Source organism: Gammaproteobacteria bacterium (assembly GCA_015709635.1).
In the GTDB taxonomy this organism is placed as follows: domain Bacteria; phylum Pseudomonadota; class Gammaproteobacteria; order Burkholderiales; family Nitrosomonadaceae; genus Nitrosomonas.
This window is the reverse complement of sequence record CP054180.1, coordinates 2,768,226-2,998,911: the sequence shown is the minus strand read 5'-3', so window position 1 is coordinate 2,998,911 and position 230,686 is coordinate 2,768,226. Positions and strand designations below refer to the sequence as shown.

General features: G+C 50.1%; 216 protein-coding genes and 5 pseudogenes (2 of these 221 only partly in view). 113 read left to right on the top strand and 108 right to left on the bottom strand.

The window, feature by feature from the left end; all coding sequences use genetic code 11:
• The 3 genes from cas3 to HRU78_14205 all read right to left on the bottom strand — a co-directional run.
• Positions 1-792, bottom strand: partial view of a CRISPR-associated helicase Cas3' gene (gene cas3, locus HRU78_14215; protein QOJ24656.1) — the 5' end (the start) only. The gene continues 1,656 nt to the left of window position 1, outside the view; only the first 792 of its 2,448 coding nucleotides appear in the window; it begins with the start codon at positions 790-792; its stop codon lies off the left edge, out of view.
• A complete protein-coding gene (locus HRU78_14210; protein ID QOJ24655.1) occupies positions 780-1,175 on the bottom strand; it encodes an HIRAN protein in 396 nt (131 codons plus the stop codon). Before HRU78_14210 ends, cas3 begins: the two co-directional genes overlap by 13 nt.
• A 234-nt stretch (positions 1,176-1,409) precedes the next feature.
• Entirely contained in the window at positions 1,410-2,396 is a 987-nt protein-coding gene (locus tag HRU78_14205; protein QOJ24654.1) for a YafY family transcriptional regulator, read from the bottom strand.
• A gap of 180 nt (positions 2,397-2,576) precedes the next feature.
• On the opposite strand from HRU78_14205, the gene HRU78_14200 reads away from it, so the two are divergent.
• The 7 genes from HRU78_14200 (at position 2,577) to HRU78_14170 (ending at position 9,906) form a co-directional block, all read left to right on the top strand.
• Positions 2,577-2,945: a hypothetical protein gene (locus HRU78_14200; GenBank protein QOJ25079.1), complete on the top strand. Its 369-nt coding sequence runs from the start codon at positions 2,577-2,579 to the stop codon at positions 2,943-2,945.
• A 17-nt stretch (positions 2,946-2,962) separates the two neighbouring features.
• Positions 2,963-4,291, top strand: a complete 1,329-nt coding sequence (miaB, locus tag HRU78_14195) for a tRNA (N6-isopentenyl adenosine(37)-C2)-methylthiotransferase MiaB (protein QOJ24653.1) — start codon at positions 2,963-2,965, stop codon at positions 4,289-4,291.
• Between the two features lie 83 nt (positions 4,292-4,374).
• Positions 4,375-5,364 (top strand): PhoH family protein, encoded by a 990-nt coding sequence (locus tag HRU78_14190; protein QOJ24652.1) that lies wholly within the window; start codon positions 4,375-4,377, stop codon positions 5,362-5,364.
• A 30-nt stretch (positions 5,365-5,394) separates the two neighbouring features.
• On the top strand, positions 5,395-5,820 hold the full coding sequence (gene ybeY, locus HRU78_14185) for an rRNA maturation RNase YbeY (GenBank protein QOJ25078.1): 426 nt from the start codon (positions 5,395-5,397) through the stop codon (positions 5,818-5,820).
• A 44-nt stretch (positions 5,821-5,864) separates the two neighbouring features.
• Positions 5,865-6,713, top strand: coding sequence for a CBS domain-containing protein (locus HRU78_14180; protein ID QOJ24651.1), 849 nt, complete (start codon positions 5,865-5,867; stop codon positions 6,711-6,713).
• A 159-nt stretch (positions 6,714-6,872) separates the two neighbouring features.
• The gene (recJ, locus tag HRU78_14175) at positions 6,873-8,657 is read left to right on the top strand and encodes a single-stranded-DNA-specific exonuclease RecJ (GenBank protein ID QOJ24650.1); all 1,785 of its coding nucleotides are present in this window, start codon (positions 6,873-6,875) and stop codon (positions 8,655-8,657) included.
• On the top strand, positions 8,647-9,906 hold the full coding sequence (locus tag HRU78_14170; protein QOJ24649.1) for an MgtC/SapB family protein: 1,260 nt from the start codon (positions 8,647-8,649) through the stop codon (positions 9,904-9,906). Before recJ ends, HRU78_14170 begins: the two co-directional genes overlap by 11 nt.
• A gap of 119 nt (positions 9,907-10,025) precedes the next feature.
• Here HRU78_14170 and HRU78_14165 read toward each other — a convergent pair whose 3' ends face one another.
• Together HRU78_14165 and HRU78_14160 are read right to left on the bottom strand one after the other, a co-directional pair.
• Positions 10,026-10,625 (bottom strand): histidine phosphatase family protein, encoded by a 600-nt coding sequence (locus HRU78_14165; protein ID QOJ24648.1) that lies wholly within the window; start codon positions 10,623-10,625, stop codon positions 10,026-10,028.
• Positions 10,626-10,757: 132 nt separating this feature from the next.
• On the bottom strand, positions 10,758-11,591 hold the full coding sequence (locus HRU78_14160) for a hypothetical protein (GenBank protein QOJ24647.1): 834 nt from the start codon (positions 11,589-11,591) through the stop codon (positions 10,758-10,760).
• 250 nt (positions 11,592-11,841) lie between these two features.
• On the opposite strand from HRU78_14160, the gene mfd reads away from it, so the two are divergent.
• Both mfd and HRU78_14150 read left to right on the top strand, forming a co-directional pair.
• A complete protein-coding gene (mfd, locus tag HRU78_14155; GenBank protein QOJ25077.1) occupies positions 11,842-15,300 on the top strand; it encodes a transcription-repair coupling factor in 3,459 nt (1,152 codons plus the stop codon).
• 170 nt (positions 15,301-15,470) lie between these two features.
• Positions 15,471-16,139, top strand: coding sequence for a hypothetical protein (locus tag HRU78_14150; GenBank protein QOJ24646.1), 669 nt, complete (start codon positions 15,471-15,473; stop codon positions 16,137-16,139).
• Positions 16,140-16,322: 183 nt separating this feature from the next.
• On the opposite strand, the gene HRU78_14145 is transcribed toward HRU78_14150, so the two are convergent.
• Complete coding sequence (locus HRU78_14145; protein ID QOJ24645.1) at positions 16,323-16,976, bottom strand: PEP-CTERM sorting domain-containing protein; 654 nt, start codon at positions 16,974-16,976, stop codon at positions 16,323-16,325.
• 215 nt (positions 16,977-17,191) lie between these two features.
• A pseudogene (locus tag HRU78_14140) lies at positions 17,192-17,985 on the bottom strand (transposase).
• 227 nt (positions 17,986-18,212) lie between these two features.
• Here HRU78_14140 and HRU78_14135 point away from each other — a divergent pair.
• The gene (locus HRU78_14135) at positions 18,213-18,974 is read left to right on the top strand and encodes a hypothetical protein (protein ID QOJ24644.1); all 762 of its coding nucleotides are present in this window, start codon (positions 18,213-18,215) and stop codon (positions 18,972-18,974) included.
• A gap of 140 nt (positions 18,975-19,114) precedes the next feature.
• On the opposite strand, the gene HRU78_14130 is transcribed toward HRU78_14135, so the two are convergent.
• The 6 genes from HRU78_14130 to HRU78_14105 all read right to left on the bottom strand — a co-directional run bounded on the left by HRU78_14130 (position 19,115) and on the right by HRU78_14105 (position 28,746).
• Complete coding sequence (locus tag HRU78_14130) at positions 19,115-19,804, bottom strand: hypothetical protein (protein QOJ24643.1); 690 nt, start codon at positions 19,802-19,804, stop codon at positions 19,115-19,117.
• A 14-nt stretch (positions 19,805-19,818) separates the two neighbouring features.
• Positions 19,819-23,106, bottom strand: a complete 3,288-nt coding sequence (locus HRU78_14125) for a TonB-dependent receptor (protein QOJ25076.1) — start codon at positions 23,104-23,106, stop codon at positions 19,819-19,821.
• Positions 23,107-23,410: 304 nt separating this feature from the next.
• Positions 23,411-25,657: a CHASE2 domain-containing protein gene (locus HRU78_14120; protein ID QOJ24642.1), complete on the bottom strand. Its 2,247-nt coding sequence runs from the start codon at positions 25,655-25,657 to the stop codon at positions 23,411-23,413.
• 137 nt (positions 25,658-25,794) lie between these two features.
• A complete protein-coding gene (locus HRU78_14115; protein ID QOJ25075.1) occupies positions 25,795-27,804 on the bottom strand; it encodes a TonB-dependent receptor in 2,010 nt (669 codons plus the stop codon).
• A 193-nt stretch (positions 27,805-27,997) separates the two neighbouring features.
• Positions 27,998-28,321, bottom strand: a complete 324-nt coding sequence (locus HRU78_14110; GenBank protein ID QOJ24641.1) for a hypothetical protein — start codon at positions 28,319-28,321, stop codon at positions 27,998-28,000.
• Positions 28,322-28,323: 2 nt separating this feature from the next.
• Positions 28,324-28,746 (bottom strand): transcriptional repressor, encoded by a 423-nt coding sequence (locus HRU78_14105; GenBank protein ID QOJ24640.1) that lies wholly within the window; start codon positions 28,744-28,746, stop codon positions 28,324-28,326.
• A 491-nt stretch (positions 28,747-29,237) separates the two neighbouring features.
• Here HRU78_14105 and HRU78_14100 point away from each other — a divergent pair, with 491 nt between their 5' ends.
• The 5 genes from HRU78_14100 to HRU78_14080 all read left to right on the top strand — a co-directional run bounded on the left by HRU78_14100 (position 29,238) and on the right by HRU78_14080 (position 37,559).
• Positions 29,238-30,830 carry a hypothetical protein gene (locus tag HRU78_14100; protein QOJ24639.1) on the top strand — a complete coding sequence of 531 codons (1,593 nt, stop codon included), beginning with the start codon at positions 29,238-29,240 and terminating at the stop codon, positions 30,828-30,830.
• 111 nt (positions 30,831-30,941) lie between these two features.
• Complete coding sequence (locus tag HRU78_14095) at positions 30,942-31,283, top strand: hypothetical protein (GenBank protein ID QOJ25074.1); 342 nt, start codon at positions 30,942-30,944, stop codon at positions 31,281-31,283.
• Positions 31,284-31,506: 223 nt separating this feature from the next.
• On the top strand, positions 31,507-32,814 hold the full coding sequence (locus HRU78_14090; GenBank protein QOJ25073.1) for a TolC family protein: 1,308 nt from the start codon (positions 31,507-31,509) through the stop codon (positions 32,812-32,814).
• 24 nt (positions 32,815-32,838) lie between these two features.
• Complete coding sequence (locus tag HRU78_14085) at positions 32,839-34,410, top strand: efflux RND transporter periplasmic adaptor subunit (GenBank protein ID QOJ24638.1); 1,572 nt, start codon at positions 32,839-32,841, stop codon at positions 34,408-34,410.
• Positions 34,411-34,421: 11 nt separating this feature from the next.
• Positions 34,422-37,559 carry an efflux RND transporter permease subunit gene (locus tag HRU78_14080; GenBank protein QOJ24637.1) on the top strand — a complete coding sequence of 1,046 codons (3,138 nt, stop codon included), beginning with the start codon at positions 34,422-34,424 and terminating at the stop codon, positions 37,557-37,559.
• A gap of 140 nt (positions 37,560-37,699) precedes the next feature.
• Here HRU78_14080 and HRU78_14075 read toward each other — a convergent pair whose 3' ends face one another.
• The 3 genes from HRU78_14075 to HRU78_14065 form a co-directional block, all read right to left on the bottom strand.
• Positions 37,700-38,107 (bottom strand): hypothetical protein, encoded by a 408-nt coding sequence (locus HRU78_14075; GenBank protein QOJ24636.1) that lies wholly within the window; start codon positions 38,105-38,107, stop codon positions 37,700-37,702.
• A gap of 87 nt (positions 38,108-38,194) precedes the next feature.
• Positions 38,195-38,473: a putative addiction module antidote protein gene (locus HRU78_14070; GenBank protein ID QOJ24635.1), complete on the bottom strand. Its 279-nt coding sequence runs from the start codon at positions 38,471-38,473 to the stop codon at positions 38,195-38,197.
• Positions 38,474-38,476: 3 nt separating this feature from the next.
• The gene (locus HRU78_14065) at positions 38,477-38,773 is read right to left on the bottom strand and encodes a type II toxin-antitoxin system RelE/ParE family toxin (GenBank protein ID QOJ24634.1); all 297 of its coding nucleotides are present in this window, start codon (positions 38,771-38,773) and stop codon (positions 38,477-38,479) included.
• 144 nt (positions 38,774-38,917) lie between these two features.
• Between HRU78_14065 and HRU78_14060 the strand changes: the two genes are divergently transcribed.
• From HRU78_14060 to HRU78_14045, 4 genes are all read left to right on the top strand, one after another.
• Positions 38,918-39,790 (top strand): EamA family transporter, encoded by an 873-nt coding sequence (locus tag HRU78_14060; protein QOJ24633.1) that lies wholly within the window; start codon positions 38,918-38,920, stop codon positions 39,788-39,790.
• Positions 39,791-39,952: 162 nt separating this feature from the next.
• Complete coding sequence (locus HRU78_14055) at positions 39,953-40,834, top strand: hypothetical protein (GenBank protein ID QOJ24632.1); 882 nt, start codon at positions 39,953-39,955, stop codon at positions 40,832-40,834.
• A 73-nt stretch (positions 40,835-40,907) separates the two neighbouring features.
• Positions 40,908-41,603 (top strand): class I SAM-dependent methyltransferase, encoded by a 696-nt coding sequence (locus tag HRU78_14050; GenBank protein ID QOJ24631.1) that lies wholly within the window; start codon positions 40,908-40,910, stop codon positions 41,601-41,603.
• A 99-nt stretch (positions 41,604-41,702) separates the two neighbouring features.
• Positions 41,703-41,933, top strand: a complete 231-nt coding sequence (locus HRU78_14045; protein ID QOJ24630.1) for a sulfurtransferase TusA family protein — start codon at positions 41,703-41,705, stop codon at positions 41,931-41,933.
• Between the two features lie 33 nt (positions 41,934-41,966).
• On the opposite strand, the gene pmbA is transcribed toward HRU78_14045, so the two are convergent.
• On the bottom strand, positions 41,967-43,325 hold the full coding sequence (gene pmbA / locus HRU78_14040; protein QOJ24629.1) for a metalloprotease PmbA: 1,359 nt from the start codon (positions 43,323-43,325) through the stop codon (positions 41,967-41,969).
• Between the two features lie 48 nt (positions 43,326-43,373).
• Here pmbA and HRU78_14035 point away from each other — a divergent pair, with 48 nt between their 5' ends.
• Together HRU78_14035 and HRU78_14030 are read left to right on the top strand one after the other, a co-directional pair.
• Complete coding sequence (locus HRU78_14035) at positions 43,374-43,925, top strand: DUF615 domain-containing protein (GenBank protein ID QOJ24628.1); 552 nt, start codon at positions 43,374-43,376, stop codon at positions 43,923-43,925.
• A 63-nt stretch (positions 43,926-43,988) separates the two neighbouring features.
• Entirely contained in the window at positions 43,989-44,756 is a 768-nt protein-coding gene (locus HRU78_14030) for a hypothetical protein (protein QOJ24627.1), read from the top strand.
• Between the two features lie 182 nt (positions 44,757-44,938).
• Here HRU78_14030 and HRU78_14025 read toward each other — a convergent pair whose 3' ends face one another.
• From HRU78_14025 to HRU78_14015, 3 genes are all read right to left on the bottom strand, one after another.
• The gene (locus HRU78_14025; GenBank protein ID QOJ24626.1) at positions 44,939-46,219 is read right to left on the bottom strand and encodes a cytochrome c; all 1,281 of its coding nucleotides are present in this window, start codon (positions 46,217-46,219) and stop codon (positions 44,939-44,941) included.
• A complete protein-coding gene (locus HRU78_14020; GenBank protein QOJ25072.1) occupies positions 46,216-46,935 on the bottom strand; it encodes a cytochrome c4 in 720 nt (239 codons plus the stop codon). Before HRU78_14020 ends, HRU78_14025 begins: the two co-directional genes overlap by 4 nt.
• A 259-nt stretch (positions 46,936-47,194) precedes the next feature.
• Positions 47,195-48,118 (bottom strand): histone deacetylase family protein, encoded by a 924-nt coding sequence (locus HRU78_14015; GenBank protein ID QOJ24625.1) that lies wholly within the window; start codon positions 48,116-48,118, stop codon positions 47,195-47,197.
• A 249-nt stretch (positions 48,119-48,367) separates the two neighbouring features.
• On the opposite strand from HRU78_14015, the gene HRU78_14010 reads away from it, so the two are divergent.
• The 12 genes from HRU78_14010 (at position 48,368) to queC (ending at position 58,409) form a co-directional block, all read left to right on the top strand.
• Positions 48,368-49,414 carry a hypothetical protein gene (locus HRU78_14010; protein ID QOJ24624.1) on the top strand — a complete coding sequence of 349 codons (1,047 nt, stop codon included), beginning with the start codon at positions 48,368-48,370 and terminating at the stop codon, positions 49,412-49,414.
• A 234-nt stretch (positions 49,415-49,648) separates the two neighbouring features.
• The gene (locus HRU78_14005) at positions 49,649-50,440 is read left to right on the top strand and encodes a lipo-like protein (protein QOJ24623.1); all 792 of its coding nucleotides are present in this window, start codon (positions 49,649-49,651) and stop codon (positions 50,438-50,440) included.
• A gap of 202 nt (positions 50,441-50,642) precedes the next feature.
• Positions 50,643-51,530, top strand: coding sequence for a cysteine synthase CysM (gene cysM / locus HRU78_14000; GenBank protein ID QOJ24622.1), 888 nt, complete (start codon positions 50,643-50,645; stop codon positions 51,528-51,530).
• Positions 51,531-51,577: 47 nt separating this feature from the next.
• Entirely contained in the window at positions 51,578-51,988 is a 411-nt protein-coding gene (gene ybgC, locus HRU78_13995) for a tol-pal system-associated acyl-CoA thioesterase (GenBank protein ID QOJ24621.1), read from the top strand.
• Positions 51,985-52,665: a protein TolQ gene (gene tolQ / locus HRU78_13990; protein ID QOJ24620.1), complete on the top strand. Its 681-nt coding sequence runs from the start codon at positions 51,985-51,987 to the stop codon at positions 52,663-52,665. Before ybgC ends, tolQ begins: the two co-directional genes overlap by 4 nt.
• A gap of 19 nt (positions 52,666-52,684) precedes the next feature.
• Positions 52,685-53,098: a protein TolR gene (tolR, locus tag HRU78_13985; GenBank protein ID QOJ24619.1), complete on the top strand. Its 414-nt coding sequence runs from the start codon at positions 52,685-52,687 to the stop codon at positions 53,096-53,098.
• A gap of 10 nt (positions 53,099-53,108) precedes the next feature.
• Positions 53,109-54,167, top strand: a complete 1,059-nt coding sequence (gene tolA, locus HRU78_13980) for a cell envelope integrity protein TolA (GenBank protein QOJ24618.1) — start codon at positions 53,109-53,111, stop codon at positions 54,165-54,167.
• Between the two features lie 48 nt (positions 54,168-54,215).
• Positions 54,216-55,514, top strand: coding sequence for a Tol-Pal system protein TolB (gene tolB / locus HRU78_13975; GenBank protein QOJ24617.1), 1,299 nt, complete (start codon positions 54,216-54,218; stop codon positions 55,512-55,514).
• Positions 55,515-55,545: 31 nt separating this feature from the next.
• The gene (gene pal, locus HRU78_13970) at positions 55,546-56,070 is read left to right on the top strand and encodes a peptidoglycan-associated lipoprotein Pal (GenBank protein ID QOJ24616.1); all 525 of its coding nucleotides are present in this window, start codon (positions 55,546-55,548) and stop codon (positions 56,068-56,070) included.
• A gap of 2 nt (positions 56,071-56,072) precedes the next feature.
• Positions 56,073-56,978 (top strand): tol-pal system protein YbgF, encoded by a 906-nt coding sequence (gene ybgF, locus HRU78_13965; GenBank protein QOJ24615.1) that lies wholly within the window; start codon positions 56,073-56,075, stop codon positions 56,976-56,978.
• Positions 56,979-57,069: 91 nt separating this feature from the next.
• Positions 57,070-57,726: a 7-carboxy-7-deazaguanine synthase QueE gene (gene queE, locus HRU78_13960; GenBank protein QOJ25071.1), complete on the top strand. Its 657-nt coding sequence runs from the start codon at positions 57,070-57,072 to the stop codon at positions 57,724-57,726.
• Positions 57,723-58,409: a 7-cyano-7-deazaguanine synthase QueC gene (gene queC / locus HRU78_13955; GenBank protein ID QOJ24614.1), complete on the top strand. Its 687-nt coding sequence runs from the start codon at positions 57,723-57,725 to the stop codon at positions 58,407-58,409. Before queE ends, queC begins: the two co-directional genes overlap by 4 nt.
• 4 nt (positions 58,410-58,413) lie before the next feature.
• Here queC and HRU78_13950 read toward each other — a convergent pair.
• From HRU78_13950 to HRU78_13935, 4 genes and pseudogenes are all read right to left on the bottom strand, one after another.
• Positions 58,414-58,674, bottom strand: a pseudogene (locus HRU78_13950) (hypothetical protein).
• 224 nt (positions 58,675-58,898) lie between these two features.
• Positions 58,899-59,672 carry a complement resistance protein TraT gene (locus tag HRU78_13945; GenBank protein QOJ24613.1) on the bottom strand — a complete coding sequence of 258 codons (774 nt, stop codon included), beginning with the start codon at positions 59,670-59,672 and terminating at the stop codon, positions 58,899-58,901.
• Between the two features lie 85 nt (positions 59,673-59,757).
• The gene (locus HRU78_13940; protein QOJ24612.1) at positions 59,758-60,108 is read right to left on the bottom strand and encodes a hypothetical protein; all 351 of its coding nucleotides are present in this window, start codon (positions 60,106-60,108) and stop codon (positions 59,758-59,760) included.
• Positions 60,109-60,281: 173 nt separating this feature from the next.
• Positions 60,282-60,656 carry a dihydroneopterin aldolase gene (locus tag HRU78_13935; protein ID QOJ24611.1) on the bottom strand — a complete coding sequence of 125 codons (375 nt, stop codon included), beginning with the start codon at positions 60,654-60,656 and terminating at the stop codon, positions 60,282-60,284.
• 107 nt (positions 60,657-60,763) lie between these two features.
• Here HRU78_13935 and plsY point away from each other — a divergent pair, with 107 nt between their 5' ends.
• Positions 60,764-61,378 carry a glycerol-3-phosphate 1-O-acyltransferase PlsY gene (plsY, locus tag HRU78_13930; protein QOJ24610.1) on the top strand — a complete coding sequence of 205 codons (615 nt, stop codon included), beginning with the start codon at positions 60,764-60,766 and terminating at the stop codon, positions 61,376-61,378.
• Here the strand turns inward: plsY and tsaD are convergent.
• Positions 61,375-62,409 carry a tRNA (adenosine(37)-N6)-threonylcarbamoyltransferase complex transferase subunit TsaD gene (gene tsaD, locus HRU78_13925; GenBank protein ID QOJ24609.1) on the bottom strand — a complete coding sequence of 345 codons (1,035 nt, stop codon included), beginning with the start codon at positions 62,407-62,409 and terminating at the stop codon, positions 61,375-61,377. The two genes, plsY and tsaD, sit on opposite strands and share 4 nt — an antisense overlap.
• A gap of 179 nt (positions 62,410-62,588) precedes the next feature.
• On the opposite strand from tsaD, the gene HRU78_13920 reads away from it, so the two are divergent.
• Both HRU78_13920 and HRU78_13915 read left to right on the top strand, forming a co-directional pair.
• Positions 62,589-62,777 (top strand): DUF3460 family protein, encoded by a 189-nt coding sequence (locus HRU78_13920; GenBank protein QOJ25070.1) that lies wholly within the window; start codon positions 62,589-62,591, stop codon positions 62,775-62,777.
• A gap of 60 nt (positions 62,778-62,837) precedes the next feature.
• Positions 62,838-63,347, top strand: a complete 510-nt coding sequence (locus tag HRU78_13915; protein QOJ24608.1) for a hypothetical protein — start codon at positions 62,838-62,840, stop codon at positions 63,345-63,347.
• Between the two features lie 138 nt (positions 63,348-63,485).
• Here HRU78_13915 and HRU78_13910 read toward each other — a convergent pair whose 3' ends face one another.
• Positions 63,486-64,322 carry an SDR family oxidoreductase gene (locus HRU78_13910; GenBank protein ID QOJ24607.1) on the bottom strand — a complete coding sequence of 279 codons (837 nt, stop codon included), beginning with the start codon at positions 64,320-64,322 and terminating at the stop codon, positions 63,486-63,488.
• 271 nt (positions 64,323-64,593) lie between these two features.
• On the opposite strand from HRU78_13910, the gene HRU78_13905 reads away from it, so the two are divergent.
• The 21 genes from HRU78_13905 (at position 64,594) to HRU78_13805 (ending at position 82,131) form a co-directional block, all read left to right on the top strand.
• Positions 64,594-64,959, top strand: a complete 366-nt coding sequence (locus HRU78_13905; protein QOJ24606.1) for a hypothetical protein — start codon at positions 64,594-64,596, stop codon at positions 64,957-64,959.
• 98 nt (positions 64,960-65,057) lie between these two features.
• Positions 65,058-65,579 carry a cytochrome P460 family protein gene (locus HRU78_13900; protein ID QOJ24605.1) on the top strand — a complete coding sequence of 174 codons (522 nt, stop codon included), beginning with the start codon at positions 65,058-65,060 and terminating at the stop codon, positions 65,577-65,579.
• 130 nt (positions 65,580-65,709) lie between these two features.
• Complete coding sequence (locus HRU78_13895) at positions 65,710-66,069, top strand: Hpt domain-containing protein (protein QOJ24604.1); 360 nt, start codon at positions 65,710-65,712, stop codon at positions 66,067-66,069.
• A gap of 63 nt (positions 66,070-66,132) precedes the next feature.
• Positions 66,133-67,311 carry an acetyl-CoA C-acyltransferase family protein gene (locus tag HRU78_13890; protein ID QOJ24603.1) on the top strand — a complete coding sequence of 393 codons (1,179 nt, stop codon included), beginning with the start codon at positions 66,133-66,135 and terminating at the stop codon, positions 67,309-67,311.
• Between the two features lie 117 nt (positions 67,312-67,428).
• On the top strand, positions 67,429-67,803 hold the full coding sequence (locus HRU78_13885) for an ATP synthase subunit I (GenBank protein QOJ24602.1): 375 nt from the start codon (positions 67,429-67,431) through the stop codon (positions 67,801-67,803).
• A gap of 33 nt (positions 67,804-67,836) precedes the next feature.
• Positions 67,837-68,646 carry a F0F1 ATP synthase subunit A gene (atpB, locus tag HRU78_13880; protein ID QOJ24601.1) on the top strand — a complete coding sequence of 270 codons (810 nt, stop codon included), beginning with the start codon at positions 67,837-67,839 and terminating at the stop codon, positions 68,644-68,646.
• A gap of 50 nt (positions 68,647-68,696) precedes the next feature.
• Positions 68,697-68,969 (top strand): F0F1 ATP synthase subunit C, encoded by a 273-nt coding sequence (gene atpE, locus HRU78_13875; GenBank protein ID QOJ24600.1) that lies wholly within the window; start codon positions 68,697-68,699, stop codon positions 68,967-68,969.
• Positions 68,970-69,007: 38 nt separating this feature from the next.
• A complete protein-coding gene (locus HRU78_13870; GenBank protein QOJ24599.1) occupies positions 69,008-69,481 on the top strand; it encodes a F0F1 ATP synthase subunit B in 474 nt (157 codons plus the stop codon).
• A complete protein-coding gene (locus tag HRU78_13865) occupies positions 69,481-70,017 on the top strand; it encodes a F0F1 ATP synthase subunit delta (GenBank protein ID QOJ24598.1) in 537 nt (178 codons plus the stop codon). The genes HRU78_13870 and HRU78_13865 overlap by 1 nt, the downstream gene beginning before the upstream one ends.
• Positions 70,018-70,029: 12 nt before the next feature.
• Positions 70,030-71,571: a F0F1 ATP synthase subunit alpha gene (locus HRU78_13860; protein ID QOJ24597.1), complete on the top strand. Its 1,542-nt coding sequence runs from the start codon at positions 70,030-70,032 to the stop codon at positions 71,569-71,571.
• Between the two features lie 4 nt (positions 71,572-71,575).
• Positions 71,576-72,460, top strand: coding sequence for a F0F1 ATP synthase subunit gamma (gene atpG, locus HRU78_13855; GenBank protein ID QOJ24596.1), 885 nt, complete (start codon positions 71,576-71,578; stop codon positions 72,458-72,460).
• A gap of 30 nt (positions 72,461-72,490) precedes the next feature.
• Positions 72,491-73,870: a F0F1 ATP synthase subunit beta gene (gene atpD, locus HRU78_13850; GenBank protein ID QOJ24595.1), complete on the top strand. Its 1,380-nt coding sequence runs from the start codon at positions 72,491-72,493 to the stop codon at positions 73,868-73,870.
• 11 nt (positions 73,871-73,881) lie between these two features.
• Complete coding sequence (locus HRU78_13845) at positions 73,882-74,304, top strand: F0F1 ATP synthase subunit epsilon (GenBank protein ID QOJ24594.1); 423 nt, start codon at positions 73,882-73,884, stop codon at positions 74,302-74,304.
• Positions 74,305-74,516: 212 nt separating this feature from the next.
• On the top strand, positions 74,517-75,890 hold the full coding sequence (gene glmU / locus HRU78_13840) for a bifunctional UDP-N-acetylglucosamine diphosphorylase/glucosamine-1-phosphate N-acetyltransferase GlmU (GenBank protein ID QOJ24593.1): 1,374 nt from the start codon (positions 74,517-74,519) through the stop codon (positions 75,888-75,890).
• Positions 75,891-75,942: 52 nt separating this feature from the next.
• A complete protein-coding gene (gene glmS, locus HRU78_13835) occupies positions 75,943-77,799 on the top strand; it encodes a glutamine--fructose-6-phosphate transaminase (isomerizing) (protein QOJ24592.1) in 1,857 nt (618 codons plus the stop codon).
• 155 nt (positions 77,800-77,954) lie between these two features.
• Positions 77,955-78,680: a YebC/PmpR family DNA-binding transcriptional regulator gene (locus tag HRU78_13830; protein ID QOJ24591.1), complete on the top strand. Its 726-nt coding sequence runs from the start codon at positions 77,955-77,957 to the stop codon at positions 78,678-78,680.
• A 27-nt stretch (positions 78,681-78,707) separates the two neighbouring features.
• Positions 78,708-79,226: a crossover junction endodeoxyribonuclease RuvC gene (ruvC, locus tag HRU78_13825; GenBank protein ID QOJ25069.1), complete on the top strand. Its 519-nt coding sequence runs from the start codon at positions 78,708-78,710 to the stop codon at positions 79,224-79,226.
• Complete coding sequence (gene ruvA, locus HRU78_13820; GenBank protein ID QOJ24590.1) at positions 79,223-79,804, top strand: Holliday junction branch migration protein RuvA; 582 nt, start codon at positions 79,223-79,225, stop codon at positions 79,802-79,804. Before ruvC ends, ruvA begins: the two co-directional genes overlap by 4 nt.
• Positions 79,805-79,825: 21 nt before the next feature.
• A complete protein-coding gene (gene ruvB / locus HRU78_13815; protein ID QOJ24589.1) occupies positions 79,826-80,872 on the top strand; it encodes a Holliday junction branch migration DNA helicase RuvB in 1,047 nt (348 codons plus the stop codon).
• 26 nt (positions 80,873-80,898) lie between these two features.
• On the top strand, positions 80,899-81,339 hold the full coding sequence (locus HRU78_13810; GenBank protein QOJ25068.1) for a hypothetical protein: 441 nt from the start codon (positions 80,899-80,901) through the stop codon (positions 81,337-81,339).
• 120 nt (positions 81,340-81,459) lie between these two features.
• Positions 81,460-82,131 (top strand): Bax inhibitor-1/YccA family protein, encoded by a 672-nt coding sequence (locus HRU78_13805; GenBank protein ID QOJ24588.1) that lies wholly within the window; start codon positions 81,460-81,462, stop codon positions 82,129-82,131.
• A gap of 20 nt (positions 82,132-82,151) precedes the next feature.
• Here HRU78_13805 and HRU78_13800 read toward each other — a convergent pair whose 3' ends face one another.
• Positions 82,152-82,376: a hypothetical protein gene (locus HRU78_13800; protein QOJ24587.1), complete on the bottom strand. Its 225-nt coding sequence runs from the start codon at positions 82,374-82,376 to the stop codon at positions 82,152-82,154.
• A 463-nt stretch (positions 82,377-82,839) separates the two neighbouring features.
• On the opposite strand from HRU78_13800, the gene coxB reads away from it, so the two are divergent.
• The 8 genes from coxB to HRU78_13760 all read left to right on the top strand — a co-directional run bounded on the left by coxB (position 82,840) and on the right by HRU78_13760 (position 89,501).
• Positions 82,840-83,658, top strand: a complete 819-nt coding sequence (gene coxB, locus HRU78_13795; protein QOJ24586.1) for a cytochrome c oxidase subunit II — start codon at positions 82,840-82,842, stop codon at positions 83,656-83,658.
• A 12-nt stretch (positions 83,659-83,670) separates the two neighbouring features.
• The gene (gene ctaD / locus HRU78_13790; protein ID QOJ24585.1) at positions 83,671-85,257 is read left to right on the top strand and encodes a cytochrome c oxidase subunit I; all 1,587 of its coding nucleotides are present in this window, start codon (positions 83,671-83,673) and stop codon (positions 85,255-85,257) included.
• A gap of 118 nt (positions 85,258-85,375) precedes the next feature.
• Positions 85,376-85,921, top strand: coding sequence for a cytochrome c oxidase assembly protein (locus tag HRU78_13785; GenBank protein QOJ24584.1), 546 nt, complete (start codon positions 85,376-85,378; stop codon positions 85,919-85,921).
• 14 nt (positions 85,922-85,935) lie between these two features.
• Positions 85,936-86,148: a DUF2970 domain-containing protein gene (locus tag HRU78_13780; GenBank protein ID QOJ24583.1), complete on the top strand. Its 213-nt coding sequence runs from the start codon at positions 85,936-85,938 to the stop codon at positions 86,146-86,148.
• Between the two features lie 34 nt (positions 86,149-86,182).
• Positions 86,183-87,040 (top strand): cytochrome c oxidase subunit 3, encoded by an 858-nt coding sequence (locus tag HRU78_13775; GenBank protein ID QOJ24582.1) that lies wholly within the window; start codon positions 86,183-86,185, stop codon positions 87,038-87,040.
• Between the two features lie 217 nt (positions 87,041-87,257).
• On the top strand, positions 87,258-87,968 hold the full coding sequence (locus tag HRU78_13770) for an SURF1 family protein (protein QOJ24581.1): 711 nt from the start codon (positions 87,258-87,260) through the stop codon (positions 87,966-87,968).
• Positions 87,949-88,530, top strand: a complete 582-nt coding sequence (locus HRU78_13765) for a hypothetical protein (protein ID QOJ24580.1) — start codon at positions 87,949-87,951, stop codon at positions 88,528-88,530. The genes HRU78_13770 and HRU78_13765 overlap by 20 nt, the downstream gene beginning before the upstream one ends.
• 77 nt (positions 88,531-88,607) lie before the next feature.
• Positions 88,608-89,501 carry a protoheme IX farnesyltransferase gene (locus HRU78_13760; GenBank protein ID QOJ24579.1) on the top strand — a complete coding sequence of 298 codons (894 nt, stop codon included), beginning with the start codon at positions 88,608-88,610 and terminating at the stop codon, positions 89,499-89,501.
• An 82-nt stretch (positions 89,502-89,583) separates the two neighbouring features.
• Here the strand turns inward: HRU78_13760 and HRU78_13755 are convergent, their stop codons facing one another.
• Positions 89,584-90,966 (bottom strand): FAD-binding protein, encoded by a 1,383-nt coding sequence (locus HRU78_13755; GenBank protein ID QOJ24578.1) that lies wholly within the window; start codon positions 90,964-90,966, stop codon positions 89,584-89,586.
• Between the two features lie 21 nt (positions 90,967-90,987).
• Positions 90,988-91,566: a BON domain-containing protein gene (locus HRU78_13750; GenBank protein ID QOJ24577.1), complete on the bottom strand. Its 579-nt coding sequence runs from the start codon at positions 91,564-91,566 to the stop codon at positions 90,988-90,990.
• Positions 91,567-91,719: 153 nt separating this feature from the next.
• On the opposite strand from HRU78_13750, the gene HRU78_13745 reads away from it, so the two are divergent.
• Together HRU78_13745 and argB are read left to right on the top strand one after the other, a co-directional pair.
• Positions 91,720-92,187 (top strand): chemotaxis protein CheW, encoded by a 468-nt coding sequence (locus tag HRU78_13745; GenBank protein QOJ24576.1) that lies wholly within the window; start codon positions 91,720-91,722, stop codon positions 92,185-92,187.
• Between the two features lie 55 nt (positions 92,188-92,242).
• Positions 92,243-93,130, top strand: a complete 888-nt coding sequence (argB, locus tag HRU78_13740; protein QOJ24575.1) for an acetylglutamate kinase — start codon at positions 92,243-92,245, stop codon at positions 93,128-93,130.
• Positions 93,131-93,158: 28 nt separating this feature from the next.
• On the opposite strand, the gene HRU78_13735 is transcribed toward argB, so the two are convergent.
• Positions 93,159-93,884 carry an RNA methyltransferase gene (locus HRU78_13735; GenBank protein QOJ24574.1) on the bottom strand — a complete coding sequence of 242 codons (726 nt, stop codon included), beginning with the start codon at positions 93,882-93,884 and terminating at the stop codon, positions 93,159-93,161.
• 249 nt (positions 93,885-94,133) lie between these two features.
• Here HRU78_13735 and rpmH point away from each other — a divergent pair, with 249 nt between their 5' ends.
• The 5 genes from rpmH to mnmE all read left to right on the top strand — a co-directional run bounded on the left by rpmH (position 94,134) and on the right by mnmE (position 98,369).
• Positions 94,134-94,268, top strand: coding sequence for a 50S ribosomal protein L34 (gene rpmH, locus HRU78_13730; GenBank protein ID QOJ24573.1), 135 nt, complete (start codon positions 94,134-94,136; stop codon positions 94,266-94,268).
• A gap of 18 nt (positions 94,269-94,286) precedes the next feature.
• The gene (gene rnpA, locus HRU78_13725) at positions 94,287-94,658 is read left to right on the top strand and encodes a ribonuclease P protein component (protein ID QOJ25067.1); all 372 of its coding nucleotides are present in this window, start codon (positions 94,287-94,289) and stop codon (positions 94,656-94,658) included.
• Complete coding sequence (gene yidD, locus HRU78_13720; GenBank protein ID QOJ24572.1) at positions 94,646-94,855, top strand: membrane protein insertion efficiency factor YidD; 210 nt, start codon at positions 94,646-94,648, stop codon at positions 94,853-94,855. Before rnpA ends, yidD begins: the two co-directional genes overlap by 13 nt.
• Before the next feature lie 166 nt (positions 94,856-95,021).
• Entirely contained in the window at positions 95,022-96,935 is a 1,914-nt protein-coding gene (gene yidC / locus HRU78_13715; protein ID QOJ24571.1) for a membrane protein insertase YidC, read from the top strand.
• A gap of 78 nt (positions 96,936-97,013) precedes the next feature.
• Entirely contained in the window at positions 97,014-98,369 is a 1,356-nt protein-coding gene (gene mnmE, locus HRU78_13710) for a tRNA uridine-5-carboxymethylaminomethyl(34) synthesis GTPase MnmE (GenBank protein ID QOJ25066.1), read from the top strand.
• A 102-nt stretch (positions 98,370-98,471) separates the two neighbouring features.
• Here the strand turns inward: mnmE and HRU78_13705 are convergent, their stop codons facing one another.
• From HRU78_13705 to HRU78_13670, 8 genes are all read right to left on the bottom strand, one after another.
• Positions 98,472-98,900: a 4-phosphopantetheinyl transferase family protein gene (locus tag HRU78_13705; GenBank protein ID QOJ24570.1), complete on the bottom strand. Its 429-nt coding sequence runs from the start codon at positions 98,898-98,900 to the stop codon at positions 98,472-98,474.
• Positions 98,819-99,166, bottom strand: a complete 348-nt coding sequence (locus HRU78_13700; GenBank protein ID QOJ24569.1) for a hypothetical protein — start codon at positions 99,164-99,166, stop codon at positions 98,819-98,821. The genes HRU78_13705 and HRU78_13700 overlap by 82 nt, the downstream gene beginning before the upstream one ends.
• 19 nt (positions 99,167-99,185) lie before the next feature.
• A complete protein-coding gene (locus tag HRU78_13695; protein QOJ24568.1) occupies positions 99,186-100,367 on the bottom strand; it encodes a hypothetical protein in 1,182 nt (393 codons plus the stop codon).
• A 220-nt stretch (positions 100,368-100,587) separates the two neighbouring features.
• Positions 100,588-101,370, bottom strand: coding sequence for an outer membrane lipoprotein-sorting protein (locus HRU78_13690; protein ID QOJ24567.1), 783 nt, complete (start codon positions 101,368-101,370; stop codon positions 100,588-100,590).
• 11 nt (positions 101,371-101,381) lie between these two features.
• Positions 101,382-103,709 carry an MMPL family transporter gene (locus HRU78_13685; GenBank protein QOJ24566.1) on the bottom strand — a complete coding sequence of 776 codons (2,328 nt, stop codon included), beginning with the start codon at positions 103,707-103,709 and terminating at the stop codon, positions 101,382-101,384.
• A gap of 65 nt (positions 103,710-103,774) precedes the next feature.
• On the bottom strand, positions 103,775-105,136 hold the full coding sequence (locus HRU78_13680) for an aminotransferase class I/II-fold pyridoxal phosphate-dependent enzyme (GenBank protein ID QOJ24565.1): 1,362 nt from the start codon (positions 105,134-105,136) through the stop codon (positions 103,775-103,777).
• 121 nt (positions 105,137-105,257) lie between these two features.
• Positions 105,258-111,644, bottom strand: coding sequence for an SDR family NAD(P)-dependent oxidoreductase (locus HRU78_13675; protein ID QOJ24564.1), 6,387 nt, complete (start codon positions 111,642-111,644; stop codon positions 105,258-105,260).
• A gap of 94 nt (positions 111,645-111,738) precedes the next feature.
• The gene (locus tag HRU78_13670; protein ID QOJ24563.1) at positions 111,739-113,118 is read right to left on the bottom strand and encodes an NAD(P)-binding domain-containing protein; all 1,380 of its coding nucleotides are present in this window, start codon (positions 113,116-113,118) and stop codon (positions 111,739-111,741) included.
• Positions 113,119-113,445: 327 nt separating this feature from the next.
• Here HRU78_13670 and HRU78_13665 point away from each other — a divergent pair, with 327 nt between their 5' ends.
• On the top strand, positions 113,446-113,649 hold the full coding sequence (locus HRU78_13665) for a hypothetical protein (protein ID QOJ24562.1): 204 nt from the start codon (positions 113,446-113,448) through the stop codon (positions 113,647-113,649).
• 30 nt (positions 113,650-113,679) lie between these two features.
• Here HRU78_13665 and HRU78_13660 read toward each other — a convergent pair whose 3' ends face one another.
• The 3 genes from HRU78_13660 to mutL form a co-directional block, all read right to left on the bottom strand.
• Positions 113,680-114,081: a hypothetical protein gene (locus tag HRU78_13660; protein ID QOJ24561.1), complete on the bottom strand. Its 402-nt coding sequence runs from the start codon at positions 114,079-114,081 to the stop codon at positions 113,680-113,682.
• A gap of 67 nt (positions 114,082-114,148) precedes the next feature.
• Entirely contained in the window at positions 114,149-115,462 is a 1,314-nt protein-coding gene (locus tag HRU78_13655) for a carboxypeptidase regulatory-like domain-containing protein (GenBank protein QOJ24560.1), read from the bottom strand.
• A 113-nt stretch (positions 115,463-115,575) separates the two neighbouring features.
• A complete protein-coding gene (gene mutL / locus HRU78_13650) occupies positions 115,576-117,363 on the bottom strand; it encodes a DNA mismatch repair endonuclease MutL (protein QOJ24559.1) in 1,788 nt (595 codons plus the stop codon).
• Positions 117,364-117,437: 74 nt separating this feature from the next.
• On the opposite strand from mutL, the gene HRU78_13645 reads away from it, so the two are divergent.
• Together HRU78_13645 and HRU78_13640 are read left to right on the top strand one after the other, a co-directional pair.
• Positions 117,438-118,037: a glycoside hydrolase family 19 protein gene (locus tag HRU78_13645; protein QOJ24558.1), complete on the top strand. Its 600-nt coding sequence runs from the start codon at positions 117,438-117,440 to the stop codon at positions 118,035-118,037.
• Positions 118,034-118,543, top strand: coding sequence for a hypothetical protein (locus tag HRU78_13640; GenBank protein QOJ24557.1), 510 nt, complete (start codon positions 118,034-118,036; stop codon positions 118,541-118,543). The genes HRU78_13645 and HRU78_13640 overlap by 4 nt, the downstream gene beginning before the upstream one ends.
• A gap of 29 nt (positions 118,544-118,572) precedes the next feature.
• On the opposite strand, the gene HRU78_13635 is transcribed toward HRU78_13640, so the two are convergent.
• From HRU78_13635 to HRU78_13615, 5 genes are all read right to left on the bottom strand, one after another.
• Entirely contained in the window at positions 118,573-119,874 is a 1,302-nt protein-coding gene (locus HRU78_13635; protein ID QOJ24556.1) for an EAL domain-containing protein, read from the bottom strand.
• 30 nt (positions 119,875-119,904) lie between these two features.
• Positions 119,905-121,254 (bottom strand): DUF3391 domain-containing protein, encoded by a 1,350-nt coding sequence (locus HRU78_13630; GenBank protein ID QOJ24555.1) that lies wholly within the window; start codon positions 121,252-121,254, stop codon positions 119,905-119,907.
• 438 nt (positions 121,255-121,692) lie between these two features.
• Complete coding sequence (locus HRU78_13625) at positions 121,693-122,571, bottom strand: hypothetical protein (GenBank protein ID QOJ24554.1); 879 nt, start codon at positions 122,569-122,571, stop codon at positions 121,693-121,695.
• An 11-nt stretch (positions 122,572-122,582) separates the two neighbouring features.
• Positions 122,583-122,984, bottom strand: coding sequence for a biopolymer transporter ExbD (locus tag HRU78_13620; GenBank protein ID QOJ24553.1), 402 nt, complete (start codon positions 122,982-122,984; stop codon positions 122,583-122,585).
• Complete coding sequence (locus tag HRU78_13615) at positions 122,971-123,618, bottom strand: MotA/TolQ/ExbB proton channel family protein (GenBank protein QOJ24552.1); 648 nt, start codon at positions 123,616-123,618, stop codon at positions 122,971-122,973. Before HRU78_13615 ends, HRU78_13620 begins: the two co-directional genes overlap by 14 nt.
• A gap of 65 nt (positions 123,619-123,683) precedes the next feature.
• Here HRU78_13615 and HRU78_13610 point away from each other — a divergent pair, with 65 nt between their 5' ends.
• The 3 genes from HRU78_13610 (at position 123,684) to HRU78_13600 (ending at position 124,805) form a co-directional block, all read left to right on the top strand.
• Positions 123,684-124,040 (top strand): hypothetical protein, encoded by a 357-nt coding sequence (locus HRU78_13610; protein QOJ24551.1) that lies wholly within the window; start codon positions 123,684-123,686, stop codon positions 124,038-124,040.
• Positions 123,976-124,356 (top strand): hypothetical protein, encoded by a 381-nt coding sequence (locus HRU78_13605; protein QOJ24550.1) that lies wholly within the window; start codon positions 123,976-123,978, stop codon positions 124,354-124,356. Before HRU78_13610 ends, HRU78_13605 begins: the two co-directional genes overlap by 65 nt.
• 98 nt (positions 124,357-124,454) lie before the next feature.
• The gene (locus HRU78_13600; GenBank protein QOJ25065.1) at positions 124,455-124,805 is read left to right on the top strand and encodes a DUF488 domain-containing protein; all 351 of its coding nucleotides are present in this window, start codon (positions 124,455-124,457) and stop codon (positions 124,803-124,805) included.
• A gap of 24 nt (positions 124,806-124,829) precedes the next feature.
• Here the strand turns inward: HRU78_13600 and HRU78_13595 are convergent, their stop codons facing one another.
• The 9 genes and pseudogenes from HRU78_13595 to HRU78_13555 form a co-directional block, all read right to left on the bottom strand.
• Positions 124,830-125,369, bottom strand: a complete 540-nt coding sequence (locus HRU78_13595) for a YaeQ family protein (protein ID QOJ24549.1) — start codon at positions 125,367-125,369, stop codon at positions 124,830-124,832.
• A gap of 26 nt (positions 125,370-125,395) precedes the next feature.
• On the bottom strand, positions 125,396-126,043 hold the full coding sequence (locus HRU78_13590) for a DUF2959 domain-containing protein (protein QOJ24548.1): 648 nt from the start codon (positions 126,041-126,043) through the stop codon (positions 125,396-125,398).
• A gap of 51 nt (positions 126,044-126,094) precedes the next feature.
• Positions 126,095-128,083, bottom strand: a pseudogene (locus HRU78_13585) (diacylglycerol kinase).
• A gap of 24 nt (positions 128,084-128,107) precedes the next feature.
• Positions 128,108-129,340, bottom strand: a complete 1,233-nt coding sequence (locus tag HRU78_13580) for a CDP-alcohol phosphatidyltransferase family protein (protein QOJ24547.1) — start codon at positions 129,338-129,340, stop codon at positions 128,108-128,110.
• A 260-nt stretch (positions 129,341-129,600) separates the two neighbouring features.
• Positions 129,601-130,668, bottom strand: a complete 1,068-nt coding sequence (gene lptG, locus HRU78_13575; protein QOJ24546.1) for an LPS export ABC transporter permease LptG — start codon at positions 130,666-130,668, stop codon at positions 129,601-129,603.
• Positions 130,665-131,750, bottom strand: a complete 1,086-nt coding sequence (gene lptF / locus HRU78_13570) for an LPS export ABC transporter permease LptF (protein QOJ24545.1) — start codon at positions 131,748-131,750, stop codon at positions 130,665-130,667. Before lptF ends, lptG begins: the two co-directional genes overlap by 4 nt.
• Before the next feature lie 55 nt (positions 131,751-131,805).
• Positions 131,806-132,651 (bottom strand): NTP transferase domain-containing protein, encoded by an 846-nt coding sequence (locus HRU78_13565; protein ID QOJ24544.1) that lies wholly within the window; start codon positions 132,649-132,651, stop codon positions 131,806-131,808.
• Positions 132,648-133,799: an N-acetyltransferase gene (locus HRU78_13560; protein ID QOJ24543.1), complete on the bottom strand. Its 1,152-nt coding sequence runs from the start codon at positions 133,797-133,799 to the stop codon at positions 132,648-132,650. The genes HRU78_13565 and HRU78_13560 overlap by 4 nt, the downstream gene beginning before the upstream one ends.
• A 90-nt stretch (positions 133,800-133,889) precedes the next feature.
• The gene (locus HRU78_13555; GenBank protein ID QOJ25064.1) at positions 133,890-134,363 is read right to left on the bottom strand and encodes a hypothetical protein; all 474 of its coding nucleotides are present in this window, start codon (positions 134,361-134,363) and stop codon (positions 133,890-133,892) included.
• 469 nt (positions 134,364-134,832) lie between these two features.
• On the opposite strand from HRU78_13555, the gene HRU78_13550 reads away from it, so the two are divergent.
• The 5 genes from HRU78_13550 to HRU78_13530 all read left to right on the top strand — a co-directional run bounded on the left by HRU78_13550 (position 134,833) and on the right by HRU78_13530 (position 140,071).
• Entirely contained in the window at positions 134,833-135,087 is a 255-nt protein-coding gene (locus tag HRU78_13550) for an exodeoxyribonuclease VII small subunit (GenBank protein ID QOJ24542.1), read from the top strand.
• The gene (locus HRU78_13545) at positions 135,077-135,970 is read left to right on the top strand and encodes a polyprenyl synthetase family protein (protein QOJ24541.1); all 894 of its coding nucleotides are present in this window, start codon (positions 135,077-135,079) and stop codon (positions 135,968-135,970) included. The genes HRU78_13550 and HRU78_13545 overlap by 11 nt, the downstream gene beginning before the upstream one ends.
• A 35-nt stretch (positions 135,971-136,005) precedes the next feature.
• On the top strand, positions 136,006-137,850 hold the full coding sequence (gene dxs, locus HRU78_13540) for a 1-deoxy-D-xylulose-5-phosphate synthase (protein QOJ24540.1): 1,845 nt from the start codon (positions 136,006-136,008) through the stop codon (positions 137,848-137,850).
• An 80-nt stretch (positions 137,851-137,930) separates the two neighbouring features.
• Positions 137,931-138,752 carry a GTP cyclohydrolase I FolE2 gene (locus HRU78_13535; GenBank protein ID QOJ24539.1) on the top strand — a complete coding sequence of 274 codons (822 nt, stop codon included), beginning with the start codon at positions 137,931-137,933 and terminating at the stop codon, positions 138,750-138,752.
• Between the two features lie 203 nt (positions 138,753-138,955).
• Positions 138,956-140,071 (top strand): ADP-ribosylglycohydrolase family protein, encoded by a 1,116-nt coding sequence (locus HRU78_13530; GenBank protein ID QOJ24538.1) that lies wholly within the window; start codon positions 138,956-138,958, stop codon positions 140,069-140,071.
• Between the two features lie 162 nt (positions 140,072-140,233).
• Here HRU78_13530 and HRU78_13525 read toward each other — a convergent pair whose 3' ends face one another.
• The 9 genes from HRU78_13525 to HRU78_13485 all read right to left on the bottom strand — a co-directional run bounded on the left by HRU78_13525 (position 140,234) and on the right by HRU78_13485 (position 150,384).
• Positions 140,234-142,564, bottom strand: a complete 2,331-nt coding sequence (locus HRU78_13525; protein QOJ24537.1) for a glycosyl hydrolase — start codon at positions 142,562-142,564, stop codon at positions 140,234-140,236.
• Between the two features lie 127 nt (positions 142,565-142,691).
• Entirely contained in the window at positions 142,692-144,749 is a 2,058-nt protein-coding gene (gene tkt / locus HRU78_13520; GenBank protein QOJ24536.1) for a transketolase, read from the bottom strand.
• 60 nt (positions 144,750-144,809) lie between these two features.
• On the bottom strand, positions 144,810-145,505 hold the full coding sequence (locus HRU78_13515; GenBank protein QOJ24535.1) for an ROK family protein: 696 nt from the start codon (positions 145,503-145,505) through the stop codon (positions 144,810-144,812).
• Positions 145,502-145,642, bottom strand: a complete 141-nt coding sequence (locus HRU78_13510; protein QOJ24534.1) for a hypothetical protein — start codon at positions 145,640-145,642, stop codon at positions 145,502-145,504. Before HRU78_13510 ends, HRU78_13515 begins: the two co-directional genes overlap by 4 nt.
• Before the next feature lies 1 nt (position 145,643).
• The gene (gene zwf / locus HRU78_13505; GenBank protein ID QOJ24533.1) at positions 145,644-147,080 is read right to left on the bottom strand and encodes a glucose-6-phosphate dehydrogenase; all 1,437 of its coding nucleotides are present in this window, start codon (positions 147,078-147,080) and stop codon (positions 145,644-145,646) included.
• Between the two features lies 1 nt (position 147,081).
• A complete protein-coding gene (gene gnd, locus HRU78_13500; protein QOJ24532.1) occupies positions 147,082-148,104 on the bottom strand; it encodes a decarboxylating 6-phosphogluconate dehydrogenase in 1,023 nt (340 codons plus the stop codon).
• A gap of 425 nt (positions 148,105-148,529) precedes the next feature.
• Positions 148,530-149,564: a methyltransferase gene (locus HRU78_13495; GenBank protein QOJ24531.1), complete on the bottom strand. Its 1,035-nt coding sequence runs from the start codon at positions 149,562-149,564 to the stop codon at positions 148,530-148,532.
• Positions 149,565-149,636: 72 nt separating this feature from the next.
• Positions 149,637-150,128 carry an SRPBCC family protein gene (locus HRU78_13490; GenBank protein QOJ24530.1) on the bottom strand — a complete coding sequence of 164 codons (492 nt, stop codon included), beginning with the start codon at positions 150,126-150,128 and terminating at the stop codon, positions 149,637-149,639.
• A 118-nt stretch (positions 150,129-150,246) separates the two neighbouring features.
• Positions 150,247-150,384, bottom strand: a complete 138-nt coding sequence (locus HRU78_13485) for a hypothetical protein (protein QOJ24529.1) — start codon at positions 150,382-150,384, stop codon at positions 150,247-150,249.
• A gap of 11 nt (positions 150,385-150,395) precedes the next feature.
• Between HRU78_13485 and HRU78_13480 the strand changes: the two are divergent.
• From HRU78_13480 to HRU78_13470, 3 genes and pseudogenes are all read left to right on the top strand, one after another.
• Positions 150,396-150,852: pseudogene (locus HRU78_13480) on the top strand (IS5 family transposase).
• Between the two features lie 158 nt (positions 150,853-151,010).
• Complete coding sequence (locus HRU78_13475; protein ID QOJ24528.1) at positions 151,011-151,295, top strand: hypothetical protein; 285 nt, start codon at positions 151,011-151,013, stop codon at positions 151,293-151,295.
• On the top strand, positions 151,292-151,546 hold the full coding sequence (locus HRU78_13470) for a hypothetical protein (GenBank protein ID QOJ24527.1): 255 nt from the start codon (positions 151,292-151,294) through the stop codon (positions 151,544-151,546). The genes HRU78_13475 and HRU78_13470 overlap by 4 nt, the downstream gene beginning before the upstream one ends.
• Before the next feature lie 1,164 nt (positions 151,547-152,710).
• Here the strand turns inward: HRU78_13470 and murJ are convergent.
• From murJ to HRU78_13455, 3 genes are all read right to left on the bottom strand, one after another.
• Entirely contained in the window at positions 152,711-154,249 is a 1,539-nt protein-coding gene (gene murJ / locus HRU78_13465) for a murein biosynthesis integral membrane protein MurJ (GenBank protein ID QOJ24526.1), read from the bottom strand.
• 158 nt (positions 154,250-154,407) lie between these two features.
• A complete protein-coding gene (locus HRU78_13460; protein ID QOJ24525.1) occupies positions 154,408-155,130 on the bottom strand; it encodes a hypothetical protein in 723 nt (240 codons plus the stop codon).
• Between the two features lie 10 nt (positions 155,131-155,140).
• Positions 155,141-155,365: a hypothetical protein gene (locus HRU78_13455; GenBank protein QOJ24524.1), complete on the bottom strand. Its 225-nt coding sequence runs from the start codon at positions 155,363-155,365 to the stop codon at positions 155,141-155,143.
• A 24-nt stretch (positions 155,366-155,389) separates the two neighbouring features.
• Between HRU78_13455 and HRU78_13450 the strand changes: the two genes are divergently transcribed.
• The 5 genes from HRU78_13450 (at position 155,390) to HRU78_13430 (ending at position 159,858) form a co-directional block, all read left to right on the top strand.
• Complete coding sequence (locus tag HRU78_13450) at positions 155,390-155,728, top strand: hypothetical protein (GenBank protein QOJ24523.1); 339 nt, start codon at positions 155,390-155,392, stop codon at positions 155,726-155,728.
• Between the two features lie 12 nt (positions 155,729-155,740).
• On the top strand, positions 155,741-156,598 hold the full coding sequence (locus HRU78_13445; GenBank protein QOJ24522.1) for a DUF692 domain-containing protein: 858 nt from the start codon (positions 155,741-155,743) through the stop codon (positions 156,596-156,598).
• On the top strand, positions 156,576-157,355 hold the full coding sequence (locus HRU78_13440; protein QOJ24521.1) for a putative DNA-binding domain-containing protein: 780 nt from the start codon (positions 156,576-156,578) through the stop codon (positions 157,353-157,355). Before HRU78_13445 ends, HRU78_13440 begins: the two co-directional genes overlap by 23 nt.
• Before the next feature lie 82 nt (positions 157,356-157,437).
• A complete protein-coding gene (locus tag HRU78_13435) occupies positions 157,438-158,178 on the top strand; it encodes a HAMP domain-containing histidine kinase (GenBank protein ID QOJ24520.1) in 741 nt (246 codons plus the stop codon).
• Between the two features lie 27 nt (positions 158,179-158,205).
• Positions 158,206-159,858 (top strand): tetratricopeptide repeat protein, encoded by a 1,653-nt coding sequence (locus HRU78_13430; GenBank protein ID QOJ24519.1) that lies wholly within the window; start codon positions 158,206-158,208, stop codon positions 159,856-159,858.
• A gap of 52 nt (positions 159,859-159,910) precedes the next feature.
• Here HRU78_13430 and HRU78_13425 read toward each other — a convergent pair whose 3' ends face one another.
• From HRU78_13425 to HRU78_13375, 11 genes are all read right to left on the bottom strand, one after another.
• Complete coding sequence (locus HRU78_13425; protein QOJ24518.1) at positions 159,911-160,765, bottom strand: hypothetical protein; 855 nt, start codon at positions 160,763-160,765, stop codon at positions 159,911-159,913.
• A gap of 159 nt (positions 160,766-160,924) precedes the next feature.
• Entirely contained in the window at positions 160,925-161,539 is a 615-nt protein-coding gene (locus HRU78_13420) for a YfiR family protein (protein ID QOJ24517.1), read from the bottom strand.
• Complete coding sequence (locus tag HRU78_13415; GenBank protein ID QOJ25063.1) at positions 161,511-163,586, bottom strand: TonB-dependent receptor; 2,076 nt, start codon at positions 163,584-163,586, stop codon at positions 161,511-161,513. The genes HRU78_13420 and HRU78_13415 overlap by 29 nt, the downstream gene beginning before the upstream one ends.
• A 41-nt stretch (positions 163,587-163,627) precedes the next feature.
• Positions 163,628-165,691 (bottom strand): TonB-dependent receptor, encoded by a 2,064-nt coding sequence (locus HRU78_13410; protein QOJ24516.1) that lies wholly within the window; start codon positions 165,689-165,691, stop codon positions 163,628-163,630.
• Positions 165,692-165,861: 170 nt separating this feature from the next.
• Positions 165,862-167,805, bottom strand: coding sequence for a diguanylate cyclase (locus HRU78_13405; protein ID QOJ24515.1), 1,944 nt, complete (start codon positions 167,803-167,805; stop codon positions 165,862-165,864).
• Positions 167,792-169,912, bottom strand: coding sequence for an EAL domain-containing protein (locus HRU78_13400; GenBank protein QOJ24514.1), 2,121 nt, complete (start codon positions 169,910-169,912; stop codon positions 167,792-167,794). The genes HRU78_13405 and HRU78_13400 overlap by 14 nt, the downstream gene beginning before the upstream one ends.
• Entirely contained in the window at positions 169,909-172,677 is a 2,769-nt protein-coding gene (locus tag HRU78_13395) for a response regulator (protein ID QOJ24513.1), read from the bottom strand. The genes HRU78_13400 and HRU78_13395 overlap by 4 nt, the downstream gene beginning before the upstream one ends.
• On the bottom strand, positions 172,677-173,237 hold the full coding sequence (locus HRU78_13390) for a YfiR family protein (protein ID QOJ24512.1): 561 nt from the start codon (positions 173,235-173,237) through the stop codon (positions 172,677-172,679). Before HRU78_13390 ends, HRU78_13395 begins: the two co-directional genes overlap by 1 nt.
• A gap of 107 nt (positions 173,238-173,344) precedes the next feature.
• Positions 173,345-175,270 carry a TonB-dependent receptor gene (locus tag HRU78_13385; protein QOJ24511.1) on the bottom strand — a complete coding sequence of 642 codons (1,926 nt, stop codon included), beginning with the start codon at positions 175,268-175,270 and terminating at the stop codon, positions 173,345-173,347.
• Between the two features lie 412 nt (positions 175,271-175,682).
• The gene (locus HRU78_13380) at positions 175,683-177,533 is read right to left on the bottom strand and encodes an ABC transporter ATP-binding protein (GenBank protein ID QOJ24510.1); all 1,851 of its coding nucleotides are present in this window, start codon (positions 177,531-177,533) and stop codon (positions 175,683-175,685) included.
• A gap of 18 nt (positions 177,534-177,551) precedes the next feature.
• The gene (locus HRU78_13375) at positions 177,552-178,793 is read right to left on the bottom strand and encodes a TraB/GumN family protein (protein QOJ24509.1); all 1,242 of its coding nucleotides are present in this window, start codon (positions 178,791-178,793) and stop codon (positions 177,552-177,554) included.
• A gap of 1,078 nt (positions 178,794-179,871) precedes the next feature.
• On the opposite strand from HRU78_13375, the pseudogene HRU78_13370 reads away from it, so the two are divergent.
• A pseudogene (locus HRU78_13370) lies at positions 179,872-180,030 on the top strand (PEP-CTERM sorting domain-containing protein).
• Positions 180,031-180,415: 385 nt separating this feature from the next.
• The gene (locus tag HRU78_13365; protein ID QOJ24508.1) at positions 180,416-180,859 is read left to right on the top strand and encodes a hypothetical protein; all 444 of its coding nucleotides are present in this window, start codon (positions 180,416-180,418) and stop codon (positions 180,857-180,859) included.
• A 181-nt stretch (positions 180,860-181,040) separates the two neighbouring features.
• Here HRU78_13365 and HRU78_13360 read toward each other — a convergent pair whose 3' ends face one another.
• Genes HRU78_13360 through HRU78_13345 form a run of 4 tightly spaced genes read right to left on the bottom strand, consistent with a single transcriptional unit; the run spans position 181,041 to position 185,216 of the window.
• On the bottom strand, positions 181,041-182,744 hold the full coding sequence (locus tag HRU78_13360; GenBank protein ID QOJ24507.1) for a hydrogenase maturation protein: 1,704 nt from the start codon (positions 182,742-182,744) through the stop codon (positions 181,041-181,043).
• 10 nt (positions 182,745-182,754) lie between these two features.
• Entirely contained in the window at positions 182,755-183,813 is a 1,059-nt protein-coding gene (gene hypE, locus HRU78_13355; GenBank protein QOJ24506.1) for a hydrogenase expression/formation protein HypE, read from the bottom strand.
• Complete coding sequence (gene hypD, locus HRU78_13350) at positions 183,813-184,961, bottom strand: hydrogenase formation protein HypD (protein QOJ24505.1); 1,149 nt, start codon at positions 184,959-184,961, stop codon at positions 183,813-183,815. The genes hypE and hypD overlap by 1 nt, the downstream gene beginning before the upstream one ends.
• Before the next feature lie 21 nt (positions 184,962-184,982).
• The gene (locus HRU78_13345) at positions 184,983-185,216 is read right to left on the bottom strand and encodes a HypC/HybG/HupF family hydrogenase formation chaperone (protein ID QOJ24504.1); all 234 of its coding nucleotides are present in this window, start codon (positions 185,214-185,216) and stop codon (positions 184,983-184,985) included.
• Positions 185,217-185,365: 149 nt separating this feature from the next.
• Between HRU78_13345 and HRU78_13340 the strand changes: the two genes are divergently transcribed.
• A complete protein-coding gene (locus tag HRU78_13340; protein ID QOJ25062.1) occupies positions 185,366-185,875 on the top strand; it encodes a L,D-transpeptidase in 510 nt (169 codons plus the stop codon).
• Positions 185,876-186,142: 267 nt separating this feature from the next.
• A complete protein-coding gene (locus tag HRU78_13335) occupies positions 186,143-186,433 on the top strand; it encodes a hypothetical protein (protein ID QOJ24503.1) in 291 nt (96 codons plus the stop codon).
• A gap of 100 nt (positions 186,434-186,533) precedes the next feature.
• Here HRU78_13335 and HRU78_13330 read toward each other — a convergent pair whose 3' ends face one another.
• Entirely contained in the window at positions 186,534-187,523 is a 990-nt protein-coding gene (locus HRU78_13330) for a L,D-transpeptidase family protein (GenBank protein ID QOJ25061.1), read from the bottom strand.
• A gap of 424 nt (positions 187,524-187,947) precedes the next feature.
• Here HRU78_13330 and HRU78_13325 point away from each other — a divergent pair, with 424 nt between their 5' ends.
• The 3 genes from HRU78_13325 to HRU78_13315 all read left to right on the top strand — a co-directional run bounded on the left by HRU78_13325 (position 187,948) and on the right by HRU78_13315 (position 190,295).
• Positions 187,948-189,150, top strand: a complete 1,203-nt coding sequence (locus HRU78_13325; GenBank protein ID QOJ24502.1) for a porin — start codon at positions 187,948-187,950, stop codon at positions 189,148-189,150.
• Between the two features lie 141 nt (positions 189,151-189,291).
• Positions 189,292-189,708, top strand: a complete 417-nt coding sequence (locus tag HRU78_13320; protein ID QOJ24501.1) for a hypothetical protein — start codon at positions 189,292-189,294, stop codon at positions 189,706-189,708.
• A 20-nt stretch (positions 189,709-189,728) separates the two neighbouring features.
• The gene (locus tag HRU78_13315) at positions 189,729-190,295 is read left to right on the top strand and encodes a DUF2806 domain-containing protein (GenBank protein ID QOJ25060.1); all 567 of its coding nucleotides are present in this window, start codon (positions 189,729-189,731) and stop codon (positions 190,293-190,295) included.
• Here HRU78_13315 and HRU78_13310 read toward each other — a convergent pair.
• A complete protein-coding gene (locus HRU78_13310) occupies positions 190,285-191,556 on the bottom strand; it encodes a glycerate kinase (protein ID QOJ24500.1) in 1,272 nt (423 codons plus the stop codon). The genes HRU78_13315 and HRU78_13310 overlap by 11 nt on opposite strands.
• 4 nt (positions 191,557-191,560) lie before the next feature.
• Positions 191,561-194,380: an excinuclease ABC subunit UvrA gene (uvrA, locus tag HRU78_13305; protein ID QOJ24499.1), complete on the bottom strand. Its 2,820-nt coding sequence runs from the start codon at positions 194,378-194,380 to the stop codon at positions 191,561-191,563.
• 93 nt (positions 194,381-194,473) lie between these two features.
• Here uvrA and HRU78_13300 point away from each other — a divergent pair, with 93 nt between their 5' ends.
• Together HRU78_13300 and ssb are read left to right on the top strand one after the other, a co-directional pair.
• A complete protein-coding gene (locus tag HRU78_13300; GenBank protein ID QOJ25059.1) occupies positions 194,474-195,850 on the top strand; it encodes an MFS transporter in 1,377 nt (458 codons plus the stop codon).
• Entirely contained in the window at positions 195,834-196,286 is a 453-nt protein-coding gene (gene ssb / locus HRU78_13295) for a single-stranded DNA-binding protein (GenBank protein ID QOJ24498.1), read from the top strand. Before HRU78_13300 ends, ssb begins: the two co-directional genes overlap by 17 nt.
• A 24-nt stretch (positions 196,287-196,310) precedes the next feature.
• Here ssb and HRU78_13290 read toward each other — a convergent pair whose 3' ends face one another.
• The 4 genes from HRU78_13290 to HRU78_13275 form a co-directional block, all read right to left on the bottom strand.
• The gene (locus HRU78_13290; protein QOJ24497.1) at positions 196,311-196,517 is read right to left on the bottom strand and encodes a hypothetical protein; all 207 of its coding nucleotides are present in this window, start codon (positions 196,515-196,517) and stop codon (positions 196,311-196,313) included.
• 153 nt (positions 196,518-196,670) lie between these two features.
• The gene (locus HRU78_13285) at positions 196,671-197,282 is read right to left on the bottom strand and encodes a DUF2325 domain-containing protein (protein ID QOJ24496.1); all 612 of its coding nucleotides are present in this window, start codon (positions 197,280-197,282) and stop codon (positions 196,671-196,673) included.
• Positions 197,283-197,400: 118 nt separating this feature from the next.
• On the bottom strand, positions 197,401-197,865 hold the full coding sequence (bfr, locus tag HRU78_13280; GenBank protein ID QOJ24495.1) for a bacterioferritin: 465 nt from the start codon (positions 197,863-197,865) through the stop codon (positions 197,401-197,403).
• Between the two features lie 230 nt (positions 197,866-198,095).
• The gene (locus tag HRU78_13275) at positions 198,096-198,281 is read right to left on the bottom strand and encodes a hemin uptake protein HemP (protein ID QOJ24494.1); all 186 of its coding nucleotides are present in this window, start codon (positions 198,279-198,281) and stop codon (positions 198,096-198,098) included.
• A gap of 288 nt (positions 198,282-198,569) precedes the next feature.
• Here HRU78_13275 and HRU78_13270 point away from each other — a divergent pair, with 288 nt between their 5' ends.
• Positions 198,570-199,583, top strand: coding sequence for a molecular chaperone DnaJ (locus tag HRU78_13270; protein ID QOJ24493.1), 1,014 nt, complete (start codon positions 198,570-198,572; stop codon positions 199,581-199,583).
• 197 nt (positions 199,584-199,780) lie between these two features.
• On the opposite strand, the gene HRU78_13265 is transcribed toward HRU78_13270, so the two are convergent.
• Complete coding sequence (locus tag HRU78_13265) at positions 199,781-200,641, bottom strand: MBL fold metallo-hydrolase (GenBank protein QOJ24492.1); 861 nt, start codon at positions 200,639-200,641, stop codon at positions 199,781-199,783.
• Between the two features lie 104 nt (positions 200,642-200,745).
• On the opposite strand from HRU78_13265, the gene HRU78_13260 reads away from it, so the two are divergent.
• From HRU78_13260 to HRU78_13250, 3 genes are all read left to right on the top strand, one after another.
• A complete protein-coding gene (locus HRU78_13260; protein ID QOJ24491.1) occupies positions 200,746-201,171 on the top strand; it encodes a YeeE/YedE family protein in 426 nt (141 codons plus the stop codon).
• Between the two features lie 30 nt (positions 201,172-201,201).
• Positions 201,202-201,615 (top strand): YeeE/YedE family protein, encoded by a 414-nt coding sequence (locus HRU78_13255; protein QOJ24490.1) that lies wholly within the window; start codon positions 201,202-201,204, stop codon positions 201,613-201,615.
• Between the two features lie 96 nt (positions 201,616-201,711).
• Positions 201,712-202,035: a winged helix-turn-helix transcriptional regulator gene (locus HRU78_13250; protein QOJ25058.1), complete on the top strand. Its 324-nt coding sequence runs from the start codon at positions 201,712-201,714 to the stop codon at positions 202,033-202,035.
• Between the two features lie 248 nt (positions 202,036-202,283).
• Here the strand turns inward: HRU78_13250 and HRU78_13245 are convergent, their stop codons facing one another.
• On the bottom strand, positions 202,284-202,796 hold the full coding sequence (locus HRU78_13245) for a protein tyrosine phosphatase family protein (GenBank protein ID QOJ24489.1): 513 nt from the start codon (positions 202,794-202,796) through the stop codon (positions 202,284-202,286).
• A gap of 146 nt (positions 202,797-202,942) precedes the next feature.
• Between HRU78_13245 and HRU78_13240 the strand changes: the two genes are divergently transcribed.
• On the top strand, positions 202,943-205,660 hold the full coding sequence (locus HRU78_13240) for a cation-transporting P-type ATPase (GenBank protein QOJ24488.1): 2,718 nt from the start codon (positions 202,943-202,945) through the stop codon (positions 205,658-205,660).
• 65 nt (positions 205,661-205,725) lie between these two features.
• Here HRU78_13240 and HRU78_13235 read toward each other — a convergent pair whose 3' ends face one another.
• The 7 genes from HRU78_13235 to HRU78_13205 all read right to left on the bottom strand — a co-directional run bounded on the left by HRU78_13235 (position 205,726) and on the right by HRU78_13205 (position 214,004).
• The gene (locus HRU78_13235) at positions 205,726-207,183 is read right to left on the bottom strand and encodes a hypothetical protein (protein ID QOJ24487.1); all 1,458 of its coding nucleotides are present in this window, start codon (positions 207,181-207,183) and stop codon (positions 205,726-205,728) included.
• 333 nt (positions 207,184-207,516) lie between these two features.
• Entirely contained in the window at positions 207,517-208,242 is a 726-nt protein-coding gene (locus HRU78_13230; GenBank protein QOJ24486.1) for a glycosyltransferase, read from the bottom strand.
• A gap of 65 nt (positions 208,243-208,307) precedes the next feature.
• On the bottom strand, positions 208,308-208,898 hold the full coding sequence (locus HRU78_13225) for a protogloblin ApPgb (GenBank protein ID QOJ24485.1): 591 nt from the start codon (positions 208,896-208,898) through the stop codon (positions 208,308-208,310).
• 195 nt (positions 208,899-209,093) lie between these two features.
• On the bottom strand, positions 209,094-210,497 hold the full coding sequence (locus HRU78_13220) for a carbohydrate kinase (protein ID QOJ25057.1): 1,404 nt from the start codon (positions 210,495-210,497) through the stop codon (positions 209,094-209,096).
• Positions 210,482-212,071 (bottom strand): glycerol-3-phosphate dehydrogenase/oxidase, encoded by a 1,590-nt coding sequence (locus HRU78_13215; GenBank protein QOJ24484.1) that lies wholly within the window; start codon positions 212,069-212,071, stop codon positions 210,482-210,484. Before HRU78_13215 ends, HRU78_13220 begins: the two co-directional genes overlap by 16 nt.
• Complete coding sequence (locus HRU78_13210) at positions 212,068-212,820, bottom strand: glycerophosphodiester phosphodiesterase (GenBank protein QOJ24483.1); 753 nt, start codon at positions 212,818-212,820, stop codon at positions 212,068-212,070. Before HRU78_13210 ends, HRU78_13215 begins: the two co-directional genes overlap by 4 nt.
• 23 nt (positions 212,821-212,843) lie before the next feature.
• On the bottom strand, positions 212,844-214,004 hold the full coding sequence (locus HRU78_13205; GenBank protein QOJ24482.1) for an ankyrin repeat domain-containing protein: 1,161 nt from the start codon (positions 214,002-214,004) through the stop codon (positions 212,844-212,846).
• A 232-nt stretch (positions 214,005-214,236) separates the two neighbouring features.
• Between HRU78_13205 and pgeF the strand changes: the two genes are divergently transcribed.
• The 3 genes from pgeF to HRU78_13190 all read left to right on the top strand — a co-directional run bounded on the left by pgeF (position 214,237) and on the right by HRU78_13190 (position 216,326).
• On the top strand, positions 214,237-214,983 hold the full coding sequence (gene pgeF / locus HRU78_13200) for a peptidoglycan editing factor PgeF (GenBank protein QOJ24481.1): 747 nt from the start codon (positions 214,237-214,239) through the stop codon (positions 214,981-214,983).
• 71 nt (positions 214,984-215,054) lie between these two features.
• The gene (locus tag HRU78_13195) at positions 215,055-215,873 is read left to right on the top strand and encodes a ZIP family metal transporter (GenBank protein QOJ24480.1); all 819 of its coding nucleotides are present in this window, start codon (positions 215,055-215,057) and stop codon (positions 215,871-215,873) included.
• Positions 215,874-215,912: 39 nt separating this feature from the next.
• Complete coding sequence (locus tag HRU78_13190) at positions 215,913-216,326, top strand: DUF4019 domain-containing protein (protein ID QOJ24479.1); 414 nt, start codon at positions 215,913-215,915, stop codon at positions 216,324-216,326.
• 32 nt (positions 216,327-216,358) lie between these two features.
• On the opposite strand, the gene HRU78_13185 is transcribed toward HRU78_13190, so the two are convergent.
• The 10 genes from HRU78_13185 to HRU78_13140 all read right to left on the bottom strand — a co-directional run bounded on the left by HRU78_13185 (position 216,359) and on the right by HRU78_13140 (position 226,206).
• Positions 216,359-218,944, bottom strand: a complete 2,586-nt coding sequence (locus HRU78_13185) for a glycosyltransferase family 39 protein (GenBank protein QOJ24478.1) — start codon at positions 218,942-218,944, stop codon at positions 216,359-216,361.
• A 51-nt stretch (positions 218,945-218,995) separates the two neighbouring features.
• Positions 218,996-219,991, bottom strand: coding sequence for an endolytic transglycosylase MltG (gene mltG, locus HRU78_13180; protein ID QOJ24477.1), 996 nt, complete (start codon positions 219,989-219,991; stop codon positions 218,996-218,998).
• Between the two features lie 16 nt (positions 219,992-220,007).
• Entirely contained in the window at positions 220,008-221,249 is a 1,242-nt protein-coding gene (gene fabF / locus HRU78_13175; GenBank protein QOJ24476.1) for a beta-ketoacyl-ACP synthase II, read from the bottom strand.
• Positions 221,250-221,286: 37 nt separating this feature from the next.
• Positions 221,287-221,529: an acyl carrier protein gene (gene acpP / locus HRU78_13170; GenBank protein ID QOJ24475.1), complete on the bottom strand. Its 243-nt coding sequence runs from the start codon at positions 221,527-221,529 to the stop codon at positions 221,287-221,289.
• Positions 221,530-221,691: 162 nt separating this feature from the next.
• A complete protein-coding gene (gene fabG / locus HRU78_13165; protein ID QOJ24474.1) occupies positions 221,692-222,435 on the bottom strand; it encodes a 3-oxoacyl-ACP reductase FabG in 744 nt (247 codons plus the stop codon).
• A gap of 50 nt (positions 222,436-222,485) precedes the next feature.
• A complete protein-coding gene (fabD, locus tag HRU78_13160) occupies positions 222,486-223,427 on the bottom strand; it encodes an ACP S-malonyltransferase (GenBank protein QOJ24473.1) in 942 nt (313 codons plus the stop codon).
• Positions 223,428-223,430: 3 nt separating this feature from the next.
• Positions 223,431-224,387, bottom strand: coding sequence for a ketoacyl-ACP synthase III (locus HRU78_13155; GenBank protein ID QOJ24472.1), 957 nt, complete (start codon positions 224,385-224,387; stop codon positions 223,431-223,433).
• A complete protein-coding gene (gene plsX, locus HRU78_13150) occupies positions 224,387-225,427 on the bottom strand; it encodes a phosphate acyltransferase PlsX (protein QOJ24471.1) in 1,041 nt (346 codons plus the stop codon). Before plsX ends, HRU78_13155 begins: the two co-directional genes overlap by 1 nt.
• Before the next feature lie 65 nt (positions 225,428-225,492).
• Positions 225,493-225,672 carry a 50S ribosomal protein L32 gene (rpmF, locus tag HRU78_13145; GenBank protein ID QOJ24470.1) on the bottom strand — a complete coding sequence of 60 codons (180 nt, stop codon included), beginning with the start codon at positions 225,670-225,672 and terminating at the stop codon, positions 225,493-225,495.
• A gap of 18 nt (positions 225,673-225,690) precedes the next feature.
• Positions 225,691-226,206: a DUF177 domain-containing protein gene (locus HRU78_13140; protein QOJ24469.1), complete on the bottom strand. Its 516-nt coding sequence runs from the start codon at positions 226,204-226,206 to the stop codon at positions 225,691-225,693.
• A gap of 56 nt (positions 226,207-226,262) precedes the next feature.
• Between HRU78_13140 and maf the strand changes: the two genes are divergently transcribed.
• From maf to HRU78_13115, 5 genes are all read left to right on the top strand, one after another.
• Entirely contained in the window at positions 226,263-226,859 is a 597-nt protein-coding gene (gene maf, locus HRU78_13135; GenBank protein QOJ24468.1) for a septum formation inhibitor Maf, read from the top strand.
• 97 nt (positions 226,860-226,956) lie between these two features.
• Positions 226,957-227,331 (top strand): hypothetical protein, encoded by a 375-nt coding sequence (locus tag HRU78_13130; GenBank protein ID QOJ24467.1) that lies wholly within the window; start codon positions 226,957-226,959, stop codon positions 227,329-227,331.
• A 115-nt stretch (positions 227,332-227,446) separates the two neighbouring features.
• Complete coding sequence (locus HRU78_13125) at positions 227,447-228,874, top strand: TolC family protein (GenBank protein ID QOJ24466.1); 1,428 nt, start codon at positions 227,447-227,449, stop codon at positions 228,872-228,874.
• 32 nt (positions 228,875-228,906) lie between these two features.
• A complete protein-coding gene (locus HRU78_13120; GenBank protein ID QOJ24465.1) occupies positions 228,907-230,406 on the top strand; it encodes an efflux RND transporter periplasmic adaptor subunit in 1,500 nt (499 codons plus the stop codon).
• 28 nt (positions 230,407-230,434) lie between these two features.
• A protein-coding gene (locus tag HRU78_13115) for a CusA/CzcA family heavy metal efflux RND transporter (GenBank protein ID QOJ24464.1) crosses the window boundary here: on the top strand, positions 230,435-230,686 show its 5' portion. It continues 2,931 nt past the right edge of the window; only the first 252 of its 3,183 coding nucleotides appear in the window; the start codon lies at positions 230,435-230,437; its stop codon lies beyond the right edge, outside the window.

The window sequence follows — 230,686 nt, the reverse complement described above, 5'->3', positions numbered from 1 at the left end:
AGCAATATTGCGCCTAATTTTGTTTATAGGCTCAGCATTAGTAAATTCGCCTAACCTTTTCTCCAATCTCTCGATCAATATTGACCACTCAATATAATCTCCATGCTGTCGCTTCTTTGCTGCTCGCGGCTTCTCCGCATCTGCTGTGTCAATACGATCTGCGTCAATCAAGCAACTAAAAAGAAAACGAACCAGCAATCCGATTTTGAATCTTGTAATTAACTCATTACCAGAATCATGTTGAGCAATCTGAAGAATTAAGCTCTTTATTCTGTCAATCAACTTAGGAGAAATGATAAGTTCATGAAATCGTGCAATGATGCTTGCATCCATCTTCGCTTGCACTTCTTCAAAATGCGATCTTTCTTCCCGGGTCCCCATTCTTTTTGTGAACTTGTCAATGCTCGGAGCTGCTACACCAGGAGAAATACAATCAATCAGGCCTGAGTGATGTGATGCAATACACAACGATAAAAGCTGACCTACAATTGGCCCAAATTTACCTTGTCTGGATAACTCATTCCAAATAAGTTGGGCACCTGCGGTGGAATGATCTACCTTGCCCTTTAAACCCTGTGCATCGACATAATCGTCTTTGTCCTCATCAATCAAACCAATGGCCGATTGGATATAAGTTTGGAACTGGGCACTGTATTTACCCAAATCGTGCAGCAACCCTATCAGTTCACCTTGCTCAGCCAAGCTTAACTTGGCAGCAAAGCCTTTTGCTTTATCAGCTACACCTAATAGGTGCTGTTCCAATGTATGATTCTTATGCGCTATATAAACCATCTCACCTCCACTTCAATCCGCTCCCACGGATTATTACTTTTTTTCAACCCCACGATCAAAGCCGATAATTTTTCTCCGCGATCCAGCAGTTGCGAGACGGCGGCGTTGTCTTTTGCGGGGATATAGCCGAGTTTTTCGCCTTGCCAGTCGATGCGCACCGCGCGTTGGTCGAAGCTGTTACCGGGTTCGCGTATCAGGGTGACGGATTGGCCGGTGGCGAGTTGCGGCCAGAGGGTTTCGCCTTGGTGATACTGGAATCCTGCTATCGGGGAGATTTGCAGGATTTTCCATGGTTTAGTGGCCGGTTTCGCTTGCGTCAATGCCGGTAACGCAAGTCCGCCGAGCAGTGCGGTGAATGATTGCAGGAATACGCGCCGGGACATGGTGTTTCTCCATCGAAAAATGACACCCTTGCATTATCCCAAGCCGCAGGCTCAAAACCTGAGCCTGTTGAAATCATCTCAAGTTTTCAGAAAAGTTTCCGGTTCAATCCATTAATGACGCGGCTGATTTGATGCCATGAAAAATCTCCGGCTTACCGCGTTTCTTACGCCCGCAAGCGACACGATTTATATTTTTTCCGCGCCGCAAGGGTTACCGATCGTTTCGTCCTGGCTTCATTCTTTCTTCCTTTCGGGTAAATAATTCTCCTGCGCCTTTTGCAAGTTTTGCAGAATAGTCTGGCGCAACGCTTCCGGGGCGATGACTTCAACCGCTTCGCCGTGCTTGAGGATGTCCATCACCAATTCGGTTTCGTTGGCGTACGGAACGCGTAGCTCGTAGCTGCCGTCGAGCAGGAACTGGCCTTGCTGCTGTGGATGCCATTGTTCATCCGCGACCCAGCGGGCGCGCTCGGCGGTGAAACGCAACACGGCGGTATGTTTTGCTTGGCCGGCGAAAATACCGTAGCTGGAAGCGAAATGGCCATTGAGTTCGCTGTCGGTGATGTCGCGCGCTGCGCAGTCGAGCATTTGGCATGCCGCGATGCGCTCCACGGCAAAACTGCGCAGCGCTTCACGCTTGTGGCACCAAGCGTCGAGGTACCAGTTGTCGCGGTAATGCGTGAGCCGTTGCGGGGAGACGGTACGTTCGGTTTGCTGGTCGCGGCCACGGCTGTGGTAGACGATGTCGAGTTGTTTGCGTTGCAACACGGCGCTGGCGGCGGACTGAAAATGCTGCAGATCCGGTTGCCTGCCCATCATGCTTAGAATACGGATGCGCTTGACTGCATCCGGATCGCTCAGTTGCTGGGTCGCCAGTATTTTTTTCAACCGTTCTTGCATCGGCTTGAGCTGCACGGCGAGCAGGCCGGGCTGAATTTGTTCCAGCAGTTGCTGCATGGTCAGCAGCGCGTGCAATTCCTGCGCGTCAAACCAGACACCGGGCAATTCAAATACGGTTTTTTCCTGAGTATCGTAGTAATAGCCGTTGCGTTCCCGGTCATAGACGATCGGGGCATTGAAATACAACCGCAACGACTCGATGGTGCGATTGACCGTGGCGCGGGAACATTCCAACCGTTCTTCGAGCGTTTGGTGCGACACCGGCAGGGCACGGGATGCCAATATGCGGTGCAATTGATAGATACGCTGCAGATTGCTCATCGCTTTATTTTGTATAATCGATTGGAGAGTACGCAGGGAGGTTGCAAAACCATTGATACAAAATTTCTCTTTAGCGTATCATAAGCCCCTCGGAAACATCAGGTGCGGATCAAAATTCAAATCCCTGATCGTGCTCTGTTTATTCATTGGTCTTTTATCCGGTTGCTGTGCAATAACATGATGAAAAAAACACAGGTGATGCTAGGATTGCTCGCCACCGTATTGTGCCTACTGACACAGCCTGTCTTCAGTCAGCAAACCCGGAAATTTCCTACCGATAGCCGGTTGGGTAATTTGACTACCGTTTCTTTTCCGCTCTTCACGATCAATGATCAACAGTTCCAGATGGGTGCTGGCGGCCAGATTCGCGGGGTTGATAATTTTATCATTCTGCCAACCGCGGCGAACTATACCGGTCTGATCCGCTACCAACTGGATATCGCCGGAAATCTGCACCGCATCTGGATTCTGACGCCGGATGAAGTGAAGGAAGCGGAGAATGAAGGGCAGCAGATACCGGAACCGAAAAAACGTTTTTTCTTTTTTTAAATCGTATTGGTCAACTCGTGAGTAACAAGCTTTATATCAAAACCTTCGGCTGCCAGATGAACGAGTACGACTCGGAAAAAATGGCCGATGTCCTGCATGCCGCGTACGGCATGGAGCCCACCGACGATCCGGCGCAGGCCGACATTATTTTGTTCAACACCTGTTCGGTGCGTGAGAAAGCGCAGGAAAAAGTATTTCATGATCTCGGGCGCGTGCGCCATCTAAAAGAAAGCAATCCCAATTTATTGATCGGCGTCGGCGGTTGCGTCGCCAGTCAGGAAGGCAAAGCGATCGTCAGCCGCGCGCCGTTTGTCGACGTCGTGTTCGGGCCGCAAACCCTGCACCGTTTGCCGCAACTGATCGAAACGCGTAAGGCGACCGGTCGCTCACAAGTGGATATTACCTTTCCCGAAATCGAAAAATTCGATCATCTGCCGCCCGCCCGCACCGAAGGTGTCACGGCATTCGTTTCGATCATGGAAGGTTGCAGCAAGTATTGCAGTTACTGCGTGGTGCCATACACACGCGGCGAGGAAGTGTCGCGCCCGTTGGGTGATGTGTTGACTGAGATCGCTATTCTTGCGGATCAAGGCGTGAAGGAAATCAACTTGCTCGGGCAGAACGTCAATGCCTTTCTGGGTGTCATGGACGACGGCGGAATCGCCGATTTCGCCATGCTGCTGGAATATTTGCACGAAATTCCCGGCATCGAGCGTATCCGCTACACCACGTCACACCCGAAGGAATTCACTGCGCGTCTGATTCAGTCTTACAGCCAATTACCGAAATTGGTCAATCACTTGCACTTGCCGGTGCAATCCGGTTCCGACCGGATATTGGCGGCGATGAAGCGCGGCTATAGCGTGCTGGAATACAAATCGATCATCCGTAAACTGCGCGCGATCCGTCCGGATATTTCGCTGTCTTCCGACTTCATCGTCGGGTTTCCCGGCGAAACCGAAGCCGATTTTGAAGCAACGATGCAATTGATCGAAGAAATGAATTTCGACGAATCGTACAGCTTCGTCTACAGCCCGCGCCCCGGCACCCCTGCCGCCGATCTGCCCGACGATACGCCGCAGAAACTTAAGCTGGAGCGGTTGCAACGCTTACAGGCGCAAATCAACCAGCAGGCGCGGAAAATCAGCCAGAACATGGTTGGGTCGATTCAACGTGTGCTGCTGGAAGGCGTATCAAAAAAAAATGCCGCGGAATTCTTTGGCCGCACCGACAACAATCGCGTTGTCAATCTGGCTTGTGATCCGGCACTGGTCGGGTGTTTTGCCGACGTGCGCATCACCGAAGCGCGGTCGCATTCGCTGCGCGGTGAAATCGTGCCGGAATAAAAAACATTCCGTAGCTGGGTTTACACTTGCAAAGAATCGCGCCCGCTGCGAAAATCGCACTATCGTAACAGCAGCACTCGACATTGAAACCGACACCCCTGGAAATCTCTTTCGCACCGGCCGACAATCAGCGTCTCGCCAATTTGTGCGGCGCGCTGGATGAAAATCTGAAACAGGTTGAAACCGCGCTGGACGTTACCATCTCCCGGCGCGGCGAACATTTCAGCGTAGCGGGAAAATCCGGACAAACCGAACTGGCGGCACAAGCGCTGCGTAATTTTTATAATCAGTCGCAACATCATTTGAGCTTGGAACAAATCCAGCTCGGTCTGATTGAAGTTCTGAATCCGCGCGACGCACCGGACACCATCAAAGTGCAGGATGACGGGCAGCCGGCTGCAACCGCGCCACTACTGACGCGCCGCAGCAACCTGCATGGACGGACACCGCGCCAAGTGCAGTATTTACAGCAAATCCAAGAGCACGACGTCACGTTTGCCATCGGCCCGGCGGGAACCGGCAAAACCTATCTGGCGGTGGCCAGTGCCGTCGATGCGCTGGAACGCGGTCTGGTTTCGCGTTTGATTCTGGTGCGCCCGGCGGTTGAGGCCGGAGAGCGTCTGGGCTTTTTGCCCGGCGATATGACGCAGAAAGTCGACCCTTATTTACGTCCTCTCTACGATGCATTGTATGATTTAATGGGGTTCGATAAAACCGGCAAGCAATTCGAGCGCAATACGATTGAAATCGCACCGCTGGCTTTCATGCGCGGACGCACCTTGAACCAATCGTTCATCATTCTGGACGAAGCGCAAAACACCACGCCGGAGCAGATGAAAATGTTTCTGACGCGGATCGGCCTGGGTTCCAAAGCGGTGATTACCGGCGACGTGACGCAGATCGATTTGCCGAAGCATCAGAAAAGCGGACTGGTGGAAGCGCAGCAGGTGCTCAAGGACATCCGTGGCATCGCCTTCACCCGCTTTCTGTCCGACGACGTGGTGCGGCATCCGCTGGTGCAGCGCATTGTCAACGCCTATGAAAAGCACGACAAACGAAAGCAGGAACCTTGACCGGCTTTGCGTACGGAGAAATCTTTCAAGCTGGTAGTGCAATACGCCACGGACAACACCGGTGCGCCCGCCCGTCCGCAGTTCCGCCGCTGGGTCAAAGCCGCGCTGATGCAACCGGCGGAAATTGTGTTACGGCTGGTGGACGAAACCGAAGGGCGCGAATTGAACCGGCAATTCCGCGGCAAGGATTATGCGACCAACGTGCTGACTTTTGCGTATGACGACACGCAACCGTTGACCGGCGATATCGTGCTGTGCGTGCCGGTTGTCAGCCAAGAAGCGCAGCAACAACACAAAGACCGGCTGGCGCACTATGCGCATCTGACCGTGCACGGCATTTTGCATTTGCAAGGTTACGACCATATCGACGATGCCGAGGCGGCGCAGATGGAACAACTGGAGACACAAATACTGGTCAAGCTGGGTTATCCGGATCCCTATGCCGAACATCTTTAATAAGCAAAATTTCATGACAAAATTTTCATACTACATCCAAAACTATGGACGACCCCTCACCTAAAAGCGGCTGGTTGGATCGGTTAGGCGCCATGCTGATCCGCAAACCGGAAGACCGCGAACAACTGATTACCTTGTTACACTCCGCTCTTGAGCGCAATTTGCTCGACTCGGATGCGCTCAGCATGATCGAAGGCGTCATGCAGGTTTCCGAAATGCACGCACGCGACATCATGGTGCCGCGCTCGCAAATGGATGTCGTCGACATCAGCGAAAAACCCGAACAATTCATTCCATTTGTCATCGAAGCCGCGCATTCGCGTTTTCCCGTCATCGAAGGCTCTGAGGACGAAATCATCGGCATTCTGCTGGCGAAGGACTTGCTGCGCTACTACGCCGATCCGGATGAATTCAATATCCGCGATATGCTGCGCCCGGCGGTATTCATACCGGAATCCAAACGGCTCAACGTGCTGTTGAAGGATTTCCGCAGCAACCGCAATCACATGGCGATCGTTGTCAATGAATACGGCGGCATAGCCGGTCTGGTAACGATCGAGGACGTGCTCGAGCAGATTGTCGGGGATATCGAAGACGAATACGATTTTGACGAAGAGGAAGACAATATCGTCATGGAATCGGACGGGTGCTACCGCGTCAAGGCGATTACCGAGATCGATAATTTCAATGAAACGCTCGTCGCGAACTTCAGCAATGAAGACTACGACACCATCGGCGGCCTGGTATTGAACAAATTCGGCCGCCTGCCGGTGCGCGGCGAAGCAGTGGTCATCGAGCCATTCAAATTTACCGTGCAGCGCGCCGACAGCCGCCGCTTGCACGTGCTTAAAGTGGAAAGGCTTGCGGCAGCGGTGGAAACCCCGGCAGAATAAAGAATTCAAATTTCATCGCCATGCTTTGTTGCGCGCAAAAAATGCTCCCTCACCTATTCTTTATAGGCTGTATCAGCATTGTTCACTCGCGCCCCGCCTTGTTTAGAACTTTGAATTTTTACCGAATACCACCCGAAATTTTTTCTTACAGCCAGGTGCATGCCCAAAATCATTATCCGCCCGTATGATGCGCATACCTTCCAGACACTCAGCGGCAGCGGATTACCGCCAGTACTCGCGCGCATTTACGCGGCGCGCGGCATAGAAAATTCCAGCCAGCTTGAAACCGAACTCGCGCATCTCATTCCGTTCGGGCAACTGAAAAACATCACGATCACAGCCGCTTTGCTGGCCGATGCCATTGCGGCAAAAAAACGCCTGCTGATCATCGCCGATTACGATTCCGACGGTGCAACGGCCTGTGCCGTCGGCCTGCGCATCTTGCGCAAATTCGGCGCTGGCGTGGATTATCTGGTGCCGAACCGGTTTGAGTTCGGTTACGGCTTGACACCGGAAATCGTGCAACTGGCGTACGACACCAAACAACCGGATATCCTGATCACGGTCGACAACGGCATCGCCAGTGTCGACGGCGTCGCCGCAGCCAACCGGCTCGGCATGCAAGTGGTGATCACCGATCATCATTTGCCCGGCGATCAACTGCCCGCGGCGCTGACGATTGTCAATCCCAATCAGCCCGGTTGCCCGTTTCCCAGCAAGAACATCGCCGGGGTGGGTGTCATTTTCTACCTGATGCTGGCATTGCGCGCCGAATTGCGCCAGCGCGGCGCATTCACGACGAATCCGGAACCCAATCTGGCCGGTTTTCTCGATCTGGTCGCGCTCGGCACCGTCGCCGATGTCGTCAAGCTGGATAGCAACAACCGCATTCTGGTGCAGCAGGGATTGCAGCGCATCCGCAAAGGCAAGGCTTGCGCCGGTATCAATGCGCTGCTGCAGGTATCGCGGCGCGATGTCCGGCAGATTTCCACGTACGAGCTGGGCTTTATGCTGGGGCCGCGCTTGAATGCCGCCGGGCGGTTGGACGATATGTCGCTCGGCATCGAGTGCCTGACTACCGACGACGAGGCGCACGCCAATGAAATTGCCAAACAGTTGGATGAGTTGAACCGGCAACGGCGCGAGATCGAATCGACCATGCAGGAAAGCGCGCTGATTAAGCTGGAAACCGCGCTCGAAACGTGCCAGCCGGATATCCAGAGTACTTACAGCATTTGTCTGTTCGATCATGATTGGCACCAAGGCGTGATCGGCATCCTCGCGTCGCGCATCAAGGATAAATATCACCGCCCGGTGATCATTTTCGCACCCGGCAACGACGGAGAAATCAAAGGCTCGGGGCGATCGATCAACGGTTTTCACCTGCGCGATGCGCTCGATCTGGTATCCAAACACCACCCCGAATTGATCCGCAAATTCGGCGGTCATGCCGCCGCTGCCGGATTAACCATTCACGGCGATGCTTTTGAAGCATTCCGCGCGGCGTTCGAGCAGGTTGCGCAAACGCTGCTGACACCGGCCGATTTGACGCGCGTGATCGAAACCGACGGCGATTTGGATATTGCCGACATCAAATTGGAACTGGCGGAAACACTTGAACGCCAGGTGTGGGGGCAAGGTTTTCCGCAGCCGTCGTTTAATGCGCGTTTTTATGTCGAAAGCCAACGCATTGTCGGTGAAAAACATTTGAAACTGAAATTAAGAAAACTGCACGCCGCCGATAGTGACCGCGCCACAGCGGTACTGCGGAAATCGGGCGAAGCTTACGACGGTATTTTGTTTTTCCACAGCGACCCGCTGCCGGATGTCATCGACGCGGTTTATCGCCTGCAGATCAACGAATATAATGGCAAAACATCCTTACAATTCCTGCTGGAGCATTGCTTTCATGCAGATAACCCGGGAACCGGCGATGCACACTGAATTCACGTTGAATGGCGAACTGGCGGCTTTACCGCATTTTCTGACCAGTCTGGCGATAGGCTTACTGATCGGATTGGAGCGCGAACGCAGCCCGGGATCGCGGGCGGGATTGAGAACATTCGCACTGGTCGCGATGTTCGGCACGTTGGCTGCGATGCTGTCGGAAAAAACCACGTCGTGGCTATTGCTCGGCGGTTTGCTGATCGTCGGCTTGATGATGGTGGCCGCCTACTCACGGGCCAAGGACGACAGCGCCGATCCGGGCACCACCACCATCGCCGCCGCGCTGGTGTGCTACGGTCTGGGTGCGTCGGTGTGGTACGGCGACGACACGCTGGCGATCATGCTCGCCATCATCACCACGGTGTTGCTGTACTTCAAAGCGGAATTACACGGCATCACTGAAAAGCTCAGCCGCCGCGATTTGATTTCCATGCTGCAATTCGGCGTGCTGACGTTTATCGTCCTGCCCATCTTGCCGGACAAAAATATGGGGCCTTACGAGGCTCTCAATCCCTACCAGATCTGGCTGATGGTGGTATTGATCTCGGGCGTCAGCTTGGTTGGTTACGTCGCTATGCAATTGATCGGCGAACGTCATGGCGCCGTATTGGGATTATTCGGCGGGCTGGTGTCGAGCACCGCAACAACGCTGGTGTATGCGCGCCGCAGCATGGAAAACGAAAGTTTCACGAACCTGGCCGTGACCGTCATTCTGATCGCCAACCTGACGGTATTGCTGCGCTTGACTATTCTCGCCGCTGCCGCTTCCCCGGCCATACTGCCGCAATTGCTGCCGGTGCTGGGCTGCGGCTTTCTGTCCGGCGCGATCGTCATGGCATTCGGCTGGCGTAAACTCAGCCAGCAGTACGAAGTGACGCTGCCGGAAATCAAAAACCCCGCGGAAATTCGTGCTGCCGCCGCCTTCGGATTAATTTACGGCAGTGTGCTGCTTTTTTCCGCCTGGCTGTCCGATATCGCCGGCAGCAGCGGACTGTACGTCGTCGCACTCGTCTCCGGTCTAACCGATACCGCCGCCATCACGCTTTCCAGCCTGCACTTTTACGAACACGGCAAACTGGAGGCCGCGCACGCGATCACCGCCATTTCGCTGGCATTCATTTCCAATGTCGGCTTCAAACTCGGCCTGATTTTCTTCATCGGCAGCCCGTTACTGGCGAAACTGTGCGTTTCCGGCTTGCTGGCGACCGCCGTCGGGCTTGGATTGGGGTTGTTGTTTATCGTTTAAGGAAGCTCTGAAAAACCGCTATGCTCGGCCATGCTGCGTTGAAATCGGACTCAAATGCTCATTTATCTTTCGTAAGCTACGCTTTTTCACCTGATTGCGCCTGGGAAACCGGTCATTTCTCAATCAGAGAGCTTTCCATTCAACAACTCCAGCACACCGCCTTCCGCGGTTTCCCGGATGCGCGTGATGCCGCCGTTGCTGATTTTGATGCGATACAGTCCGGCCGGAGCGGCATGCACGATTCTGGCGATAATCGCGCGCATCACGCCGGCATGCGCGACGATCAGAACATGGCTGCCGCGATGGCGTTCGATGACTTCTTCATAGGCGCAACCGACGCGCTGCATAAAATCCTCGAGCGGTTCCGCGCCGTCCGGGCGCCGGCTGACCGGATCGCGCAGGAAAGCCTGGTATTCGGCCACGCGGCCGATTTTGATATCGTCATGGCTCAATCCTTCCCAGGCGCCAAACCCGACTTCCTTGAAACGCGATTCAATCGTGACATCGATCCCATGGCGCTCACCGAGCGCAAACGCAAATGCCTGGCAGCGCTGCAGCGGGGAAGTGATGATGTGACCCCAGTCATTATAGTTTCCGACAGCGTGCCACATTTGCGACCATCCCTTTTCGCTCAATGGATCATCCACGCCGTGGCCGCGATAGCGGCGCCCGCCGGCGGGCGCGCCATGGCGGATCAAATCGATCACTGTTTCTGACATAAAACTTCGGCGGGAGATTGGATAGATGCGGTAGTTTAGCCGATTTGACCGGCTTAGAAATGAGTTAGATCAAAAAAAGAAAGCCGGACGTAGGTCGGTGCAGTGTGCTGATAAATCCATCGGGCGAAGAAGTTAGTTATTGCCCACTTTAAATTCCGAGCCGCCAGTTTTATTGATGATGCCCAGCGCAATATCGACATACTCGGCAAATTCCAAGGCATCTTCTTCGGCGATCGGGGTTGCCAGTACGAAATCCGCATGCTTGCGCGCTTCATCCTTCCTGCCTTCGTCATACAGCAGCTCGGCATAGAAAGCGCGCGTAATGACGTCGCGCGGGAAGAGTTGATGCGCCCGTTTGAGATGCATCAGCGCTTTCTGGTTACTGCCGAAGCTGATCGGGAATCCGGGCAGTTTGTGATAGATGCGGCCCAGCGCGCGATGCGCTCCGGCATTTTCATACTGCTCGTCCAGCGCGACCACTTTCAGTAATAAATTCTCCATCGGACGGAGCATGCGCAATGCATTTACCATGCCGCTGTCTTCAGCCATTTTTCCCATTGCGGCGGCTTTCCAGAAAAGCCCGCGCACGTCATTCGCATTCAAAAAGAGTGCCCGGTCGGCAACGGCAATGCAATTCTCAAACAGTTGCACGCGGCGGTTTTTATCTTGCTCAAGCTGCGCATGCATGAACTGCAGGCGGGAAAGCTCGGCAAGCGCGGCAGACTCCCGCGAATCTTTTGTCAGTTCGCGGAACCAGTCGATTGTTTTCAGCAGCAGCGGCGTATCAACAGCGTACTTCCACACGGCCAATTCGATTTTCTGCTGATTTTCTTCGGTTAATATCATGGAGGAAATATTTTGCGCATAAGTTGGTGCCGTCAAGCACGCCACCGCAATGATTCTGCAAGCAAACAGAATCCATTTTTGTGTCCATCGCTTTATCTTCAGTTTCATGAAAGCGCTCATTATTTCTTGATTAACAATATTCTACGATAAATACCAGCCATTTATGACCAGCGTATTAAGAATAGCGCTATCCAAAGCAGTTTCAAATGACAAATAACACAACAATTTGTACTTTTATAATCAATCTGCCACCGCAACTTGTTCCTAAAAGAAAGGCACCTTAAAACTGGCATATAATATGACGCTTTCGACTTCACGCCAGATTTTGCGCGCGCTTCATTTTCCGGCGCGGCCTACTGGCACGTTCACCATGCAACAACAGTACACTCTACCCACACCTGGCACCGTTACTCGTTATGCTCACTTCGCTGGCTCCAGCGATGCGTTGTTCCTGGCGCAGCTCGCGCAGCAAGCGAAACCGGTTACCATCATTACCGCCAATGCGTTGGATGCGCAGCGGCTGCTGGAGGAAATTCCCTATTTTGCGCCGGAATTGAGAACGCACTTGCTGCCGGACTGGGAAACGCTGCCGTACGATACCTTCTCGCCGCATCACGATCTGGTGTCCGAACGGCTGGCAACGTTGTATCAAGTGATGACCGGCGCATGCGACGTGTTGATCGCGCCGCTGACCACCGCGCTGTACCGCATGCTGCCGCGCGAATATCTCGCCGCGCACACGTTTTTTCTCAAGCAGGGTGAAACGCTGGATGTCGCCGCATTGCGCAGCCAACTGACTTTGGCGGGTTATTCGCATGTCACGCAAGTATTTTCGCCGGGCGAATACAGCGTACGCGGCGGTTTGATCGATCTGTATCCGATGGGCAGTCCGTTGCCGTACCGCATCGACCTGATGGACAACGACATCGATACCATCCGCACCTTCGATGTCGATACGCAGCGCAGTATTTATCCGGTCAAGGAAATCCGGCTGTTACCGGCGCGCGAGTTTCCGCTCGACGAAGCCGGGCGCACGTTTTTCCGCGGCAATTTCCGCGAGAAATTCGAAGGCGATCCGTCGAAAAAGCAGATTTACAAAGACATCAGCAAAGGTGGCACACCCGCCGGGATCGAGTATTATTTGCCGCTGTTTTTCGAGCAAACCGCGACACTGTTCGATTATTTGCCGGACAACACGCTGCTCTGCTTGCATCACGATGTCCGTCCGATCATCGATGAGTTTTGGCGCGATACGCAATCGCGTTACCAATTGATGCGCGGTGACAGCGACCGGCCGTTGTTGCCGCCAACCGAGCTGTTCCTGACCGGCGACAGCTTCTTCGGTCAGATTAAGCCGTACGCGCGCATCGAACTGCTGGTCAAGCCGCAAGATGTCAAAGTTACCGGCGAAAACACCAGCGCACCGCTGCCGCCGGTGCAAGTCAACCGGCATGCGGAAAATCCATTGGAGAAGCTGGCAATATTCATCGCGCAGTTCAAAATGACCGGTGGCCGGGTGTTGCTGCTAGCGGAAAGCATGGGGCGGCGCGAATTGGTCGCCGAGTATTTGCAGCAATACGACCTGCATCCGGTGGTTTGCCAGGATTTCGCCGCATTCTTGAGCAGCCAAGAACCTTTCATGCTCGGCGTTGCGCCGCTGCATACCGGCTTTGTCGATGAAGCCGCAAAAGTCGCGTTCGTCACCGAAAGCGAACTGTACGCCACGCACATGCACGGCCGCCGCGAACGCGAGTCGCGCAAAGCCATAACATCGACCGACAACATCCTGCGCGATTTGTCGGAAATCAAACCGGGCGATCCAGTAGTGCATGAACAGCATGGCATCGGGCGCTATCTCGGCTTGGTCAGCATGGATGTCGGCGAAGGCGGCCCCGGCGAGCTCAGCGAATTTCTGGCGCTGGAATACGAAGGCGGCGACAAATTGTACGTGCCGGTTTCGCAGCTATACCTGATCGGCCGCTACAGCGGCGCAGCGCCGGAATCGGCACCGCTGCACAAGCTCGGTAGCAGCCAATGGGATAAAGCCAAGCGTAAGGCAATGCAGCAAGTGCGCGACACTGCGGCGGAATTGCTGAATCTGTATGCGCAGCGCGCCGCACGTGAAGGCCACAAGTTCTCGCTGCGTCAGCACGATTATGAGGCGTTCGCCGAAGGTTTCGGCTTCGAAGAAACGCCCGACCAAGCGGCGGCGATCAAGTCGGTGATCGAGGATTTGACTTCCGGCAAGCCGATGGACCGGCTGATTTGCGGCGACGTCGGTTTCGGCAAAACCGAAGTGGCGTTGCGCGCCGCATTTATCGCAGTGGCCGACGGCAAGCAAGTCGCCGTACTGGTGCCGACCACGCTGCTCGCCGAGCAACATTTCCAGAATTTCTCCGACCGTTTTGGTCTGATCGCCGATCAATGGCCGGTCAGAATCGCCGAACTGTCGCGTTTCCGTTCCGCGAAGGAGCAAACGCAAGCGCTGGCCGGTCTCGGGAAAGGCGAAATCGACATCATCATCGGCACGCACAAACTGATTCAGAAAGATGTGCACTTCAAGAATCTGGGGCTGGTCATCATCGACGAGGAACATCGTTTCGGCGTGCGGCAAAAGGAACAGCTCAAAAAACTGCGCGCCGAAGTCGACGTGCTGACGCTGACCGCGACGCCGATCCCGCGCACGCTGGCGATGTCGCTGGAAGGGCTGCGCGATTTCTCCATCATCGCCACCGCGCCGCAGCGCCGCCTGGCGATCCGCACCTTCGTTACCAGCTTTTCCATGGGCATCATCCGCGAAGCGTGCTTGCGCGAACTGAAACGCGGCGGGCAAATTTATTTCCTGCACAACGAAGTCAGTAGCATCCAATTGATGTACGAGAAACTCACCGGACTGCTGCCGGAAGCGCGCATCAACGTCGCCCACGGGCAAATGCCGGAACGCGAACTGGAACACGTCATGCGCGACTTTTACCAGCAGCGCTTCAACATTCTGCTGTGCACCACCATCATCGAAACCGGCATCGACATCCCCAGCGCCAACACCATCATCATCAATAACGCGCACAAATTCGGCCTGGCGCAATTGCACCAATTGCGCGGCCGGGTCGGACGTTCGCACCATCAGGCTTATGCGTATCTGCTCACGCCGCCGGAAGAAGCGCTCGGCGGACAAGCCAAGAAACGCCTGGAAGCGATTCAAGCGATGGAAGAACTCGGCTCCGGCTTTTACTTGGCGATGCACGACCTGGAAATCCGCGGTGCCGGTGCAGTGCTTTCCGAATCGCAAAGCGGTGAAATGCAGGAAATCGGCTTCAGCCTGTACAGCTCGATGCTGGATACCGCGATCCAGTCGCTCAAGCAAGACAAGGAACCCGACATGCAGCACCCGCTCGGCGTCGCCACCGAAATCAACCTGCACGTGCCCGCGCTGCTGCCGGAAGATTACTGCCACGACATCCACGAACGCCTGGTGCTGTACAAACGCATGGCCAACTGCACCGACAACGACCAGCTCGACGACATGCAACGCGAACTGATCGACCGCTTCGGCCTGCTCCCCAACCCGGCGCGCGCCCTGCTCGACTGTCACCGCCTGCGCATCATCGCCAAACCGCTCGGCATCACCCGCATCGACGCCAGCGCCGACAGCATCCAAGTGCAATTCATCCCCAACCCGCCGATCGACCCGCTAAAAATCATCCAACTGATCCAAAGCAGCCGCGAATACTCACTCTCCGGACAAGATCGATTGAAAATTTTGGTAAAAATTGAGGATGTGAATAAGCGGGTAATGCGGATTAAGGAATTGATGCAGAAGTTGGGGTGATCGATTGAGAATGGCTTTTTCCACCGGCTTATAAAGCCGGTGCAGTATGCTATATTAAAAATCAAATTGACGCATTTCATTGCATCATTTCGGATGTCTAATTCTCGTTAGGTTGCGCAGTGCTACACAATTCGCTTTGCCCATACTGTTGTACGAAACTTCGCGATGCGGTGAATCAACCGGATAGTCGATCCGTCGAACACCTGATTCCCAACACAGTACTGACACAGCCCCGCACAAAGCGTGATGGAGACTTTTTCGCGTGCAGAAGGTGCAACAGTCGCAAAGGCCATATCGACTATGTATTGGGTGTAGTCGCAAAAGCACAAGCGGACGACCCAAAGCTCGCTTCAGACGCTCTTATTGCCGCAATCACCAGTGACGACGGTAGATCTCAGCGCTTCATTCAAATGGCGGTGGAGGTGAGGGAGACCGCTCACGAGGTCGAGGCAAATGTCCCGATCTTCGCCCAGGAACTTCTGGAGTACATTTCGTACCTTGGTCGAGGGCAGTACTTCCGCAAGAGAGGGAAGCTCTTTGACGAAGATTCACAGGTGATGATCATCAACTACGTCAACAAGCAAGTGATGGCATCACTAACAGCCGACTACACGCTACGTCACGGTACAAACCCTTTCGCGGATCTGATTCAGAACCGATACTCTGAGTCATTCGGTGGCGGTGAATGTATCATCTACAGCAAGAATGATCGGTACCTCTTCTTGTTCCACAACTACACGGGGATCATCGTCAAGATCAAGAAACGGAATATCAAGAACATCGCGATCTCGGGCATGCGCGGAGGAAATATTCAAATACTTTCCCTAGAAGGTTCCTAGTGCAACCCAGTAGGATGTGCCGACTGCAAGGAGGCACATTAATCGATTAGGTGCAATCAGAAAAACGCATTGCACCTTACTGCCGATTTCGATCCGGCTCCGGCTCTTTGTTAACAGTACCGAGAGCAAGAAAAAACCCGTCATAAGACGGGCTTCTAAAGTTTCTTGAGGTAAGTTAAAACCTTATTTTTTCCGGCGAACCGAGAAAAACAGCAATCCCAGTCCAACTAACAGCATGGCATGCGTTTCGGGTTCCGGAATGGGAGATAAAGTATCATTTGCGCTGAATGTTGCGAAATCACCACTACCGCCAATCCTGAATTGCGCTTGCTGGAAGCCATCGCAACAACCTTCAAGTCCATATAGGTTGAGCGTATGGTGGCCGGCAGCAAGCGTTAATGAATTGATGCTCAGATATTGCGATGAATCGCTGTAGCTGCCAGCCCACCACATGTCGTTTGTCTTAAAATCGTACGCCACGCCGTCGACAAAAATGGCACCACCGTGGCCGAAATCAACACCTGCACGAATTTGCCAAGCGCCAGCGTTTGCTGGGGACACATAAAAATCGACAGTTGATTTGAAAGCAATGTCAGTAAATGAACCGCTTGGAAATAAACTATGATTGGATATGTTGTCGTACACAGGAATGGTTGTGCTGCCGTAACCAAACGATGGAGTGGCAACGGCGCTATCCACTAAGGCTTGATACGCTAAAGCATCGACTTGCGCGCCCGCAGCGGAGAAACCAGTTTCAATCGTAATCAAACTGGCATTTGCACTGCTGCACAACACAAACAACATTATTGCCGCTGAATACTTGAATCTATTTTTCATATAACTTGCTCCATTTATATAGGATGAACTTTTCAAAGTATAGGAAAAAACTATCAGAATAATCCTATACCTTTTTTAGAAACGAACAATTCGGGATTTAATTTAGAGCTATAAGAATTTCTGGCATTTTTTTCGGAGTGGTTGATGAGATAAGTGAAGAGTATTTCATTAGGAGTGGCATCACACATCACAGTATTGTAGAAGTTAGTGGGACTCTACCCTATTTTCACGGATAGTTTTAAAAAAATTGAAAACTCTAAGTTACGCTGAGCCACTCTCCGACGCATACGAGGATTGTGAAAGCGCTCAATGAAGTTAAATATATCCGCTTTGACTTATAACCAGCATCCGGTATTTTCTTCGGTTGACACATGTTCCCGTTTGAGCATTCTGAAGAACCTCTCACAGGCTATATTGTCGTCATAGTGTCCAACAGCATTCATAGAATAAACGAGCATATTCCGTTTCAGGAAATGCTGGCAATCATCACTGCGAAACTGGCTGCTACGATCTGAGTGCAAAATCATAGATCAGTCTCCCTGCGCTGTTAGATTGTCATTTCAACTTCGCCAATTACCATTTGATGATCCTGCCTGTGATGCATTGAATCGGTAACCAATTTGACTTCAGGTTCCAGTGCGTTGAAATCGCGCTCCAGAAGACTCTGATCATCAAGTGGCAGTAGAGCCGGTTTACCATGTTGCTCTCGTTTTTTCTCCGGGACCAGCCTTGAATACCACTGCTCAAAGGACAAAAGAATGTTGCTGCTTCGCGTGAAAAATCCCGTTCCTTCTTCTCACGTGCCAACTCGCGCTTGAGACGAGCTACTTGCTCGTCTCTCGGGGTGCCTGTGCCACCAAAGGTTTGCTGGCCTGCAGCATCAGCTTCGCGTTTCCAACGTGTCAGTAAATTCGCCTCGATACCCAACTTCCGCGCCATCTGGGCGCTGACGAACCTGTTCAACAGCTCCTTGCTTGAACTCTGGAATATAATTTCTTCTCTTCAATATAAACACTCCACTTGCCTACAATCAGGCTCTTCTGAAGTGTCCGTAAAATCGGAGTAGAATCCATTACACAAATCCTTGTTCATAAATTACCCCATCCAACATATAATCACGCGGTATTATTTTGTGCATGCTTGTAAGTATTCAATGAACTAGCTTCAAAGATGAGAATAAATGACATTTGGCAGCAAGTCGACCGCCGATAATTTGGGTCTAAAAGGAGATATTTCATGTCAGTAAAATCATTCATTCCAGCTGAGCCATATTTAAATAGCTTTGGAATTACGATTCAACAAGCACAGAAGTTTATTGACTTAAATATCGAGCACCCCGAGATAATTTACAATACCGCACGTGATTATGGTGTTACAACAGCGATGCTAAGTGAGATCGAGGGCATTCCAAAAGATGTTATTAACACTTATTTTGAATCTGTAGACAAAGAAGGTATGTTTATTGATGGTATGAGTATTATTGTAAATTCAGATTTGGGCGCTTTGGAGTTACTTGTCAATTTCAATAATAGGACCGGTAGTTTATCAAATACCTCTCTCAGGGAGGAAACTCTAGGCAAACTGAAAATAAAAACCGATTATGACCCATTTTTTTCAGAGACAATGAAACGGGATTTGCACAATGATGGTATTTATGATGCAGAAGAATTGGGTATCGGGCATTTGGGTAATGTACCGGCAAAAGGTGAAAATCTAGAATCCATATTTTATGGTTCCTTAATCAATATGTTATCAGCACTCGATAAATCTGAGTGGAATCAAATTACCGGGCTTCGAGATAGTGGCAACACTGAAAAATTGCATACAATACTTTTTACTGCTTTAAGTGAATCACCTTCACCAGTCGCTTGGTCTGAAGTAGAACTCAAAAATATGGTGGCGACTGAGGCTGCTGATATTATCGACAAGTATTGGCATAGTGATAGTACACTCATTGGCATACTTGATCATAGTTTGCTGGGATTGGCAACGGTCTAATTTCATTCAAACTTATGATGTACCCTAAAATAAAACAACCCTAGGCAAGATTAGTTGCTTAGAGTTGTGTCCACTGCAATCACCTACATACTTACCAGTACTAGTAAAAGGTGGGTGAAGTACGCCAGGATTTATCTTTATTATTTAGGACAATATGTCACATACTTACATACCTGCTCGCCTTGACTATTAGTAGTACATGAAGAACATGGGTTCACCACAAAAGTTATTACACTCCATACATTATTATTTTTTATTTCTGTTACTGGTAGAGGAAAACTAATAGGTAGATCAACATAATTTTCACTTCTAAATAGCTTTGTTTTCCCGGTTATAATATCAGTAAGTATAAGAAAGCCTAGATTATTAATACTCCCAGTGTCAGCAAGTCTATTAACTAAATTTTCTGGTAAAGTAGGGATTTCCGAGGCTTTATCAGAATCCCGCAGTTCAGATTTTCTATTCTCGTTATTACGACAAATTAAGCGGGTATCCGTAGATTTTACTTGGCGGCTATCAATAGTAATATAGTTGCAAGACTGATATCCTGCAATTCCAGAAACCCCAACCACTGATACTGTAGTTACTTCTTTTATCTCAGAGGCAGGTTGAGGTTTATCAAAAAAATTCGATGTGCCGCCATTAGCGCTTATTAAGTATTTCGTCTGCCCAGTACTACTGTCTATAAGCGCAACAGAACCAAACTTAGTATCTGAAGCTCTCTCGAGATCATGCGTAAGTCCGATTGGTAAGCTATTTGTACAACCTGTTACCCCAACTATCAGTGAAAATAGTGTAATTAACATTATCCATATTTTAACCTTCAACATACCTTTTACTCCCTTTAAAAGTTTAACGTCACACGAGCAAAAATTGTTCTTGTAGGAACAAAACGAGAAACAACAGATTGAGATGTCTGGATATTTATATCCTGAAATAAAAAAGTCTCATCGAAAATATTTCTTGCTTCCAGACTTAAAATCCCCATGCGCTTGGGAAGCCGATAGCCAACTGAAGCATCAACTAGGAAGAATTTTTCTACTCCATCATTTATTTCTCCTCTGCGATTAACTTTTTGATGGACAAATGTACCGGTTAAATTGGCAAAAATCCCTTGTGGGCTAAAATAGTCAATTCCAATAGGCATGCTTAATGTATCAATTCGGTTTAGTTCATCAGATCTTGGGGGACGCAAAAGTTTTTCAAACCGAACTTCACTTTTTACCGTCCAGTTTTTATGTAGTATTCCATATAGGTAGACATAATATAAGTTTTCTTTTTGATCTATAAAATCATGATTTTGTCCAGAGAGCTTTGGAATATCTGAATCTGAGAAAATGGGGATACTCAAATCCCGATTTGAAATTTCAAAACCACTAAGTACCTTATTTTTATAATGTGCATCGAGTCCAATTCCCATACGACGAGATTTTGTGCCATTGATGTCATCGAACAATTGATTAAAGCCGGCAACTTGAGTGGGCTCAATGGTCTGATTGGTGGCTAAAGGCGCTTTGATCGTCTCAATCCAAGCCATGCGTAATCTAAAATAATTGGTGAAATTCAATTGCAGGCCTAATTTTGGATTAAATCCGTCAATAAGGACTAGATCATGCTTATAAGAATCATAACTGAAGCCCGCGGTGGCATTTAGATTTGGAGTAAAGTTCAAGTTGGTATAGATGTAGCCATTTGTTTTATCACTTCTATTATTCTCACTATTGCTATCTAGTATCCCAAAACAGCATTGCTTTCCAGTTATGCTATCTATTCCCCTCGTATTTTGATCGACACTTGTACGATAAACGCCAGAGCCTGCTAACACATTAAACCGATGACTGCGAAATTGATATTGAACTTCTGTCTGAAAAGTTTCAGTTTTAAAAGTTGAATGCTTATCTGCGATCGAAGAAGTAATTGGATCAATATCTTCAGATCTTCTATCATTAAATTGACTGGATGCAATAATATTCTGGTTGTGTGCTATATCATACCTGGCACCCACACGAACAGAATCTTCATCGATTTTTCGACGAATTCTATTTTGAGTATCTCTGGGATTATCAGAAGGCTTAGCGAAATTTTGCAATAAATTTCCCTGATTGGATGAACGGGTACGTACTTCAGCCTGAATATTCAATTTAGAAGTTAATGCGTGTTGAACAAAGGCATTGAGAATATCGTGATTCTGATCGTTATTGGTACGAAATCCCTTGGTTTCATAATGGAACTGTCCCAAGCTGATCGAAGTTCGCTCGTTAAACCTTGAAAAAACGATTTCATCACCTAAAGTGCTATTGCTGCCAACAATCCCGGATGTCACCAATTGCGGTTTACTGCGTTCCATCAGCGGAGTGAATTCATTAAATCCTGGATTTGACGGACCTGTGTTAGTGATGATATTGAGATCTGCAACCGCCATATGCGGTTGTACGGGATTGACATTGACGGGCTGGAGAAGCTGAGCTTGCAGCAGTTCACTGACACGTGCAGCTTCATGCCGCGGCGTGTTGGCGTAAATATCCGAAAGAAACCGATGCGCGGAATGATTGGATGGGTCGAAGCTCAATGATTTTGCAGTTTCCATCACGGCGCGTCTTTCAAATCCCAAATTCTCAAAAATACGTGCCAAGCTGGATCCGCGCGCAGCTTCATCGCGATCCAGCAGAAACTTGGAGCGGTATACCGCGCGATTATTGTTCAGCTCGATCGATTTCTGTATATCCTGCAGGGCTTCCACTGGCCGATTCTGAGTCTGCTTCTGGATTGCATCATAAAACCACGGGGTCGGATCTTTGGGGTCACGTTCTTTGGCAAGATCGAATTGGGTGCCGGCGAGCGAGTAGCGTTTTTCTTCAAAGTAAGCTTTTCCCAGATAGCTTCGAATCAGAGAATTCGCCGGATCCAGGCTGGCGGCGATTTCCAGTTCGATGCGCCCGGCTTCCAGGTTGCCTTCGCGTATCAAAGCGATCCCTAATCCAAACCGTGGCATGGGGTCGGACTGATCCAATGCAATGGCCCGGTGGAAAACTTCTTTCGCGGTTTGGCTATCGATTTGCAGTAGATGAGCGAAGCCCAGTACCGTTTGGGTTTTTGCCAGATCCGGATGCAAACTGACTGCATGCTGCGCCGCATCGAGTGCGCGATCCAGATAGCCTACTGACATTTGCAACTCAGCTAACCGCGACCAAGCGAGTGCGTTTTTCGCGTCAAGCGCGATTGCTTTTTGTACACTCCCCAGTGCCGCTTCAATCTCAAAATGCGCTTGCTGCGTATAAGAAAGCGCTAAATGCCCAGCAGCCGATTCTTGATCGAGCGTAATCGCCTTGTTAGCCAGTTCAAATGCCTGGTCTTTGTCATTCTGCACGACGGCGATAATAGCCAGCAGTGCATGCGCATTGCTGTTATCAGGCTCGTGTTGCAGAGCTTGCCGGATAATTTCCTTAGCTTCTTCAGCCTGTCCGGCGGTCAATAACTGGCTTGCTTGCCGGATCAAAGTGCTGGTGCCGTCTTTATCACTCTGCCAGTAATTCAGGATAACGGGATAATATAATGCCCATTGCACGGCATCGACCGGATGAATGATAATTTCTTTGCGCGGTGCCTGCCCTTTGTATGTGACAGCTGCTTCATGATCATGCAAGAGCAAGCTTCCCAGGTCGTTACTGACTGATACTTTGCCCTCATACACGACAACTTCGGTATTGTCTTCCTTAAGGCCGACAAAAAACTCTGTTCCTTCGACACTGGCGTTAACAAAAGGGGTTCTTATCTTGAATGGCCTGGGCGTGCGCGTGATGATGTGGATCGCACCTTCGAATAAATCCAGCAGGGAAGTGCCTCTTTCTTCTTGAACTTCAGGAAATGTAATGCTGGTTTTTTGATCCAGGCGCAGCATGCTGTCGTTGCTTAAGCGTAAAGCAGCACGGCTTTGCGCGCGGGCGCGGATCATATCACCCGCGCAAAGAACGATATCCATGCCAGCCAGTTGCCAAGCATTTTCTTGAGCCCGGCGTATTTCGATTATCCCCTGCATCGATACCACTCGTGCGACCTCTGTCTTGCAAGTCGATGCTGCACGTGTTTCGGCTATATAGGCAGTCCAGCAGCTCACTGTAAAAACAGTGAGCATTAATGCCGAGAATCTCTTTCGAGAAAAATAAATCGCGCTTGCCCAGCCTATTTTCATTCTAGATCTTTCTTTCTATCCGTTACGCCGATTAACGAATAAATGAATTGGTACTTGTTTATAAAACTGGATATTCAGAGACTTATTTTACATGCAATAATTATAGGGAGCAGACGACCTTATAACTAGCTGGGGAATATGACTTTTATCAAAACCAATGAAAATTTTATCGATTGGGCTGTTTTTTGTATGTGATATTTCTCACAGACACTCAAATACTTTGTTTTTTATGTAAACGGCTGGGGGATTACTTGCTATCTATTGTAAGAATAGGCCAGGGAGGCGCAGGAGGTTTGTTTTGATATTTTGCACACAATGAAAGAAAGTAATGCGTGGGGCCGTCGGAAGGAAATACGCTCAAGATATCGTGAAGATAGTCACTGGCCTCATGCCATTTCATGAGTTGGTAAGTATTTAAAGCCTGTGCAAAGGTTTCGCATAGCCAGAGTTGCTGCTTACTGGCGGATTGCTGGTATGCAACGAGCTCAAACAGTTCAACCGGTTTAATTCTTCCAGGTAAGACAAAGCTCCCCAACGGGCGTATCAGAAAATCATCCAATTCTTCGATTACATCACTCGATAGCAAAATTCGCGTTTTAAAAATTTTATTAGCGTTTTGAATTCTGTTTGCTGTGTTGACGACATCGCCTGTGGCGCGGTAAGTTCCATCGCTTTTGTTTAAGGACATATCGCCGAAATGCAAGCCAATTCTAGTTGGCAGTGACGGATCATGCAGTTTGTTGAAACGCGTAATGGCAGCATTGAGATCAAGTGCTGCCTTGCAGGCACGAAGCTTCTCAACGGAGCTGGGTGTTTTTTTGATCCAGCCTAAAAGCTTTGGCACGCGTGGATTACCCGTTTTTTTAATCCAAATGGAAAGAGAAGCATCTCCCGTGGTATCCATAACTCTGCCATGATGCTGGGCAATAGGGTTCCTTAATGCCGCGCGATAATCGGTCATCAGTTTCTCAAGGGCCGAAGGATTCATGGTTTCGGACAGTGTTGTGTAACCTGCGATATCGGTTGTTAAACAGGCACCGGAAAACACACCGCCGTGCTTTTCGATAATGGCATCCAGTTCATCGTCCGGACCGGATGTACCGATAAACCCTTCAAGCGTAAGAATTCTCAATGCCCAAGCCAGCATCAGAGTAAAAAAAACCAGCAAAACCGGGATAACGAGCGGCAGCCATATCATGGCATTTTTAAAGAAAGAGTAGGCGATGAAGGCATAGATGAAGACGAGAAGGAAACTGAGAGCAATCGTTTTCCGGATGGATAGGAATTGGGCTGACATCCCTATGGCAAAGCCAAACAGAAACAAAATGCTTAAACTGCCTGCTGCTGACAGCGGTCTGATCGGCCTGTTTCCCAGTAAATTAGCGAAAGCCGTTGCGGTAATCTCGACACCGCTGATGTAAAGGCCATCGGGGTTGGAAAACACTGTTGGATAATCGTCTCGGACAATATCCTGTTCCGCTTGGGTGGCACCCGAGAATCCGACGAAAACCACTTTTCCTTTTAAACTTTCCAGCTCAAAAGGATGATCCCGGTTGTCGTCATCCAATGCCAATGCTTGAGAATAGGGAATGGTTGTTATACTGCGCGGCGGGCCATAAAAATTCAGGTAGCGGATTGGATCGCCGGAATATAGATCCAGCAACGAACGCATTACTCTTTTTTCTTCCGGATTGAGAAGATTGTCGCGATCCAGATCCTCTTTCAGCCGCGATGCCAACAGCGGGCTGCTGACAAAGATGTTTCGTAGCGTCAGGGTCAGATCTTCGATATCCGTCTCTTCGCTGATGCGAGCAGGTAACTGAGCAGAAAGCTCAGGCTCTGCCGAATTGAGCAGACGGACAAAGTCACCATATAACGCCGAGGCATAGAGTTGTAATACCACAACGGGCACCGTCGCGATATCGCCGGCATTGGATTTAAAAGTCCAATAATGATGAACTCTTTCCGCTTTCGGCAAAGTAAAAGGCGCACGCGCTTTTGCCGCATCGGCAATAAGCGGCAGCAGTTGTGCGGCACCCTCACGGATGTAGTGGTGCTGCGCTGCGTTATCATGCTGATTCAGAAGTGCGGAATCCTCATAATCCAGCCGCTCTACCAATACGATATTGCCCGCTGCTTTAATGGCATTGGCCAGTTCCTCATCATGTTCCGGTATGTCGCCCGGTGTATCAAAAATAAGATCAAAAATGATTGCACTGGCACCTGCTTCCGCCAGCTGATTGATCAAACGCGCATGGAGGTTCCGCGGCCACAATCGCGGCTTAATAGATGATAGATTAAGCTGGGTGGCCGAAGGCTGATCGATTGCGATGACAACAACATCAGCGGGCGCTTTGATCGCGCCGCGTAAATGAAACAATGCGCTTAAGCCGAATCTTTCTTCCAGCCATAAACCGGCAGGTGTCATATAGGTGATGACGCCTAACAGACCGATAAAAATGCCTAAAAGAAAGTGCTTAAGCCATCTGGTCATGTTGTTTTGACTGATCGAATGAAAGAATCCGGAACACTTGGGAACGCAGATTAGCACTAAAGGGTGATTTTGCAAGCACTTTCAAGTCTTGGGCAGGCGCACTGAAAACAGATGCCGGGTTTTATCGACAGGATTTTTTAAAAAGCGCCCCTGACACCCGCCACAATGGCCCGTCCCGGCAGTGGTGCAATGTCTTTCAAGAAAGAAGTATGCACACGCATATCGCTATCGAGCAAATTCCGGCCTTGCAGAAAAAGCGTATAGTTGACCGATTTTGTGAGTTTCATGTAATACCCCATTTCGGCATTCATCAAGGTATAGCCGGGCGTTTCGGTTTCCAGTACGGCAACTCGATCCTGGCGCACGACTCGCGTCAGGTTGAGATTGCCTGACCAGGCATTTTTTTTGAAATCGAGATCAAAGCCGAAACGTTGCGGCGTTATGCGCGGGATATTACCGTTATCCTTCAACCGGCCGTAGACGATATCGGTGAATAGCCGCACATTCAGCGTATCAGGTATAAGTGCGGCAATTGCTTCGGCTTCCAGACCGTAAAACTTTGCGTTCGTTTGCGCATAATCCTGCACCAGAAAAGCGCCGTGAGTATCCAAAACACCTTCCGCATCAACTCGATCCGCAAGCCCGTCGCCATTGCTGTCACGGCTTTTTTGAAAAATATAATGGTTGACGTGGTTGTAGAACAAATTGACTTTTCCCGTGATCACCCCTGAGGTTTTTTGCAATGCAATATCGAAATTATTCGAGGTTTCTTTGCCGAGCATCTGGTTTCCTTGCTCAAAGGTATTGGTAGCCACATGAAAGCCATTGGCAAAGAGTGCGACGGTATTGGGCGCGCGTTGTCCGCGCGTGGCGGTTAAGTTCAGTTGGTAACCTTCAATAAATTTCCATACGCTTCGGGCAGAAACACTGTAGAGATTAAAGTCACGCGTTTGCAGCAATGCAGCTTGCGGATTATGCGCGGTATGTTCAAAACGCCCGCCCATTTCAAACTGCCAGCGTTGCCAATCGCGCTTTTCCAGCATGAAGATACTGGCCGACCGTGAAACACTGGGTGGCACGAATGCTTCGTCGCCTTTGGCGGAGAAGTCACGGTTTTGCAGTTGCACACCCAAGATACCTTGCCAATTTGCTAGCGGCGCATGAACCAATTCCGCGCGCCCCTCCAGCTCTCTGTTTTTGAAGCGGGTGCCGATATCGTGTTCGGTCAATTCCTTATGCCGGTAATCGTTGTAATTGAAGCGCACTTTCAGCTGTTCAAAACCTTTGAGCGGATTATCCAGATCACCGGCCAAGCCGTATCGCGTCTGTCCCATATCGATTTTCGACCCTTCCGGTCCCGGAATACCATAGAAATTGTCCAATCTTGACACCGAAGCGCCGATAAATCCGCGCTCGCCGACGTAAGAACCGCCAGCCGATAGATTGCTGGTATCGATAGCGCTATTTCGGATAAAACCGACATCGCTGCTGGCATCATTTAAATTGGCGCGACCGGGAATATGCACATCATTGGTAAGCCGTTTGTTACCTTCCAGATTCCATGACATTTTGCCCATACTGCCGGACGCGCTCAATGCCCCGCTACGTTCTTCCAGTGCGGAATTGTAACGCCCTTCGAAATCGGCTTTCGATGTCTTGAACAAACGATCCGGAATGCGCGCATTGATGACATTCACGGCGCCTCCGGAAACACCGCTGCCGTACAGCAAGGTTGCCGGACCTTGCAGTATTTCGATACGCGAGGCGCTGAGGGTTTCCGTCGCTACCGCATGATCCGGGCTGATGACGGAAAGATCCCCGGTGCCAATGCCATTTTCCAGCACTTGTACCCGAGGCCCATCCTGCCCCCGGATAATGGGGCGGCCAGCACCGGGACCAAAACTGCTGGAAGAGACACCAAGTTCGTGCGACAGTGTATCGCCAAGATTGGTTGCGCGATTCCGCCGCAGACGGTCGCTTTGCACGACGGTATCCGCTTTGAATCCGGCTGATTCGGCCGAGTCGACGGTAGGTACGGTAATTACCACTCCCGGCAACTCGACATCTTTGCTGGCGGTTTGCGCGTGACTATCCGGTATGTCCAGCAGCAATAGCAGCAACGTGGCGGCCGCTGGTTTAAATTGCATGCCATTGCGCAGCCCTCCGGTGTTGTTTAATTCATGACCAGAATAATCCATATAGCCTTCCTAATCCGATAGGGTGTTGCCGTGCAACCCAGTTGCACGCATGGACTGATCAATCGCAGGCAAACAGCACAAATCGAAACAATCTATCGATTGTTCGATGATGAAGTCAGACCTGGATCAACGTTTTGCAGAATTAGGGAAGCTGAAACGGCGGTGCGCGGGAGAAATAGGGAAGAGCCGCCTTATCGGCATGATGTACCGATGTGAAGAATGACAAATGGCGGCGGGTTGTCGAATTACATAGACGTAATCCCGAAGCGATTAAAATAAAATTGAGCGCGGTCAGTGCAACACAATCGAAGCAAATCTCATCCAGATCCACGCCGGCATCATTCTCACTTTCGACACTTTCAAGCACATCGGCTTGCGCATAATGCGTGAATGCGTGCGCCATCAAAAAGACCGGCACAGCCAATAATGCAAGCGTCAGAAAGAGAAATAAGCTTTTGCGTATCATAGTCAGCAGCAGTTGGCGCAAAGACCTTTCACTGTCAGTTCGATTTCCTGGAAGCGGTAACCGGTCGGTAACGGCCAATTGCGCTCCGCAGGCAACGTATCCAGGCAAATCACTTGCGCGCAGCCGGTACATTTAAAATGTGCGTGCTGGTGCGAGTGCACATCGCGGTTGGCATGATAACGCCACACCCGGTCGTCGCTGCTTACTTTGTGGATCAATTCTTTTCCGGCGAGCCATTCCAACACGCGATACAAAGTCACACGATCCAATTGCAAGGTTTGCGGCAGGCGCTGCTCGATTTCCCGGTGCGTAATCGCTTGCTGTTCGGCAAGTAAAAGAGCCAGAATGCCGACCCTGCCCGCGGTTACCTTGCCGCTGTTGTGCCGGATCATATCTTCTGCGGTGTGATAAAACTGATTGGACATATACAAATAAATGCAACAATGTTGCAATTATTGTAATGGAGTATCTTTTTCCATGCAACAAACCGCTGCGAATGGATTGCAAATAGATGCTTGACCTTCCAACGATGGCAAGGTCTAGTATCAAGACTCTTTTAACAAAGGACTCAGGAGTCAAAATGAAAAACCATTCGTATTATCAAGATCGATCGCTTAATAATCACCGGTGTAGCCGCTTTTCCGCTAAACCGCTGGTTGATTGTGTGCGGACAGCTGGTTTCAGCACAACACAACACAAATCAAGAAGTTGCTGTCGCCGTGGCAATGCGCAACTAATTGCGTTAATGCCTGCGCGATTGCTTCCAATTAGGCAATGCACGGCCGGCGACGATGCGATCCAATAATCGATCACACGATTAGGGAAGCTCTGAAAAACTACTGCGCTTTTTTACCTGATTTCGCCGTGCCTGACCATCGCTCGCTACCTTTTTCAGAGCTTCCTTAGGAGATTCACGATGACGACACTCAAACAATTTTTTGCCCTGGCAATCTTGTTATTAACCGGACCGGTTTTCGCGGATGGCGACCATCATCATGCAACCAGTGCCGACCAGGAAAAACTCGGTAAAGTGCATTTCCCGGTTTCCTGCACACCTGCCGCGCAAGCACAATTCAATCAAGCGGTCGCGATGCTGCATTCGTTCTGGTACGACGAGGCCGGAAAGACATTTCAGCAAGTGACCGTTACCGATCCGGCTTGCGCGATGGGGTATTGGGGCATTGCGATGAGCCTTTATTATCAGTTGTGGGCCACACCCCCGACCGCAGCGGAACTGCAAAAAGGACATGAAGCGCTGCGGCAAGCCAAAAAGCTGGCGATCAAGACAAATCGTGAGAAAGCCTACCTCAATGCTGCAGACACCTTGTACCCGGATAACGGCAAAGTGGATTTTTCTGCCAGAAAGCTGGCATATCAGAAAGCGATGGAGCAAGTCGTGAAACACAATTCTGACGACCGTGAAGCTGCGGTGTTCTATGCTCTGGCACTGATTTCCACAGCCTCGCCCAAGGACAAGACCTACGCCAATCAGAAAAAAGCATTGCAGCTATTGCAACAAGTGCTGGAACTTGAGCCGCACCACCCTGGCGTTGCGCACTACATCATTCACAGCAGCGATTATCCCGAACTGGCCGGGCTTGGATTGAGCGCAGCGCGTGCCTATACGCACATTGCGCCGGCAGTTCCGCACGCACTACATATGCCTTCGCACATTTTTATCCGGCTGGGGCTATGGCATGACGCGGCGCAATCCAATCTGGCGGCCTATCATGCAGCAAAAGATCACACGCAGAAGAATGCGCTACCCGGAACCTGGGATCAGCAGTTCCACTTCATGGATTACATGATGTACGCTTATCTGCAGAGCGGAGAAACGGAAAAAGCCAAGGAGATTCTGCGCGAGCTGCAAAGCATTAACAAAGCGCAACCGCAGAATACCACCGTGGCATACGCCTACGCCGCTATTCCGGCACGTTATGCGGTTGAACGCGGCGCGTGGAGTGAGGCAGCAAAACTCGAGGTATTGCCAGCGGATTTCCCGTGGCAGCAATTCCCCTGGTGCGAAGCCATCACGCATTTTGCGCGCGGTTTGGGTGCCGCGCGTAGCGGAAAATTGGATATCGCGCATCGCAGCTTGCAGCATCTGAAGGTTTTGCGCAATTCCGATAGAGCGGACAATAAAGACTATACCGCCGATCAAATCGAAATCCAGCGCCTGGCGGTAGCGGCTTGGATTGCTTATGCGGAAGGCGAAGCGGAAGAAGCGGTGAAATTCATGCGCGCTTCGGCCGAATTGGAAGATTCGACTGAAAAAGACAATGTCACACCCGGCGCCATCATTCCTGCGCGGGAATTACTCGGTGAATTGCTGCTGGAATTGAAACAGCCCGGTGATGCATTGAAAGAACTCGAAGCATCACTGCAGCGCACACCCAACCGCCGTAATGCGATTCTTCGCGCGGCCCAAGCGGGCAAAGAAACCGGCGATCAATTCAAAGCAAATCAATATGACCAACAACTGCATAAGTTGATTGCTTCCGGTCAATAACTTGGGTGAGGAGCATGAGTTTTTGAGGATTTTCTTTCTTCGCAACAGCCGGGAATTGTTTATAATAAAAATATGAAAGTACGTTATTACAAATGGCTGCTGGTTTTTTTTATGGTGTGGCTGCCCATGCAAAGTGCAGCCGCCGCGGTTTTGTCGGTCTGCGTGCAGGAAAAAAGCTCGAACCGTTATGTTGACAAATCAGCGCCCGCCATTGACAGTCATCATCACGATGGCTGTCAAAAGCAAACGGCCGACGATACCAGCCATCACGTATTGGCAAATTTGCCGTGCGATGATACTGCTTGTGATGCTTACAGCAATACCCCGATTCCTCCAAGCTATGCCGTGCCGGTTTTACCGGCTCGTGCGCTTGCCATTCCTCCATTGAGCTCCGGCTTCGTCTCGTTTGTGCCGGAACAACCGCAACGTCCACCGCTAATCACCTCTCTGTAGAAATCCGCCTGTTACGCAGGCAAAACTACCGCATGTACTCACTCTGCGCCTAAGTGGTTCCAGGCAGCAGATGCATGCCGGAAAGCTATTTGCATGGCTCGTTCATTACCGGCGAGCCCGATTGGATTATCTATCAGGAGAGCAACATGTTCCTTTCATGGGTTATTGAAATTCATCAATCAAGGCAGAATTCCGCCAGGAGGCGGCAGTGAGCCGCGCTGGCATGATCATGGTTGCGCTGCAGGCCGTCATGATTACAACCGCAGTACAGGGACAGGAAGTCATTTCGAGTAAAACCGGCAGCGGGGTATTGGCGCAATCAGTCAGTTCCCGCAACGAAACTCCGCTGTCCGGCTTAATTGCAGAAGTATTGCAGAATAACCCGGAAATCCGGGCAGCTCAGCAAGAACGCGAAGCCGCGCGGCAACGCATAGCACCGGCAGCGGCGTTGGATGATCCCATGCTCGAAGCCGGTGTGATCAATGCGCCTTTGGCGTCTTCACCGTTTCACCGCGAGGACATGACGATGAAAATGATCGGCTTGTCGCAGCGCTTGCCGTTTCCGGGCAAACGCGGTCTGCGCAAGGAAGTGGCCAGCAAAGATGCGGAAGCCATTGAGCAGGGTTATCACGAAACGGTTAACCGCGTCGTGCATGACCTCAAAACAGCCTACTTTGATCTCGGGCTTACGCTGGAAATGATCCGGCTGGCTGAAAAAAATAAACAAACCCTTGAACATTTTCTGCGCACTGCCGAAGCGCGTTATCAAGCCGGGCAAGGCAATCAGGCCGATGTGCTGAAAGCGCAGACACAGTTATCGAAAATGCTCGACCGGTTGCTGAGTCTGGCGCGAGAACAACCGGTTTTTGAAGCGGAGATGATTCGCGCGCTGGGGCGCAGCGCCAAGGAGAAAATGCCAATCCCAATGCCGCTGCACCTGCAAGAAGTTCCTTTAGCGCTGGAAACATTGCAGCAACATGCACTGGCAGAACGCCCGCAATTGCTAGCACTGCAGAGCTTGATTGCGCGTAACGAAAAATCGGTTGCTTTAGCGCGCAAAGCATACTACCCGGATCTGGATGTCCGTGTATCGTATGGTCAGCGCGACAACATGCTGGACGGCACGCGGCGCGACGACATGGTCAGTATGACGGTGGCGGTTAATCTGCCTGTATGGCGCGGCAATAAAATCGAACCGCGCATTCTCGAATCGGAAGCGTTGCGCGACCAAGCGGTCAGCTTGTATCAAGCGCAAACGAATGAAATCACCGCAAAACTGCGGCAGCAAATCGCGATTGCCGAGCAAAGCCTGAAATCGGTCAAGCTCTATCGAACCGCTATCCTTCCGCAAGCCAAGCTAACCGTTGAATCCGCACTATCCGCCTACCAGGCCGGCCGGGTTGATTTTCTAACCTTGCTGGATAACCAAATGACCGTGTTTGATTACGAAGCCAATCTTATTACCGCGATGGCCAGTTATAACAAGGCGCTGGCGGAAATCGATTTTCTCGTTGGCAAGAAACAGCACTAACGGTTACCGATGAAGGAGTCACACATGCAGATGATTATCAAATTGATCATAGCCGGAATTGCGGTAACGGCCTTGCTAACTGCCGGTTACTGGTGGGGTAAAACACAGTCGCGGATCGATACCGCAACAATTTCCGTGCAGACGGACAGTAAAGAAAAAAAAGTGCTTTATTACCGCAACCCGATGGGTTTGCCTGACACGTCTCCAGTTCCCAAAAAAGATCCAATGGGAATGGATTATTTGCCGGTTTACGAAGGCGATGAGCCGTCTGTGGAACAAAATGCCGTCACCATCAGCACGGAAAAAGTGCAGAAGCTAGGGGTGCGCACCGAAGCTGCGATGCTGCGTGAACTGGTGCGTACAGTGCGGGCGGTTGCGACGATTCAGATCGACGAACGCACACAATATACAGCCGTAACCAAATTTGAAGGCTGGATTCACCGCCTTTACGTCGATGCCACCGGGCAAGCGGTCAAAAAAGGCGATGCCTTGATGGATGTCTATAGTCCCGAATTGCTGACTGCCCAGCAGGAATATCTGATCGCAACCAGAGGATTGCAAGCTGTCGCCGCCGCTGACACGGAAACACGCGCCGCGATGCAGCGGCTGGTTGCCGCCGCACTGCAAAAACTGCGCAACTGGGATATTGCAGAAGCCGAGTTAAGGCGCTTGCAACAAAGCGAGCAAGTGCAGCAATACATGACGTTACGCGCCCAAGCCAATGGTGTGGTGCTGGCAAAGAAAGCGGTATCCGGGCAACGCTTCATGCCGGGAGAAACACTCTATGAAATCGCCGACTTATCGAAGGTATGGTTGCTGGCCGATGTGTTCGAGCAGGATCTCGGCATGATTCATCCAGGTCAACGGGTCACGATCCGCATCGACGCTTACCCCGATAAGGTTTTTAACGGCAAAGTAGCCTTCGTTTATCCGGCTGTTACGCCGGAGACACGCACCGCCAGTGTACGCATTGAGCTTCCCAATCCCGATGGGATGCTCAAGCCCGCCATGTATGCGCATGTCGAATTCGCGTCGTTCCACACCAAAAACAAAGTGTTGACCGTGCCGGATTCCGCCGTGCTGGATACCGGCACCCGGCGGGTGGTTCTGGTGGATCTGGGGGGCGGCCGCTTCGAGCCGCGCACGGTGAAGCTGGGCATGCATGCCGACGGTTATGCCGAAGTGCTGGGCGGGCTCCGGGCAGGGGAAGCGGTCGTGGTTAAGGCGAATTTCCTGATCGATGCAGAAAGCAATTTCAAAAGCGCGCTCAATAGTTTTGGTCACGACACTTATTATCCCGTCGATCAGCAGGAAATCGAATCCGGCTCAGCGATTTTGTCGCCCGCGCGAGTGCAGTACCGGGGGGAAGGCCGCATTGAGGCGATCGACCTTACGCACGCGGTCATTACGCTTGCGCATGGCCCCATCGAAAGTTTGCAATGGCCAGCGATGACCATGGATTTCCGCGTGCAAGAACCGGCTTTGCTGAATTCATTCAAGCCCGGTCAAAAAGTCCTTTTTGAGATTGCAAAAGAATCCGCTGGCGAATTTGTCATTGTGCGCATCCAGTCCGCAGATACCTTTCACGATCATTAGGAGACGCCGGTATGCTGAAGAACATCATTGAATGGTCGATCCGCAATGTTTTTCTGGTACTGCTCGGCACAGCTTTTATCGCTGGCAGCGGTATTTATGCCTTATGGAAAATGCCGGTCGATGCGATTCCGGATCTCTCCGATGTGCAGGTCATCATTTATACGGAATATCCCGGTCAGGCGCCGCAGGTTGTTGAAGACCAGATCACCTACCCGCTCACCACCGCCATGCTGGCAGTGCCACGGGCAAAAGTTGTGCGTGGCTTGTCGGCGTTTGGGGCTTCGTTCATTTATGTCATTTTTGCGGATGGCACCGACATTTACTGGGCGCGATCGCGCGTGCTGGAATACCTGAATTTTGCCGCCAGCCAGCTACCGCGCGATGTGCGGCCCGCACTCGGCCCCGATGCGACCGGCGTTGGCTGGATTTATCAATACGTCGTGACGGCCCAGGATCGCACCTTAGATGAACTGCGCACCCTGCAGGATTGGTTTTTGCGCTATCAACTCACCACGACGCACGGAATTTCGGAAGTCGCCAGTGTCGGCGGATTTGTCAAAAACTACCAAATCACGGTCGATCCGCGCCGCCTTCAAGCTTATGACATTCCGTTGAAACGCATCACCGAAGTCATCGCCGCCAGCAACCGCGACGTGGGCGGACGTGTCATCGAGCTGGCGGAAACGGAATACATGGTGCGCGGCCGCGGCTATCTGAAAAGTATCGGCGATCTGGAAAATCTAGTAGTCAGGGCGCACATCGGCAAACCGGTATTGTTGCGAGACGTTGCCCGCATCGAACTGGTTCCCGGGGAGCGGCGCGGCATCACCGAGCTCAATGGTGAAGGCGAAGCGGTATCCGGTGTCGCGGTGGCGCGCTACGGCGAGAATGCGTTGCAGGTGATCGGCGATCTCGAAGCGAAGATCGATCAGATCAAACCGGGTTTGCCGCAGGATGTTGCGGTAACATCGGTTTACAATCGCTCCGAGCTGATTCACCGCGCCATTGCCACGCTGAAAGAAGTATTTGTTGAGCAAATCGTCATCGTGGCGCTGGTTTGCATGGTATTCCTCATGCATGTGCGTAGCGCGCTGGTTGCGATCATTATGCTACCGGTCGGGGTATTGATCGCGTTCACCGCCATGACGCAGCTCGGTATCAATTCCAATATCATGAGTCTTGCCGGGATCGCGCTGGCGATTGCGGAAATGACCGATGCCGCCATTGTCATGGTGGAAAACGCGCACAAGCACCTGGCACGGTTAAGACCCGGGGAATCTCGTACTAATGCGGTGATTACCGCGTGTCAGGAAGTTGGACCATCGCTGTTCTTCAGTCTGTTGATCATCACCGTTTCGTTTCTTCCGGTATTCGCGCTGGAAGCGCAGGAAGGGCGCATGTTTCAGCCGCTGGCCTACACCAAGACGTTCGCCATGGCTGGTGCTGCCATGTTGTCCATCACGCTGGTTCCGGTGCTGATTCTGCTGTTGATCCGCGGCCGCATTCCTGAGGAAAAAGATAATCCGCTCGGCCGCTGGATGATCCGCTGGTATCAACCGGTTGTGGCCTGGGTCATGCGCTGGAAAAAATCCGTGCTGGTGATTGCGCTGGGTGTGCTGGGCGCTACCGTCTATCCGGCGATGAAACTGGGCACCGAATTCATGCCAACGTTGAACGAGGGCACGCTGTTATACATGCCTGTCACATTGCCGGGTATTTCGGTGACCAAGGCGGCGGAAACGATGCAAACGCAAAACAAAATCATCATGAGCTTTCCCGAAGTCGCTTCGGTGTTCGGCAAAGCGGGGCGCGCCGATACCGCCACCGATCCGGCGCCGCTGGAAATGACCGAAACGATCATCAATCTGAAACCGGAAAGCGAATGGCGTCCTGACATGACCATCGACACCTTGATTGCCGAACTCGACCGGGCGTTGCAAATCCCCGGTGTCGCCAACGCCTGGACCATGCCGATCAAGAACCGCACCGATATGCTGGCGACTGGCATCCGCACGCCGGTTGGAATCAAGGTGTTCGGCAGTAACTTGAACGAAATCGAAACCATCGCCAAACAAATCGAAGCGGCCGTAAAAACCGTACCAGGTACCGCCAGTGCCTACGCCGAACGCATCACGGGCGGGTATTACCTGGACATCGAACCGGATCGTCTGGCATTGGCGCGTTACGGCTTGGCGGTCGGCGATCTGCTCGAAGTCATTTCGGTAGCGCTGGGCGGGGCTGTCATAACCACTACGGTAGAAGGCCGCGAGCGTTTCGATGTTGCCATCCGTTATCCTCGCGAACTGCGCAGCGACCCGCAAGCCATTGCCACGCAAGTGCTGGTACCCGCAATGGGCGGCACCATGATTCCGCTCGGACAATTGGCGCAAGTCAAACTGGTGCAAGGGCCGCCGAGTATCCGTACAGAGAATGCGCTGCTGTCCGCCTACATCTTCGTCGACATCCGCGACCGCGACATCGGTGGTTATATTGCCGATGCGCAACAGGCCGTGCGCGATCAAGTGCAATTTCCCTCCGGATACTATGCGACTTGGAGTGGACAATTCGAATACATGGAGCGTGCTGCCGAGAAACTGAAGCTGGTGGTGCCGCTGACCATTCTGATGGTGTTTTTGCTGGTGTATCTGAACTTCGGCCGCCTGACCGAGACACTGATCGTGATGCTGTCGGTGCCATTTTCGCTGGTCGGCGGCATCTGGCTAATGTGTTGGCTTGATTACAACTTAAGCATCGCTGCGGTGGTCGGTTTCATTGGCCTGATCGGCATCGCCGCCGAATCCGGCATGGTAATGCTGGCCTTCATCGATCAATCGCTAACCACGATTACCCAGCAACGCAAAGCGATGGCGGAAAAAGTGATGATTGCGGATTTGTACGATGCCGTGGTGCAAGGCGCAGTGTACCGCATTCGCCCGGTCATGATGACCATCGCCGGCAGCGTCATCGGCCTGCTGCCGGTCATGTTCAGCACCGGCACCGGCTCCGAAATCATGCGCCGCATCGCCGCCCCGATGGTCGGCGGCATGGTTTCCGCGACGATCCTGACACTGATTATTTTCCCGGCGGTGTATGCGGTGGTGAAGGAAATTCCATTGCGACGGATGGCAGTAAATGACAATAAACAGTAGGGTGGATAAGCGTAGCGCCATCCACCGAGGGTTATGCGTTAGTGTGGATGGAGATAAATTGTAAGGGAGACACTGTTATATGCAGTTATACAAAATACGATACTAGTCCTTTTTCTTCGGACACTGACTGGAACGATGTGTTACGTTTGCTCTGGTAGCCCAAGTTTTCGTCGAATAAAATCTTCAATATCATGGGCATCACCCCAATTTGTGGTATTGGAGTATCCAATCAGTTTTCTTGCGGCCTCTCTAGGAGCTTGTCCTTTCAAGCTTAGCCACTGTAAATACCACCATGGTAATTCCAGGATGGCGGCCGTTAATTGTGCGGAGGATTTTCTATTAGCAAGAATGCGCTCTCGATACAAGGCTTTCATTTCCTCATTTAGATCATCCGCATTAACCACCTGGGCATAGTAAATAAAATCCATCAGAACTTGGTTTCTGATATTTTTATATCTTAGGATTGGCTGAATAGAGAATGTGGTAAACCAATAGCCTACTGCGCCAGAAACTATACCTATAAATACCGCCAAAAGCTTTGGATCCATTATCGGTTGCCTTGTAAACATGACTAGAATAGATCATAGGATCAAGCCGTACAATTAACAGCCCTCCCAAGCCTCGAATCACAACACTCAAGAAACTACCAACTTGCACCCCAGTGCTTCAACAATCTTGGCGATGGTTTCGAATTCCGGGTTGCCGTCTTCCGACAGGGATTTGTATAGACTTGCTCGCGTTACACCAACCTGCTTGGCTATTTCGGTCATGCCTTTGGCGCGTGCGGCGGTGTTTAGGGCGTGTATCAAGTCGGATGTGTCGCCCGTCTTCGCAACCTCTCGCAGAAATTCACGGATGTCTTCATCGGTTTCAAGGTGGGTTGCAATGTCGAGTTTTTTGATTTTAACGGTCATTGGTTAATCTCCAAGCATTTCAAGGATTATTCCGGCTTTTTCAATATCTTTGGTTTGGCTGCTTTTGTTACCGCCAGACAGTAGCAAGATCACGCGATCATCGTGAATTGTGTAATAAATCCTGATACCGCCATCGAAGAAACAGCGCAGTTCAAACAGATTATTCTTGATGATTTTGTAATCACCAAAATTGCCATTTTCGATTCGAGCAAAACGCGCGAGCAGCTTGTTTCGTGTTGTGTGATCCAGCTTCTGAAACCATTCGTCAAATATTCCTGTCGTTGATAGTTCGTATTTCATTGGTAAATTGTATTTTATAGGAAACAGAATGGCAATATTCTTGTAATGGAATCTATTGAGATTTCAAGTATTCTTATCAAATACGCCGGATACCATGATGACTTATGATTCCGGGAATTTAACTTACTCTAAGTACAGAAAATAATGCACCTGCAGCACATTGCACTGGCCATCGCGGTGGCGGTGATCTGGGGATTCAATTTCGTCATGATCAAGGCAGGGCTTGATGAGTTGCCGCCGATTCTGCTGTGCGCGTTGCGGTTCTTTTTTGCGGCGTTCCCGGCGGTCTTTTTCATCCGGCGGCCTAATATCGCTTTCCGGCAAGTGGCGGCTTTTGGGTTTGTCATGTTCGCGCTGCAGTTCACGTTGCTATTTTTTGGCATGGCTGCGGGAGCAACAGCGGGTCTCGCTTCGTTGCTGCTGCAAGTTCAGGTATTTTTTACCATTTTACTGGCGGTCGTGTTTTTGCATGAAAAGCCATCTGTTTGGCAGATCGCCGGGGCGATTATTTCATTCTCCGGTATCGGGCTGGTCGCAGCCAATCTGGGCGGTGATATCTCAGCGTTGGGCATGGGCCTGATCATTGCAGCAGCGGCGTCGTGGGGCGCGGGCAATCTGATTGTCAAACGGCTTGGCAAAATCGATATGCTGGCGCTGGTTATTTGGGGAAGTTTCGTAGCATGGCCACCCCTTTTGCTGGTGTCGTTCATCTTTGAACAATACTTCTGGGATCTCGAAGGCTTATCCGGGCTCACCTGGCGCTCTGCCGCCGCCATTAGCTACAATGCGTATCCGGTTACCCTGCTGGGCTTTGCGGCGTGGAACTGGTTAATGAGTCATTATCCGGCTGCGACAGTAGCTCCGTTTTCGCTTCTTGTGCCGGTGTTCGGGTTTGCGAGTTCGGCAATGGTTTTGGGTGAGCCCATCCATTCTTGGAAAGTTATGGCTACCGCTTTAATCATTGCAGGCCTGGGTATTAACTTAATGGCAGCCCGCATCGCTGCAACGCGTTTCTAGCCGGGTAATCAGCCTGTACGGCAATTTTCGCGCTGATCATTTTCCTGGTGGTTTTAAACAAGCTGATTATAATAGTCAAATCGATCCGTCGATTCCTTTGCTTCGAATAGAAAGGGCGTGTAATTCCGAACTCGCTGTAAAACTGCTGATAAGGAGAAAACAATGTCATTAGGCTATTACAAACTGATCAAAGGGCAACTCGCTGTAATGCATCGCCAATCCCCGGATGGAGACAGTATGCGCTTTATCGCGGATGATATGTCCCTGTTTTCGGACCTCCCCCGGTATTCGGAACCGAGCGAAGCCAATGGCACCGAAAGCTACCAGCTTCGTTTTCAAGCCATCGATACACCCGAGTTACATTACGGCGGAGCCGCGCAGCCTCATGGCCGAGAAAGCCGGAACGGTTTGTTGAAATGGCTGGGGGAGAATCCCAAAGAATGGGATTGGGATATTGCACCGGCTGGCTTCCATTGGGTAAAACGTGCGGAGATATTGACCGACGGTTTTGAAGGGCATGGCAGGCCGATCGCGTTTGTGCTGCTCGATTCCGGATTAGAGGACGGCGCCGAAACAAAACTGACGCAAGCATTACTCAAGAAAACCTACAACTATTACGCAGTCGAATCAGGTTTAGCTTATCTCGGATTTTACTCGGGCGGTCTTGCTTTGGAGACCAAGACAAATCTTATCGCGGCCTATAAAAAAGCCAAAACCGCCCGGCGCGGAATCTGGAAGCTCGACAAAACAGGCCAATTCTCTGTGACAACGCTGGATGATCTCGGACCCGAGCAAGGTTCGCTCATTTATCCCAAGATCTTCCGTCGTTGCGTGGATGCCTTGAAATGGGCAGGCGGTGCGTTTGAGCCCGGCATGGATCTGGATGATTTTCTTGCGCAAAAACCGAGTGAAGACGACAAATTTATCGTGCATACGGCGCATGAAGGCCGCATCAAGAGCCGGTTGAGCGATGCTTTGGAGCAGGTGAATAACCAAATCAAGATCCAAGTCGACCTTAATACAGTGGAATTCGTCTCGAAGTAGTTGATACTTTTTAGCATCCGCAATCTGACCGGGTAGCTTAACGAGAGTATCTAAGGATCATGATTCCTATTGCATGAAAAAGCAGCCACATTTCATTCCGGCGTTTCATTTTCACTGGTTGACGCGCTGGTACGATCCCATGATGCGGTGGCTGTTTCCCGAGTCTGGAATCAAAGCAGCGCTGATCGCGCAAGCGCATATCCAGGCGGGCCAGGCTGTTTTGGATGCGGGCTGCGGTACCGGTACGCTGACGCTGCTGATCAAACAAACTGTGCCAGATGCCACCGTTTATGGATTGGATATGGATTTCCAGGCATTGCACATCGCGCAGGAAAAAGCCGGGAAAACGGGAGCAACCGTCTTTCTGCAACTAGGGTCGGCGGCTTGCCTTCCCTATCCGGATGAAAGTTTCGATCGTGTGTTTGCCAGTTTGATGCTGCATCATTTGACCCGCCAGGATAAACAGCACATGTTGCGGGAAGTATTTCGTGTGCTGAAACCCGGGGGCGAGTTGCATGTGGCGGATTTCGGCGTACCGCACGATGCCGCTATGTGGCTGATCTCGTGTGTCATGCGCTGGTTTGAAGAAATTCACGATCACATTCTCGGCCTGTTGCCGGTTTTTATGGCGGATGCCGGGTTCGATCCGGTTCGAGAAACGGCGCGTTATCGCACGATGGTGGGTCTCGTTTCTTTATACTGCGCCAGCAAACCCGGGAGAAATGGCTCCGCCGAGCAAAGAACAGGAAACACCAAGAAATCTCGATAGCTAACCGAACTCAATTCCGTGTTTTATTCTGCCGGATTGGCTTTGAATTTGGCGTTACAGGCAGTATAGTATTGCGCCAAAAATTGATGCGACTGAGAAATGCAGAAAGTAGATAAAGAACTGGATGCGCGCGGCCTGAATTGCCCGCTGCCCATTTTACGCACCAAACAATCGCTGGCTGGGATGGTCAGCGGACAAATCTTGAAAATCGTCGCCACCGATCCGGGTTCCGTGATCGATTTTCAGGTTTTTGCCGAACAAACTGGAAATGAGTTGTTATCGTTATCTGAAATCGGGCAGGAGTTCGTTTTTTTGCTGAAAAAACGCTAACAGGCGAATGCCTTTTACCTTCCGGACACTACCTTAACCGCCCGCGACTGTCATGCGGTTGATCAATACCGAGCCACACTGTTTCGATCCGCGCACTATGACATCGTTGCCGATGGCCGCGATGCCCTGAAACATATCCTTCAGGTTGCCGGCGATGGTGATTTCTTCCACCGGATGGCTGATGGCGCCGTTTTCCACCCAGAAGCCGGAAGCGCCGCGCGAATAATCGCCGGTGACGGCATTAATGCCATGACCGAGTAATTCGGTGACCAGCAGGCCGGTGCCCATTTGTTTCAGCAGAGCATCGAAGCTGATCGCCGCGCCGTTTTGCATGATCAGGTTGTGCGCGCCGCCCGCATTACCGGTGGTACGCATGCCGAGTTTGCGTGCGGAATAGCTGCCCAGAAAGTAGCCTTGCACGACGCCGTTTTCCACTACATTGCGATCGACGGTGGCGACGCCGTCGTCGTCAAACGGGCCGCTCGCCAATCCTTTGTGCAGATGCGGGCGTTCCAGAATTTGGATATTCGGCGCAAAAACCGACTGTCCGATGCTATCCAGCAGGAAAGAGGATTTGCGGTATAAACTGCCGCCGCTCACCGCGCTGGCAAAATGCCCGATCAAACCAGAAGCAATCGGCGCTTCAAACAGAACCGGGACTTCGCGGGTATCGATTTTTCTTGCACCCAAGCGCGCTGCGCTGCGTTTGCCCGCTTTTTCCCCGATGCTTCGCACCGTTTCCAAGTCGGCGGCGTCGCGTGCCACGCTGTACCAGTAATCGCGCTGTTTGCTGTCGCCTTGCTCGGCGATCATGGCGCAACTGATGCTGTGGCGCGACAACGGGTAGCCGCCCATGAACCCCAGGCTGTTGGCATAAATAAACTGCGATTCGCTGACGGAAATCGTCGCGCCTTCGGAATTGGTGATACGCTTGTCCGCCGTAAAAGCCGCTTGCTCGCAGCTTTTCGCCAATTCAATCGCTTCTTCGACGCTGATTTGCCAAGGGTAATATAAATCCGGGCTGGGATAGCTTTTTGCCAGCAGTTCCGCTTCCGCCAGTCCGGCGCAATCGTCGTCCGCGGTATAGCGCGCAATCGACAGCGCCGCTGCCACCGTGTCGCTGATCGCCTGCGGCGAGAAATCCGATGTGCTGGCATTGCCACGCTTTTGCCCGATATACACCGTCACGGACAGTCCTTTGTCGCGATTGTATTCGATCGTTTCCACTGCATTCCGCCGCACTGTGACGGTCTGGCCGAAGCCGTCGGAAACATTGGTTTCGCAGGCGCTGGCGCCGCCTTTTTGAGCATGTTGCAGAATATCGCGGGCGATTTGCTGCAGCGTGCTGATGGAATAGGAAAATCGGGTATCGGAAACGGTCAAATTATTCATGTCGTGCAATCGGGATGAAAATATAAGCGGATTTCAAACGAGGAAGCTATGATAACAGCTTATTCACACTGCATTACACAGGTTACCGTGCAAAAAGAACCGGAATACGACGACAACGAAGAAATCGAACCAAGTAAAACGCAGCGCAAAAAAGACATGCACGCCTTGCAGGCCATCGGCGAGCAGCTGGTGGAACTGGATGCGAAAAAACTGGCCGAATTCGATCTGCCGGAAATTTTAGTCGACGCCATCGCGCTTGCCCGGCCGATGCAGAAACACGGCGCGCGCCGGCGGCAACTGCAATACATCGGCCGCCTGATGCGCGAAATCGACGCACTGCCGATCCAGCAAAAACTCGATTCCTGGCAACAAACCTCCAAACACCAAACCGCCCGGCTGCATCAACTGGAACGCTGGCGCGAACGCTTACTAAGCGATGAGCGCGCGCTCACCGAATTCGCCAAGCAATACCCGCAAGCCGACTTGCAGCGCCTGCGGCTACTGATCCGCAATGCGCAAAAGGAAAAAGCGGCTGAAAAACCACCGAAGAGCTTCCGGTTGCTGTTCCAGGAGTTGCAGGGGATTGTTGTTGTCACATAATGTGCCATGACTAATTTTGAATAGATTTCTAGGGTCATCCTTTTTACAATCCTACTAGGTTTTATGGATTCCTATCTGTCGACATTACTTCTCTCATTTCTGATTTATATTTTCGTTGAACTTTTATTCAGAGAATGGGTAATGAAATGCACTTCAAAAATTTCTCCGCCTTTCAGTGATTATTATCTTAATATCTGGCGGCCTATTACCATTCTCAGTCCGGGTCTATTGGTTTCTGGAAATTGTAAAGAATTAATTAAAAAAGAGTTCCCGTATGGAAAGATTCGCCGCAAGAGAGAATTAGCTAAATTTATTAAAGCTTCCAATTGCTGGAATTTAATTCTCAGCTTCTTTCTGCTTTGCATAACATTATTTCTTCAAGCAAATAATTTGCTATTAGATCTATTTAAGGCATTTGTTATGTGGCGTTACATATCAAGAAGTTTTGAAATTACGATCGCCTTTAGTAAAGACATACTCACTTCTGAGAGTGCATCATCTCTTGATAATCATGCGAGAATGAAGTTGGCAATTAGAAGCTATTTTGAAATATTTATTTATTCCTCTGCGTTTTATTCTGCTTTTTCATGCGATATGCTAACAATATTTGAGCCAGTCTTAATTTCACTATTTGTAGGTACACTCACCAATCTGTCAGGTGCTATAGATTCACTCACTCAATGTTGCATTCTCTCAAATGATTCAACATCTTGGATATTTCTTCTAAGGTGCTCTGTATATATTCAAGTTTTTGCTACATTGAGTCTGATATTTTTTGGTTTTGCAGGGTACTTGAGCAGGGTAAAATCCGATAAGAAAATCATCTCATAGTCGATCAAAGTGATTTTTTATTGCACTGACTGGACCTGCGGTATCGCCTACAAGCGTACATTAACCATCAGTGTGATTCCTGATTGATTCCTGATTCTGGGTGTAGCTATTCCGCCTTCCAGCGCCGAGACGATGCGGCCTGCTAACCCAAACTAAGAAATCTCCAGAAGAACCGCAGCGACTCAGAATTCGCTTCCCCGGCTGTTATCGACATCTTCCGGACTTACCAGGCTGCCAAGATTTCCCCATGCATTCCTTATGTAAGACACCACCTGGGCAATTTCAGGATCGCGAATGAAGTGCTGATAGGGCGGCATGCCATAGGGTCTCGGATTGCCGGCTGTGGCAGGAGGATACCCGCCGTACAGCACGCTGCGGATGGTGTTCAGCGGGGAACTCATGGTTACATTCCGGTTTCTCGCCAGCGGGGGGTAAATGCCCGGTACGCCTTGTCCCGATTCGCCGTGACAGTCCTGGCAGTGTTCTTTATATATCCGCTCCCCGAGGGCTAGATATTGGCGCACCTGTTCCGGCATTTTCCGGGCTTTTCGAGATGTTTTGGCGTTATCTTGCTTCTCGCCCAGGGATTGCAGGTAAACCGCCATCGAACGTAAATCATGGTCCGACAGATACTGCAGACTTTGCCGGACAATCGTTGCCATAGGGCCGGAAGTCACGGCATGGCCGTTTATCCCGGTGGACAGTAGCTCGACAATGTCCTCGATCGGCCATTCACTCACTCCGGCTTCCCGCGGGGATACCAAAGAGGGGGCATACCAGTAGGTGCCCATGATTTTACCTCCGGACAGTTTATCGTCCTGACTCGCTCCCCATACATTACGGGAGGTGTGGCAGGCGGTGCAGTGCCCGAGCCCCTGAACCAGATAATTACCCCGGTTCCACTCGTCGCTTTTTGATTTGTCCGGCTGATAAACACCTTCCTTGAAGTATCGGGTTCGCCAAAGAAACAGGAGAAACTGATTATCGTATGGTGAACTGATCTTGTGCGGCAGATTGGTCTGTACGACGGGCGGCAGCGAACGCAAATAGGCAAAGATCGCATCGGCGTCCGGCCGGGTAACCTTGGTATATTCGGTATACGGAAAAGCCGGGTACAAATAGCGGCCATCCTTTGACTTGCCATAATGCAGTGCTTGCCAGAAATCCTCGCCGTTCCAGCGGCCGATTCCGGTTTCGTTATCCGGCGTGATATTCGGTGTGACGAATTGACCGAAAGGCGTATTCAGCTTGCGCCCGCCCGCATAAGGCTCGCCTCCGCGCGTGGTATGACACCCCATGCAGTTGCCTGCCCGGGCAAGATACTCTCCGCGCCGGACCTGTTCCGCAGCGGAATCGACCGGCGTCTGAGCCGATGCCATTTGCACCAGGGACAGCAAACCGCCGGTAACAAAAGCGATGATCCGCCATTTGCCCGCAAACCCTGCTCTGCTCGAATTTCTCATCGTGCCATCTCCTTCCCGGACAAAATAGTCCGGCAGCGCTGCGCCAGTTCCGGGGTAAGCGCGTCCGCTCCGGCGGATTGCCCCGATACCGGCAGCCCGGGCAGCCACAGCACCAGCGCATTGACTTCTTCCTGCGTCAGTTTTTTGGCTATTTCCGACATGCAGTCGGGTATCTGGCCGCGCATGATCCCGCCATTGCGCCAGCCGCCGAACTGTGCAGCCAGATAAGCGTGCGGCAAGCCCAGCAGGCCGGGAATTGCCGGTTGCAGGCCCATCAACTTTTCGCCATGACAAGCGCTGCAGGCCGGAAGATCGCGTTCAGGGTCGCCAGAATACATCAGTGTTTCCACGGATTTTGTTTCAGCAGATGACAAGGCAGGCACTACCGGTTCCAGATGAGCGTAAGGCTGGGCAGCAAAATACTCGGCGATTTCCCGCATGTATTCATCCGACATGTTTTCGAGCAAAATGGCCATCGGCTGATAATAGCGCCGCCCATCACGAAAATTACGCAGCTGATTATAGAGATAGCCAGCCGGTTTGCCCGCAATACGCGGGAAATAGGCATCCCGGTCTATTAGATCAGCATCTCTATGGCAGATGATGCAGGGCTTTATCCGCTCTTCCAGGGTATCGGGTATTCCGGATGATGTTGGCTCGACAGCACTTGCCAGACCGGAAATCATCGTTAACAAGATAAAAGTAAAAAACTTCATTGACATGTGGATCCACGAAAAATAATTAAAATACCGGTAATTCTTCAGAATTCTCTCCTGAGCATTCGTATTGGCGCCAAGCGTCCTGTGGAACGAGCGTGTAAAACTATCAACCATTCCGGCAGCCGACGTGCAGAATCGCAGTGTATATCACTCCCTGTAATCCAAACAACCGGATAGAAAGCCTGGTTAACCGCTATGCGGCCGTATGAGCAACTAACCCGTCATCTCAGCGGTATTTACCGGTTGACTTCGCAGTTCAATCCGCTGCCAATACCCGAATATGCGCCGCCACGCACCGCCCCAGCGATTGCAATTCATACCCGCCTTCCAGCGCCGAGACGATGCGGCCGTGTGAGTATTTTGCGGCGATCGCCTTGATCTGCCGCGTGATCCAGACATAGTCTTCGTCTTCGAATTGCAGTTGTGCCATGTCGTCGTCGCGGTGCGCGTCGAACCCGGCGGAGACGAAGATCATATCGGGTTTGAAGCGGTCGAGCGCCGGCAGCCAGTGGTCGGTGACGGCTTGGCGGAATACGCCGCCATTGCTGCCGCGCGGCAGCGGCACGTTGATTATGCGCTCGGTGGTGCTGTTCGCGCCGCTGTAGGGATAGAAGGGATGCTGAAACGTCGAACACAGCATGACGTGCGGGTTGTCACGAAAAATCTCCTCGCTGCCGTTGCCGTGGTGCACATCAAAGTCGAGGATGGCGACTCGGTGCAAATTGTGCTGCGCAATCGCGTGCGCCACCCCCACCGCGATATTGTTGAACAGGCAAAATCCCATGGCACGATCCGATTCCGCGTGATGGCCGGGCGGGCGGACGGCGCAGAACGCATTGTTCACCGTACCGGCCAGAACCAGATCAGTCGCCAGTACAACCGCTCCCGCCGCGCGCAGTGCCGCGCTCAGCGAAAAGGGATTCATCGCGGTATCGGCATCCAATGCCATCAAACCGGCAGCAGGCGAAGCTTGCCGGATGCTTTCGATGTAATCCGCAGTATGCGCGCGCGCCAATTGTTCCGTGGTAGCCAGCGGCGCCTCGTAACGTTGCAGTTGCGCCAGCAATCTGGTGGCTTTCAGTTCGTTTTCGATGGCGGTTAAGCGCTGCGGACACTCTGGATGGTAAGCGCCCATATCGTGTTTGAGACAATCCGGGTGGAAGATGTAGGCTGTTTTCACTGTGGTTTTCCGCTGCGTCAAATTTAAGTTTGGTCATGCTGCATTGAAATCAGATTCGAAATGCTCATTTATCATTTGTAAACCGCGCTTTTTCGCCTGATTTTGCCTTGCCCGGCCGCCGCTCGCTATCATTTTCAGAGCTTCCCTAAAGTTTATACAATCAACCGGCTATACCATGATAAATTATCACCATTTTTAATCATAGCTGTTACGTTTAATCGCATTTTTTCGTCTTATGGGGAGTCGTAGATGAACGAGTTTATTGCCAAAATGTTGAAGTTTGTTTCGCTCGAATCACTGCTGGCAAGGGGCTGGCTGGAGCTAGTGCAGATTCTGATGCCAGTTTTCATTCTGGTATTGGTATTTCTCGGCCTGAGTTTCTTCATTCAGCACAAACGCTGGAAAGTCGCGGCATCGGTTGTGTGCGCTTTGCTCGCATTCGTTTATTTGCCGTATGAGTTTTATCGCCAATCGATGGTATTTGCACGCGCCGATGCCAATGTCAGCGAGATTCAAGGAAATTTACAGAATTATCTGGATTCGGCTAACTTAAAACATACCAAAGGCATCGCCGATAAGGAAGTGGCTGCGAGTATTCTGGATGAGATGATGCATGGCCTTAATCATGAAAAGAAAAAAGAACTGGTGCTGATTTCCTGGCTGGTTGCGGAAAGTGAAAAAAATGCGCTCAATCAGATCGACGGCAAACAGAAATCGCTCGGCGATGAGATTAAATCCAATTTAGCCGCGGCAAAAACAGAAATCATCGATTCGCGCCCACCGGTTGAGAAAATTTCCGACTCGATTGTCAAGAAGCTGGACGATGACGTCAAGGTTCTGATCGAAAGGAAAATGCAAGCATTCAAGCAGGAAATTGATGGCTCGCTGGATAACTTCAAAGAGAACATCAATACTTTCGTGCAAGGGGAACTGGGTAACTACCAAACGAAATTAGCCGGCATTACGCAGCAAAACGTCGATGAATTGCGCAATTACTCCAACAAAGCAAATCATGCATTTGCCGAGCAGGTCAATAAAGTCAATCAAGTGTCATTGAAAAAACTGGACGCGACCAAGGAAAGTATCGAAGGTGTCGGTGCCGCTTCGGATAGCAATCTGAAAAATATCGCGCAGCAAGTCAAGCAACTGTCGGCTTCGCTGGAAATCGCACAGAAAAAGAACGATATTTTGTTTGAATATAACGAATGCATGCGAACCTCCGGTTTGCTCGATATCGGCAATAAGGGCGAACAGTGCAAATCCAAGTTGCAGCAGGATTTGAGCGCATTGAGATAACCGGAATAGCGTGAATTGATCCGATGGTTTTCGTATTCAAAGCGGAAGCCATCGGATCGCCCAATCTTTTGCGTTACGTTCCGATTGCGTCAAAAGATGCAGCCATAGCTGCTGCATCGCCAGAAAAGTGAATTTTTGTAGCGGCTATTATCCCATGCATTATTACTTCACATAGCGATCGGAATGCGCCTGCTGCCAAAATGCGCGGGCATATTCAAATATTAGGAAGGATTTATGGGGCAGGTCACTGAAATTGTAGGTCGCGGACTGGCGGGTTTTCTAACCAAACCGGTGCGGCAAAGTATTCAAGTTGCAACCATCAGTCAGGAAAAGCTCTTAGAGTATTTGCAACCCGGCGATGTGTTACTGGTGGAAGGGAATACCCGTATCAGTGTCGCCATAAAATATCTTACCCAATCCACCTGGTCACATGCGACACTGTACATTGGCAATGCGCTATCTACCGGTTCGGAGTGGGAGGTGCCGCGGGTACTGGTTGAAGCCGATTTGCAGGAAGGCGTCCGCGCAATACCGTTAGCGTACTATGCGCGGATGCACACGCGTATTTGCCGTCCGGTCGGCTTGAGTAATGAAGATCGTCAGCAGGTGGTGGATTATGTCATCGCTCGCCTTGGCCAGAAATATGATCTCAAGCATATTTTTGACCTCGCGCGTTATCTGCTTCCTACGCTTCCGGTCCCAAGGAGAATGCGCAGACGCATGTTGGCTTTCGGTAGCGGGGACCCGACGCGTGCAATTTGCTCGACGTTGATCGCGCAAGCGTTCGAATCGGTGCGCTATCCAATTTTGCCGGAGATTCAGCGCACCTGGTCGGATGATCCGATGCACACGGATTGCTACGCGGATATCTATCACATCCGTAACTATAGCTTGTTCACCCCGCGCGATTTTGATATCTCACCCTACTTCGACATCATCAAACCCACGATCGAAAACGGTTTTGACTACCGCTCCCTGATTTGGAGCGATAGCGGGCATGATGCCAAACAAGCCGGATGCGAATAGTGTAATAACGCCGGAAATTCTTACACTGTAGATAAGTCCGTTGCACAGCTGTATCTTAATTGGCGGCAAGCACACCGCTTGCATATCATGCTTGGCTAATTAATCAGCCTATGTGATTCAGAGGGGTTTTTATTTGTACAGTTACATTGTTTCAATGCCGGTTATGCGATAATCTCAAATGTCAGTTATAAAGTCTGAATTCATGTTTAAAACGATTGAAAATTATATCGGTAACACGCCTTTAGTAAGACTCAAGCACCTGCCCGGAAAAACCCAGAATGTCATTCTTGCCAAACTTGAAGGCAATAATCCAGCCGGTTCGGTAAAAGACCGGCCGGCCTTGTCGATGATTTCCCATGCGCAGAAACGTGGGGAAATCAAACCGGGCGATACCCTGATCGAAGCAACCAGCGGCAATACCGGCATTGCGCTGGCGATGGCTGCCGCCATCATGGGTTACCGCATGGTGTTGATCATGCCGGAAAACCTCAGTATCGAGCGGCGCCAATCGATGAGCGCTTACGGCGCGAAAATCATTCTGACGCCGAAAAGCGGCGGCATGGAGCAAGCGCGCGATCTGGCGGAAAAAATGCGCGCCGAAGGGCGGGGCATCATTCTCGATCAATTTGCCAACCCGGATAATCCGCTGGCGCATTATGAAGGCACGGCACCGGAAATCTGGCGCGATACGCAAGGAAAAATCACGCATTTTGTCAGCAGCATGGGAACAACTGGAACCATCATGGGATGCTCGCGATTCTTCAAGGAACAGCAAATGCCGGTGAAAGTGATCGGGGTGCAGCCGGAAGAAGGTGCGCAAATTCCCGGTATCCGCAAATGGTCGCCGGCGTATTTGCCGAAAATTTTCGATGCTAAGCAAGTCGATGAGATGATTTATGTCTCCCAGACTGAGGCGGAAGACATGACACGCCGTCTGGCGCGCGAAGAAGGAATTTTTGCCGGTATTTCATCCGGCGGTGCGCTAGCGGCGGCACTGCGTCTATCCGTTGCGGTTGAAAACGCCGTGATCGTCTTTATCGTATGTGATCGTGGCGATCGCTATTTGTCGACCGGTGTTTTTCCCGCTTAGGGAAGTGACCGGTATGAGGTATCATACAGTCCGGTATTCAATTCACAATGCTAAACGATAATTTTTCGCTCCCGATCCGCGTTTATTATCAGGATACGGATGCGGGCGGTGTGGTCTATCATTCGATTTATCTGAATTTCCTGGAGCGGGCACGCTACGAGTGGCTCAGAGCCTTGGGGTTCAATGTGCATGCGTTAAGTGAAATTCATAAGATATTGTTCATGGTGCGTGCATTGGAGATTGAATATTTAAAACCGGCCGTACTGGATGATCTGCTGCACGTGTCGGTCGCGGTTACCGAAGTCGGCGGGAGCCGTATCGCATTACTGCAGGAAATCACCTGCAGTCATGTCAAGCTGGTGAATGCCACGGTTCAGGTGGTGTGTGTCGGCGCGGAAACGCTCAAACCAGCGCGTATTCCTGCGCCATTACGTGAGAAAATTAGGAAAGTCGCATGAGCACAACAGTAACACAAGATTTGTCATTTCTGCATTTGATCAGTAGCGCCAGTGTGCTGGTGCAACTGGTGATGCTGATTCTGGTAATGATTTCGCTGTCGTCGTGGTGGTTTATTTTCCGCAAATTGTTTGTCATCCGCTACGAGATAAAGAAAACCGATGATTTCGAGGATGTTTTCTGGCGCGGCGCCGATTTGAATGCGCTGTATCAGCGCACGACCAGCTCCCGCTATGAGTCAGGCAGCCTGGAACGTATTTTCGCCGCCGGTTTTGGTGAATTTACCAAACATCCTGCCGGTTCCGATCTGGAGGCGGTGATGGAGAGTACGCGCAGAGCCATGCGTGCTACCTATCAGCGGGAAATGGATTACCTGGAGTCCCATTTGTCGTTTCTGGCTACCGTCGGATCGGTCAGTCCTTACATCGGTCTGTTCGGTACCGTATGGGGCATTATGAATTCCTTCCGCAGTTTATCGAGCGTCACCCAAGCGACCATCGCCCATGTCGCGCCAGGGATTGCCGAAGCGTTGATTGCCACCGCAATGGGATTATTCGCGGCGATTCCGGCCGTGGTTGCCTACAACCGCTACGCCAGCAGAACCGATCAACTGGCGACGCGCTTTGAGAGTTTCATGGAAGAGTTGTCCAATGTGTTGCAACGGCGAGCAGCTGAATAAACAAGACTGAGAGGTTGTTATGGCGCGTCGTGCCAAGCATAGATTAATGAATGAGATCAATGTGGTGCCCTACATTGATGTGATGCTGGTGCTGCTGATCATTTTTATGATCACGGCGCCAATGATCAATCACGGACAAATTGAATTGCCGCAGATCGGCAAATCCCTGGCGACACCGGCGGCGCCGTTGGAGGTGATCATCAAGGCGGACGGCGGCCTTACCTTGCGCGACCGTGCAAAGTCCGCGACGGAACTAAAAGTGGACCGTAAACAATTGATCGAAGCGATCAAGCAAAAACAGGCGCAGAATGCCGAACAACCGGTGGTGATTGCGGCGGATAAAAATGTACGCTACGAAGAAGTCATTAAGGTGATGGACATTCTGCAGCAAAATCAAGTGCAGAAAGTAGGCTTGCTGGCTCAGCAGAAATAAACGACGTGTCATGAGTGCGAGCGTCTTGCGCAATTCTCCCCATTCCGAACCGAAATCATTACTCTCGGGTGTGCTGGCAGTGCTGGTACATCTGGTTTTTGTTGCGTTATTGGTTTTTGGCGTGAGCTGGAAAGATCATCCGCCGGAAGGGATGGTTGTCGATATCTGGACCGAATTACCCAAGCCTGTACAAGAACCGGTAAAAACGCAAGCTCCGCCGAAGCAGCCTAAGCCTGTGCAGGAGCTGTTAAAGGAACCGGAACCACCCAAGCCGGAACCGGTAAAACCCGAGCCACCAAAGCCGGAACCGCCTAAGCCCGAGGTGCCGAAACCGGAGCCGGTAAAACCTGCGCCGCCCAAAGCGGCAGTGACGCCACCCGTCAAGAAGCCCGATATCGCAATGAAGGAGAAGCCGGAGCCGGTTAAAGAAACTAAGCCGGATCTGGAAGCGCAAAAGAAAAAGGAACAAGAGAAAATTAAAGAGCAGGAAAAGTTAAAGGAACAGGAAAAACAAAAGGAGCTCGAGAAAAAGAAGGAGCTGGAGAAGAAGAAAGAATTAGAAAAGCAGAAAGAATTGGAGAAACAAAAAGAACTGGAAAAGCAAAAAGAATTAGCAAAACAAAAGGAAGCGGAGAAGCAGAAAGCGCTGGAAAAGCAAAAGGAACTACAGAAACAAAAAGAACAAGAGCTAGCGGCGCAACGGCAACGTGAGCAGGAAGCCAAGTCGCAACGCGAAGCGGAAGCGCAGCGTGCCGCGCAGCAGGCTGCAGCGAAGAATCAGGTGACGAGTGAGATCGGCAAGTACAAGGCGCTGATTCTTGCCAAAATAAGGAGCAGAATCGTGATGCCGCCGGATTTGCCGGGTAATCCGGTTGCGGAATTCAGAGTCACCCTGCTTCCGGGCGGGGATATTCTCGATGTCAAATTAAGTAAAAGCAGCGGACACGCGTCTTTTGACAACGCAGTCGAACGCGCGATCTTTCTGTCCAAACCGCTGCCATTGCCGCCTGATTCTGCATTGTTTAACGAGTTCCGCAATTTGAATATTACCGTGCATTACCGTGAATGATTGTTATAATCGGCTGGTAATTTTGTGTTTTTCTAAAACTTAACTGCTATGTCAACTTATTGCTTCAAGTCTATCCGCAGTGCGTGGATTTTGTTTTTATGTCTGATCAGCGCACATTCGTACGCGCAATTGAATATCGAAATTTTTGGCGGCGGTGCGTCGCGCATCCCGATTGCGATCGTTCCTTTTGCCGATGAAAATAAACTGCAGCAAAGCATTACGACCGTCATCAGTGCCGATTTGCAGCGTACCGGCTTGTTCAAGCTGGTCGATCCGGCGGGCTTATCGCCGCATGTGCCCATGGAAGTCGTATATGCCGATTGGGCCAATCGTGGCGCCAATGCATTGGTGATCGGCCGCGTGATTGCGCTCTCCAGCGAGCAAGTGGAAATACAATTCCGTTTGATGGATGTTGCAAAGAAATCACAATTGACCGGTTTGGCGATTACTGTGCCGACTACGCAATTACGCGCCGCTGCTCATCGCATCGCGGATGTCATTTATGAGGCGCTGACCGGGGATGTGGGAGTTTTCAGCACGCGAATCGCCTACGTGCTCAAACGCGGCAGCAAATATGCCTTGCAGGTTGCTGATTCGGATGGTCATAACGCGCAATCGATCATCGAATATACCGAACCGATCATTTCACCCGCATGGTCGCCGGATGGCAATCAATTGGCTTATGTTTCCTTTGAAAATAAAAAACCGGTCGTGTATGTGCAGACATTGTCGACGCGCGAACGGAGAGCGGTAGCCAGTTTCAAAGGCAGCAACAGCGCTCCGGCTTGGTCTCCCGATGGTAAGAAGTTGGCCGTGGTGTTGTCCGGGCACGGCGGGTCGCAAATTTTCCTGGTGAATGCGGATGGCAGCGGTTTGCAGAGGTTGAGCAGAAGCTCCGGAATCGATACCGAACCGAGTTTCTCTCCGGATGGGCGGCACATCCTGTTTACTTCCGATCGCGGCGGCAGTCCGCAGATTTATCGCATGCCGGTAACCGATTCGGAATCCGGTAATGCCGAGCGCCTCACTTTTGAAGGCAACTACAATGTCAGTCCGGATTATAGCCGTGACGGTAAAAGCTTCACTTTTATCCACCGTAACAATGGTCAATTTAATGTGGCAGTTCAGGAAGTCGGTTCGCGCCAGGTGCAAATACTGACGAATTCCAAATTCGACGAATCTCCCAGCTTTGCGCCGAATGGCAAGATGATCTTGTATGCAACCGAGATTAACGGGCATGGTATATTATCCGCTGTTTCCAGAGACGGGCAGACCAGGCAGCATCTGTCAGTTCAAACAGGCGATATCCGAGAGCCGTCGTGGGGGCCTTTGCCGAAATGGAAGTAATGCGCAATTTTTAATCACAAGGAGTTAATAAATGAGGAAGTTATTAGGTATTTCATTGATCGTTCTGTTATCGGCGTGCGCCAGTCAAACCACGCAACCCGAAGTGGACGATCTTGCCGCGGATTCGAGCAGCGGTGGCGGCATGAGCAGCAGCGATTTGGGAGGAAGCGGCGGGGGCAGACCCGGTTACTTCAGTCAACTGAATGATCCGAACAGCATTTTGTCGCAGCGCAGCGTTTATTATGACTATGACAGCTATAGCGTCAAAGGCGAATACCGCGAACTCGTGTTGGCGCATGCCCGCTTCTTGCGTGATAACGCCAGCGCCAGTGTAATCCTGCAAGGAAACACCGACGATCGCGGCAGCCGCGAATACAATCTGGCGTTAGGTCAGCGCCGTGCCGATAGCGTCAAGAACATGATGACCTTGGCGGGTGCGCGCGATGCGCAAATCGAATCCGTCAGTCTGGGCGAAGAAAAACCGCGCGCACTGGGACAAGGTGAATCGGTTTGGAGCCAGAACCGCCGTACCGACATCCTGTACCGAGGCGAATAAACATGCTGATACGCGCTTTTCTTCTGTTGGTATTGCTGTGCAGCAGCGTCAGCCATGCCGCATTGTTTGGCGATGATGAGGCACGCGAGCAGGTTGATGCGTTGCGTAAACAGGTTAAAGAAATGGAAGCGCGTATTGCCAAGATGGAGCAGGCGCTGAATAGCCAGGCATTGCTGGAGCTCTACAGCAAAGTCGAAACGCTGGAACAGGAACTGGGGAAACTGAACGGGCAGATAGAAATGCTGAGTAACGATAATACGCTGTTACAAAAGCGGCAACGGGATTTCTATATCGACTTGGACAACCGGTTACGTGCGATCGAGCAGCCTGACAAGCGAGCGCCCTCTTCTCATCCGGCACCGAAAAGCACGCCGCACAGCATGGCCGAGCCTGCGCCAAAAGAACAGCGTGCGGCTGTAGCGCCGGCCGATGCGGCAACCGCCGTACCGGAATCGCCATCCGCCGTTGAAACGGATTCTGCGGTGGCGGCGGATTCCGGTGCGCTAGCGGCAAATGAACCGGCACCCGCCGGTACAACGGAAAGCAGCGCGTATAAAGCAGCGTTCGATTTGTTCAAAAATGGTGAATACGCTAACGCGATTACGCAATTTGAAAGTTTTCTGGAAAATTATCCGCAATCCAACTTAGCGCCCGGTGCCGCTTACTGGATCGGCAATGCGCGCTACGCATTGCGTGACTACCAATTGGCGATTGATGCGCAGAAAAGATTGATCAGCAAATACCCGAACAGCAATAAAGTGCCGGATGCTTATCTGAATATCGCTACCAGCCAGCTGGAAATGGGCGATAGCAAGGCCAGCAAGCACACACTGGAAAATATCCTGGCGAAATATCCGCAAAGCGATGCAGCAAAAAAAGCCAAACAACGATTGGCCAACATCAAGTAAGTCTCCGGCTTGAAAAAAGCCGACCAACCGCAGTTTTCCGTATCATCCGCAAACACTATAATCAGTATCTTTTCTTCAGGCGATCGACATGATGCAAGCGCTAGCAACGGCAACCTTGCGTATCAGTGAAATTTTCTTTTCTTTACAAGGTGAGACCAGCCGGGTCGGCTTGCCGACGGTTTTCGTGCGTTTGACAGGATGTCCTTTGCGCTGTGGTTATTGCGATACCGCGTATGCCTTCAGCGGTGGTGAAACGATAACGATCGGTGCGATTCTGGAACAAGTCGCACGCTATAAAACACCCTATGTTACGGTCACCGGCGGCGAACCGTTGGCGCAGAAAGTATGTCTGGTTTTGTTGACCGCATTGTGCGATGCGAACTATTCGGTATCGCTCGAGACCAGCGGTGCGCTGGACTTATCCAACGTCGATACGCGAGTGTCGAAGATTATGGATATCAAAACACCCGGCTCGGGTGAAGTTGCCAAAAATAACTGGAGTAATCTCGACTTCTTGTCGCCGCGCGACGAGATCAAATTTGTGCTGTGCGATGAAGCCGATTACCGTTGGGCCAGCGGCGTGATTCATGATCAGAGGTTGTCGCAGCGATGTCCGGTGTTATTGTCACCGGTTCATGGTCATCTGAATCCTGCAACATTGGCGGATTGGATTCTGCGTGATCAACTGCCGGTCAGGATGCAACTGCAATTGCACAAACTGCTGTGGGGCGAGGGGCCGGGACGATGAAAAAAGCCGTAGTATTGCTGTCCGGCGGATTGGATTCTGTGACGGTGCTGGCGATCGCGCGCGATCGAGGTTTTCAGTGCTATGCGTTGAGTGTCGATTACGGGCAACGGCATCGCTCGGAGCTGGAGGCGGCAAAAAAGGTTGCGCGCTCACTCGGTGCACATCAGCATCAAATAATCACACTCGACCTGACCGCCTTTGGCGGATCGGCGTTGACCGATGATGCGATTGAAGTTCCAATCGCCGGAGAAAAAACGGAAATTCCGGTTACCTATGTGCCCGCGAGGAACACTATCATGCTGTCGCTGGCACTGGCGTGGGCGGAAGTCTTGGGAAGTCAGGATATTTTTGTCGGTGTGAATGCGGTCGATTATTCCGGTTACCCGGATTGCCGCCCGGAATACATCCAGGCTTTCGAGCAAATGGCGAATCTCGCTACTAAAGCAGGTGTTGAAGGAAAAAAATTAACGATTCATACGCCGCTGATGCATTTATCCAAAAAGGAAATCATCCAAACCGGGCTGGCTTTGGGAGTGGATTACGGCCTGACGGTTTCTTGCTATCAAGCGGATGAAGCGGGGCGGGCATGCGGTATTTGCGACTCCTGCCGGATTCGCACAGCGGGATTCGAAGCGGCAGGTGTGGCCGATCCGGCGCGCTATCGATCATCAATCGAGGCTTGATCGATTACTTTTTCTGCGGTGCGTTTTTATTGCTTTCCTGACGCATTTTGTTTTCCAGTTTTCCCATTTGTTCCGGGGTCAATACTGCTTTCAAGTTGGATCGGGTTTCTTCCTGAATCGATTGCAGTTTTTTTCTTTCTTCGGCAAAGACGGCTTCAACTTTCTTTTTCTCTGTGTTAAGAATGGTTTCGACTTTAGTCCGCTGCGTTTCGTTGAGTCCCAGTTCTTTTGTCATGCGGTTGATGGCATCACGGCTGTCGGCAGCCGGATTGTTTTTTTGCGCTTGAGCTGTGGAAACAGTAAGAAATAGAATCAAGACCAGCGCAGCAGGGATTGTTTTTCTTGGCATCATGCACTCCTTGTAAATAAGAAAACGATGCTAGGTTGAAGAGTATTGTGCGGTGAGATGAGAACATGTTTCCCGGCCGCGATCATCTGCGACCGGGAAATGTAGTGGATTTCACAAATTCCAATGCCTGAAACTCGATTCTAGAAAAGCCCGGAGATGGAACGCGCCAATCCATTGGTCAATTCAACCGCGGCTTCTTCGTACTGCAAATTGACCTTATTGGCCGTGCTCACTACGCGGGTGCGGAATTTGTTCATTTCGCTGACTTTTGTGGAAGATTGTCTTCTGGCGCCGCCCACGCCTTGTTTGGCATCCTGCTGCCGGTCTTCGCGCACAATGACACCCTCTTCGGCGCGTTCCGCGATCTCGACATCGGTGATCGCCATAAACGTGACATCCTTGACAGCGGCGTCGGCGATCGTGCTGGCGACACCGAATGCCGCCGCGCCAGCCAGCCCGCCAATACCGGCGCCCGTCCAACCGCCCATCGCTGCGCCAGTGGCTGTTCCCACGGCAGCACCCAAGGCTGCGCTACCCATGCCGCCATATCCCGCTCTCAGCGCGGCCTCTGCAGCGGTCGGACTGGCTTTGTCGACACTCAGCACATTGGCTTGCAGCCAGTAATGCGCTTCTTTCGGATTGGTGGTGATACGGTAGCCGCGCCCTTCCAATGCTCGGGCGACTGTTGCGGTAATATCAAAATTGGTTTTGTCGGAGGTGTTGCGAATATTCAGGTAGATGACTTTTTTATCCGGCTCGACAGGATCCAGAAAAATGGAATCGCTCATTTTGGTTTGCACATCCAGATCTTTCTTGGCAATGGATGTATGAACTGCGGCACACCCGCTTAAAATCAAAGAACACAGCATGATTCCTGTTAGTACCCAGGTATTCTTGTTAATGGAGTAATCCATTGCATCTCCCTTTTGATGATTGAATGAAAAATTGAATTAATTGAATTGTTGGCGTGATCGAAACGGTTTGTCGGTTTTTTTAAAATTACCAGCCGTAATAATACGGCAGATAATTGCCGGCGCCATACAAACCGCCGTAATACGGTCGCGTATAACCGCCGAAATAGCCACCGTAGCCATAATTCTGCCCCAAAACACAGCCTAGGCCGAAACAACCTGGCTGATAATTTGGCGTTTTAGTCGGCGTACCTCTATCGGTGGCTTCCTTCAGCGCTTTCGTCAGCGTGGCGTTGTCGGGGACACTGAAAGGCTTGCCGGTCGTTTCGGCATTGAATTGTCTTTGAATATCGCTGATATCTTGTGCGGTAACGGTGCTATTCATAAGCAATATTGCGAGAGCTGCATAAAAAACAGCGGTAACTTGTATTGTGCGCATAGCATACCTCCTGATTCAGCATGGATAAATTGTATTATCAACTATGGTGTTAGTTGTTGTAAATTTTTTGATTATCTAAATAAGAGATAATTTTCTAGAAACATTGAAAATTTTGTCATGAAAACGATCTTTATCGTACACAAAGAGATTGTGAAAACCTGAGTGATTTTCGTCTAATTATTCTCTATGTGGTTGATATTAGCTTTTCGCTCAATACGGATTCCCAGCTTCTTTACCCCACGGATAATGCCCAGTTTGGCGACGCTGACCTTGACCCACGGTGAGTGAAATTCGCTTAGGATGGTTTGCGCGATATGCTCGGCCAGCGCTTCCAGCAGCGAGAAATGTTTATTCGTCAGAATGTCGTTGATGCGCTCGACGATCAATGCGTAATCGAGCGCATCATTAATGTTGTCCGTCCGGCAGGCGCGGCTACTGGGGAGGGCGATTTCCAGATCCAATTGAATGGTTTGCGGCACGATGCGCTCCCACGGATAAACGCCGATCAGCGTTTTGGCTTTGAGGTCGTGCAGAAAAATGATATCCATGAATGATTAAGCGCTAAAATGTGCGGATTGTTCGGGTATGGCCGGAAGCTTAATGGAAGCGGGCGATACCGGATTCTAGTCTATTTTTTCCAAGTGGTGCGAATCTGATGACGTTATTGCTGTTTGCCGTGCTGGCTTATTTGCTGGGCTCCGTGCCGTTTGCGCTGATTTCCAGTTGGATTTTTAAACTACCCGATCCGCGCTCGTACGGTTCGAAAAATCCCGGCGCGACCAATGTGCTGCGTAGCGGCAAGAAAGCCGCGGCGGTGCTGACGTTGCTCGGTGACGCCGGAAAAGGCTGGCTGGCGGTTTTTCTGGCGCAAGCTTATGCGCCGCAATGGGGGATGGGTGATGAGGCGGTCGCCGCGGCGGCGCTGGCGGTATTTCTCGGTCATGTGTTCCCGGTGTTTTTACGTTTCCAAGGGGGCAAAGGTGTGGCGACCGCAGTTGGCGTGCTACTCGGCCTGAATGTGTGGCTGGGGCTGCTGGCGATGGCGACCTGGTTGCTGGTTGCATTCGTTTGGCGCATTTCGTCGCTGTCGGCTCTGGTCGCAGCGGTATTGGCGCCGCTTTACAGCATCGGTCTGCTGGGTTTTGAAGCCGACACCTTGGCGGTTTCGGCGATGTCGTTACTGCTGATCTGGCGTCACCAGTCGAACATCGTCAATCTGCTGGCGGGCAAGGAAGGGCGGATCGGCGAAAAAAAATCGCCCGACATTTAATCGGCTTCAGGCGTTTCCAGCATTTCCAGATTCCAGCGTGCATTGACGGTAAAACTGCTTGCCGGTTGCCGAACAGGCTCCGGCATGGCTTGCAGGCGCATAGCACCGGCAAACGCGATCATGGCGCCGTTGTCGGTGCAGAATTCCAGCTCCGGGTAAAATACCGTGGCGCCTTTTGCTGCGGCTTTTGCGCTGAGCGCGCGGCGCAGTTGTTCGTTAGCGCCGACCCCACCCGCCACGACCAGTTGCTTCAATCCGGTTTGCGCCAGCGCCGCTAGTGATTTTTCCGTCAATACTTCCACCACTGCTTCTTGAAAAGCCGATGCGATGTCGGCGCGGATTTGATCGCCGGCTTCCTGCTTGTTGAGCAAGGTCAGTACCGCGGTTTTCAGGCCGCTGAAACTGAAATTCAGATCGCCGCTGTTGAGCATGGGGCGCGGCAGCTTGAATTGCCTCGGCCGGCCTTGCCGGGCGAGTTGTGATAACGCCGCGCCGCCGGGATAACCGAGCCCCAATAATTTGGCAGTTTTGTCGAATGCTTCACCGGCGGCGTCGTCGACTGTTTCACCCAGCAATCGATAGTGGCCGACAGCGTCGACTTGCATCAATTGGGTATGGCCGCCGGAAACTAGTAGCGCGATGAACGGGAAGGCTGGTGCCGGTGTGGACAGTAAAGGCGATAGCAAGTGACCCTCGAGGTGGTGGATGCCGAGTGCCGGAATGTTCAGCGCAAAACTAAGCGCAGCGCCGATGCTGGCGCCGACCAGCAACGCACCGGCCAATCCTGGGCCTTGGGTGTAAGCAATTGCATCGATGTCGTGCAATTGATGATGCGCATCATGCAAGGCTTGCCGGATCAACGGCAACACGCGGCGGATGTGATCGCGCGACGCCAGCTCCGGCACCACACCGCCGTATTCGCGGTGCATGGCGATTTGCGAATACAGCGCGTGACTGAGTAAGCCGCGCGTGGTGTCATAAAGCGCGATTCCGGTTTCGTCGCAAGACGTTTCAATACCGAGAACAAGCATGAAGAAAAATTGCCGGTAGGGCAGTTAAATTGGGAAGTGGTGATAACAGCGGCATTCTAGCATTGCTGCATGGCGGCGCACGATTTGCTTGTAAGATTGGGAGTAAAGGGCGGGACTGTATCGAAAATGAGGTCTGTGCTAAAGTTCGGCTTTTGCAATTTTACTGCAGGGGATAAGTGATGGATTATAACTACGAATCAGAAAACACCCGATTCATGCGTGAATTTCTGGAAAAAAATCCGCAAGTGCAAGAAAAGCGGCTGGAGGCGCGCAGCGTTTGGTGGGACAAAGAGCAGAATCTGGACGAGCGCAAACGTTTCAAGGAGTCTGCCGAGCCGATGAAACCGTACGTTTATTTTGGCGGCTAGCGTTTGATTGGCAACGAGCTGCTCATCAATCGCTGTACCATTTTTTTCGGAAGTGTTGCGATGAAGCGCTGGATTGTGGTTGTAACCGTATCCTTTATGGCAGCATGCGCGAATTTGCACGATACAACCGGCAAAACGCAGCGCTTCGAAGAAAAATTGGCCGGAGAACATGCCGCGCTCGCGGCGTGTGTGACCGCCAAGCTGCAATCCGACGGACGGTCGTTTTTGCGGCCGTTGCAATTCAAGAACCGGCAATATCCCGATATTCACGCATCGGAGATTCATGCCTACGATACCCGTTATCTGCGCAACGCTATCGCCACGTATGCACCGTCGAATCCCGATGCTATTCTGATTTATGGCAATCCGGCGGTGGAAGTTCAATCAGCCACACAGCGCAGTGACAACGACAAGCCGGTTTATGCATTTGCTTTGCTGTTGCAGCAAATAGACAGCACTATGGTTAACGCATCTTTGCGAGGCGATCCGTTTTTCGGCAACATTGCCTGGAAAGTCTTGCGGACATGTGTTTCTTCCCCGGCTGAACTTAAGGAAACGCTGATTAATTGACTATACGAGCGAATCACTTCGTTGCACGGTACTCGCTTCCTCGCCTATCTTATTGATATGTCTCGGTTGCTGTGTTCCGTGCGCCTCGTGCTTCATCTCGTCCGCCGAATTAATCAGCGTTTCCCTAAGTTTCCCTGATCAGTTGTTGTTTCCTGATTTTGCAAGTATTGCATCCAGCGCACGCGTGCTGAGTATGCGTTTGAGAATGCCGAACAGATAGGTCGGAACGGTCACGTAATAACGTGCTTGCGGCTTGCTGGCTTCCAGCGCGTGAATCACCCGTTTCAGCACGGCTTCGGGTGGCAGCGTGAACGGGACCGCAGGGCCTTGCTTATTCAAACGCGCCAGCACCCCTTGATATTTTTCGCGATGAACGCTGTTTTCGATGTCGATGTATTTTTGCAGCGCTTTGACGGCGTTCATGCGGAACAGACTGGAGATCGGTCCCGGCTCGATCAAGCTGACGTACACGTTGCTGCCTTTGAGTTCCAGGCGCAGCGTGTCGCTCAAGCCTTCGATGGCGTATTTTGAAGCGTTGTAGGCGCCCCGGAAAGGCAGCGCAACGAAGCCCAGCACCGAGCTGTTCTGAATGATGCGTCCATAGCCTTGTTGGCGCATCACCGGGATCGCAAGATTGGTCAATTCCTGCCAGCCGAATACGTTGGTCTCGAATTGCGCGCGCAGGGCGTCGCGGTTTAAGTCTTCCACTGCGCCGGGCAAGCCGAATGCGCCATTATTGAAGAGCGCATAGAGTTCACCATTGGTGCGGCGCATGGTTTCTTCAAAAGCAAAGTGAATCGAATTGGAGTCGGTTAAATCCAGACGGAAGCTTTCCAGTCCTTCCGCCAGCAGCTTTTCGACGCTATCGCGTTTTCTGGCTGTGGCAAAGACGCGATAGCCGCGTGCCTGCAAACCTTTGGCGACGCAGTAGCCGATTCCGCTGGAGCATCCGGTAATGAGTACGGTTTTTTTCATTTATTCAGACCAACTTTAAATGGGTATTGCTATTTTTCATGACTTAATAATAAATTTGCACACAGTGTGAGTATCACTGAGTACTGATTAATTTTTACCTAAGGAAGCTCTGAAAAAGTAGCGAGCGATAGTCAGGCAAGGCGGAATCAGGCGAAAAGGCGCAATTTACAATGGTAAATGAGCATTCTGAGTCTGATGTAACACAGCATGACCGGGCGCAGTAGTTTTTCAGAGCTTCCCTCACAGAAAATAACATATCAAAAGATCCTTCATGGCAAAAATTTTATTCCGGCTTACCGATGTTTCCGACGATGAAGCGCAGGATGTGCGTGATTTGCTGACCAGTAACGCGATCGATTTTTACGAAACCTCAGCGGGAAACTGGGGGGTATCGATGCCGGCGATCTGGCTTACAGATGACAGTCAGTTTGAACACGCGCGCGCATTGCTGGATGCTTATCAAAGTGAGAGAGCCATTAGGATACGGGAGGAGTATGCCCGCTTGCAGCGGGAAGGAAAAAATAAAACTTTCCGGGATGCGGTTAAAGAAAATCCTGTCAGTTTTGCGATCCACCTGGCGGTCGCGGTGCTGGTCATTTATTTATCGATCAAGCTGGTTGCGGATCTGGCCGGTTGATAAGGCATTCTTTGAGTCAACAATTTTTACCGTTGAATGCGGTATGATAGCGCTCCAAAACCTGTTTAATCCAGAAATTTCTATCAAGGAGAAGGAACATGAAAAATACATTGAGAGCCATTGCCGCAGTATTAGCCATTACCTCAGTTAGCGTTTATGCCGGCGGAGACCCGGAGCATGTCAAGTTTCCTGCGGATTACAATAAGACTTTCACTCAGTATGCCACCATGAATCGCGCAAACCAGACGCAGGTTGCTAAGTTGTACGCCAACGAAGCTGCGATTGCCGGCTATAAGCAAGGAAATAAAAGCGCTCCTGGTGGAGTTGTGGTGATGGAAATCTATACCCCTAAAAAAGGCGCGGATGGTAAACCAGTCGCCGGTAGCGATGGACTCTTCGAAATCGATTCGCTGGCTGCTGTTGCAGTAATGGAAAACCGCAATAATTGGGATGCTTCATTTCCAAAGGAAAATCGCACCGGCGATTGGGGATTTGCGCTTTATAATCCGGATGGCACGGCAAAAAGCAACGAACTGAACTGCGTGCAATGCCATACACCGCTGCAAGCGCAGGATTATTTGTTTACTTATCAGAAGCTGGTTGATTTTGTGAAGAAATAATCAACCAATCCACGATAAACCCAGAGGGCGATCTGCTCTGATAGATCGTCCGCTGGGTGATGATGCTGGAAGTGATTCATGGAGTTCAATAAAACAAAACGGTTTTATTATTCGGATGATCAGGTAATCGATGAATAATCCTGTGCTCAATTTAGATAAGCTCAATATCTGGCGGCAAATGGACCCCGAGGGTGGAACCGGGTTTCTGAAGAAACTGATCGCAATTTATTTGTCGTCAGCGCCTGACTTTGAAACACAAATCGAAAATGCCATTGCCGCTGCTGATCGTGGTGCGCTGATAAAAGCCGCGCATACCTTCAAATCGAGCGCGGCCAATATCGGTGCGGATTTGCTTGCAGACATATGCTGCCAGTTGGAGGAATACGGGGATAAAAATCATGTGAGCAAGGCAGCCAAGCTGCTGGCGAAGATGAAAACCGAGTCCCGGCAGGTAACGGCAGCGTTAGAGGAATTGCTGGAAAAATGTTGATTGGCGTCGCGATTTTCCGGTTATGCGTACTACCTTTTCATCCGCATCAGTAAAGAAAAATTTATGCGTGAAGTAGTTATTTTGAGCGGTGTCCGCACAGCGATCGGAGATTATGGCGGTGCGCTTAAGCACATTGCGCCTGCTGATCTGGCGGCGAAAGTCGTGCGTGAGGCCGTGTTGCGCGCAAGAATCGATTCCCATGAAGTCGGGCACGTGGTTTTCGGTAATGTTATCCACGGAGAAACGCGCGATATGTATCTGGCGCGTGTGGCTTGCATTAATGGCGGCTTGCCGCAGCATACTTCGGCATTGACGGTAAACCGGCTGTGCGGAAGTGGCTTGCAAGCCATTATTTCAGCCAGTCAGAATATTTTGCTCGGTGATACCGATGCGGCTGTGGCCGGCGGGGCGGAGTCGATGAGCCGTGGCGGTTATTTATTGCCGGCACTGCGCTGGGGGCAGCGTATGAACGATGGCGCTGCTATCGATATGATGGTGGGTGCGTTAACCGATCCGTTTGATCATGTGCACATGGGAATTACTGCGGAAAATATTGCCGCAAAATGGCAAATCAGCCGGGAAGAGCAGGATGCTTTTGCCGCTGAGAGCCACCGCCGTGCGTGCAGTGCAATTCAGAATGGCTATTTCAAAGAACAGATATTGCCTATTGAAGTCACCGGTCATAAAGAAACGATTGTTTTTGATACCGACGAGCATCCTCGAGAAAATACCGGCGTGGATAATCTGGCCAAACTACGCCCGGTCTTTCAGAAAGACGGCACCGTCACGGCCGGCAATGCTTCCGGGATTAATGACTGCGCAGCCGCGCTGGTGCTGATGGAATACAAGGCGGCGCAGAAACACAATCTGAAACCGCTGGCGAGGCTAGTGTCGTATGGTCATGCCGGTGTTGATCCTAAGTTTATGGGCATAGGTCCGGTACCTGCTGTTCAAAGCGTATTGCGGCGTGCCGGTCTTAAAATGTCGGATATTGATGTGATTGAATCCAATGAAGCTTTTGCCGTTCAAGCTTGCGCGGTTGCGAAGGAATTGCAGTTCGATCCTGAGAAGACTAACCCTAACGGTGGTGCAGTAGCGTTAGGTCATCCGATAGGAGCAACGGGAAGTGTTCTGGTTATCAAGGCCATTTATGAGTTGCGTCGCAGCGGTGGGCGATATGCTCTAATCACCATGTGTATCGGTGGCGGTCAAGGTATCGCTGCTATTTTTGAAAGGCTATAAAAGATTCTCATACATACTGGTTAACTGGAATTCCGCGTTGACTGCTTTCGGTAATTAGGCTATAGTCACGGCTTTTTAAGCGCAGGTAATGCTACCGTTCCAAGGGCAGGTGGTGACATGTCTTGGATTAAAAATAGGCCGCTTTATATTGTCTTGCGCGTGCAGTTGCTGGTGACAATGTTGGTGGCGGTGGTTGTCTGGTTTTTTCTTGGTACGCAAGGTGCGATATCGGCAATGCTGGGTGGAATGATCAGTGTGATTTCCTCTGCAGCGTATGCAATCATGGTCTCACGTCACAAGGGTTATACGGCAGGGGAAACCATTAGAACTGCGCTGAGGGCGGAATCGGTAAAGATCATATTGACGGTAAGTTTGCTATGGGCGGTGTTTAAGTTTTACGAAAACGTCAACGCTCTGGCATTTATAGGAACATTTATCCTGACAGTTTTGGTTTATAGCTTGGCATTATTGGTTGCGGACGATACAAAGTAAGATAAATTTTTTAAAGATTACAGCAGGTAGCACATGGCATCGGGAACAGAACTTACACCTACATCATATATTGATCATCATCTAACCTACTTAACAACAAAAGTCAGCGAAGGTTCGTTTTGGGTGTTACATGTTGATACATTGATTACATCCCTTATTCTTGGCGTTATCAGTTTTGGTTTTATTTGGCTGGTGGTGCGCAAAGCAACGCCGGGTGTGCCATCAAAGAGTCAAGCATTCGTCGAGCTAGCGGTTGAATTTATCGATAATGAAGTGAAGAATACATTCCACGGTAACCGGCACGTGCTGGTAGCTCCATTGGCATTGACAGTATTTGTGTGGGTTCTGATGATGAATGTCATGGATATATTGCCTATCGATATCATGGCTTGGGTTACAGAAAATGTATTCGGCATGCACAACTGGAAGATTGTGCCGACTACCGATGTCAATACGACTTTTGCAATGGCGCTTTCCATATGGTTCTTGATGATTTTTTTCAACCTCAAAGTTAAAGGGGTGGGAGGATGGATGCATGAATTGTTCTGTACACCATTCGGAAAAAATCCGCTGCTTTGGATATTGAATCTGTTATTCAATTTCATAGAGTATGTGTCTAAGCCACTTTCTCATTCATTGCGGCTTTTTGGCAATATTTATGCGGGCGAGATAATTTTCTTGCTGCTTGGTATGTGGGCGGCAACTGGAGTAACCGGAACAATTTTCGGATCAATCTTGGGGGCGGGCTGGGCCATATTCCATATACTGATCGTTACCTTGCAAGCATTTATCTTCATGATGCTGACAGTGGTGTATATCTCGATGGCGCATGAGTCTCACTAGATTTAGTTTTATTCGTAACATATTATTAATCTTAACAAAAGGAAATCAAAATGGAGAATTTGCAGTTTTTGGCGATGATTCAGGCGTATACCGGAATAGGTATTGGTTTGATGATCGGTTTGGGTGCCGCTGGTGCGTGTATCGGTGTGGGTGTAATGTGCAGTCGTTTTCTTGAAGGTGCTGCGCGCCAACCTGAAATGATTCCAACGCTGCAAGGTAAAGTGTTCCTTTTGCTCGGTTTAACTGATGCATCTTTTATTATTGCTGTGGGTCTGGCTATGTTGTTTGCATTCGGCAACCCGTTGTTGGCGGTAATTCAGTAATAATTCGCTGGTTCTGATCTGATAATTACAGGCTTGTCATGAATATTAACTTTACTTTAATTTCTCAGGCATTGGCCTTTTCGGTATTTATTTGGTTCACGGTAAGGTTTGTTTGGCCACCATTGTTGCGTGCAATAGAGGAGCGCCAAAAAACAATCGCTGATGGATTGGCAGCAGGTGAGCGTGGTCGTCACGAATTGGAGTTGGCGAGTCAGCGTTCGTCGGAGGTACTGAAAGAGGCTAAGCAGCGCGCTTCTGAGATAATTTTGCAAGCCGAAAAAAGAGCTGCAGAGATTGTCGAAGATGCTAAGCGAGCTGCAAAAGAAGAAGGCGATCGCCTAATCGCTGGTGCGAAAGCGGATATTGCACATGAAATGTTCAGTGCAAAAGAGGCTTTGCGTCAGCATGCAGCTCAATTGGCTGTGGCAGGTGCCGCGAAAATATTGCGTCGAGAAGTGGATGCAAAAGCGCACGCCGATATACTTACTGCAATTGAGGAAGATTTGAAATAATGGCAGAAGCGATTACAGTTGCTAGGCCGTATGCGGAAGCGGTGTATAAGCATGCCGTTACCAATGAGAGCTTGGCGCAATGGTCAAAAGTATTGCAATTGGCGGCTGCAGTTGCTGAAAATGAAAATGTAAAATCGTTGATCGGTAATCCGATCATCTCCGCAAAGCAGCTGAGTGAAATTTTTATAGAGATCGGGAAAAGCAAGTTTAATTCCGAGGCTCGTAATCTACTGATGTTGTTAGCAGAAAATAAACGGATAGTTATATTGCCGCAGATTAGTCAGCTATTTGAGCAATTAAAGGCGCAGCACGAAGGCGTTCTTGAAGCTAAGGTTGTAAGCGCATTTGAGATGGAAGGTAAGCAACTAAAAAAATTGGTTGAAGATCTGGAACGGAAGTTTAAGCGCAAAATAGAAGCTCAAGTCAGTGTTGATTCTGAATTGATTGGCGGTATTAAAGTTGAGATTGGTGATGAGATTCTTGATGCCTCGGTACGCGGTAAACTTGAAGCTATGGCCATTGCCCTTAAAAGCTAGGAGTTAAATGAAATGCAGTTAAATCCATCCGAAATCAGTGAATTGATTAAAAAAAGGATAGAAGGACTTGTCGATACGGCAGAGGTTCGTACACAAGGGACGATTGTTTCTGTAACAGACGGAATTGTGCGCATTCACGGTTTATCGGATGTGATGCAAGGTGAAATGCTGGAATTTCCGGGAAATACATTCGGTTTGGCACTGAATCTGGAGCGCGATTCGGTAGGTGCAGTTATTTTAGGTGCTTATGAGCATATCACTGAAGGTGATACTGTTAAGTGTACAGGGCGTATTCTTGAAGTACCGGTAGGTGAAGGATTGCTGGGACGTGTGGTAAATGCGTTGGGACAGCCAATCGATGGGAAGGGTCCGGTCACAGCTGCAAAATCAGAGCCAATAGAAAAAATTGCTCCTGGCGTGATTTGGCGGCAATCGGTTGATCAACCTGTGCAGACCGGTTTGAAATCAGTTGATTCAATGGTGCCGGTTGGACGAGGCCAACGGGAATTGATTATCGGTGATCGTCAGACAGGAAAAACCGCTGTTGCAATTGATGCAATTCTCAATCAAAAAGGCCAAAACATGCTTTGCATATATGTGGCGGTCGGACAGAAAGCATCTTCGATAGCGAACGTTGTGCGCAAATTGGAAGAGCATGGTGCAATGGAATATACCATTGTGGTCGCGGCAACAGCATCGGAGTCGGCAGCGATGCAATTTATTGCACCGTATTCCGGATGTACGATGGGCGAGTATTTCCGCGATATAGGTCAAGATGCGCTCATAGTTTATGATGATTTAACAAAACAAGCATGGGCTTATCGTCAAATTTCATTGTTATTAAGACGCCCTCCAGGGCGGGAAGCATATCCGGGTGATGTGTTTTATCTTCACTCGCGTTTGCTCGAAAGAGCGGCAAGGGTTAGTGCGGCATATGTTGAAAAAGCTACAAACGGTGCTGTAAAAGGTAAAACAGGATCGCTAACAGCTTTGCCGATCATTGAGACGCAAGCGGGAGACGTGACAGCTTTCGTGCCTACGAATGTGATCTCAATTACTGACGGACAGATATTTCTTGAAACAGATTTGTTCAATGCAGGTATTCGCCCTGCTATTAATGCGGGTGTGTCGGTTTCACGAGTGGGCGGTGCAGCTCAAACCAAGGTCATCAAAAAATTGGGGGGCGGTATACGCTTAGCGTTAGCGCAATATCGTGAATTGGCTGCATTTGCTCAATTTGCATCAGATTTGGATGAAGCTACACGCAAGCAGTTAGAGCGTGGCAAGATGGCGACAGAATTAATGAAACAGCCGCAGTATGCGACACTCAGTGTTTCAGAAATGGCACTCACATTATTTGCGATCAATAATGGTTATTTTGATGATGTTGAAGTCAAACGGGCACTCGCATTTGAAGCGGCATTAAAAAACTATATACGTGGTCAGCATGCAACAATTCTTGACAAAATCGAGAAAAATAAAGAGCTCGATGCTGAAACAGAAAAAGAATTAGCTGCTGCGATTCAAGAATTCAAGCAAAACGGAACTTATTAAGCAAATGGCTGGCAGTAGAGAGATCCGCAATAAAATAAAGAGTGTAAAAAATACACAAAAGATAACGCGCGCCATGGAAATGGTGGCGGCATCTAAAATGCGCAAAGCGCAGGATCGTATGAAGAAAGCTCGACCTTACGGTGAGAAAATACGAAACGTGGCAGCGCATATGAGTCGAGCAAATACCGAATATCGTCATCCTTTTCTGATTGCGCGAGATACAGTCAAGCGTATTGGCATTATCATTGTGACTTCAGATAAAGGTCTTTGCGGTGGGTTGAATACTAACGTATTGCGCAAAACACTGAATCAAATGAAGGCATGGCAAGCGGAAGGCGAGCAAATCGAAGTCTGTTGCATCGGCAATAAAGGCTTAGGTTTTATGAGTAGAATCGGAGCGCGCGTTACTTCGCAGGTTGTGGGATTGGGTGATACGCCGGATATAACGAGGCTTATTGGTGCGGTTAAAGTGGTTCTGGATGGCTATACACAGGATCAATTTGATCGAGTGTATGTATTTTATAATCGTTTCATAAACACCATGAAGCAAGAGCCCGTCATGGAGCAATTGCTTCCGTTGACGGATGAACGCATACATAGCGGTGAGCATGATGATGCTAAACCGAGAACAACATGGGATTATATTTACGAGCCAGAAGCTAAGTCTGTTATAGACAATATTATGGTTCGGTATGTGGAAGCTTTAATATATCAGGCTGTTGCAGAAAATATGGCCTCTGAGCAATCTGCACGGATGGTGGCGATGAAAGCCGCATCAGACAATGCCGGAAATGTTATTAATGAATTGACGCTGATATATAACAAATCGCGGCAAGCGGCAATTACTAAGGAACTGTCTGAGATTGTCGGTGGCGCAGCAGCTGTTTAAAACTTTTTGAAAATAGTTTAGGGAACAACGATGAGTCAAGGGAAAATTGTTCAGTGTATTGGTGCAGTGATTGACGTGGAATTTCCACGTGAAGCACTGCCAAAAGTATATGATGCATTAATTATGGAAGGCTCCGAGCTGACACTGGAAGTACAGCAACAGCTCGGTGATGGCGTAGTGCGCACCATTGCACTGGGTTCTTCTGATGGATTGCGTCGTGGAATGATAGTTAAAAATACCGGTAAACAAATTACCGTGCCTGTCGGAACTAAAACGCTAGGTAGAATTATGGATGTTTTAGGGCGTCCTATCGATGAAATGGGCGATGTTGGGGCGGACCAACGGATGTCGATTCATCGTGAAGCGCCTGCATTCGATGAGTTATCGGCATCGACAGAATTGTTAGAAACCGGCATTAAAGTGATTGATCTGATTTGTCCGTTTGCGAAGGGCGGAAAAGTGGGATTGTTTGGCGGTGCCGGTGTTGGTAAGACTGTAAATATGATGGAGTTGATTCGTAATATCGCGATTGAACATAGCGGATATTCTGTATTTGCGGGCGTTGGAGAGCGAACCCGGGAAGGTAATGACTTTTATCATGAGATGAAGGAATCTAAGGTACTTGATAAAGTAGCACTGGTTTATGGGCAAATGAATGAGCCGCCTGGAAACCGTCTCCGGGTTGCGCTAACGGGATTGACAATGGCAGAATCGTTCCGTGATGAAGGGCGTGATGTTTTGTTCTTTGTCGATAACATCTACCGTTACACACTAGCGGGAACCGAGGTATCGGCATTGCTTGGACGTATGCCATCCGCGGTAGGGTATCAACCGACACTGGCGGAAGAAATGGGGCGATTGCAAGAGCGTATTACATCGACCAAAACGGGTTCTATCACATCAATCCAAGCTGTTTATGTGCCAGCCGACGATTTGACCGATCCATCTCCTGCTACGACGTTCGGACACCTGGATGCAACTGTTGTATTGTCGCGTGATATTGCCTCATTAGGAATTTATCCCGCCGTGGATCCCCTGGATTCGACATCGCGTCAATTGGATCCGCAGGTTGTAGGTGAAGATCACTATAATACAGCTCGCGCTGTTCAACAAACATTACAGCGCTATAAGGAATTACGGGATATTATCGCGATTCTGGGAATGGACGAATTGTCGCCGGAAGATAAACTGGCTGTTAGTCGCGCTCGTAAGATTCAGCGGTTCTTATCCCAACCTTTCAACGTTGCCGAAGTATTTACTGGTTCACCGGGCAAGTATGTATCTCTTAAAGATACCATTAAAGGCTTTAAAGGAATCGTTGAAGGTGAATACGATGAGTTACCGGAGCAGGCATTTTATATGGTGGGTAGTATCGAAGAAGCTGTAGAGAAAGCTAAAACACTTCAATAAAGAGTGATGTAATGGGCACGATATTTCATCTTGACATCGTAAGCGCAGAAGAATCCATTTATTCCGGTCCCGTTGAATTTCTGGTGGCACCGGCGCAAATGGGTGAAGTAGGTATTTATCCTCGCCATACGCCGTTGTTGACAAGAATAAAATCCGGCATGGTGCGTATTAAGGCGCAACTTAAAGAAGAAGAATTAATTTATGTGTCGGGAGGTATGTTAGAGATCCAACCCGATGTAGTGACGATATTGGCAGATACTGCTGTGCGTAGTCACGATTTGGATGAGGCTAAGGCTTTGGAAGCGAAGCGGGCAGCTGAGGAGGCGATGAAGAATCGGGAATCCGAATTGGATTATGCCAAAGCGCAGGCAGAGTTGATAGAAGCAATGGCGCAATTGGCCGCGATTGATAAACTAAGAAAACGCGGGCATTAGTTGAATCAAATAGTGATAAAAAGGCGACATATGTCGCCTTTTTTTTACCTATTCATTAGATTTTTTTCAGTACAATGATTGCATTGTAGTGATCAAAAGGGTGATATATAAAATTGCGGTGTATTGCCAAAGAAATTCTGGTTACCCTGTCGTTTCTGCCGTGATTCAATCAAAATACGTTTAATTCATATTTATTCTAGAAGAAGATCATTGTGTCGAAGTTAAACGTCGTGATACTTGCAGCAGGCGCCGGAAAGCGCATGCATTCAACGCTTCCGAAGGTATTACATACTTTGGCGGATAGTCCGTTACTGGCACATGTCATGCGTACCGCCCGGATGTTATCACCTGACAAAATTTGTGTCGTGATCGGTCATGGCGGCGATAAAATAAAACAGCTGATGACAGAGGAAGGTCTGATCTGGATACTGCAAGAACGGCAGCTAGGTACCGGGCATGCGCTGATGCAAGCCTTGCCTCGGCTAAGCACTGATGGCATGACGCTGGTGTTGTATGGTGATGTGCCGCTTGTTCGAATCGAAACACTACAGCAATTAATATCCGCAGCAGAAGAAAAACATTGTGCATTATTAACTGCGGTAGTTAGCGATCCTTTCGGTTACGGTAGGGTTTTGCGTGATTTGAAAACCGGTGCGGCTACTGCGATCGTAGAACAACGAGATGCCAATGAAGAGCAACAAAAAATATGTGAAATTAATACCGGCATAATGTTGATACCGAACCGGTATTTACACCAGTGGTTGCCGAAACTCGAAAACAGTAATACGCAACAGGAATATTATTTGACCGACATCATTGCGATGGCGGTTAAAGATGGAATCCATGTCGCTACATCGCAAGTAAAAAATCTCTGGGAAGTGATGGGCGTTAATAACAAGCGTCAATTGGCCGAGCTTGAACGGGTTTATCAAAAAAATCGTGCTGAAAAATTACTCGATGAAGGAGTTGGTTTACTTGATCCAAATCGCATAGACATTCGAGGTGAATTAGCCTGTGGTTCCGATGTAGAGATTGACGTTAACTGTATTTTTGAAGGGACCGTTACACTGGGTGATTTTGTTCGGGTAGGTGCGCATTGTTTGCTAAAAAATGTAACGGTTGCAGCAGGGAGCATTATTCATCCCTTTAGTCTGATTGAAGATACCGAAATTGGAGAAGACTGTAAGATTGGACCTTATGCACGCATTCGACCCGGAACGCGGCTGGCCAGGAAAGTGCATATCGGGAATTTTGTCGAAGTTAAAAATAGCCAGATTGCTGCAGCAAGTAAAGCGAATCATTTAAGTTACATCGGTGATTCCACAATTGGAGAAAACGTTAACATTGGCGCCGGAACCATTACCTGCAATTATGATGGCGCAAACAAATATCGCACCATCATCGAAGATGATGTGTTCATCGGATCCGATACGCAGCTGATCGCGCCCGTGAAGATTTCAAAAGGGTCGACAATTGGTGCTGGATCTACTATCACTAAAGAAACGCCGGAGAATCAGCTCACCTTATCCAGATCAAAACAGATCAGTATTACGGGATGGAAGCGCCCTCAAAAATCAAAATCATAGATTCTATGCGAAGGAATCGTTCAGTCAGCGTGAGTTGCAAGGAGAATGCGCTATGTGCGGAATAGTTGGTGCAGTGGCAAATAACAATGTCGTTCCGGTATTGCTGGATGGATTGCTACACTTGGAATACCGTGGGTATGATTCAGCCGGTCTTGTTGTTACATGTAACGGCTTACAAAGACTTCGCACAACTGGCCGCGTGACCGAGTTGCAAAAACTTGCCAATGAAAAGAATGCACATGGTTTTGCAGGCATAGCGCATACCCGCTGGGCGACGCATGGTGCGCCATCCGAGCGCAATGCGCATCCGCATTTTTCCGGATCGCCGGATTCATCCGTGCGGATAGCCGTTGTGCATAACGGTATCATCGAGAATCATGAAATCATGCGTAAGCGCCTGCAAGCTGAAGGCTATGAATTTTTGTCAGATACTGACACCGAAGTAATCGCACATCTAATCGCTTTTAATCTCAAGCATACCAATGACTTGCTAAAAGCAGTCTGTACTTCAATTGGGGAATTGCAAGGCGCCTATGCGATCGCGGTAATGGAAGAGGCGCAGCCGGAAAGAATTGTGGTGGCACGTAACGGGGCACCATTGTTATTGGGATTGGGTGAAAGTGGAAACTATGCTGCTTCGGATGCATCCGCTTTGTTAAAAGCAACCCGCAATATGATTTATCTGGAAGAAGGAGATGTCGCCGAACTTACGCAGGATGGGTACCGCATCGTCAATTGTCTGAGCGGTAGTTTGGCGAAGGAAGTGAAGCGGGTTGTGCACGAAAGCAATCTTTCCAGTGATGCGATTGAGCTGGGACCGTATGCGCATTACATGCAGAAAGAAATTTTCGAGCAACCGAGTGCGGTAGCGAATACCTTGGAAATGGTTTTTAATGCACAATCGATTTCGCCCAGCTTATTTGGTAGCGAGGCCGAGAAAGTGTTCTCCCAAACCAAGAGCATTCTAATATTGGCATGCGGCACCAGTTATCATGCCGGATTGGTTGCGCGTTACTGGTTGGAGACTGTTGCCGGTCTTCCATGTCATGTTGAGATTGCCAGCGAATACCGCTACCGGGATCCGATCGCGGATCCGAATACGCTGGTGGTCGGGATTTCGCAATCGGGCGAGACTGCAGATACGTTGGCAGCGCTCAACTATGCTAAGAAACTGGGTCATCAATACAGTCTTGCGATTTGCAATGTGCCGGAAAGCGCATTGATACGGCAAACCGATTTGCGTTTTCTTACGCGCGCAGGCCCTGAGATCGGTGTCGCATCGACCAAGGCATTTACCACGCAACTGGCTTCAATGCTGCTGTTGACGGTGACTCTGGCAAAAATGCGCAATAAATTGTCCGCTGAAGAAGAGCGGCGGATGATTATGACGCTGCGTCATTTGCCGATGGCGTTGCAGCATGCATTGCAAGTGGAGCCGCAGGTGCAGATATGGGCAAAAAGCTTTGCGCAAAAACGCCATGCATTATTTCTTGGGCGTGGTGTTCATTACCCCATCGCAATGGAAGGTGCACTAAAACTCAAAGAAATTTCTTACATTCATGCCGAAGCTTATGCAGCAGGTGAATTGAAGCATGGGCCATTGGCATTGGTAGACAATGAAATGCCGGTTGTTGCGATTGCACCCAATGATCAATTGTTAGGGAAACTCAAGTCAAACTTGCAGGAAGTGCATGCTCGCGGTGGCGAGCTTTATGTGTTTGCCGATGCCGATGCGCAGATCACGCAGAGCGAAAACGAACATGTTATTCGTCTATCGGAACATGCCGGTCTGCTCAGTCCTATTCTGCATACCATTCCGTTACAGTTATTGGCTTATCATGTTGCTCTGGCAAGAGGGACGGATGTTGATAAACCGAGAAATCTGGCGAAAGCGGTGACGGTTGAATAAGAGCTGCCTGCACGGCAGTGCAGACTGTGTTGTGGTAAGTTAAGAACAATCGCATCGAACCGTTCGTTTTTGTCTTCCGCTGCCGAGGTTGGGCACTTTATCCCTGGGATGCGGGGTGGTAATATAAAACCTACTTCAGTGAAAGGTGAATATCAATGGCAGGTCATAGTAAATGGGCGAATATCAAGCACAAGAAAGCCGCGCAGGATGCTAAGCGCGGTAAAGTGTTTACCCGCCTTATCAAGGAAATAACAGTAGCTGCCCGGATGGGCGGTGGCGATCCGGATAGTAATCCACGGTTACGCTTGGCGGTGGATAAGGCGTACGACCAGAATATGCCTAAGGATAACGTCGAGCGTGCAATAAAGCGTGGCAGCGGTGCGTTGGATGGTGTCGATTATGAAGAAATCCGTTACGAGGGGTATGGCATAGCAGGTGCTGCTGTCATGGTGGATTGTATGACGGATAATCGTGTCCGTACGGTGGCGGATGTGCGGCATGCATTCACAAAATACGGTGGCAATCTGGGTACGGATGGATCCGTCGGCTTCTTGTTTAAGCATTGCGGTCAGCTGATTTTTGCTCCGGGGACCAATGAGGACAAATTGATTGAAGCTGCATTGGAGGCGGGTGCGGAAGATGTGGTCAGTAATGATGACGGCAGTATCGAGGTGATTATCGCACCTTACGAGTTTATCAATGTGAAGGCGGCTTTGGAAAAAGCCGGATTTAAAGCCGAACTGGCGGAAGTCACCATGAAACCGGAAAATGAAGCTGCGTTAACTGGCGACGATGCGGTGAAAATGCAGAAGCTGTTGGATGCCTTGGAAAATCTGGATGACGTACAAAATGTATACACCACCGCCATTATTGTCGAATAGAAACACCATTGCTTCGCAGGTGACAAAATCCGTATTCTTGGGATAGATCCGGGGTTACGCATTACTGGTTTTGGCGTGATTGATAAAAGCGGCAGCAATCTGGCCTATGTCAGCAGTGGTAGCGTTAAAACATTTGCCGGTGAATTGCCTTCCCGCTTGAAGTTAATTCTGAGTAACCTGAGTGAGGTGATTGCGCAGTATCAACCCGAGCATGTTGCCATCGAGCAAGTTTTCGTCAATATCAATCCTAAAACCACTTTATTACTGGGGCAGGCGCGTGGTGCGGCTATTTGTGCTGCGGTGATGAATAATCTGATGGTGACGGAATATACCGCATTGCAAATTAAACAAGCTGTGGTCGGTAATGGTCATGCGAAAAAAAACCAAGTGCAGGAAATGGTCGTGCGCTTGCTCAAACTGACCGGGAATCCAAGCGCCGATGCTGCGGATGCTTTGGCTTGCGCCATTTGCCATGCGCATGGCGGACTTGGTTTGGGCAGGATAGCGACGGCAGGGTATCGCATGAAACGAGGGCGCTTGGTGTGATCGGACGATTAACCGGTGTATTGCTGGAAAAACACCCACCGCAGGTATTGCTGGATGTGCAGGGGGTCGGTTATGAGATTGACGTGCCGATGAGTACCTTTTATGAACTTCCCGCAATTGGAACACAAATTGCACTGCATACCCATTTGGTCATACGGGAGGACTTGCACCTGTTGTTTGGTTTCGCAACAGAGTCTGAGCGTCAAACTTTTCGTCAGCTGATCAAAATCTCGGGTATCGGTGCCAGAACGGCATTAGCGCTTTTATCGGGTTTAAGTGTGGCTGACCTGCATCGTGCCGTCGGTGCACAAGATAGTGCACGGCTCATCAAAGTGCCTGGTATCGGAAAAAAAACGGCTGAACGTTTATTGTTGGAGTTGCGCGATAAACTGGATTCTGCGGCAATCAATTTGGATCAAGCTCCATCCACGTCCACGCATGACAGTGATATCCTCAATGCGTTGTTATCATTGGGATATAGTGACCGTGAAGCAAGCTGGGCGGTTAAGCAGGTATCGTCGACTACAGTGTCTGAAGGTATACGTCAGGCGTTGCAGTTCTTATCAAAAGAAAGATGATTGGTCGCGTGAGGTTATCGAATGATTGAAACGGACCGTCTGGTTACTGCGATCTCCTCATCAGCGCAGGAAGAAATTCTGGAGCGCGCGTTGCGTCCCAAACAACTGGAAGACTATGTCGGTCAGGAGAAGATACGGGGACAGTTGCAGATATTTATCGAGGCGGCAAGAAAGCGGCGTGAAGCGCTGGATCATGTCTTATTATTCGGTCCTCCTGGTTTGGGTAAAACGACCCTTGCGCATATCGTTGCCAGGGAGATGGGGGTTAATTTGCGCCAAACTTCCGGTCCTGTTCTGGAACGCCCGGGTGATTTGGCGGCTTTGCTGACCAATCTGGAGCCTAATGATGTGCTGTTCATCGATGAAATTCATCGCTTATCTCCGATGGTAGAGGAAATTCTCTATCCGGCGCTGGAAGATTATCAGTTGGATATCATGATCGGAGAAGGCCCAGCGGCACGTTCCGTCAAGTTGGATTTGCCGCCATTTACTTTGGTGGGTGCAACGACCCGCGCCGGTATGTTGACCAATCCGCTGCGTGATCGCTTTGGCATAGTTTCCCGTCTGGAGTTTTATACACCGCAAGAGCTAAGCAAGATTGTTAGTCGTTCGGCAGGATTATTGAACGTGAGAATATCGCCGGATGGCGCATTTGAGATTGCGCGCCGCTCGCGCGGTACGCCGCGGATTGTTAACCGGTTACTGCGCCGGGTGCGTGATTATGCTGAAGTTAAGGCTGACGGTCATGTCACCCGTACTGTTGCGGATGCCGCTTTGAGCATGCTGGATGTGGATGCGATTGGACTGGATATCATGGACCGAAAATTGCTGCTGGCCGTGTTGGAGAAATTTAGCGGCGGTCCGGTGGGTGTCGATAATCTCGCCGCGGCGATCAGTGAGGAACGGGATACGATTGAAGATGTTTTGGAACCCTATTTGATTCAGCAAGGATTTCTGAAACGAACGCCGAGAGGTCGCATGGCGACGGCAGCGGCGTATCAGCATTTTGGCATAACTTTACCGAAAAGCGGACTCAACAGCGATCTTTGGGAAGAATCTGGTTTATAGTTATTGATTTCAATATTTCGAAATTTATGCGAGTTCAAACGTTACGTCTCATTATTGCTATTCTGTTAACAACGATGGTGATGTTGTATTTTTATACCAGTCGCGAGAAGGATTATTACAGCAAAAGCGCGGAGCCTGCCATTTCTCAAATCCTCTCGGATATTTCAAGCTGGGAAAAACAGAAATTGCTCATTCATTTGGCACCGGAAGCCAAAGGAACGATTAATGATGAGCAGTTGGAAGAACTATTAAAGCAATATCGCGGTTTTGGCCGGTTTCAATCTATCCAGGAACTTAATTTTTCACGGACTGTAAGCGCATTTTCGCTCTTAACTGAAAAACGGATTAATTATTCGGGTATCGCAAAATTTGATAGTGGCCCGATCAGCTTGAATATCACCTTGATCGAACGTGGTGGATTTTTTCTTGTTTATAATTTCAGCTTGGCAAGAGCTCAGCAAGAATAGAAGCGTAATTAAAAGATAAATATAATCCGTGCTATGATGCTTTGAACTATATCTGGAATATAGTAGTCATAGCGGTCGTTAGAATGGTTTGGCATCAATTTTACAGTGGAGGTTATCTAAATGAATCAAAATTACTCAACAGTTGCACAAAGATCAACATCTGCGTTAGCGACGAATAAAGTATTACGTAATACCTATATGTTGTTGTCTATGACATTGCTGTTCAGCGGATTTACTGCTGCACTTTCAGTGTTCTTGAATATGCCGCCAATGACTTATTTGATTTCGGTCATCGGCGGTATGGTGATCGCCATGTTTGTGCTCCCCCGTTTTGCTGAGTCGGCAGCAGGTATCGGCATCGTTTTTTTGATCACAGGCATGCTGGGATTTGGGTTGGGACCGGTGCTGACAATGTATGCATCGTTACCTAATGGCGGAAATATCATCACGTTGTCGCTGGGTGGTACAGGTGTGATATTTATGGGATTGTCCGCATATGCGCTGGCTACGAAAAAAGATTTCAGTTTTTTAGGCGGATTTCTAATGGTAGGTTTTCTATTGGTTTTATTGGCGGCGCTAGCCAATATTTTCTTGCAGATACCGGCCATGTCATTAATGATTTCTGCAGTTGTCATCATGATAATGAGCGGTTTCATCCTGTATGATACCAGTCGCATTATTCATGGTGGTGAAACCAATTATGTGCTGGCTACTATCGGGTTGTATATGACAATTTTCAATATCTTTATTAGCTTGCTGCAGATATTGGGTATTATGGGCAATGATGATTAATTCGTAAGTTTTGTATATTCTCAAAACCCCGGTTCTGCCGGGGTTTTGTTTTTTTGTTGAGTGAAATTGATTGTATAAGGATCAATTATGGATTGGACGGAAATTATTTCTGCATTAGCATTGGTAATGTTCATCATTGTTTTGTATCCAGCAACACGCGAAATGATAAAGAACAGTCCGAAGGCATCATCTTCTGATTGGATGAGCATTGTCATTCCTTTGTTGGCAATAATTTTATTTATCATGTTGCTGGTCGCGTTGGTGTAATTCGGATTTCATCCTTTGGGAAGCTTTATACCGGAATGCTACAGTATGTTTTTAAGGGGCAAAGTTGTATCAATAATTAAGATGAAATTATCTGTTTTCCTCAATGTTTTTTGTAACTCTCTTAAAGCAATACCATTTTATAAGCATGGGAATAATGCTATAAAAATCATGATTTTCCTTGTTTGAGCAGCAGTGGCATGTTAGAATTTCCCTTCGATTAATTAGCCTGTAGAAGATTCTATAACTAATAAAATCTAAGTTGCGGATAATAAGGAAATTCGGCCAAGGAAATTTAATTGTCGCCAATCATGGTGTAGTTTAACGAAACAGGGTTCTGGCGTATGACTTCCGTAAGCTGGCTGAACAAGGTGGGCGTTCAGGTTTGTAGCGTTCTTAGTCGTACCTGAAATCTGTAAAATTGGTAATCATGTGGGGGGAAATATGAGAAGTAAATCAGTAGTAACCCTGGCGGGGGTATCCGCTTTCGCTTTGTACTCAAGCATGGCGGTAGGGTCTAAGTATAATTTGCCCGAACCGCAGAGTGTTATAGCGAAGGATATCTATGATCAGCACATTCTGCTTATGTGGATCTGTTTGGTTATTTTTATTGGTGTTTTTGGTGTCATGTTTTACTCTGTGTTGAAACATCGCAAATCACTTGGCTATAAGGCGGCAAATTTTCATCACAGTACTGCAGTTGAAATTATCTGGACTGTAATACCTTGTCTCATTCTTGTCGTGATGGCTTATCCTGCAACAAAAACAGTTATCGCTATGAAAGATACTTCAAGTCCTGATATGACGATTAAGGCAACGGGATATCAGTGGATGTGGGGTTATGATTATCTTCAAGGCGAAGGCGAAGGTATAAGTTTCTACAGTAAATTGTCAACGCCGCGCGCTCAGGTTGAAAATAAAGCGCCTAAAGGTGAAAACTATTTGCTGGAAGTTGATAATCGTGTAGTTGTTCCGGTGGGTAAAAAAGTGCGTGTTATTCTGACGGCGAACGATGTCATTCATGCTTGGTGGGTGCCTGCGCTGGGAATTAAGCAAGATGCGGTTCCGGGTTTTATTCGTGATACATGGTTTACGGCAGACAAGCCGGGAATTTATCGTGGTCAATGTGCCGAATTGTGTGGCAAAGATCATGGTTTTATGCCGATTGTAGTTGAGGCGATGGAAGCAGGTGAGTACAGCAAATGGGTAGCGGCTCAAGGTGCATCTGCGGTTAAGACATCTATGCATGTGGAAAATAAGTAAAAGGAGATAACTATGGCAGCAGTACATGGTGACACACACGGTCACGAGCATGACGACCATCATCCAAGCGGAATAATGCGTTGGATTACAACGACCAATCACAAAGATATTGGAACGATGTATTTGTGGTTCAGTTTTGCAATGTTTCTTACTGGTGGAACATTGGCGATGGGAATACGTGCTGAGTTATATCAGCCAGGAATTCAAATTTTGCAACCAGAGTTATTTAATCAATTCACAACATTGCATGGCCTGATTATGGTGTTTGGTGCCATTATGCCGGCGTTTGTGGGTTTTGCTAACTGGCAAGTGCCGATGATGATTGGTGCTCCCGACATGGCGTTTGCTCGTATGAACAACTGGAGTTTTTGGTTGTTGATTCCTGCGGCAACCCTGCTAGTTAGCTCATTCTTTGTGCCTGGCGGTGCGGCAGCGGGTGGTTGGACGTTCTATCCGCCTCTGTCAACACAAGGTGGATTGGGTGTGGATCTGATGATTTTTGCGGTTCATATCTTGGGTGCATCTTCTATTATGGGGTCAATTAATATTATTACCACCATTTTGAATATGCGTGCACCTGGCATGACGCTGATGAAGATGCCGATGTTCGTATGGACATGGTTGATTACCGCATATCTGTTGGTGTTGGTAATGCCTGTTCTGGCTGGTACCGTAACCATGTTGTTGACAGATCGTCATTTCGGTACAAGCTTCTTTAATGCAGCAGGTGGCGGTGATCCAGTAATGTTCCAACATATTTTTTGGTTTTTTGGTCACCCGGAAGTTTATATCATGATCCTGCCATCATTCGGTATTGTGTCTGAAGTAATCCCGACATTTTCTCGTAAACCATTGTTTGGTTATTCATCAATGGTGTATGCAACGGCATCAATCGCGATTTTGTCGTGTGTTGTTTGGGCGCATCATATGTTTACGGCAGGTATGCCAACGGTAGGACAATTGTTCTTCATGTATGCAACCATGCTGATTGCTGTTCCAACTGGTGTGAAAGTATTTAACTGGACCGCAACTATGTGGCGCGGATCAATGACATTTGAAACACCCATGTTATTTGCGATTGGATTTATTTTTCTGTTCGTAATAGGTGGTTTTAGTGGTGTGATTTGTGCAATTGTGCCGATTGATATTCAAGTTCAAGATACCTATTATGTGATCGCTCATTTCCATTACGTACTAGTTTCTGGATCTCTGTTCGCTCTGTTTGCGGGGGCATATTATTGGATTCCGAAATGGACAGGTCGCATGTATAACGAAACATTGGGTAAGACGCATTTCTGGCTTTCAATGTTCTTCTTTAACTTGACTTTCTTTGTTCAGCACTTCTTGGGATTGGCAGGTATGCCACGTAGAATCCCGGATTACAATCTGCAATTCGCCGATTTTAATATGATTTCTAGTATCGGTGCATTTGGGTTTGGCTTGACGCAACTTCTTTTCCTGTACATTATGATTAGTTGCATACGCAGTGGAGAGAAAGCTCCTCAGAAACCATGGGATGGTGCTACAACGCTGGAATGGACTCATTTGCCAACACCAGCTCCATATCATAGTTTTGAGAAACCGCCTGTTGTTCAGTAAAACATCAGGTGATACGGCATATGTCACAAGAGACAGATAACAAGCGTAAGAAGTATAGGACTGCTCTGCTTCTGTTAATTACGGTGTTGGCACTTTATATCACGGTCATAGTAAAAGAATGGTAAATAGCAATACAAAAGCGAATGTTTTAATGATGAAAAAGCTGTTGGTTTTCACATTAATCATGTTTGTTTTTGGTTATGCTTTAGTGCCATTTTATGAAAAGTTTTGTGAAGTGACCGGTATTAATAATTTGCTTAGGCCGGACGTGCTGGTTAAAGACAACTGGGTGGATGAGGAGCGTTGGGTTACTGTTGAGTTTGATGCCAATACACGGGGATTGCCGTGGCAATTCAAACCTCTGCAACAAAGTGCTCGCATTCATCCAGGTGAGCCGGTAACAGTGATGTATGAAATTACTAATAATTCAGAACGTGAAATAAACGGACAAGCAATTCCTAGTTACAGTCCACGTTTTCTGGAGAAGCACTTGAAGAAATTTGAGTGCTTCTGTTTTACTAAGCAGGTTCTTAAACCAAAAGAAACGAGACAAATGCCGGTTCAGTTTGTAATCGAGCCGGGATTGCCCATCGATGTTCATACTGTGACAATTTCGTATACTTTTTTCGAATTGCCCGATGGTGCTAACCCCATCAAAAAATAGGGGAGTTATATAATATGGAAAACAATGCTGCTGAAAAACGAACTGGTGCAACAATTTGGCAAGTTGCTAAGGCAGTAATGTTTGCCTTTATGGGGATACGAAAAAAAAGCGATCTCGAAAATGATGCAGCTACATTAAAGCCAGCTCAGTTAATAGTTGGTGGAATTATTGGTGGTGTTCTTTTTGTAATTGGTGTGATGCTTTTAGTCAGATTGGTAGTTAGTTAGAAATTGAAAAAAACATAAGTCGGAGGAGAGAAGAATGAGTCAAGAATCAGGACACTATTACGTCCCAGCTCCATCGTCGTATCCAATTATTGGATCGACGGCAATTTTATTCATGGGATCAGGCGCTGCCTTGACAATGAATAAAATGGAGTTAGGCTATGGTTTGTTAGCGGTCGGTTTTGCAATTTTAATCTATATGATGTTTGGTTGGTTCGGAACTGTCGCTAGAGAAAGTGAAAGTGGTAAATATGGAGAACAGGTTGATCGTTCGTTTCGTTGGGGAATGAGCTGGTTTATTTTTACTGAAGTCATGTTTTTCTGTGCTTTTTTTGGCGCACTCTTTTACATGCGTAATTTATCTATACCGTGGCTACAAGAAGAAAGTACAGTGCTAGGCAATACATTTTGGTCTGCATATGATGGTAAATGGCCGACTGCAGGTCCAGGAGCACACGAAAAATTCACTTCCATGGGAGCTTGGGGTTTGCCAGCGTTTAATACATTGCTGCTTTTAACTTCAGGTGTAACGGTTACGATCGCTCATTGGAGATTGAAAGAAAACAGACGTGATGGCTTGAAATTATGGTTACTGGCAACTGTAGCTTTGGGTGCAACGTTTATTGCTTGTCAAGCGTATGAATATATTCATGCATATAATGATTTAAATCTGAAATTATCGACCGGCGCATATGGTTCGACATTTTTTATGCTAACCGGTTTTCACGGTTTTCACGTGACAATTGGAACGATCATGCTCTTCGTCATTTATTGCCGCAGTGCAGCAGGACACTTCACACCTGAACATCACTTTGGTTTTGAAGGTGTAGCATGGTATTGGCACTTTGTTGACGTAGTATGGCTTGGATTGTTTGTATTTGTGTATTTGATGTAAATCTTTTTAGTTAAACAAGCAAGGATTCCAGCTTTTACACATGAAGAATTGTGAATTTGGAAGTGAAAAATTCTGCAGTAAAGCATGTGAATAGCTGGAATCTATTGTTTGTACGATTAGATAAGTACTAGAAGATTCGTGTCATCTCAGCAGAAAATCCATATCAAGCAAATACTTCTTTGCAGCAATTCAACTCAAATAGCTATATTCAAACAAGATGACCGTATTGGGGTATCGCTTTGAACCAAAGTTATGGGCAATCACGATAACAGTTGTTTTTGTAATAATTTTTGTTGAATTGGGGAAGTGGCAATTATCCCGCGCAGAAGAAAAAAATACTCAACATGAACAACTGGAACAATATGCAAAACAACCGGCCGTTACATTGCCAGGTATTTTAGTAAAGCTGAAAGATTTTCAGTATCGGGATATAGAGGTAAGCGGTGAATACTTACCGGAATATACAATTTATTTAGATAACAAAACTTACCAAGGGCGTGCAGGTTATCATGTCATCACACCACTTAAAATTTCCAATAGCGCTCTTGCGATAGCAGTTAATCGAGGCTGGATTGCGACGGGATACGACAGGTCAATATTGCCGTTAGTCAAGGAAGTTATCGGCGAAGTGAGAGTGACAGGGATTGTTGCATCATCAGATATTAGAACATTAGAACTTTCAGACAAAATTGTCGAAGGGCCCGTGTGGGATAATTTTAATTTGGAGCGCTATCAAGAAGTAATTGGATTGCGCCTACAGCCGCTGATGTTGTTACAAAAAAGCGATGAGAAAGATGGCTTGATACGCGACTGGAGCAAACCTGATTCTGGTGCTTCTAAGAATATCGGGTATGCGATTCAGTGGTTTTCGTTAGCTGCTACAGCTGTAATTATTTTTATAGTATTGAATGTCAAGCGAAATAAATAAAAAATCAAATAGACGCAAGTTTTTACTACTGCTGGCACTGATGTGCGCGCCGGTTGTAATTTCTTATATGCTTTATTTCTTTGAATACACGCCTAAAAGCACGCATTATGGTGATTTGTTGTCAGTCGTGAAAGTTACCGGAAAAGGCACGAATTTAATCGACAATACCATTCTTCGGATGAAAGATCTGCACGGTAAATGGGTTTTTGTGACAGTAGATTCTGGTAATTGTGATGAATCGTGCAAGGAAAAATTATATTTCATGCGTCAAGTTCGATTAGTGCAAGGTAAAGAAAAGTATCGAATTGAGCGACTCTGGTTAATTAATGACGGTGTCACACCAGATCCTGAATTAGTCAGAGAATATGAAGGCACTTTTTTTGTGAATGCAAAAGACAGCGGAATTCTCGATCATATAGAAACCGCCGAAGTGCAAACAAAACACATTTATTTAATGGATCCATTAGGGAATTTAATGATGCGTTTCCCAGAAAAAGTGAATGGAACCAAAATGGGTCAGGATTTAAAAAGATTGTTGCATGTATCGCAGATAGAGCATTAAAAATTGTAGTTTTCGCTTTATCGAAATAAGACTGAAGGAATTTATAAGAATATTTGAATGATAGGGAGGTTAATGAAATGGCTACCAGTATGACATGGCATGAAACAGCAGTGCGAATAAACCAATTTTACCGGCTGACAAAGCCGCGCGTTGTATCGCTAATTGTATTCACGGCAGTTATAGGAATGTTTATGGCAGTTCCTGGTGCAGTGCCTCTCGACACTTTGTTTTTTGGAACTGTAGGCATAGCATTAGTTGCTGGTGCTGCGGCAGCATTAAATTGTTTGGTTGAACAAAAAATGGACGCAGTAATGGCGCGCACAAAAGGTAGACCTTTGCCGCAAGGAAAAGTAAGCGTACCAGAAACACTTTTTTTTCTGCTGCTTGTCGGTGGATTTGGCTTATTTATATTATATGAATGGGTGAATGAATTAACCATGTGGTTAACACTAGGCACTTTTGTGGGTTATGCCATTATTTATACGGTTATCTTAAAACCGCTAACGCCTCAAAATATCGTAATCGGAGGAGCATCAGGTGCTATGCCCCCGGTACTTGGATGGACAGCTGTTACCGGTGAAATAGCAAGCGATGCATTGTTGCTATTTCTGATCATATTCGCCTGGACGCCTCCTCATTTTTGGGCATTGGCGCTGTACAGAAAAAATGAATATGCTTCAATTGGTATGCCGATGCTACCCGTTACACACGGTGATCAATTTACGAAATTGCACGTACTGTTGTATACCGTTATTTTATGTGTAATTACAATATTGCCTTACATCACACAAATGAGCGGACTGATCTATTTGGTGAGCTCAACAATACTCAATGGCATTTTTATGTACTACGCTATTGAGATATACCGCAATTACAGCGATCAATTGGCGCGCGAAGCGTTTCGTTATTCCATACTCTATTTAGCGCTACTGTTCGTGGCGTTGCTTGTGGATCACTATTTCTTTTTCTAGATTTTCAATTAAGCTGTTGCTCGCGATATTTATTTTGTAACAATTAAATATCGCGAGTGCAATATTCAAAAGAGTAGAGATATCAGGTTTTTTCTACTGCAGGAAATAACTTACCCGGATTCAGTATATTGTTAGGATCAAACAATCGTTTGATATTCCGCATTAATTCTAAAGTCACACGATCAATTTCTTTAGTTACAAAAGCGCGCTTTTCGCTGCCAACACCATGTTCGCCTGAAAGTGTGCCGCGAAGCTTAATCACTAGGTCGAATATTTCATTCAAGCAGCGCTCTGCTCGTACCACTTCATCCGCATTGTCTGGATTAATCAATAGGTTTACATGGATATTGCCATTGCCGGCATGACCAAAATTGACATTGTGCAGCTGGTAGTGTGCGCTGAGCTGTGTCAATCCATGCAGAAATTGCGGCAATGTATCAACAGGCACAACAATATCCTCATTGATTTTCTTCGGTGCAATCTCGCGCAACAGCGGTGAGAGCGCTTTACGAGCCTTCCATAAAGCGCCTGTATTTTCGACTTCTGCGGCATGAATTAAACCGTCTGATTGGCATGCCGCCAGAATTGCCGCTATCGAATCGGCAATGTCGTTGCGGGAACCATCAACCTCGATCATTAGCATAGCGTTTGTGTTTACAGGAAGCATATCGGGGTAGCGACTTCGTATTAAACTCAGTGAACCGGAATCCAAGAACTCAAGCGCGCTAGGCAGTTGCGGTAATGCCATAATTTTAACAATAGCGGCGGTGCAACTGGCTAAATCGCGAAAATGCGCTGTGATACCGGCGATGGCAGCGGGCAATGCAGTAAGTTTGAGTGTCGCTTCGGTAATGATGGCGAGTGTGCCCTCCGAACCAATCAGGAGGCGGGTAAGATCATAACCGACGACACCTTTGGTGGTGTAGCATCCTGTGGTAATCAAATCTCCGGTGCCGGTAACAGCTTTCAGGCCTAGCACGTGCTCGCGGGTAGTGCCGTATTTAACTGCGTGTGGTCCGCCAGCACTGGTCGCGATATTTCCGCCGATGGTCGAAAACATAGCACTGGAAGGGTCCGGCGGCCAGAAAAAACCATAAGGCTTTGCTGTTTCTTGTATGGTTTGATTCAATACACCGGGCTCAGCAATGATCACTCGATTGGCTGGATCAACCGAAATAATGTTCAGCATGCGCTCCATTGATAAAGCGATACCGCCAAATTCCGGCAAGCTACCGCCAGCGGTTCCCGTGCCGCGTCCGCGAGGAATAAGTGGGATCCGATAGCGGTTGCATAATCTGACAGCCTGTTGCACTTCGGCGGTAGTAAGCGGAAACAATACGGCATCCGGAGGATAAATCTTGCGGCTGTTGTCATAGGCATAGGCGTAGCAATCAGCCGGATCGGTATAGAAACGATCGGATGGAAAAAGGCTGCGTAATTCAGTAAGCAAATTTTCCGGTAGCATCAATGAAATTGACTGAAGAAGCTAATTCAGATATTCGAATACTTTTACGACTTTTTTCACGCCGGAAGTGGAGCTCGCAATCTGAGCCGCGCTATCGGCTTCTTGCCGCGTAACGACACCCAGCAAATAAACGACTTCATTTTCCGTCACAATTTTGACATGATTGATCTGAAACTTACGCTCAGCGAGAAAACGCGTTTTTACTTTAGAGGTAAGCAGTGTGTCATTGCTGCGGGAGGCCAGTGAAGTGTTTCCGGCGACAGCAATTTCATTGAAAATTCTGCGTACATTATCGACACCCATCACGAGCCTGCCGATATCGGTTTTGATAGTCTCAGTAGGAGCTTCACCGCTTAACAGAACCATGCGGTTGTAACTGGTAACATTGATGTGCACTTTATCGCCAAATTGCTGATGAATGCGTCGTGCACTTTTGAGTTCAATACCTTCATCTTCGATGAACATGCCACTGGTTCTGCGATCTTCAGAGATATAAGCTCCCGTTCCCGCTGCAGTGCCGACTGCAAACATAGGGACGCAACCGGTCAGAAATGGCGATAATAAAACAAGCAATAGCCAGCCGCAGTTGAAGTGTTTCATGTTTTTGACTCCATAGAATTCAAATTTTCATGGCCGATAATACAGTAAAATAACCGGATAACGAATAATCAATTGCCGCAGCGAGAGTTGCGGAAGATGCGATTTAACGGTAATGCTAAACACGGATGAATACTAATTGAGTAAGTTGTGCAAATGAAAGGTACCGATAGCCACGAGACTGCGTCAGCCGTTCTGGGCGTTGCAGCGGGCGAGGATCGTTATCTGATTTCCATGACCGAAGTCAGTGAAGTGATACCGATACCCAAATTAGCGCACGTTCCATTGACGCAGCCGTGGTTTCTAGGTTTGGCCAATGTGCGTGGAAATCTCTACGGTATTACGGACCTCGGTGTTTATCTCGGCGGCCATTCCGCGCCGTTCAATTTAAAGTCACGAATCTTGCTGGTGTCGTCCGGTAATAAGCAATATGCCGGTTTTATCGTCAATAGCATGTTAGGGATACGGGATTTATCCGAATTTTCTTCGGTTAAAATAGCTAAGAAAAAACTACCGAAGTGTATTACAGCCCAATATAAAGATGCGGAAGGACGGCAATGGCGGGAGTTAAGCTTACTTAAATTGATCGGTGATGAAGAATTTCTCCGGATCGCGTGTGAATGAAACGTTCAATACATTATTTATGGCACTATATTTTTTGAAAATTGATTGAGAAAACATGTCGACTTCCCATATTCTTGCTAAAGAAAAGGCCAAAATTCTGGCCGAAGCTCTGCCGTATATCCAACGCTTTCACGGTAAAACTATCGTCATTAAATATGGCGGCAACGCCATGATTGAGGAAAATCTGAAGCATGGGTTTGCGCGCGATGTCGTGTTGCTGAAATTGGTCGGCATGAATCCGGTAATTGTTCATGGCGGCGGCCCGCAGATCGACGATATGCTCAAACGTGTCGGGAAACAAGGTGAATTTATCCAAGGCATGCGCGTGACCGATGCCGAGACTATGAATGTAGTTGAAATGGTGTTGGGCGGATCGGTTAACAAAGATATCGTGAATCTGATCAATCGTCACGGCGGCAAAGCGGTCGGCCTGACGGGCAAGGACGGCGCTTTTATCCGTGCTAAAAAAATGCTCATGGCGGACCGGGAAGCAGCAGGTAAATGGATCAATATCGGCCAGGTTGGTGAGATCGAATCGATCGATCCGACGCTTATCGCACTTCTCGATACGCAGGATTTTATTCCGGTAATCGCACCAATCGGCGTGGGTGCGGACGGCGAATCGTATAACATCAATGCCGATTTGGTGGCTGGAAAACTGGCGGAAATTCTCCAAGCGGAAAAACTGATTTTGCTGTCAAATATTCCCGGTGTGCTGGACAAAAACGGCAGCTTGTTAACCGGTTTAACCGCACAAAGAGTCGATGAATTGTTTGCCGATGGTACTATATCCGGCGGCATGCTGCCTAAAATAGGATCGGCGCTGGATGCGGTCAAGCAAGGCGTCAAGTCTTGTCACATTATTGACGGACGCGTGGAACATGCACTGCTGCTGGAGATTTTGACTGATCAAGGTATCGGAACGCTGATCAAAGAAAATTAGAAAGCAGCGATTAAAAGGTTTTTTGTTTTTACCAGCGCTTACCCAAAGCTGTCAAAATACCGCGCAAAATCTGCACTTCTTCTTTTTCCAGCCGTATCCGGGCGAGCATGCGGCGGATCCGTTGCATCAGTAGCTTAGGCTTTTGCGGATCAAGAAAGCCGCTAACGGTCATTAGCCGTTCAAGATGCGCATACAATGATTCCAGCTCATCGAAGTTCGCCAGCTTCCTGTCAATGGCAGCAGGTTCGGTATTTTCAGTCAGCGCCATGCGTAGTTCATAAGCCATTATTTGCACCGCGCTAGCCAAGTTTAATGAAGGATAATCGGGATTTGCCGGGATATGAATGATGATCTGGCATTTATTGACTTCCGCGGTTGTGAGACCGGAGTTTTCACGGCCGAACAGTAATGCTACCGGCTGCCGCTGCGCCAGTTGCAGTAATTCCCGCGCACCCTGTCTGGCGTCGAAAACAACGGGCGATAGCTCGCGCGGCCGCGCTGTAATTGCGGCGGTCTGGACAGTGTTCTCTAGTGCCTCATCAAGATCTTCGCAAACTTTGGTTTTGTGTAAAACATCAACGGCATTGGCAGCGCGGGCATCCGCTTCCTGCTCAGGGAAAGATTTCGGATTAACCAGATACAGTGAGTGCAGCCCCATCGTTTTCATGGCCCGCGCCGCCGCACCGATGTTACCGGGGTGACTCGTGTGACTGAGCACGATGCGAATGTTATCAAGCGGACAGAGCGTGCTCATGGGAGTATGTTTATTTCAAACCGCGTGTATGGTTTCATGAATCAATCAATTATCAATAAACCTGATTCTATCAAAAAGAAGAAGCACTCTTGCTAATCCATGAACTGCAATACTCGAACTTGCCGGTGCTTGCTTTAGCAAATGGTTATGCGCACTCGGATTGGAAATGAATCGAAAAGAAAGTTGACATGAAGACCCATAACAAGTTCTAATACGCGGTTCTATTGACTAAATAAATTAGAGAGAAAAATGAAACGTACTTATCAACCTTCAGTGACGAGAAGAAAACGTACACATGGATTTCTAGTTCGCATGAGAACGCGTGGTGGGGCAGCAGTTATCCGCGCTCGCCGTGCAAAAGGGCGCGCTCGATTAAGCGTTTAGTTCCGGCTGGAAAATTTTATTTTTAGATTTGTTGAAACCGGTTCTTTGCCCAGAAATTACAGATTACGTAAGGCAGCTGAGTTTGCTGCGGTAATCAATTTGAAATGCCAGGCCAGTGGTGATTTAATCCAAATTTATATGAAGCCGAATGAGTTTGAATATGCGCGGCTAGGATTAATTGTTGCAAAAAGAGTTGAACGGTCTGCGGTTAAACGCAATAAAATTAAACGTATTTTACGGGAAGCGTTTCGCAAGAACCGGTTTTACGACCAAACGATAAAAATGGATTGGGTTATGCGGTTACGGCGGCCTGTCCCCAGAAGCGAGTTGATAAGGTTGGCTGCTGAGACACAATCATTAATGCTTCAACTACAGCAATGTCACGGTTAATTATTGCCTTAATAAAATTCTATCAATATTGTATTAGCCCTCTTTTTGCGCCATCATGCCGTTTTAGTCCAACTTGTTCACAATACGCTTGCGATGCATACGCTAAATATGGTTTTTTTCATGGAACACGATTGAGTGTCTGGCGCGTACTGCGTTGCAATCCCTGGAGTAAAGGCGGTTACGAGCCCATCCCTTAATATATCAATCCTACTGCAGCCATAGTACTCAACTAATTTATTGTTTATGAGTAAGAATTGTCGACAAGATAGCGCTGTCCTGAGTGAAATAAAACCAATAGCGGCTATCGAGTGATGCACGGGAGTTTTAGCGCTTTGTCGAAAAATTAACTTGATTAGATAAATAATGGAAACAAGAAAACTCATACTTATCATTATCTTCTCCACCTCGCTACTGTTTTTGTGGGATGCTTGGCAAAAAGAATTATATCCTCCGGCTTCGCAAGTCATGTCGGGAGCATCTGCTGATTCCGCAAATCAGCGCCATGATCCATTGCCGGTGCCCGGCGATGAATTGACTGCTTCCGCAAGCGGAACTGGAGCCGCCTCGGAAATCGAAGGTGTCAGTCCGTCAATAACGCCCAATCTGTTTACTATCGGTGAGAAAATTCATGTCAAAACGGATTTGGTTGTGGCAGAAATCGATACGGCAGGCGGCGATATCCGTCAGCTTGGCTTGATTGCGCATCCATCCAGGGAAGATATCAGCAAACCCTATGAGCTGTTACTGGATAAAACCGCGCGATTCCAAGTTGCGCAGTCAGGGTTGATCGGAAACGGTCTGCCCAATCATAAAACAAAATATACCGTAGATTCGAATAACTATGAACTGCAACCTGGACAGGACAAGGTTACAGTGCGTCTTCTCGCACCGGAAGTCGACGGTGTGCAAGTTGCCAAAATTTATACTTTCCATCGCGGCAGTTATGTCATTGATGTGGAATTCGAAGTCGTAAATCACAGTGATGCTGCGATTATTCCATTCTCTTATTTTCAGATGCTGCGGGATGCGAACGATCCCACGGGTGCCAGTACCATGGTTCATTCCTATACCGGCCCGGCGATGTATACGGATGAAGAAAAGTTTCTGAAAATAAAATTTTCCGATCTGGATAAAAACAAAGCGGAATATCCGACCAATGCGGACAATGGCTGGATAGCCATGCTCGAACATTATTTCTTGACGGCCTGGCTGCCTCCGCAAAATACACCGCGTGAATATTTTGCCAAGCGTCTGGCGCCCAACCAGTATACCGCCGGCGTTATTGCACCGGTCGGCACGATTGAACCGGGGCAGACGAAAAATATTACCATGCCTTTCTATGCCGGTCCGCAGGAGCAGAATAAGCTTGCAGAACTGGCACCCGGTCTCGATCTGACAGTCGATTATGGTTGGTTGACGATTCTTGCCAAGCCGCTCTTCTGGCTGCTTTCCTTCTATCATTCATGGACGGATAACTGGGGGGCTGCCATTATTTTGCTGACGTTGACAGTCAAACTTCTATTCTTTCCATTGTCGGCTGCGGGCTATCGTTCCATGGCAAAAATGCGCGTGGTGACACCCAAACTGCAGCGCATACGCGAGCAATACGCCAGTGACCGGCAGCGTATGCATCAGGCGATGATGGAATTCTACAAAGAAGAGAAAATCAACCCGATGGGAGGATGTTTACCGATTCTGGTGCAAATCCCGGTATTTATCGCGTTATTCTGGACGTTACTGGCAGCGGTTGAGCTGCGCTATGCGCCGCTTGCGTTATGGATAACCGATATGTCAGTGCCCGATCCGTATTACGTGCTTCCGGTGATTATGGGCATATCGATGTGGATTCAATCAAAACTTAGCCCCACACCGACGGACCCGATCCAAGCGAAAGTCATGCAGATCATGCCGATCGCTTTTAGTGTGTTCTTTTTCTTCTTTCCGGCGGGTCTTGTGCTTTATTCGCTGTGCAACAACATCCTCTCCATTGCGCAACAATGGCAAATAACGCGCATGTATGAAATCAAGGCCGAGGGAGATGCCAATAAGAATAAGAAAAAAAGCAAAAACGTGCCTGAACCGGCTGAGAAAAATCTTCAGTCGACTGCATTGGCAACCACTGAAGAAGAAATAATTACTGAGCTGGAAGCCAATATTGCTGCAAATAGCGGGCAGAGTGAGAAGAAACAATCACAGCAGGCAGCTACTCCCGGTAAAAGTAAAGCGGCAGTCAAAGCGAAAAGTACGCCGCAGGGAAAAAGACCAAGGAAAAAATAGTGATGAAATGACCGGTTATCGGTAGTATCGATAACCGGTATCGTCATCAGTGACAGCAGCAAGCCGTGGAGATGATCGATAGCAAGTTCTGATATTATCGCAGCAATTGCAACACCGCCCGGCCGGGGTGGGATTGGTGTGATTCGAATTTCCGGCAAGAATCTGACAAAACTGGCAGAAGCGATTCTGGGTAAACTTCCCAAGCCCCGTTATGCCTGTCTCAGCAAATTCCTCGATACCGATGGGCGAATTATTGACCAAGGTATCGCACTCTATTTTCCCGCACCACATTCCTATACCGGTGAAGATATTCTGGAGTTACAAGGCCATGGCGGCCCGGCGGTCATGGATTCATTGCTTAACCGTTGCCTTACTGCCGGTGCTCGTCTGGCGCAACCCGGTGAATTCACGCTACGCGCTTATCTCAATAATAAAATCGATTTGATTCAAGCAGAGAGTGTTGCGGCTATTATCGAAGCCAGTACGCATGAGGCTGCACGGTGTGCGATCAATTCATTGCAGGGCCATTTTTCGTCCCGGATTGAAGAGCTGGTAAGCTCGTTGATTACGCTTCGCATGCTCATTGAAGCCACGCTCGATTTTCCTGAGGAAGAAATCGATAACCTACAAACTTTGCAAATCATCGAAAAGCTGGGGTATATCCAAGCCCACCTTGAGCAAATATTTCTGGCTGCACGGCAAGGCAATCTGCTCCAGGAAGGTATCCGCATCGTATTAATGGGCGCGCCCAATGTCGGCAAATCCAGCTTACTGAATCAATTGGTACAAGAGGAAGCCGCTATCGTCACGGAAATTCCTGGAACTACGCGCGATACGATTCAACGTACCATTTCTATTTCCGGTATGCCGATCCATATCATCGACACCGCAGGGCTCAGAAAAACCGATGATGTGGTGGAACAAAAAGGCATTGAACGTACAATTGCAGCGATTAAGGATGCCACGATGGTGCTGCGGCTGATGGATGTCAGTCAGCATCACCTTGGTGATGAAAGTCCGGCGCAAAATGCTATTCCTGTCGGTAAACCGTACATCACCATATTCAACAAAATTGATCTGGTTAATGAAAATCCAAGAGTCGAAGATCAGGAAGGCGCAAATTCGATTTATCTTTCGGCCAGAACGGGTGCAGGCATTGAACTATTACGCAGAAAAATATTGGAGCTCGCCGGCTGGCACTTTAATCATGCCGGCGAAGGTATTTTTATGGCCAGGCAGCGTCACCTGGAAGCATTGAAAGAAGCGCAGATGTATCTGGAGAACGCGCAAAATTTCACGCAAGGTGAATATCAACTGGAACTGCTGGCGGAGGAACTCAGGCTGGCGCAGAATGTTCTGTCGTCGATTACGGGACAATTTACCGCCGATGACTTGCTTGGCGAAATTTTTTCGCATTTCTGTATTGGAAAATAATTGATTTCTCAGGTGCTTCTTAAGCATCCATTTAAAGAGCTGATTTCCGAGCAATGCCTAACGCGGCAGACCGCTTGCGTGGAACAGCTATTCACCGCTTCTCTAATACAACCAGATTCCGGTATAAACATGCGATTGATCGAAGTGCGCATGGCCTACCGGCTTACATTTCTTGGAAAAAGATTGATTTATTGACTGATCGAGAATATGTGCGAAGAAAATATTCTGATTCAGCTGCATTGTGATGTTGATGCGGTTTAATTCCAGTAGACAATCGAATGCATAGTAGCAGCATTTCAATACACTTTCTTTTGCGGAAAATAGGCTATAGGCATATTGATCCCTCAATGCGGGTTGAGTAAGTAAAATTGCATTCTTTTCCGCTGCCGAAAATAAATTGTTAAGTGTGCTGTACGGAAAAGGAGTGAGAAATTCTTGAATATCTACTCCTAATGCGCGAATGTTTTTTTTTGAACCGCTGCCGCAACCGCTTTGCCGCCGCTGTGGCTGATGCTGCCGGTAATACCGCAAGGCCAGAGCGGTGCGCCATTCTGGTCGGCTAAAAGCGGCGTGTCTTTATGTCCCATTTTATCGAGAACCTGATGGGCGCAAAAACGGCCGGTACAAAAGTCTTGCTGGCGCTTAATGCCGGCTCCGGTTATCAAGGATAATTCCGACTTGTGAAGCGCCCGCTGATCTTTCGGCGTGTCACAGATTGCAAAATAAAAAGGCGGGGAAGGTAGCATGGTTGCCAGCGCTTGCTCTGTACGACGGTTAGAGGATGATTTCTTTGGCATGGTGATAATCCTTCAAAGGCTAGAAGTAGCGCGCGATGCGGAACTGGATATAACTGTCTTTGCGATAGCCGGTCAGAATCTCCGTTCTGGGGTGATCCGGTGAAATATTTTCGAAGAACCGCGATTCCAATTCGATTTTCCATTTTTCACCGATTCTGCGGCTTGCAGTGACGGTGCCGATTTTGGCTTGCGTTTCCACATCGGTGGTAACTCCGGCCAGGAGCTGTGAGTTTTGTGCATCGTTAAATGCAAACCGCATGCCGAAGAAGACATCGTTATTGAACGGGGTAGGAGGCGCAGTTCTATCGCGCCCATCGTAAAGATATTCCGCCAGCAGGCCTACATCGATATCGGTGCCGAGTAAACCATAATGTGTGTATTCGGCGCCAGCGACGACCGCTGCGAAGCGCTTGCCCTGTCCGCTGCGTGTGATCGCTTCCAGTTTGAAAAGCCAATTGCCCAGTGACGCTTGAGCATCCAAGCTGGTTTGTTGAATCAGATCGTAAACTGGCACGAGCGCTGTCGGATTGGTATTGAATCCGTTGTCAAACCTCGGCAGGAGTCTGGGTTCGCGGCCAACACCCATGAAATGCGCGATGCCGATATCGACGTTACCAAAAGTCCGGCTCCAGCGAACCGCCCAATCCTGATGCCAGCGACCGGCATTACCACTAAATTCCGATGCATTCTGATCGACCGGCGGTACGAACCTTAATCTTCCGTGCAATGCCGGGAAAGTACGGTCGCGAAAAAACGGTAAATATAAAAAATTGAAATTCCCATACGCGCTGGGTATGTTCAAACTGACCATCGGTTGTCCCAGTTTTTCTTCACCGTTGATATTTTCTACCAGATCAATCTGATTAATGATATCAACGAGATGACGAGACTCGGTCACACCCCAGAATACTCTGCCGACACCCACGCGTATATTCCATTTCGGATTCTGATACAGCCAATTAAACTCACGAAGATCAAAGTGAGTTCGATGTTCATCAATGGCATCAACCCGGCCGAAAGGAATGAAGGTGAAACGGTTCGAACCATTACCCCATTCATGGCGGAATTCCGGTTGTGCGACGCCTGACGGTACGAAACGAAGATTGCTTTGCTCAGGAAATACCGGAGCGTTGACATAAGTACGAAAATCTATAGCCGCAAAACCAGACCATTCAGCAGCGTAGGCATTGGTTATAATCATGCTTGTAACCAATAAGAAGTGGATTAATCTAGACCGCATTACAGTTGTCTTTGAGCGCTATGTTTTCAGAAATTCCGGGTGGTTGGTATTTAATCCGGCATCCCGCAGGAGCCGGATTAAATATCTTTATTTTTGCAACATTGTTAAACCGGACAGGCAGTTTCTATCCTGACTTACTGGGAAATTTTTATATGAAGATTGGAATGCATCTTGTTTGATCTTACTGCACATTCTTCAATGAGCTTTCCATGAAGTCAGTTTCCGTCAATCCGAGCCGGAACCGGTAGTTGGTGCGCAGCAATAAAGTGCTTTTACCATTCTGATGATTGATCATTTCAAGCTTGCCGGCTCTCCAGTACTGGCCTAAATATTGGTTGTAGTCACTGAAAGTAAGCGTCTTGAGCAAGGTATTCTTGCGATCATAAAAATCGATCCTGCGTGGCTGGTAGATGGTTTTATCAATCCATTCAACTTGGCGGACATAACCTGAGTGCTCGTACGCAGGGATGTTTTCGATCACAAAGCAGTCATTACCATCCACAACTTCGTCGCGCAGGTATTTATATTTGTATTTTTCCAATTCCCATGAGGCGATGTCTTCATAGGCGAATTCGCTACCCATGAAAGGCCCGGATTTGTTGACCGTTGAAATACGTTTGACGCGCTTCAATTCCGGCAGGTATAGCCATTGATCATCCGGTTTTAAGCCGTGCGCGTAGGTTAAAATGGCCGTGCCTTTTACATCGGCGGGGCGATGGAAAACGCCGAGTTCCTTATCGCCGTCACCGGTCATTTCCAGTGTTTTGTAGGTGAATTCACGCTTGCTCTCATCGCCTTGCGTGTTGCGCAGAATCATCAAGGCATCGTGAATACTGTCGCCAAAACCGGTATCGCGGCGTTCAACTTCACGATTGATGGCGTAACCTTTCTCTTCGTCGGTCATGGCATGCAGCAGCGTGTTCATGCTGAAGAAAATACTGAGTAGGTAAATGATCTTTTTCATTGGTTTCTCCTTTAAAACTTAGTGATGACAGGACTGGAAGATTTGGCCATGTGACTTCTCCAAGCCTCCAGGGTGAGTAGAATAGGGGGAAGCAAAAGGAATTCAGCAAATAATCCCAAGGCAAAAATGCTCGAAGTGAGCATCCCCATTTCGTTGTTGATTTTGAAACTGGAAAATGCGAACAGGGAAAATCCCATGATCAGCACTGCGGAAGTGATCCATAAGGCGCTGCCTACCGTGGCGAAAGCGTAGCGGATGGAATCTTCCGGTGTCAGATTGAGTTGTGTTCTGGCATGCTGGTATTTGCTGAGAAAATGGACGGTATCGTCCACCAGAATTCCCAGCGTCATGGCCGCGACCACGGATGCTGCCAACCCTACTTGACCGACAGCCAAACCCCACAAGCCGAATGCAATGCCCGCAGGGATCAAGTTGGGGATTAAACTGATCAGGCCCAGTTGAACAGAACGCAATACCAGAATCATGATCAGCGAGATAATGCCTATGGCTACAATTTCCCCTGAGATCATGCTGGCGATATTGCGTTGTCCGATATGCGCGAACAATAAGGTCGGGCCCGTGCCTTCGCTGTGCTTGACGACGGAAGTATTGGCGGCCAGCCAGGTCTGCGCACGTGTTTCAAGATCGATCACCTGCTGGCTGGAAATACTATGCAAGGTGACGGTTACGCGAGTTGCCGATTTGCTGACATTGATCCGGTCGTTGAGATCCAAGCCGTACGGTAAGGACATTTCGTACATCAATAGAATTTGCGCGCTCAAGTCCCTGCTTTCCGGCAAACGATACCACGCCGGATCGTCGTCATGCATGTTGCGGTTCAAGCGTTTGAGAATATCCGTAACCGCGTAGACGTGCATGACCTCCGGCTGCTTCCGGTACCATTGCACAAAGGCGTCAACCTGGTTAAGAAACGCCGGATCGCTGATCCCGCCTTCGATTTCATTGCCGAGCGAATAATCGATGCGGTATACACCGGTCAGATTGGCTGTGGTGTAATCGGTATCGCGGCGGAATGCGATGGAATCATCGAAATATTTCACATACTCGTCATCCAGCTCATTCAGCGGGATGCAGGCAATCAGTGCAACCGTAATCACAACAAGAAAGGACAAGACGGTGTTGCGATAGGCGATGATAAAGTTTGCCAATCGCGCCAGCGTCTTGCTGTTGCCGATGCCGGTGCGTCCTTTATGCTGCGGTAACAGCATCATCAGCGCGGGTAGAAAAGTGATCGTCAGAAAAAAAGCGAGCCCGACACCCATCGCCGTAATATTACCAAGATCCTGAAAGGGTGGAACCTCGCTATAGTTCATCGAAAGAAAACCGATCGCCGTGGTCAGATTGGTAAAAAGAATCGCTTTAAAGTTAACCGCGATGCTTTCCGTCATGGCGTTTTTTCTGTCCCGGCCTTGCTCCAGCGCGCCGTAATAACCCGTTAAGATATGCACGGCGTCGGCGACAACGACAGTGAGCAAAATGGTTGGAGCGGGGATGCTGGAAGGGGAAAACGCAATATCCAGCCAGCCGGCCAGGCCGATTGCCCCAACGACCGCCAGTACCATCATGGCGATGATGGCGACTGTGCCCCACAACGATTTAAGAAACAAAGCCAGGGCGAGGCAAATGATGATGAGCATTGCCGGGGTGAGTGTTGCCATATCGTGCTTGGATGATTCCGCAAAGGATGTATCCAGGATAAGAGAGCCTGTCAGCCGGATATCCAAATCCACGTATTCCTTTTTCAGCTTACCAACCAGGTTTCGTACGAATTCGACCGCTTCCGTGGTTTCTTTGTCCTGGTCCAGTGCAGGTCTGTGCACCACTATATTGATTCCCATCACTCGGGCATCAGGCGAAATGAGCCGGTTGACTAAGAGCGGCTCATTCAAGGCAATTTCTTTTTTCTGATTGATCTGCTGCGCATTCAGTTGATCGGCATTTCTTATCAGATCTTCGACAAAAAGCTCGTCACCGGTCGCGCGGCTATATTGAAAATTAGTGATGGAATCCACCCGTATTGAATACGGTGTTTGCCAGAGCGCTTTGGTTAGTTTCTCGGCGATGACGAGATTTTCCTTGGTGAATACGTCACCGTTAGCGGGTGTCACCACCACCAGCAGATTGTCATCCCGGACATAAGTCTTGTTTAAGGAGTCGAATGCGAGGAGCTGCGGATTTTCCTCACTGAAGAACATGCGGTAATCGCTTTTAAAGTGCAGAAACTGGATGCCGTAACCGGCGGCCATCACCAGCAAGACGCTTAGAATGACAGTCCACCAGCTATGCTGGAGTATCTGGCGGGTATATGGAGTAAGCATTGATTGAATCCTTTTAATTTCTTGGGTTGTGTAATTGCTGCGCATTTTTCCGGCGGCCATCCGGATCAAGATAAAGCAGCTCCGCCACTGGTTTCTTTATGCAATTGGCGTAACGCTTGCGCAAGCGTGTTTACCGTGTAAATCACTTCTTCTTCGGACAGATTGCTGGTAATGAAAAAACGTAATCGGGCAGCCGATTCCGGTACAGCCGGATACATGATCGGATGAACATTGATGCCCACCTCGTATAACTTCTGGCTGAGCTTCAGGCAAAGAACGGAATCCCCCAGAATAATGGAAACGACGCCTGTGCCATTGGCCAGACCGGTGTCAAGCCCTTGTTCTTTGGCTTGTTGCAGGAATAAAGCCGATCTGGCACGCAAGCGCTCGGCGCGTTCGGGTTCGCGCTTCAAGATTCGTGCCGAAGCAAGCGCGGCGGCGGTATTGGGAGGGGAGATACCGACGCTGAATAACACTGCACCGGCTGCATTGTATTTAAGATTTTCAATCAGAGCCCGGGAGCCGCAAATATAGCCGCCGCAACTCGCGAACGCCTTACTCAACGTGCCCATCCAGATATCGACTTCGGCGGCGTCGATGCTGAAGTGATCATGGGAACCGAATCCTCGCGGTCCGATGATGCCGACTGCATGTGCTTCATCGACCATGAGCAAACACTTATGTTTTTTCTTGATCTCGATGAAACGGGGGAGATCGGGAATGTCGCCGTCCATACTGTAAACGCCCTCGATAATGATCAGGGTACGCTGATAAGCATGGCGCTCATCGGTCAAAATTTTATCCAGGGCTTCCCAGTCGTTATGGGGAAAAGTCATACGTCTGGCACCTGAGAGCTTGCAGCCGGTAATAATGCTGTTGTGAATCAGGCTATCGTGGATCAGCAGATCATTGGGACCGAATAAATGACTGATCACCGATACGTTGGTCGAATAACCGCTGACTAAAGCTAACGCAGCTTCAGTGCCGTGGATTTCAGCCAGAATTTGTTCCAGTTCGCGATGAAGCGGTATTTCTCCCGACACGATGCGGCTGGCAGAAACCGAAGTGCCGTATTGATCGATGGCAGCTTTGGCGGCGGCGGAAACTTCGGGGTGGCCTGATAAGCCGAGATAGTTATAACCTGAATAATTGATAAAATCCTTGCCTTCGATAGAGGTGATATGATCGCTGACACCTTGATGCGGATTGAAATACGGGTTGTTCATCGACAGTGCCTGGAATATCTTTCCTTGCTCCATCAATGCGCTGTAGTCGGGAAATTTATCGAACCGGTACCATGCTTCAGGTATGTCGTCTGTGTCCGATTTCCCATTCCGGTTATTTTCCTGCTGCGAGATCAGTTCTCTGAGAAGGTTGCGCTTTTCATCCAGTGACAAATTTTCCAGCTTGCTGGCTTTATTGTTCATTTCATAAACCTTTGTATAATTTCTGATATATAACTAATAAATGGAAAACTAACGAATCTTTGCGCGCCTGCATTCCGGCCAGTTTTCAGTTGGCCGGAATGCACGCTTTGTTTTTGCCATCCTATAAATTAACCGCGCCTTTACTGGTTTCCAGAATCGCACCGGAGCCGTTAACTAACAGTTGCTCCAGTAACATGTCGATGTCTTTCTCCGACATATGCTCGATCACTGAACTTTCTGACACGGATTCGTCCGCGGTTGATGGCGAAATCGACAGAATCGTTTTCTCCATCAGAATGTGCGCCATATGCCCCAGGTTTGGACTGCGCATTAATTCCAGCGTGGAAATTCTGACGCCGAAAGTCTTGTTGATAAGCGCTTGCAATTCCGCAGACATCAGAGAGTCGACGCCCATGTGCATTAAGGATTGCTCACTGTCGATTTTTTCAATTGGAATACGCAACACCGATGCAATTTGTCCGGCAAGAGCGCGCAGCATCCCCTCTTCTCTTTGCTCTGGCGGTAGCTGAAATATCTCCTGACAGACTTTGGTGAGTGCATTTTCCGATTTTTGATCGGCATGACCGATCAAGTTTCCGAACCGGGGAGAATTGCCGCCGGTGGGTTCAAATGCTTGCCACTTTTCCCAATCGCAATTCATCAATCCATATTGGGACAGATCGGTGCCGCGCATTTGCGCCCAGCAATCCATGGCTTGATTGACCGTGATGGTGTTCATCCCCATCAGATTCAGATGTTTTTTCACTTCTTCGCTATTCACCGCCATACCGGTGGCAATAGCACCCCAGTTGATACTCGTGCCAGCCAAACCATCGGCGCGGCGTTTGGCTGCCAGCGCATCAAGGAAAGTATTGGCTGCGGCGTAGTTGGCCTGACGCGCATTGCCGATGATTGCGGAAACCGACGAGAATAAAACGAAGAAATCGAGCGCATCGTTTTGTGTGTATTGATGCAGATACCAGGCGCTCAGCGCTTTGGCACGCATGACCCGAGTCATGCGCTCCGGAGTCAACTCGGCAATCGGGGCGTCATCCAGAATGGCCGCGGTATGGAATATTCCTTTCAGGGGTGGGCAGGTACTGGAGATCCTGTCAAATAACGACTTAACTTGCGTTTCATCGGTCAAATCAGCGGCCACTGCTGTTACCTGCACATCTTTTCCCGATAACCAATCCAATACGGCTTTTGCCGCGTCATCCGAAGCTCCGCGGCGGCTAACCATAATCAGGTGCTTGGCGCCATGCTTAGCCATCCATTTTGCCGCTTCGAGTCCAAATCCGCCGAAACCGCCGGTAATCAGATAGGCTGCATGTTCATCGAATAATGCGGATTGTTGTTGATCAATGACCGTGATGGCGGATTTATCCTGTAGCGATAAAATTTGCGTGGCATCGGTGATAGAACGATTCCGGCCAGACAAGTAGGCAATGCCTTCCGTCAACGTTAATTCATTAATCTGCGGCAAACTGACAATCTGAACCGTGCTAAATAAATGCGCGATGGCGTCCAGCAGTTGCTGGAATAAATCCGGAGCCGTCAGTGCAAGTTTTAATGCGTCCAGGTGTATAAAGCTTTTTTGCAATAGACTGACCGGCAAACGATCGGTATGGGTTTGGGTTAGAACGATTTCATGTGTTTCGGGCAGCAGCAAATGCTCGATACCCTCCGGTTTGTGCGCGTCAATGCCGCGTATCCAGGCGCGTACCGGCGCTGCTTGCGGATTTCCAAGGCAGGAAATGTCTTCTCCTTGGTGATAAAGCACCGGAGTTGCGCCCAGACAGTTTGCCACTTCTACTGCAGCGCTAGCCGCAGCGCCTAACGCGCCATCGATCAGCACGGTTTCCAAAGGCGCCACCCGGGCGACATATTTCAGGGCGTAATACGCGGGTGCTAGCGTGGTTGCCAATGAAACAATTTCGTCATGGCTGAGCTGGAATTGGTCGACAGAAAATACCTGGTCGGCTGCACAAACGACGTGCGAAGCAATGGTTTCATCGGTCACCAGCATGACAAGTTCGCCAGCGCTGCAATTGAGCACTTGGTTTCCTACTTTATCGATGACACCTAGCGCAAAATAACCGTGCACATCGCCATCGTTCGTGTCGGTAAGCTGATAGCTGGTTAAGTTGATGCATTGCAACGCCACGACCACTTCATCGTTTTCCGGAACCGGTGCGGGCATAGCATGAAATTCATAGCGGCCCTGTCTGCTGAGCCGGAACGCGTCAACGCTTGCGCCATTGCGCTCGTTCGATGGAAGCTCTACGCTCTGTCTGATCCAGCGGTGAACATAACGCTCTTGACCGCGTAAAGCGACGTCATCTTCGCTGTCATCGGACATTAATTCCCTGGTTAATAAATGAACTTCTTTGTCCGCGCTTACCGGATCCAAATCGATTTGCGTGCAACGCAATAACGGAAATTCATTCAATGCCACACGCGTCAATCCGGTTAATGCGGTTAACGGGATATTTGTCACTTCACCGCCGCCGCTAACCGCTTGCGTTCCTTGAGTGACGACATAGACACGAGGCGCCTGGGTTGTAAACACTTTGCCAAGCAGCTGGATAATTTGTAAGGCGACGCTGGCTTGTTCGACACCGGCGGGATCGTTGTGCGCCGTTCCTGCCAGTCCCCATAAATAGGCGACCCCGGTGCATCCTTGCGATTTTGCTTTTAGAACGATTTGTTCCAGATAACCAAGCTCGCTGGGATTGAGTGCTTGAAAATGGCTGAATTCCTGTTGATAAACTTCATTCAGCGGTACCCGTATCACATGATTACCGCTGGCTTCGAGTTCTTGACACAGGGTTTCGCTGGTTTTGCTGCTGTCGCTGAACACCAGCCAGCCACCCTTGCGCTTCACATTCGACGGCACCGCTTTTTTCTGCCATTGCCACGCATACGTCCATTCCGCCAGTTGCTCGCTGAGATTTTTCTTCTCGTTGGTTAAAGCACGGCAGCGCAAGCCTTCGACCTTCACCAGCACATTGCCTTGTTCGTCAAATAGCGTTAGTTCACCTTCAATGCTGTGTTCATTGATGTGATTCAGCTTGCCGTGACACCACAGCGTATCACCTGGTTTTCCCTGATAACTAATGCGTTTGATCGCAACCGGCATGTAGAAATGGTCGTTTTCACTAGTGGCTGCAATGAGTGATTGAAAACAACCATCCAACATGGTGGGATGCAAGAAGTAACCCGGGTTTTCCGGCAACAGGCCGGTATGCAGCTGGATCTGTGCCAATACTTCGTTGTGACCGCGCTGGAGTTGCTGGATCGTCCGGAAGTAAGGGCCGTACGATAAGCCGCGTTCGTTCAGTTCCGCGTACAGTTCGCCGACATTAACTTTCTCGGTGCATCGCTGCTGAATATCTGATCGCGCGATCATTTCCGATTCCAATGCTACCGGTAAAATTTTCGCCGAAGCATGCAGGGTCCAATCCAATGCTGTATCTTGGTAGTGGCTGTGGAAGGCGTATTGGCCGTTTTCTTGATCGTAACTGACGTGGATAAAAGGTTCGCTTTCATTGCCACTCAAAATCAACGCTTGGTGAAAATATAATTGCTCAATCACGCACGCCGTATTGCCCGTTGCCTGATTAAATGCCGCCAATCCCGCTTCAACATAAGCTGCGCCTGGCATGACAACGAGTTCATCGACCACATGATCGTCCAGATACGGCAGGAATTGACGATTGATGGCGCTCTGCCATGCGGGTTTGGGGCCGGATAAACGGCGGTCGAGCAATGCATGAACGGGTGTTCCGGTGCGATCGGTAACGGACTCTTGGTCTTCGTTCCAGTACGTCTCTCTTTGCCAAGGGTAGGTTGGCAATTTAACGTACACGGTATCATCCGGATACAATCGTTTCCAGTCGATTTTGCAACCAGCCGTGTAAAGTCCGGCCAAAGCCATCCGGAACGTGCGCTGTTCGGCTTGATCGCGCCGCAATGAGGTAAAAGCTTGCGGTTTGATATTTTGCTGTTGACAGCAATCCTTGATAGCGGTTGATAGCACCGGGTGCGGACCGACCTCAAGAAAAATGCGGTAACCGTCTTGCAGAAGACTGTCCATGGCCTGAGCGAAATAAACCGGTTCGCGCACGTTATTGCACCAGTACTCAGCATCAAAGCTCAGACTGTCGGTCAATTTTCCCGACACTGTCGAGTACAGCGGCACCTGCGGCAAGTTAGGCTGCAAATCAGCCAGGGTTTGCCTGATTTCAGGTTTCAAATGTTCCAAGAAGGCGCTGTGATAAGCCAGCTCGACTTGCAAAAACCGGTTGAACTCGTCCTGCGCTGTCAAATGGGCTGAAATTTTCTCCAATGCGGCGGGATCACCTGAAAGCGTCACTTGCGTAGGACCGTTAACGGCTGCGATGGAAACATCGCCATGGGTTAATGTTGCGATTAACTCAGCGCAGTGTTCCATGCTGACACCAACGGCGAGCATTTTCCCGCCGCCAGCGGCTTTTTTAAGAATGCGGCTGCGTTCATAACTGACTTTGATGGCATCTTCCAGGCTGAGCGCACCCGCGGCATAAGCTGCGGTAATTTCTCCCAAGCTATGGCCCACGATCGCGCCGGGTTCGATACCGCTGGCACGCCACATGGCGGTTAATCCGGCTTGCACCAGGAAGTTTGCCGGTTGCGCTATTTCCGTCTGGGTGATTTTCGAGTTTTGTTCATCGGCCAGCATTTCTTTCAGGATGGACCATCCCGCTAATTGGCGGAAAATCGAATCGCATTTTTCTACGGTTTCCCGGTAGATGGCGTTGTTTTCATATAATTCTCTTCCCATGGCCCACCATTGCGGTCCCATGCCGGTGTAAACGAATACCGGTTTTGCGGTTGCTTTGCTGTCGGTTTTTCCCGCAACCCCGGTGTAATCCGCTTGCCCTGCCAGATAGGTGCTGAGCTGGTCGTACATGTTTTCCCAGGTGCTGCCAATAACCGCCAGCCGGTAATCGTGATGTCCCCGGCGGCACGCCGCTGAAAAGCACAGGTCTTTTAATGCTCCTTTATAATCGCGCGGAAATTTGTTCATCCAAGCGCGTGCGAGGTTTTGTAACGCCTGCTCACTGCGGGCGGAGAGCGGTAGCAGATAAGTTTGATCCGCTGCATCCTCTTCGCGAACCAGCTTCAGAGCAGGGGGCGCATTTTCCAGCACCACGTGTGCATTAGTTCCACCGTAACCGAACGAATTGACAGCGGCGTAAATGGATTGGGAATCGGATTCTAATGGTTCCAACCGGGTCGGTAAGCGCAGACCCAATTCTTCAAAGGGAATGTTGGGATTGGGCGTATGCAAATTAGCTTGTGGCGGCACTTGATGATGCGCAAGGCAGAGCGATGTTTTAATGACGCCGGCGATGCCTGCCGCCGCTTCCAAATGACCGATGGCGCCCTTGACGGAACCCATCAAACGGGATTTGGAGCGCTTAGAATGCTGGTCGATGGCATCGCCCAGTGCTTTCGCTTCGAGCGGATCGCCGACCGGCGTGCCGGTGCCATGGGCTTCGAAATAGCTGATCTCGTTGGTATCGATGCCGTATTTATCGCAAACCGACCGGATCAAGGCCGTTTGTGAAGCTGGATTCGGAACGGTAATGCCGTTGGTTCTGCCATCTTGATTGACGCCGGTACCGCGTATCAGTGAATAAATCGAATCGCCGTCTTTCAACGCCGCCGATAACGGTTTCAGCACAACAACACCGGCACCTTCTCCGCGTCCATAGCCGTTAGCACCCGCGTCAAAACTTTTACTGCGTCCGTCGGGTGCAAGAAAGCCGCCTTTGCACATGGCAATCGGATATTCCGGACGCATCATGACATTGACTCCGCCAGCCAGCGCCAAATCGGATTCACCGTTCCAGATAGCCTGGCAAGCGAGGTGTAATGCCACCAGTGAAGACGAACACGCCGTATCGACGCTCATGCTGGGGCCGCGCAAGTCCAAAATATACGAAATGCGGTTGGAAAGGATGGTCATCGTTGAGCCGACGGCGGTATGTGTACTGATCAGATCGCGATTCATTTTGCCCATCTGAGTCAGTTTATGATCGAGGGTAAACGCGCCGATGAACACGCCTGTGTTGGATCCGATCACCGATTCATACGGGATTCCCGCATCTTCCAGAGCTTCCCAGCTGGTCTCCAGCAGCAGGCGCTGCTGCGGATCGATCGATCCCGCTTCACGGGGGGTGATACCAAAAAACAGTGCATCAAATTCATCGACCCGCTGTTGCAAAAAACCGCCTTGCTTGACGTACATTTTTCCAGGCTTGTTGTGGTCGGGATCATAAAAGCGCTTGAGATTCCAACGTTCCGGCGGGATGTCGACGATGGCGTCGCTGCCCGTAACCAATAAATTCCAGAAGCTTTCCGGGTCATGAGATCCGCCGGGAAAACGGCAGCCAATTCCAACCAAGGCAATTGGTTCGTAAGCCACTTTTTCGGCTGATTTTGATTTTTTCTGTTTCATGTCACGTGTTCCAAAAAATTAAGCTGCTTGCTTTAACAGTATTATTTGAGACCCAACTGGATCCGGAGTCGGAATGGATAACCGGTACAGCGGTTTAAACATGCCGCGTAGCGATTTGCATCTGTGTGTCCGGATTAGTTTTTAAGGTCGCAAAATCCTCCGCGGCGGGCATGGGCCAGCCCAATTGCCGGTACAACTTGCGCACTTGCTTGCGGAATGTGAGCCAATCGCAATAGTAGGTATGCCGGGGAGAGTCGATCATATGGATCGGCCCCCGCAAATCACCGTGTTCATTCCGGGCAATTTCGAGCAACGCTTGGTCTTGTCCGGTTTTTTGCTTCTGACTGAAGAGATAGCAAGCCACCATGGATGCGAATAGCTCAAGATGCGGGAAAACCGCCGCATTGCCTTCGTAAAATCCTAGCGTGAACAAGTTCGGGTGCTTGCGCGAGAAGCACGTCATGTAATGGCCGACGCCATGCCCTGCCCATTCAATATGTTCGGAATCAAGATAAGGAAATTCGGCCTTGTAGCCGGTTGCAAAAATAATTTGATCGACTTCAACCGATGAACCGTCGACGAAATGAACCGTCGAGCCGTCGAATCTTTGGATGTCGGGTTTAGCGTGCAAATCGCCATGGGCAAAACAAGAAAGGATCTCGGAGTTAAGAATCGGTTGTGTTTCAAGGATGCGATGTTTCGGTTTTTGCAATCCAAAGCGTGTCAGATCGCCCAGCAGAACGTTTAACATATGGCCGAATACCCATTGCCTGAATCTGAACGGCATCCATTCGTTTTCCCGTTCGTAAATATCCGCCGGTTTTCCAAAAATCACCTTGGGAAGAAAGTGATATCCCCGGCGCATGCTGATATAGGCGGCTTTGGCGTTTCTTGCCGCTTCGGTGGCGATATCGCAACCCGAGTTGCCGGCACCGACGATCAAAACACGCTGATTTTTGAATTCATCCGAACTGAAGTAGTCTTTGGAATGGCGCTGCCAGCCGGTAAATGTTCCCGGGACCTCCGGGTAGCTGGGATTCCAGTGCATTCCGGAAGCACAAATTACACTGCGATAAATTCGCGTTTGGTTGTTAACTTTGACCAGCCAGTAGCCATCTTTGGGCTCAACCTTCTCGACCTCACTGGAAAAATGAATGTATTTTTTCAGATCATAGGCATCGGCAAATTCATGCAAATAAGCAAGAATCTCATCGCGTCTGGGAAAATCGGCGCCCGGCGGGAAAGGAAGGCCCATAAAGCCGGATTCTGTTCTTGATGAGACAAAGTGCGTGTGTTCATATACCGGCGTGCCGGGATTTTCAATGTCCCAGAGTCCGCCAATATCCTTATGGCGTTCAAAAACATCAAATGGCAAATCCAATGCCAGAAAAGCACGCGCCTGTGCCAGCCCGGAAGGGCCGGCGCCTATGATGCAGTGTTTATCCTTGCAGTCGATAATCGTTGTGTCATCCATACAGCGCTCCTAAGTGAAGATCAAAATTTTTAAAACCGGAACAGATCAAGTGATAAACAGGGGAAACACCAGCCGGGAAACTTACCCGTTACATCCTGCTGTGATTTGTCGCCGCTTAATAAATCGTTCATGCGATGGCAGGCATTTTATCTTCGGGGGTTGTTTTTCCCTTGTGACATTTGTCACATTTCAAGATAAATCAATACTTAATTTGATTGATGTGAGAAGAAGGTTTAATTTTTGGAGCGATCAGGAAGGGGGTGATTGACAAAATAAGCGGTGTGCTTATTCACTTCTTGGTATTGCCGGGATAAATTCTTGACGGGGGTGCGTGATGATAAAAACTATCATCACTCAGAAATAAAAAATGAAGATGAAAAGCCGGTTTGGCCCGCGATGACAGGAATCGATGACCTGACAATCAAGCTCCTGCAAGGAGCGTCAAATGCAGAAAATCCTGATACCGCCATCGAACCGGCATTTTCTTACCGGATATGGCTATCTGATCCGCAAACGATGGTTAAGCAGTGATGTTTCCGGAATACTCAGGGATTGGGATAGTCATTGGGTTGGCTCCGTACACGCCACTTTCCATTCCGCTTCTTCCAGACTGTCCGGTATGACTATTTCCCATTTCTGCGGCTGGTTATACGAGCGTACCAGATCGCCGTGTTCCATATTCAAGCTGAAGAGCGAGTAGGCGAGGGTGCGGATTTGTTTCTCCTGGCAGTCGTATTCGCGCCGGATTTTTTCCGATAGAAATTCCGCACCAGCGGTTTTTTGTAGCACCGGGTAATCGAACAGAATCGCCATTTTGGCTCGGCCTGCTGCTTTGCGGATCGAAGCGGTGTCGGCGTATAGAGCCGAGCCGCCTTTGCGCTCGCTTTCGCCGATGCGGGTCCATTCGGCGGCTGCGGCGGTGCTGATAAGGGCTAGGGATAAACTGAGAAATACTTTTTTCATGCGGTTTTCTTTGTTGTTGTCTGAAATGAAATGGTTCGGGGTGAAGGCTGCGAAATATCGACTCTGGTTATTTTTGTCCCTCATCTTGCGTGATGATCGCCATGTTCTTTTTCACGATGGCTTGCGCGCGATCGATTTTTACCGTGTCTTTTTTCAGGATCGCTTCAGTGCCGCTCGATTTGACGCTGATGCTATGCTCGCCGACCGGTACGTTACTCAACACATAAAATCCTTGTTCGTCGGTGATCGAATGGAGCTGCGGCAATTCGGTCAGGAATACTTCCGCTTTCTTCGCGGCAGCGCCCTGGATGGTGATGACGCCGGCAATCGAACCATATTGCAGCACTTCGCCGCTGCCCGGGGTGATTTTGTTGGCGATCGAACGCACCATGAGCAGGATCGTTTCCGATGCGAATCCGGCGGTGAAGGCCAGCACGACCGAATTGGTGATATTGCCCGGTTCGATCAGATAATACGCTAGGATTGCCAGAAGCGGCGCTGAAATGTACTGAACCATCTGAAATATCAGGTACTCGCGGAATTCGTATTGCGATAATTTGGGCTGCTGTTCTGTGGCGATGTACTCCGAGCCCGCTTGCTTTTGCAGCTCCGGTAGCCGCCGGGTAAGGCTGATACTGCCGCCCATCAGGGCCAGAATGATGAAATAGAGGGGGATGAGCAGCCCATCCTTAACTTGGCAGGTGACCGATTTGCCAAAGTCTTTGTCGTTGTCTTTAGTACAATGCTCGATATGTCCACCGATGTTTATAACCCATGCACTGCCGATGGTTCCGCCTCCCGGGTTTTGTGCTTTTTGGGCATTGTCTTCCGGTTTTGCATCGGATTTGGGGCAGAGCAGGGTCTTAGATTCCGGATCCAAAGAGCAGCCAATAAATACAGCGATCGGCCGTTCACGCAGTGTTTTGAGGTATCGCCCTGCATCGGGCTTCACCGGTTTTTGTTCGGTGGATTCCTGTTGGATAGTTCCGTCAGATTGGCCGGATGTTGTTTCCACAAAACTGAACAGCGGATTGATGAAGGGATAAAAAGTCAGCAACAGTGATATCAACATAAAACTATACGCAAATATCATCCACTTATTGCGCTGCCGCGATCTTATGTCTTCGATTCTTTTTCTCTCGTCTTGCGTCGATCCTTCTATGGGTAACGCTTCAATCGGATAAGTGAATATATGCACAAAGACGATGCACATGGAAATGACGACCGGAAGAATGGGAATGCCGCTTTCGCCATCCAGTATTTTAAAGATATAGATGATTATGCCAAACAATAAGTTAATGACATGAGCGGCGATCCATAGCACGTTAACTTTTATCCATTCTTTTATTTCTGTAAAAGAATCCCCAGTATCTGCACTCATGTTGTTTCCCCTTTTTCAATTTCCAGTATCAAGAAAAAGAACTTTTCCATGCCTATTGATGTTAGCTTAATGTTAGTGATTGGTATCGTAAAGCGATTAACTCGCCAAAATCGCTACTTCCCGCGCATAAACAACTTATCCAGCTCGGCCAAGCTGGTTTCAAACCAGGTCGGGCGGCCGTGGTTGCATTGATCGGCGCGTTCGGTTTGTTCCATGTCGCGCAGCAGTGCGTTCATTTCTTCGAGTGTTAATTTGCGATTGGCACGCACGGCACCGTGGCAGGCCATCGTAGCGAGGATTTCGTTGCGTTTCGCGGTGAGAATCTGGCTGGCACCGTATTCGCGGATTTCCTGCAGCAGGTCGCGGGCGAGCTGGGCGATGTCGGCGTCTTTCAGCGTGACCGGTACCGCGCGCACCGCCAATGTGGCTGGCGACAAGCTGGCGATGTCGAATCCCAGTTGTTCCAATGTGCTTTGATTTTCTTCAACCGTGGCCACTTCGAGTTCGCTGGCATGGAAAGTGACCGGAATCAGCAGCGGTTGCATCGCGATTTCATGCCGGTCGAGCGCTTGCTTGAGCTGTTCGTACATAATGCGTTCGTGCGCGGCGTGCATGTCGACCACCACCAGGCCGCGTGCATTTTGCGCCAGGATATAAATGCCGTGCAGTTGTCCGAGCGCGAAACCAAGCGAATGCTGATCCGGTCGTTCCGCAACCGCGGCGGTTTGGCCGGGGATCGCCGGTTGCGCAGCTGCAGTATTGTTTGGTGCTGCAACTGTGCGCGGTTGCGTGCCGAACAATGTGCCGTAAAAACCGGCCGGTTGCGCCACCGCGCCGGGTTGCGTATACCCGGTTTTGGGGTAGGCAGGGAATGGCCGGGCGGTCTGTCCGGGGTCGGCGTTTTTTACCGTTCTGTCCGGAGCGGCCAACGCTTTGTTGATCGCATGGAAAATAAATTGATGCAGCGCGCGCGGTTCGCGGAAGCGTACTTCCGTTTTGCTTGGATGCACATTGACGTCGACGCTTTCCGGGTCGATGTCGAGAAACAGCACGAAGGCCGGATGTTTGTCCAGATGCAACACGTCGCGATAGGCTTCGCGCAATGCGTGCGAAATCAGCTTGTCGCTGACATAGCGGTTGTTGACGAAAAAATACTGCGCATCGCGCGATGATCTCGCATAGGCGGGCAGCGCCACCATGCCGTGCAAATGCATACCGGCTGATTGTTCGTCGACCGCCGCCGCTGCTTGATCGAATTCCTCACCCAAGACCGCAGCAATGCGCTGCGCCGGACTGGCGGGGCGCAGCAGGCGGCGCACTTTGCCGTTGTGTTGCAGGGTAAATTCAATGCCGCACTGCGATAATGCCATGCGTTTGAGGGTTTCATCGCAGTGGGCGAATTCGGTGATCTCGGATTTCAGGAATTTGCGCCGCGCCGGGATGTTGAAGTACAAATCGTTGATATCCAGCATCGTTCCGCCGGGTAGCGAAGCAGGTGCGGGTTGCGAAATCAGCTTGCCGTCAACTTGGATCTGCCAGGCGTGATTTTGCCCGGCTTGGCGGCTGGCCAAAGTCAGCCGGGAAACCGCCGCGATGCTGGCCAGCGCTTCACCGCGGAAACCCAGGCTGGTGATGCGCTGCAAATCCTCCAGCGTGCTGATCTTGCTGGTGCTGTGACGCGTCAATGCCAGCAGCAGTTCGTCCTTGGCGATGCCGCCGCCATCATCGGTGACGCGAATCTGCTTGATGCCGCCCTGCTGCAATTGCACGGTAATTTTCCTGGCGCCGGCATCGATACTGTTTTCCAGGATTTCCTTGAGCGCCGACGCCGGGCGTTCCACGACCTCGCCCGCAGCGATCTGGTTGATTAATAATTCGGGAAGCGGCTTAATCGTTGGCATAAGAAATTGTGATTATAATGCGGATTGGTTTATTGTATGCCGGCCAGGAATAACATTTCTTTGGGAGAGTAAAGATGCTGCCACTAGACAAGCTGAAAAATTATGTTCCGGATGCTGTGTTGGATCAAATCCCGGATTGTGCGGATAAGTTTGCCATCGATACGCCACTGCGCCTGGCGCATTTTCTTGCGCAATGCGCGCATGAAAGTATGGAATTCAAGGCATTGGAAGAGAATTTGAATTATTCCGCCGATGGATTGAGAAAGGTTTTTCCACGATATTTTCCCGATGATCTGGCGGATAGTTATGCGCGGCAGCCTTCAATGATCGCCTCGCGGGTCTATGCCAACCGTATGGGAAACGGTGACGAGGCGAGCGAGGAAGGCTACCAGTATCGCGGCCGGGGCTATATACAGCTCACCGGCAAGGATAACTACCGTGCGTTTGCCGGCGCGATCGGCGACGATGTCGTCGCCAATCCCGATTGGGTCAAAACGAAATATCCGTTATTGTCCGCGGCATGGTTCTGGGATAGCAAAGCGCTCAATGCGTTGGCCGACGAGGGGGCGAGCGACGATGCAGTGACCAAGATCACCAAGAAAGTAAACGGCGGGACGCTGGGGTTGGATGACCGGATCAGCCATTTCAAAAAATATTATGCCTTACTGACTTGAGAAGCGTTGCGTATATCGGCGGATTGATCGGGTTGTTGGCCGCTCCGGTATGGGCGGCGGAGTCGCACTGCCGTGCGCAGGAACACATCGTTTTTTCCTGTTCAGTCGGTAAAGAGACGGTTTCAGTGTGCGCATCGGCCGATCTTTCTGCCACTTCAGGCTATTTGCAATACCGTTTCGGACAAAAACGCGCGCTTGAATTGGCGTTTCCGGATTTGACCAAGGCAACTCCGGTTACGTCATACGTGCAAGCGCGAACGCTGATGTTTGCGGGTGGCGGCGGCGCTTATCTGCGTTTCATCAACGGGGCGCACCATTACATCGTATACACCGCGATCGGCAAGGGCTGGGGGGCGAAAGACGGTGTTGCGGTGGAAAAAAACGGGCAATTGGTCACAAACTTGGAATGCCGGGATGTTCCGCTGTCGAAATTAAGCGAGGAATTTTTCAGTCATGCAGGCTTGTCCGTTGACCGGGATGAGTTCCGGATTCCGGGGCTGGATTAATCCGGCAGAGCTTACGGGCTGATTACAGCTCACCCTTCGGTAACCGTGCGCGGCCGAGTTTGCAAGAAATCGAGGGATTGATTGTGGACGGTTGCGATGAGTTCCGGCAGCGGCATGGCCTTGCCAATCAGGTAACCTTGGATCACGTCGCATCCCAATGTTTGCAGGCGATGGTAAGTGGCAAGATCTTCCACGCCTTCGGCAACAACCGATAGATTAAGTCGGTGCGCAAGCGTGATCATGGAATCGACGATGCGGTCATGCTTATGGCGGGTTGCCATGTGCCTGACAAAGATCATATCGATTTTTACTTCATCCAAAGGCAAATCCAGCATGCGCGCCATTGATGAATAGCCGGTTCCGAAATCGTCCATGGCCAGTTTTAAACCCATGTCCTTCAGTTTATATAAGGTATCCAGCGTACCTGAGTGATTGGCCATCACGGCCGTTTCGGTCAGCTCGATGGTGATATCGCCGGGCGGCACGTTCCATAAGGCTAAACCCTGGGAAACGAGTTCCGTGAGTTCCGGATCGCGCAGATCGTCGGCGGAGAAATTAATCGAAACTCCGGCATGCAATCCGGCCTTGCGGTATTCGGCGCATTCTCGCAGCGCAGTATGAAAAACCCACAGCGTGAGTTTGGGCATCAAGGCGGTACCTTCCGCGATCTGGATCAATTTATCGGTCCGGATCGGCCCGTGATGGGGGTGAACCCAGCGCAGCAACGCTTCAGTTGACTTGATTTTGCCGCTGGCAATATCAATTTGCGGTTGATAGCCTAAATACAAGCCGCCGGTTTCGATGGCATGGCCCAGATCGGACCAGAGATCGATATGAAAAAGCAAGGGATCTTCCAATTCGGCAAGGAACAGCGTGATCGGATCTTGCTCCAGTTTTGCCCGGCGGACTGCCGAGCTGGCGTTGCTCATCAGCTGATCCAACGTCCGGCTGCTGTCGTTTTGTAACGCCACGCCAATGCGCGGAGCCAGGATGATGCTTCTCCTGCCGAATGCAAAAGGCTGCGCCAGAATCCGGATAATTTTATGCGCGGCCAACATGGCGTGCGCATCGGTGAGCAGATTGGCCAGCAAGCAGCATAATTGATAACGTCCGGTAATGCCGACCAGATCTCCCGGATTCAGAGCGCTTCTGAGCTGAGCGGCGATTTGTTGCAGCATGTCGTCAACGACGGTAAATCCAAGCACGCCATCCAGCTCCGCCAGCCGCTCAAAGTTGACGATCAGCACGGCTTTGCGGAAATTGGATGGGTGTGCATCGTTCAGTTTTTGCGACGCTTTGATTAGAAAACTCTGATAGGCAAGTACCGTCATAAATGCAGGGCGCTGGTCAGTTCCGGCGGCTTATAAGTAATATTGTTGAGGATCAATTCCGTAAGCGCCCTGGGGCAGATCATTGACAATGGCATACTGGACACCGGCCGGGCTTTTGCCGGCCGTTCTCAGATCCAGGGTCAACGGGGTGCTGTACGGTTTTTTTTGCGCATCGCAAATAATCATAATACTGGGAAGGAACCGCTGTGTCCGATTATGGGTGAGCACAATGGCAATTTCGCCGGTATTGAGCTCAACCAGACTGCCTACCGGAAACATGCCGACGCACTGCGCGAATTGTTCCACCAAAGAATAATTGAGGCCGTTTTGCGCATTTTCTTTCAGTTCCTTCAAGGCATGAAACGGCTTCATGCCCGGCATGCCGGAGTCTCCCCAGGTGAGTTCTTCGTAACAATCGGCAATCGACGCCATGCGCGCATAAGCGTGCAGCTGATTGGCGTATAAACCGAAGGGATAGCCATTGCCGTTTTCACGTTCATGATGCTGCAGAAGGATTTTAGTGACTTCCTCCGGTATGTCGCTGAGCTGTGCGACAATCTCTTCGCCATAGGCGATGTGCCGCTTGGTCAGTTTGCGCTCGTCGGGTGTAAGCGCCATATTTCTTTTGTTCTGAATCGCTTTGGGCAGACGTAATTTGCCGACATCCATCAGCAATCCGCCCAAGCCGAGTATCGACAGTTCCTGGCGCGGAAGACCGAGATGCCGTCCGAAAGCGAGCAAATGGACGGAAGTTTTGATGGCGTTATCGTAAAGCGCTTTTCCGGTGGTTTTTAACCGCGCCAGCAACAGCGCTGCATCGGGATTGCGGATGATGCTTTCACACAAGGTGTCGACGACTTCGTGAGCCTTGTGCATGTCGATCTTGATGTCGTGCTCAAGGTTGACACTGATATCGCTGAATAAGGTGGAAGCGATGTTGTACGCTTTCACAGCCGCCGGGATTTCTTGCTCCGCGGTGCAGGTATTAGTATAGGTTTTCACCCGTTTCAGCACATCCAGCGATTCATTGCCTGTCGATGTCACGGGCGGCTGATGCCAGTTTGCAGCGCTGGGCGAAATGCGGGAACCGGCAGGCGGCAGGTGTTGTTGCGTTGCGGACTGCGGGGCGGAAGAAGCCATTGAAACCTTTGCAGTACCGGCGTTCGGCAGGTGTTGCTGCGCAACGAAGGGCTCGCTTCTGTCGATATCCACGTAAACATGAGCGCAATAGCGTTTCAGCTTGTCAATGTCATGCTGGGATTGAATCAGGATGCCTTGAATCGCATAAGGCGTCTCAAGCCAGGGCCGGTCAAGGTCACTGACGAACATTCCCGGTTGCAAATCATTAACGGAAACCTCGATTGTGGTATTGCTTGTCATCACAAATTAGTACGCGGAAGAGCAGGTGAAATTTATTTATCGTAATGTTTTATTTGAATAAAAACAGGATGTCGATCGACTGGCGGATGCTTTCCTGTTTTTACAGTTACGACTGATTAAGAATGTTTCTTAAGGAAACTCTGAAAAAGGTAGCGAACGATGATCAGGCAAGGCGGAATCAGACGAAAAAGCGTAGTTTACGAGTGATAAATGCGCATTTTGAGCTTGATTTAAGGAAACGCTGATTAATTGGCTATACGAGCGAATCACTTCGTTGCGCGGTACTCGCTCCCTCGCCTATCTTGTTGATATGTCTCGGTTGCTGCATTCCGTGCGCCTCGTGCTTCATCTCGTCCGCCGAATTAATCAGCGTTTCCTTAAATGCAAACAATGGTCGAGCGTAGTCGTTTCTCAGAGCGTCCTTAAGTCCGGGAGATACTAACGTACAGGATTGATAAAAAACTCGCGCATCAGGAATTCTTCCAATCCTGCAGAATCTTTCTCGCGTGCGGATAACACCACGACGCGATGCAAGCGGTGCGATTCCCAGTTGAAATCTTCTTTGTAATGCTCGCGAATCAATTGAATCATGCGGCGGATGATGGCCAGTTCGACGCTGCCGTCCGGACCGGCCTGCACTTGGATCGTCTGCAGCTTGGGATTGCTTTGCCCCGTGGTCCAGGCGCGGAAGGTAAATTCGGCGGTGCGCGGGCCGATGCGCATAATCTGGAAAATACCGCTGGTACCGGGGTTTTGCAGATTGCGCCGGATGTTGGCCATGCGCACTTCATCCGCGGAAGGCTGCTTGGCAGCGGGGGCGGGTGCCGAATCCGGTGTATCGAACAACCCCCCTTCCGCGCGGCGCCGTGCTTTGGCTTGATTGATATAGTCGGAAAGATCCGTAGGCGCATCGGCGGGCGGTTCCGGCGGCGCTTTGGTTTTGGCGACTTCTTTCGCCGGAACGGGTGTTTTGGGCTTAGTGGGTTTCTCGGCTGCCTTGGGTTTGGTTTGCGGCCGCGCCGACGGGGCCGGTGCGGGTTTCGGCAATGTTTTCGGCGTTGGCGTAGGCTCTGCTACGGGCTTCGGTTTTTCCGGTTGCGGCGTTGGCGGGCTTGGCGTAGAAGCAGGCATCGAGCTGGTGGCGTTATCATCCTCGTGCAGATCGATAAAGCTCGCGGCGATGGGGGGCGGGGGTTCAATTTTCACTTCCGGTAACGACAGGAAAAATCCCAAGCCCCAGACGATCAACAGCCAGACGAGCGTAGCCAGCGGCAACGGCCACCATAGGCGAATGTCTCTCGAGCGGGAGCTTGCCATGCCGGTTCGCGTTATTTATGTTTGACCGCGATCAGAAAGTGCTGGGCACCGGCGGAGCGGGCGCGTAGCATGGCTTGCACGACAATTCCTTGCGGTGCTTCGTTATCCGCCGATACGATCAATTTTTGCTTGGAGTCGGCGAGTAGCGGTTTGAGTGTGCTGGCCAGCGTATCCAGCGTGACCGCAGTCTGATTGATATAGATTTTGCCGTCTTTGGTCAGCGTCAGCGTAGCCGGTTTTTCCGCGCTGAGCTTTTCCGCCTGCCCTTCGGGTAGATCAACTTGCAACGAATCCAGGTTTTGCATCGATAACGAAGCCAGCATGAAGGTTGCCAGCAAGAAAAACATCACGTCGATCATCGGGATGATTTCGATTCTGCCTTTCTGAATCGGTCGCGATTTACGGAGCTTCATCGTTCGCGCCCTGTTGATCCAGACGGATGTTATCGATCAATCGCGTTCCGAGGCGTTCCATTTCATCCATCGTCAGCGATTGCAAGCGGGAAAAGTAATTAAAACCGAACAGCGCTACCAGCGCGATCGCCAAACCTACTACCGTGGCAATCAGCGCTTCCGCGACGCCGCCGGTGACTGCGGTGGGATTCACCACGCCTTCGCTGCCGATCACCTGGAAGGCACGCATCATACCCACCACGGTACCGACCAGCCCCAGCAGCGGCGCTGCGGTGACGATGGTTTCCAGCGCCCATAAGCGGCGCGCCAGCGATTCTTCGATGATCTGCGCTTCGTCGGCAGCGCGCGATTCCGTCCACCAAGCCGGTTGATGGCGGTTGGAAATCACCACTTCAAAGAAGCGCTTGTAATAGTGGCGGCTGTCCAGCCCGGAGAGTATTTTTTCCAGATCGTTCCATTTGAAACCGTAGGTTTCCACCAGGTTCAGCAAATCGTTGGAAAGGCGCGCATAACGCCAGTAGATAAACGCTTTCTCAATCATGATCGCCAGCGCGACAATCGCCAGCAAACCCAGCGGCACGATGATGATCCCGCCAAGCTTCAACATCACCCAGGCTTGATTCAATTCTTCCATTATATTTAACTCCAGATTAAAGCTATTCATAAAGAGCGGTCAATTTCAAGCACACATCAAATTGATTGAACACAAATACTGCTTCAGTAAGCCAAGCGAGGAAAAATATCCGCGCACACTATTTTTTATGCCAATTTTTGTACCATCGAAGCAACGCAAAAAAGTATCCGGTATCGCCGGATTGCTGGATGCTAAGAATAGTTGAAAACATCAACAGTGGAAACTATTTAGTGGCAAAATGGCTGATCCTTGCTGCTTTCTGCAACAAAGACACAAAATCCGGGGGAGATGGCCTGCAACTTGGGGAATTCCGCGGAAAGAAAGTGACTGGACACAAGTTCATTATAGCGATTCATCATGAAAAAATGTTTATTGGTAGTTTTACTGCTGACCGCCGCATCCGCGCAAGCCGGGTGGATTGAACTGAATGCTGCGGCAAAACCGGGCGAAGCGCATTATTTCGATGCTGAGACAATGCGGAAAGAGAACCAGTTCAGGAAAGTCTGGTTGCTATCCAGCTACGAAGAAAAGCAAAAAGGCGAGTACCATGCGGTAAAAACATTGTATGAATTTGATTGCACGCTCGACAAAGCGCGCTCGATCACGATGCTGTTGTATCCGGATAAAAAAGCGGCCGGCAGGGTGATTGGCGCGCATCATGAGGATTCGCCGCAGTGGTTCGGTTTTTCCGTCAATTCGATCTTCCAGTACATTGCCGAATCGGTTTGTGCCGATTGAATAAGCTTTTTGTTTCATCAGGATTGCTGTGACTATAGAACTCATGCCGGTTCAATGGAGTCCATAGAGTTCTTGAGATTGTTAGCGTGGTGACCATGATGACCATTTTACTGAAACGTGCCTATGAGCCGCCTGAACCAAGCGACGGATTCCGGATTTTGGTAGACCGGCTATGGCCGCGCGGAGTCTCCAAGGATACGGCGCGCATCGATTGGTGGTTCAAGGATATAGCGCCCAGCACATCGCTGCGCAAGTGGTTCGGCCACGATCCGTTGAAATGGGATGAATTCAGGAATCGTTACTTTCAGGAATTGGATCAAAATCCGGCAGCGGTCGGACAACTCGTCGAACAGCTGCACCGCGGTACGGTTACACTGGTTTACGGCGCGAAGGATAAGGCGCATAGCCATGCGCTGGCGCTCAAAACGTATCTCGAAAACTTGAGCTAGCGCTCACTGCATGACAAGCCGGAATCAGTCGGTAGCTTGTAACACCGTCCAACTCACCTCGCATTCTCCCGATTCGGCCGCGACATAAGCGGATTGTTCGCTGACGGTGACCGAGATGTCCATCGTGCGCTGCACCGGCCTGGCCAATGCCTGAATATCCGGCCATTGGAACCGGAAAACGGCGGCATTCAGCGGATTGAACTTGGCTTGCTCCTGCGTCCACCAGACATCGGATTTGGAATTGAAACTGTACACTTTGACGCTTTGCGCGATCCGGGTGGCTTTTTTGATACGTTCGGGAGCGGGTTCGCCGACATCGATCCATAGCGCAATCCGGCCGTCCGGAGTGTGCGCCCAGAGGTCGGGTTCTTCCGCGCTGCTCAATCCTTTGGTGAATGCCAGCGATTCCTGCGCATTGAGACAAAACGCCAGCATACGCGCCATCATGCGTTCCAGCGTTTCGGACGGATGCTGCGCGACGGTCAGGTTGAGCGTGTCGTAATACGGGCGGTTGAGGTCGGTCAGCGCGATTTTGAATTTATAGATGGTCGGTTTTAACGCCATGAGAAAACCCTAGCAAGGAGCCATCATCATTTATTTTCCATCGTGCTGATGAACGCGTTGGCTTCATTGATCGACTTCTCCATCGAGGAAACCAGCGCCGACACGTCGGATTTGATGTTGCCCAATTCGCCCTTGAGCGACGCGATGGCGCGCGCATTCAGGTTGTGCTTGAGATACATGACTTGATCGTGAAACACCGTGAGAATCGGTTCGATTTTGGCTTCCGCTTGTTTCATCGAGGTGATCAATTGACGGTAATGCACCTGGGTGGCATCAAGCTTTTTCTGACTGTTTTGCCGCAGCGATGCATTGCTGTATTGCGTGATTTCCTGCTTCCATTCGCTAAACAGCGCTTCCGAGACGCTTTCGATATCGGCGATGCGGCTTCTGACTTCTTCCGCCTTGCTGACGCTGGCTTCGTATGCATCGTTCAGTTTTTTGTAGGTGGCTTCGAGATCGCCGCCCTGAAAGTTGGTTACGGCGGTGAATTGTTCCAGCGCCGATTTGAATTGCTCCTTGGTTTCCTGTTGTGTGTCGCGCGCTTTCTCAACGCGGTAGACCATCACGTCGCGTTTGGGAATGCCGACTTTTTCCAAACCTTCCAGGTACATCGTGGTGCAGGCGCTCAGCATCAGGATGAAGGAAAGAATGAGTAAACGGTACAGAGTGTTCATGTTTGTCTCCATTGAAAGTGCATTGGTTTTGTAGTTTGTATTTGTAGAGAATTAGCGTAACACGCCGCGCTGCAGCAGTTGCTTGGCTACTTTCAAGCCCCACAGAATCGGGTGGCGGCGCAGCAGCGGCGTGATTTCCACGCGCACACCGGTGTGCCGTTCAATTTTCCAGGCGGCGTAATCGACGCTGTTGCTGAAGGTGAACGTGGCTTTGGCCAGGCGCAGAATCGACAAGATTCTTCCCTGCCAGCGCCGTAAACGCCAACGCCACAACGCCAGACGCTGCATGGCCGGATGGCTCAGGCAGCGGTATTGTCCGTTTTTCTGGTGCTGCAGAATTTCTGCCAGCAACGGGCTGGCGGCGGCTGTCAGGCGGGTAAATGCATCCAGGTTGGCTTGCGCCAAGTGCCGCGCGCGCGTTTCCCGTTCCGCGCGTAACTCGGCGGCGTAGGTGAGTGTCAGGCAACGAGTCCAGAGCTCTTCGACGCTGTAGTCATCGGCTTCGAGCGCCGGGGCGCCGGATTGCAAAAAAGTCACGACGGAATGCGCCAGTGCGGCATAAATGCGCTGGCATACCATGTCATCGCGCGCAAACAGCAGCCGCGACGGTTGCGCAAAACGCGCCCAGATATACGAATGGAACCAGTACTGCGCGCCGCGCGCAAAATCGGCGGTGGAAATGACGGCGTATTTGGCGCGTAGAGTTTTTTGCTGATGCGGTACTTCGAGATAAAACACGTTGGGCGCCAGCCAGGCGTTGAGAACAGCTAAATAGCGTTCGGCATAGGCTTTGTGATAGCTGTCGACGATGACGTACAAGTCGACGATGCCTTCTTCCAGACTAACTGCAGAGTGCAGACAGGAACCGTACAGCATCACAGCGTCGAGCGATTCGCCGAAGCGCATGATCAATGCATCCACCAAAGGGACGAAGTCGGCGGAGACCGGTTTATTGCATTCCGCTGCGACTGCGTCGAGCAATTTGGCGGGCAGTGGTTCAATGGCGTCGAGTAGCGGATTGGTCATGGCAATATCCTATAACACGACAAACGTCACGGCGTCGGTCGCGGTGATTGTAAGCGGTGTTTGCGGATCGAGCGAACGGTACAATTCACCGTCGACGATATATTCGTCGTCCATGAGCAGCGTCAGGGAGTCCGTGTTGTGACTGTAGTAACCGTCTTTTTCCCGCAGCACCGCGCCGCCGCCCGAGAGTAACGGCCATAGCGAACGCCACAAGCGCTTATGTTGTTGATCGACCAGCGTGACATGCAGCGGTGCGGGTTCTTTTCCCCAGTACGGCCGGATGTTCAACAACAAGCAATCCAGTGCGCTGACCAGGGCAAGTAAATACGTTCCTCGGTGGATCCGGCCGCCGGCTTCCGTCAGGGTCATGTTGACCGGCGCCCACTCGCTTTGTTGGCGGCCAAGGATCATGTTGGCGAGCATGCCGATGAACGAGCGCAGCATGATCAGGAAAGTGAAAATACCGCCGGTGATGCCGATTTGCTTGACCGGGCTGCGCGAGAATTTCACCCCGCGCGCGACCAAGCCGACGGCAAAGAACATGCCGTAAATCGGCTCCGTGCCGGTCTGCTCGATACGCAATACCGGACGTTGCACCAGTTTGGGCGTGGACGGTTTGAGCAAGTAGGCGTGCAGGCGCCGGATGATGTGTTCGGGTTTGCCCTGCATGCCCAAATCCAATGGCGTCATGTTGGTGGTGCCGCCGGGTACGATCAGAATGAGCGGCCATTCACCGGGGGTGCGTGCCGCGAATAGATGACCGAAAATCGCGTGCGTCGTGCCATCACCGGCGACGATCACCAGCAGGTCGATATCCGCTTGCAACAGTGCATCGATCGCACTTTTAAAGGTGACCGCATCCCGGCCTTCGCGTACCAGTATGCCGGGTATTCGCTGCAATGCCTGACGGATGTCCGCGGCGCGTTTGCGCACCTGCCCGCCCATGGGATTGAACAAGCAGCCGGTTTTGGCTGTTCCGGTTTTCAGGCGGTCAATCCGTGCTTGCAGCGTCATCGAGATAATTATGAACGGTAGCGTTTACGAGAGCGGAAGCGGTTTTCTTAGGTCGATTGGCGCGCGCGTGAAAATTTTCACCGCCCATATTTCGCGGTCGCGCGCCGGGTCGATATCCTGCAGCCAGGATCGCAATGAACCTTCTTTTTGCTTGATTCGCCAGCCGTCAACCAAACGCCAGATCAGGATTCCAGTTGAAACGAGGTGCCACAGCACGACCAGCAGCAAGCCGATGTCAGGACGGCCGCTGAGCCATCCGTACGTGAGTAACAGCAAATTCGGATTGCGCCGGGCTGTGATCAGGCGGTTGAACGAATCCAGCTTGCGCCAGATGAACATATCAAAGCCCGACAGCCAATACTGGAATGCGCCTTCGCACAAACGCCCGCCGACATACCCCAAAAACATCAATCCCATCAGAATTCCCAAAGGGGCAAGCGGCGTCGCTGTGCCTTCCAGACCCAATCCCCAGGCCAGATACCACAGTGGCGGGTGAATAATATCCAAGCCGTGATCCATGACATCACCGAAGCGGCTCGACGTGACCGTGACGCGCGCCAGTTTTCCGTCCACTGTGTCGAGAAAGGTCATGAACCAGCCCATCAGTAATCCCAAGCCGAAGAATCCGCCCCAGAACGCCAACCCGGCCAGCGCGGCAAACACCACGCTGAGATAAGTCACATGATTGGGCGACCAGCCGTGGCGCACGCAATAATGTGTGGCCCAGAATGCCGGTACCGGCCAGACCCATTTGGTGACCAGATCGGTAACGCCTTTATACGATCCGGAAAACAGTTCTTGTTCCAGTAACGGGCGATTGGCTTCGCTGACCGGCAGAATGTACGGCGGATCTTTCTTTTTCAGATTGTGCTGGTAATCGATTTTCAGCTCGTTTAAGCCGATACGCGGGATCGTCAGCAACGCGAATTTATAGTTCTGATCCTGGTTGTTATTGAGATTGCGCAGCAGTTGCGGGGCATAGTTACCGTCGGTGCGGATCGCTGCTGGGCAGCCTTCGTCGCTGTATAAGGCGATTTTCTTGTCCATCCCGAGCAATGCGCTGAGCACGCGGGCGTCAAACAGAAAATTGGCATTCAAAAATAAGGCAGTGGCAGAAACCGGGATTTTCTCCGCATCATCGGTCAGGATGATGTCTTGATGGGCTTGCAGCATGCGCCGCAGCCGTTCGCGGCCGGTCAATCCCCAGATGGTGATTGCGTTGTCGCCGAAAAAATAAATATAGGTTGATGTCGACATGGATGAGGAAAAATTGTTTTTTTCTGAATGCAGTATTCCAGTGCGATACATAACGCCCGGTAATGCGATTTTAAGGAAACGCTGATTAATTGACTATACGAGCGAATCACTTTGTTGCGCGGTACTCGCTCCCTCGCCTATCTTATTGATATGTCTCGGTTGCTGTGTTCCGTGCGCCTCGTGCTTCATCTCGTCCGTCGAATTAATCAGCGTTTCCTTAGATGTTTTGCGTCAACTATAACAGAGATAACGGTGTGCCGCTAAAAAGTCCGGCGCAGCCAGATATTGGCCAGAATGATGATGGTGAGTCCCGGACCTAACGCAACCAGTGCCGGGTTTAAGTGCAGAATCAGACCGGCGTTGGCGATAATTTGATCGAGCAGGTAAACCGCCATGCCGATCAGCGTGGCGAATATGAGTTTATTGCTGAGGCCGGAACGGATCGAACCGAACACAAACGGAATCGATAGCAGCAGCATGGCGATTGTCAGCAGCGCGCTGCCTGCTTTGCGCCATAACGCCAGCGCGTAGGAATCGGCATCCTGACCGGTACTGCGCAGAAATTCCACATGCCGGAACAATTCCAGCGGCGACAGGCTTTCCGGCGGCTTGGTCAATGTCGCAATATCCTCCGGATCGACGAAAGACGACCATCTTATCGCGTCTGCACGGTTTACCGAGATCCGGCCGTTGTCTTTATCGAAGGTTCGGATAGTGGCATTACTGAATTCCCAGATGTCTTCCTCGACGATATCGGCAAATTCGGCAAGCGTATGCGTGACGATGAAATCATCCGGGTCCAGTTGCAGCAGCTCGATGTCGGCGGCTCTTTTGTTATTCACGATCTGGCCGATGCGCAGGATGTTATGTTCGTTACGCGTCCAGATCCCCAGGTTTTTGCCTAGCTCGGCGCTTTGTTCCAATGCGATGGCGCGGTAGGTGATCGCTTTTTGCTGTAGTTGCGGCGCGGCGAATTGTTCCAGAATAGCGACGGCCGCTAACAGTAGAACACCCATGCCTAAAGGCGCGAGGCTGATGCGCCGGGGTGAGATGCCCGCCACGCGCAAGGCGATGAGTTCCGAATTAACCGCCAGCTTACCCAGTGCGATGACGGTGCCGAGCAAAGCGACAAAAGGCGCGATCTGAATAAACCGGCGCGGTAGCAGCATGGCGGTGTAGAAGAATGCATCAATGACACGATAAGTGCCTTTGCCTACATCATCCAGCTGATCCAACAAATCGAAGAAGCTGAATAACGGCAGCAGAATCGCAGTAGAAATAACGAAGCCGATCAAAACCTGCTGAGCGATGTAACGATAGATGATCATGGCTGCTGGCGTAAGAAGAGAAATTTCCGGTTGGAGTATGCCGCATAACCGACCAGGAATGCGAGGATGGACAGATCCAGCCACCACACGCCCGGTATGCTGCCGACCACATTTTGCTCGACCCAGGATTTGGCCAATCCGCTCAAATTGTAGTAAGCGGCGAAAACCAGTGCGGCGGCGATATAAATCCGCTCCACTTTTTCCTGGCGCGGCGAGATGCGGATAAAAGTCACCGCGAGCAGGGCCATCAGGATGGTCGAGAGCGGACGGGAAAGACGCCATTGCAGTTCCGCGATGTCGCGCGGCTGGCTGGATTCCCACAAGGTTCGGGTGGCAGCCGCTTTGCGCCGGTAATTCAGTACAAAGTCGTTATCGATGAAATAGGTCATATTCTCGAATTGGATGACGTCGTCGACGCTGGCGGTCTTGCTTAATTCATAGACGATACCGTCGGATAGTAAAATATGCGGCCTTTCTTCTTTTGTTGCCGGTTGGATCTGGCGGGCATATTGCGCGATGACGATTTCGCTGCCTTCCTTTTGCTTGATGTAATGAAAAATACCCTCCATTTCCTTGGTGGTGTCATTTTTGCTGCGCACATAGACAACCCTGCCGGATTTATCGCTGCCGTAAAAGCGTCCGGCCTGAAAACGATTGGTATTGAGTTCGGCCTCCGCTTGCGCATCCAGAATGTAACTCTCCCCATAGGCCCATGGCCGCACATACGATGACAGTGTGCCGCTGATGATGCCGACCGGTATCGCCACCGCCAGTACCGTCAGCACAATGCGCGTACCGCTCACACCGACGGAACGGATGATATTTAATTCCTGATCTTTGTTGAGCCTGTCCAAGCCTATGATGACCGATAGGTAGAGGGCAACGGGGATTAACACTTCCAGCGCGATCAGCGTTTTTAAGAATACCAGCTTGAGCAGCGCGGCAACGCCCAGTGTCTCCGTCACGGCACCGGTTAAGAGCCGGGCGCTGACAAAGCTGGCGTACAAACCGACCAAAATGAGAAGAACCACCGTAAACGGCAGCAGAATTTCGCGTACGATGTACCGTTCGATTAATTTCATAGACCGGCTAAATCAGGTTTTTTGCTGAACAATAGGGTAAAGATCATGACAGTGATCAAGCGGGATTGGTGCTGCCATCGGAGCCTGATCTCCGGCTGAGTAGCGATTCGGCCAACATGAGATCCTTAACCTTATCGACATCGATGCCGGCGCGGGCATCGTCGAGCATGATTACGTGGATGTTCACTCCGGATTTCTCCGATACTGTGGCCAAGCCCTGCTGCGACGTCAGCAGCCCGAACATGTATAAAAATACCGCCTTGTATCCAAGCACTTTGCCGATAAGCTGCCACGGCCGCTTGCGCAAATCTTCGGCTTGCCGCCAGAATCGCACCAAGGTGCGCCCGCGCGGATTGAACGCATACAGGTTGCAACCGCGGAATCCGCCGTCGCGTAATCGGATAATGGTGCGTTTGCTGCCGGGAAACGCTGCCGTGACTGCTTGTTCGCTGACGGCGCCTACGGCGGCGTCGCACGGTGTCGCTGCGGCGTCCTGCAAAAATTTGCGGACGATAGCGGGTGTGAGTAAAGCATGATCGGCCGTGGTTAAGAGCACCGGCGTATCGAGCGGTATGTGATTGAGGCCGCTTTCCGCACTGCGGCTGGGAGAATCCAGATTCGGCAGCCACGTGACTTGGCCGGATGCGATGCGCTGCTTTAATTCCGGGCAATGATCGTGCAGCGATTCGGGCGGGCCGCACAGAATAATGGTGGAAATCTGATCGCAAGCCTGCAAAGTATCCAGCACACGGATGATCATCGGAACGCCGGCAACGGGAGCGAACGCTTTGCAGGCCGCGCCGGTATGCTGTGTGATCGGATCCTGGTTGGTGCGGTCAGCGGCCAGCACCACTGCGGCGAATTGCTTTGCCGCCGGATTGGGTGCAGCGGTAGTGGTCATAATGTTTTTCCATAAATACGGTAACGCTTGTATTGTTCGCTGCCGATACTGTCGAGGATGCCGCGCATCGCAACGTTATCTTCCAATATCCATGACAATTCAACTTCCTTGACGCCGTGTTTGACACCGATCTGGCGCGGAGTGTCGATAACCAGACAGGCCAAAGCCAAGCCGATGGGTGTATTGTGATATCGTTTACGCACGCCCATCAACGGAATGCGGCCAGTGCGGATTTCATGGCTTCTGACTTTTCTGATCAATTTAAGCCAGCCGAACGGAAACAGGCTGCCGTTCAGTTCGATCAGGATTTCGTTGAGATTGGGCAGTCCGACCATGAAGGCCGCCGGTTCGCCGTTGACCTCCGCAATTTGAATGTACTCGTCCGGCAACAGCAGGCGCAGACTGCTGCCCAGCTCGGCAAATTCTTCGCGCGTAAACGGAATGAATCCCCAATTTTCCGACCAGGCATCGTTAAAGATATCGCGCAAGGTTTCCATTTCCTGATCGAATTGATCGCGCTTCAGGGTACGCATTTTTATTTGCGGCGAGAATCGCTTGATCACGGTCTGCATGACGCGCGGTATTTCGAAATCGACGCTGATTTTGTAGGCCAGCAGATCCTTTGCCGGAGCATAACCGTGTTCTTCGAGCAAGCGGCCATACCAAGGCGCCGAATGCGGCATCATGACAACCGGCGGGGTATCGAATCCGTCGACCAGAATGCCGCATTCCTGATTGATCGACAGGTTGAACGGGCCGCTGACGCGGCGGATTCCCCGCGCCGCGAGCCAGGCTTCCGCGTGCAGCAGCAGCGCGGCAAATACTTCCGTATCATCGATACATTCCAGTAGGCCGAAGTGTCCGCTGTCGGTACCGTAACGCTCCTGATGCAAAGAATCAATCTGCGCACTGATCCGTCCGACCGCTTTGCCGTCCTGAAATGCAACCCAGGCTTGCCATTCGCCGTGCTTGAAATAAGGATTGAAGCGGGAAAAATGAAAACGCCGTTCCAGCCGTAACGGCGGCACCCACATCGGATCGTTGGCATACACGTGCCACGGTACATCGATAAATTTGCCCATGTCACGATACGACATGACCGGACGCACCGTTATCCTGGAATTAACCGGTTTATCGCGTTGAGTCATGGCAGGTAAACAGTATCGCTTGAGTGGCAGCAGCGTGAAAAGAACGATGAGTCATACCGATTCCGGTGCTGACCCAGAGCGCGGAGTTTTTTAGAATTCAGTATGTTTCAGTAAATTCGATATCAGTCGATGAAAAACTTCTTTCGGATCGGGTTCGTTGGCACCGGACCGATTTTCGGTGCTTGAATTTTGCTCGGCTGCGGCGATTTTTTCATCGGTAATCGCACGGCAGAAGTCACGGAAATTATTCCAATCCGTATTGTATTGCAGCAAATTTTTTTGCGGAATGAAAACGCGCAGCACTTCAAAATTTTGATACATTTCCGGTAACCGGGCCGTGAGGTAATGGTTAATGTTTGCGGGCCAGCGTTTATGCTGCGGGTACATATCGGCCAATTCCGTTTCGATGGTATAGCGGAAATTTTCGATGGCCATGGCGCGGCGCTTGCGATTGACGATATCGACCATCACCGCAACTACCGCAAGCAAACCGAATAAGACGAACGGCCATAGCGGCACGGTTTCAAAATATGAAGCGATTTGATCAAGGCTTTCGTTCAAGATTGTCTCAATTAAAATGTGTTAGAAAAATAGAATGGATTCTCGTAATTAAGAATCTCTACCAAGGATAATGCTGAAATAAGCGGGTATGGTTTCCAGCACGCAAGAAATCATTTTTCTTGTGATTTATTTCGTCATGTATCACATGCTTATCTGATCTTCATGAGGCCACCCCAAGCCCCGTATCTTGCCATAGTAACATTCATGGATCAATATGATGACCGTGTACCGTCAAAATTGAACAGGCCTTTAAAAAAACAGGATCGATTTTCCTGAAAATTGTTATGACATGCGATCACCGGACCGGCTATCGGCGTGATTCCCGGTTACTTGCCAGCGATTGCAGCGAGCGATAAAAACGTTAGTTACTAAATTTGCATTGACCTGATACTGCTTATTGCGTTATTTTTGTCTGTTTTTTGTAATAGAACTACTTATGATTCATATCAGTTTCTTGCCGGCTTGAGTGCTTATGACCAAATCATCCAAACAGGCAGCGTCATCGCAGCCGGAGAGCTTTGAGGCGGCATCGGCTGAGCTGGAAAAAATCGTAACCGCCATGGAAGCAGGTCAGATGTCATTGGAGGCTTCTCTTGCGGCCTATCAACGCGGGGCGGAGCTATTACAATATTGTCAGAGCAAGCTGCAAGACGCGCAGCAGCAAGTGCGGATGCTGGAAGCCGGTATGTTAAAAAACTTCACAAAGTCGGATAGCGATGAGCATTGATTTTCAAAGCTGGGCAAGCGGTTGCCAGGCGCGGATTGAATCATTTCTGGAGTCGCGCTTACCCGCCGGCGATTGCGTTCCGGTGCGCTTGCATAAGGCCATGCGGTATTCCGTACTGGGCGGCGGCAAGCGGGTGCGTCCGCTGTTGTCGTTTGCCGCCGGTGAGCTTGCCGCTGCGGATGTCGAGCGCGTCACGGTTGCGGCGGCGGCGGTGGAACTGATTCATGCCTATTCGCTGGTGCACGATGATTTGCCGTGCATGGACGACGATGTGTTGCGGCGTGGCAAACCGACGTGCCATATCGAATTCGACGAAGCGACCGCATTGCTGACCGGCGATAGCTTGCAAACACTGGCTTTCGAGTTGCTGGCGGAAAAGCGCTTGGCGGATACGCCGGAAACGCAGTTGGAAATGATCGCGCAACTGGCGCTGGCTTCCGGATCGCGCGGTATGGCGGGAGGTCAGGCATTTGATCTGGACAGTGTCGGCAAAATGCTAAGCCTGCCGGAGCTGGAATTCATGCATATTCATAAAACCGGCGCATTGATTCGCGCTGCTGTGATGCTGGGTGCTCGTTGCGGCAGCCGTTTGGCTGATGAACAGTTAAGCAAGCTGGATCACTTCGCCAAATGTGTCGGCCTGGCGTTTCAGGTGGTGGATGACCTGCTGGATGCTGAAGCGACCACAGCCACTTTGGGTAAAACCGCCGGTAAAGACGCGGAGAACAATAAACCGACCTATGTCAGCATTCTGGGCATCGCTCAAGCGCGTGAACTGGCGGAAAAATTGCAGCACGATGCCGATCAGGCGCTGGACGGCTTTGGCGAAGCTGCGGCAAGATTGCGTCAAGTGACCGATTTTATAATTAAGCGTAAATTCTAAGTTTTTCTTCTTTATTTTTTATTTTCAGGTTCTGAATGTATCCACTGTTAGATGCCATTAATTCACCCGCTCAGTTACGCGAACTGGAACAAAAGAAATTACCGCAGTTCGCCAAGGAATTACGTGACTTTCTCATTGAATCGGTAGCAAAAACCGGTGGACACTTATCTTCTAATCTAGGTACGGTCGAACTGACGATCGCGCTGCATTATGTGTTTAATACCCCACATGATCAGTTGGTTTGGGACGTGGGGCATCAAACTTACGCGCACAAAATTCTGACCGGACGGCGCGATGGCATGAGCAAGCTGCGCATGCATGGCGGCATTGCCGGATTTCCGCGCCGTGACGAGAGCGAATTCGATGCTTTCGGTACCGCGCATTCCAGTACTTCGATCAGTGCGGCGCTCGGCATGGCGGTCGCGGCGCGCTTGAATCACACCGACCGGCGCGCCATCGCCATCATCGGCGACGGCGCCATGAGCGCAGGTATGGCGTTTGAAGCCTTGAACAACGCCGGTGTGATGGATGCCAATTTGCTGGTCATCTTAAATGACAACGATATGTCGATATCGCGACCGGTCGGCGCATTGAACAATTACCTGGCGAAATTGATGTCCGGGCGGTTTTATGCCACAGCCCGGCGTGCCGGTGAGAAAGTGCTGGGTGTCGTTCCGCCGGTACTGGAATTGGCCAAGCGCGCCGAAGAGCATGTCAAAGGCATGGTGACACCGGGTACTTTATTCGAAGAATTCGGATTTAATTATATCGGCCCGATTGACGGTCACGACTTGGATGTCTTGGTCACTACGCTGAACAACATCAAACAACTGGACGGCCCGCAGTTTCTGCACGTGGTGACCCGCAAAGGCGCCGGGTACAAGGTGGCCGAGGAAGATCCGATTTTGTATCATGGCGTGAGCAAGTTCGATCCGAAGAAAGGGATTGTTAGCAAGTCGAACGGCAAACCCGCTTATACCCAGATTTTCGGCGATTGGCTGTGCGATATGGCGGCGCAGGATTCGCGCTTGATCGGTATCACCCCGGCGATGCGCGAAGGCTCGGGGCTGGTGCGTTTTTCCCGGGAATATCCGGAACGCTATTTCGATGTCGGCATTGCCGAGCAACATGCGGTCACTTTTGCCGCCGGTGCGGCGTGCGACGGCTTAAAACCGGTGGTGGCGATTTACTCCACCTTTTTGCAGCGCGCCTACGATCAATTGATTCACGATGTCGCCATCCAGAATCTGCCGGTGGTGTTCGCAATCGACCGCGCCGGTCTGGTCGGTGCGGATGGGCCGACGCATGCCGGCAGCTTTGATTTGTCCTACTTACGCTGCATTCCCAATATGACCGTCATGACGCCGGCGGATGAAAATGAATGCCGGCAGATGTTGTACACTGCCTTTAAGCTGGATACGCCGACGGCGGTGCGCTATCCGCGCGGAACCGGCCCGGGCGTGAAGATTCAGAAGGACATGCAAGCATTACCGTTGGGCCGGGGTGAAATCCGGCGGCAAGGGGAAAAGATCGCGTTGCTGGCGTTTGGTAGTATGTTGGCGCCGTGCTTGAGCGCCGCGGAAGAATTGAATGCGACGGTCGCCAATATGCGTTTTGTCAAACCGCTGGATGACGATTTGGTGGCGTCTTTGGCCGCCAGCCACGATGTGCTGGTAACGGTGGAAGAAAACACCGTGTTGGGCGGAGCAGGCGGTGCGGTAACCGAATCGCTCAACAGTCAGCAAATTGATGTCAACGTCCTGCAACTGGGCTTGCCGGATGTTTTTATCGATCAAGGCGATCACACGCAAATGCTGGCGGATTGCGGGTTGGATAAAAATGGAATTATTAAATCAGTGCGGGCGATTCTGCCTGTGTAACTTTTCCGGAGTTAATTGATCTATCTATCATTTGATTCGAAGTTGCCAGCAACGGATTCCTCATCGCACAGGAGATAAACGTGAATAAACAGGTAGATTTACCGATTGCCGATGTGCAAAGCTCACTCGATACGCGGCGTATTGCCATCGACCGGGTGGGAATCAAAGCGATACGCCATCCGGTGGTTGTGGCGGACAAAAGCGACGGCGTGCAGCACACCATCGCGGTTTTTAACATGTATGTGAATTTGCCGCATAACTTCAAAGGCACGCACATGTCGCGTTTCGTGGAAATCCTCAACAGCCATGAACGCGAAATTTCCGTCGAGTCGTTTCAGATTATTTTGCGGGAAATGATCCAGAAGCTGGAAACGGATTCCGGTCATATCGAAATGACCTTTCCTTATTTCATCAATAAATCCGCGCCAGTCTCCCAAGTTAAAAGTCTGCTGGACTATGAGGTGACGTTCGTCGGCGAGATCAAAAATAACGAATATCTGTTTACGATGAAAGTCGTCGTTCCGGTTACCAGCCTGTGTCCTTGCTCGAAGAAAATTTCCGATTACGGCGCGCATAACCAACGTTCGCATGTGACGATTTCCGTGCGCACCAACAGTTTTGTCTGGATCGAGGATGTTATCCGGATTGCCGAGACGAATGCTTCCTGCGAGCTTTACGGTTTGCTCAAGCGACCCGACGAAAAGTATGTTACCGAGCGCGCCTACGACAACCCCAAATTTGTCGAGGACATCGTCAGAGACATCGCCGAGACGCTCAATCACGATGACCGCATCGACGCCTACGTGGTCGAATCGGAAAACTTCGAATCGATCCATAACCATTCGGCTTACGCGCTGATAAAAAATGACAAAACCCGATCCTCGGGAATATCGCTGGAGTAAAGCGCCGTTTTTGAAATTTTCTTACCGGTAACCGGGAAAACAATGTAAGGAAGCTGTAAAAAAGCGCAATTTACATTGAGTAAATGAGCATTTTGAGCCTGATTTCAACGCAGCTTGAACGAGCACAGTAGTTTTGCAGAGCTTCCTTAAGCGCACTTCCGGCAACATCCTGACTATAACAGTTGATTAACTCAGGAGGCGTCATGTCACACACGATCATTCAAGAACGCGCCGCTGGCGCCATCATGGGCGCTTTTATCGGCGATGCTTTGGCGCTTGGTCCTCACTGGTATTACAACCTCGCCGAACTGCGGCGCGATTACGGCGCATGGATTACTACCTACACCGATCCGAAGCCGGGACGCTACCATAGCGGGCGCAAGGCCGGACAGCTCTCGCAGGCAGGTATTATCCTGATGCTGATGCTGCGCTCCCTCGTTGAAAACGGCCGCTACGACGAAGCCGATTTCTGCCGTCGCTTGGACGAAGAACTGTTTCCGTTACTCGATGGCACACCCATGAACGGGCCGGGCGGCTACACCAGCCAATCGATTCGTCACGCCTGGCGCTGCCGGGTGGAACAGAAATTGCCGTGGGGTAAAACCGGAGGGCATGCGGATACCACAGAAGCGATCGAACGCACACTGGCCATCGCCGTCCGTTATGCATTCCAGCCGGCGGAACTCGCTATCGCAGTGGCGAACAATACCCGCCTGACGCAAATCGACGATACGGTGATTTCCATGACGGTGGCCTATGCCGCCGTATTGAGCATGCTGGTGCAAGGGCATGCGCTGGATGCGGCGCTGTCCGGGAAATTGATGGAACTGGTGAAGAGCGGAAAACTGCCGTTTCATGCCGTCACCTTCGATGATTTGCAACCGCCGCGTCCGGGCGACCCCGATCCGCCGCGCGCCGGACGATTTGCCTCGCCGGATGCGCTGCTGACTCCGTCTTACATGGCGCAGGCGGTTGCAGATACAGATATCCGTATCGAACCGGCATGGAAAGTATCCCTTGTGTACGGCATGCCCTGCGCCATCTATCATCAGCTTCCCGCTGCCTACTATCTCGCTGCCCGCTTCCGCAACGATTTTGAGTCCGCGGTGTTGCACGCCGTCAACGGCGGCGGGCAAAACCTGGCGCGCGCCATTCTTACCGGAGCGCTGGCCGGTGCGCAGGTGGGGTTGTCCGGGATTCCGCAGCGCTTTATCGACGGACTGGAAGATGCGGAAATGCTGATGAATCTGACCAAGAGCCTTGCCGCTCAGGCTGGTAGTGCGGCACCGCCTGTTGATGATGAAATCTGTAGAAACTAAGCTCCGGTCAGTAGCCGATCTGTCAAAATTCACCTATCTACATTCTCAGAGCCTGCCAACGAAGCAGATAGCCTTTTAAAAACGAGAATGACTAAGGAGTACAAAAATATCAAACTATTGTAGTCCGATCTGGACAATCGATGACATTCTAATTCTGTGTATTTAATCGGTAATAAGTACTTCATATCTTGCATCTTCCCAGTTTTTTTGATTCAGCCAGTAGAAAGTAAACTGAACCGTCTCTCCCGCCTTAAGTGTGGCGATCGGCAGATCGATCACGTGTATCTCAAGTCCTGTATCCCTGGTATTCAGATCTTGAGCGTTTTGCCATGAATTAATTCCCCAATGTACAAGCGCCGGCGCCCTAAGTGCAATGGTCAATCCATGACCGCTGCGGATGTGGCGTGGACGGTAACGCGGTCCCCAGATATTTTGGGAAATTTGCGGGCGCACGCCATGATAGCGATTCCAAGCGGCGGCGGGGCGGTCGGACGGATAACCGAGTGCGCGGCTGTAACACAGCTTAATAAATTCGCTATGTGCCCAAACCAGAGGCATGGCGGAACCGCTTGGCTTTCCAGGATACAGATGACGCGCGGGAACCGGTGCGCTATCCCATACCTGCTCCGGCAACAAGCCGCCGTTACCGGTCATGGCTGCCATAGCCTCAAGATAAGGAAGCGGATCCTCCCCTGCTGCGAGTGCATAATGACCCCGCTCTCCAGTTAGGAGCGGCCATCCCCGTCCACAACCGGTGCCATTGAAAGCACTGCCATCCGGATGTTCGCCGTAGCCGTCGCCATTATATCGGTGCCACACAGGGCCGCTCGGGGTATCGGTTTTAAGCAGTTGATCGATAGTTTTCAGGCTATCGAGAATGCATGGATCATCCGCCCGGCGCAATCCATATCGCACCAATTGCAAAAAATCTGTTGCGACCTGTTCATCGGCTGGCAAATCGGGATTCTGTGCACGGTTTTTGATCAGCACATGCTCGGCCAAAGCGCCTTCGTGCACCAGCACATCATTCGGAGCTATGCGCACGTAATATCCCGAGACCTCAAGCTTCTGAGCGAGCGCTGTAGCAGTTGCAAATGTCCATTCTTCGAGGCGCGCGTTCCAGTTATCAGCTAACAACAACGCAAACTCCCGCGCTTCACTATCGAGGAAAGTGCTGCCTTCAACAAGTGCAGCAATGGCTACCGCAAGTGTGAAGGTATTCACACCGGAATCCTCTTCCCACCTATCCTGCCCGGTTACCGGACCTTCCCGTGCGATGAAGCCTAGTGCTCGCTTGATCATATCCTGACATGGAATACCTCCCAGCGCATCGCGCTCACGCAACGCAGAGGCCAGCAAGACTGGGAAGGCGGCTTCGTCGAGCTGGATTCCTTGCCAGAAAGCATTTCCTCCGAGCCATTGATTTTGCAGCCAATGCCCATCCGCTTGCTGCGTAGCGATCAGGTAACGCAGTACATCGCGGGCATCCTCGAGCAGACCCATCGCAACCAGTGCACCCGCAGTTTCCACCAAATCACGGCACCACACCAAATGATAGCCGCCCCGGTTTTGGCTATCCGTGCCCCACGGTATCGATAGGCTTGCCACCATGGCGCCACAATAAGTGCGGTCCTCATGAACTTTCAGAACGGTACCGGAAAGTGCAAGCAGTTGTTGCAAATCGGACGGTAAATCGGGAACATGGCAATTTTTGAACCATTCTTCCCAGAGTCGGCATTGCGTATCCCAAGCTGCTGAGAAATCTATGCACAAGCTGGACATTGCAAGCGTAGCCGCTGCATTCATCGTGGTCCCGAAGCCGAGTGCAAGCGTCGCCTGACTTGGCAATTCGCCCATCAGGGTAACGGCACCCGGGCCCGCGCTATCATATTCCCATGTCATGCGCCCGTGCCGGTTGAAATCCTGCCAACCGTCACTCTCCGCTACACAACCGGCCGAACAACGTTTCCAGGCATCGACACCTGCTTCCGTGTTTGCCATGAGCGCCAAACCAAAAGGTCCCTGCTCCGCCCACAGCACTCTGCGTCCGTTGTGTTCACCAACCGAAGCCAGATTGTTTTCCGCGTCGCCACCCAAACGTGTTGCTAACAGCGCATAAGGACGCAGGTTTGCGTCACCTTCCAGCTTATAGCGCAGCAAGAGCGCATCCCGCCGCTGCAACGGACAGATTTGCAGGGTAAAGGTAAAACGTGAATGCCGATGCACAATTTCAACAGCGGGGATGTGCGGTTTTGGCAGGCTGATTTGATAATTCCCAAGGCGGCGAAGCTCAACCCAGAATCCTTGGTCATCAGCAATGATGAAACCGAGGTCCTTGATTTGAGGAATATCGATACGGGGGTAGTAAATTTCGGTAACGATACCTTCTGCGGCAGTAAACCACAGACGTGAAGATCCAAGACTGGTGCCGACCATATCTTTGCCGGCGTGAGCCCAGGTTGGATAGGAGAAAGTAGCCCGGGGTGCTTGCATGGAATTCCTTATAAGATTCGTACAAAACAGTTCAGTGAAAAGAATCGTTAGATCCTTCCAGAGAAAGTTGACGTAAACGTCGCTGGAATGACTATTTTTTAAGCGCAATAGCGATCGTTAAACCGTATTAATTCTTTCCGAGGATTTCTTTTGCTATGGTCACGAGCCGTTCCGGCTCGAAGCCGAATTCTCTTTGCAGTTCCTTCAACGGAGCCGAAGCGCCGAACGTCTGCATGCCGATCATGCGACCGCTAGTACCCACATAGCGCTCCCAGCCGAACGTGGATGCTTGCTCGACCGAAATCCGCGCCTGCACGGCAGGAGGGAGTACGCTGTCGCGATATTCCTGAGTTTGATGTTCAAAGATATCCCATGACGGCATGGAAACTACGCGGGAACGGATGCCTTCGCTGCTGAGCGTTTCATGCGCCTGCACGGCAAAGCCGAGCTCACTGCCGGTTGCAATCAGAATAATCTCGGGTCTGCCGCCTGGCGCGTCGGCGAGGATGTACGCCCCGTAAGCCACACCGGCAGCTGGCGCATATTTGCTGCGATCCAGTGTCGGAAGCGCCTGACGCGACAATACCAAGGCAGCGGGGCGGTGACGCAGTTGCATGATGACACGGTACGCCTCGACCACTTCATTGGCATCGCCGGGACGCAACAGCGTCAGACCGGGAATAGCGCGCAAAGAAGCAAGATGCTCGACCGGCTGGTGCGTCGGACCATCTTCCCCGTCGCCCATGGCATCATGAGTCAATACAAAGATGGCCGGCAATTCCATCAGAGCCGACAAACGGATCGCCGGCCGCGCGTAATCGCTGAAAATGAAGAAGGTGGCGCCGTAAGGCCGCAGCTTGGATAACGACAAACCGTTCACGATCGCGCCCATGGCATGCTCACGGATGCCAAAGTGCAGGTTCTTTCCGCCTGGGGTGCTAGCCTGAATATCTTCCGCACCTGGATAGGTCAACAAGGTTTTGTTTGACGAACCCAGATCTGCGGAACCGCCGAGCAGCCAAGGAATGTTCTGCGCCAGCACGTTCAGCACCTTACCGGAAACTTCCCGCCCTGCCAATCCCTTGGGATCCACGGGAAACACCGGTAAATTGCGATCCCACCCCATGGGCAATTCGCGCCGCTGCATCTGTTCGATTTCAGTGGCGAGATCAGGATACTGGATACGATAGGCAGCGAACTGATTTGTCCACGTACGGCGTGCCGATGCGCCGCGCATGCCTATGCCGTTAGCAAAGTGTTCGTATACCCCTTCCGGCACCAGGAATTGCGCATCTTCAGGCCAGCCGTAGGCGCGTTTGGTGCAGCGAACTTCGTCCGGGCCGAGCGGCTCCCCGTGAGCTGCGGCGGTATCCTGCCGGTGTGGTGAACCGTAACCGATGTGGCTGTCGAGAATGATGAGTGTGGGCCGGTCTCTGGTTTTGCGGAATACCTCCAGAGCATGATCGATTTGTTCGATGTCGTTGGCATCGCCCAAGCGCAGGACGTTCCAATGATAGCTGAGGAATCGCGTCGCGATATCCTCGGTGAACGTCAGCCGTGTGTTGCCTTCAATGGTGATGTGATTGTTGTCATAGATCCAGCAAAGATTATCAAGGCCAAGATGGCCAGACAGCGAAGCTGCTTCTGACCCTACCCCTTCCATCAGATCTCCATCGCCACAGAGCGCGTAGATACTATACTCGAAGATGTTGAAAGACGGCTTGTTATAGCGGCTTGCAAGCCATTTTCCGGCAATTGCCATGCCGGTGCTGGTTGCTATGCCTTGCCCGAGCGGCCCCGTGGTGGTCTCTACGCCGGATACCCAGTGGTATTCCGGGTGGCCGGGTGCTTTGCTGCCCAGTTGCCGGAAACGGCGTATATCTTCCAGTGTCACCGCAAGCTGCCCCAATCGCTCGTAATCCGCATTGACAGCGCGCGTACCGGTCAGATGCAACACCGACCACAATAGCATCGACGCATGTCCGTTCGACAGCACAAAGCGGTCTCGGTTGGGCCAGATCGGATCCTGCGGATCGAACTGCATGACGCGATTCCATAGCGTATATACGAGGGGTGCCAGTGCCATCGGCGTGCCGGGGTGACCGGAATTGGCCGCTTGCACAGCGTCGATCGATAATGTGCGGATAGTGTTGATGGATAATTGATCGAGTTCAGCATCGGTCATTTGTTTATCTCCCAGCTTTCAGGTCGTCGTTCGCTACCTTTTTCAGAGCTTCCCTAAGTATCAATTCTTCCCGCGCATTGAAGTATTCCACAGGCGTAAACCTCCAATAAAGGCGTTATTATTGTCGCCCACACGCAGATCTGCCGGCAGCTTCTTAAGCTTTCCGAGCTTTTTGGCATTTCCGCCCCCTAGCACTACATAGTTCGCTTCCAGAGCGGATTTCAATTGATTGGCAATCTTGAGTACATGCCGACGCCATTTTTTCTTGCCCATTTTTTCCAATCCGCGCCGCCCCAGATATTCTTCGTATGTTTTTCCATGCTTGTAGGGCAGGTGCGCCAATTCCATGGGCTCGAGCACCCCGTCCACTATCATTGCCGATCCAAGCCCTGTACCCAAGCCAAGAAAAAGCATGCGTCCGTGATCATAGCTACCGAGCGCCTGCATTGCGGCATCATTGATCATTTTTATGGGACAACCGAATGATTTCCGGAAATCAAAACCAACCCATCCTGGTCCAAGATTAAATGGATCATGTACCGGCCGTCCACCAATCACGACGCCTGGATAACCAATCGACACGCGCTCATATTTACAATCCCGTATTGCATCTTTGACCTTATCGACCATCTGCTTCGGGGTCAGCGCCGGACCGGAGGTTATCTTGAACGGCTTGTCGTGTCCGCTCACCAATACTTTGATATGTGTTCCGCCCACATCAATGACAAGAATGGTATGCGCAGGCTGTGATTTCATAATCGCTCACATCCTCTGGCGCATGGTCCGGATATGTTTGTCCCGGCGCACGGCAACTGCGCGGCTTCTTTCCATTTCTCTGCAAAAAACCACCGGTAAGCGCCGATCATGAATGATTCCATCGGAAAAGCCGCCATGTCAGATTTCCTGCTCTGATTTATGTCTCTTGGTTACAGGATCAAATTTTGGATTGTGCCATCCGCCATCAATCCTGATAAGTTCATCGGCTTCACGCGGCCCCCAGCTACCGGGTTTATATCGATGAACTGGCCGATGCTGTGTCAGAACTTTGTCAAGAACCGCCCACGCAGCCTCTACCGCATCCTGTCGGGTAAAAAGCAAGCCGTTACCGGCCAGCGCATCGCCCAAAAGCCGCTCATAAGGCATTTGTTCATCCGGCTGGGCGTTGAGCAGATAAAGTTCTTTTTGATCGCCGATAAATTCCTCACCCACTCGTTTGACGCGTGCCGCCAGAGCGATAGCGGGACATGGGGATAACTCAAACCGCAAATAATTAGCCCGGCCTATCGCTGGCCAGGCATCTTCGAACAATCTCTGCGGCGGTGCCTTGAACTGCACGAGAACCTCCGCAGTGCTCTCGGCCAGGCATTTTCCCGAGCGCAGATACCACGGTACGCCCGCCCAACGCCAAGAATCGATGGTTAGACGGAGAGCGCAGTAAGTTTCTGTATCAGAATCTTTAGCAACACCAGGTTCCTGTAGATAGCCTTCAAACTGGCCTCTTACCAGATCTTCCGGTTTGAGTGTATGCATGGCCTGAAATACCTTAGCCTTTTCGCTGCGCTGCGCTTCAAAATCCCGTCCGGCAGGAGGCTCCATCGCTAGCAGAGCCACTATCTGGAACAGGTGGTTCTGAACCACGTCGCGCAGACAGCCGACTTGATCGTAGAAACTGCCCCGGCCTTCTACGCCAAAATCCTCCGCCAGAGTAATCTGCACACTTGCCACATAATTGCGATTCCAGATCGGCTCCAGGAACGAATTCGCAAACCGGAAATACAAGATATTTTCAATGGCTTCCTTACCAAGAAAATGATCGATGCGGAAAATCGACGCTTCCGGAAAAACCAAATGCGCGGCATTATTGAGCTGGCGCGCCGAGACCAGATCGCGTCCGAAAGGCTTTTCCACGATGATGCGGGCATGCTCAGTCAAACCGGCGGAACCAAGATCCTTGATCACTGCCGCGAAGAAGGCGGGTGGGATGGCCAAATAGAAAGTTGGCCGCAGAACGCCGTCAAGCGCTTGTTTGAGTGTTTGAAAAGTCTGCGGATTTTTATAGTCACCGTCAACATAACGCAGCAATGAGAGCAATTGGTTTAGAGCGTTGGGGTCGATGTTCTTAAAAACACGTGCTATCCCATCTTCGGCCCGGTTGCGCAGCTGTGCCAGATCCCAGCCTGAAAAGCCTACACCTATTACCGGAATCTTTAGTACGCCCCGCTTGACCATCCTATAAAGCGAGGGAAATATCTTCTTATGAGCAAGATCGCCCGTTGCGCCAAAAAGCACCAGGGCATCGGATGATACTAAACGGTTATTAAGCTTACTCATATCATGAGCCGTCTGTCAGCTTTTCATCGTGACCGCCAAATTGCTTGCGCATGGCCGAAAGAATACGGTCGGCGTAATTGGCCTCTCCCTGGGATTCGAAACGTCCGAATAATGCGGCGCTGATGACTGGCGCCGGCACCCCTTCGTCCACGGCGGCCAGCGTGGTCCAGCGTCCTTCGCCAGAATCGGAAACGCGCCCGGAAAATTGCTTAAGTTCCGCATCCTCGACGAGCGCGGCTGCCGTTAAATCGAGCAACCAGGATGAGATCACGCTGCCTCGGCGCCATACCTCGGCTACTTTACTGATATCAATAGGATACTGGTACGCTTCGGGATCACGCAACGGCGTGGTCTCGGCATCCTGCGCTCGCGAACGCAGACCGGCATCGGCGTGCTTGAGAATATTGAGCCCCTCGGCATATGCTGCCATCAGGGCGTACTCGATGCCGTTGTGAACCATTTTCACGAAGTGACCTGCACCGGCAGGACCGCAGTGCAGATAACCCTGTTCTTCGGAACCGGGTGCGCCACTGCGTCCGAAAGTACGCGGTGCAGCCGCGATGCCTGGTGCAATGCTTTTAAAGATCGGATCGAGATAACGAATTACGCTATCTTCTCCACCAATCATCAAGCAGTACCCGCGCTCGAGTCCGAATACGCCGCCACTGGTGCCGCAATCGACATAATGAATGCCACGTAATTTGAGCGTTTTGGCGCGTACTTGATCATCGCGGTAATAGCTGTTACCTCCGTCAATGATGATATCGTCGGACGAAAGTAACATTGCCAGATCCGAAACTGTTTTACCGGTGATGCCCGCGGGAACCATCACCCAGACAACACGCGGTTGGGTGAGTTTAGCGACAAAATCGTTAAGCGAGTCGGCGTGCCGGATATCGGGGCCTGTAAGCGCCTTGATGGCATCGGCATTAACATCATAGATCACGCACGAGTGCCCATCTTTAGTTAAACGTCGAACCAAGTTGGAACCCATACGCCCAAGACCAATCATACCAAGTTGCATGCGATCACCTCCTTGCTGATTTTTGATTTAACGCTTCTAAGTCCTATTGCTGTTTTCCAAGCTCAAAGAAGATAAATCGAATCACAGTCCACCGACCCTGCCGGAATATGCGTCATTATGCTGCAGATCCCGGGCATTGGGAATTTTTTGATGGGTGAATTTTTTCTGGGTACAAGAAGCAATTAACTTAATTAAATACCTGTTTGTTTCCAAAAAATGATGCGCTCCCGATAACGCATAGTCAAGCAATGTTTCTGAATCAAGTGCTGAGGTGGCACCACAAAACTGGACAGATTGCTAAACTTTGTTATGGACGATTAAAGAGCCGCCCCTATAAAATATACGCGGTCATGCCGGTACATCAAGAACCTCGCCAACCAGACCGTTGGCGCAGCGCCGCCAAGTGAGAGTGAAACCAGCGGAAATTAGGGCTTGCGTCCGATTACGATACTGTAATAACCAAAAGCTTTATGGACTTGGATGTCCTCAAAGCCAATTTCCTCCAGCATGGTTGAGAGCTCCAAACCAGTGTATTGCTTCCCTTCTGTCCAGCCCATCATCATCATGCCGAAGGCAGCCGGTGCAAACGGACCTGTTTTATCGTCGTTGCACAGCATTTCATGAATCACGATACGTCCGCCAGATTCCAAGTACCTGAAACTTTTTGCGGTCAAAAAATGGCATTTTTCCGGCGACCAGTCATGATACATGTTGGAAAAGAAATGCAGATCGGCGGACGGCCAATGATCGTTCCAGATATTAGTGCCGCAGGTTTTAATGCGTTCTTGCAAATTATATTCAACAATGTACCCTTCGGCCACTTCACATACCTGTAGAAAATCCAGCACGATCGCCTGCAGATTAGGCAATCGCAAAGCTGCGCCGATCGAATGCGCGCCGGAGCTGCCGCCGATGTCCAGCATCACCCGGTGCCGGGAAAAATCCACAACTCCCGGCCAAACCAGCGCGGAGGCCATGCTCATGCTGTGCATGCCGCTGGTAAAGCGGTGCAGCAATTCGAGTTGTTCTTCGTGCGATTGATAAATATCGCCGCCGCCGTAAGTCTGCGGTGAATCGGTCAGAATGGATTTTTCCAGGCTGGTGAAGGAGCATACCTGATAATTATCGATCATCAGATCCCAGAGAAAACCGAAGTAATTGGGGCTTTTTAGCAGTAAGTATTCTTCCGTCACCGCAGTGAGAGCATAACGCTCCTGCTGCAGCGACAAGAAACCCAGCGCGGTAGCGACAGTCAGCATCGCTTCCGCCGGGCGTGGCTTGAGATTGAGCGCATCGCAAATCTCCGTCAACGTGCGCGGATTATCCGCCAGCAAAGTGAAAACCTTCAACCGGTGCGCCAGCAATAAGGCCGGATAACCATAAACCGCGAACACCACATCCCATACCGGGCGGTCATCGACGCGCGGCATTTGAATGTTGGAAGAGGTATGTTGTGTCATCAGTTCTCCTTGGACATTAAGCGATTGCGGTGAAGGTCATCAGCCAAAACGGTTGCGAACGAACGGGAGTTTTCATGATGGCTTCGCTTCAACCAAACGCTTGATGTTTTGTACCGTCCTGCCCGCGCCGTCTTTGATGGCAACCCGAACCAATCCCTCGAAAGGCCGCATAATCGCGAGAATTTCCAGCAACTCAAAAGAGAATGTCAATTTGGTGGATTGCGCCGGACTGATTTCCTGTAATTCATAAGTACAGCGGAAAGGATCGGACACACCAACCAGCGTGATGCGCTGACCCGACTCAAAGGCGGAAATTTTAAACCTCGATTCCGAACGCCGACCCTGATCGACGCGCACCTGCCGCCCCTCGGTTCCGAGCTGGACGGGGCCAGGCGTAATTTGCTCCAATTCTTTCACTTCCGGAGACCATTTGGGATAGTTGTCGAATAGACCCACGCCAATATACTGGAAAAGCTCCGCAGTTGAGCAAGACACGATGGTGTGTGCCCGGCCGATGACCGGATCGGTCGAACCCAGATTGAGCATGGAACCTAAATTGAACATAGCGTTAGCCCTTGATGGCGAATCCAGCTTATCGATTGACGATGGGTAAGACGTTAAACGAATCAGGGAGGGATTTCAAGCGCCATGCAAAATACTAGCAAGCTCCGAGCAGAAAGTATTAGATCGATTGCCGCTGGGTGAAGTCTTTCAGGCGGAATCCGAGCAGCCAGAGCGCGGCGAAATGGCTGAATGCACCAGCCGCACAGCCACCCAGCTTAACCGGCCGGCACGTGTCAGTGTCGAATCGGTCAGCCACGAGGTGCCGCTGCCGCCGGAGCGCGTGGAGGCAATTAGGGGATGAGTCGCACAAAAGGGGACTCAACACCAAGGTACATCTGGCCGTGGATGCGCATGGTATGCCGGTTAGAATCATTGTTACAGAAATTACCCGGGCGGATTGCGCTCTAGCTCAAGGACTCATTACTGGCCCCGGCCCAGCACCTGATTGCCGACAAGGGTTACGACAGCGATGCCATCGTCGAGCAAGCGCAATCTCAGGGCATGCAGGTGGTGATTCCGCCACGAAAAAAATAGAAAGGGACCGCGCGAATATGACAAACACCTGTACCGGCAACGCCATCTCGTCGAGAATGCGTTTCTTGCGCTCAAACAGTGGCGCAGCATCGCTACTACCCACTACGCCAAGAACCTCTCTTCCTTCCTTGCTGCCGCCCAGATCCGTTGCCTAGTGCTCTGGTTAAATACTCGTGACGACACTATCTAAACCAGCAATAAGAGATTGAAGATAAGAAAAGTTCAAGCTTGGCTCCTTTTTTGAATTTCCTAGTTTATAAGTGAAGATACACGGAGATTTTAAATGCCTTTGATCTTAACATTGAGATTTTTTAATAAACCATTTCGTTCTACAGGTTTATATTTTTTATGACTGAATTCGAAAAGCTCCTTAAAAAACTCGAAGACCTAACCACCAGCGCCAACGCATCCTGTAAAGAATTCACCAATCTGCTGACCGCTATCGGGTTCCAAATCGAGAACTGCGGCAGTGCTGGCCACAAAATCGCACGGCACCCGGCCGTATCATTAATTGAGTATCCTAACTATAATTGTGGTCATAATAAGGGCGAAGCTGTTAAACGCCCGTACATTAAAAAACTATACAAATTTGTAAAACAACACGAAAACGCAATTAAGGAGCACATGAAATGAAATTTGATCCTGAAGCCTATTCGATTACCATTCGTAAGGAAGAAATCGACGATGAAATTCTATACGTGGGCAGGGTAGCTGAATTCCCCAATATCAGCGTATATGAGGAAGACTTTGCAACTGCTCGAAACCTGGTTATCGATGCAATACAAACGCTGAAAAAAATTGCTGACGAAACGCACAAAGACTTTCCGCCGCCATATCTCGCAACATCAAGCGAATTTATGGAACGTGCATCCGCATTTCGATAAAACTACAACAATGAAAAAACTATTTAGTCGCACCACAATTGGCGCAATTCTGATAATCCAATTAGCCGGATGTATAGCACCGCCAGTAGTTGGAGTCCCTGTTGCACCAGGAATACCGCCCGGCGTTGTGTATGTAGCACCTACCTATGTAAGCCCAGGCCCTGGGTATCTATGGAACTACAATATTAATTATGGTTGGGGATGGCACCACCCGAGAAACGGATGGCATCGAGGCTGGAGATAATTACTAAATTACCAAAAGTCCCGTTCTTTTTGGTTTTCTGAATTTTTCTTTGTATCATTCTTGTAGGTAAGGAGTGTTTTGTTCTGGCCATCTCTCTATCGTCGGAATTTCACCAAATAAATCTTTGATCATTTCATTTCCTCCCGAAAAGAACCGCTTAAAGCGGCAAATTTTTCATGCTATGTAAATTTCTGGCGAAAAGTATGCGAGACCAGAATACACTAGCGACCTGGGCGAAGGTTATCGGGGGATCTGTAAGGCATTGCGTACCCGCTGTGTCGTTATGATTGAAGCCATTGCTCCTGGTAATCTTGCGTGAATGTAGGTCAGATCACACACATGCGCCGTACCACCTCGACTGGTGAGAATTGTCGATCTAGTAGTTTGCTGCTACCGGCAGGCTGCCTGGCTTCTTGCTATCGATCATATAGTGAATTTACACTGATCCCTGACTTGTAAACTGTTGGCTTTCATCAGCATTCTGTAACGATGCTGTGAAAAAGGATCGCAGTTTATCGCGATTTAATTTTCCTCATGGTGCTTTCTTTCAGAATTGTTGGGTGATAAGTATTTCAATTCTGAATGCTTACGGGTTGGGTTATACCAAGATTCGATACAGGCGAATATGGTCAGTCTTGTTTCTGTTTTATTTTTTCACGAACGCTTGTTGATCAACTCACATTCCAAGTTGACAAAGAAACTTTAAGCTATTGTTATGGGCATTACCCATAATGTCTATAGAAGGGCGGGTCCCTTGATCCGGTTTGCGGGTAATCAACCCCAAATTCAGAGTGTTGATCACCAGATCTAAATTAGATGCAGGGCTGCGTTTATTCCGATGAGTTAGCATTACTTACTCCTTTGAGTTTTAATGAGCGGTAGGGCAAATAAACTGACTGTAAGCATATCGGTTGAACGGACTACAATGTTTGCCGCTGGGTGAAGTCTTTCAGGCGGAATCCGAGCAGCCAGAGCGCGGCAAAATAGCTGACGGCACCGGCGGCGACTACGCCGCTAAGCCGCAGGGTGCGGGTCAGTGTCGGTTCGTTGAGCCATGAGGTGTTGCTGCCGGCGGCGAACCACAGCACGACGCCCATGACCGCCAGCGCCAGCAGTATTTTGGCAAAGAAAATGAGCCAGCCGGGTTGCGGTTGGTAGATTTTCTGACTGCGTAACTGGTAAAACAGCAATCCGGCGTTCAGGCATGCGCCCAAACCGATTGCCAGTGCCAATCCGGCATGTTGAAAAGGCGTGATGAAGATGAGATTCATCAGTTGTGTCGCAATTAGGGTGATGATTGCGATCTTCACGGGTGTTTTGATGTTCTGGCGAGCGTAGAATCCGGGGGCGAGCACTTTTACCAGGATGATGCCGAGCAAGCCAATGCTGTAGGCGACCAATGCTTCGCGCGTCATCCATACATCGTGTTCGCTGAAGGCGCCGTGATGGAACAGCGTGGTGATCAGCGGCACCGATAGCAATGCCAGTGCCAATGCGGCCGGTAGCGTCAACAGCATGGTCATGCGCAAACCCCAGTCGAGCAGGCGGGAATATTCGTCGTTGCTGTTGTTGCTGTAATGTTTTGCCAATGACGGCAGCAGGATAGTGCCGAGCGCGACGCCGAGCAGACCGGCGGGAAATTCCATCAGCCGGTCGGCGTAATACAGCCAGGAGACGCTGCCGGTTACCAGCAGCGAGGCGAAAATGGTATTGATCAGCAGGCTGAGCTGGCTGACCGAGACGCCGAAAATGGCTGGGCCCATCAGTTTGATCACGCGCCACGCGCCGGTATCGGGATTTCTAAAACGGATGCGCGGCATCAATCGGAGTTTCAATAGAAATGGTATCTGAAACGCCAGTTGCAAAATGCCGCCGATAAAAACCGCCCAGGCTAGCGCCAGAACCGGCGGATCGATGAATGGGGTCAGCCATAACGCGCAACCGATGAATGCGATATTCAAGAGCGCCGGGGTGACGGCGGGCACGTTGAATTTGCCGTAGGTGTTAAGAATTCCTCCGGCCAATGCCACCAACGAGATAAATAAAATATACGGAAAGGTGATTTGCAGCAGTTGAACGGTGAGCTCGAATTTATCCGGATCGGCGGAAAAACCGGGTGCGCTGACATAAATGATCAGCGGCGCCGCGAGAATGCCGGCAAGCGATATGAAAAACAGCGCGATGCCCAACAGCAGCGTGATGTGATCGATCAGGCTGCGGGTTTCTTCCGGGGTACGGGTATTTTTATATTCCGCGAGAATCGGTACGAATGCTTGTGAAAAAGCACCTTCGGCAAACATCCGCCGCAGCAGGTTCGGGATGCGGAAGGCGACAAAGAACGCATCGGTTTCCATGCCTGCGCCAAACATCCGCGCGATGATGATGTCGCGCAAGAAACCGAGAATACGTGACACGAAGGTCATGCTGCTAACCGCAGCGAGCGCTTTAAGTAGATTCAATGGTGTGAGAGATTGGTGCTATCAATGACGGTGGCGAGAAATTGGGCAGACTGGATTTTTCAATCCAGTCTGTTGGGTTATGAAATTCAAAAAACTGTTTTTCTTGTTTGATTCTTCCCCCAATAAACGGGCAGGAGTGTCGCCTTGACGGCGGCAGCTTAGAACATGCAAGTGACTTTCTTCAGCAAACCTTCTTCTTCCCAATTCCATTGTAGGCAGTATTCCGCACCGCGTTTCGGGTTTTTGACATCGGCATCGATTTTCGTTTGCCCGCTGATCACGGGCGGCAGCAGCGCTTCTTCTTTGCCGTCCTGGATGCGGAAGAAACGGGCGGTTGCAACGGCGCGCCCTGAAGGTAGCTCGACGGTCATATGCAAGTGTTGCGTATCATCGTCGACGACATGCGACAGTATGCCTTCGTTCTGCGTGAAAGCGCCTTCGCATTGATACGTGAGAGTTAAGTCGGATCCGTTGATGACTTTCAATTCCGGCGGGAGCTTCATGCAGATTTGGTAGTTGTCGCTGTCTTTTCTTTGTTCCGCCGGATCGCCGTTATTGACGCGGAAATTGCTGACGCTGCCGACGGCGCGGATATTTTTGAACCAGTATTCCGAGTTATCGACATGACAGGCGGTGGTCATTTGTGTCTGTGTCAGCGTTGCTTTTTTCCCGCAGGTATCGTGCACCGTCAGTATTTTTCTTAAATCCGAAATGGAAAATGCGGATTTGTTTTGCCGGATTTGATCGAAAATCAGCAGTGCGGCGCAGATGGCAATGATCAACCCAAACACCATGAAATTCGTCAGCAGGGCAACCAAAACACCGAAGACAAGGATTGCGGCATTGGTGTAAAAAATAAGCTGGTTGGATTTGTCAAACATTCGGAGCTCCTTAATTAGCAGGCATATTTTTATAATAATTTTGAAGCGCTGAGTTTATCAGAGAGGCGCAGGCAACAAAAGCAACCTGGGGCAGATTGATGCTGACCGGTGAAAAATGATACATGCGGGCATTATCGGCTATTTTGCTGAGGCACAGCGAGCGCCGATCGAGCTGAGCATAAAGAAACAAACGACTTCGTTCCGATTTGGCGTTATCATTTGCACTTGCAGTCATGATCAATTTTTATGGAGAAAATAGATGTCGAAAAAATCAATGAAGCCCGTTTCACTGGCCGTAGGTACCGCGTTAGTAACCAGCCTGGCTGCCGGCAATCTGTCGGCTGATACCGCAGGCAATCCTTTTGCCATGACTGAATTAGCCGGCGGTTACATGCAACTGGCCGATGCCAGTGATGCCAATAAACCGGCACAAGACGGCGGCAAGGATGCGAAGCAAAATATGGAAGGCAAATGCGGTGAAGGAAAATGTGGTAGCAAAAAAGAAATGAAACAAAACATGGAAGGTAAATGCGGCGGCAAAAAGGCCGAGCAGGAAGGTAAATGCGGTGAAGGTAAGTGCGGATCCAATAAGAAGTAATCCGCGTAATCCATGAGCAGTCAACATTATCCTGTGCATGGTGCTGGTTTGGGTCTGCGGCGTTCATTCATCAGTTCGCTGGCGGATCAAACCACGCATCCGGTGAATTTCTGGGAGGTGGCTCCGGAAAACTGGATCGGGGTCGGTGGGCGGTACGGAAAACAGTTGCGCGAGTTGACCGAAAAATTTCCTTTTATTTGTCACGGACTATCGCTTTCAATCGGCGGACCGTCGCCATTGGACGAAGCTTTTCTGCAACGGCTGAAACGTTTTTTGCACGACCATCAAATCCGCTACTACAGCGAACATCTAAGTTATTGCAGCGACGACGGGCATTTGTACGATCTGCTGCCGATTCCGTTTACCGCAGAGGCCGTGCGCTATGTGGCGGCGCGTATCCGGCGGGCGCAGGATATTCTGGAACGGCGCATCGCAATGGAAAACGTTTCTTACTACGCGGCGCCCGGTCAAGAGATGGAAGAAATTGATTTTATCCAAGCAGTGCTGCAGGAGGCTGACTGCGATTTGCTGCTGGATGTCAATAATATTTATGTCAACAGCATCAACCATCGTTACGATGCTGAGGCATTTCTTAAACAACTGCCTGCGGCGCGTATTCGCTATGTCCATATCGCCGGACACTACCGGGAAGCGGAAGATTTAATCGTGGATACGCATGGTGCGGACGTCATCGATCCGGTCTGGCAATTGCTGGAAAAAACGTACCAGCATTTCGGTGTTATTCCGACGCTGCTGGAACGTGATTTCAATCTCCCGCCGCTGGCGGAGCTGCTGCAAGAAGTGGAGATTATTCACACTCTGCAATCCAAATGGCGGAATCAAACCGGTGAACACGCACAACACGGCTGACCGTCCCGCTTTTGTGCGGCAGCAGTATGCTTTTGCGGCGCATATCCGTAATCCGGAAAGAAGTCCTTGCCCGGAAGGGATCGAAGAACGGCGCATGAAAATCTACCGCGAATTGTTTTATAACAACGTCGAGGGTTTTATCACCAGTACGTATCCGGTGCTGCGGAAAATCATGCCGGATGAAGAGTGGCACGCCATGATCCGGGATTATTTTGCCAATCACGTTTCGCATACGCCGCTGTTTCCGGAAATGCCGCGCGAGTTTCTAAAATATCTGGAGCATGAACGCGAACCACAACTGGACGATCCTCCATTTTTGCTGGAGCTGGCTCACTATGAATGGGTTGAATTAGCGCTTTCGCTGTTGGATGAAAAAATCGACAAAGCAAAAATCGATAGTCAGGGCGATCTGCTCGACGGCATCCCGGTGATTTCGCCGTTAGCCTGGTCATTGTGCTACGACTTTCCGGTTCACAAAATCAGCCCGGATTTTCAACCCAAGGAAGCCGATGCGAAGCAAACGCATTTGATCGTTTATCGCGACGCCGCTTTTGAGGTGCGCTTTATCGAGATCAATCCGGTCACTGCGCGGCTTCTGCAATTGCTTTCCTGCGATGCTCCCGTAGCGGGACGGCTGGCGTTGCAACAAATTGCTGTGGAACTGAATCATCCCCAACCCGAAACCGTCATTCAGAGCGGCATGGAAATATTAAACGATTTGCAGCGGCGGCAGGTGATTCTAGGGATTTACGTCTAACTTTCTGATTACGATCATAACACTACAGGTTCAAAGCGATTTGCCGTTTAATTGCCCATCAATAACGGATGGAATACGCACCATGCGCGGAGAATCAAGTGTTAAAGATATCGGAAAAAAGCATACCAATACTGCCAGTGTCCCTGTTGTATTCAACATGGCGAACTTTCTGGTTTCTTCCGTACATGACATGAAGAACTCCGTCAGCATGCTGATCTGCGGTTTGGATAAAGTGCTGACATCGGCTGAAGCGGCCAAACTTTCCACGCATGCCGAATTGGTGCAGATGAACCATGAAGCGAAACGGATCAATAATCGCCTGATTCAATTGCTGACACTCTACAAGCTGGGGCAGAAAATGTACCCTTTCGATCCGCAGCCTGTTTGCCTGCAAGATTTTTTGCACACCATCGTCGCGCAATATGCGCAATTGCTCAAATTTCGCGGCATTCACCTGGAAGTCCGCGTTAATCCTGAGCTGTATTGGTATTTTGATGAAGATCTCATCAGTGGCGTTATCGGCAATGCGTTAAATAACGCCATGCGCTACACGCATCAACGCATCCTGATCAGTGCAGCAGAATATGACGATCAATTGGCGCTGCGTGTTGAAGATGATGGTGATGGTTATCCGCTTGAATTACTGGAAGGAAACGGCAATGTCATGCAGAGCGTGGATTTCCATGGCGGCAGTACCGGTCTGGGGCTTTATTTCTCGACGATGGTGGCGCGCATGCATCGTAACCAAGGCGCTCAGGGCGATCTTAGCTTGGAAAATGGCGGCTCACTGCAAGGCGCTTGCTTTGTATTACGTCTTCCGTGACGGTTATTCACTCTAATTTTTGCAATCATGAATATTAACCCGCTCGATATTTCAACGCCTGCTGCTGAGCTGAATTTCTCAGGGAAGCATGTACTGATCGTCGATGATTACATGGAAATGCGCAGCATTTTCCGCGACATTCTCAGTAGTTGCGGTGCTGAAATCAAGAAAATCCACATGGCGACGAACGGCAACGAAGCCATTGCATTGTTAAAAAAAGTGTCATTTGACATTGTGCTGTGCGATCTCATTCTGGGTTCCGGAAAAAATGGTCAGCAAGTACTGGAAGAAGCCAAGCACCAAGCGCTGGTAGGGCCTTCCTGTCTGTGGATCATGATCACCGCGGAGAAAACCATGGAAGCGGTTACCGGTGCTGCGGAATATCAACCGGATGCGTATTTGCTGAAACCGGTCACGGAAGCCAGTTTACGTTCGCGCTTAGTCAAGATTTGGGCCAAAAAAGAGGCTTTTGCGGAAATTTACAAAGCCATGAAGCAGCAGGATTATTCAAAAGCGATGAATCTGTGCGATCAGCGCTTGGTTGCCGATAAGGCGCATGCGGCCGATTTACTCCGGACCAAATGCGACTTGTTACTGGTGACCGGTGAATACGATCGCGCAAAGAATATATTGGAAGAAGTTCTGGCTGAACGCGATCTGCCTTGGGCTAAAGCGGCGTTAGCCAAGATTTTGCTGAAAAAGAACGATCCCGATGCCGCGAGGAACTTGCTGGAAGAAGTGACGGAATCCAATCCGGCTTATCTTGAGGCGCAAGATTTGCTGGCGCACACCTTGCAAGTGATGGGCGATCTTGAAGAAGCCGGGGCTGTACTAGAGCGTGCGGTGAAGTTATCGCCAAACTCGGTCATCCGGCAGAAGAATCTCGGTCAGGTTTCAATGAAGCTGGGTAAGATGGAAGATGCCGAACGTGCTTTCCGCAAAAGTGTGGCACTCGGAGAGTACTCGGTGTTACGGTCAGCCGATGCCTATGTCGGTCTTGCCAAAGCGTGCAACGCTAATAAAAATTCCGAGCAAGCGTTAAAGGTGCTGGGGCAGCTCAACAAGAGCTTTGCCACAGACGATGTCCGCGTTAAGGCGTTAGCGGTGGAAGGCATGATTCATCAGCAAAATGGAAATACCGGTAAGGCGAAACAGATCGCTGATGAACTTGGTCAATCTATCGGTAATGACAGCATCCGTCCCGATAGTGATGGCGCTCTGGAAATTGCCCGTTTGCTGATGATCGCCGGCGATAAAGAGAAAGCCATTCAACTGCTGCAACGGGAAATCAAAAATAACCCCGAGAGTACAGCCCTGTTGCAGAACGTGGCGGAAATTTTCGAGCAAGCCGGCATGGGTGAAGAAGGCAGCCGATTGATCGAGACCTCAAGGCAGGAAGCGATGCTGATTATGAACCGCGGCGTGTTGCTGATCAGTAAGGGGCAGTACGAAGAAGCCGTCAGCGCCATGCGCGACGCTTATGCCGCAATGCCGACGAACATGCGGGTATTGCTCAATTTGGCGCATGTGATCATCACCTACATGCAAAAAAACGGTGCAACTTCCGAACTGATCGACGAGGCCCGCCAGAGCCTCCAGACAGCAAATGAGCTGTCGTCCGGCGAGCCGCGTTTTATTCGGTTGACGGCCGCATTGAACGAATTGATCGCTGCCAAATAATTTCTGCAACTACACTGCTCGGCTTCGTTTGTGCAGCACCCGGCGGCATGGGTTACTTGACCTTGACAAAGCTGCCGCTCTGATTGACCCACACTTCACCTGTAAACGCATCACTAATCGTAGTCGCATCGGTAGCAAAGCAATCATCAACCACGGTGCTGGTATACGTTCCTTTTGTGAAATAGTTCACCGGCGGGTTTAACGCGATTCCCGGGATGGGTAGGCCAGCCAATGTTTCGGTGATCGGGGCGGTAATATCGAGGCAAAGATCGGAATTGACAACCAAGTTGGCCGTGGCCGCCGGTGCATTTCTGGTGCAATGTTTAACGTTTGCGGTGGTATTCACTAAATCGAGTAGATTGAATCCCGGAATTTCCAGGCCGGTGATATTGGATGAGGTGACTGTGTTGCTGCCGAGCAGGGAAATGCCACTCGCCGTCGTTTGATGTGGCACTTGGCAGAGATTGGTTTTGGACAGATCGGGAGCAGTAATGCACTGGCCATTGCTCGTCACCGATACGACATTGCCGCTTTGGCTATAAAACACACCGCTAATCACATCGGTTGTGTCACAAGCGGCGATCCCACCATTACTGCCGGAATTATCGACTTGATTGATCAGGTTTGCGAGGGTATCGATTACCGTCGGATTGTTTCCCCAAGGTCCGCCGAGCACATAAACATTCTGATCATTCTTGTTAATACCCGCGTAAACATTGGTTTCCGGATAGAAGCGAAATAACCAAGGCTCAATGTTTTGCGTGACTTGGTGGCTCGGAAAGAATTGCGGGAAATTTTTTTCAGCCCAATTGAGCAATTTATCGGTATCGCTGGATGGGGTGGCAAAGGAAAACTGCATCTGAATGAGTAGTGCAAATGTATAAGTCAGTAAAATGAGTCGTTTCATGAAAAGGATCTCCGCTTGATGGATTGGAAATGAACTGGTGTTCGAATATTGGGACTTTCTCAGTATGGGTGAAAAAGATAGCAAGCATTTTATATTTTACGGTTCGAACCTAAAGAACGATGTAGCAGTGAAAAACCGGCTATTTCTTTGAGCCGATTGTTATTGGTGTACTTTAGCGGCCAGTTGCAGCAGCTTTGAACTGATATCCAATCCCGCTTTGCGCGCGATTCCTAAATTGATTTCAAATACAATTTTTTCATTGATCAGATTCATATTGATGACCACCCCTTGGGATATGGCGCTGGGATTGTCGGCCAATGTCAGAATGGGGTGATCGGGTAAGCTGCTCAAAATACTGGCAAGATCGCTGCTGACCGATTTGGAAAAAAATATTGCCTGACAATCCGCCAGTTTTTGTGGATTGTTTATCCGTGCGACTTTGATATTGCGCTTGTCGGCAGATCTGTTTTGCAGTTTGTCGATTTCACTGCCGAAATTGTCTTCCCCATAAACGCACAGATTAATCGTTGCCCCCGTGCTTTCCGGCCAATGTGTGAAGGCGATGAAATTATAAATAAAAGCGGCCTTCACTTGATATTCCAGGATGCTGCTCGCCTTTGCCGGCGTATAAGTAACAGGCAAGCCATAGCCGAGCAAGAAGACCAATAGACCGGTGCAGATGCTTCGTGTCACGAAGCTATCCGGTAATTTGATGAGGCGGTGAAGGGTATGCAGGTTCATGTGCTCACCAAAAGCGCCATTGCGCTCCTGCATAAACTCCTCGTGGAATAGACGTGGGTACTATCGGAGTAAACTCGGAGACGAATTCCCGATGATACTGACTGAACAGATTTTGACCGACGACGAACAGCTCGATATTTTTCGTCGGTTTGTACGACAGCCTTGCATCCATCGTGACATAGGCCGGGATGCTGTAAAGGCCGATGTTGCTGCTATAACGCAGCCAGAGATTAAGTTGCAGCTTTTCCGAGAAATCATAGTTGGAACGAACGGATAGCTGGTGTTGCGGTGCCGTTTTCTCCGATCCTCCTCCGGATGGATCCGATTTTGTCAGTGCATTATTGGAGAAAAAATCGATGTGAATAAAGCTGTAACTGCTTTGCAGGCGCCAGTTATCGCGCGGCTTCCAATCAACCGATGTTTCAAAGCCGTACGTGAACGCGGATCCCTGATTGTTAATTGTCAACGGCAACAGAAGCTGTCCGGACAATCCCGGGATAAACGAAAGTGCGCCAATGCTTGAATCGCGCATTTGACTGTAATCGTTCACAAAGCCGGCCAGATCGATGGATGCCTGGGGGGAGAATTGATGGCGGTACCCCAGTTCGTACGCAATCAGCTTTTCCGAATTGAAGTTGTGACTGCCATATAGCAGCGCCGTGATCGGTAGTGGTGAAAGCGATGATCCCAAGGCATTTTGTACTTGGGGCGTTATATTGATAATGGCGTCGTTTTCAGCGCGTGACGGCGTTCTTACCGCACGCGAGACCGCCATCCACAGCGAGTTCTCGGAGTTAGGCGTCCACATCAGGCGGGCACTGGGCTGAATTTCCCAGCCGCTGAAATCGTTGTGCTCAAACCGGCTGCCCACCGTGAACATCAAGCGATCCGGTATCAGTGTGATCTCGTCGCGGATGAAAGTGGCGCCTAAATGATTCGTTTGTTCACGCGGGGATAGTGTCGATAGACTGGTATCGAAAACCTTGTTGTGATACAGCCGGTAATTGATTCCCCAAGTTACTTTATGGCGATCGGCCAAAGGAAAGCGGTATTGCATATCGATATCGAAGCTTTCGGCGTCGAATTTACCGACCGGCAATAATTCTGATCGCGTGCGATCATAGTACATTTGCAACATCAAGGCGGAGTGCTCGGAGAAATTCCGATCCCAGCGGAAGCGGACATTTCCGCCATCGTTACGTCCGCGCATTTCGCCAAGCGGATTCGACGATAGATTGAAGGCGTTTTTGTCGAGCGTGCCGCCGTCGAAGTTGGAGAAATAATCGCCTTGCAGTGTAAATTGATCAATGCCGCGGTTATGATCGAAACGGAATCCACCCCTGGCGGAATGCCACTGGTCGTTGGCATTCTCTCCGGATAACGATTGCGTTTGCCCACGGGTGAATCCTTTGGCATATACGCGGAACGGCGTGTCTTCGTTGAGCTTGCTGCCGTAACGTGCGCCGATAAAGCCGTGCTCGAAACTGCCGCCACCAGCGGAGATGAGCGCACCCTGCGTATCTGCGGCTTTCTTGGAAATGATGTTGATAACGCCGTTGACAGCATTGGCGCCCCACACCGAAGCGGCCGGGCCACGGATCACTTCGATGCGCTCAATATCTTCCATCAACGTATCTTGCTGTTCCCATAGCACGCCGGAGAAAATCGGCAGATAAACGCTGCGTCCGTCCATCAGCACTTGCAGCTTGTTGGAATAGAGTCCATCAAATCCGCGTACGCTGATGGCCCATTTGTCCGTGCTGACGCGTTCCACTTGCACGCCGGGTGCCATGCGCAGGGCATCGGGAATACTGGTGGCACCGGAGCGGCGGATGTCGTCCTGGGTGATGACGAAAACCGCGGATGCCACTTGGGTCAGTTTCTGCGGGTTTCTGGAAACGGTGGTTACCTTGACGTTCATTAACTCTTCGATGCTTAAGCTCAGCAATTCGCTGTCGGCGGGCTTATTTTGTGCGACGGCTACATTTGCAAAACATCCTGCCAGCAGGATCAAAGCGGAAAGTTCCAGAATAAAAATCGATAACAAACTTCGTTGCCAAAAGGCCGGCGCGGATTGCATCCGGATCGTCTGGTAATATGTCAGCAAAGTGTTTTTCATGATCAAAAGCGCCATTCGGCTCCGGCGTACACACCGCGCGGTATGGTTGTCGGTAATGAAGGGAGGAAATCGGCGACGAATTCTCTGTGATTCTGGCTAAACAGGTTCTGGCCGACAACAAATAATTCGACATTTTTTACCGGCCTATGCACCAGCTTGGCGTCCATCGTAACATAGCCGGGAATACCGTAAAAATCCACGCTGCTGACATAACGCAGCCAGAGATTGAGTTGCGATTTTTCCGAGAAATCGTAATTGGAGCGCACTGAAACTTGGTGGTGCGGGCTGACTTTATCCGCGCTGCCGGTTGTCGGATCGATTTGCTTCAGCGGTGAATCGGAATGAATTTTCATGTTCAGAAAGCTGTAATTGCCTTGCAAACGCCATTTGTCGGTAGGTCTCCATTCAATCGATGTTTCCACTCCGTAAGTCTGACCCGAAGCTTGGTTGGTCAATCCGATTGGTAATATCAGATGGGGCGGGAAGCTTGCTTGGAATGACGGGAAGCCGACGGCCAGTTGGCGTAATTGGCTGTAGTCGTTATAGAACCCGGCAATATCGACGGATGCCTGCGGCGAAAACTGATAACGGTACCCCATTTCATAGGCGATTAATTTCTCCGAGTTGAAGTTTGATGACCCCACTAATTGCGCCAGAACCGGGAATGGGGGCGGTGCTGAGAAACCGGGAATGGCGCTTAATGTCCGGGTATTGAGCCGGATATCGTTTTCCGCCCGGGAAGGTATGCGTACCGCACGTGAAACCGCCAACCAGATCGAATTTTGCGCATCCGGCGTCCACATCAGGCGCGCGTTAGGCTGGATTTCCATACCGGTGAAATCATTGTGATCAAAGCGCGAACCCAGATTAAGCCGCAAACGGTCAGGCAGCAACGTGATGGCATCGCGGATGAATGCACTGATCATGTGATTGGTTTGCGCGCGCGGGCTGAATGTGACCAATTCCGTGTCGAATTCTTTGTTGTGATAGAGACGATAATTCGCTCCCCAAGTGAAGTCATGTTTTTCAAACAAAGGAAAACGATGCTGGAAGTCGATGTCGAAGCTTTCAGCACGGTATACCGAACCGGTTAATGCCTTGTAATCGACACGATCGTAATAAGTTTGCAGCATAATGGCCGATTTTTCCGAATAGGTCCGGTCCCATCGCAGGCGTATATTTCCGCCGGTATCATGTGCTCTGGCAGCTTCGATTTGAATGATAGGCGCGCTGAGTGCGGATTTATCGAGCCGGTCGCCGTACGAATTGTAAAAAATATCACCCTGCACGGTAAATTGATCAATGCCGCGGTGATGATCCAAGCGGAATCCGCCACGGGCGGAATGCCATTGATCGTTAATATTCTCTCCGGTTAAAGATTTGGTATGACTGCGGGTAAAACCTTTGGCATAGATGCGGAAAGGGGTTTCTTCATTGATTTTTGCACCGTAACGCGCCCCGGCAAAGCCGTGTTCAAAACTGCCGCCACCGCCCGAAAATAGTGCACCCTGCGTGTCCGCTGCTTTTTTCGTAATGATATTGATCACCCCGTTGACCGCATTGGCACCCCATACCGCTGCGTTCGGGCCGCGGATGACTTCGATGCGTTCGATGTCTTCCATCAGCGTATCTTGCTGTTCCCACTGCACGCCGGCAAATAGCGGATTGTAGACACTGCGGCCGTCCATCATGACTTGCAGCTTATCGGCGAAGCGGCCGTTGAAGCCGCGTATGCTGACGGCCCATTTATCCGTGCCGATACGGGCGACCTCGACACCGGGTGCCATACGCAGCGCCTCCGGTATGCTGGTTGCGCCCGAGCGGCGGATATCGTCCTGGGTGATGACGAAAATGGCGGAAGGCACTTCCGACAGTTTTTGCGAATGCCGCGATGCGGAGGTAACCTCGACTTTCATCAATTCCTCGATGCTCAGATCCAGGAACTGATTATCAACCGGCTTTTTTCCCAGCACTGTTTTGTTCTCTGCCGTTACAGTGTTTGCCAGACAGCAGCATACAAGGAAAATCGGCAACTTTAGATTGAATGATATTGTCGGGTTACGCATCAAAATCACGAGTTGTTAATTTCCGGAGGATGCTGTTACGTAGAATGTGCTGGTCTTAACAAGCGGCATTTTTGTCAGAAATCGCCATGATACCTTGTCAGTTAGTTCTGCAAAGCGTGAATTACGGCAAATTCAGGTTTGTTTTCCAAAAATTGAGAAAAATTGTCGGGTTAGGATTTAACCGGTGGTTTGTCGATGATGGTCGGCGCAGGCAAGAGTCTGTTTTTGAGTGTCAGAAAAACCCGGTTTCTCCCGGCGTTTTTGGCAGCATAGAGCGCTTTGTCGGCCGCATTGACCAAATGATCTTCGCTTTTCATGCCGGGTTCTTTTAACGCCACACCGATGCTGATCGTAATCTGGATATGAATTTCACCGATGTTGATTTGTTGTTGACTGATTTGTAGTCGCAGCCTTTCAGCGAAAAGAATGACCGACTTGGCATCCGAATTGCCGAGTTGGCAGACGACCAAGAATTCCTCTCCCCCCATGCGGCAAAAAGTATCGCCTTTGCGGGCGGTTTTGCGGATGATCGCGGATATTTCTTTCAGTACCTTATCGCCGATCGCATGACCGTAGTTATCATTGATTGCTTTGAAATGATCGATGTCGAGGAGCATAACCGCCATCAGCTGGCCGGAGCGATTGGCGACGCTCCAGGTTTCCGCCAATGCTTCCATACCGGAACGCCGGTTCGGCAATTCCGTCAGCATGTCGGTCAAGGCGAAGTATTCCAGCTTGCGATTGGTGACCGCCAGTTCAGCGGCAAAATGCTTGAGTTGTTCGCGATCGCGTTCCCATGATTCCTGCAGTTGCCGGTAATGCCAGGCTGCCCGCAGGCGGGCACGGAAGGCGCGTATATTGATCGGCTTGGTGATGTAATCGTCCACGCCCGCATCGAACGCTTTGATGACTTCTTCTTCATCTTCTATGCTGGTGAGCATGATGACATATAGATTTTGTCCCCATTCGGTCGTGCGCAGGGATTTGGTTAATTCGAGTCCGTTCATGACCGGCATCATCCAGTCGGTGATGACGATATGCGGCAGAATTTCCATTGCCAGCGCCAATGCTTGCTGACCGTCACTGGTGGTGAAGACGGTGTGGCCGAGTACGTTGGAGAGCAATTCCTTGGTCAGAATCAGGCTTGACGGATCGTCTTCCACCAGCAGGATACGCAGCGAGGCGGCATTCGTGGCATTTTCCGGACGCGGCGCGGAAGCATTCATCATTTTTTGGAATGAATGAGGAAAATCCGTTACCGGAATCTTGAGTATTTCCCCCCAGGCATGCCATTCTTGTACGATTTGGTCGATGAAGGCGCCGAATGTTTCGGTATCCAAGCCGATTTTTCCACCCAGCAGAATCAACTGGGAAATATGCTGGTTGCGTTTACATTCCTCGGTTACAGCGAAATCGGCGATTTGTTTGGCCAAATACAGCAAATGTACAATCTGGTACGGGCGGGAGCCTTCGGAAAAACCGGATTCCTCCGGAATTTCATGATAGTAAATGGATTCAACAAAGATCGTAGGAAAACCGAAATTGATCAGCATGGCGGCCGTCAATTCGTTATGGTCGGTCTGTAAATACTGCTGTTCCAGTTGACTCAACGGAGTGTCGGATGTTTGATCTTGTAGCAGCTCGGAATACTTATCCGGATAAATCGTCGCCAGCGCTAAACAACCGATCCGCATCATCAGTCCACAGGCAAATAACTCATCGGGAGCGCTCACGCGCGTCACTTTGCCCAGTTCCTGCATGGCAATCGCCATTAGCAGCGAGTGCGACCAAAACGCCTGGTAATCAAATCCCTTGCTGGAGCCATGCTGATATTGATCGATCAATGAGAAACCCATCGCCAGTTGCTTGACGGCAGTGAGGCCGACACGGGATACCGCGTCGGAAATCGACGAAACCGGGCGTGCCGTTTGTTTGGTAGCATTGGCGCGCTGAATCAGGCGACCCGAAAGCGCCGGGTCGGTTTGAATCAATTTGGTTATTTCAGTGATGGTGACATCTTCCTGCCGGCAAGCTTCCAGAAGTGCGAGCGCCACACCCTTCGGGCTTGGCAAGGCGGTGGTGATGTTCAGCTGGTTGAGGTCAGCTACTTTCATGATTGACTCCAGGGGGCTTGAGCGCTTGGATGGCCCATTGCTTGTCGGTGAGCGCAAGCATCTCTTGTATTGTGATCGGCTCGCTAAAATAGTAGCCTTGCAACGTTTCGCAGCCGAAGTATTTCAAAATCCGGGCTTGATTCAATGATTCGATGCCTTCGGCAGTGACGGAAAAACCGAGATTCTTCGATAAGGAAATAATGGCTCGGACAATCGCGAGATTTTCTTTGTTATCTTGCAAGCCGCGCACGAAGCTTTGATCCACCTTGATGTGATTGATGGGCAACCGTTTTAGATAATTCATGGAGGAATAGCCTGTGCCGAAATCATCCAGGGCGATTTGGATATGATGTTCGCGCAGCGCCAGCAGTGTGGCCAACGTATTTTCGCTATGCTCCATCAATGCACCTTCGGTAATTTCCAGCACCAGCTTATCGGGCGGAAAACCGGTTTCATGCAGAATATCGAGGACATTCCGGACGAAGTCGGGGTTTTTGATTTGCAGCGGTGACAGATTGACGGCAACCTGCAAGGATTGGCCGTTTTGGTGCCATCGTGCGGCTTCGGTGCAGGCTGTTCGCAGTACCCACTCCCCAATGGGGATGATTAAACCGTTTTCTTCCGCCAGCGGAATGAAGTCGACAGGCGAGATCAATCCTTGTTTCGGATGCTGCCAACGGATAAGCGCTTCCGCCGATAAAAAACTTTCTTCGGTAACGTCCAGCTGCGGCTGATAGACGAGGTAAAATTCATTTTGCTGCAAGGCATTGCGTAAATCATTTTCCAGATGCATGCGTTTCTCGGCTTGAGACGTCAGGTCGATGTTATAGAACTGGCAATTATCCCGGCCTTCGTTTTTAGCGTGATACATAGCCGTATCCGCATGCTTGAGCAAGGTTTCCGCGTCTGCGCCGTCATCCGGATAGAGGGCGATGCCGATGCTTGCGGTCAGCACGACATCACGGCTTTCAAGGTGAAAAGGACGGCGCATGGCTTCACGGATCCTGTGCGCCAGAATTAGCGCGTCTTCCGTGCGCGAGAGATTCGGGATGACGACGGTGAATTCGTCGCCGCCGAGGCGGGCCAGCTTAACTTCCGATTGATCGGTACTGTTGCGCGACACGAAGTCGGAAGGCCGCGTGCTGCTTTGCAACCGTTCCGCGGCCCATTGCAGGACGATATCCCCGGTATTGTGTCCCATGGTGTCGTTGATACTTTTGAAGCCATCCAAGTCGAGAAAAAGCACCGCTAACTTATTGCCGGTATATTTCGCACGCTTGATTTCACCTTCCAAGCGTTCCATAAAGGATTGGCGATTGGGTAATCCGGTCAGATTATCAAAATAAGCGAGGTGAAATATCTTGCTTTCGGAGTCTTTACGTTCGGTAATGTCGCGAACCAAGCACAGTGTTTCCTGAGGATCGATAGCGACAATGCGGTTTTCATAGTATCTGGTCTTATCGCCGGCCAGTTTGAGCGGGTATTCGAAAAGTTCTACCGTGCCGTGATTGTGTGCCCGGTCAGCGGCACTCTGATAAAGGTTGGCGATTTCTTCCGGCAAGCTTTGGCTTAAGACATTTTCCGCTCCGGTGGTCAGCCAGGGCGTGTTGTCCGGATGACTGCAGATATCGATGATCGTGCTTTTCTCATTCAGAATGAACATGGTATCGGGAATGGCGCTAAAAATCGCTTTGTTGCGCGCATTGGCAACTTTGAGCGCGAGCATGTTCAAATAACCGCGCCGTAAATACAAGATGCGGTAAGCGATCAAATTCCAGTTAATGGGTTTGGCGATAAAGTCCGTCGCGCCGGCTTCGAAGGCATGGTTGATCGATTGCATATCGTCCATTCCGGTCACCATCATGATGGGCAATTCGTCGCCAATTTTTTCCCGTAAGTACGAACAAACCTGATAGCCATCCATGCCGGGCATTTCGACATCCAGCATGACCATATCCGCAGGCGCTGTTTCAAACAAGCGGATGGCTTCTGTGCCATCGCACGCCACAATGACCTCGAAACCTGCTTTTTCCAAAGCGGCTTGCATGAGCAGCCTGACCGTCGCATCATCATCGGCCAGTAAAATTCTGAAAGATTCTGTTGTCACGATGGAGTGAGTAGCTCTCTAATCTCGGCGATTACACATTGGTACTGCCGTTGCACGTTCGCTTGCAGGGTTTTGGCGTGAACGAGTTCTCCCGATCGTCCATCCGCTTCCAGTTGTTTGAAAATAGCGGATAAGCTTTCGGCTCCGATATTTCCCGAACTGGATTTTAATGCATGGGCCGTTTGACGCAGACTATCGGCATCACTGTTCAAGATGGCCTGCTCGAGCTGACGCATATTCGTTTCAGCCGAGTCGAGGAATGCTTGCAGGATTTTATGCAGCAAACTATCGCCGCCGGATGAGTCAAGCTCGCGAATTTGATTAAGACGTGCCGGGTTGAGTGCAGGCATAGCATTATCTTCGTGTTTTATTTCAACAGCTTCTAATTTTACAGCATTCGGCAGGTTACTTTTTCCTTTCGCAAGCCAATCCGTGATTTTTTGTTGTAATTGATCGATTGAATAGGGTTTGGAAAGAAAATCATTCATTCCGGCGTTTAAGCAATGGGTGCGATCATCCTCGGTTGCATTCGCGGTGAGCGCAATGATCGGGATATCGCTAAAGCGCTTGCGGATTTGCGAGGTTGCCTCGAAACCGTCCATTACCGGCATTTGACAATCCATTAGAATAATATCGTATGGATGGTTGTAGACAAGTTCCACCGCGTGTTTGCCATCGTTTGCAATGGTCGTCTCCATGCCGAGTCTGGCCAGCATCGCTTTGGCTACTTCCTGGTTTACCGGATTGTCTTCGGCGACCAGAATTTTACCGTTGATGACCGGTGCGACCAGAGGCAGTGAGTCTTGCGTACTCGCTGGTTCCTTGGCGGGATCAGTAAGATTACGTCCCATTACTTCATGGATAATTTCAAAAAGTTCTTTTTGGCGGATGGGTTTGTTCACGCAGCGCAAAATACCGGTACTTTGTCTTTCCAGTTGACTGGCGTCGCCATGCGTTGAAGTCAGCATCATCATGCGGGTTTTGCGCATGCCGGGATGCATATAGATTGTATCCGCCAGTTCCAAACCGTTCATTTTAGGCATGTGCATATCGAGTATGGCCAAATGAAACGGTTTGTTGTTATCCAAGGACTGCCTCATGAACATGAGCGCTTGCTCGCCATCAGTGGCACAAACGACGTTAATTCTCTGGTTCTGCAATTGGATCTTGAGTATTTCCCGGTTTGTATGATTGTCGTCGACAATCAATACCCGGATGCCCGCTAAATCGGCCATATCGAGGGAGTGGTTGTGCTCCAGCTGCGATTTTTCCAATTGTAAGTGAAGCCAGAACTTGGAACCTTGTCCTGGCGAGCTTTCCACATGAATGTCGCCTCCCATCAGTTCCAGCAATCGCTTACAGATCGTAAGTCCAAGCCCGGTTCCGCCATATTGGCGGGTTGTGGAACCATCCGCCTGAGCGAAGTGCTGAAAAATCTTTTCGTGATATTCCGCTGGAATACCAATGCCGGTGTCTTCGACACATATGCTGATATCGGCCATGGTGTCGGATTCGTCAGTCAGTTTGGTGCGGATCACTACCTCACCTTCGGCGGTGAACTTGATGGCATTGTTGAGCAGATTTGCGATGACCTGACGCAACCGGAACGAATCGCCCCGCACCATGAAAGCGACATTGGGAGGAATAAACTGCGCCGCCAGTTCCAGGTTTTTTTTGTCGGCAGATTGCGCAAACATTGCCAGTGTATCTTCGACCATTTTAACCAGATCGAAGTCGATGATTTCCAACTCCATGTGATCCGATTCGATCTTGGAAAAATCAAGAATGTCATTGATGATACCCAAGAGGTGCTGGCCTGAGCCCTGAACGGTTTCGGCAAAACGGCGTTGATCCTTGTCCAGATCCGTGTCCAGTAGTAATTCGGTCATACCCAGAATACCGTTCATCGGTGTGCGGATCTCGTGGCTCATGGTGGCCAGAAATTCACTTTTGGCTTTGCTCGCGGCTTCCGCCGATTCCTTGGCGAGTACCAGTTCCGCTGTTCTTTTGGCGACTTCATCTTCGAGGTGATCCAGATGGTTGGCAAGCTTCACATCTCGTTCTTGAATCATTTCCAGCATGCTATTGAATCCCTTTGAAAGCGTATTCAATTCGGCAATCGCGCCCGGTTCCAGCCGGGTCGTATAATCCGCCTTGCTGGTGACGTGCTCCATGACAGAGGAAAGATCGTTGAGGGGATCCAGCACGGAGCGGTTAAGCCGCTGCAGCATTAGATTGGCGATGAATAAGGCGATCACGGCGGCAGCGAGGGTGATGACGATATATCCCAAGATTTGCCAATACAGCGGCGATAAGGTTATTTCCAGGTAAAGGCCGCCCAACAGCTGATCATTGAAGTGAATGGGTTGGGTAATCGTTAGCGAATCGATATTCGTCGTATAGTTTTCGCTCAGGAATTCCACCGTTCCGGGGAGTAATTTACCCTCAGCCGAATATTGCACGAATTGTTTTTTTTCTGCCGTGTAAATAGCCGCCGCTTGAACTTCGCGCGTATTGTTCAACGAATGCAGCAGTGTTTTTGCCGTGTTCGTGTCTTGAAACATCAAGGTTGCCACGGCATTTTCGGCCAGCAGTTTTGCAGTTGATTGACTGGTTTGTAATAAAGAGTAGAAGCTGATGAAAAAGCTGCTTAAAATGACCAATATCGCAACCAGCAGCATCGCTGTGCTCTGTGTGACAAAGCTGATGTGCTGCAGTTTGGCGCGCAATGTCAATGTCACGGCGGCCGATGGTGAACTCTTCATTATTGATATACCTCACTGGCGAAACGTAGTAATTGAGAGCTGAGCTTTAAGCCATTTCTTTTCGCGCTGGCGATATTGGCTTCGAATGTTACTTTACCCTCTTTGATAGACATGTTGATTGCGACGCCTTGCAGACTGGCATTGGGGCTGTCACTGACGGTTAATATCGGCTTCTCGTTTAATTGATTGAGGATGGCGTTCAAATTGTGAACCATGGAACGGGAAATAAAAACGACCTGACAAGCGGCAAGGTCTTCAATATTTTTTATATACTGAATCACGATTTCCCGTTCGTTGGTTTTTTTACCGCGTAAATGTTGCAAATGTTCACCAAATGGATCGTCTCCATAGATACAAAAATTCAGACTGATGCTTTGCCGTTCCGGCCATTCCGTATAAGCAATGAAATTATAAAGGAAAGCAACTTTCAACCGGTATTCCGACGGCTGTTCCGCATGAATCAAAGGCGCGTGGATCAGCAGTGCGATGTAATACGGCAATAAAATCGCAAAATGGTGCAGTAATGATCGATGCCGGTTGCAAATTGCCGTTTCCTGCATCCCTAATCCCGCATTCCTGACATGCGGCCGAGCGTAGCGCTAGCCTTGACGATGCGTTGCGCTTGCAGGCGGATATTCTTTGACAGGTTCATCATAGTGTCACACATTCAAAAACGGTAATCCAGTCTGAATCGCACGGTACGGCCCGGTTGCAAGAACGTATTCTGCCAATTGGTATCGGCAGCCGGGTGCTGATAATTCTCATTGAGCAGATTATAAACACTGAGCGAAGCTTCCAAGCCTTTCAATTGCGGAACGCTGGTGACCAAGTTGAGATTGGTAAGAACATAGTCATCGGTATTGGAGCCATCCAGGGTTTTGCGCTTGCCGTAGTATTGCAACTCATAACCGGCGCGCAAGCCGGTGATCAGCGGAATCGGTACGGAAAAGTTCAGTTTGCCGAGATAGTACGGAGAATTGGGCAAATGATTGTGATGCTGTTCGGCATTTTGGATACCGAAGCTGCCGCGCAACCGCGCACCCTGATCCCAGGTTTTATCCAGCGATAATTCCGCGCCCCGGGCCAGCATTTTTTTCGATGTTTGTTGATACTGGGAAAGTCCGCTGAGCGGATCGATACCGAGTGCGATAAGGCGATACATATCCCATTCGTAAACGCTGGCGCGCAAGTTCAAGGTCGGTTGCGCCAGGTAATCCGCGACCAGCTCGGCAGTGTCGATATATTCGCTGCGCAATCCCGGGTTGGCGACTTGCGCTATGCCGTCACTATAATCACGCTCATTCGAATTCGGCGAACGGTGCGCGCGGCCGTAGAGCGCCTTGAATGTCGCCTTGGGAGTGGCTTGCCAGATCAGCGCGCCGCGCGGGCTCAGGCGACTGCCGATCCAGTCGTTATGGTCGTAACGCAAGCCGATGGTGGCGGATAGCGTGTCGGTGATGCGCCATTCGTCCTGCAGGTAAACACCTAGCCGTATCACGGCGCTTTTGATATGCACATTTTCATCGGGATTATCAAAGTTCTGGAAGGTTTGCGTGATGCTGGTATTGTTCTGATACTCGAATCCCGCCATCAATTTGTGATCGGTGAAAGCGGTCGATAGCAAACGCAGCTCAGCGCCATGCCAATCGCTCGGGCCGGTGGAAAGGGTTTTCTCGCCGCCATAGAATATCGGATTATCGTAACGGTATTGACCAAGAAACAGCCGGCCCATGACGTTGAGGGTGTCGCCGAGAAAATGATCGTTGTACTGGATTTGTGTATTGAGACGGCGATCGCGTTGATACTGACCGGCTACCAGCGGATCGGAAAAGAACATACCGGTGGGATCGTCCTTGCGCCGGTTGCCGTAGACGAAATCGAACGACAGCGGGCCATGCGAAGCGCGTGCGAACATCTGCTTAACATCTTCGCCATCCAGGCGGTGAGCGATACCGGAAATGCCGGAGTCGCCGAATTCAAAGAAACGATCCGCGCCGCGCGACTGTAAACCGGAGAAAGAAATAAGTGCATCGGTACCATTATCGAATTGTTTACCCAGCGTGACACGCTCTTGCGGCATAACTTCAGCCGTCTGGTATGACGCCGACAGTTCGGCGCCTTGCACATCAGCGCCCTTGCGGGTCACGATATTGACCACGCCGAGCATGGCGTTCTGGCCATACACCGCGCTGCCGGGGCCGGGAATAAACTCAATCCGCTCGATCAGGTCGATATCGAGCGGAAAATCGCGTCCCGTAGGTCCTTGGTCGTAAGTGGCGTCATTGATGCGGTTGCCGTTGATGGTAATCAGTATGCGCGAATTGAAATCTCCTGGAAGACCGAGTCCGCGTGTACCCAGATATTCATATTGATAATCGTAGGTGGGATGAATGCCGGGTAGGCTGGCCAAAGCTTGATTCAGCGTACGCCAGCCGTACGTCCGGATATCCTTGCGCGTGATGACGCTGACGGCCGCCGCTACCTGCTGTTGTTTTTGCTCGTATTTGGAAGCGCCGACAATCCTGATATTCATCAACTGATCCAAACTCATCTGTTCCAGATCCTCTGCGGCGGAAGCCAGCAGCGATTGCATGCAGAACAAACATAACAATACGTTTTTTCTTACATGAAGATTTTTACTGGCAAGAAGAGTTTTTGGCGGTGCGGCCACGATCAGCAAGTCGGCTTTTCAAATTTTGCAATTTAAACATGCGGAATTGAAGGTCAAAGAAAGGAAAAGTAGGATTTTTCCTATTCTGATCGTGGAATCTGATTGCGGTTTTTATTATTGAACGACTTCGATGGCAAGGTGCAGCAGCTGCTAGCTTAAATTTAACCCGGTTTTTTTGCTACTTCGAGATCGGCTTCGGATGTGACTTTGCCGTCTTTGACGCTCATGTTCAGTACCACGCCTTGCCGGCCAGCGCTGGGGTTGTCCGACGATTAACACCAGTTTGTCTTTCAGCTTGCAGATGATATTGGTCGAATGGCCGAGCGCGGCCGATTTACTGATTGTCCAGTAATCCCAGAAATCCGCCGGATTGATGATTCCACAGTTGCGCGTAGAGCTGGTCGTTGGCGATGAGTTTGGCGTGACTGCCCTGCTCGACGATTTTGCCCTTGTCGAAAACGATGAGCCGGTCCATAGCTGCGATGGTGGATAAGCGGTGTGCGATGGCGATCACCGTTTTGCCTTCCATCAATTGATACAGGCTTTGCTGGATGCCCGCCTCGACTTCGGAATCCAGCGCCGAAGTGGCTTCATCCAGCACCAGAATGGGCGCATTCTTGAGCAGCACGCGCGCGATGGCGATGCGTTGCCGCTGGCCGCCAGAGAGCGTGACGCCGCGCTCGCCGACATGCGCGTCGTAGCCGGTGCGGCCTTTGATGTCGCGCAACGCCAGGATGAATTCATGGGCATGTGCTTGTTTGGCAGCTGCAATCATTTGCGCATCGGTGGCATCCGGCCGGCCGAACAGAATATTGTCGCGCACCGAGCGGTGCAGCAATGAAGTATCTTGCGTCACCATGGCGATATTGGCGCGCAGGCTGTCTTGCGTGACCCTATGGATATCTTGCCCGTCGATGGTGATGCTGCCGTGCTGAATGTCGTAAAAGCGTAACAACAGGTTGACGAAAGTCGATTTGCCCGCGCCCGAGCGGCCGACGATGCCGACTTTCTCACCGGCGGCGATATGCAGATTGAGATCGGAAAAAATGCGCAGCGACTCGTGTTGTTCCGGGTGGTAGGAGAAAACGACGTGACTGAAGTGAATCGCGCCTCGCTGCACGACCAGTTCTTTGGCATCGGGAACATCGGTAACGAGTTGCGGGCTGGAAATGGTGTTGATGCCGTCCTGCACGGTGCCCATATTTTCGAATAACATATTGACTTCCCACATGATCCAATGCGACATGCCGGTCATGCGGATCGCCAGGCTCATGACGATGGCGATCGCGCCGGGGCCGATATTGCCTTGCAGCCATAGCGCAAGCCCCAATGCGCCGGTTGCGAACACCATCAGCATGTTGATGGTCCAGACGCTGAAATTCAGACCGGTCGCCAGGCGCATTTGCGGATAGACCGTGGCCATGAATTCTTGCATGCCGGCTTGAGCGTAGGCCGATTCCCGCTGACTGCGGGAAAACAATTTCAGCGTCAGGATATTGGTGTAACTATCGACGATGCGGCCGGTCATCAAGGCGCGCGCATCGGCTTGCAACGTGGAGATGTGTTTTAAGCGCGGCACGAAATACCACAGGATGCCGATGTATAAAATCAACCACACCAGTAAAGGCAAGCAGAGATATGGATCGGCGTTGAGCACCAGCAGCAGGGTGGTGGTCAGATAAATGATGACGAACAACATGACGTCGAGCAGTTTCAGCACCGTTTCGCGCACCGCCAGTGCGGTTTGCATGACTTTGGTGGCGATCCGTCCGCTGAATTCATACTGAAAAAACGCATAACTTTGGTTGAGCAGATAACGGTGCGACAACCAGCGCACCCGCATCGGGAAGTTACCCATCAGCATCTGGTTGATGACCATGGCGTGCGCCAGCACCAGCATGGGAATCCATAGCAGAATGAAAACCGACATGCCCAACAACGTTGGCCATTCGTTCTCAAAGAAGTGTTCGGTTTTCTGTTCCGCCAGCCAATCGACCATTTGTCCGACCAAGCTGTAGAGCATCGCTTCGCTGATGGCCAACAGTGTGGTCAGCAGCGCCAGTATGGCGAGATAGCGTTCGATGCCGCGAATGTAATGGCGGCAAAAGGCGTATAACCCTTTCGGCGGCTCCGCAGGATGTTCCGGTGGATATGGATCGATCAGACGCTCAAAGAAGCCGAACATGTTCAAAATATGCTTGGTTTAGCTGCTGCTCAGTTGCTCGAAGATTCGGAACCCGGCGACATAAGTGCCAATGGCAGCGCCGAGCGAAGATAAAATGAAAATCAATAAAACGCGCGTGACTTGATTATTCCACCAGCCTTTCAAGCTGGTGGTGTCGGTTCTGAGCTGGTTGAAATCGCTGACCTTGGGCTTGCGCAAATAAGCTTCAACGGCTGCCACGACCATCCCGGCGCCAATGGCCGGGTGCAACGTCGTGATGGGAGCCGCCAGAAAAGCGCTCAGAATCGACAGCGGGTGTGCGAAAGCGATGGCTGTCCCCACAGCGGATAGTCCACCGGTTATCAGTACCCAATCCATGACCATGCTGATGCCGATATCCGGGCTTTGCATAAAGCCAAAAACGAAACCGACTAAAACGAATACCACGATCAGCCAGGGAATGAGTTTGAGCCACGGTGATGGCGGCGGAATGGTATCCAGTTGCGTAATACGTTCATCCGGATCGGCAATATGGCGTTCTTCAAATTGCCGTGCCATGCCGCTTAGATGACCGGCACCGACGACCGCCAAAACATGCCGATAGTCGTTTTCTTGGCATTCTTTGATGAGACGGGCGGTCATATATTCATCCCGTTCGCTGATGAGCGGACGGAATAAATCTTTTTCATCTTCTGCAAACTGTGAGAAAGAACTTTCCAGTACATCGCCTTCTTTCAGTCTTTCAATCTCGGCCGCGCTGAATTTCTCCTGACTGATGACACTGGCGATCAAACCGCCTAAGAGGTTGATGCGTTTCCACCACGGCACACTGTGATAGATCCGCTTCATGGTCGTGCCGATTTCTCGATCGATCAAGAGCACCGGCAATTTGGCTGCTTGCGCATCCTTGATTGCAACACGCATTTCGGCACCCGGTTCAATCCCAAACTGTTCCGCCATGCGCTGCTGAAAAGCGCCTAGCGCCAGACTGGCGGCAACCATGCTCGCCTGACCGTTTTTTATGACCTGGAATAGATCCATCCTGGCCATTGCATCAGGATTCACGATTACTTTATGCCGGCTTGGACACAATTCGACTGCCACCGCGTCGTACTGACCCGTAGCGATGAGCTCTTGCACCTTATCTGCACTGGCTTTTGAGACATGCGCGGTTCCCAGTAACGTGATGCTGCTGCTATTGACTTTGATGGTCTTGATCGGCTCGGCTTGTGTGTCGTTTCCCGCGGTTAAGGGGATGGTTTGTTCTTGTTTATCGATCATGGATTGTTACATTAAAAAAATCATCGGAAATGGTTGGTTACGGCAAGCTTCTTTATCGGAGATTATCACGGCAATGGCTGGAACGAAATGAAGTCCAGCATCATCCGGACCGCACAACATAACGAATTTCGGAAGGGACAATTGCGGTACACGTGTACTAACAAAACGGGAGTGATGTTCTATGTACTTAAAAAAATCCAAACCTATAATGGAACACGCTGTAATCGTTAAATAAATTTTGCATTGAAATATACAAAGTTTAATTGGTTAATGGGTAGTTCGAGATTTAAGTTGGTTGTAAAGAGCGAAGATTCTAACAACTATTTTATGTTGCAACTATAAATTTAAGGAGTAGATTATGAAATTCGAATTGAAAAAAAATTGCCTGACACAAGTTGTCGCAATTGCTTTGTGCGGTTCTTTTGTTACTGCAGCGCAAGCTGCTCCAACCGTGATCAGCGGTTTTGGCACAACTTCCGCAACGATTGACGATGCGGGTTACTTTTCTTCGGCAGGTCCTCTCGGCTTGAGCTTCAATGGAAGAGAATTCGTTAACCTGGGAACATGGGCATCCAATTGGTCGCTCAATGCCAATGGTGCATCTGTTGCTGTTGCCGACGAAGTGGCTGGTAACAATCCACTGGCAACTACTGCTTTCGGCGTAGGAGGTAGCATTTCCGTTGTTACCAATCTTGGCGGTGGCGGTGGCGGTTGGAGTCTGGTTGAAACAGTAAGTATTCCTACCAGCGGTCACGTTGCCGTTCAAATTCAATTGACAAACAATACGGGTGCGAACGCTACCGGTGTGCAATGGGGTGTCGGTGTTGATCCTGACCAAGGTGTTCCAGCTGGTCTCGGGTTTGGCACAACCAACGTAATCGGTGCATTAGGAAATGATGCTGCAGTTACGGCTACAAGTTTGGATGGATGGTCGTTAACGCTGCATAACACAACCAGTGCATCAGCTTTTGCAATTGCTCCGTATATTGATCCGTTTAGCTGCTGCAGCCCGGTTGATCCTGCTGCCATGTTAGCTGCGGCTCAAGCGGTGGGTAGCTATGGTTTTGCTGATAGCTCAATTAATCTGGCTTATGATCTGGGGGCCATTGCAAATGGTCATACAGCATCTTTTGGTTATGAATACATCATGGCTGTTCCAGAACCAGAAACCTATGCTATGTTACTGGCTGGTCTTGGCTTAATCGGTTTCTCAGCACGCCGCCGTGTAGCAGCGTAATTAGAATAGAAACAAAATTAGTAGCCACAGAGATGCAGTTTTCTCTGTGGCTTTTTTGCATTTAAAGTCTGAGTATGATGTGCATCACCATCAATAGCAGCGATAAAAGAACTCCAGTGAATAGTGGCGACGTGTTCAATCAATAGCCTGAGTGTGTTGAATTGTTTTTCTACTGCAATTGCAGAGAATAAATAATCTACCCGTGTGGACAGATTCCTCAATTTGATTGACCGTTTCAGTTCTGTCTGCAGTGTCTCAAGCCTGGGCTGTTTCAATCAATTTCATAATGCGATCTTGAGCAAGCGGATATCAGTGTACAATTCGTCAAAATGAATATGCGTATAGGTATCCGCCAGTGCAATAACTTGAAAGGGAAGTGGTTGTTATGAAGAGACTAATTGCTGCTATTTTTTTTATTGTTGTCATTTCGTTATCCGGTTGTGTGGCATCATCGGGAAATCATCAAGCACCCTATATCTCACCAGCACAATTTCAAACTTATAATTGCGAGGAGTTACTGGCGGAAATTGTGCGAATTCAAAACAGAGTCAGTCAATTGACGGGAAAACCGGATGATAGAGCGCAAGCGAAGGATAAATGGGTTCTCGGCGCGGATTTGTCGCTTTCCTGGGCTACCTTGTTTGCGCTGGGGGGAACCAAGGAACAAGAAGCCGAGTATGCGCAGCTCAAAAGCGAATACGATGCGATACAGCAGTGGGCGGCCATCAAGCAATGTCCCGGTGTGATTCCTCCCGCGGAGAAGCCGCCTGAGTTCGATCCCAATCTGGTTGAACGTTACAAGCTGCACGACAAGACAAGCCGGCGATGAGGAAGATCTTTGTTGTGGCCGGGATTCCATATAAAGAGAAGTTCTGAAAAAGGTAGTGAGTGACAGTCAGGTAAGGCGAAATCAGGTGAAAAAACGCAGTGTACGAATGGCAAATAAGTATGTTGAGCCTGATTTCAGCGCGGTATGACCGAGTGCGGCAATTTTTCAGCGCTTTCTTTTCTTAAAGGCGACGATGCCGGGCTAGATAACGGGGTGTCCAGCCATACGGGATTTTGTGCACGAAATGGTAGCGCGCGACATGATAGCTGGGGTCAAAGCCGTAGAAATTGAGTTGCATGCGACGGAGTTCTTCGTCTCGATAACTTTGTAAAGGTTTTTGTTGCTCATCCCGCAGTCGCCGCTGTTTCTTTTGCTGCAGCAGCGCAAAGAAACCTGGATCCGCAGCAAAGGCTTCTGCGATACGGGTAATTTCCTTGTCGAATGCTTCCGGACTCAAAGCAAAACAATCATCGATCAGTCCGATTTCCCGGGCTTTTTGTGCGCCGACCGGTAAGCGATTGTGTATCAATGAGTTTACTTGCGATGCACCAACCCGCCGTGGTAGCAGATAAGTCCAATATTCCGAGCCGTAGAGATTTCCCATGCTTTTATAATGCGGATTCAGCATGGTGTTTGCGCGCGCAAAAATATAATCAGCCGCCAGTGATAGAAATACGCCGCCGGCACCAGCATTGCCTTGCAGCGCGGCGATTGTGAGTTGGCGATCGGTGGTGATGATGGCATACACCAGATCGTTCATGGCGTTGATGTTGTGCCAGGATTCATCAGCCGGACTGGCGGCGTGCTCGATGTGATTTAAATGTATGCCGTTGCTCCAGAAATCCGGACCGCCCATGAGTACGATAACGCGCACATCACGGCTAATTGCTTTTAGATAAGCATCACGCAAGCGTTCGCATTGATGGGTATCCATCGCACCGTTATAAAAATCAAAATGCAAATAGCCAACCGTATTTTTTTGCTCGAACCAGATATCCCGGTAAGTGTCCGCGCCTGTTTTTGCGAAGGGATCGTCCGGTATTTCCGGCACATCGGCTAAATGGTTTTGTAGGGTGGTTGTGGCCGCCAGCTTAAAAGCCGGTTCGGTATCGTGTTTATGTTTCAAATGACCAATCCAGATTGCGCCATCGGTTGTGGCGCGGCATATGGCGTTGTTGCGCTTGGCTATGATGGTTCCAGGCTTATTACCGGTCAAGCTTGCTTCATGGCGTGCGTCGAACAGATAATAGGACTCACCAAACAGCGGATCAAGAACGCCCGGGAATCCGTCGGCGGCATGGATTTTTCTCAGAATCGTGCGCGTGTTGTCATGCTGCCAATCGATGCAGCGGTCGCTTTGCCGGATGGGTACATGTAAGCGTCCGCGAACATCGGTGTGTGAATAATCCAACGGTACCGGCTTATAGACGCCGGATTCAAATCGTATGATCGCGGTTAAAACAGCGCGGGTAGCCGCTTCTACGACTTCATGGCGGTACAGGCTGCTTTTTTTGGCCAGTCGCATTGGGAAAACTTCTGCCGCCCAGATATCGCCGGCATCCATTTCCGCATTGGCCTGTAATACGGTTACCCCCCATTCCGGCAGATTGTTCATAATCGCCCAATCCAACGCCGAAGGGCCGCGATCTCCAACAATTCCGGGATGCACGATAAAGCAAGTATGTTGGCGCCAAACCGTTTCCGGGATGGCGCGTTTCAGAAATGGCGCGATAATCAGGTCGGGTTGGAACAATTCGACAGCTTCGCAAGTGATCGCATCGTTGATGTCAAATTCGATGGAAAGCTCGTGTCCACGTTGTGTTAATTCAACAAACAGCCGTTGCGCTAAGCTGTTGAAGCTGTGCGTAAGAAACAGGATTTTCAATTCGCGAGGCTTAGCAGATGCGCGGCAATTGTTCACCGCTGAGCCAGTCAACGACACGCTTGCCGCCGAAACGCGTTTGCATTTGCACAAAATAATGTGAATCTTCGATGATTTCACCGATGATCGCGGCATTTTCACCTAGCGGGTGGGCGCGCATCGCGCGCAGTAAGTTTTCGGTATCTTGCGCAGGGCAAATTGCGATGAGTTTGCCTTCGTTGGCGATATACAAAGGATCCAGACCGAGAAACTCACACGCCGCTTGAACTTGTTCCCGAATCGGCAGATTACTTTCATGAATCATCATGCCGACCGACGATTGTTGGGCGATTTCGTTCAGGGTGGCGGCGATGCCGCCGCGCGTGGGGTCGCGCAATACGCGGATGTTGGGGGTGGCTGCGATCATTTGCGCTACCAATCCATGCAAGGCCGCGGTGTCCGATTCGATGCTGGTTTCAAACGACAAGTTCTCGCGCTGCGCCATAACGGCAACACCATGATCTCCCAACGTGCCGGATACCAGTATCTTGTCGCCCGGGCGCGCATTTTCTGCGGAAATGTGAATGCCTTCCGGCACCATGCCGACACCGGTCGTCGTAATAAATACGCCGTCGCCGCTGCCTTTTTCCACTACTTTGGTGTCGCCGGTGATGATCGGCACCTGCGCCGTGCGCGCCGCTTGAGCCATGGAATCGACAATGCGTTTGAGGTCCGATAACGGAAAGCCTTCTTCCAGAATGAAACCGGCGGCCAGGTAGCAGGGCTTTGCGCCGGCCATGGCGATATCGTTAATGGTTCCGTGCACTGCCAAGCTGCCGATATCGCCGCCGGGGAAAAATAAGGGGGTGACGACATGGCTGTCGGTAGACATCACCATACGACCGTTGAAGCTTGGAAAGCACGCTTGATCATTCATCTGGCGCAAAAATTCATTATCAAATGCAGTGACAAACAGTTGCTGAATCAGTTGTGCCATTGCGCGTCCGCCACTGCCATGCGCCATCTCGACGCAGCCGTTTTTCAGATCGAGTGCGCGCGTGTATCCGGGTTTGATGAAGCCTTTTTGCGACATTAATTCTCCGCCATTACGGCATCATCTTTTTCGCGGAAGCGCCCATAGCGATAATGAGCGGCGCAAGCACCTTCCGAAGAAACCATGCAGGAGCCGATCGGATTTTCGGGTGTGCAGACAGTGCCAAAAATTTTGCAATCCTGCGGCCGCTTAACGCCGCGTAAAATGGCGCTGCATTCGCACGCTTTGTTGTCGGCAATGGAAAGTGTCGGGATTGCGAAACGTTGTTCGGCATCGAAACCGGCGTAGCGTGATTTGATTTTCAGTGCGCTGTAAGGCACCCATCCCAGGCCACGCCATTCAAATGTGCGCCGCAGCTCAAAGACTTCGGCGACCAATGCCTGTGCTTTGATATTGCCTGCCGGTAAAACCGCGCGGGTAAATTCGTTTTCGACTTCAGCCCGACCTGTATTGATTTGGCGTATCAGCATCAAAATCGCTTGCATGACATCAAGCGGTTCAAACCCGGCGATTACAACCGGTTTCTGGAACTCTTCGGAAAAATATTCATAAGGCTGGCTGCCGATCACGACGGAAACATGCGCGGGGCCGATAAAACCATCCAGGGGGACCAAACCGAATTCACGCACTTCAGGTGATTGCAGGATATGAGAAATTGCCGATGGAGTCAGGACGTGATTGCAAAAAACCGAGAAATTTTTCAGGCCAAGTGCTTGCGCTTGCTTGATTGCGACGGCTGTAGGTGGTGTCGTGGTTTCAAATCCGATAGCAAAGAAAACGACCTGCCGTTGCGGGTTTTGTTGCGCGACTTTTACCGCATCCGCGCTACTGTATACCATGCGAATATCCGCGCCCTGTGCTTTTGCTTTCAATAAACTCATGCCGTGCGTAGTCGGTATGCGCAGCATATCGCCGTAACTGCACAGTATGACGCCTGGCGTTTGCGCCAATTGAATCGCGTTTTGCACACGACCGATAGGCAGAACACATACCGGACAACCAGGACCATGAATCATGCGCACATTGCCAGGAAGCAGGTCGACGATGCCGAAACGTGAAATAGCGTGGGTATGACCGCCGCAAAATTCCATGAAATGATAGTGACGGCAGGGATCTGCTTCTGCGGTGATCTTGGCGGCGATTTGCTGTGCTAGAGCACCTGCGCGAAATTCATCGATGTACTTCATGGCGATGTGTTCATCACTACGTCAAGATAGATCTTGATTGCGCGAAGAGATTTCGGCAAACATTGCCAGAGTGTGCTCGGCTTCCAGCGGATCCAGCTTCTGTAGCGCAAAACCAACATGTACGATGACGTAATCCCCCGGGGCAATATCTTCAACCAGAGCCAGTGAAATTTCTTTGCGGATACCGCTAAGATTGACGATGGCATGATTTTCGGCGGTCAATTGTTCTACATAAGCAGGAATAGCAAGGCACATAGCCACTTAATGGGGATTTCCAGATATAGAAATTATGACATAATTAATCACTTTTATTATCGATAGTCATAGTTTGAAAAGTGATCAAGCGAAGTTCTTTTATCTATTATTTGATGATTTTGTTGACCGGGCTGACCGGCTTGTCAGTGATGCATAAAGCGGCACAAGCGCAGGATGATGGTGTTTGGATTGATGTCGATACAGTGGAACATACTTTGTCGGTAATGCGGGGTGATACTGTGCAGTCGGTGTTCAAGAATGTGGCAATCGGGCGTTTCGGCACTACCTGGTCGAAAATGACAAAAGATGACAAAACCCCATTGGGCAGCTTCCGGATTGGTTGGATTAACGAAAAGAGCCGTTACTATCGATTTTTTGGCCTTAATTATCCGAATCTGGATACAGCAAAACGTGCGCTAGATGAAAACAGAATTGACGAAGAAACGTGGTTCTCGATAGTGAGAGCAAAAAGTATGGGAAAATCCCCTCCGCAGAATACGCCGTTGGGTGGTCATATCGGCATACATGGAATTGGCCGGGGCGATCGGGAGATTCATCATCAATATAATTGGACAAACGGTTGTATTGCACTAACAAATGAGCAAATTGACCAACTTAGTAAATGGATTAAGCCTGGCGTATTGGTGAATATTCGTTAGCCAATAAACAATGACAGTAACAGTATGTAATGTTGTTAATTGCTTGAATTGCGGTTTTTGATTGAAATGGCTTTTTTATTAGTTACTTAATAAATATTTAATGGTTTTTTGTACTAAGAGTTTTATAAATTTGCCTTAGAAGCCATTTATTTTGCGGGAAAAATCGGATAAGATTCCATCGCGCTGTTGATACTCAGGTATCAGTAGCTAGTGAAAGTGGTGGATCTTTGTGCGTATTGAATAGAATAAACAACTGAGGAGATCGGAATGAGAGAAAAAATCCAGCATCCAGTTCGTATGTTAACGCTGGCAGTAATTGCAGGTGCTTTTATTGGACTGACAGGATGTGCAACCACAGGTCAGTTAGAAGAACTGCAAAATAAAGTAAACGCTGATATCGCTGCAGCTAAAGCTGATGCAGCTGCTGCTAAATCAGAAGCAGCTGCTGCTAATGCTAAAGCAAATGATGCTTTGCGCGTTGCTGATGAAGCAAACAGACGCTCAATTGATACGGAATCAAAAATTGATCGTATGTTTAAGAAAGCAATGCATAAGTAATTCCAAAAAAGGAATTATTGGATCCATAAAGAAGCCCCTCTCTGAGGGGTTTTTTTATGGATATCCCTGTAGTGTAATTTAGCTTCCCGTTCATGAAGGATTAGTGGTTGTTTTGTGTGTGTAATTGTTGTGCGCGTGCACGAGAGATTAGAACAGGTATTCCGCTTTTCTCTAGGATTGCTTGTTTGAGAGTTTCCTGGTCTATTTCAAAATCTGTAGGGATGTTTCTCTTGCTGCTTTTTAATGTGAGAAAATCATTAATGGCGGTTACTACCATCTGTTTATAATTGGCATATTTCCCCTCGTCTTCTTCAAGTGGCGGATGAAGTTCAATATAAAGAGAATCCATTAACCAGCCGAGTTTAATCGGTTGATTAACAACTTGCACCTGGGTGCCGATTGGAACTTTATCAAAGAGTGCTTCAATGTCTTCCGGGTACATGCGGACGCACCCTGCTGAAACGCGCATTCCGACACCGAAAGGCTTGATGGTCCCGTGTATCAGATAGCTTCCGCCACCGATGCTCAAACGCATGGCATGCCGCCCTAAGGGATTGGTAGGACCCGGTGGCACTATGCTGGGATAAGGTTGCTCCCCATTGGCTATTCTATCCATCTGAAGAGATTTTGGAGGTATCCAAGTGGGATCTTTCTTTTTTTCAACTATTTTCGAAATTCCTAACGGGGTCACCCAATCCATTCTGCCGATACCTACCGGATGTGTGATGACCATTGGCTTTTCACTCTTTTTAGGTTCCGGAAAATAATAAATTCTCATCTCAGGTAAATTTAGAAGTAAACCTTTGCGTTCGGCATGGGGAATAATATAGCGGCTTGGCAGAATAACTTTTGCGCCATCTTCAGGCAACCATCGATCAACATTGGGGTTGGCCAATAAAATCTCTATTTGGCCGATATCGTATCGACGTGCGATATCGAGCAATGTTTCCGTGCTGCTTGCGTGTGTGGTTCGTATTTGACCAAAAATATCAATATCGGGAGGTGGGAGTACCCATGTTTCAGCTCTGCTGATTGGGGAAGTAGCAATTAGATTGAATGCAACAATAATGAATAAAAAGGGTTTATACATAGTCAGACCTTGCATAGGTGCTAGGCTCAAATTATGAGAATGTGAACGTAATGGAAATGATAACTGAAATTTTATGATTAAAAACATGAAAAAAACAGCACAGTTATGCGCTATATGGCGAGAATGCAAATGGTTTTGTTGTAATATTAATCAAATCGAGAAGTAAGAATGGGTTAATCAAAAGATAAAATGAAGCTTATCATCAGAAAAGCAACAAATATGTTGCTCGGATACAACATATTCATTGTTTAATTAGCAAGATTTGTTTGTTTTTCTTGCAGTATGTTTCTATATTGGGGCAAAATCAAATCAAACCTTCCCGCGTTGGGAGGTCCGATCAAGCGGGGTGCATTCAACCGGATTGTATGTTGTAAAGCAAAATAGGACGGCCCCAGTCGTTTTAACATTAATGGAGAACTTCTGTATGAAGAAGAAACTTATTTCGCTGGCAGTAGCCAGCGCACTTGCAGTTCCAATGGTTGCATCAGCACAAGGAACGAATGTAACGCTGTTTGGTAGTGTACAGGCGGAGTATGCTACAGTTGATAAAGAAGGACAGGGTAATCAAGCCATGATCGGTGATAATACGGGTCGTTCGCGTTGGGGGGCACACATTACCGAAAATCTTGGTGCTGGCTTAAAAGCGAAAGCCCATATTGAGTATGGTTTCAGCACCGGTACTGGTGCCATAGGTATCGCTCGGGAACGCTGGATTGCATTGGCTAATGATAATTGGGGTGAGTTGAAATTTGGTCGTGTGCAATCTCCGTTCAAAGATTTTGCCGGTGGTATGACTATTGATCCGTTTGCATATACGACTCTCCAAGCTTCCGGTAGTGGCGGTACTATGTCGGCATCTGCTAATGGTTTGGGATCCGGAGCACAAAGCTTTGTAGACAGCGCTGCACGTTATGATTCACCAAAAGTCGAAGGTTTCAGTTTTTCAGCTTTATTTATGCCTGGTTATGCTAATAGATTAGATCCAACTAATGCACTTAATCTTACTACAGATACTAATGCCGGTGCTCTAGCCAATTCTGGTGGTCGTGGTGGTGCGTGGGATTTTCAGGTTGCCGGTAAATATGAAGTGCAGTATCAAGGTCATGATTTAGGTGTATTTGGTGGATACTCTCGCGATAATGCTGGTACCAATCAAAAGCTTTTGGGATTGAGCAACGAGCATGTGTGGCGCGGTGGTGCTACATGGGGTTATCAAAACTTTAAACTCAGAGGTCAATATGAAAATATTACGAACGCAATCGGCGCAGCGACTTGCTCTAATGCAGCTATGTTAGGCAATCCTGCCACCGGCAGTCCGGATGGCTATGGACAATGTAATTCTGCAATGAATTTAGGTGGTAGCGGTAATATCTGGTTTGCGAGTGGTCAGTATGATTGGGGCAATACCAGTTTCATCGCTCAAGGCGGTATGACACATGCGCACAGTGTATCCGGCGGTGCAAATAGCCGCCAAGTAAGCAGCTTTACGGTTGGTCTGATACATAATCTAAGCAAGCGTTCAAGCTTGTTTGGCGGTTATCAAAGAGCAATGGTCGATGATAAGAATGTTGGTTCTTCATTCAGAGACAGTAATACCTATAATATAGGTATGCGTCACAACTTCTAAGAAAGTTTTGATCTCGTAAAAAAGGCACCGGTTGGTGCCTTTTTTATTGCTGTAAAAGATGAAAATTCTAATTAACTTTTTTTCTTGTAGTAAATTTATAATTCAAGGAATATTGATGGATGCTTATAGGAGAATGCTGTCATGAGTATGAAAAAATGGACTGATGAAGAATTGATTAGTACGCGCGATAATCTTGAAGCATGGGACAAGAGGAGTAAGGGTTCGGGTGCTGGCTCAAAATTATGGCTATTGACAGCATTTTTAGGTGCGTTCGCTATTTCAACCGGCGTTGCATTTATCTTCTTTGATGGTATCGATGTGATGAGCGTTATACTGATCATCATGGGGGCGGTAACGTGTTTCTCATGGTATCGAAGTGATAAGCAGCTTAAGGATAATGTTGCATTTCTGGAAGAAATCCGTAAGGAGATAAAATCTCGAAAGCTGAAAGATACTCCAAAGTCAAAAGATAAGACTGGTGAGCAAGTAGAAGAAACTAAAGAAGACGGCAAAAAAGAATTATCCGTTGCGGAATCGAAAACTACAGATAAAAATTAATGAAAGAACGTTAACCAGGTATAAGAATGGGTAATTTATTGACAGCGCTTGTTCAATTTTTTACATCTGGAACTAATCATTCTAGAAAAAGCGCTGCGGATCATGATGCATTGGATCAATTTGCTTTGCGCCCGGAAGACCGTTTGATTTTTGAAGCATTGTGCCAATTTGTATGGATTCAAGGTGACCCATTACCTCTTATTTTTGATCTAGAGGATGAAATTTATACAAAGCAGGGAATTAATCAATCGACGCTAAAGCATCTCGAGGAAGCCGGTTTAATCGCATTTGATGCCAACGGATTTATCAAAAAAGGCTACGGCAAGCACACGCGTTTATTTTACAGTGGTAAGCCGACAAAAATAGGTTTTCAGACTGACAGTAACAATTATCTGGATTTGGGGCATGTATTGCTAACCGAACGCGGCAAGAAACTGGCGTTAGTTTCTGAGGCTCCAGGAAACCAGCAATTTTATGAATATGTAATCGAAAGATGGTACCGGCAAGGGTTGCTTTTGTCGTCGATACAGGTTGATCGCAATCACAACACGGATAAGGTCAATCGCGCATGTTCGATCAAAGAATAAGAATGGCGCGGTAGTCATTCACATTGGTATAAGTGGCACCGGTGATTACCAAATCGTTCAATTGCTGGAAAAACGTGTAGGCATCGTTATTGTCCAGAAACGCAGCGCCATTCAATCCCAGTTTCCCCGCCCGTGCTGGCGAATCCGGTGTAATGAGCGCACCGGCATTGTTTTCGCTGCCATCCAATCCATCCGTGTCGCAGGCCAATGCATAGACTTCATTCAAGCCGTCAAGCTCGATCAATAACGAGAGCAAAAACTCGGCGTTGCGTCCGCCGCGCCCATTACCTTTGATGGTAACCGTGGTTTCGCCGCCGGACAGTAGTGCCACCGGTGCTTTCAACCAGTGCGGATAGCGACGGATCTCGCGGGCGAATGCCGCATAGCTTTTGGCGATTTCACGTGCTTCCCCGGTTACGGTATCACCGAGAATCAATGGTGTAATGCCGAGATTCCGAAAATAGTGTGCTGCTGCAACCAATGAGTCGTGTGCACTGGCGATAATCCGGTTTTCGACTTGAGCAAAAATAGCGGAGCCCGGTTTAGGGGTTTCATTGATAACACCATCCCTTCCGGCACATAGAATTTTCCTGACTGCCGGGGGTACATTAAGATCGTAGTGATTCAATACAGCGAGCGCATCGGCAAAAGTGGTCGGGTCGGGTGCGCAGGGGCCGGAAGCGATATGCGTCGCGGCGTCGCCGGTGACATCCGAGATGATCAAAGCCAGCACGGGGGCTTTGCAAATTGCAGCAAGCCTGCCGCCCTGGATGGCCGACAGATGTTTGCGTACCGTGTTGATTTCCTGGATACTCGCACCGCAGCGCAGCAATTGCTGTGTAATTTCTCTCAGCTCTTGCAAAGAAATACCGTCGATGGGCAAAGCAAGCAGACTGGATCCTCCGCCGCTGAATAGGCAAAGCAATAAATCATCCGGAGTGAGCGTCCTGATCATGGTCAGAATTTCGTGCGAAGCCTGCTCGCCATAGCCATCCGGTAGCGGATGACCAGCTTCAACAACTTTAATTTTGCTTGTGGGCAAACGATGCCCATAGCGCGTGACGACTAGACCATCGAGCTGTGCAGCGGCAGGCCAACTGCTTTCAACCGCCTGCGCCATGGCAGCGGCAGCTTTGCCGGCGCCGACAATGAGTGTGCGGCCTTTAGGCGGTTTGGGGAGATGCTGCGGCACGATATGCAATGGATCAGCGGCTTTCACGGCCACTGCGAAGCTTTCCAGCAAAACGCCACGCGGGTTCATGGTGCTATTTTGCCAGCATGGATTGCAGGTAATGGCCGGTAAAACTGTTGCTATTGGCGGCAATCGTTTCCGGACTGCCTTCGGCAATAATGCATCCGCCGCCGTCGCCGCCTTCAGGACCCAGGTCGATAATCCAATCGGCGGTTTTGATAACGTCGAGATTGTGCTCGATCACCACCACGGTATTGCCATGGTCGCGTAGCCGGTGCAAGACTTTCAACAACAGATCGATATCCTGGAAATGCAGACCGGTCGTGGGTTCGTCCAATATATATAACGTGCGTCCGGTATCGCGCTTGGATAATTCGAGCGATAGTTTCACCCGCTGCGCCTCGCCGCCCGATAATGTGGTCGCGGACTGGCCCAATGTAATATAGCCAAGGCCGACTTCCAGCAGCGTTTGCAATTTGCGGGCAACTACCGGCACCGACGAGAAAAATTCATGCGCGTTTTCCACGGTCATTTCCAGTACTTCATTGATATTTTTGCCTTTGTATTGGATTTCCAGCGTCTCGCGGTTATAGCGGCGGCCGTGACAAACATCGCAAGTAACATAGATATCCGGCAGGAAATGCATTTCCACTTTGATCACGCCATCGCCCTGACAAGCCTCGCACCGTCCGCCTTTGACATTGAAAGAAAAGCGCCCGGGTGCATAACCGCGTTCACGCGCTTGCGGCACACCGGCGAATAATTCCCGGATCGGCGTAAACAAACCGGTGTAGGTAGCCGGATTGGAGCGCGGCGTGCGCCCGATCGGGCTTTGATCCATGTTGATTACTTTGTCGAAAAAAGCGAGTCCGTCGATATGCTGGTAAGGTGCAGGTTCGGCATTGCTGGCGTAAAGGTGCCGGGCGACCGCACGATGCAGCGTCTCATTGATCAGCGTCGATTTTCCCGATCCGGAAACACCGGTGACGCAAACAAACAGCCCGACCGGCAAGTTGAGCGTGACATTCTTGAGATTATTCCCGGATGCGCCTTCAATGCGCAGCATCCGCTCAGGATTGGGAGCATGGCGTTGCTGCGGTATGTTGATCGCTAATTTTCCGGACAGGTATTGACCGGTCAGGGAGTTATCATTCTCTTGGATCGCTTGCGGACTGCCTTGCGCCACCACGAAGCCGCCATGCTCACCGGCACCCGGCCCCATGTCGACGACGTAATCCGCAAGTAGTATGGCATCCTGGTCGTGCTCGACAACGATGACACTGTTGCTCAAATCACGCAGGTGTTTGAGCGTATCCAACAGGCGGCCGTTATCGCGTTGATGCAAACCGATGGAAGGTTCATCCAGAACGTACATGACACCGGTCAGGCCGGAGCCGATTTGGCTGGCGAGGCGGATGCGTTGCGATTCACCGCCGGACAATGTGTCGGCCGAGCGATCCAAGGACAAGTAATCCAAGCCGACATTGTTAAGGAATTGCAGGCGGCTGGAAATTTCTTTGACAATGCGCTCGGCGATCGATTGCTTGTGACCCAATAATGCGATTTGATCAAAAAATTGTTTGGCTTTTTTTAACGGAAAGGCACTAATTTCGTATATCGCCTGCCCCGCAACGCGCACATGACGTGCCGACTGGCAAAGGCGGGTACCCTGGCAGTCCGGGCAGACTTGCGCATTGAGATACTTCGCTAATTCCTCGCGTACCGTTTGTGACTCGGTTTCCTTATAACGCCGCGTCAGATTCGGGATGATGCCTTCAAACGGATGTGTTTCCTGTTGTTTGCGCCCGCTTTCGGTTAAATAGGAAAAATGGATCTTTTCCTTACCCGAACCGTACAGAATAATAGTGCGGGTGGGCTCACTCAGACTCTCGAACGGTGTTTCCAGATCGAATTGATAATGTTGCGCCAGGCTGGTTAGTAGCTGAAAGTAAAATTGGTTGCGCCGATCCCAATTCCTGACCGCACCGGCAGCCAGTGAAAGATGCGGAAAAGCGACCACGCGCGCAGGATCGAAAAACGTGATCTGCCCCAAGCCATCGCATTTGCTGCAAGCACCCAGCGGATTGTTGAATGAAAATAATCTGGGTTCCAATTCGGAGAGCGAATAGCTGCAGACCGGGCAGCTGAATTTGGCGGAAAAGAGATGCTCGTGGCCGCTATCCATTTCAACCGCCAACGCACGCCCGTCGGAATGGCGCAAAGCCACTTCGAATGATTCCGCTAACCGTTGCTTGGCATCCGCAGATACTTTCAACCGGTCGATCACGACTTCGATCGTATGTTTCTTGGTTTTCTGCAGTTTGGGTAAAGCATCGATTTCATACACTTCACCGTCGACGCGCAAGCGCACGAAACCTTGCGCGCGCAGTTCATCGAATAAATCGGTTTGCTCGCCTTTGCGCTCCACGATCAATGGGGACAGAATCATCAGGCGCGTGTCGGCTGGAAGCTGCAACACATGATCGACCATTTGCGACACGCTTTGCGCGGTCAGCATGATATTGTGCTCCGGGCAAAACGGATCGCCGACGCGAGCGAACAGCAGGCGCAAGTAATCGTGAATTTCCGTGACGGTACCAACGGTTGAGCGCGGATTGTGCGAAGTTGCCTTTTGCTCGATGGCGATAGCGGGGGAGAGCCCCTCGATCAAATCGACATCCGGTTTTTCCATCAGTTGAAGAAACTGCCGGGCATACGCTGAAAGCGATTCCACGTAACGCCGCTGACCTTCGGCATAGAGCGTATCGAAGGCCAGAGAAGATTTGCCGGATCCCGATAAACCGGTAATGACAACCAGCTTGTTGCGCGGTAGATCGAGATTGATGTTTTTCAGGTTGTGCGTCCGCGCACCACGTATTTTTATGGATTCCATGAACTATCTATGTATCAGTCAACCTGCTAATATACCCAACTTTTTAGGGATATCACAACCTGATTCATGTCTGCTTCGTCTTCATCTGAAAAAATGTCTCCGGTGGAATTGCGCGCGACCGTCGGCCTTGCCGGTGTGTATGGCCTGCGCATGTTTGGTTTGTTTATCATTTTGCCGGTGTTTGCTTTTTACGCTGAGGATTTGCCCGGCGGTGACAACTATACGCTGGTCGGCATTGCACTTGGCGCGTACGGACTCACTCAGGCTGTTTTGCAGATTCCTTTCGGCTGGCTGTCCGATCGTATCGGGCGCAAGCCGGTCATCTACCTCGGGTTGGTTTTGTTTGTTCTCGGCAGCTTGATCGCGGCTGCGGCAACCGATATTTATTGGGTGATAGCGGGCCGGATCATTCAAGGCGCCGGTGCGATTTCAGCGGCGGTGATGGCGCTGGCAGCGGATCTGACGCGCGAAGAACATCGTACCAAAGCGATGGCAACGATCGGCATGACCATCGGTACCGTTTTCGCTATTTCCCTGATTGCCGCGCCGGTGTTGAATCAATGGATAGGCGTACCGGGGATTTTTGCCATGACCGGTGTTTTGGCCATGCTCGCCATGATCGTCGTTAAGAAGGTTATTCCCAATCCGGTGATCAGCCGCTTCCATTCCGATACCGAGGCATCGCCGGCGAGTTTTGTCGATGTATTGCGCAATACCCAGCTGCTGCGCTTGAACTACGGTATTTTTGCCTTGCATGCGGCGTTGATGGCATTGTGGCTGGTGGTGCCGCTGACTTTGCGTCAGGCAGGCATGGCTGCAGAAAATCATTGGCAGATTTATTTGCCGGTTTTGATTTTATCCGTTGTTCTCATTGTTCCAGCCATTATTTATTCCGAAAAGAAGGCTAAGTTAAAACAGGTTTTTGTTGCGGCGATTGCGTTATTGCTAACCGGACAAGTGTTGTTGGCAGTGGCCTCCGATTCCATCTGGGGAACAGCCGCAGCGCTTTTGGTTTTTTTCACCGCCTTCAATTTGCTCGAAGCCAGTTTGCCGTCCTTGATTTCGAAAATCGCACCGGTAGGAGCCAAAGGAACAGCCATCGGCATTTACAGCAGTACGCAGTTTTTGGGCACATTTGCCGGTGCTGCGGCGGGCGGTCATTTGATGGGAACGTATGGCAGCGTTGCGCTCTATGTATTTTGCGGATTGTTATTGGCAGTATGGTTGATGCTCGCCGCTACGATGCAAGCACCGGCGGCGGTGCGCTCCAAGATGTACCATGTGAATGAAATGGATGCGGATCAGTCGGAAGAACTATCACGCCAATTGGCGGCAATACCCGGTGTGTTTGAAGCCTTGGTATTGGTTAATGAGCGTGTGGCGTATCTGAAAGTAGACATGAAAGGTTTCGACGAAGAAAAAGTGATTAAATTGCTTGAGGGAGGAAACATACATGGCGTCGATCAATAAAGTCATACTCATCGGTAACTTGGGTAAAGACCCGGAAACCCGTTATATGTCAAATGGTGAAGCGGTTACCAATATTACATTGGCAACGACCGATACCTGGAAGGACAAGAATGGCGAAAAACAGGAAAAAACCGAGTGGCACCGTGTCACCTTTTATCGCAAGCTGGCTGAAATTGCCGGTGAGTATTTGAAAAAAGGCCGTTCCGTTTATATCGAAGGCAGGCTGGAGACTCGTAAGTGGACCGATAAAAACGGTGTGGAACGATATACGACAGATATTATTGCCAGTGATATGAAAATGCTTGGGAACCGGTCGGGCAGTGGTAGTTTTGAATCGCCGCCAGATCATGAAGAAGACAATCCGGCTTCTAACCGGTCTTCTTCAACCAAAGCGCCCACCGGATTTGATGATATGGATGATGATATTCCGTTTTGACCGATTGGAATCGTGATTAAACTGCTAGCGTTTGTCAGGTAGCTGAACTATTCCCAATCGTTGCTCTGCTGTAGTGATACCCGATTGCCGGCGGGGTGGTAATGAAAATTCAATGCTGTCAATATTGCCACCGATTTCTTTGGCCATATTCCTGAACTCAAGAGCCAGCATGCTTTTTGGAACGATAAAGATTTGTTTGAATCCAGATTTGAAATGAACAAGAATTTTCATAACTTTTTCCAGGTAAATTTTATTAATTAGGGGCTTAGTTAATAACAGCGATGAAGCTGTTTTTACGACCCAAAAGAAATAAACTTTAGTGGATATTGGTTACGGTTCTTTTACGTTTTGTGCAAACCGGGATCAGTGGTTAATACTTGTTCCTCATGCAGTCATGGCAACCAACATACGAATCCCTGTATTAAAAGTATCAACCCCTGACCGGTCAAGCAGCACACAGGGTTTGCCGGAATACTTGCAATAGCACTTCAAGGTGAGAAAGGCTTCATGATTAACACAATCAACCGGACAGATAATCATGTCGGCTTGTTTTAGAAATTGAGGCAAGTCTTCTAAATTATCGCGCGGATTACCATGAAATGCGATGAAACATCCGCCACAATTTTTTACTGATTGATCGTATTGCGGGTAAAGCTTAATCCGGCCGCCAACACATAAAACCGATTGTCCGGACAATGAGTGGGCGGTGAAGTTTTGACTGCCGGTTTGCTTGTTTCTGCAGTCAATTTCTGTTGAAGATGATGCTTTAACCAAAATCGCCCAATCGATAACCTGATTGTTTTTATGCGAAAATGGGTAAGTGTGGATCGTGTTGCGATCAGTGTGACTTAATCGCTGTTTCCATCTGCGCGATAGTTTTTTTATGCTGCGCCAGCAATTCCACAAAAAGTTATCGGTGGATACAGAGGTAGGGAAATGGTCGTGGGGAATAGCACCCGAAGGGGCGGCCAAAGTCAGCTTTTTTAGAAGTTTCATCAGTGTATCTCCTGCTAATCATCAGCTAATAAAAGATTGGCTGGCTGACCTGGAGGCAGGCTGGCTGGCTGAAGATGCCGCTGAAGAAGGAAGAGGTAAACTTCAGCGGCAGAGAAAACTAAATCTGACTTTGTAACCAGTTATGAATGCCGATTTTTTGTATGACATCGAGCTGGGTTTCCAGCCAATCAATATGTTCTTCGGTATCTTCCAGAATCCGTTCAAAAATTTCCCGCGATACATAATCTTGTGCAGCTTCGCAAGCTGCTATTGCTGCAAGCAGCGTGTCGCGCGAAATGAATTCGAGTTTTAAATCGCACGCGACGCATTCTTCCGCGGTCTCTCCAATCATTAACTTGCCAAGATCTTGCAGATTCGGCAGTCCTTCCAGTAACAAGATCCGCTCGATCAGCGCATCGGCATGCTTCATTTCTTCGCATGATTCCTCGAATTCGTGTTTCCCCAGACTGCTGAATCCCCAGTTTTTATACATACGCGCATGAAGAAAATACTGATTAATTGCGGTTAGCTCAAGCTGCAGTTGCTGATTCAGCCAGCGAATAATCTCTACGTTACCTTTCATTTGTGGCTCCTAAGATGAGTATGTAATCATGTAATCGGATTTGTAAGAAGGTGCTGTTCTGTTATCAAATAATGTACGTTATTTATTCAACTCAGTATTCGATCAGAAAAGTTTTCCGGCATTACTCCAGATTAAATATCTTTCGGCCTTAAGCTTCGCAATGATTCACGAATAGCCAGATCGCTCAAGACTTACAGGCACAAATATACATGATATGCATCTTTTATCCACTATTTGTTGAGAATCAACTTGCCGTTCCGCGTACGGCGCAGTGAATACTGTTCACCTCTATGCAGGATTAATACTACGTCGCCATTCTTGAATAAGGCATTGCTGTCTATTCGCATGTTGGCATCCGGAATGCCGGACTTGGTCGAACTTCCAATTATTGTATGTGCTTGGTTTAGTGTATTCATTGGTATTAAGAAATTAACGAAATGAGAATTATTCTCATTATAATAATTTCTTGATGAAATGCAAGAAGAAAACAGAAATATTATTTCAGTGGTTTCTGATAATGAAACGCTCATTGGTGGTGAATTCAATTCATTACCGATGTTTGAAGCTATGTTGGTGACAAGAATTGATCGGTGTATACTGCGAACTCATTGTCTGATTCGTTACAAGCTATTGACATGTAAAATGAAAAGAGGCTCAGGGCAGTGTATTGCTAATCATCGTTATAGCACTTTGATATTACAATCATGATCGAACGGCGCAATTTCTATCGAATTCTTCACGTGCAACCGGATGCACCGATGGCGGTGATAACGGAGAGCTATCGGGTGTTGATGCAGAAACTCGACAGCCGGGCCGATTTAAATGGCCCAGATTGGAATGTCAGTTTACTCAATATTGCTTATAACACGCTGCGGGATCCGCTCAGGCGTGCTACTTATGACCGTGAATTATTGAAGCGCTATCACATCAGAGCTCTGAGTCAGGGCGCATTGGGGACAAATGCGAATTTCGAGATCGAAAGGGAGAAAAATAAACAGTCGGCTGGGTTTAATCAACGAAATTATTACCGCATACTTCAAGTTCAGCCTGATGCACCAGTGGCTACAATTAAAGCGAGCTACCTGACATTAAAAAAAAGCTCTATTCTTCAAAATACGACAGTACTCGATGAGGCCTACCGGATTCTGTCCAATCCCGCGATGCGCGAACAGTATGATGCGATATTTGCGGGCAGTTTATTTCGTGCGGCGCGGAAAACGACCCAGCGTAATACCGATCTGACTAAGCTTGCTGTCGCGGAAAACAATACAGTGCCGATGACCATCAAGCATTATCGTCCGGTCATTACACGCTATTGCTCGTTTTGCAAAACACCCAACGTGCCGCAAGCTAATCTATATCAAAGTGAGAGCTGCCTTGAATGCGGTAGTCCATTATCGTTATTGCACCAAGAGAATCCGGCAACGCAGCGGACGATGAGGCGGATCAGCATGAGCGGCAGATTTATGTTTTATCTGTTTTGGCCGGGAAAGCCCTGTCAAGGCTTTTGCCAGGATCTTTCCCCCGCAGGACTGCGTTTTATGACCGATGAGCTATTGGATGCCGCTGACATAATAAAAATCGATGCGCCTAATTTTCAGGCGGTTGCGGAAGTAACTCATAGGCGCTATGAAGATAAAGGATTCTCGGTAGGAACACGTTTTATTGCCGTGAAATTTGATCAGCAATATGGAAATTTTGTCACGGTGCACGTATAGATCATATTTATAGAGCACCCATTTTTCTATGGCGCGAACACGATTCACTCAACCCTAAGAAAACTCTGAAAAAGGTAGCGAGCGACAGCCAGATAAGATGAAGTCAGGCGGAAAAGCGCAATCAACGAGCGATAAAGAGCATTTTGGACCTGATTTCAACGCAGCATGACTGAATGCAGTAGTTTTTCAGAGCTTCCCTAAAGTAAATTGATGGGCATCTTGAAATAAACAATACCGTTTGCCTCAGGCGGTGGCAATTGGCCCGCCCTGATATTCACCTGTAATGAAGGAAGCAGTAAGTTGGGCATGTCCAATGTCGCATCGCGCTTGTTGCGCATGGCGACGAAATCGTTTTCATTGATGCCGTCATGAATATGAATATTCTGAACGTGTTGTTCGGCTACGGTGCTTTTCCATTCGGCCGCACGTGAAGCGGGCGGATAATCGTGACACATATATAGCCGGGTTGTTGCCGGAAACGCGAGTAATTTCCGGATGGATTTGAATAACTGATGCGCATCCCCACCTGGAAAGTCGGCGCGTGCAGTGCCGATGTCCGGCATGAAAAGCGTATCACCGACAAAGATGGCATCGTCAAACTGATAAGCCAGGTCAGCGGGTGTGTGGCCTGATACCGTGATGGCTTTGGCCGTCAACTTTCCTACCCGAAACGCTTCGCCGTCAGAAAATAAGTGATCGAAATGATGACCATCGGGAATGAATTCTTCGCCAAGATTGAAGATTTTCTTGAAAGTCTCTTGTACTGCAGGAATACGATCTCCGATACCCGTCTTCCCACCCAGTTGATTTTTAAGATAGTCAGCGGAGGATAAATGATCGGCATGCGCATGCGTTTCCAGTATCCATTCAACCGATAATCGCTGCTCGCGAACGAAAGCGATCAGCTTGTCAGCCGAATGCGTGCGGATCCGGCCAGCTTTGGAATCGTAATCCAGAACTGGGTCTATGATGGCACAACTTCCGCCCGGTTCATCAAAAACAACATAACTGATAGTCCAAGTTGCTGGGTCATAAAACGCTTGAATATCGGGTTTCATTTTGTTCTCCTCCTGTTATATTATTAAGAAAATTCTGACAATCTGCATATATAATATATCATATTGTATATAGTGAATTGTATGGGATATCGAAAGGAGATGGTATGTCGATCAATGACGATTTAATACCTTGGCATGCGGCAGCTGGCGGGGTAACGATAGGAATAGCGGTCGCTTTGCTATTACTATTCAACGGCCGGATTGCAGGCGTATCGGGTATCGTGGGCGGATTATACCGGATGCAAAAAGGCGACATCAGCTGGCGTGTTGCGTTTATTTGCGGATTGATATTATCGGTTGTTGTCTGGAAATATTTTTTTATTTTGCCACCGATACAAATTGAAACAAGTCATGCAATGCTGGTGCTGGCAGGTTTATTAGTGGGATATGGCACTCGGCTCGGTTCGGGATGCACCAGTGGTCATGGGGTTTGCGGTATATCAAGGCGTTCACCGCGTTCGATTGCGGCAACTGCGGTATTCATGCTGACCGGTTTCGCGACAGTATATCTGATGCGGCATGTATTTTAATTTGAACCAGTTAATGGGTGGAGAACAAAAATGCTGAGCTTGATGTCTTTGCTTGCAGGGGTTGTGTTCGGCTTGGGGCTCATCGGGTCAGGCATGGTTAATCCGGCAGTGGTCCTGGCATTCCTGGATATCACGGGGGATTGGGATGCCGCACTGTTCTGGGTGATGGGTGGAGCTGTGGCTGCTGGTTCGATCGCTTTTGCGTTGGCAAAAAAGCGCAAACAATCCTTTCTGGGTTCATCAATGCAAATACCCGCTGTTACCAAAATTGATAGCCGCTTGCTGGTGGGAAGTTTTATGTTTGGAATCGGCTGGGGAATCGCGGGCATCTGTCCCGGACCAGCCTTGGTGCTGATCGGGACGGGCAGCAACGATGCGGTGATATTTCTCGTTGCCATGTTAGCGGGTATGGGGATCTATCAAATCACACAAGATCATAGTTGATTTCCCAAAAATAAATTAAAATTCTTGTCATCCGATCAATTTTTGTTTTATGTCATGAATTTATTAAGAGATGTTAATATTAAACAAGAAGAAATTATGAAAACAGAATTAGTCTTACCCGATATTGCAGCACTGCATGCATCTGCATCGGAAGCCTGTGCTCTGCTAAAAATATTGGCTAACGAGGACCGGTTGCTCATTTTGTGTGAACTTAGCAAAGGAACGCGCAATGTAGGAGAATTGGAAGAGCTGCTGAGTATTCATCAACCCACATTATCGCAACAACTGACCGTGCTGCGCGAAGAAAGTCTGGTAGCGACGGAGCGCAGGGGGAAATATATCTATTACAGTTTGGCAAGTATGGAAGCCACTAAAATTATGGAGACTTTGTTTAGTTTGTACTGCAAAGATCATTCGTAATCATTCAATCGAGTGAAGCCCCAGACGTGTCGTTACATGTGCCGTAAGCGGAAGTTTTGCTGATGGTACGGTACTGGTGCGATTGCGTTACTGTTTGTCGCCCGGTGTTCTACTTGGAGCTTTGATCGAGCGTATTTTCGCTTGTTAATTTATTTGCGGACTCGAAACTACAGCAAGAATTTGCTGTAGTCTTAGGAAAGTTTTGAGAATGCAGATTACTCCGGGTGTCCTGGCAGGTACCGCACTGTTCAGTTCAGCATGATTTCGCGGAGTTTTTCTTCCAGTGGCGGGCGCAAACCCGTTTTGCGGGCTTCCTTAATCGCTACTTCAGGATCAACCCCTTTGCTGATACGATAACTGGCCCACATGGCACTGGCGCGATTACCCGATCCGCAATGAATCAGCACCGGCGTTTGTGCAGATTCGATCACTTTGGCGAATTGAGCCACTTGTTCCTTAGTGATGCCGGCAACTGTCGTTGGAATGTTGAAATAAGCTATGCCAACCGAGTCGACCAATCCTTTTTCTTCGGCAGTTCCTTCGTTCTTGGTACGTAAATCAATAACCGTTTTGAAGCCGGTGGCTGACAGTGCTTGCACGCCGCCATCGCTGATCATTCCTGATATGGCAATTTGTTCCGTAGCGCGGCTGTAATTTTGTACGGGAATTACCTGATGCGCGAACGGCACTCGGCCGGAAGCTTGGGTCATACTGGTAAATAATACGCCCGTCAGTGCTATCAGAATGATAGAGTATTTCATAGAAAGCCCCATTTGCTGTGTTAAGTGAAAAAAAGATTGTTTTCATTGTAGCCGCACTGAATAATTAAATACAAATTATTCCTGCCGGTTCCAGTCTATTGGATCGGTGCGATGCGATCGGACAAATTTCATCAAAGGTAACGCTTATGCCGCATGAACACGATTCAGCAGCCAATCGAACATCGACATGGCATAACGCATCCCCGCAGCAGGTACTGGATACGCTGAATACCGGAAGCGATGGATTATCGCAAACGGAAGCGCAGCTGCGCCTCGAACGTTATGGCGTGAACCGTCTAAAGCCGCCGCAATCAAGAGGTGCCATTACCCGGTTTTTGCTGCAATTTCATAATATGCTGATTTATATTCTGTTAATTGCATCCGCGCTGACCGCATTTCTGGGGCATTGGGTCGATAGCGGCGTTATTCTGGGTGTGGTGGTGATCAACGCCGTCATCGGCTTCATGCAAGAAGGTAAAGCGGAAAAAGCGCTCAACGCGATCCGGCGCATGCTGTCGCTTCATGCGACGGCATTGCGCGATGGGCAACGAATACAGCTTGCGGCGGAGCAGCTGGTACCCGGCGATATTGTCCTGCTGCAATCTGGCGACAAAGTGCCTGCCGATTTGCGCTTGCTCAACTGCAAAAACTTGCGCATCGAGGAAGCGGCGCTGACCGGAGAATCGGAAGCGGTTGAGAAATCCATTGCAGCGGTCGAGGTCGCGGCGGTTATCGGCGACCGGCTTTGCATGGCCTACTCCGGTACGCTAGTGGTTTACGGTCAAGGATCGGGTGTCGTGGTTGCCACCGGGCAGCAGACCGAGATCGGCCGCATCAGCCAAATGATCGCGCAAGTCGACAAGCTGGCTTCGCCGTTATTGCGGCAAATGGCAAACTTTTCCCGCTGGCTGACGCTGGCCGTTTTATCGCTGGCGGCCGGTATTTTTGTCTATGGATTCTTATGGCAAGACTATCCGCTCAATGAAATTTTTATGGCGGCGGTCGGTATGGCGATCGCCGCCATACCGGAAGAATTACCCGCCATCATGACGATTACATTGGCGCTCGGCGTACAGAATATGGCGCGGCGCAGCGCCATTGTGCGCAGACTTCCGGCGGTGGAAACACTGGGTGCCGTGACGATCATCTGTACCGACAAAACCGGCACGCTGACGCGCAACGAAATGACCGTACAGCACGTGATGACCGCGGACGATCAATGGCAGGTAAGCGGCGCGGGTTATGCGCCGAATGGCGGTTTCAGCCGGCATGAGGAACATATTCAGGTTGCCGGCCATCCCGATTTGCAGGAACTTTGCCGCGCCGGGTTGCTGTGCAATGATGCGGCGTTGCGTCAGTGCGGCGATGCCTGGGAAATTCACGGCGATCCTACCGAAGCCGCGCTGGTGACATTGGCCATGAAGGCGGCACTTGATCCCGGCCGGGAGCACGAAACGCTGCCGCGCGTAGACGTCATTCCCTTCGAGTCGGAACATCGCTTTATGGCGACATTGCATCATGATCCTGCCGGACATGGTCTCATTTATGTCAAAGGCGCGCCGGAGAAAGTGCTGACGATGTGCAACCAGCAACGCAGCCGAGGGGAGGATCGCCAGCTGCAGCTTGATTTCTGGCACGCTAGAATACGTCAGGCCAGCGAGAACGGGCAGCGTGTTCTTGCTATTGCAAGCCGCGTGATGCCGGTAAAACAACAAACCGTGACATGCGCCGATGTGGAAAGCGGATTCACCTTGCTTGGGCTGGTTGGCATTATGGATCCGCCACGTGACGAAGCTATCGCTGCAGTGCGGCAATGCCATAGTGCGGGTATTCGCGTCAAGATGATAACCGGGGATCATCGCATCACTGCCGGTGCGATCGGCGCCAGCCTCGGTATTGGCGATGGCCGGCGTGTGGTGACGGGAATCGAGCTGGATAATATGGACGATACACAGCTGCGGCAGGTGGTTGCGGATGTGGATATTTTTGCACGCGCGGACCCCGGACATAAGCTGCGTCTGGTTACCGCACTGCAAGATAACGGCGAAATTGTCGCCATGACCGGCGACGGTGTGAACGATGCACCGGCGCTAAAACGCGCCGATATCGGTGTGGCGATGGGGCAGAAAGGTACCGAAGTGGCCAAGGAGGCGGCCGAAATGGTGTTGGCGGACGATAACTTCGCGTCGATCGCGCATGCCGTGGAGGAGGGGCGTACGGTCTACGATAATATCCGTAAAACGATGGTGTACGTGCTGCCGACTAACGGCGGCGAGGCGGGTTTGCTGATATTGGCCATTATGCTGGGAATGGCGCTGCCGATTACGCCGCTGCAAATTTTATGGATCAATATGGTGACGACGGTGACGCTGGCGATTTCTCTTTCGTTTGAGCGCCCTGAAGTGAACGTCATGACGCGCCCGCCGCACGATCCTCACGCTCCTGTTTTGTCCGGATTGCTCGTGTGGCGCATCACCTTTGTCACACTATTGATGATCGGCGGCAGTTTTACTTTGTATTTCTGGGAATTGGCGCAAGGCTCCAGCGTTGAGCTGAGCCGTACCGTTGTTGTAAATGTGTTGGTGATGTATGAAATCGTCTATTTGTTCAATTGCCGCTATCTGATTGCATCCGTATGGTCGCGCCAGGGGTTGCTGGGTAATCGCTACGTGCTTTTGGCAGTCGGTTTGTTGCTGATATTGCAGTTGCTGTTTACTTATTTGCCCATCATGCAGCAACTGTTTGGTACCGTCGCTCTGGATGCCGCTACGTGGGGGCGTATTGCTGCGGTCAGTTTATTATTGTTCTTGGTGATCGAGCTTGAAAAATACTTGCTGCGCTACAAAGGCGTGAAGAATTTATGAAGAGCCAATTTAAACGATTAAGAATAAATTGGCTCATTTTTCCATCGCCGGTTAGCGAATACGTTCTACAGCGCTGCCAGGAAAGCGACGAGATCCGCTTTTTCGTTTTCGGTCAGACCGATATTGAAGCGGGTATTGTAGAATTCGACCACGGATTGTAAATCCGGTGCAGAACCATCATGGAAGTAAGGCGGCCGAGAGGCGACTGCGCGCAGAATCGGTCCTTTGAAACGGCCGATGTCTTTCCACTTACCGGTGAGCAACGCACGGCCCGGGTCGGTGGTTTTGACGATTTCACCGGTCGTTTTGTTTTTCAAGGTATACAACGGCATATCCGGCGTGCGGCGCGATTCATCGGCAACACCGATGTCGAGCGGCATTGGCGTGGAGTGATTGCCCGAATTCGGCGTGTTGTGGCATGTCGTGCAGGTACCGGCCAGCTCGCTGACACCCAAATCGTCGTTAATGCCTTTTACGTTCTTGATAATGATCGACTTGCTATTGAATAGCGCTTGGCCGCGTGCAATGGCGGCACGTGCGCCTTTGGTGCTGTGCGGCGATTTGTTTGCTTTGAAGCGGTTCCAGCTGTCATAGAGTGACATCACATTGGGATTGAACGGTTTGTGCGTTTTGTAATCACCGGCCAATGTGTCGTTAATGCCGAAGTAATATTTCTGCTTGGTGAGTACTTTTGGACCGCCGAGTGCATCTTCTTCCGTGAGGTCGCCGGCGTCGTTGTCACGAATTTGCGTGGTGAATAATCCGGATTCGAATGCCACGATTGCATCGCGTTCCTCGTTCGTCAGATCGCGCAATGCTTCCGCGTGACCCAGGGTGGCGTGATTGGCTTGGGTGCCCAAGTCAAACGATACCGGAGAGAAACAAGTCGATGTGCCATAAATACAATCACCGGAGCCTGGCTTCAGTGTTGTTTCGCGGCCGTCCCACATGACGGTACTGAGAAACTTCAGGTTGGTCGTCGGCATCGGGCGGCGGAATAAGGACAACTCGGTTTCACTGGCGAAACCATAGGGATCATCGGCTTCGATCAATTCAAATTCGGCGCCGCTGGGAATGCCGATTCCGACGCGGATGTTGGCTTTGTTAAGCAACATGCTGTAAGCGGTGCGACGCTTGCTAACGGTGGTTACATCGGCAAGCGGAGAGTTGGCGCCGTCGACCAGGCGGAACAGCGGATCCAAGCCTTTTGTTTTATCGAAGATTTTTTTTACCGCTTTAGGCGTGATTGTCCATCCTTGTTCGGGCGCATGGCAGGAAGCACAACTGCGGCCATTGGTTCCGATGCTTTTAAAAAAAGGATTGTTAAGATCGATAAAACCTGCCGTGCTATAAGTTGCATCTTTCCCATGGCTGTTTTCCGAGCTAAACATATTCGGCAGCCGATTGGTATTATGACCGCGATCACGATCATCGTCATGATCGTCTTTGGCAAATGCCGGTGCTGCCAGCATAAAGAATAATGCGGAGATTATTTGTAATCTCACGATGTTGCTGCTTTGCATCAATTGACTCCTATTGGTGGATAAAGAAACGAGCTAAATTTTTCCAAAATTTAGCTCAACGTAATGTTCAGTAATTGCTGAAAATGGCGCGTAGTCTAATTGAATTGATGATGATTGCCTATAGTCATATTGAACTAATGGTTATAGTATAGGTAAACTACGGAAACATCTCTGTGAGAAAAATCACACAAAAAGATATGATTGGCTCAGGTTTTTAATGTCGTTTTGAAATAGAGAGGTGAAGTGAAAAGAGCCGCCAGTGCAACTGGTTTAACACGATGAACTGTGACTGGAGTAAATCTTGCCGGTGAAAGTTAGGGAATCTTGAATGTGTTAACGCCGACCATCGTACCAAATCGGCAGTTTTTTCTTGTCTAATAGCGCCTTGCGCGGACTGAACATGACGCTGAAGAATTGTCCGGCGATTTCCCGGCCGGTATAGAGTTTGACTTTGCGTGGCGAAGTAACGAGTGGATGGCGGGTCAGGATGGTGAATTTTAGACCGTGTTTGCGCCCCCATTTTTTCAGTAGTTCGCTCAAATCGATTTCGTCGGCGGCGAACATTTCCTGGTTAAATCCACCGACATCGCGAAACGCGTCGCTGCGGCATACGACCAATGCGCCGGATGCCCAACGGAAGGTAATGGATAGTACGGTCCAGAGCCGCATTGCGGCAGTGCCCCACCACGGCAAATCGGGCATGTGCATGACGCTGCCGCATCCCACGTATTTATCTGATTCGATCATGCACAGGATGTCGGCGACCATGCCGGGATTCAACAAGCTGTCGGCATCGACAAACAGCAGCCAGTCTCCCGTGGCGGCTGCCGCACCGGTATTGCGCGCGCGGCCGATCTGATTGATCGGTTCAAACACGACTTTTGCGCCGGCCTGTTGCGCCAGTTCCGCGGTTTTGTCGGTGGAATTGTTGTCCACGACGATGACTTCATGAGTAAAGCCGGGTTTCCGGTTGGCGCTGACGGATTCTTCGATCGAATGCAAACAATCGAGGATCAGTTGTTCTTCGTTAAAAGCGGGAATGACGATCGACAGATGCATGAATCAATGAGGTAACTGAGAGGATGAATCAAGGGAGAACGGCAGAACCGCTCTCCAGCGCGAGATTAGAACTCGCCTTGTTTGATGTACGGTTGTGACCATAGAATCACTTGCATCAGCACGGATTTGCGCCATGCGTCTTGCATGCGATCGACATCGTCACGGGAATGGCCGCCTTTTTCCAGGAACGGACGCAGTGTGGTGGTGATCGGGATCAACAGCGCAAAAATATAATGCACATGAATGATCGGTACGCATTTCACATTGTCGGTGGTATTTTTCTTGGTGGTATGGTGGCGTAAACCGATTTCGTGTTGATAGTTCAACCAGTCCTGATTGTATTCCGCATTGGCGGTATCCAGAATCCATTGGCCGAAACGTTTGCGCACACCACCGAGATAGTCCATGTTGGGCTGGCCGTCGGCTGCATTGGTGAAGTAATGCAACAGGAAAGGCGTCGAGCCGACAAAACCGTACCACACGTCGAGAATTTGCTCGACTTGATCCTTCAGCACATCGTGCGACATTTTCAAATAACGCACATCGTCGTCGCCGAATAATGAGGCTTGTTTCAGCTTGGCGAAATCGTCCATCGATACGGGAGATTTCGCAACAGCGGCGGTACCGTAGGTATAGCCGGGAATATTGGTTGCCATAAGATTTCCTTTTTTAAGTATTTAAGATGTTAATCATCATAACTGGCGCTGGTTATTGCTATTGCCGGTTATGCATGGGATATCATGCGGTTATGCAATGAATTCTTATTAAATTATATAGAAAAACGAATCGAGTGAAAATTTGCAACGCGGATTCTACAGGATTGATAATTTGTGCGGGTAATCTTTTTAAAATTAGCCGCTTTGTGTTTGCAATAACGCATCGAGCCAGACTTTCCAGCGCCGGTATTTTCCCGCTAATGCCGTGTTTGCTTGTTTGATTTCTATTTTCTCCGCTTTTCGCTGACCGGTTATTTTTAACTCGCACGCAAGTAGGGCAGCGCCTTGCAGGCTTGCTTCCTTTTGCTGCAAATGCCAAACCGGGCAGGGAGCGCACTGCACAATGCCCTGCTGCAGACAAAGCAGTTCGGACAATCCACCCGATAGGTAAGCTCGAGTCAGCGGCGAATGGCGGTGAAAGTCTTCCAAGATACGTGCCACGCGGAAAATGATCGCCTCCAGCAACAACGTGGCAACCTGTTGTGCACTCAGTCCCGCAGTGGATGCAGAGAAGTGTATGCCCCAATCGTTGCGGAAATACGGAGCACCTAAGCCGCTGGGTTCCGCCAAACAAAAAATATCGCTTTGCGCCAAATCCTCGATGCGGCAATCCGTGACCGGATAAGGCGCGAGCGCGGCAGCGATGGAATTGAGCGTGCCTTCAACGGCGAACCGTGTTTCCCGCTGGTTATCCTGATAAACCAAGGTGTGCAGGTAACCGTCAAACGCCGGTGTGCCCGGCGCAAGGGAGCGGATCACGAAACCGCCGGTGCCGAGATTAACCAAAGCTTCGCAAGCGTGATCGGTCAGGCTGGCGATCAGCGCGGCCGATTGGTCGCCGACGCTGGCTTGCAGCATCAAACCATTTACCAACAACATATTCAATCCGGTGGAAGGTTTGATGTGCGGTAAAATCGCAAGGGGAATGTCGAACAGATGGCACAAAGTATCCGACCATTGCTGGCGGTGAATATCCATCAACAGCGTACGCGCGGCCATCGACGCGTCGGTGACAAAATGCGTACCGTTGGTCCAGCGCCAGAGCAGGAAAGTATCCAATGTACCGGCCAGCCATTCGCCTTGAACCAGCTTTTCGCGCCATGCCGGATTTTGTTGCAACAGCACACTGAGCTTGGGGGCGAAATAATAGGGCGTCAAACGTAATCCGGTCAGCGTGTGCAATGTGTCTGCTGATGTCTGCGAGTGCTCGCAACAACTTTTTCCCCGGTCATCCTGCCACGAAATCAACGGCGTTACCGGTTTTCCGCTAGTTTTATCCCAGATCAGAAAGGACGAACGTTGGCTGCACAGCCCCAGTGACGCTTTCTCGCCGGTTTGCGCCCTGCAGGTTTGCAAAACGTGTTCGGCGATGCGTGCGTATTCCATCGCATCGCTTTCATACCGGCCCTGGCGGTGATCGATTGCCGGTGCAGGCTGGGTGACGATATGCTGCAGATTGCCTTGCCGATCGAGTACAGCGGCTTTGATCGACGTTGAGCCCAAATCGAGGGCAATCGCTGCGATCAATGTGCGATCCATAGCGTGCGGCAACGCTCGATTTCCTGATGCAAACGTGCATCATCCCATGATATGGCAGCTGCCGCGCGCAATGCGATGTGCTGCAATTGATCTTCGCTCAATCTGGCGAGGATCAGTAATGGCAGGCGGCGGCGTAACAGATCGTCGAGATGAACGATCATTTCGTTCGTTGCGCAATACATCAAATCGGCAACAATAAACGGCAGTGGCGGAATGATGCGTTGCGCCAGACCGGCATCTGACTCAATGTTGCGAAAAATTTCAGCGGCATGCGTGCCGTGACGGCGCAGTAGCCATTTAGCGCTTTCTGCATCGATGCCTAACTGTTCCGCGCGGTTTTGCATCGTGTTAAACCATGTGGAGAAATTTTCCTGTGGCGCCCACGGAAAACGTTTGTGCTGTGTGGCGCAAGGTTGTGAAATGCCTAACTGAGCGCATACCGTGTCGACGATGTCGGCGGCATCCTGGCGCGATGACGTGATTTTTCCGCCGATGGCATAGTGCACACCGTTGGCGGCGGTTTTCAATTCCCAATCGCGGCTGACTGCGGAAGGCGAGCTGGCAGAAGCGGTTTTTACAGGTTGCTTAAAAACCCGCACGCCGGCAAAACGGCCGATGATGTCGGCTTTGCTCCACGGCGTTTTCAGATAACCGTTGGCAGCAGCCAACAGATAATCGATATCGCTGTCATCGACACGGATCGATTCCACATCGCCGGTAAAATCGGTGTCGGTAGTACCGAGGAGTGTTAGGCCGTACCAGGGAATCATAAAAAACACCCGGCCATCGGATTGCGCGGTCAGCAGCAAGGCTTCATCGTTCAGCACGGCGGGCATGAGCAGGTGAATGCCTTTGGCCAGGCGGCACCAATCTTGGCTGGGCGGCTCTGTAGCTAGCCACTGGCCGGTGGTGAAAACGATTTGCTTGGCGCGGATTTCCACATCGGTTTGCGTGAGCTGGTCTTGCACGACGGCGCCGTTCGCTTTGCCATTGGTTTCCAGTATTTGAACCAGTTTGCAGTAATTGACGCAACGTGCACCGGCTTGCTGCGCGCCGGCGATGAGCTCCAGCACCAGGCGCGCGTCATCGGTTTGCGCATCGGCGTAGGTGAAACCGCCTTTCAATGCAACCTCGGTGAGCGCCGGAAAATGCGCAGTGAATTGTTTTGGATTGAAATAGCGGTGCTGCATGCGCGGTTCCGGATCATGCGCCAGAAAATCGTACAGCGTTAACCCCAGTTTCAGTTGCAAGCGGTTTAAACGCTGCTGCGCGTACACGGGTACGCCAAAACGTAACGGCCAAATGCGGTGCGGCGCGTTATGCAGCAGCAGGGTGCGTTCTTTCAGTGATTTGCTGACCAGTTTGAAATCGTATGTTTCCAGATAACGCAGGCCGCCGTGAATCAATTTGCTCGAGGCGGAGGATGTAGCGCCGGCCCAGTCGCTTTGTTCGACGAGGGCGACTTTCAGGCCGCGCAATGCGGCATCGTACGCGGTCCATGCGCCGTATATGCCGCCGCCGCATATCAGAAGATCGAACGATTGATGTTGTAGCGCTGCGAAATCCCGTTTCATCGGTCGCGCAGCGCCAGCGCTTGTTGCGGTACATCGCTGATCAGAACATCGACACCCAATTGCAAGGCTTTGTCGATTTCGTCATCGCTGTTGCAGGTATAAACGGCAACGCATTTGCCGTGTTCGCGCAGCAATCCGGTGAACGCACAGTCTATGTTTTGGATGGGGATGCAGAGTCCGTAGAGGAAAGCATGGGTGTTGAACAGAGCACGCGCATCCGCAATGGTTTGATCGTCTTCGAAATTGTATATCAGCGGAAATTCCGGCCGGTATTGGTGCGCATATTCGAGACTGGCCAGATTGAACGACGAGACGATCATCCGGCTTTGCGGATTTTGGCCGACCAGATCGAGTGTCTGACGGATTTTCAATTGATGACGGGCAACCGGCTCCCAGCCGCGATTTTTGACTTCGATCAGCAAACGGCAGCGGGTATGGTAAGCGGCCAGAAAATCCTGCAACGTCATCAGGCCTTCGCCGTCCGATTCAGGATGGATCAATGTGGTCAGCTGGCGGTAATCGAAATCGTCGATGCGTTTATCATCCAAGCCGATTTTGTTGAGGAAACGGTCGTGCCATAGCACGGCAATTTCATCGCGGCTCAACTGCACGTCGGTTTCGATGCCGTCGATGGCGTACGCGAGTGCCTTATCGAAAGCACTGCGGGTATTCTCAAACGCTTCCCGGTTTGCGCCGCGATGGGCGAACACTTGGACTTTGTGAGGCGGCTGATCGTTGTGTTCTGACATCGCGTGACCGGGAGGCGGTTACATTATTTTGCAGTGGCCGGCAGCAATTCTGCGACGGCAGGGTCTTTAGCCATCTCCACAGCGGTTTTGCCGGTTTTGCTTTTGATTTTCGCATCGGCGCCTTTGGCTAACAGCGTTTTTACGGTATCGGCATGGTCATGGAGCGCAGCCCACATCAATGCGGTTACGCCATCTTCGTTTTGCAGATCGATTTTAGCGCCGTTCTCCAGCAAAACCTCAATGACCGCAGTATGGCCGTTTTGCGCTGCCAGAATCAGCGGCGTAAATCCGTTGGTCGCTTGATGATCGACTTTGGCGCCTTGTTTGAGCAATGCTTTGACCACGTCAACATGACCGATCAATGCTGCGAGTGTGAGCGGTGTCGCGCCATTCTTGTCCTGCACATCGGTCTTGGCGCCTTTCGCCAGCAGCGCGTTGACAATCTCGATATGACCGTTCTGCGCTGCGATGAACAGCGGTGTGGTATCGTTGATTGCCAGCAAATCGACGGCTGCATTCTTCGCCAGCAACGTTTTGACTATCGCGGTGTGGCCGTTCCTGGCCGCCATATACAATGCAGTGGTATTGTCAGCGGCTTGCGCATCGACTTTTGCGCCTTTTGCCAGCAGCTTGTCGACAATGCTCGCTCTGCCGTCCATGGCGGCGATGATCAAGGCGGTGAGCTTGTCCTGGGTTTGTAAATGAATATCCGCGCCTTTTTCCAGCAAGGTACCGGCAATGCCCTCATGACCTTTCTGAATCGCCAGCATCAATGCGGTGATGCCATCAGTTGTTTGCGCATTAATCTGCGCACCTTTCGCCAGCAAGGCATTGACTACATCGGCATGGCCGTTTTTGGCCGCGATGATCAGCGCTGTAACGCCGCCTGCATTTTTCAGATTGACGTCGGCATTTTTTTCCAGCAGCAAGTTGACGTTATCGGCGTGCCCGTATTGCGAGGCAACGATCAGTGCGCTGAATCCCTTGTCATTCTGATAATTGACATTGACTCCCTTGTCCAGTAATTGCTTGAGGTTTTCCGGTTGTCCGGAAAATGCAGCTTTAAGAAATTCGGCTTCATCATCGGAAGCGGCAGTGGCGGCAGAAACCAGCAGGAAGGCTGTTATTGCCGGGAAAATTATGAATATGCGTGTAAAATTTATAAAGTTTTTTAAATGATTCATCAATGGTACCTATCGGAAGCTTATGTTGTTACCGGCTTTCAAGATTTATTTCCGGGGTTAGTCGATCAGCGTTTTTTACGCTGACAATGAATTGTTGTTTTTCATGTTCGCTATTTTAACTCAGAAATATATTTTCTTCGTTCTCATTGGCTGGTTAAGATAGGCATTTTATTTTCACCGGTAAAAAGAGGCTATGAATTTGCATGCGGCATTTGATGATTGATCGATACCTATGAATGATTGGATAACTCCCGATTGGCCGGCGCCAAGCAATGTCAGAGCGTTGTTTACGACGCGCAGCGGCGGCGTCAGCCGTGGCGCGAATGATGTCTACGCTTCGCTGAATCTGGGCGCGCATGTCCATGATGACGTGGCGCATGTCGCACGGAACCGCGCGATATTGCGCCGCTATATACCGAACGATCCGAAATGGTTGAAACAAGTGCACGGCACCTCAGCCGTCTGGATCGACGAGACAGAAGCGGCAACACCGGAGGGCGACGCAGTGCTGAGCCGCACGCAAGGCACGGTGTGCGCCGTCATGGTCGCCGATTGTTTGCCGGTGTTTCTGTGTGATAAAGCAGGCACCATGGTGGGCATCGTGCACGCCGGCTGGCGCGGGTTGGCTGGTGGGATCATTGAGCAATCGGTTGCCGCGATGCAGGGTGATTGCGGCTCATTGATGGCATGGCTCGGGCCGGCGATCGGGTCGGCTCATTTTGAAGTCGGCAAGGATGTTTATGAAGCTTTTGTGCGACATGACACGCAGGCCGTGCGAGCTTTTACACCTAGGGATAGCGAGCGCGAAGAAAAATGGCTGGCGGATATTTTTCTGCTGGCCCGGCAGCGATTGAATAGTGCGGGCATTACGGAGATTTATGGCGGTGGCGTTTGCACCTATAGCGATCCGGCACGTTTCTTTTCCTACCGCCGTGACGGTGAAACCGGGCGGATGGCTGCACTGATTTGGCTGGAGTAAAAATTCGTTGACGGGATAATTTATTGCGTTGTAACAGCGTATAATCCGGCCTTTCTTTTGTCATTGGTTTTATGTCGACGCTGACCTGGATCATAACCGCCAGCTTGCTGGGTGGGGCATTGAGTTTACTGTTTGCCGCAGTATTGGCGCTCAATGCCCGGGTATCGTGGCTTTCCATGCTGGTGTCGTATGCCATTGGCGCATTATTGGGCGCCGCTTTCCTGAATACGTTGCCGGAAGCGCTTGAATTGGCTGATAGTCCGGCGCAAGTTACTATCGTCGTGCTGCTCGGTATTCTGGTCTTTTTTATTCTGGAAAAGCTGGTGCTGTGGCGCCATTGTCATCTAGAGGATTGTGAAGCGCATGACCTGGCTCATGCGCATGACATTCAGGTGACTTCAGTTCCCTCCGCAGCCGCTCACCATGCGCATGATCATGGCCGCAGCGGAATCATGATCATTGTAGGCGATACCTTTCATAATTTTGTCGATGGCATTTTGATCGCGGCCGCTTTCATGGTGGACGTGCAATTGGGTATCGTGACATCGATCGCGATCATCGCGCATGAAATCCCGCAGGAAGCGGGGGATTTTATTATTCTGCTGAACTCGGGTTATACCCGCCGCATGGCGTTTCTGCTGAATCTGCTGTCCAGCTTTGCCACGCTGGTTGGCGGCGTATTGGCTTATTTCATGTTGCATAACATGAATTTCCTGGTGCAACCGCTATTGGCAATTGCTTCAGCCAGTATGATTTATGTGGCGATGTCGGATTTGATCCCGGGACTGCATAAACGCCCGGAAATTCATGCGACCGTGCAGCAGGTGGCATTGATTTTACTGGGCATCGCTTCGATCTGGATCACGGGAAGTTTTTTTCCGCATGACTGATGGCATGTTCCGGAAACTTTACTAATGAGGTATGCAACGATGAAACGATTGATTGTGCTGTTACTGCTGCTTTTTTGCACCAGCGCTGCGCATGCGCAAGAAAGCAATATTCTTGAGAAAGTGGAAAGCAGCGCGCGCGCATGGCTTGGGCTGATCGATAGCGGAAAATATAAAGAGAGCTGGGAAAACGCATCACCGCTATTCAAGGAAAAAACAGCCGAGGCGGCATGGATCAAATCGATTACGGTCATCAGGACACTGCGCGGCGCAGTGAACGCACGCTATATCGCTACCGCCGGTTCAACCCAATCGTTATCGGGATTTCCTGACGGCGAATATGTCGTGCTGCAGTTTTATACGACTTTTGCGGAAAAAGGCCTGGCGTTGGAAACAATCACGCTGGCAAAAACGCAGAATGACGCATGGCAGATTGCGGCGTATGAGATTAAGTAAGCGGACCTCGGATACTCACGTCGCTGTGAGAATTAGCTCACACCTTTGAATCCCTGCGAAATGCGATAATAGACGCGCCGCACCGGCGTGCCGTAGCGTTCGATCACGCGGTATTCGATGGAACCGGGGTTATCGAGCATGGGAGTGACGTCGGTAGTTCTTGACCGGATTTTTTCCAAATGGCGGCGCTTCATGCCAACCTGGATAACAGGGCGGTCGGAGGGTTCTTGCGATGGCAGCCAGTATTCGTACATGGCACCGCTGTCGCCAAACATATTGCGCGAACGGATATCCAATTTTGCATCGCCATGCGTATAAAAATATAACGCGCTGGCAACAGCCCATTTGCTCATGCCGACAACAATCGGATCCTGGCCGGTCTGATGCTTCACTTCCGCGGCAATCTGCTTGATTTCATCAGCCGTTTCCCGCCAGAAATAATGCTCGGTGAATAGATGGTAAGGGACACCCGGTATTCCCAGTACCACATAATGCAATACAAAGGCATAAGCAAAAATGCAGGTAACGACGGTTAGCCGCCAACTGGCTTGAATGCGTTTGGCAACGGTACCGATGTGATCGGTTTGCCCCATCATCCAGGCAATGGCCGGTAGAATTGCCAGCCAAACCGGACCTGTCCAGTGAAAGCGCGGCGCATCAACAGTGCTGACGGCGAAAAAAATAAAAAGCGGAACACCGGTGAAAATCTGTACGAATAAGTGACGCCTGCGTTCGAGCTGCTGATTTTCAGACCATTTGACCGGAAACAGCGCGAGTACTGCAGCAGCAAAGCCGATTGGAGTCAGTAACACCAGAATGTGAAAAATTAAGTAATGAACGGCGAATTGGTGTTGATCATGCAGCAGGCGATGCGACTGAAAAACAAACGATGCCCAATCATTTTCGTAGTTCCAGATCAGCACCGGTGAAAAAAGGATCAACGCCAGAAGTGCAGCCAGATAGGGATGAGCGCGCTTTATATAACACCGCGCAACCGGGTCTAAAATGATAAAAACCAGCGCTGCGATGACCAGCAATCCGATCGTATATTTCGATAGTAATCCGGCGCCAAAGGCAATCCCCATGCCTATCCACGCCGTACGCTGACCGGCGACCAATGCGCGCTCCATGTAATACAATGCGGCGGCCCAGGCGGCGACTAACGGCGCATCCGGAGTCATCAGTAAACCGGAGCCAAACCCTAATGGCAGAATCACCAGTAATAGCAAGGTGCGCATTGCCGTGGATTTGTCGTACAGATTCTGTGCCAGCGCGTATAGATATCCCATCGTGATCAGGCCGCACAGTAATGCACCGATACGCACGCCGAATTCATTGTGTCCGATAAGGGATGTGCCGAACCAGATTAGCCACGCGACCATGGGCGGGTGATCGTAAAAACTGAGATCCATGTGCTGCGCATACTGCCAGTAATAAGCTTCGTCCGGTATCAGTTGCGCCAAGCCGGAATATACCAGGCGCAACAATATGGCAAAGAGCACAATACCGATCGCTGCCGTGCGCCAGCGTATTTCCAGCGATGGCAAATCCTTTTCACTGGGGAATACGTAAAACGCTGAACCGAGATAATTCACCGCGGCCGTGACCGCAATGGCGGGAAAAATCGCCAGCAGAGGCGGCACATGCCAGACGTACACTAGCAACGCCAAAACGCCGCCGCGCAAGAGTAGCGCAAGCGCACCGACGGTCAGGAAACGGCCGAATTGATGCCACTTGAGATAACCTGCATGGTGTTCGCGAAACGACCACTTGGAGTTCAGTGTATAGTTGGTGATTGCGGCAACAAAGAAGCTGATGAAATGCGCCAGTGCAAGCCCGGCTTCGCGGCTGATCATCCAATGAAAAATAAAAGCATCGATCAATACGCCGGATAATCCGACGACGGCAAAACGCCCGGCGGTATTCAGCGTGGCTGTGCCGCCGGCCAGCGTGATCAGCCGCTGAATATAGGCTAGCTGGTGCGACAGTGATAACTTGGAAGTGCCGTGCGTGCGATCATGAAAACAAATCGGCACTTCGGTGACGCGCAGTTTCCCTTGGTTGGCCATGAGCAGTTCGAGCAGAATTTTGTAACCGCGCGCTTGATTCGAAATGCTCGCGGTCAGTTCGCGGCGAAAGGCAAAGAAACCCGAGGTGGCATCGTTCACATCGCACAGCGGACGCGCTATCCAGCCGCCGGCACGGGACAGCAGCTGCCGGTATAGCGGCCAGTTTTCCGTGCTGCCGCCTGCGACATACCGGCTGCCGATCGAGACATCATAATTGTTATGCAAGACCGGTGTAACGATTGCCGGCAGGTGTTCCGGCGAGTGACTCAAATCGGCGTCCATGACGACGATGACATCGCTTCGGGCTGTTGCCACACCGGCCAGAATGGCAGCGGTAAGATCCGGTTTCTCGCGCCGTTCAATTAAACGGACATTAGATCGGTTCTTCCAGGCGCGCACTTTATCCGGCGTGCCATCGGTCGAACCATCATCGACGAAAATAACTTCAAAGCCAGTCGGACCGAAATCAAGAGCAAATAAACGAGTTAAGAGTAAGTCAATATTCTCGGCTTCATTCAGTGTGGGTACTACAATCGAAAATTGAGTCATGTAGCTCTACAGAATTAGCATTGAGGCGTGATGGTTTGCGGCATAGTTTTTTTATTTTTGCTGCTTCTGGTATTTATTAACCGCTTTATTATGATCTGCTAGATTTGTAGAAAATTGAGATTCCCCATTACCTTTTGCCACAAAATACAGCGCATCGGTTTCAGCCGGATTCAGCGCCGCATGAATGGAAGCCAAGCTCGGCAGTGCAATCGGGGTAGGCGGTAAACCTGCGCGAGTATAAGTGTTGTATTCCTGATCCGCAAGCAGATCTTGCTTGCGCAAATTGCCGTCAAACTGTTCTCCCATGCCGTAAATAATGGTGGGGTCCGTTTGCAGACGCATTCCTTTGCGCAGCCGGTTGATGAACACACCGGCTATTTCAGCACGATCGCTTTCCACGCCGGTTTCTTTTTCGATAATCGATGCCAGAATGAGCGCTTCATAAGGCGAAGCCAGCGGCAAGGATTCCGCGCGCGATTCCCAGCTGGTTTGCAGATGATTGTGCAGGGTGCGATAAGCGCGTTGCAAAATTTCGATATCGCTGCTGTCCCTGACAAAAAAATAAGTATCGGGAAAGAATAATCCTTCTGCAGCGCTTTCAGTCGCGCCAATCAAATGCAGAATCTCTTGGTCGCTGAGTCCGGCGGTGCGATTTTGTACGGCCGGGTGCTCGCTGAGCATTTTCCGCAATTGCGCAAAAGTCGAGCCTTCAAGAATTCTGATTTCATTCTGCTTGGCATCGCCCTTGGTCAGATAGTCTAATAACGCAATCTGGGTGATGTTCTCGGTCAGCAGATAATCTCCGGCTCTGATGGCGGATTCCCGGTTGAGATAACGCGCCAGTACGATCAACGACCATTTGCTGTGAATGACACCGGCATCGGCGAGTTGCTGTGCGACTTGCGTCAGGTTGCTGCCGGATCGGACGGAGAATTCATAAGGGGTGGTGGGAAGCCTGATGCTTGAGTGAACATGCAAATAAAACCATCCGATGAACAGGATGGTTGCAAAGAATGCGTAAAACAACAAGCGTTTCAGCATGTGCATGCGCCATAGAATAAATTTATACGCTACGGAAAACGAGTGTTCCGTTGGTTCCTCCAAACCCGAAGGAGTTGGATAGCGCAACTTTGATATTCATGTCTCTTGCGGTATTGGGGATGTAATCCAGATCGCACTGCGGATCCTGATTGACTAGATTGATGGTCGGCGGCGCAATGCGATGATGGATCGCGAGTACGGAAAAAACCGCTTCTACACCGCCGGCAGCGCCCAATAGGTGCCCGGTCATGGATTTCGTCGAGCTGACGGCGAGTTTGCCGGCGTGCTCACCGAAGCAGCGTTTGACGGCAACGGTTTCAGCGATATCGCCCAATGGCGTGGAGGTACCATGCGCATTGACATAATCGACTTCCGTTGTGTTGATACCGGCATTTTTGAGTGCATTGCTCATGCAACGCGCGGCACCTTCGCCGTCATCGCATGGCGCGGTCATATGAAAGGCATCCGCGCTCATGCCGAAACCGGCCAATTCCGCATAGATTTTTGCGCCGCGGCGTTTGGCGTGCTCCAGCTCTTCCAGCACCAGAACTCCGGCACCTTCACCCAGAACGAAACCATCGCGGTCCGTATCCCACGGACGGCTTGCAGCTACCGGATTGTCATTGTGCACCGATAACGCTTTGGCAGCGGCAAATCCGCCGATAGCAAGCGGCGTTACGCAGGATTCCGCGCCGCCGCACACCATGACATCGGCATCGCCGTACTCGATCATACGAGCTGAATGACCGATGCTGTGTGTGGCTGTAGTACAAGCCGTTACAATCGCGATGTTGGGGCCTTTGTAGCCGTACATGATGGATAAATTACCCGCGATCATGTTGATGATGGTGCTGGGAATAAAGAACGGGGAAATTTTTCGTGGTCCGCCCGCGTGATACGCGGTATCCGTGTTTTCGATCATCGGCAAGCCGCCGATGCCTGAACCGATATTGACACCGATCTTTTCCGCATCCAGGTGAGCGATATCGTCGATACCGGCATCTTTGACCGCTTGAATCGCCGCCGCCATGCCGTAATGGATAAAAATATCCATGCGACGCGCTTCTTTTGCGGAGAGGTATTGATGAACGTCGAAATCTTTTACTTCACCCGCGATTTGCGATGTAAAACTTGATGCATCAAAGCGGGTTATCCGGGTAATGCCGGATATTCCTGAAACGATGCTTTCCCATGCGCCGGATACCGTGCTGCCGACAGGTGACACAATACCCAATCCGGTAACTACTACCTTACGTTTGGACAAAATAGCTCCGCTTGCTTATTTTCAAAGAAACTAAATGCTAGCTGGCACTGGTGTGGGCTGTGACGTAGTCAATCGCCTCTTGAACAGTATTTATTTTTTCCGCTTGCTCATCCGGAATTTCACACTCGAATTCTTCTTCGAGAGCCATGACCAATTCCACCGTATCGAGTGAATCCGCTCCCAAATCATTGACAAAAGATGATTCGTTTTTGACTTCCGCTTCGTTTACACCAAGTTGTTCAGCTACAATTTTTTTAATACGCTGCTCAATATTTTCCATCTAGGTATTTCCTTCTCAGGTAAGAAAAATGCGTGCCATTTTAGCAAATTTTAAATGCCAGCAAAACCAAAACATGATTGTCTGTTTCGGCGTTTACATTAGGCGGTGTAAAAAATGTCGTGTGACTTCCACTGTCATAATCCAATCCGATCAATTTCTGTGTTAATCCATATACATACCGCCATTCACGTGCAACGTTGTACCCGTGATATAGCCTGCCGCGGAAGATGCCAGAAAGGCGACGGCCGAAGCAACTTCTTCCGGGCGCCCCAATCTTCCCAAAGGAACGTGCTGAATCAGGTTCTGTTGAAATTCATCAGCCAGTGCGCGGGTCATGTCGGTATCAATGAAACCGGGGGCAATGCAGTTAACCGTGATATTGCGGCTACCGACTTCACGAGCTAACGATTTACTAAAGCCAAACATGCCGGCTTTGGCGGCGGCATAATTGGCTTGTCCAAGATTACCCATAGCGCCAACCACGGAGGAAATATTGATGATACGGCCGTAACGGGCTTTCATCATGGCACGAAGGACTGCGCGGCTTAATCGGAATACTGATTTTAAATCGGTTTCCAGAATGTCATCCCATTCCTCGTCTTTCATGCGAACCAATAAGTTATCCCGCGTGATTCCGGCATTATTGATCAGTATGTCCACTTCACCGAATTTTTCCCGGATGGTTTGCACGGTGCGGTTGATTTGTTCGGCATTGTTTACGTTTAAAACGATACCCATCCCTTTGATGCCAGCTTTTTCCAGATATTGATTAATCGAGCTGGCACCGTTTTCCGTGGTCGCCGTCCCGATGACAACAGCACCCGATTGACCCAGCTTGGTTGCGATGGCTTGCCCGATACCCCGGCTGGCACCGGTGACCAAAGCTATTCTATTTTCCAAAATCATACCTCCATAAAACGAGCCATGATTGTGTACTGCGAGTATTCATTGTAATGCTATGTCCTTAAATTAATAACAGCTTGTTGAGTGGCTTCACTATCCGCCAGCGACAGCTGTTGCAGATTTTGATCGATCCGTTTGTTCAGTCCTGCCAGTACTTTTCCCGGCCCGCATTCGACAACATGGGTAATGCCGGAAGCAGCAAATGCTTTGATGGTATCGACCCAGCGCACCGGACCGGTTAGCTGGCGCACGAGAATTTCTTTGATATCCGCCGCATCGCTATGTGTTTTCACATCGGCATTATGCAGAATCGGAATTGCGGGCGGTTGCAGCGCTACTCGCTGCAATTGTTGTTGCATTTTGTCGGCTGCCGGCTGCATTAGAGAACAATGCGATGGAATGCTCATCGGTAACATGATGGCGCGCTTCGCTCCTTTTGATTTGGCCATTTCGATGCCACGCAAAATGGCATTTTTATGTCCGGCAATGACGATTTGCCCGGGGGAGTTGTAATTGGCCGGTTCGAGCGATTCACCGCTGCTTTGACTGGTAACATCGCGGCAGATTTGCTTGACGACTGCATCATCCAATCCCAGTATCGCAGCCATTCCGCCAACACCTTCCGGCACGGCTTGTTGCATGGCTTGTGCGCGAAAGCGAACCAATGCCAGGGCATCGGCAAAACTCAATGCTTCGGATGCGACCAAGGCGGTATATTCACCCAGACTATGCCCGGCCATCGCTGCCGGTTTTTCACCACCAAGGCTTGACCAAGCACGATACACCGCAATTCCTGCGGTCAGCATCAGCGGTTGCGTATTGATCGTGAGATTGAGATCATCCGCAGGTCCGTTATTCACCATGGACCAGAGATCCTGTTTCAGGATATCGGATGCTTCTTGAAAGGTTTGTTGAATGACGGGTAAACCTATGTACCCATTCATCATGCCGACGGATTGCGATCCTTGGCCCGGAAATACAAATGCAAATTTCATAAATCACCAGCGCAGTAAGACTGCTCCCCATGTAAAGCCGCCGCCGACACCTTCCAGTAAAATCAATTGATCGCGCTGAATGCGTCCGTCGCGTACGGCAAGGTCCAACGCGAGTGGGATGGAAGCTGCGGAAGTATTACCATGCTTGTCCACGGCCACGATCACTTTATCCATCGGAAGTCCAAGCTTCTTGGCGGTCGATTGGATGATCCGGATATTGGCCTGATGCGGGATCAGCCAGTCGATGTCGGTGGATTGTAGATTGTTTTTTGCGACCGCTTCCTGCACGACTTCTTCCAGGACTTTGACGGCAAACTTGAAAACGGCGTTGCCTTCCATATTGATGTACGGTGTGCCTTGCACTTTGCCGCCGCTGATATATCCCGGTGCGGAGAGAATGTTGCTGTGACTGCCGCTGGCGTGCAGATGGGTCGATAAAATGCCGGGCTGATCACTTTGCGAAAGCACCACGGCGCCTGCGCCGTCACCGAACAGAACGCAGGTGCTGCGATCGTTCCAGTCAAGTATTTTGGAATAGATTTCGCTGCCTACTACCAGCGCATTGCGGCATTTACCGGAACTGACAAACATGTCAGCGGTGGCGAGCGCATAAACAAAACCGCTACAGACGGCTTGCACGTCAAAGGCCGGACAATTGTCGATACCCAGTTTGTTTTGCAAAATACAGGCGGTGCTCGGAAAAATCATATCCGGGGTGGTGGTGGCGACAATGATCAGGTCGATGTCTTGACTGGTGACGCCGGCTGCCTGCATGGCATTCTGACATGCATGCAACGCCAGGTCGCTGGCTACTTGATCTTCCCGGGCGATATGCCGTTGCGTGATACCGGTGCGTGTGCGAATCCATTCATCACTGGTATCCACCATGCGTTCCAGATCTGCGTTGGTGAGAATTTTTTCCGGTAAATAGCTACCTGTTCCAGTGATCCTTGAGTACATTATCGTGTTATTTCTTTAGAAGAAGTTTGAGCATGATGGGAAAACTCGGCTACCCGCTCGCTAATACGCCGCAACATTCCACCGCGCACTTCATCGGCGGCGCGTTTAATGGCGAAACCGAAAGCATATTTGTCGGCAGAGCCATGGCTTTTAATCACGATGCCGCGTAATCCCAGAAAACTTGCGCCATTATAACGCCGATGGTCGACCCGGCGCTTGAAAGAATTGATGACCGGCATGGCGATCACACCGGCCAGTTTGGTCAACAGATTGCGTTTGAATTCCTCGCGCAAGTAGGTTGCCAGCATTTGTGCCAAGCCTTCCGAGGTTTTCAGTGTGATATTGCCGACAAAGCCGTCGCACACCACGACATCCGTGGTCCCTTTATAAATATCGTTGCCTTCCACGTTGCCATAAAAATTAAGCCCGCTATTGCGCAACAACTCGGCTGCCTGCTTGACGATTTCGTTGCCTTTGATTTCCTCTTCGCCGATATTGAGCAAGCCGACGCTGGGAGATGCTTTATTCTCCACGGAAGACACCAAGGATGCGCCCATGATGCCGAATTGGAACAAGTGTTCCGCCGTGCAATCGACGTTAGCGCCCAAGTCCAATACATACGTGTGGCCGGTGCTGGTCGGTAATATTACCGCCAGCGCCGGGCGATCGACGCCTGGGATCGTTTTCAAGACAAACCGGGAAGTGGCCAGTAATGCGCCGGTGTTGCCGGCGCTGATGCAGGCTTGCGCCTCGCCGGTTTTGACGAGATTGATGGCAACGCGCATGGAAGAGTCTTTCTTGCCGCGTAAGGCAGTTGCCGGCGATTCATCCATGCCAACCACTTCATTGGCCGGATGTAACCGGATTCTTGGACCAAATTCTGATTTCGCCGCGCGCAACTCGGCTTCTATGGCATCAGGAATGCCGACCAAAATGATATTGGCTTCAGGATCCTGATGTAAATATTCAAGCGCAGATGGAACGGTTACATGGGGGCCATGATCACCACCCATGCAATCTATTGCTACTGTGATATCCAATTTCAGTGCTCTTGCGGCTGGGAGAAACTATAAGTTGATACGATTTGTAGCAATAGAGATGATCGTTAGTCGTTTTTGGTTTTAATCACTTTTTTGCCCCGATAGTATCCATTGGGGCTAATATGGTGACGTAAATGAACTTCCCCGGTGCTTGACTCTACCGCGAGTGGCGGGTTGGTCAAAAAATCATGCGAACGGTGCATGCCGCGTTTGGATGGTGATTTTTTATTTTGTTGAACTGCCATTTAAATAACTCCTTGAATTCAATTTGTCTTTTTTAGTGTTGCCAATGCTGCAAAGGGATGCGCCGATGGTGTTTTATCGATTAAATCGCTTTCCGCGGTTTTTAGCTTAAGCGCACTGCATTCACCTTCTGCGTGACATGATGAAATCGATAAGCTGAGAATGACTTCATCCTCGATTAAATTAATAACATCCAAATCAGGTATCGCAAGAATGGCGCCGACCGTATCATCCTCATCGATAAGATCCAATTCCGCTTCGTTTTTGGCCAGTATCAGAAATGTCTGCAAATCGATATGATGTACTAATTTGTCGAGGCAGCGCTGGCAATTAAGATGAATTTTTCCTGTTATTTCCATATACAAACCCGGCTTCTCATTCTTGTCGAACCGGCCACTGATTTGATAGATTAGCTCCCCTTCTTGATCGAACAACAGATCATGTAAGCGCACAAGCTCGACTAACGGGATTTTACCATGACGACTGCCCGCATTACGCACAAAATCCAGAGAGTCTATGACTAACCTATCAGACATAAGGCGCGCATGTTATATTTTTTAATCGTAAGTGTCAAAAAATACAGAAGGAAATTTTGAAAATACAAAATAATACCCGGCCAATCGTATTGGGATCCAGCTCGATTTACCGTAAGGAATTGCTGCAGCGGCTGCATATTCCCTTTGAGACGCATCATCCCGAAATCGATGAAACACCACTGCCGAATGAATCTCCCGCAGAGACAGCCGAGCGTTTGGCCGAAGCGAAAGCCCGTGCCGTTGCCAAAGCTTATCCGGATGCACTCATTATCGGTTCCGATCAAGTGGCGGCATTGGAGAAAATTCCGCTCGGTAAGCCATTGAATCATGCGAATGCGGTTAAACAATTGCAGCTGGTTCAGGGTAAGGAAGTTGTTTTTCATACCGCTTTGTGTTTGTTGAATAGTGCTATAGACCGGTTACAGATACGTGTAATTCCCTATCGGGTGAAATTCCGGTCATTGAGCGATCAGCAAATTGAAAACTATCTGTGCAAGGAGCAACCTTATCACTGCGCCGGCAGCGCAAAGTCGGAGGGGCTTGGAATTGCACTGATCGAACGCATGGCCGGAGATGATCCCAATGGCTTGATCGGATTGCCGCTGATCGCGCTGATCGACATGCTGGTGGCGGAAGGAGTGGAGGTTATTTAACGTTTTATTTTGTCATAAACTTCTTGATTGCAAATAGCGTCATTCTGTGGAATCATTGCGTTGGAATGAAATTTTCATTTTTTGTAGATTGATTCTTATGCGGAAATATCCGGCTTATGCTGTTATCGCTATGCTGATTGTCAGCATACTGACCAATGGACTGAGCCTATCGTTCAGAGGAGAGGTATTTGCCCACGAACTGGATCATATCCGCCAATCTTTGTCAGCTGATCCCGCGCTGCACTTGGAATTGCACCGCAATAACGTCACGTGGGACGGTATCGAGCTGGATGCATCAACGCATTTGTGCCTGCATTCAGCGGGGCAATACCAGCCGTTTTTCTTCAACTCTCTGCCGCTGCTTCCTGATGTGATTGCGTCGGAAGTCGTCACGGTATTTCTCCCTTCCTTTATTCCCGAAACCATTCCGGATTTACCTCTGCGCCCTCCTAGAAACTCGCTGATTGTGTAGGTCAGATTTAAGAATCGTGTCGTTTGTGGATTGACGATAACGATCCATGGCGATGCAAGGAAACGGATCATGTGTGATCTGTTGCACGGTTGTGTAGGTATGTGCGGAGGATTTTATGAATTTGAGCGATCGCTATATAACGCTCGGTTATTGGGTGGCATCCAAGCTGCGGCGCATGCTGCCGGGTTTCATTATTTTATCGCTGGGTTTTTTATTGCAGCCTGCGGCGAGCGCTGATTCCTTCAGTGCCTTGCCAAGCGGCGGGAAAAATCACGCAACGGAAGTGCCGATTGAAGAAACGGGCGAGCTCACGTTACGTGATGCCGTCAATCTTGCTTTGTTGCGAAATCCTGAATTGGCAGCTTTTTCTAAAGAAATTCGCGCATTGGAAGGACTAACATTACAAGCGGGGTTGCTTAAAAATCCGGAATTGTCTTTGAATGTTGAAAATGCCGGAAATGTACAAAAGCTGACTGGTGATATCAATTCATCACATGCGGTAGCACAAGAAGTCGTACAGCAATTGTCGACGATTCGTATCTATCAATTAATAGAACTGGGTGGAAAACGGGCTGCCCGGGTTAACGCGGCATTGCTGGGTGAAGAACTGGCTGCTAAAGATTACGAAATCAAACGAATTGACATTATTTTCCGGGTTGCCAATGTATTCACAGAAGTACTCGCTGCACAAGAGCGGCTGAGGCTTGCTGAAGAAACCAAGCAAGTGGCTCAGAATGTAGTTAGCACCGTGAGCGGAAGGGTGCAGGGCGGTAAGGTGGCGCCCATTGAAGAGACCAGGGTTAAAGTAGGGCTGTCGACTACACGCATTGAACTGGAACAAGCGCAGCGAGATTTAACAGGTGCACGTAAGCGGTTAGCGCTGTTGTGGAATAGTTCCTCTCCGCAATTTGGTAAAGCTTTGGGAAATCTGGAGGCGCAGATTCCACCACCCGATTTTCAAATGCTGGAAGAGCATGTTTTAAATAATCCAATGGCGCTGCGTGCCATGAAAAATATCGAGCAGCGCAAGGCCCTGCTGGAAGTCGAGCAAACCCGCCGCATACCCAATCTGACCGTCAATGCAGGTGCTGTGCATCATGCGCAGTTGGGCGGCAGTACTATTGTGGCGGGTTTGCAAATACCGTTGCCGATCTTCGATCGCAATCAGGGCAATCTCAAAGACGCCCATCATCGCTTGGATAAAGCTGTTGATGAGCAGATGGCTACCGAGTTACGACTAAAAACTGAGATTGCACAATCTTATGAAACGATGTCGGCAGTATGGAATGAAATTAACATACTTCGTGATGAAATATTGCCCGGCGCCCGAAGCGCTTTTAACGTAATGCGCAGAGGCTACGAGCTGGGTAAGTTTGGATTGCTGGAGCTGCTGGATGCCCAGCGCGTGTTGTTTCAGAATCAGCTGCTGTATGTGCGCGCACTGGCAAACTATCAGCGTTTGGTTAACGACATTGAACGTCTGATTGCGGCCCCTATCGAGAGCGTCAAACCCGGTCATGAAGTCAATACACGCCAGCCATAGCAGCGTGAAGAAAATGGATAAGGATTAAATTTATGAATAAAGCGCGATGGATACCCATTTTGATTGTGATTGCCATCGGGATAGTACTCGGCGGATTGATTTTGACTTTGGATAAGCCGGCTACGGTGACTGCGGAGGCGGAGGGAATGCGTGCCAGTGAGAAATCGGCTGAAGGTCAACCGGGCACTGGACCGAGGGGTGGGAAACTGTTTACTGACAATGATTTTAGTGTGGAGCTGACGATCTTTGAAAAAGGCGTGCCGCCGCAGTTCCGGATATTTTTGTATGAAAAAGGGACATTGTTGCCGCCGACGGCGGCCAAAGCAGCGGTAACGTTATCTCGCCTGGGCGCGCCAGCGCAGCTCTTTAAATTTACGCCGGAAGCGGATTATTTGCTTGGCGATCATGTCGTGGAAGAGCCGCATTCATTTGATATCGCCGTTGCGGCTGAACATAACGGCAAAATCATGCGCTGGAGCCATAGCCAGGTCGAAGGACGGGTGGAAATAGCCGATGACATGCTGAAAAGTATGGGTATCGAACTTCTGACCGCAGGGTCGGCAATCATTCGCCCGACGCTGAAACTGCCGGGAGAAGTGGTTTTCAACGAACATAACATCGTGCGGGTGGTGCCGCGGGTTGCCGGTCTGGTGACCGATGTGCAAGGACATCATGGTCAGCATGTCAAAAAGGGCCAGGTGCTGGCGGTGATCGAAAGCCCGATGCTGGCGGATTTGCGCAGCCAGTATTTCGTTGCGAAAAAACGCTTGGCGCTGACGAGAACGACATATGAACGTGAAAAACAGTTATGGGAGGAAAAGATCAGCGCCAAACAAGATTTTCTTTTGGCGCAGGAATTGTGGAACGAAGCCCAGATTGCTTTGGAACTTGCCACCACCAAACTGCGCGCCCTGGGTGTGCAACCAGACGCTAATTACCTCAAATCCAATTACGCGCATTATGAAATACGCGCGCCGATCTCAGGAATCATCATCGCCAAAGCGATTGCGCTGGGGGAAGCGCTGAAGGAAGATCGCGAAATTTATACTATCGCCGATGTGTCCACGGTATGGACGGCGGTTACGGTTTATCCGAAAGATCTCAATATCATTCACGAAGGCCAGAAGGTTGCGGTCAAAGCAACCGCTTCGGATATCGAAAGCCAGGGCACTGTGACGTATATTTCCACACTGATCGGTGGCCAGACCCGCACCGCGACGGCCCGGGTCGAGCTTGACAACAAAGATGGGCGCTGGCGTCCCGGTATGTTTGTCAATGCTGAACTGGTGGCGGAAGAAATCCAGGTTCCCGTGGCGGTGGCGGTGAGCGCCCTGCAAACGTTACGAGACTGGACGGTGGTATTCGGCCGTTACGATCAGTATTTTGAAGCTCGTCCTCTGGAGCTGGGGCGCAGCGATGGCGAAATGGTTGAAGTGCTGAAGGGGCTGTCTGCGGGGGAACAATACGCCGGCGGCAATAGTTTCGCGCTGAAGGCGGAACTGGGCAAGGCTGGCGCCAGCCACGATCATTAATTCGGCAACATAACCGAGGTAGATCATCATGTTTGAACGCATACTCCATATCTCCATCTATCAGCGCGCCATCGTTTTGATGGTGGTTTCGATGGTGGCTATCATCGGCGTTTATAGCTACCAGAAACTGCCGATCGATGCTGTGCCCGATATTACCAACGTGCAGGTGCAGATCAACACGAATGCCCCGGGTTATTCGCCGATCGAGGCTGAGCAGCGCATTACCTTTCCGATTGAAACGATCATGGCAGGGCTGCCGCATTTGCACTATACCCGCTCC

Bases quoted from the DNA above. Each gene is read 5' to 3' on its own strand.
- yidD (QOJ24572.1), top strand. From the start codon at position 94,646: ATGTCACGGTTAATTATTGCCTTAATAAAATTCTATCAATATTGTATT.
- HRU78_13675 (QOJ24564.1), bottom strand. From the start codon at position 111,644: ATGAAACAGAAAAAATCAAAATCAGCCGAAAAAGTGGCTTACGAACCA.
- HRU78_13155 (QOJ24472.1), bottom strand. From the start codon at position 224,387: ATGTACTCAAGGATCACTGGAACAGGTAGCTATTTACCGGAAAAAATT.
- HRU78_13935 (QOJ24611.1), bottom strand. From the start codon at position 60,656: ATGGATATCATTTTTCTGCACGACCTCAAAGCCAAAACGCTGATCGGC.
- HRU78_14095 (QOJ25074.1), top strand. From the start codon at position 30,942: ATGGTGTGGCTGCCCATGCAAAGTGCAGCCGCCGCGGTTTTGTCGGTC.
- tolQ (QOJ24620.1), top strand. From the start codon at position 51,985: ATGAGCACAACAGTAACACAAGATTTGTCATTTCTGCATTTGATCAGT.
- HRU78_13545 (QOJ24541.1), top strand. From the start codon at position 135,077: ATGAGCATTGATTTTCAAAGCTGGGCAAGCGGTTGCCAGGCGCGGATT.
- HRU78_14160 (QOJ24647.1), bottom strand. From the start codon at position 11,591: ATGAGCGCTTTCATGAAACTGAAGATAAAGCGATGGACACAAAAATGG.
- rpmF (QOJ24470.1), bottom strand. From the start codon at position 225,672: ATGGCAGTTCAACAAAATAAAAAATCACCATCCAAACGCGGCATGCAC.
- HRU78_13245 (QOJ24489.1), bottom strand. From the start codon at position 202,796: ATGAAATACTCTATCATTCTGATAGCACTGACGGGCGTATTATTTACC.
- HRU78_13580 (QOJ24547.1), bottom strand. From the start codon at position 129,340: ATGTCGACATCAACCTATATTTATTTTTTCGGCGACAACGCAATCACC.
- HRU78_13195 (QOJ24480.1), top strand. From the start codon at position 215,055: ATGTCGACGCTGACCTGGATCATAACCGCCAGCTTGCTGGGTGGGGCA.
- HRU78_13630 (QOJ24555.1), bottom strand. From the start codon at position 121,254: ATGACAAGCAATACCACAATCGAGGTTTCCGTTAATGATTTGCAACCG.
- HRU78_13425 (QOJ24518.1), bottom strand. From the start codon at position 160,765: ATGAAACGACTCATTTTACTGACTTATACATTTGCACTACTCATTCAG.
- HRU78_14120 (QOJ24642.1), bottom strand. From the start codon at position 25,657: ATGACCAGATGGCTTAAGCACTTTCTTTTAGGCATTTTTATCGGTCTG.
- HRU78_13475 (QOJ24528.1), top strand. From the start codon at position 151,011: ATGACTGAATTCGAAAAGCTCCTTAAAAAACTCGAAGACCTAACCACC.
- HRU78_14035 (QOJ24628.1), top strand. From the start codon at position 43,374: ATGATAACAGCTTATTCACACTGCATTACACAGGTTACCGTGCAAAAA.
- HRU78_13300 (QOJ25059.1), top strand. From the start codon at position 194,474: ATGTCTCCGGTGGAATTGCGCGCGACCGTCGGCCTTGCCGGTGTGTAT.
- HRU78_13620 (QOJ24553.1), bottom strand. From the start codon at position 122,984: ATGAAGCTCCGTAAATCGCGACCGATTCAGAAAGGCAGAATCGAAATC.
- HRU78_14145 (QOJ24645.1), bottom strand. From the start codon at position 16,976: ATGAAAAATAGATTCAAGTATTCAGCGGCAATAATGTTGTTTGTGTTG.
- tsaD (QOJ24609.1), bottom strand. From the start codon at position 62,409: ATGCTTGTTCTCGGTATTGAAACGTCTTGCGACGAAACCGGAATCGCG.
- HRU78_13770 (QOJ24581.1), top strand. From the start codon at position 87,258: ATGACCGTATTGGGGTATCGCTTTGAACCAAAGTTATGGGCAATCACG.
- ybgF (QOJ24615.1), top strand. From the start codon at position 56,073: ATGCTGATACGCGCTTTTCTTCTGTTGGTATTGCTGTGCAGCAGCGTC.
- HRU78_13625 (QOJ24554.1), bottom strand. From the start codon at position 122,571: ATGGCAAGCTCCCGCTCGAGAGACATTCGCCTATGGTGGCCGTTGCCG.
- pmbA (QOJ24629.1), bottom strand. From the start codon at position 43,325: ATGAATAATTTGACCGTTTCCGATACCCGATTTTCCTATTCCATCAGC.
- HRU78_14045 (QOJ24630.1), top strand. From the start codon at position 41,703: ATGCAGAAAGTAGATAAAGAACTGGATGCGCGCGGCCTGAATTGCCCG.
- HRU78_13785 (QOJ24584.1), top strand. From the start codon at position 85,376: ATGGTAAATAGCAATACAAAAGCGAATGTTTTAATGATGAAAAAGCTG.
- atpG (QOJ24596.1), top strand. From the start codon at position 71,576: ATGGCTGGCAGTAGAGAGATCCGCAATAAAATAAAGAGTGTAAAAAAT.
- tkt (QOJ24536.1), bottom strand. From the start codon at position 144,749: ATGACCGATGCTGAACTCGATCAATTATCCATCAACACTATCCGCACA.
- yidC (QOJ24571.1), top strand. From the start codon at position 95,022: ATGGAAACAAGAAAACTCATACTTATCATTATCTTCTCCACCTCGCTA.
- HRU78_13375 (QOJ24509.1), bottom strand. From the start codon at position 178,793: ATGATCGATAAACAAGAACAAACCATCCCCTTAACCGCGGGAAACGAC.
- HRU78_13530 (QOJ24538.1), top strand. From the start codon at position 138,956: ATGTCACACACGATCATTCAAGAACGCGCCGCTGGCGCCATCATGGGC.
- HRU78_13405 (QOJ24515.1), bottom strand. From the start codon at position 167,805: ATGAAAGTAGCTGACCTCAACCAGCTGAACATCACCACCGCCTTGCCA.
- HRU78_13330 (QOJ25061.1), bottom strand. From the start codon at position 187,523: ATGTATAAACCCTTTTTATTCATTATTGTTGCATTCAATCTAATTGCT.
- HRU78_14060 (QOJ24633.1), top strand. From the start codon at position 38,918: ATGCACCTGCAGCACATTGCACTGGCCATCGCGGTGGCGGTGATCTGG.
- HRU78_13910 (QOJ24607.1), bottom strand. From the start codon at position 64,322: ATGAAAAAAACCGTACTCATTACCGGATGCTCCAGCGGAATCGGCTAC.
- HRU78_14210 (QOJ24655.1), bottom strand. From the start codon at position 1,175: ATGTCCCGGCGCGTATTCCTGCAATCATTCACCGCACTGCTCGGCGGA.
- HRU78_13385 (QOJ24511.1), bottom strand. From the start codon at position 175,270: ATGCAATCGCTGCTGGCTTCCGCCGCAGAGGATCTGGAACAGATGAGT.
- HRU78_13335 (QOJ24503.1), top strand. From the start codon at position 186,143: ATGAGAGAAAAAATCCAGCATCCAGTTCGTATGTTAACGCTGGCAGTA.
- HRU78_14020 (QOJ25072.1), bottom strand. From the start codon at position 46,935: ATGAAGTTTTTTACTTTTATCTTGTTAACGATGATTTCCGGTCTGGCA.
- HRU78_13775 (QOJ24582.1), top strand. From the start codon at position 86,183: ATGAGTCAAGAATCAGGACACTATTACGTCCCAGCTCCATCGTCGTAT.
- pgeF (QOJ24481.1), top strand. From the start codon at position 214,237: ATGAATGATTGGATAACTCCCGATTGGCCGGCGCCAAGCAATGTCAGA.
- HRU78_14005 (QOJ24623.1), top strand. From the start codon at position 49,649: ATGGGGCAGGTCACTGAAATTGTAGGTCGCGGACTGGCGGGTTTTCTA.
- HRU78_13345 (QOJ24504.1), bottom strand. From the start codon at position 185,216: ATGTGCCTTGCTATTCCTGCTTATGTAGAACAATTGACCGCCGAAAAT.
- HRU78_14025 (QOJ24626.1), bottom strand. From the start codon at position 46,219: ATGAGAAATTCGAGCAGAGCAGGGTTTGCGGGCAAATGGCGGATCATC.
- HRU78_13285 (QOJ24496.1), bottom strand. From the start codon at position 197,282: ATGAAACTTCTAAAAAAGCTGACTTTGGCCGCCCCTTCGGGTGCTATT.
- HRU78_13615 (QOJ24552.1), bottom strand. From the start codon at position 123,618: ATGGAAGAATTGAATCAAGCCTGGGTGATGTTGAAGCTTGGCGGGATC.
- HRU78_13220 (QOJ25057.1), bottom strand. From the start codon at position 210,497: ATGGATCGCACATTGATCGCAGCGATTGCCCTCGATTTGGGCTCAACG.
- HRU78_13515 (QOJ24535.1), bottom strand. From the start codon at position 145,505: ATGAAATCACAGCCTGCGCATACCATTCTTGTCATTGATGTGGGCGGA.
- HRU78_14010 (QOJ24624.1), top strand. From the start codon at position 48,368: ATGAACGAGTTTATTGCCAAAATGTTGAAGTTTGTTTCGCTCGAATCA.
- HRU78_13490 (QOJ24530.1), bottom strand. From the start codon at position 150,128: ATGTTCAATTTAGGTTCCATGCTCAATCTGGGTTCGACCGATCCGGTC.
- cysM (QOJ24622.1), top strand. From the start codon at position 50,643: ATGTTTAAAACGATTGAAAATTATATCGGTAACACGCCTTTAGTAAGA.
- HRU78_13140 (QOJ24469.1), bottom strand. From the start codon at position 226,206: ATGTCTGATAGGTTAGTCATAGACTCTCTGGATTTTGTGCGTAATGCG.
- HRU78_13435 (QOJ24520.1), top strand. From the start codon at position 157,438: ATGCGCGGAGAATCAAGTGTTAAAGATATCGGAAAAAAGCATACCAAT.
- HRU78_13645 (QOJ24558.1), top strand. From the start codon at position 117,438: ATGCTGCCACTAGACAAGCTGAAAAATTATGTTCCGGATGCTGTGTTG.
- HRU78_14205 (QOJ24654.1), bottom strand. From the start codon at position 2,396: ATGAGCAATCTGCAGCGTATCTATCAATTGCACCGCATATTGGCATCC.
- HRU78_13430 (QOJ24519.1), top strand. From the start codon at position 158,206: ATGAATATTAACCCGCTCGATATTTCAACGCCTGCTGCTGAGCTGAAT.
- pal (QOJ24616.1), top strand. From the start codon at position 55,546: ATGAGGAAGTTATTAGGTATTTCATTGATCGTTCTGTTATCGGCGTGC.
- HRU78_13310 (QOJ24500.1), bottom strand. From the start codon at position 191,556: ATGAACCCGCGTGGCGTTTTGCTGGAAAGCTTCGCAGTGGCCGTGAAA.
- HRU78_13230 (QOJ24486.1), bottom strand. From the start codon at position 208,242: ATGCATCTGTCGATCGTCATTCCCGCTTTTAACGAAGAACAACTGATC.
- HRU78_13205 (QOJ24482.1), bottom strand. From the start codon at position 214,004: ATGAATCATTTAAAAAACTTTATAAATTTTACACGCATATTCATAATT.
- HRU78_13325 (QOJ24502.1), top strand. From the start codon at position 187,948: ATGAAGAAGAAACTTATTTCGCTGGCAGTAGCCAGCGCACTTGCAGTT.
- recJ (QOJ24650.1), top strand. From the start codon at position 6,873: ATGCCCAAAATCATTATCCGCCCGTATGATGCGCATACCTTCCAGACA.
- rpmH (QOJ24573.1), top strand. From the start codon at position 94,134: ATGAAACGTACTTATCAACCTTCAGTGACGAGAAGAAAACGTACACAT.
- HRU78_13410 (QOJ24516.1), bottom strand. From the start codon at position 165,691: ATGCGTAACCCGACAATATCATTCAATCTAAAGTTGCCGATTTTCCTT.
- HRU78_13215 (QOJ24484.1), bottom strand. From the start codon at position 212,071: ATGAAACGGGATTTCGCAGCGCTACAACATCAATCGTTCGATCTTCTG.
- HRU78_13885 (QOJ24602.1), top strand. From the start codon at position 67,429: ATGTCTTGGATTAAAAATAGGCCGCTTTATATTGTCTTGCGCGTGCAG.
- HRU78_14180 (QOJ24651.1), top strand. From the start codon at position 5,865: ATGGACGACCCCTCACCTAAAAGCGGCTGGTTGGATCGGTTAGGCGCC.
- HRU78_13240 (QOJ24488.1), top strand. From the start codon at position 202,943: ATGCCGCATGAACACGATTCAGCAGCCAATCGAACATCGACATGGCAT.
- HRU78_13780 (QOJ24583.1), top strand. From the start codon at position 85,936: ATGGAAAACAATGCTGCTGAAAAACGAACTGGTGCAACAATTTGGCAA.
- HRU78_13125 (QOJ24466.1), top strand. From the start codon at position 227,447: ATGAATTTGAGCGATCGCTATATAACGCTCGGTTATTGGGTGGCATCC.
- HRU78_13670 (QOJ24563.1), bottom strand. From the start codon at position 113,118: ATGGATGACACAACGATTATCGACTGCAAGGATAAACACTGCATCATA.
- atpB (QOJ24601.1), top strand. From the start codon at position 67,837: ATGGCATCGGGAACAGAACTTACACCTACATCATATATTGATCATCAT.
- ctaD (QOJ24585.1), top strand. From the start codon at position 83,671: ATGGCAGCAGTACATGGTGACACACACGGTCACGAGCATGACGACCAT.
- hypE (QOJ24506.1), bottom strand. From the start codon at position 183,813: ATGTCGCAAAAAGGCTTCATCAAACCCGGATACACGCGCGCACTCGAT.
- atpE (QOJ24600.1), top strand. From the start codon at position 68,697: ATGGAGAATTTGCAGTTTTTGGCGATGATTCAGGCGTATACCGGAATA.
- HRU78_13390 (QOJ24512.1), bottom strand. From the start codon at position 173,237: ATGCAGGAAACGGCAATTTGCAACCGGCATCGATCATTACTGCACCAT.
- HRU78_13605 (QOJ24550.1), top strand. From the start codon at position 123,976: ATGAAAAAATGTTTATTGGTAGTTTTACTGCTGACCGCCGCATCCGCG.
- HRU78_13895 (QOJ24604.1), top strand. From the start codon at position 65,710: ATGAATAATCCTGTGCTCAATTTAGATAAGCTCAATATCTGGCGGCAA.
- hypD (QOJ24505.1), bottom strand. From the start codon at position 184,961: ATGAAGTACATCGATGAATTTCGCGCAGGTGCTCTAGCACAGCAAATC.
- HRU78_13455 (QOJ24524.1), bottom strand. From the start codon at position 155,365: ATGACTGCAAGTGCAAATGATAACGCCAAATCGGAACGAAGTCGTTTG.
- HRU78_13210 (QOJ24483.1), bottom strand. From the start codon at position 212,820: ATGTCAGAACACAACGATCAGCCGCCTCACAAAGTCCAAGTGTTCGCC.
- HRU78_14080 (QOJ24637.1), top strand. From the start codon at position 34,422: ATGCTGAAGAACATCATTGAATGGTCGATCCGCAATGTTTTTCTGGTA.
- HRU78_14090 (QOJ25073.1), top strand. From the start codon at position 31,507: ATGATCATGGTTGCGCTGCAGGCCGTCATGATTACAACCGCAGTACAG.
- ssb (QOJ24498.1), top strand. From the start codon at position 195,834: ATGGCGTCGATCAATAAAGTCATACTCATCGGTAACTTGGGTAAAGAC.
- HRU78_14135 (QOJ24644.1), top strand. From the start codon at position 18,213: ATGTCAGTAAAATCATTCATTCCAGCTGAGCCATATTTAAATAGCTTT.
- uvrA (QOJ24499.1), bottom strand. From the start codon at position 194,380: ATGGAATCCATAAAAATACGTGGTGCGCGGACGCACAACCTGAAAAAC.
- HRU78_13445 (QOJ24522.1), top strand. From the start codon at position 155,741: ATGAGCAGTCAACATTATCCTGTGCATGGTGCTGGTTTGGGTCTGCGG.
- HRU78_14065 (QOJ24634.1), bottom strand. From the start codon at position 38,773: ATGAAATACGAACTATCAACGACAGGAATATTTGACGAATGGTTTCAG.
- HRU78_13190 (QOJ24479.1), top strand. From the start codon at position 215,913: ATGAAACGATTGATTGTGCTGTTACTGCTGCTTTTTTGCACCAGCGCT.
- HRU78_13810 (QOJ25068.1), top strand. From the start codon at position 80,899: ATGCGAGTTCAAACGTTACGTCTCATTATTGCTATTCTGTTAACAACG.
- HRU78_13255 (QOJ24490.1), top strand. From the start codon at position 201,202: ATGCTGAGCTTGATGTCTTTGCTTGCAGGGGTTGTGTTCGGCTTGGGG.
- zwf (QOJ24533.1), bottom strand. From the start codon at position 147,080: ATGAGTAAGCTTAATAACCGTTTAGTATCATCCGATGCCCTGGTGCTT.
- HRU78_13900 (QOJ24605.1), top strand. From the start codon at position 65,058: ATGAAAAATACATTGAGAGCCATTGCCGCAGTATTAGCCATTACCTCA.
- HRU78_13750 (QOJ24577.1), bottom strand. From the start codon at position 91,566: ATGAAACACTTCAACTGCGGCTGGCTATTGCTTGTTTTATTATCGCCA.
- HRU78_13130 (QOJ24467.1), top strand. From the start codon at position 226,957: ATGCGGAAATATCCGGCTTATGCTGTTATCGCTATGCTGATTGTCAGC.
- ruvB (QOJ24589.1), top strand. From the start codon at position 79,826: ATGATTGAAACGGACCGTCTGGTTACTGCGATCTCCTCATCAGCGCAG.
- HRU78_13185 (QOJ24478.1), bottom strand. From the start codon at position 218,944: ATGACTCAATTTTCGATTGTAGTACCCACACTGAATGAAGCCGAGAAT.
- HRU78_13340 (QOJ25062.1), top strand. From the start codon at position 185,366: ATGCATAAAGCGGCACAAGCGCAGGATGATGGTGTTTGGATTGATGTC.
- HRU78_13595 (QOJ24549.1), bottom strand. From the start codon at position 125,369: ATGGCGTTAAAACCGACCATCTATAAATTCAAAATCGCGCTGACCGAC.
- HRU78_14200 (QOJ25079.1), top strand. From the start codon at position 2,577: ATGAAAAAAACACAGGTGATGCTAGGATTGCTCGCCACCGTATTGTGC.
- mutL (QOJ24559.1), bottom strand. From the start codon at position 117,363: ATGCCAACGATTAAGCCGCTTCCCGAATTATTAATCAACCAGATCGCT.
- HRU78_14075 (QOJ24636.1), bottom strand. From the start codon at position 38,107: ATGGATCCAAAGCTTTTGGCGGTATTTATAGGTATAGTTTCTGGCGCA.
- HRU78_13415 (QOJ25063.1), bottom strand. From the start codon at position 163,586: ATGCAATCCGCGCCGGCCTTTTGGCAACGAAGTTTGTTATCGATTTTT.
- HRU78_14130 (QOJ24643.1), bottom strand. From the start codon at position 19,804: ATGTTGAAGGTTAAAATATGGATAATGTTAATTACACTATTTTCACTG.
- HRU78_13735 (QOJ24574.1), bottom strand. From the start codon at position 93,884: ATGAGCACGCTCTGTCCGCTTGATAACATTCGCATCGTGCTCAGTCAC.
- HRU78_13635 (QOJ24556.1), bottom strand. From the start codon at position 119,874: ATGACGGTACTTGCCTATCAGAGTTTTCTAATCAAAGCGTCGCAAAAA.
- lptG (QOJ24546.1), bottom strand. From the start codon at position 130,668: ATGATCATCTATCGTTACATCGCTCAGCAGGTTTTGATCGGCTTCGTT.
- plsY (QOJ24610.1), top strand. From the start codon at position 60,764: ATGACGTTATTGCTGTTTGCCGTGCTGGCTTATTTGCTGGGCTCCGTG.
- HRU78_13250 (QOJ25058.1), top strand. From the start codon at position 201,712: ATGAAAACAGAATTAGTCTTACCCGATATTGCAGCACTGCATGCATCT.
- mltG (QOJ24477.1), bottom strand. From the start codon at position 219,991: ATGCACATGCTGAAACGCTTGTTGTTTTACGCATTCTTTGCAACCATC.
- HRU78_13495 (QOJ24531.1), bottom strand. From the start codon at position 149,564: ATGACACAACATACCTCTTCCAACATTCAAATGCCGCGCGTCGATGAC.
- HRU78_13365 (QOJ24508.1), top strand. From the start codon at position 180,416: ATGAAGAGACTAATTGCTGCTATTTTTTTTATTGTTGTCATTTCGTTA.
- HRU78_14170 (QOJ24649.1), top strand. From the start codon at position 8,647: ATGCACACTGAATTCACGTTGAATGGCGAACTGGCGGCTTTACCGCAT.
- HRU78_13800 (QOJ24587.1), bottom strand. From the start codon at position 82,376: ATGATAAATAAAATTATTGCCAACAAAGGAATGACAATGCTCATCCAA.
- HRU78_13590 (QOJ24548.1), bottom strand. From the start codon at position 126,043: ATGAACACTCTGTACCGTTTACTCATTCTTTCCTTCATCCTGATGCTG.
- ybgC (QOJ24621.1), top strand. From the start codon at position 51,578: ATGCTAAACGATAATTTTTCGCTCCCGATCCGCGTTTATTATCAGGAT.
- HRU78_13470 (QOJ24527.1), top strand. From the start codon at position 151,292: ATGAAATTTGATCCTGAAGCCTATTCGATTACCATTCGTAAGGAAGAA.
- HRU78_13805 (QOJ24588.1), top strand. From the start codon at position 81,460: ATGAATCAAAATTACTCAACAGTTGCACAAAGATCAACATCTGCGTTA.
- HRU78_13830 (QOJ24591.1), top strand. From the start codon at position 77,955: ATGGCAGGTCATAGTAAATGGGCGAATATCAAGCACAAGAAAGCCGCG.
- HRU78_13890 (QOJ24603.1), top strand. From the start codon at position 66,133: ATGCGTGAAGTAGTTATTTTGAGCGGTGTCCGCACAGCGATCGGAGAT.
- HRU78_13765 (QOJ24580.1), top strand. From the start codon at position 87,949: ATGTCAAGCGAAATAAATAAAAAATCAAATAGACGCAAGTTTTTACTA.
- HRU78_13550 (QOJ24542.1), top strand. From the start codon at position 134,833: ATGACCAAATCATCCAAACAGGCAGCGTCATCGCAGCCGGAGAGCTTT.
- HRU78_13395 (QOJ24513.1), bottom strand. From the start codon at position 172,677: ATGAAGAGTTCACCATCGGCCGCCGTGACATTGACATTGCGCGCCAAA.
- HRU78_14050 (QOJ24631.1), top strand. From the start codon at position 40,908: ATGAAAAAGCAGCCACATTTCATTCCGGCGTTTCATTTTCACTGGTTG.
- argB (QOJ24575.1), top strand. From the start codon at position 92,243: ATGTCGACTTCCCATATTCTTGCTAAAGAAAAGGCCAAAATTCTGGCC.
- HRU78_13510 (QOJ24534.1), bottom strand. From the start codon at position 145,642: ATGGCGGCTTTTCCGATGGAATCATTCATGATCGGCGCTTACCGGTGG.
- HRU78_13265 (QOJ24492.1), bottom strand. From the start codon at position 200,641: ATGAAACCCGATATTCAAGCGTTTTATGACCCAGCAACTTGGACTATC.
- HRU78_13940 (QOJ24612.1), bottom strand. From the start codon at position 60,108: ATGCGCACAATACAAGTTACCGCTGTTTTTTATGCAGCTCTCGCAATA.
- HRU78_14165 (QOJ24648.1), bottom strand. From the start codon at position 10,625: ATGTCAGAAACAGTGATCGATTTGATCCGCCATGGCGCGCCCGCCGGC.
- glmS (QOJ24592.1), top strand. From the start codon at position 75,943: ATGTGCGGAATAGTTGGTGCAGTGGCAAATAACAATGTCGTTCCGGTA.
- HRU78_13380 (QOJ24510.1), bottom strand. From the start codon at position 177,533: ATGTTCGGCTTCTTTGAGCGTCTGATCGATCCATATCCACCGGAACAT.
- HRU78_13655 (QOJ24560.1), bottom strand. From the start codon at position 115,462: ATGAGTGCAGATACTGGGGATTCTTTTACAGAAATAAAAGAATGGATA.
- HRU78_14100 (QOJ24639.1), top strand. From the start codon at position 29,238: ATGACGACACTCAAACAATTTTTTGCCCTGGCAATCTTGTTATTAACC.
- HRU78_13685 (QOJ24566.1), bottom strand. From the start codon at position 103,709: ATGCTTACTCCATATACCCGCCAGATACTCCAGCATAGCTGGTGGACT.
- HRU78_13525 (QOJ24537.1), bottom strand. From the start codon at position 142,564: ATGCAAGCACCCCGGGCTACTTTCTCCTATCCAACCTGGGCTCACGCC.
- tolR (QOJ24619.1), top strand. From the start codon at position 52,685: ATGGCGCGTCGTGCCAAGCATAGATTAATGAATGAGATCAATGTGGTG.
- HRU78_13120 (QOJ24465.1), top strand. From the start codon at position 228,907: ATGAATAAAGCGCGATGGATACCCATTTTGATTGTGATTGCCATCGGG.
- HRU78_13320 (QOJ24501.1), top strand. From the start codon at position 189,292: ATGAGTATGAAAAAATGGACTGATGAAGAATTGATTAGTACGCGCGAT.
- HRU78_13870 (QOJ24599.1), top strand. From the start codon at position 69,008: ATGAATATTAACTTTACTTTAATTTCTCAGGCATTGGCCTTTTCGGTA.
- HRU78_13560 (QOJ24543.1), bottom strand. From the start codon at position 133,799: ATGACTCAACGCGATAAACCGGTTAATTCCAGGATAACGGTGCGTCCG.
- fabD (QOJ24473.1), bottom strand. From the start codon at position 223,427: ATGAAATTTGCATTTGTATTTCCGGGCCAAGGATCGCAATCCGTCGGC.
- HRU78_13695 (QOJ24568.1), bottom strand. From the start codon at position 100,367: ATGATTATAACCAATGCCTACGCTGCTGAATGGTCTGGTTTTGCGGCT.
- HRU78_13915 (QOJ24608.1), top strand. From the start codon at position 62,838: ATGAAGCGCTGGATTGTGGTTGTAACCGTATCCTTTATGGCAGCATGC.
- HRU78_13225 (QOJ24485.1), bottom strand. From the start codon at position 208,898: ATGGCAACCAATATTCCCGGCTATACCTACGGTACCGCCGCTGTTGCG.
- HRU78_13420 (QOJ24517.1), bottom strand. From the start codon at position 161,539: ATGCAGGAGCGCAATGGCGCTTTTGGTGAGCACATGAACCTGCATACC.
- HRU78_13565 (QOJ24544.1), bottom strand. From the start codon at position 132,651: ATGACCACTACCGCTGCACCCAATCCGGCGGCAAAGCAATTCGCCGCA.
- HRU78_13235 (QOJ24487.1), bottom strand. From the start codon at position 207,183: ATGCAAAGCAGCAACATCGTGAGATTACAAATAATCTCCGCATTATTC.
- HRU78_13270 (QOJ24493.1), top strand. From the start codon at position 198,570: ATGATCGAACGGCGCAATTTCTATCGAATTCTTCACGTGCAACCGGAT.
- HRU78_13755 (QOJ24578.1), bottom strand. From the start codon at position 90,966: ATGCTACCGGAAAATTTGCTTACTGAATTACGCAGCCTTTTTCCATCC.
- lptF (QOJ24545.1), bottom strand. From the start codon at position 131,750: ATGAAATTAATCGAACGGTACATCGTACGCGAAATTCTGCTGCCGTTT.
- HRU78_13845 (QOJ24594.1), top strand. From the start codon at position 73,882: ATGGGCACGATATTTCATCTTGACATCGTAAGCGCAGAAGAATCCATT.
- HRU78_14115 (QOJ25075.1), bottom strand. From the start codon at position 27,804: ATGCAATTTAAACCAGCGGCCGCCACGTTGCTGCTATTGCTGCTGGAC.
- coxB (QOJ24586.1), top strand. From the start codon at position 82,840: ATGAGAAGTAAATCAGTAGTAACCCTGGCGGGGGTATCCGCTTTCGCT.
- HRU78_14055 (QOJ24632.1), top strand. From the start codon at position 39,953: ATGTCATTAGGCTATTACAAACTGATCAAAGGGCAACTCGCTGTAATG.
- HRU78_13450 (QOJ24523.1), top strand. From the start codon at position 155,390: ATGTCGAAAAAATCAATGAAGCCCGTTTCACTGGCCGTAGGTACCGCG.
- HRU78_13920 (QOJ25070.1), top strand. From the start codon at position 62,589: ATGGATTATAACTACGAATCAGAAAACACCCGATTCATGCGTGAATTT.
- fabG (QOJ24474.1), bottom strand. From the start codon at position 222,435: ATGATTTTGGAAAATAGAATAGCTTTGGTCACCGGTGCCAGCCGGGGT.
- atpD (QOJ24595.1), top strand. From the start codon at position 72,491: ATGAGTCAAGGGAAAATTGTTCAGTGTATTGGTGCAGTGATTGACGTG.
- HRU78_13290 (QOJ24497.1), bottom strand. From the start codon at position 196,517: ATGAAAATTCTTGTTCATTTCAAATCTGGATTCAAACAAATCTTTATC.
- dxs (QOJ24540.1), top strand. From the start codon at position 136,006: ATGTATCCACTGTTAGATGCCATTAATTCACCCGCTCAGTTACGCGAA.
- HRU78_13680 (QOJ24565.1), bottom strand. From the start codon at position 105,136: ATGAACAATAAAGCCAGCAAGCTGGAAAATTTGTCACTGGATGAAAAG.
- bfr (QOJ24495.1), bottom strand. From the start codon at position 197,865: ATGAAAGGTAACGTAGAGATTATTCGCTGGCTGAATCAGCAACTGCAG.
- HRU78_13860 (QOJ24597.1), top strand. From the start codon at position 70,030: ATGCAGTTAAATCCATCCGAAATCAGTGAATTGATTAAAAAAAGGATA.
- tolB (QOJ24617.1), top strand. From the start codon at position 54,216: ATGTCAACTTATTGCTTCAAGTCTATCCGCAGTGCGTGGATTTTGTTT.
- tolA (QOJ24618.1), top strand. From the start codon at position 53,109: ATGAGTGCGAGCGTCTTGCGCAATTCTCCCCATTCCGAACCGAAATCA.
- HRU78_13260 (QOJ24491.1), top strand. From the start codon at position 200,746: ATGTCGATCAATGACGATTTAATACCTTGGCATGCGGCAGCTGGCGGG.
- queC (QOJ24614.1), top strand. From the start codon at position 57,723: ATGAAAAAAGCCGTAGTATTGCTGTCCGGCGGATTGGATTCTGTGACG.
- HRU78_13275 (QOJ24494.1), bottom strand. From the start codon at position 198,281: ATGAATACACTAAACCAAGCACATACAATAATTGGAAGTTCGACCAAG.
- acpP (QOJ24475.1), bottom strand. From the start codon at position 221,529: ATGGAAAATATTGAGCAGCGTATTAAAAAAATTGTAGCTGAACAACTT.
- HRU78_14110 (QOJ24641.1), bottom strand. From the start codon at position 28,321: ATGATACGCAAAAGCTTATTTCTCTTTCTGACGCTTGCATTATTGGCT.
- HRU78_13865 (QOJ24598.1), top strand. From the start codon at position 69,481: ATGGCAGAAGCGATTACAGTTGCTAGGCCGTATGCGGAAGCGGTGTAT.
- HRU78_13460 (QOJ24525.1), bottom strand. From the start codon at position 155,130: ATGTTTGACAAATCCAACCAGCTTATTTTTTACACCAATGCCGCAATC.
- HRU78_13690 (QOJ24567.1), bottom strand. From the start codon at position 101,370: ATGAAAAAGATCATTTACCTACTCAGTATTTTCTTCAGCATGAACACG.
- HRU78_13600 (QOJ25065.1), top strand. From the start codon at position 124,455: ATGACCATTTTACTGAAACGTGCCTATGAGCCGCCTGAACCAAGCGAC.
- HRU78_13700 (QOJ24569.1), bottom strand. From the start codon at position 99,166: ATGCCAAAGAAATCATCCTCTAACCGTCGTACAGAGCAAGCGCTGGCA.
- HRU78_13760 (QOJ24579.1), top strand. From the start codon at position 88,608: ATGGCTACCAGTATGACATGGCATGAAACAGCAGTGCGAATAAACCAA.
- HRU78_13945 (QOJ24613.1), bottom strand. From the start codon at position 59,672: ATGGATTACTCCATTAACAAGAATACCTGGGTACTAACAGGAATCATG.
- gnd (QOJ24532.1), bottom strand. From the start codon at position 148,104: ATGCAACTTGGTATGATTGGTCTTGGGCGTATGGGTTCCAACTTGGTT.
- HRU78_14030 (QOJ24627.1), top strand. From the start codon at position 43,989: ATGGATTCCTATCTGTCGACATTACTTCTCTCATTTCTGATTTATATT.
- queE (QOJ25071.1), top strand. From the start codon at position 57,070: ATGCAAGCGCTAGCAACGGCAACCTTGCGTATCAGTGAAATTTTCTTT.
- HRU78_14085 (QOJ24638.1), top strand. From the start codon at position 32,839: ATGCAGATGATTATCAAATTGATCATAGCCGGAATTGCGGTAACGGCC.
- HRU78_13745 (QOJ24576.1), top strand. From the start codon at position 91,720: ATGAAAGGTACCGATAGCCACGAGACTGCGTCAGCCGTTCTGGGCGTT.
- HRU78_14125 (QOJ25076.1), bottom strand. From the start codon at position 23,106: ATGCTCACTGTTTTTACAGTGAGCTGCTGGACTGCCTATATAGCCGAA.
- mfd (QOJ25077.1), top strand. From the start codon at position 11,842: ATGCAACAACAGTACACTCTACCCACACCTGGCACCGTTACTCGTTAT.
- HRU78_13905 (QOJ24606.1), top strand. From the start codon at position 64,594: ATGGCAAAAATTTTATTCCGGCTTACCGATGTTTCCGACGATGAAGCG.
- HRU78_14105 (QOJ24640.1), bottom strand. From the start codon at position 28,746: ATGTCCAATCAGTTTTATCACACCGCAGAAGATATGATCCGGCACAAC.
- HRU78_13660 (QOJ24561.1), bottom strand. From the start codon at position 114,081: ATGAAAAAAGTATTTCTCAGTTTATCCCTAGCCCTTATCAGCACCGCC.
- HRU78_14070 (QOJ24635.1), bottom strand. From the start codon at position 38,473: ATGACCGTTAAAATCAAAAAACTCGACATTGCAACCCACCTTGAAACC.